Consider the following 222,830-nt stretch of genomic DNA (forward strand, 5'->3'; position numbering starts at 1 on the left):
CTCAGCGGGTAAGGGAAGTCCGCCAGCGCCTCGGCGCCCAGCGAGCCTGGCGCGTCGATCAGCACAATCGACATCAGCGGGCGGCCTTCGGGATTGGAGAAAGGGACCGAAAAATCGGCAAACGGGGCCGTGCTGGGCTCGGCTTGCGTCGCAGCGCGCTCGGTCAGCGGCACCACCGGCGTGCCGATACCCGGCCCTTCCGCAGCCCCGGAGGCGCCTTCATCTTGTGCGGAGCTGGCCTCCGCCGCCTCTGCTTCCGCGCCGGGGTCCGGTTCGGCGGTCCCCGGCAAGACCGTCACCGCAGGCAAATGGGTGGCCTCCGGCGCACTGCCGATTTGGGGCGCGTTGCGGTTGGCGGGGCCAAGAGTGCCGCGGGGCGCATCGGGGCCCTGGCCGATAGCAGGCGCTTCAGGGGCGCCGCCCGCCCCCGCCACGACCTCTGCCGCGGGCCGGGGCGCTTCCATGCTGCCTGGAGTGCCCCCGGTCTGACCAGGACGCTGCTGCGCGGGCGGCCGCGGCGCAACGGTCACGACAACCGGGCCGTTGTCTGCCTGCGGCGCAGAAAGGCCTTCTGGTTCTACTGCTTCCGGACCTGCGGCACCGGCGGACGGCTGCCGGCCGGGCCCGGGGTCCGCCGCGGGCAGATCCGCGCGCGCAGCCGGAGTGGAGCCGCTGCCCACATCCGGTTTCCGCGCAGGCATGAGATCTGCGCCTTCCAGCGCGCTCAGGTCGTCGCGTTCGGCCCTGCTCTGCGGCACCGTTGGCAGGGCGCCGGCGAGATCCGCGTCCCGGCCCGGTGCCCCGTCAGGTACGCTTTCAGCCTCTTCTGCCACCGGCGCGGGTGCTGCAGGCGGGGTCTGCGCGACCTCCCGAACGGTTTCCGGCAGCGGCACCGACAGCGACCACATCGCCAGCCCGCCCGCGGCCAGAACAGCCCCGACACTCACGCCCGCCAGAAAATCCCGCATGCCTGCCCTGCCTCTCAATCTTTCCTGCCGGCCTTCCTGCCAGCCTTGCCGCCAGACCGCCAGCCCGGCGCCTTCTGCTCTGCCCGCAGCTGGCCCGGTCAAACGCCCTTCCTGCCCTTGACGCTGCCCTGCATCCCTGAGCATGTATGCTGCAGCCACTATACTGCGGCGCGGCCCCCGCCCGCCAGCCCTTAAAAGAGCCTGCCAAGATGCTGCTGCTGATCGACAACTACGATTCCTTCACCTACAACCTCGTGCATTATCTGGGCGAGCTGGGCGCGGAAATGGAAGTGCGCCGCAATGATGCCATCGACGTGCAGGAAGCGATGGCAATGCAGCCCGCGGGCATCCTGCTGTCGCCCGGGCCCTGCGACCCGGATCAGGCGGGCATCTGCCTTGCGCTCACCGAAGCGGCGGCGGAGACCCGAACCCCGCTGCTGGGCGTCTGCCTCGGCCATCAGACCATCGGCCAGGCATTTGGCGGCAAAGTGGTGCGCTGCCACGAGATCGTGCACGGAAAGATGGGTCGGATGCATCACAATAACACCGGAATTTTCAGAGGCTTGCCGTCGCCCTTTGAAGCAACGCGCTATCACTCGCTGGTGGTGGAGCGCGACAGCCTCCCCGATTGCCTTGAAATCACTGCCGAGCTGGAAGACGGCACCATCATGGGGCTCCAGCACAAGGAGCTGCCGATTCACGGGGTGCAGTTCCACCCGGAATCCATTGCCTCGGAACACGGCCACGCGCTTCTGAAGAATTTCCTCGACGTTATGAAGGTGCCTGCATGAGTGACCGCCTGAAACCGCTGATTGGCGCGGCCGCCGAACGGCCGCTGACCCGCGCCGAAGCGGAATTGGCCTTCACCCTGCTGTTCGAGGGCGAGGCCACGCCGAGCCAGATTGGCGGTCTGCTGATGGCCCTGCGCACCCGGGGTGAAACGGTGGACGAATACGCCGCCGCCGCCTCGGTGATGCGCGCCAAGTGCAACGCGGTGAAGGCACCGGCCGGCGCGATGGACATCGTAGGCACCGGCGGTGACGGCAAGAACACGCTGAACATCTCCACCGCGACGGCCTTTGTCACCGCGGGCGCGGGCGTGGTCATCGCCAAACACGGCAACCGCAATCTCAGCTCCAAGTCCGGCACCGCCGATCTGCAGTCGCAGATGGGGATCAACGTGATGGTCGGCCCGGAAGTGGTTGAGAAGGCAATCAATGAAGCCGGAATCGGTTTCATGATGGCGCCCATGCACCACCCCGCGACCCGGCACGTCATGCCGACCAGGACCGAGCTCGGCACCCGCACCATCTTCAATATCCTCGGCCCCCTCACCAACCCCGCAGGCGTCAAGCGCCAGCTGACCGGGGCGTTCAGCCGGGATCTGATCCGGCCGATGGCCGAAACCCTGAAAACGCTGGGCTCGGAACGTGCGTGGCTGGTGCATGGCTCCGATGGCACCGACGAGCTGACCATTACCGGCGTCACCTGGGTGTCCGCGCTGGAGGAAACCGGCACGCTCCGAGATCTGGAGATCCACCCGGAGGATGCGGGGCTGCCTGTACATCCCTTCGAGGCCATCGTCGGCGGCACGCCCGGGGAAAACGCCACCGCCTTCCGTGCGCTGCTCGAGGGTGCGCCATCGGCCTACCGCGACGCGGTGCTTTTGAACTCTGCCGCCGCGCTGGTGGTTGCGGGCAAGGCCGGCAGCCTGACGGAAGGCGCGGAAATGGCGGCACAGTCGATCGACAGCGGTGCCGCCAAGGCCAAGGTCGCAGCGCTGGCCCGGATCACTTCCGAAGCATGACAGATCTGCCGCGTGGGCTGGGCGGCTGGGCCCGCCTGCCTTTCTTCACCACCCACTGGCCTGCCATCGCCGCCGCATTGGAGGCGGAGGACGCACCTGTCGTGCCGCCCACGGACCAGCGCTTTGCGGCTCTGCAACTGACCCCGCCGGAGGCCACACGGTTAGTGATCCTGGGCCAGGACCCCTATCCGACCCCCGGCCATGCCCATGGCCTGGCGTTTTCGGCCGAGCCGGGCGTGCGCCCGCTGCCGCGTTCCTTATCCAATATTTTCAAAGAGCTGGAGGATGATCTTGGCGTCATTCGCACCACCGGCGACCTGCGCGGCTGGGCACGCCAAGGCGTTCTGCTCCTCAATACTGCCCTCACCGCACCGGCCGGGGAAGCCAATGGCCACAAGCATCTCGGCTGGCACCATCTGGCGCACCAGGTGCTGGAGATGACGTCTGCCCGCCCCACCGCTTACATTTTCTGGGGCAATGCCGCGCAGAAGCTTGAAACCCATATCAAACCGGGCGAACACTTGATCCTGAAGAGCCCCCATCCCTCGCCGCTTTCGGCACGGCGGGGTTTTTTTGGGTCAAAGCCATTTTCGAAAGTGAACAATTGGCTCGCCGCGCGCGGCGCTGCCGCGATAGACTGGAACGCATGAACGGAGCCGCTGGAATGACGGAAAACGTGCTCGACAAGATCAAGGCCTACAAGCTCGAGGAAGTGGCCGCAGACAAGGCAGCAAAACCATTCGAGGAAGTAGAGGCCGCGGCCCAGAACGCCCCGGCCCCACGCGGTTTTGCCAAGGCGCTGATGCAGGCCAGCCGCGACGGCTACGGACTGATTGCCGAAATTAAGAAGGCCAGCCCCTCCAAGGGCCTGATCCGTGCCGATTTCAACCCGGGCGAGCTGGCCAAGGCTTATGAGGCGGGCGGCGCTGCCTGCCTCTCGGTACTCACAGACACGCCCAGTTTCCAGGGCGCCAAGGAATACCTGGTGGAAGCGCGCGAGGCCTGCAGCCTGCCGGTGCTGCGCAAGGATTTCATGTACGACCCCTATCAGGTCGCCGAGGCGCGTGCGCTTGGCGCCGACTGCATCCTGATCATCCTCGCCTCTGTCTCCGACGCGCAAGCGGCGGAGCTGGAGCAATGCGCCTTCGACTGGGGCATGGACGTGCTCCTGGAAGTGCACGACGAGGCCGAACTGGAACGCGCCTGCAACCTGAAATCGCCGCTGGTGGGCATCAACAACCGCAACCTCAAAACCTTCGAGACCACGCTGGACACCACCCGCACCCTGTCCCGCCTGGTGCCCGCAGACCGCACCATTGTCTGCGAAAGCGGCCTGTCCACCCCCGAAGATCTCGCCGACATGGCCCGCTATGGCGCCCGCAGCTTCCTGATCGGCGAAAGCCTGATGCGCCAGGAAGACGTGGCCGCCGCCACCCGCGCGCTGCTGGCAAACCCGCTGACACCGGGCGCAATGTAGGGAGACGGAGCAATGAGCCTCACCCATTTCGACGCTAAGGGCGATGCCCATATGGTGGATGTTTCGGACAAGCCGGTGACCGCGCGCGTTGCCACCGCCGAAGGCCACATCGTCATGGCGCCGGAAACCTTTGAAATCATTTCCGAAGGCCGCGCCAAGAAAGGCGACGTGCTGGCGGTGGCGCGGCTGGCGGGAATCATGGGGGCGAAGAAGACGCCGGAGCTGATCCCGCTCTGCCACCCGCTGCCGGTCACCAAGGCTGCGGTGGAGCTCACGCTGGACCCCGACCTTCCCGGCATCCGCATCGAGGCCACAGTAAAGACCACCGGCCAGACCGGCGTCGAAATGGAGGCGCTCACCGCCGTCTCCACCGCAGCGCTCACCGTCTATGACATGGCCAAGGCGGCCGATAAGGCAATGCAGATCGGCGGCATCCGCGTCATTCTCAAGGATGGCGGAAAATCAGGACGTTACGAGGCCTAGATGATCTCCGTCAGCGACGCTCTCAGCCAACTTCTCGCCCTGGTCTCCCGGCTCGGCAGCGAAGACGTGCCGCTAGAAGACGCCGCGGGCCGGGTGCTGGCGCGCGAGGTTCAGGCGACCCGGGACCAGCCGCCGTTTGCCTCCTCGGCGATGGATGGCTACGCGGTCCGCGCCGACGAGGCCGAGCAGCACGCGATGTTCAAGGTAATCGGCGAAGCCGCGGCAGGCCACGCCTTTCCGGGACGCGTCGGGGCGGGCCAGGCCGTGCGCATCTTCACCGGCGCCCCAGTTCCGGAGGGGGCAGGCAAGGTGGTGATCCAGGAAGACGTGACCCGCAGCGGTGATCTCATCACGCTCACCAGCCCGCCCGGCCCCGGCACTCACATCCGCCCGCAAGGCGGGGATTTTCCGGCGGGTGAAACAATCACAGCACCACGGCGGCTTGCTCCAGCGGATATTGCTTTGCTGGCCGCGATGAACATCGCCCGGGTTCCGGTCACACGCCGGCCCGAAGTGGCGCTGATCTCCACCGGGGATGAGCTGGTGATGCCCGGCGGCACCCCCGGACCGGAGCAGGTCATCGCCTCCAATACTTTCGGGCTGAAATCACTGCTCGAAGCCCTTGGCGCCCGCGCCCGCATCCTCCCGATTGCCCGCGATACCGAAACCGCCCTGCGCAGCGCCTTTGCCCTCGCCGAGGGCGCGGACCTGGTGGTGACCATCGGCGGCGCATCGGTCGGCGATCATGATCTGGTCGGCAAGGTTGCGCAGGAACTCGGCATGGAACGCGCCTTCTACAAGGTCGCGATGCGCCCGGGCAAGCCGCTGATGGCGGGCCGGCTCAATGGCGCGGCGATGGTGGGGCTGCCGGGCAACCCGGTTTCCGCCATGGTCTGCGGCCACATCTTCCTGGCACCGATGATCCGCGCGATGCTTGGCCTGTCCGCGATTGAAGAGCCCCGCACCGCCCCGCTCGCCGCGCCGCTTGGCCCCAATGGCCCGCGCGCGCACTACATGCGGGCGGCGCTCGGGGCCGACGGCCTGCGCGCTTTCGGGAACCAGGACAGCGCCCTTCTCTCCGTGCTGGCCCGCGCCGACGCTCTTCTGATCCGCCCGCCGCAGGATGGCGCGCGGGAAGCAGGTGAAGCAATGCAGTATATACCGCTTTAAAACCCACGGGCCTTTCCCAAGACAGCCGCACCACAACCCCGCGCTTGGCGCAGTTTTTGCCTTCCCCGCAACTCCGAGCAGAGCTGTTGACACAAAACGGGAACATGCGTAGAACAAAATGAAACACCCTTGAGGCGCGGAGGCACCACAAATGCTCACCAAGAAGCAACTGGATTTGCTGGAATTCATTCACGGCCGGCTGCAGCGCAACGGGGTGCCGCCCAGCTTTGACGAGATGAAAGTGGCACTCGACCTCAGGTCGAAATCCGGCATCCACCGGCTGATCACCGCTCTTGAAGAACGCGGTTTCATCCGGCGCCTCGCCCACCGCGCCCGCGCGATCGAGATCATCCGATTGCCTGAAAGCCTAGGCGGCACGGCTGAGCCCCAGGGTTTCGCTCCCCGGGTAATCGAGGGCGGCCAGGGCGCGGCCGATACTGCGCCGGCGGCCTCCTCCAGCCCCGCCGCGGTGGAGCTGCCGGTAATGGGCCGCATCGCCGCCGGTGTCCCGATCGAGGCGATCAGCCAGGTTTCCCATCAGGTCGCGGTGCCGGGCGCGATGCTGTCCTCCAGCGGCCAGCACTATGCGCTGGAAGTGCGCGGCGACTCGATGATCGAGGCGGGCATCAACGATGGCGACATCGTGGTGATCCGCGAGGCGAGCACCGCCGACAATGGCGATATCGTCGTGGCCCTTGTCGAAGGTCAGGAAGCGACACTGAAACGCTATTACCGCGAGGGCCGCATGATCGCACTGGAGGCCGCCAACCCGGCCTATGAAACCCGCCGCTATTCGGCGGACAAGGTCGAGGTGCAGGGGCGCCTGGTGGGCCTGATCCGCAGCTACTGAGCCGTAAGGCGGGCCGCTGGGGGCCACACGGAGGGCAGTTTTTGTGCCGGTCTGGCCCCACCCTGTGCCGTCCACAGCCGTGCACCGCTCACCTCCCGCGCGGTGCGCAGCTTCCCTTCCGCACTGATGGCGATACTGCCGGTCTGAATCAGGTCCTCAGGCGTAAGCAGCAGGCAGCCATCCTGCGGAAACGCGCTCTCCGGTGTTACTGTTGAGACCAGGATGTCTCCCGGGCCGCAATGCCCCGCCGCGGCAAGTTTGCGCTTGCCAGGCGCGTGCACCAGCTGCCCGGCGGGGCCGCGCCACACCGCCGGACCGCTGCCGGCTGCCTGCCAGCGCCCAGCGGCATCGGCCTGTGAGGCAAAATCGCCATCGTTCTCCAGCCAGATGCCCGCAGTGAACCCCTGGCTCTTTGCCCGCGACAGCGCCCGGCCCTCTGGCCCCATCACTCCGACGAGACCGCCAGTGTCGGCGATCAGCAGGAAGGGCCGCTCCGCCTGCTGCCAGAGCCAGAAAGCCGCTGCCGCCGGCAGCAGTCCCGCCAGCCGCATCCGCCCCTGCCAGAGGGCCAGGAAAAGCAGACCTGCCGCCAGCAAGGGCAGCACCCGCGGACCCGGCGCCGCGACCGCGGACAAGGCGCCCTCCAGCCCCGACACGCTCCGAGCCACCGCCAAGATCCATTCCAGTCCCCAGCGCATCACCGCCAGCGCCGCGCCCTCCAGCCCGAAGGGCAGCAGGCAGGCGGCCAGAACCGCAGATGGGATCACCACCGATCCCATCACCGGCACCGCCAGCAAATTGGCCAGGAGCCCGTAATGCGGCAGCGTATTGAAATGGGCCGCAGAAACGGGCGCGGTCGCCAGTCCCGCCACAGCGGAGGAGATCACAAGAGCCGCCACCGGGCGCAGCCAGCGCGGGCCGAGGCTGATCTCCGCTTCACGCAACCAGCCAAAGACAGCAACCAGTGCCGTTGTGGCGGCAAAGCTCATCTGGAAGCCAGGGCTGAGCAGGCTCTCCGGCCGCCGCAGCAGCACGATCACCGCCGCCACCGCCACCGCGCGCAGCGTGATTGCACGGCGGTTCAGCAGTACCGCGGCAAACATAACTGCCACCATGATAAAGGCGCGCTCGGTCGCGACATTGCCGCCCGACAGCATCAGGTAACCCGACCCTGCGGTCAGCGCCGCCACAGCCGCGATTTTTTTGCCCGGCAGACGCAGCGCCAGGGGCGGCACCAGCGCCAGCGCCACCCTCAATGCGGCAAAAACAAACCCGGTGAGCAGCCCCATGTGCAGGCCTGAGATTGCCAGAAGATGCGCCAGATTGCTGTGCCGCAGGGCTTCCAGGACTGGGTCTGGCACGCCGCCGCGCACCCCGGTCATGAGCGCCGCGGCAAAGCCGCCTGCCTCACCCGGGAGGCGTACCTGCAGTGCTTTCGCGATGCGGTGGCGCAGCCGCTCAACCGCCAGCGCATCGCCCGCCGGTTCCGCCAGCAGCACAGGCACCCGGGTATAGCCGAGGCTGCCCAGTTCCTGGAACCAGGCATGGCGGCGGAAGTCGAAGCCGCCGGGCTCGGCCGGGCCTTGCGGCGGCAGCAGGTGCGCCGTCGTCATTACCCGCGACCCGGGCACGGGCAGCCGATCCGCCGCCATCAGCGAGACACGCACCCGCGCGGGCGTCCGCCGCGGCGGCACGTCCGCCAGCCGCACCTGATCGAGCGTCATCCGAAGCGCGCCGGTCTGGGAGCGGTCGAGCGCCACCAGCCGCCCTTCGACAGGACCATAATAGCGGAAGTCCAACACCGGCGCTGCAATGTGGTGGGCGCGCGCGCCGCCGAGGCAAAATCCGGCCGCAAGAAGCGTCGGCGCCCAGGCCAGGAAAGCCAGCTCCCGGCGGCGCAGCGCGAGACCCGTGCAGCAACAGAAAACCGCGGCCGCAGCGGCATATTCCACTGCGCCTGGTTCGAATTTCAGGCTAAAGTAAAGGCCGATCCCCGCGCCCAGCCACACCGGCACCCAGGGGAGAAGATATCCCCGCTGCCGTTGCAACATATCCGCGATGGCTGGTCCCAGCCGCATGCTTGCCCCCCGCCTTCTGGCCCGGTAGACAGACGCAACTCTAGGCCTCACACGGTTTCCAAAAGGTAAATCCCCCTCATGACCAAACCGGTTGTCACCCGTTTCGCCCCCTCTCCCACCGGCTTCCTGCACATCGGTGGCGCCCGCACTGCGCTTTTCAACTGGCTTTTCGCGCGCGGCCGCGGCGGCAAGTTCCTCCTTCGGATCGAGGACACCGACCGCGAGCGTTCTACCCCGGAGGCGACCGCGGCCATTCTGCAGGGACTGGAATGGCTGGGCCTGGACCACGACGGTGAGGTGATCAGCCAGTTCGCGCGGGCAGACCGCCACGCCGGGGTGGCCAAGCAGCTGCTGGCTGAAGGCAAGGCCTACAAGTGTTTTGCCACCCAGGAAGAAATTGCAGCCTTCCGCGAGCAGGCGAAGGCCGAGGGCAAGTCCACCCTCTACCGCTCGCCCTGGCGAGACGCCGATCCGGCCACGCACCCGGACATGCCATACGTAATCCGCATCAAGGCACCGCAGGAAGGCGCAACGGTCATCAAGGACGAGGTGCAGGGCGATGTGACGATCCGCAACGACCAGCTCGATGACATGATCCTGCTGCGCTCGGACGGCACCCCGGTCTACATGCTGGCGGTGGTGGTCGATGACCACGACATGGGCGTTACCCATGTGATCCGCGGCGACGACCATCTGAACAACGCCGCCCGCCAGATGATGATCTACGAGGCGATGGGCTGGGAAGTGCCGGTCTGGGCGCATATCCCTCTGATCCACGGGCCCGACGGCAAGAAGCTCAGCAAGCGCCACGGCGCGCTTGGCGCGCAGGAGTACCAGGCGATGGGCTACCCGGCGGCCGGCATGCGCAACTACTTGGCCCGGCTGGGCTGGAGCCATGGCGACGACGAATTTTTCACGGATGCCCAGGCCAAAGAGTGGTTCGGGCTCGACGGCATTGGCAAGAGCCCGGCCCGGTTCGACACCAAGAAGCTGGAAAACCTCTGCGGCCAGCACATTGCCATCAGCGATGACGCTGCATTGCGGCAAGAGATCGAAGCCTACCTTGCTGCGGCGGGCAAGCCTTCGTTGAGTGACGCACAGTCAGCCGGGCTGGAGCGGGCCATGCCCTGTCTGAAGGACCGTGCGCGCACCTTTCCGGAACTGCTTGAAAAAGCCCACTTTGTTCTGACCTCACGGCCTATTGAACGGGATCAGAAAGCTGAAAAGGCGCTGGCATCTGTATCCGATGGTATACTGGAAGAATTGACGCCGCAGTTGCAAAATGCTAGCTGGGTCCGTGACGATCTGGAGGTGCTTCTGAATGATTTTGCGGAAGCGCATGATACCAAGTTCGGCAAGCTGGCGGGTCCCTTGCGGGCTGTGCTGGCGGGCCGCGCGGTAACGCCTTCGGTGTTCGACATGATGCTGGTTCTGGGCCGCGAGGAGACATTGGCCCGGCTTGCTGACGCAACGGGCTGACCTGGCGTTAACCACCAGGTAAGCCTGCTCCGATATGACCACGCCTGCGCGTATCCGCGCAGGTGCTGCCCCGCATCAAGAGGCCGGACCGGCCGCTTGGATGCCTGTAAGAGGAAGGGACGCCCATGACCGAGACCAAGAAATCTGCCACGCTCAGCCTTAACGGCAAGGATTACGAGCTGCCCATTTTTTCGCCGACGGCCGGGCCCGATGTCCTCGACATCCGCAAGCTCTATTCGCAGGCAGGGGTCTTCACCTACGACCCGGGTTTCACCTCGACCGCCAGCTGCGACAGCACCATCACCTATATCGATGGCGATGCCGGGCATTTGCTGCACCGTGGCTACCCGATCGACCAGCTGGCCGCCAAGTCGCATTACCTCGAGGTCTGCTACCTGCTTCTTTACGGGGAGCTGCCGACCGCGGCCCAGCTCGAGGACTTCGAGACCCGGGTGACCCGCCACACCATGGTGCACGAGCAGATGCACAACTTCTTCCGCGGCTTCCGCCGGGACGCCCACCCGATGGCAACGCTGGTCGGCGTGGTTGGGGCGATGTCGGCCTTCTACCATGACTCCCTGGACGTGAATGACCCCTGGCAGCGCGAGGTCGCCGCGATCCGCCTTATCGCCAAGGTGCCGACGATTGCCGCGATGGCCTACAAGTATTCGATCGGCCAGCCCTTCGTCTATCCGCGCAACGATCTCGATTACGCGTCGAACTTCCTGCACATGTGCTTCAGCGTGCCGGCCGAGGAATATCACGTAAGCCCGATCGTGGCCCGCGCCATGGACCGGATCTTTACCCTGCACGCGGACCATGAGCAAAACGCCTCGACCTCGACGGTGCGGCTGGCGTCTTCCTCCGGCGCCAACCCCTTCGCCTGTATTGCGGCCGGCATCGCCTGCCTCTGGGGTCCCGCGCACGGCGGCGCCAACCAGGCCTGCCTGGAGATGCTGAAAGAAATCGGCACCGTCGACCGCATCCCCGAGTTCATTGCCCGTGCGAAGGACAAGAACGACCCGTTCCGCCTGATGGGCTTTGGCCACCGCGTCTACAAGAACTTCGACCCGCGCGCGACGGTGATGAAACAGTCCGCTGACGAAGTGCTGGACCTCATGGGGATCGAGGACAACCCGATCCTGCAAGTCGCCAAGGAACTGGAAAAGCAGGCGCTCGAAGATCCGTATTTCGCCGAGAAGAAGCTGTTCCCAAACGTCGACTTCTACTCCGGCATCATCCTCGAGGCGATGGGCTTCCCCACCTCCATGTTCACCCCGATCTTTGCGGTGAGCCGCACCATCGGCTGGATCTCGCAATGGAAGGAAATGATTGCCGACCCGCAGAACAAGATCGGCCGCCCGCGCCAGCTGTACCTGGGCGAGACCCTGCGCGATTACGTGGACATTGAAAACCGCTGACCGCCGCTGCGAGACGAGACACGGAGCGCCCCGCTTTTGCGGGGCGTTTTTTTTTTTGACCGTACTCTTTACGCTGTATGCAGGTTTCCCAAGGGCAGATTGCCCCTAGCGCGAGGCATCCCGTAGCTTTTGCAAATCCCGGCGCCCGCGCGGCTTTCCACAGTCAGGAAACAGTACGGGTGCGTTACGGCAGCCGTCCGGAAACAGGACACAAATCATACGGGAAGTTGACGCAGAATGCACAACCTTTTAGGAAGTTCTTAAGCATTTCAGGGGCGCGGGACCGAGGCAGGAAAAACTCCCATGCCTCCCGCGCGGTTAGACGGCAGGATATTTCATGGAACTTCTCATTCTTCTTGGCCTGGGCCTCACGGCGGGCACTTTTGCGCTGCTGGACGACGATGACGACAGCGGAAATTCCGAGGAGGGGAACACAGACGAACGTCAGGGAAGCTCCAATCCAGAACCGGAGCATTACGAAAGCAACGAGGCCGCGACCATTACCGCCACCGATGCAGCGAATGACATCATCGGAGGCAGCCAGGATCAGTCTATCTTCTTGCGCGGCGGCGACGATTTGGCAGAGGGACGCGGCGGCGACGACCGGATTTTCGGGATGGACGGCGACGACTTCCTTACCGGCGGATCCGGCGACGACTTCCTGCGCGGCGGGTCCGGCAATGACTTGCTGGTTGACGGTTCCGGGTCGGACACACTGCACGGCGACAGCGGTAACGACCTTATTGTGGCGACGTCTACCTTCGATGGCGAAGGGCTCGCGGGGTTCTACCGCGGCGTTGCAGAAGGCAGCATTACCGATCCCGCCAGCATCAACGAGCATTACACGCCAGCCACCGATACCGACACCGGCGCAGACAGCGTGTCAGGCGGCGGCGGGAATGACAGCGTGATCGCCGGTGAAGGCGATACTGTATCCCTGGGCAGCGGCAACGACATGCTGGCAGTCGGAGACTGGCATCAATCCGATGACGACCCGGTCTTTGTCACCGATTTCGACCCCACCGAAGACGTGCTTGTCTACTCGCACGATGGTGAGGGCACGATGCCGGACCTCTTCGTCATGCATCTTGAAGACGGGACCGGCGGGGGCCAAGGCTCGGCACTTCTGTTTGCCGATAACGCCCTTGTCGCACGGATGCCGGGTGCAGGAGGCCTGCTGTCGGTCAGCGACATCAGCATAGTAGAGCGGACAGCAGAGAGTTCCCTGCTGTCCTGACGGCTATTCCAACAACCGTGGAAAGGGAACGGCCTCAGCGCCCTTCGAATTTCGCGGGGCGCTTTTCCATGAAGGCGGTGACGCCTTCCATAAAGTCGCGGCTCTTGCCGCATTCGCCCTGCAGATGCGCCTCGGCCGAGAGCTGTTCCGGCAGGGTGCGGTTGGAGCTTTCACGCAACGCGGTTTTGATGGCGCCGAACGCCTTGGTCGGGCCGTTGGCCAGGTACTCGGCGCGGGCGCGCCAGTGTGCTTCGAACCGGTCATCCGGCACTGCTTCCCAGATCATGCCCCAGTCGCTGGCCTGGCGCGCGGTGATGGGTTCTGCAAACAGCGCCGCCCCCATTGCCTTGGCCAGCCCCATCTGCCGCGGCAGGAACCAGGTGCCGCCGGCGTCTGGTATCAGGCCGATACGGGCAAAGGCCTGCATAAAAAAGGCGCTTTCCGAAGCGATCACCACATCCGCGGCCAGCGCCAGATTGGCCCCCGCCCCGGCGGCAGCGCCGGTTACGGCAGAGATCGTCGGCACCGGGCAGTCATAGACCGCTTCCAGCATCGGGGTGTATTCGTCGCGCAGCGTGCGCTCCAAATCAAGACTGCCTGCGCTGCTCGCATCGCTCAGATCCTGGCCCGAGCAGAAGCAGCCGCCCGCGCCCGTCAGCACCACGGCGCGCGCCTCCTGGCCCGCAAGCCGCATCGCATGGGTGATCTCGGCACGCATCTGGCTCGTCAGCGCGTTCTTCTTCGCCGGGCGGTTCAGCGTGATCACGGCCAGCCCGTCTTCCAGCGCAAACAGAATTTCTTTGTAGTCCATAGCGTGCCTCACCTTGATTGCGGCGGCCGCGCAGGGGCGGCCGGTTTGGCCGCATGGTGACGCAAAGCCTGCCCGCCGGAAAGGCGGACCCGGCGTCATTCGTCGAGGATTTGCTTCAGCCGTTCGCGTTCCTCGGGGCTCAGGCCGCGCTCCGCCGCCTTGGGCGCGCGCGACCGCTTGCGCACGTAGACCGCACCGATCCCCAGCGCGCAGAGCAGCATCAGGGGGCCCGCCGCCCACAGCAGCCAGTTGGCGCCGCTCACCGTGGGGCGCAGCAGCACGTATTCGCCGTAGCGGTCGACGATGAAGCCGATCGCCTCACGGTCGCTGTCGCCCGCCATCAGCCGCTCGCGCAGGAGGATGCGCAGGTCGCGGGCGAGTTCGGCGTTGGATTCGTCGATGCTCTCGTTGCGGCAGACCAGGCAGCGCAGGTCCTTCGACAGTTCCCGCGCGCGGGCTTCCAGCGCCGGGTCGGCCAATACCTCGTCCGGTTCCACCGCGCTTGCGGGCAGCGGCGCCAGCAGGCTCACGGAGACCAGTGCGGCCAGCATCAGCGGGATCAGTCGCAGGCGTCTCATTCGGCGGGCACTCCTTCGCTGCGGGTCCTGCGCGCGCCCGCGGCGACGCGGAAGCGGCGGTCGCTGAGGCTCAGCAGGCCGCCAAGCGCCATAAGGATCGCGCCGCCCCAGATCCAGTTGGCGAGCGGCTTGATATAGGTGCGCACGGTCCAGCCGCCATTATCCTGCCGGTCGCCGATCACCACGTAGAGGTCGCGGGTCAGCCGGTAGTCGATCGCAGCCTCAGTGGTGGGCATCCTGGCAACCGGGTAGTCGCGCTTCTCGGGATAAAGCGTCGCCACAGGCTGGCCCTCCCGGGTTACCTCGATGCGGGCCATGGAAGTGAAGTAATTCGGGCCGCGCGCCCGCTTCACTTCGGCGAGCTCCAGTTCATAGGCGCCGACGCTGAACGGTTCACCGATTTGCGCTACGCGGATGTCCTCCTGCTCCCAGGCGGTGAGGCCCGCGATGGCAAAGATGGTGATGCCAAGGCCGGCATGTGCAACCGCCTTGCCCCAATCCGCACGCGGCAGCCGCGTCAGCCGCCGCAACCGGTTCGACCTGCCGACACGCAGCCAGAGGTCGGTAAAGGCCCCGAACACCACCCAGGCGCCGAGGAACAGCCCAACCGGCCCCAGCGCCGAGCGTCCGGTCTGCAAGGCCCAGGCCAGCACGCCAAGAGCCACCGCCAGAAGGAAGACATAGCGCAGCTGCCAGGCAGCCCGCCCCAGCCGCCCGCGCTTCCACGGCAGCATGGCGCCAAGCGGCAGGATCAGCCCCAGCGCCACCATGAAGGGGGTGAAGGCCGAATTGAAGAAGGGCGGGCCAACCGACAGCTTCCGGTCAAAGGCCATCTCCGCCACGATGGGCCAGAGGGTGCCGAAGAAGACCACAAAGCAGCTCACCGCGAGGAGGATATTGTTGGCCACCAGCGCGCTTTCGCGGCTGACCACGCCGAAGACCCCCTTGGCCTCCATCGCCTGCGCCCGCGCGGCAAACAGCGTGAGCGCCCCGCCGGTGAAGACCGCGAGGATGATAAGGATGAACACCCCGCGCTCCGGGTCATTGGCAAAGGCATGAACCGAGGTCAGCAGGCCCGAGCGCACAATGAAAGTGCCGATCAGCGAGAACCCGAAGGCGAGGATCGCGAGCAGGATGGTCCAGCTCTTCAGGCTCTCGCGTTTCTCCACCACGATGGCCGAATGCAAGAGCGCCGCCGCCAGGAGCCAGGGCATAAAGGAAGCGTTCTCTACCGGGTCCCAGAACCAGAAGCCGCCCCAGCCCAGTTCGTAATAGGCCCACCAGGACCCAAGCGCGATGCCGATGGTGAGGAAGATCCACGCGGCCAGCGTCCACGGCCGCACCCAGCGCCCCCAGGCAGCATCGATGCGGCCTTCGATCAGCGCGGCCACAGCAAAGGAAAACGCCATCGAAAGCCCGACGTAGCCAAGGTAGAGGAACGGCGGATGGAAGGCGAGCCCGGGGTCCTGCAGCAGCGGGTTCAGGTCCTGCCCGTCGAAAGGCGGAACGGCGAGCCGCTCGAAGGGGTTGGAGGTGAACAGGATGAAGGCAAAGAAGGCGACGCCGATGGCGGCCTGCACCGACAGGACACGCGCCTTCAAAGTCGGTGGAAGCCCCTCGCCGAACACCGAGGCCAGCGCCCCGAACAGGGCGACAATCAGCACCCAGAGCAGCATCGAACCCTCGTGGTTGCCCCAGGTGCCGGAGATCTTATAGAGCATCGGCTTCGCCGAATGGCTGTTGAGCGTCACCAGCTTCAGCGAGAAGTCCGAAGTGATGAAGGCCCACATCAGCGCGCCGAAGGCAAAGGCGGTGAACAGGAACTGCGCCTGCGCGGCTGGTTCCGCCACGGCCATCCAGCCGGGCCATCGTTTCTGCGCGCCGATCAGGGGGACCACCATCTGCACGAGGGCGATCATGAAGGCGAGGATAAGGGCGAAGTGGCCAAGCTCTGTAATCATGCTTCCCCTATATGCCGATCCGAAGGGGCCGCCAATGGGCATCGCCGCGCCACGCCGCCGCAGTGAGCAAATTGTGATCAGCTGCGCAGCCGCTTCCACTCTTCCAGGGCCGGATTGGCATCCGGTGCGGTGGCGTCCAGCCGGGCGGCGGCATCGGTGCCGGTGCCGGCCGGCCCCGGCCGTGCGGCGCGCATGGCGTCCAGTGCCGCGATATTGCCCGCCGCCTCCGGCAGGCGCGCGATGCTGGCAGCAATGCCCTCCTGGAACTCCTGCGCCTTCACCTGATGGCGCGCGCCGAAATAGAAGGACACGATGACCCCCAAGAGCCACCACAGCGGCTCGGGCACCAGCGCGATGCCCTGCATCCGCGCGGCAAACCACAGGGGGTCCGCCAGCGCCGCAACCATCAATCCGATGGTTCCGAGTGCCAGCATCGGCCGCGGCAGGCGGTTGACCCCGTCCATGAACCGGTCGAACCTCCCCTTGCGCCCGGTCCGGAATTCGGCGCCGAATTGCGAGAGCGCCGCTGCGCGCAGTTCGTAAGCGCGCGACGCGCCGGCTTCGGCGTTTTCCCGAAACACTTCAACCGTCTCCCGCAAAACATTCTTTTGCGTTCCAAAAGTCATGGTCAGAAAGTCGCCGATCAGCCCCATGCCCTGGTCCTTTCCGCAAATTGCTCCGAACTGAGGTGATAACGCGGGGAGATGAACTCTTCTGCCCGCTTGATCCAGCCGCCCTTGCCGCCCGCCCGGCTGCGGGCGTATTTTCGGCTGGCCGGGCGTCGGTCGGCGAGGCGGAAGTAGTAGTTGCGCCGCGCCACGCCGTAGGCATCGCGCAAGACCGCTTCCGAGACCGCCGCCGCGCGCGCCGCGGCCTCGGCGGTCTCGGGGCCAATCACACCGTCCGCCGCCAGTTTAAAACCCATCTCGATAAGCAAGCGCTGCAGGATACGCACCGCGTTGCTGCCGGCATTCACATACATGTCGAAGACGGGCGCCTGCAGGCATTCGGGCAAGCGGTTGATCTGCGGCTGCTCGAAATAGTGGCGCACGAATATCTCCGCCGCCTCAGCACGGCTCAGGCGATGCAAATCCGCGATCCCGACCCCGCCGTCGCCATCCAGATCCAGCCCCAAGCGGCGCAGCGTTGTAAGCGTGACCCCGTGTTTGGTAGCTCCGCCCGGATCGTCGGGGTCATTCACAAACCCGCCCTCGCGCACAACGATAGTGTCGGCAATCTCTCTAACCGTCAGCATGGCACCTCACCTTTTGCAAGGTTCATCCTGGCCAAAGCCCGCTAACCCCGCGTCACCGGAGCGACCGCGCCCGCGGCAACACGGCGTATGAAGACGATCTGATGGCCGGTCCGCCAGATGCTGCAAACCCCGCAGGATGGCAGTCCCGCGGGGCCCTTTTCGACAAAATCAAAGCGGCAGTGTCAGCTTTCGGGCTCCTTGTAGACCCCTTGCTCCTTCAGCGCGTCCATTACTTCCTTGGGCATATAAGTTTCGTCGTGTTTTGCAAGGATTTCAGAGGCTTCAAACACGCCGTTCACGTAGCGACCGGTACCCACCATGCCCTGATTTTCCTCGAACAGGTCGGGAAGCACGCCGGTATAGGCGACAGGCACAGTGGCACCGCCATCCGTCACCGCAAAGCGCACGGTCTCGCCCTGGCCGCGCTGTATGCTGCCTTCCTCGACCAGCCCGCCGATGCGGAAAACCTCTTCCGGCGCGGGCGGCGCCTCCATCACCTGGCTGGGCGAGCGGAAATAATTGATGCCGTCGCGCATGGCGTAGCCGATCAGCACCGTCGCAACCGTCAGCGCCAGAGCGGCCACGGCGATGACCTGGATCCGGCGCTGTTTCTTCAGGTTCTTCATCACATCCTCTTCAGCACCCTGGCGGCGCCCCCTGCCCCGGCTTACGGGAACAGCGGCGCCATCATCAGGCCCAGGGTTTCCTCTTCACCTAACATCAGGTTGGCGTTCTGCAAGGCCTGGCCGCTGCTGCCTTTGGTCAGGTTGTCCAGCGCGGCAAAGACGATGGCGCGGCCGTCGATCCGGTCGGCGGCAACGCCAATGTGGCAGAAGTTCGAGCCGCGCACATCATGGGTCGAGGGCGCGGCGCCAAAGGGCAGAAGCTCGATGAAGGGCTCATCGGCATAGGCTTTTGCAAAGGTGTCGTAAATCGCCTGCGCATCGCCCCTCACGTAGACGGTCGCGAGGATGCCGCGGTTCGCGGGAATCAGATGCGGGGTGAACTGCACTTTCACCGGGCGGCCCGCCAGCTTGCTGAATTCCTGGTCGAATTCGCCGAGGTGCCGGTGGGTGCCGCCGATGGCATAGGGGTTGCAGCCCTCGCTCAGCTCCGCATGCAGGAGGTTTTCCTTCAGCGCGCGCCCGGCGCCGGAGACCGCACATTTCAGGTCGAGAATGATCTCATCCAGGTCAATCACCCCGGCAGAGATCAGCGGCCGCAGCGCAAACTGCCCGGTGGCCGCGTTGCAGCCGGTGCCCGCCACCAGCCGCGCGGCGCGGATCTCGTCACGGTAAAACTCGCTCAGCCCGTAGACCGCCTCTTCCTGCTGCGCCAGCGCCGCATGCGGGTTGCCGTACCATTTCTCGTATTCGGCCGGGTCGCGCAGGCGGAAATCAGCAGAAAGGTCGACGATCTTCAGATCCTTTGGCAGCCGGGCAATCACTTCCTGGCTGGTTTTGTGCGGCAGCGCGCAAAAGCAGAGGTCGATGCCGGAGAAGTCGATCTCGCCAATGGTGCAAAGCGTGGGCAGCTCCATGTGGCGAAGGTGCGGGAAGACCCCAGCCATCTCCATGCCCGCCTTGCGCTCGGCCGCCAGGGCCGCGATTTCGATGTTGGGGTGTCCTGCGATCAGCCGCACCAGTTCGGCGCCGGTGTAGCCGGAGGCTCCAAGGATGGCCACTTTATGGGTCATGTCCGACCTCGTCTTTCAATGTGATATGCTGGTTCCGCAATCATTTGCGGACGGCGATAAGGGGATACGCGGGCCTGTGCCTTGACCTGAAGCAATCTCAGGTCCCTTGTGCGTTCAGGCCGCCTGAAAGGTGATTTCCCGTCGAAGGAACTGCGTCGCGCGGTCCCCAACGCGGGCCGGGTTGCCGGTGGTGAAAAAGCCGCCGGTGCCGTTTCCATGCATGTCCGGATGCCGCTGCAGGTAATCGGCGAGACTGTCGGCGACGAGGTCACCCTGGCTGAACACCTTGACCTCCGGGCCAAGGGCAGCCTGGAAAACATCCTGCATCAGCGGATAATGGGTGCAGCCGAGGACGGCTGCTTCAGGATGCGGCATCTTGCGCTTCAGCGCCTCCACATGGCTGCGCACCAGCGCTTCGGCCAGAATCATGTCGCCTTCCTCGATCGCATCGACGACGCCTCCGCAGCTCTGCGCCTCCACATCGACGCCGATGGCGCGGAACGCCAGTTCCCTCTGAAAGGCGCGGCTGGCAACGGTGGCAGGAGTGGCAAACAGCGCCACGTGCTTGACCGCGACTTCGCGCGGCGGAGAGTTGTCGCCCCACCGCCGCTCGGTCAGCGCCTCGATCAGCGGCACAAAGACTCCCAGCACGCGCTTGCCCTTGGGCAGTCCGCCCTCCTGCATCCGCCTGAGCGCAGCGGCGGACGCCGTGTTGCAGGCGAGGATCACCAGGTCGCAGCCCTTGTCCCACATGTTGCGGACCGCCGCCGACGTCAGCTGGTAGACATCCTCGGCATCCCGCACGCCATAGGGCGCATGGGCGTTGTCGCCGTAATAAAGGAAGTTCACATCCGGCAGACGTTTCTGCGCGGCATTCAGAACGGTCAGGCCGCCAAGGCCTGAATCAAAGATTCCTACAGCCATAAAGCTCTCTCACGCGCGGTAGTGGGGCCCGGCCCCCTGCTCAGGGTGCGGGCGGTGCTCGAAACAGCTATTACGTGGCTTTGCCGGATAAATCCACGCCTTTCGCCTGACACGGCGCCGCAGCCGCACATACAGCGCGCGAGGGGTCTCCGGCCCGGTGCTTCGCCTCGAATTCGAAGCCAAGCATTTCAGGGTCCATTGGCTCGGGCGCAAGCGCATAAGTCGCCTGTCGAAGGCAGGTCATTATCATCCGCGCATCGCCTGCCAGCGGGTCCAGAACGTCGCGGCCGATAGGCTCGCCCACCACCACCCGCACCGGAGATCCGACGCGGGTCCTGAATTCCTTGATCAGAAGCCCCATCCGCAGGGTCGTGTGCAGATGGCTCGCGATCTGGAACAGCCGCGAGGTGTGGCCGTCGAAATAGACCGGCACCGCCACGGCATTCGACTTGGCCAGCATGCGCGCGGTGAAGCTGCGCCAGCCCGGGTCCATCGGTCTCGAGAAAGGCCTGGCTGCGGTCGACACGGTTCCGCCAGGGAATATCCCGACGGCGCCGCCCTGACCGAGGTACTCGAGCGCGGTCCTGCGGGTCTCAATGTTGGTGCGCAGCGCCTCCTTGGTTCCGGCAAAATCCACCGGCAAGACAACCCGGTTCAATTCCCCGGCGTTGCGGAACACCTGATGCGCGAGAATGCGGAAGTCACCCCGGGCCTGCTGCAGCATATGGCCCATCATCAGACCGTCGAGAATGCCGTAAGGGTGGTTGGCGACCAGCACCACCGGCCCGTTCCGCGGGATGTTCTGAAGCGAGCCTGCCAGCACTTCCAGTGTAAGCCCGTAGCGCTCCATTATCACCGACCAGAAGTCGCGGCCTTGCGCCAATTCCACGTCATAGCCCTTCGCCCGTCTGATCAGCCCCAGGCGGCCGGTTGCGTTTTCCATCAGCCGGATCATGAGGCGCCCGCCGCGGCTTTCGGCAGCATCGGCATAGGAAATGTCGCGGGCGGTGTGGTGATGAGCTGTCATGCGCCAGTCTCCGTCGGCGGTTCAGTTCCCCGGGGATGGGGAGCGCAGCGCAGCCTAGCGGATTCCTGTAACAGCGCCATTACGGCGCAGGCGAGGATATCCCGACGAGGGCACTGCGCTTGGCTGGCACCCGGGGCATTGCCCCGGACTCCGGGGTATTTCCGGTCAGAAAGTACCCAGGACCAACAGCCGCAAGCGTGGCAGCGCCGCGCCAAGGCGCGGCGCCCGGGCCAACGGGCTGGAGGCAATTCGTGATTGCCGGAAGGAGGGCGGGAGTGGACCGCCCGTCCTTAACACGCGGGGCGGCTTATTCGGCCGCTTTGTTAACGGCTGCGCCAGGGTTGCGCAGGGTGGCGAGCAGCTCTTCGCGGCGTTTTGCGGCCTTCTGCTCGTTGGCCATCTTCACCGGACCGAAGCCGCGGATCTGCAGCGGCAGCTCGGCCAGCGCCACCAGGGGCTCGAGGATCTCGGGCCGCGCCTTGGGCAGCCATTCGGCCATGTCGGCCTCATACTGCTTGATCAGCGCGCGCTCCATCCTGCGCTCTTCGGTGTAGCCGAAAATGTCGAGCGGCGTGCCGCGCAGGCCCTTGAACTTTGCCAGAAGCCGCAGCCAGCGCTCCATCCCGGGGCCGAACTTGCGCTTTTTCGGGCGGCCGTTCGGATCCTTGCCGCCGAGGATCGGCGGGGCGAGGTTGAAGGAGATTTTCAGGTCGCCCTCGAACTCGGCTTCCGCCTTCTCCCGGCTCGACAGAAGCAGGCGCGCCACCTCGTATTCGTCTTTGTAGGACAAAAGCTTGTGGTAGCCCTTCGCCACCGCTTCCTTCAGCGCCGTGTTCTCTATACCTTCCAGCATCTTCATGTAGCGTTTTGCCAGCCCCTTGCCCTGGTAGGCAATGAGTTGATCTCGGCGGAATTCGATCTTCTGATCCAGGGACTTGGGCAGCTCGACCACTGCCTTCGGCGCGATGAGCTTCTCCGCATCCGCCGGGTGCAGCACCGCCCAGCGGCCGATCTCGAAGGCGCGGAGGTTCTTCTCCACCGCGGCACCATTGAGCTCGATAGCTTCCTGGATCGCCTCAAGGCTCACCGGTACCAGGCCGCGCTGCCAGGCACCGCCGAAGACCATCATGTTGGAGAAGATCGAATCGCCCATCGTGGCACGCGCCAGCTCGGACGCGTCAAACAGCGCCAGCCGGTCGCGCAGCCGCGCCTCCAGCGCCACCTGCAGCCGGTCGGTGGGCAGGTTGAACTCGGTGTTGCGGGTGAACTCGCCGGTGATGATCTCGTGGCTGTTCACCACCGCGCCGGTCTGGCCGGTGGCGGTGAGGCCAAGGGTCTTGGCGCCCGCGCTCACCACCAGGTCGCCGCCGATCAGCGCGTGTGCTTCGCCCGTGGCCACGCGGATGGCCGAGATGTCCTCGGGCTTCTCCGCGATTCGGCAATGGATGTGGACCGCGCCGCCCTTCTGGGCGAGACCTGCCATTTCCATCAGGCCTGCGCCCTTGCCGTCGATCTGCGCCGCCTGCGCCAGAACCGCACCGATGGTCACGACGCCGGTGCCGCCGACGCCGGTGATCACCACGTTGTGGGTGCCGTCGATCTGCGGCAGTTCGGGCATCGGCAGGTCCGGCAGCTCCAGGCTGGCGGTCGCCTCCTTGCGGATCTTCGCGCCTTCCACTGTCAGGAACGACGGGCAGAAGCCGTTCAGGCAGGAGAAGTCCTTGTTGCAGGACGACTGGTCGATCGCCCGCTTTCGGCCAAGCTCGGTGTCCTTCGGCACGATCGAGACACAGTTCGACTGCACGCCGCAATCACCGCAGCCTTCACAGACGTCGCTGTTGATGAAGACGCGCTGGTCCGGGTCCGGGAACAAACCCTTCTTGCGGCGGCGGCGCTTCTCGGCCGCGCAGGTCTGGATGTAGATGATGGCGGAGACGCCCTCGACCTCTTCGAACTCGCGCTGGATGTTCATCATCTCGGCGCGCTCATGCATCCGCATGCCGGCCGGGAACAGCTTGGGGTCGACGTCCTCTTTCTCGTCATAGACCACGGCGATGGTCTTCACGCCCATCGCGGTCAGCTCATGCGCGATCTGATGCGCGGTAAGCCCGCCTTCGGCCTGCTGGCCACCGGTCATCGCCACCGCGTCATTATAGAGGATCTTGTAGGTGATGTTGGTGCCCTCAGCCAGCGCTGCCCGGATCGCCATCACGCCCGAGTGGTTGTATGTGCCATCACCGAGGTTCTGGAACACGTGCTTGCGCTTGGAGAACGGCGCTTCGCCGATCCAATTCGCGCCCTCGCCGCCCATGTGAGTGAAACCGGTGGTCTCGCGGTCCATCCACTGCACCATGAAGTGGCAGCCAATGCCGGCGTAGGCGCGCGCGCCCTCGGGCAGCTTGGTCGAGGTGTTGTGCGGGCAGCCCGAGCAGAAATAGGGCAGCCGGGTGGCGATTTCCTCGGCGTTGTCAGCGCGGCGCGCCTCGTCGAGCTTGGCCATGCCTGCGCGGATCGCCTCGGTCTCGCGGCCCTCCTCGATCAGGATGCCGCCGAGCTTTTCGGCAATCATCACCGGGTCGAGCGCATAGCGGGTCGGGAACAGCTCCTCGCGGTGCATGCCGCCCGCGCCGCCCTTGTACCAGCCGTAGACGCGGCGGCCCTGGCGGTCGTCGAACAGCGCTTCCTTGATCTGGATCTCGATCAGCTTGCGCTTTTCCTCGACCACCACGATCAGATCCAGCCCTTCGGCCCAGTCGTGGAAGCCCTTCATGTCCATCGGCCAGGTCTGGCCCACCTTGTAGGTGGTGATGCCAAGCCGCTCGGCCATATTCTCGTCGATGTTCAGAAGCTTCAGCGCATGCACCAGGTCGAGCCAGTTCTTGCCCGCGGCAACCAGTCCGATCTTGGCGCCGGGCTTGCCCCAAACGCGCTTGTCCATTTTGTTGGCATGGCTGAAGGCCTCGGCGGCAAAGCGCTTGTAGTCGATGATCCGGTCTTCCTGGCGGAAGCGGTCATCGCCGAGGCGGATGTTGAGGCCGTCGGCCGGCATGTCGAATTTCGGCGTCACCAGCTGCATCCGCTCCGGGCGCGCATCGACGACCGAGGTCACCTCGATGGTGTCTTTCATCGTCTTGAGGCCGACCCAGAGCCCCGAGAACCGGCTGAGCGCATAGCCGTAGATGCCGTAATCCAGGATCTCCTGCACGCCTGCCGGGCTCACGATCGGCAGGTAGCAGTCCAGGAGCGACCACTCGGACTGGTGCAGCACCGTGGAGCTTTCCCCGGTGTGGTCGTCGCCCATCGCCAGCAGAACGCCGCCGTGTTTCGAGGTGCCCGCCATGTTGGCGTGGCGGATCGCATCGCCGGACCGGTCGACGCCCGGGCCCTTGCCGTACCACAGGCCGAAAACGCCGTCATACTTGCCCTCGCCGCGCAGCTCGGCCTGCTGCGAGCCCCAGAGCGCGGTGACCGCAAGGTCCTCGTTCAGCCCGAACTGGAAGGTGACGTCGGCCGCCTTCAGGTGCTTCTCGGCGCGGCTCATCTGCAGGTCCACCGCTCCCAGCGGCGAGCCGCGGTAGCCGGTGACCAGCCCTGCCGTGTTCAGCCCCGCGGCCACGTCGCGGTGCTTCTGCATCAGCATCAGGCGGACCAGCGCCTGGGTGCCGTTCAGCATCACCGGGGATTTGCTCAGGTCGTACTTGTCAGTGAGCGAGATCTTTTGCGTGCCCATCCGGTCCTCCTCAACCATTGGATTAGCTTGCTGTGCTTAGCGGCATAATAGGTCATAACTACTGACCTGCATAGCCGGTTTTTTTCGCTTTTCTCTCGCTTGCGCCCATAGAATTGGTACATACCTATGATTTCATCAGATCTGACCCGCAGGCACGGAAAGTAACGTATATGGATTGGGACAAGCTCAGAATATTTCACGCGGTAGCGGATGCGGGCAGCCTGACCCATGCCGGCGATACGCTCAACCTCTCACAATCGGCCGTCAGCCGCCAAATCCGCGCGCTGGAAGAGAGCTTTAACGCCACCCTGTTCCACCGCCACGCCCGGGGGCTGATTCTGACCGAGCAGGGCGAACTTCTGTTTGATGCCACCAAATCCATGTCGGCGCGGCTGGAAGCGGCCTCCGCCCGCATCCGCGACAGCGAGGAAGAGGTTTTTGGAGAGCTGCGCGTCACGACCACCGTGGGCTTCGGCACCCTGTGGCTGGCGCCGCGGCTGACCAAGCTCTACGAGCAATACCCGCACCTGAAGATCGACCTGATGCTGGAGGAACGGGTCTTGGATCTGCCCATGCGCGAGGCCGACGTGGCGATCCGCATGAAGGAGCCGAGCCAGGCCGACCTCGTGCGCAAGCGGCTGATGACGGTGCAGATGAAGCTCTACGCCACCAGCGCATATCTGGAGAAGAACGGAACGCCGGAGCGGATCGAGGACATCGCGCATCACCGGCTGATCTGCCAGAATCAGCGCGCCGCCCAAGTCGGCTCTGCCGCAGTGCTGGGCCAGACGCTGATGACCCACAACCCGGCGTCGCTTTTGACGGTGAACAACTATTTCGGCGTGCTTCAGGGGGTGCTCAATGATCTCGGGATCGGCATCCTGCCCGACTACGTGACCGAGGATTTCCCCGAACTGGTCGAGGTGCTGCCCAAGGACGATGATTCCGGCGCGGTGCCTGTATACCTCGCCTACCCCGAAGAGCTGCGCCACTCCCAGCGTGTCGGGGCATTCCGCGATTTCGTCCAGAACGAAATCATTGCGCACCGCAAGCACATGAAGGAACTGGGCCGGCTGTAGGCCGCGGCGGCCATTCCGGGGCTTCCGGGCCAGATGCGGATCAGCCGCCTTCCGGCCAATAGCCGCAGCACTCGCGCCATGCTTGCGCCGCCGCCTTGCGCCGCGCAGGCTCAGGCCTTCCTGGCAGCGCCTTGCCTGCCTGCAAGGGGCGCGCTGTGGGACCCGGCACAGAGCCATGCAAATTCCGCATAGCAGCATTGAGCCTCATTTCTTGTTAATCCCCTTGAAGGGGCATTCGCATCACCCTAAATGGTCCTCATGAAGGCGGCGGCAGCTGCCCCCCTTCATACCTCCCTGTTGGACTTCGGCCGAGCTTAGTGCTCGGCCTTTTTTTTTGGCCAGCTGCCTGGCATGTGCTGGCTTTCTGGCGTTGGGGTTCCCGGCCCTCGTGCCCGCTGCGTTTTGCCTGGCATAAACGTCTGCCGCCGTCACCCGGCTTCTGGCCGTTGCCCGCGTCAAAGCCCGCAACTGTATGGAATTTCGCCACTTCCAAGGGACTCTTGCCCGTTTTCACGGCACCCTTCGCATCCCGTGACCCGCCGCGCGCCAGCGCGGCGCCCGCCCCAACGGGGGCCGCTGTGCCTTTCACAGCTTGCGCCCCGGGCGGGAGCACGCCCCTCTCGCCGCCGCGCCACACCGGCAATTGAACGCACTGGAATTTCCCTTCCCCCGCGCCCCGCCTTGGCCTACAAGGCCCGCAATCGCAGCCATTGGGGACGAATACGGATGCAGGAACCCGCCATCACGCCGGAACTGATTGCCAATCACGGGCTCAAGCCCGAGGAATACGACCTGATCCTCGACATCATCGGGCGGGAGCCGACCTTCACCGAGCTCGGGATCTTCTCGGCGATGTGGAACGAGCACTGCTCCTACAAATCCTCCAAGAAATGGCTGCGGACTCTGCCGACCGAAGGCCCGCAGGTGATCTGCGGCCCGGGCGAAAACGCCGGCATCGTGGACATCGGCGACGGCGACGCGGTTGTCTTCAAGATGGAGAGCCACAACCACCCCTCCTACATCGAACCCTACCAAGGTGCCGCCACGGGTGTTGGCGGCATTTTGCGTGATGTCTTCACCATGGGCGCGCGCCCCATCGCCTCGATGAATGCGCTGTCTTTCGGTGAGCCCTCCCACCACAAGACCCGCCAGCTGGTGAACGGCGTGGTCGAAGGCATCGGCGGTTATGGCAACTGCTTCGGTGTTCCCTGCGTCGGCGGAGAAGTGCGCTTCCATCCCGCCTACAACGGCAACTGCCTGGTCAATGCCTTTGCCGCAGGCCTCGCACGCACCGACGGCATCTTCTACTCCGCCGCTTCCGGCGTTGGCATGCCGGTGGTGTACCTCGGCGCCAAGACCGGTCGGGACGGCGTTGGCGGCGCCACCATGGCCTCGGCCGAGTTCGACGACACCATCGAGGAAAAGCGCCCCACCGTCCAGGTTGGCGACCCCTTCACTGAAAAGCGCCTGATGGAAGCCACGCTGGAGCTGATGCAGACCGGCGCGGTGATCTCGATTCAGGACATGGGTGCTGCGGGCCTCACCTGCTCCGCTGTGGAGATGGGCGACAAGGGCGGCCTCGGCGTGCGGCTGGACCTCGAGAAGGTACCGCAGCGCGAAGAGAACATGACCGCCTACGAGATGATGCTTTCCGAGTCCCAGGAGCGCATGCTGATGGTGCTGAAGCCCGAGCTGGAAGCCGAGGCCAAGGCGGTGTTCGAGAAATGGGATCTCGACTTCGCCATCGTCGGCGAGACCATCGCAGAGGACCGCTTTCTGATCCTGCACAACGGCGAGGTGAAGGCGGACCTGGTTCTGTCGAAACTCTCCTCCACCGCGCCGGAATACGACCGCCCCTGGGTGGAGATCACCCCGCCCGAGGCGCTCACGGACGAAGACGTGCCCACCATCGACCCGATCGACGGGCTGAAAGCGCTGATCTCCTCGCCGAACTATGCGGGCAAGCAGTGGGTCTATGAGCAATACGACACCACCGTGATGGGCGACACCGCCCGCCGCCCCGGCGCGGGCTCCGGCATCGTGCGGGTGCATGGCACGGATAAAAAGCTCGCCTTCACCTCCGACGTGACTCCGCGCTACGTCAAGGCAAACCCCTTCGAAGGCGGCAAGCAGGCGGTGGCCGAAGCCTACCGCAATCTCTCAGCCGTGGGTGCCAAGCCCCTGGCAACAACGGATAATCTCAACTTCGGCAATCCCGAGAAGCCAGAGATCATGGGCCAGTTCGTCGGCGCCATCAAGGGCATCGGCGAGGCGGTTGCGGCGCTCGACATGCCGATCGTTTCCGGCAACGTGTCGCTATACAATGAGACCGACGGCCAGGCGATCCTGCCCACCCCAACCATCGGTGCCGTTGGGCTGATTGCGGCGGGCGAAGAGCCGATCACCGGCGAGGCGCGCGACGGCCACGTGGCGCTGCTCATCGGTGAAACGCAAGGCCACCTGGGCCAGTCCGCACTGCTCGCCGAGGTCTTCAACCGCGAGGACGGCGACGCGCCGCACGTCGACCTGGAAGCCGAGAAGCGCAACGGCGATTTCATCCGTGCCAACCGCGAGCTGATCAAGGCCTGCACCGACCTCAGCGACGGCGGCCTTGCCCTCGCCGCCTTCGAGCTGGCCGAGGAAGCAGGCGTCGGCGTGCAGATCGACGCGGGCGACACCCCGACCGTCTTTGGCGAGGATCAGGCCCGTTACCTGGTGGCCTGCAATTTCGACCAGGCCGAGGCGCTGATGCTCGCCGCGGGCCAGGCTGGGGTACCGATCGCCTCGGTCGGCAAGTTCGGCGGCGACACGGTAAAGATCGGCGGTTCGGAAGCGCCGCTGGCTGAGCTGTCGGAGATCTTCCGCTCCAGCTTTGCCGCCGCCGTCGCCTGACGGCCGTTTGCCGCACGGCCGGCACTCACTACACTCACGGGCGGGATGGCATGGCTATCCCGCCCAACTGCCCGAAGGTGACCCCGCCTTGACGACACCCGCGCGCACAGACAGTCGAAGTTTCAACGGCTGCGGCCCTGATGTCCGCCTGCCCGAGCTGACCGAGGATTGCAGCCGCTGCGCCGCCCTCTGCTGCCTGGCCTATCCCTTCGAAGAACATGAAGACTTCGGCCTTCTTAAGGACGCCGACACCCCGTGCCCCAATCTGGGCGGGGATTTCCTTTGCACCATCCACGACAATCTCGCCAAATGCGGTTTTGGCGGCTGTGTTGCCTATTCCTGCGCGGGCGCGGGCCAGCGTGTGACGCTGGAGTTGTTCGGCGGCGAGACCTGGCGCGACGACGAGGACCTGCTGCCCCATATGACCCACGCCCTGCGCGTGCTGCGCCCGATCCACGAGGCGCTTCTGGTTCTGCAGGACGCCGCCGCCCTGCCCCTGCCCGCGGTCTTGCACGCCCGCGGCGCGGCGCTCACACGGGCGCTCTGTCCCGAGAACCCTACCTCAGTCTGGGATTTCGAGGAAAGCGCCGTGCAGGAGGCGCTCGCCAGCCTTCCGGACTTCGTTGAATCCGTGGCGCCATACGCGCAAGGCGCTTCCTGATCCTGCTTGCACAGCCCCCGGCCGAGGCTTACATTTTTGGAAACAGACAAAGGACTTCCCCGCATGCCCATGCAAGCCCACGAAATCGAAGAACTGCTGCGCGAAGCCTTTCCCGAGGCGAAGATCCAGGTCGGCGGCACCGACGGGGTGCATATGTCGGCGATGGTGGTTGACGAAAGCTTCCGCGGCAAGAACCGCGTCCAGCAGCAGCGCGCCGTTTATGCCGCGCTGAAAGGCAAGATGGACGGCCCCGACGGCGAGCTGCACGCGCTCGCGCTGACCACCAAGGCGCCGGAGTAACCTCCCATGTCCCTGTTCGCCTCCATCCTGGTGCTCGGCATTGTGGTCATGGCGGCCGTTGCCGCGGTCGTCTCCCAGCGCCGCCGCCCGCTGGAGGAGGATGACAGCGACCCGGACTACCACACGCTGCACTCCGACTATCAGTCGGGCATGGGCGGCGGTTCGGTCCGAACCTGGAAAGTTCCCAAGGACCCGCAGGAATACGCCCGCTTCTTCGTGCCCCGGAACAAGCTGAAATAACACGGCACCAATCCCGGCGCGTACCCGGGCGGATTTGCAAAACCCGCCGGATTGCCTATATGACGGCCAACGCAAACGGCCCAGCTGCCGAAAGGAAATGATTAAATGACCGACGCAAAGACCCGCATCGACGAAACCGTCAAGAACAACGACGTCGTTCTCTACATGAAGGGCACCAAGGAAATGCCGCAGTGCGGCTTCTCTTCGCGCGTGGCGGGGGTGCTGAACTACATCGGCGTGGACTACACCGATGTGAACGTGCTGGCAGATGAAGAGATCCGCCAGGGCATTAAGGATTACTCCGACTGGCCGACCATCCCGCAGCTCTACGTTAAGGGCGAGTTCGTCGGCGGCTGCGACATCATCACCGAGATGACCCTGTCGGGCGAGCTGGACGGCATGTTCGAACAGAACGGCATCGCCTTCAACAAGGAAGCCGCCGACAAGATCCGCGAAGCCAACAACGGCTGAGCCGGCCTCCGGACCGGTCAGACAGGAAAGGCGCCCGCTGGGGCGCCTTTCTCGTTTCAGGTTCCGGCGAATTGAGCGGTTGCCGCAGCGCACGCCATCCCGGCGCCGCAAGCATCAAGCCGCGCAATACTGGCGCGTGCGGGGGCGTCCGGGGGCGATACGAACGGTCGTGACTGGCAATTTATCCCACCCAAGTCCGCGCTCCCTCCCGGGGAACCGCCAGGCCTCAGCCAAATCCCCGACCTGCGCGTGGGCGCGCGCCGGCGATGCGCGGCGGCCCCACGGCCTCGTCCCGCGCAGCCACGCCACTAAAGCGGGCGGAACCGCCTTCAGCGGCTGGTGCGGACACTCCCATAATGAGGGTGTGACGCGCCCCCCTATTCCGTCCGCGCCGCGGCCTTTTCTTCGATTTGCTGGGCTAACGCCTCGGTGCGGGCGGCGAGCTCGGCCAGGGTCTCGGTTACCTGCGGCGGCACCACCGGCACCTCGATGCGCTCGGGCTCCGGCGGCGGGGCATCGCGCAGCGCGGCGAGTTCCTGCTCGCGCTCTGCCAGAATCGCTTCGAGCTCCTTGTTCCGCTCTTCCACTGCGGTAGTCTTGTCCGCCAGCATCAGCCCTGCCATCAACAGCATCCGCGCCTCCGGCATGCGGCCGATCTGGTCCGACAGCACCTGAGCTTCATCGTCCAGCATCTTGGCGGCTGAGTGCAGGTAGCTCTCCTCGCCTTCCTGGCAGGAAACCTCAAAGCCACGGCCGCCAATATGGATGGTCACTTCCGGCATCAAACTTCCTCTCCCTCTGGCAGGTTGCGGGCATTGGCCAGAAGCGGCTCGAGCTTTGCCAGCACGGCGTTGACCTGGGCCTGGTCGCTGGCCTGAGCCGCACGCAGCCCCTCGATTTCGGCTTCCATAGAGGCGTTGATCAGGCTGGCATCGCCGACGCCTTCGGCATTGGCAGCGCGCAGTGCAGTATTGGAGGCGCGCAGCTCTTCGTTGGCCTGGCGCAGCTGCTGTAACTCGCTGTCGAGCCGGATCAGCATTTCGTTCTGGCGGGCAAGTTCGGCGTCCACGTCCTGCCTCGAAGCCGCGGCCAGCTCCGAATCCCCAGCCTGCGCGGCCTGCACCTGCTGCTGCGCCTGAGCCAAGGCAGATTCCGCGGTTTCCAGCTGTTCGCGCAACGCGGCGACTTCGGCATCCGGCGCTCCATTGCCACCCGCCGTGCCGACGGCGGCGGAAAGTTCTTCAATCTGCCGTTTCAAATCGGAATTTTCAGCCTGAGCCTCCGCAAGCCGGTCCTCCAGCGCCTCACGCTCGCTGGCGGCGCCGTTTGCCGCGGCTTCCATCTCGGCCTTCAGGCGCTTGACCTCGGCCCTGAGCGCCTGTTTCTCGGCTGGGTCGCCGGCCTCGTTGCGCAGAAGCTGCAGCTCTGCTTGCAGCGCCGCCATTTCACTGCCGGAGCCGCCGCCCGCCTTGCCTTCTGCTTCCTTGAGACGCGCGTTCAGCAGCTTCAGCCGTTCCTCGAGCTGGGCATTGGCAAGGCGTTCCTCCTCCAGCTCCTGCTCCAGTTCGGCGTTGCCTGCACCGTTGCTCACGGCGGTTTCCGCTGCGCGGGCCACCTCGGCCGCACGCGCGGCCTCCAGCGCCCTGGTGCCGGCGCCAATCCGCTCCAGCGCGGCCTGGATGCGGCCTTGCAACTCTTCAATCTGGTTCATGCCTGTCCCTCACCCGTCCGCCTGTTTCCGCGTTGTTCGTTTCGGCCGGTCTTCGCGAATCGCAGGCCCCGGGCCGGGTCCGGTCCGGGGCGCCAATTCATGAATAAAACACCCCTCCTTGCCTTTCAACCACTTGCCCGCGGTCCTTCGCGCAGTATCGCAAGGATTGGCGCCGCAGTGCTTGATCTTTGCGGCGCCGCTGGTATTCAGCGCACCGAAGGCGCTAACGCCCTAACCGATCGCCAGAAACGCCAAAGGATATTCCCCGTGGACCTGACCGCCCTGCGCACCGCAAACCCCGACCATTGGAACAAGGCCGCCGCCATCCGCGCTCTGGCGCTGGACGCCGTTGCTGCCGCCAATTCCGGGCATACCGGCATGCCGATCGGCATGGCCGATGTAGCCACGGTGCTGTTTGAAAAGCACCTCAAATTCGACGTATCCACCCCCGCATGGCCCGACCGCGACCGCTTCATCCTGTCGGCAGGCCACGGCTCGATGCTGATCTATGCACTGCTGTATCTTGCGGGCGACAAGCAGGTCACTCTCGACCAGATCAAGAACTTCCGCCAGACCGGCGCAATCACCGCGGGCCACCCCGAAAACTTCCTGATCGACGCGGTCGAGACCACCACTGGCCCGCTTGGCCAGGGCATTGCCAACGCCGTGGGCTTCGCCATGGCCGAGGAAATGCAGCGCGCGCATTACGGCAAGAAGGTCGTGGATCACCACACCTACGTGATCGCCGGTGACGGCTGCCTGATGGAAGGCATCAGCCAGGAGGCCATCGGCCTTGCCGGCCGCCACCAGCTCGGCAAGCTGATCGTGTTCTGGGACAACAACAACATCACCATCGACGGCACCGTTGACCTGTCCGACCGCACCAACCAGGTCCAGCGTTTCAAGGCGTCGGGCTGGCACGTGCAGGAAATCGACGGCCACGACCCCAAGGCGATCGACGAGGCCATCGAGGCAGCAAAGAAGTCCAAGAAGCCGTCGATGATTGCCTGCAAGACCCACATTGCCCTCGGCCATGCTGCGCAGGACACCTCCAAGGGCCATGGCGCGCTGACCGACAAGGACCAGCTTCAGGCTGCGAAGGACGCCTACGGCTGGACCGGCGGCCCCTTTGAGATTCCGGCGGACATCAAGTCCCAGTGGGAAGAGATCGGCACCCGCGGCAAGTCCGAGCGCGAAGCCTGGGAAGCCCGCTTTGCCGAGCTGTCGCAGCAGAAGCAGGACCGTTTCAACCGCGCCTATGCGCTGGAAGCGCCCAAGAAACTCTCCGCCGCGATCAAGGCGCTGAAGAAGCAGGTGAGCGAGGAACAGCCCAAGGTCGCGACCCGCAAGTCCTCGGAAATGGCGCTGGCGGTGATCAACCCCCTGATGCCGGAAACCGTGGGCGGCTCGGCCGACCTCACCGGCTCCAACAACACCAAGACCTCCGACCTCGGCGTCTTTGACGTCGACAACCGCAAGGGCCGCTACATCTACTGGGGCATCCGCGAGCACGGCATGGCCGCGGCGATCAACGGCATGGCGCTGCACGGCGGCATGCGCCCCTATGGCGGCACCTTCTTCTGCTTCACCGACTATGCCCGCCCGGCCATGCGCCTCGCTGCGCTGTCCAAGATCCCCTCGGTCTTCGTGATGACGCATGACTCGATCGGCGTCGGCGAAGACGGCCCGACCCACCAGCCGGTCGAGCATCTGGCGATCTGCCGCGCGACCCCGAACACCTATGTGTTCCGCCCGGCCGACACGGTGGAAACCGCCGAAGCCTGGGAAATCGCCATCACCTCCAAGGAAACTCCTTCGGTGCTGGCGCTGACCCGTCAGAACCTGCCGACCGTGCGGACCGAGCACAAGCTCAATAACATGGTGGAAAAAGGCGCCTACGTGCTGGCCGAAGCCGAGAACAAGCGCCAGGTTATCCTGATCGCCACCGGCTCCGAGGTCTCCGTCGCGATGGAAGCCAAGGCCAAACTGGAAGCCGAAGGCATCGGCACCCGCGTGGTGTCCATGCCCTGCATGGAGCTGTTTGCCGCGCAGGACGAAGCCTACCGCCGCAAGGTCCTGCCCGCAGGCCCGGTGCGTGTCGGCATCGAGGCGGCCGTGCGCGACGGCGGCTGGGACCGCTGGCTGCTGGGCGAGCGCGGCCAGGAGAAGAAAGCCGGTTTCGTCGGCATGGACCGCTTCGGCGCCTCCGCCCCCGCAGGCGAGCTGTTCGAGCGCTTCGGCATCACCGCCGAGGGCACCGTCGCCAAGGTGAAAGAGCTGCTGGGCTGAAGCCTCAGATTGATAAAATAGTAAAGGGCACCCAAGTGGGTGCCCTTATTCATTCGAACAATCATTGTGCGGGGCAAATCTGCCGATGTCGTGTCATTGAAATGCACCCAATGTCCGGTATTCATATACACTGTTGGTTGCGCCAAAGCACTAGCAGGACGACTTATCTATGCCCGAACTAGCTATTAAGAAATTGGATCAAGAATTCCTCCTGAGACTGCTAAGAGGTCACTCAGCGCAGGACCTTTCGGTCACTGATCTCATTCACCGATTTCACCCTCGCTCAACAAGTCATCCCAACACCCTTTTGCTAGTTTAAGCGAGCAAGAGCTTGAGATTATCGTCGATACCCTCGGTGACATTCTCGCTTCTTCGGGTTTTAGTCAACCCGATGAACCGAATGGGCTAGGCTATCGTGTTGAAGCGTACATAGACATCTTTTTGGAGCCGATGCACACGTAGAGACACGCCGATGAGCTCCAATCAGACAGATGTTAGTTTTCTCAATGATCTGTCTTCTTCCCACCAAACATACCCAAAATCGGCATGATGACCTTGGTCGCCAGCGGGATCAGCACCAGCCCCAGCGCCAAGCCCAACACGCCGTCCATCGCCGCCTTGGCGGTCCACTCGGCAAAGCCCTCCCAGGCGGCAGGCACCGCGTGGCCAACCGCATAGGCCCAGTCGTGGATGTGGTGCCCCAGCCAGCCAAAGCCCAGCACCTCCAGCCCGTGGATGATGATGGAGCCGCCGACCCACAGCATCGCCGCGGTGCCGACCACTGACAGGATCTTCATCAGTACCGGCATGAACTTCACCAGCCAGCGCCCCAGCCCGCGGCCCAGGGAAGTATGGGCGTTCTGCGCCAGGAACAGTCCCACATCGTCCATCTTCACAATCAACGCCACCGATCCGTAAACCGCCAGAGTGACGCCGATGGCGACCACCGCCAATGTCGCCGCCTGCATCCAGACATTCGGCGCCTCGATCGCGGCGAGGGAGATGGTCATGATCTCGGCCGAAAGGATAAAGTCGGTCTTGATCGCGCCCTTCACCTTCTGCTCTTCGAGGTGGCCCGGATCCTTAACGCTCATGTCTTCGTCGATCGCGTGGCTCGCATGCGGGAACAGCACGTGGAAGATCTTCTCCGCCCCCTCGAAACACAGGTAGGCGCCGCCCAGCATCAGCAGCGGTGTAATCAGCCAGGGTGCGAAGTTGGCCAGAAGCATGGCAACCGGCAGCAGCAGGATCAGCTTGTTGAACAGTGAGCCGCGGGTGATGCGCCAGATCACCGGCAGTTCGCGCGCCGGCGCAAAACCCTGCAGGTACTTCGGCGTTACTGCGGCATCGTCGATGATGACGCCAGCCGTCTTGGCCCCGGCCTTGCCCGCCGCTGCCGCCACATCGTCGACCGAGGCTGCCGCTACTTTGGCTATCCCTGCCACGTCATCCAGAAGCGCCAGCAAACCGCTCATGCCAAATCCCTCAACCCTGTTCGCGTTTGTTAGGCAATCTGCCCGCTTCCGCCGCAAGGCACAAGCGTTAGCGCCACCGCGTATTTCCGTTATCGCCACCGAGCGGAATCGTTAGCGCCACCGTCAACTTTTTGCGCTAACAGTTTCATATAATGGGGCTTTTTCCTCTTTAGACCCCACAGGCGGCGGGCTATATGGCGGCAAAGGAATTGCTCGCTTGGAGACCAGCTCATGACCATCAAAGTCGGGATCAACGGTTTCGGCCGCATCGGCCGCTGCACCCTGTCGCACATCGCCGCCTCTGGCCGTGACGACATTGAGGTGATCAAGGTGAACGCAACCGGCCCGCTGGAAACCGCGGCGCATCTGATCAAATACGACTCCGTGCATGGCCGGTTCCCGGGCGAAGTCAGCATCGGCGAAGGCACCATGAACCTCGGCCGCGGCGACATGCAGATGTTCTCCACCTACGACATGAACGCGCTGGACTGGTCCGGCTGCGACGTGGTGCTGGAATGCACCGGCAAGTTCAACGACGGCGAGAAGGCCAAAGCCCATCTGGACCGCGGCGCCAAGAAGGTGCTGCTGTCGGCCCCCGGCAAGAACGTCGACAAGACCATCGTCTTCGGTGTCAACGACGGTGAGCTGCGCGCTTCCGACCGGATGATCTCCAACGGTTCCTGCACCACAAACTGTCTGGCCCCCCTGGCCAAGGTGCTGGACGAGGCCTTCGGCATCGAGCATGGCATCATGACCACCATCCACGCCTATACTGGCGACCAGCCGACCTTGGACCGCCGCCACGACGACCTCTACCGCGCCCGTGCCGCCGCCATGTCGATGATCCCGACCACCACCGGTGCTGCCAAAGCTCTGGGCGAGGTTCTGCCCAACCTGAAGGGCCGCCTCGACGGCTCCGCAATCCGGGTCCCGACGCCGAATGTCTCCGCCGTGGACCTCACCTTCCGCGCAGCGCGCGATGTCACTGCCGATCAGATCAACGCTGCCATGAAGGAAGCCGCCAGCGGACCGATGAAGGGCGTGCTTGGCTACGAGCCCGCGCCGCTGGTCTCCACCGATTTCAACCACAGCAGCGAAAGCTCGATCTTCGCGCCGGACCAGACACGTGTCGTCGATGGCCGCATGGTTCGGGTGCTGGCCTGGTACGACAACGAATGGGGCTTCTCGGTGCGCATGGCCGATGTGGCCGTCGCCATGGGTAAACTGGGCTGAGATACACCCTGCCCCTTGAGACCGCGCGCCCGCTCAGGTTATCTGAGCGGACGTTTTATTTCCTTGCGGCGGAGCCTCGATGACCAACCGGATCGCCCTCACCCTGGCGCTGCTCCTGGCCGCGGCGGCCGCGATTGACGTGCTGCTCTTCGGCGACCGGCACCTGGTGTTCCTAGGTAAGAAGCTGTTTGCGCTGATCCACTGGACTGCCTTCTGGCGCTAGACCGCGACGCCCGCCCGGGCTTCTGTATTGGTGAACTGCACGCCGCGTCGCCAAATTCGCCGCCAGCGCGGCACAAGGCCGATAATCCGCCGCGGATCGGCAGTGCTCGCGCTCGCTGGCGCTAACCCACGGTTTGCGGTTTGAGTGGCGGATAGATCCTCGCAGCGGATCAGAACGGTATGGGCAGACCTCCGGTAAAATACCGGCGCGCCAGCCCCGGCCCGCGCGTGCCCGGCAAGCACAGATCCGGGGCCGCAGGACCCCAGCTGTGCTTCACCACTGTATCAGGTATCAACCGGCAAACCGGGCTTTGAGCGCCTGATTCACCTCTGGGCTCACGAACTTCGACACATCGCCGCCCAGCCGGGCAATTTCCTTCACCAGCTTGGAGGCCACCGCCTGGTGCCGCGCTTCGGCCATCAGGAAGACGGTCTCGATCGAGCTGTCGAGCACGCGGTTCATACCAACCATCTGAAATTCATACTCGAAATCGGCAACGGCGCGCAGGCCGCGCACGATGATCTGTGCACCGACGTCGCGGGCGCAATCGATCAGGAGGTTCTCGAAGGGATGCACCACGATTTCGGTGCCGGTCTCGGCGCTGAGCTTGGCGCATTCCGCCTCGATCATCGCTACCCGTTCCTCCAGCGGGAACAAGGGCCCCTTGTCGCGGTTGATCGCGACTCCGATGACCAGCTTATCGACCAGGGCACAGGCCCTGCGGATGATGTCGGCGTGCCCGATGGTGATCGGATCAAAGGTGCCGGGATAAAGACCCACGCGCATGGGCGGCCTCCTGCCATGTCAAAATTTCGCGCAGGCAAGCACATTAGCGCCGGTAAATGCAAGTGCGCAGAAATACGCATTGCGCGGGCCGGACGGGCGCTTAGGCACCGCGCCCGCAGCCCCGTATTTCAGTGCCCCATGATCATGTCCTGAAGGGCGTCCTTCTCCATCGCCACCTGCGAAAGCTGCGCTTTCACCACGTCGCCCAGGGTCACGATACCGGCGAGCTTGCCGCCTTCGATCACCGGCATGTGGCGGAACCGCCCCTCGGTCATCTGCTGCAGAACGTGGTCCACGCTTGACTGCCTGGTGCAGGTGATCAGCTTACGGGTCATGTAGCTGCTGACCGGCTTGTCCAGACAGGCTGGCCCGACCTTGCTCAGCTCGCGCACGATGTCGCGCTCCGACAGGATGCCCTCGGCGATTTCGCCATCGGGAGAGACCACGACAGTACCGATCTGGTTCTCGGACATTATCCGCGCCGCCTCCGCCACGCTGGCCGCGGGCCCGATCGTCACCACCCCCGTGCCGGCCTTGGACTTTAGAATTTCCTGAACAAGCATCCCGCACATCTCCGAAATTTTTTCCGCCTTACTAATGAGGTTTGTCGCAACACCGCATCAAGTCAAGGCTTCCAGCCGCTGCACCTCGTCGCGGAGGCCTTTCGACAACGCCTGCGCAAACCGGTTCAGCCGCTCGCTGCGCTGGTCGCCCTGGTGGCGCACCAGGTAGAAGCTGCGGGTCAGGCTGATCTCTTCGGTAAGCACCTTGCGCAGCATCCGGTGCGACGGCAGCGTGAAATCATGCGCGACGCAGAGCGCGGTGCCCTCGGCTGCCAGGCGGATCTGCACAGAGACCGAATTGGAGGCCAGCGCCACCCGCTCCACGCCGATCTCGTTGAGGTAGTCGAGCTCGCGGTCGAAGATCATGTCTGGGATATAGCCGATCATCTTGTGTTCCTTCAGGTCCTGCAGCCGCGTGATTGGCCCGTGATCCTTCAGGTAGTGGCGGGAGGCCACCATGTGCAGCTTGTAGTCGGTTATCTTCTGCACCATGAGCTTGCCGGCCGACGGCGCGGAGACAGTAACCGCCATGTCGGCCTCGCGGCGGCTGAGGTTGATCATCCGGGGCAGCGCCACGATCTGAATGTCGAGGTCAGGGTTCTTCTCTGAAATTTCCGCGCAAACCTGCGGCAACAGGTAGTTGGCGGCCCCGTCCGGGGCGCCGATGCGAATCTGGCCCGAAAGCGTATCGCTCGGACCTGTCAGCGCTTCGGCGCCCGCGCGCATTGCCTGTTCGGCTGCCTCCGCGTGGACCAGCAGCCGGTCGCCAGCCGCGCTCAGCGCATACCCCTGCGGCGATTTGACAAACAGCGGCGTGTCCAGCGCCTGCTCGAAGCGGGCGATGCGGCGGCCCACTGTGGCGGGGTCCATCTTCAGGACACGGCCCGCGCCGGACAGGCTCGCCTCCCTTGCCACCGCCAAAAATACTTTCATATCATCCCACTGGGGTTCCATCAGCCCGGGGTCCTCCCTGCTCCTGCCAATCTGCCGTTAACCATTTGCGTTCCTGCAAAGCCTCTTTGAAATCTTTCCCCTTTTCCAGTGTTTTTTGCAAGCCTAGGATTGTACCCAACGGAAAAGAGGAGGATCCTATGCAGGAACTGACCCACTACATTAACGGCGAACACGTGAAGGGCACTTCCGGCCGGTTTGCCGATGTCTTCAACCCGGCCACCGGTGAGGTGCAGGCACGGGTGCCGCTGGCCTCCAAGGAGGAAATGGAGCACGCGGTGGCAATTGCCGCCAAGGCGCAGCCGGCCTGGGAAAAAGTCAACCCGCAGCGCCGCGCCCGGGTGATGATGAAGTTCGTCGACCTGCTGAACCGCGACATGGACAAGCTGGCCGAGACCCTGAGCCGCGAGCACGGCAAAACCGTCCCGGATGCCAAGGGCGACATTCAGCGCGGCCTTGAAGTCGTGGAGTACTGCATCGGCGCGCCGCAGATGCTGAAGGGCGAATTTACCGACAGCGCAGGTCCCGGCATCGACATGTACTCGATGCGCCAGGCCCTGGGCGTGACTGCGGGCATCACCCCGTTCAACTTCCCCGCGATGATCCCGATGTGGATGTTCGCCCCGGCCATCGCCTGCGGCAACGCCTTCATCCTGAAACCCTCCGAGCGTGATCCCTCGGTGCCGCTGATGCTGGCGGAACTGCTGGAAGAAGCCGGCCTGCCCAAGGGCATCATCCAGGTGGTGAACGGCGACAAGGAAGCGGTGGACGCGATCCTCTACAACGACACCATCCAGTCGGTCGGCTTTGTCGGCTCGACCCCGATCGCTGAGTACATCTATGGCACCGGCTGCGCGCAGGGCAAGCGCGTGCAGTGTTTCGGCGGCGCCAAAAACCACATGATCATCATGCCCGACGCCGACCTGGACCAGGCCGCAGACGCGCTGGTAGGTGCAGGCTACGGTGCGGCCGGCGAACGCTGTATGGCGATTTCAGTGGCTGTTCCGGTGGGTGATGAAACCGCCGACCGTCTGATCGAAAAGCTGGTGCCGCGCATCGAGAAGCTGAAGGTCGGCCCCTATACCGCAGGTGATGACGTGGACTACGGCCCGGTGGTGACCGCCGCGGCGAAGGAAAACATCCTGAAGCTGGTGGAATCCGGCGTCGAGCAGGGCGCGAAACTGGTGGTCGATGGCCGCGGCTTCTCGCTGCAGGGTTATGAGGACGGCTTCTTTGTCGGCCCGCATCTGTTCGACCACGTGACCCCGGAAATGGACATCTACAAGAAGGAAATCTTCGGCCCCGTGCTCTCCACCGTGCGCGCCGCCTCCTACGAGGAAGCGCTCAAGCTGGCGATGGATCACGAGTATGGCAACGGCACCGCGATCTACACCCGCGACGGTGATACCGCGCGCGACTTCGCCAACCGGATCAACATCGGCATGGTGGGCATCAACGTGCCGATCCCGGTGCCGCTGGCCTACCACACCTTTGGCGGCTGGAAGAAGTCGGCCTTCGGTGATCTGAACCAGCACGGCCCGGATGCGTTCAAGTTCTACACGCGCACCAAGACCATCACCTCGCGCTGGCCCTCGGGCATCAAGGAAGGCGGCGAGTTCAACTTCAAGCCGATGGACTAATATCCAAAATTTGAACAATAAAAGGCCCCGGAGCGATCCGGGGCCTTTTGTTGTCTGGCTGGGCTGCGCACGGCTCAGCCGGCGGCCTCCGCGGCGGCGGCGCCAAACTTTGCGCGCATGAATTCCTCCTTCATTAGCTCCGCCTTCATCGCGGGCAGGCCGATGGCCTTGAGGCCAATGATGGCGGCGTAGATCAGCACAGCGGAGGCCAGCGCATCCAGCCCCCAGCCCACCAGCGGAGCAGCGGCGCCCAGGAAGGCTGGCAGTTCCGCCAAGGCCGGGATGGTCCAGAGGCCGGTCAGCCCGTGCAGCAACAGCGCAATCCAGAAACCGGCGCAGAACGGGCAGTGCCATTGGTCATACAGCTTGCGCAGCGGCCGCGGCAGCGCTGCGATCAGCGAATTGAACCAGCTGCCCCACTCCGGCAGCTTCTCCCAGATCAGGATATGAACCGCGGTCGCGATCAGCACGAGTTCGAAGGTCATTTGTAACTCCTTATGTTAGTTAGGCTTCCATACTTAATTGAGCGAACAAAGGCTCATGTCCCCGGCTCTAGATGCTCCAGCAAATTGGCAACCGCCTGCTGCTCTTCACCTTCCAGCCGGCCGAGCAGCTCCCGCGCCGCTTCCGTATAAATCTCCCGCCCTTTGGCCAGCTGTACCGCACCCTCTTCGGTGAGCAGGATGTGCTGCGCGCGGGCGTCGTAGCGGCACGGCACCCGGTGCACCCAGCCCCGCGCCTCCAGCTTGACCACCATCGCGCTGGCAGAAGCCTTGCGCACACCCATGTCGTCGACCACATCCTGCAGGTGCTGGCCGTGGTCCCCCTTGCTGGTCTGCCGGGCTTCCTGATCCCTGATCGCGCTCAGGTACTCGAACTCGCTGTAGGTGAGGCCCGCATCGCCTGCGCGCCGCGCCCACTGCCGGTGCGCGCTGCGGTGGATCAATTCCAGAAACCGGGCCAGCTGCATTTACTTGCTCCACAAGTTAGGATGCCTAACTAATAATATGTGCCCGGGCCGTCAACCCCTGTTCCTGGTCCGGGCGGCAACGATCCGCCGCTGCGGGAAAACACATCTTTGTGAGGCTGGACAGAAAGCCCCTGTCCGCTCTAGGAAAATCCGCCGCGATATCTATTTTCCCCCGGAGAATAAGAGCAGACCGCAAGAGGACAGTCATGAGCAAATTCCGCATCACCCGCCGTGCAACGCTGATGGGCCTTGGCGCCAGTCTCGCCTCTCCAGCGATCCTGCGCGCGCAGTCCACCGATGCCTTCCCGCAGGGCGAGCCCGCAATCCGCGACCAGCTGCCGGTGCAGCGCAATGTTTCCGCCTTCGAGCAGCAGGACTGGCAAGACCATTTCGACACGCTCGGCGTCGGCTGCTTGCTCGCCGACATCAGCTCCCGCGCGCTGCACTACTGGGGCCCGGACGGGGAAACCTACCGCCTGTTTCCTTCTTCGGTGCCGATGACCGAAGAACTGACCAAACGCGGCTATACCGAAGTGGTGCGCAAGGCCGAGAACCCAAGCTGGACGCCCACCGCGAACATGCGCGAGCGCGACCCCTCGCTGCCGGAGCGGATCGAGGGCGGCGTGCCGGGCAACCCGTTGGGCACGCGCGCAATGTACCTGAGCTGGCCCGCCTATCTGGTCCATGGCACCCATGACACCCGCAAGATCGGGCGGCAAAGCTCTTCAGGCTGCATCGGACTCTACAATCAGCATGTCGAAGAGCTCTACGAGATGGTGCAGATCGGCACCCAAGTCCGGCTGCTTTGATCCCAATACACTGACTTTGCGCGGCATAAAGGGCGGATGCCAAACGGCTTCCGCCCTTTATGAACTTGTCCGGCGCCCCGTCACCTGGTCCGGAACTGTTTTGCCATCTTCACACTAGCGGCCGAGTCCGGCCGGGTGCCGCGCCAGCCCCAACGCGAGCGTCCCGTGCGCGTTTTCGATTTCCGTAACCACCGGGTAGTACTCGGCCTTAGCTCGCAGCCCGTACTCGCAAAGCACGCCGCGGGCACTTGGGTCCGGGGACATGGGGCGCGCGTTGGGGGGGGGCAGCATCTTTTGCCTTCGCTTTTTCACACTTTTACCAGCCCATTGCCCGCCAGCATTTCGTTTAAATTGATTATATCCGCGGGCTTCCCGCCGCATTCCTGCACGGCCGGTTTGCATTCGCGCAGCTTGCCTCCGCCGTCCTTCACCGCTATTAAATAAACAACTGTTCAATTCATTCCGCACCAAGGGAGGAGCCGCAATGGATTTTGCGCTGACCGAAGAACAGACGGCCATCTTCGACATGGCCTACGCGTTTGGCCAGGAACATATCGCGCCCCACGCCCGCCAGTGGGAAAAGGATGGCACCATCCCGAAATCGCTCTGGCCGCAGCTGGCCGAGCTGGGCTTCGGCGGGCTCTATGTCTCCGAGGAATACGGCGGCTCCGGCCTCAGCCGCCTGGACGCCACCTTGGTGTTCGAGGCGCTGGCGATGGCCTGCCCCTCCGTCGGCTCCTTCCTGTCGATCCACAACATGTGCGGCGGCATGATCGACAAGTTCGGCTCGGAAGAGACCAAGCAGAAATGGCTGCCGGCCCTTTGCTCGATGGAGAAGATTTTCTCCTACTGCCTGACTGAGCCCGGCTCCGGCTCCGACGCGGCCGCGCTCAAGACCCGCGCCGAGCGAAGCAATGAAGGCTACACGCTGAACGGCACCAAAGCGTTCATCTCCGGCGGCTCCTACTCCGATGCCTATGTCGTGATGTGCCGCACCGGCGAGGACGGGCCCAAGGGCATCTCCACCGTGGTGGTCGAAGCGGGCACCGGCGGCCTCTCTTACGGCGCGCTGGAAGACAAAATGGGCTGGAAGTCGCAGCCCACCGCCCAAGTACAGTTCGACGATTGCAAGATCCCCGCGGACAACCTGATTGGCGAGGAAGGCAAGGGCTTCTCCTACGCGATGGCAGGACTCGACGGCGGCCGCCTCAATATCTCGGCTGGCGCGCTTGGCGGTGCTCAGGCGGCGCTGGATCAGACCGTGCAGTACATGTCTGAGCGCAAGGCCTTCGGCAAGCCGATCAACCAGTTCCAGGCGCTGCAGTTCCGGCTGGCGGAATATGAAACCCGCCTGCAGGCCGCGCGCACCTTCCTGCGCCAGGCGGCGTGGAAGCTCGACACCGGCGCGCCGGATGCCACCAAGTTCTGCGCGATGGCCAAGCTGATGGTGACCGACACCGCCTTTGACGTCGCCAACGGCTGCCTGCAGCTCCACGGCGGCTACGGCTACCTCGCCGACTACGGCGTCGAGAAGATCGTCCGCGATCTCCGCGTGCACCAGATCCTGGAAGGCACCAACGAGATCATGCGCCTGATCGTCGCGCGCCAGCTGATTGCGGAGTAAGCCCGCGCGGCGCACACTCCGGCCCGGTGGCGGGTGCGCAGGGGGCTGAAGCCCCGTGCGGCCCCCGCCCGGGCCGCACTTACATCACGGGGGGACCAGGATGAGCGACATCCATATCCGCAAGACCGGCAAGGCCGGCCGTATCACCTTCACCCGCCCCAAGGCGCTCAATGCGATGAGCTACGAGATGTGCATGGCGATCGACGCGGCCATGCGCGAATGGGCGGCCGACGATGAGGTGGCGCTGGTGGTGATCGACGCGGAGGGCGAAAAAGCCTTCTGCGCGGGCGGCGACATTGCCGAACTGTATGACACCGGCACCAAGGGCGAATACGCCTACGGCCGCCGCTTCTGGCGCGACGAATACCGCCTCAACGCCCGCATCTTCGAATACCAGAAGCCGGTAATCAGCTTCATGCAGGGCTTCACCATGGGCGGCGGGGTCGGCATCGGCTGTCACGGCACCCACCGGGTGGTGGGCGATACCAGCCAGATCGCGATGCCGGAGGTGGGCATCGGCCTGGTCCCCGACGTCGGCGGCACGCTGGTGCTGGCGCTCGCGCCCGGCCGCCTCGGCGAATATCTCGGCCTTACCGCGGCCCGCATGGGCGCAGATGACGCGATCCTGGCGGGCTTTGCCGACTATTACATCCCCGAGTCCCGCTGGCCGGAGCTGATCGCGGAACTGGAATCCAACGGCCGCGCCGCTGCTGTGGAAGCAGCCGCACAGCCCGCGCCCGAAGGCAAGCTGCGCGGGCAGCAGGACCTGATCAACCGCCACTTCGGCGGCGAGACCCTGACCGACATCCGCAACAGTCTCGCCGCGGACGACAGCGGATTTGCCGCCGCAGCGCTGAAGACGATGGGCCGCAATTCCCCGCTCTCCATGGCCTGTACGGTGGAGATGCTGCACCGTCTGCGCGGCGAGGGCCTTACCATCCGCAAGGCGCTCGACATGGAATACCGCTTCACCTTCCGCGCGATGGAGAAAGGCGATTTCCTTGAGGGCATCCGCGCCCAGATCATTGACAAGGACCGCAACCCGCAGTGGCAATATGCCGGGCAGGACGTGCCCGCCGCGGCGGTGTCGCAGATGCTGATGCCGCTTGGCGCCGATGCGCTGACATTCGAGGAGGAGACCGCATGAAGATCGGATTTATCGGACTGGGCAATATGGGCGGGCCGATGGCCGCCAACCTGGTCAAGGCTGGCCATGAGGTCACCGGCTTCGACACCGCTGAGGTGCACATCGAGGGCGTGACGATGGCGAAATCCGCCGCCGAGGCCGCCAAGGGTGCCGAAGCCGTGATCACCATGCTGCCGAACGGCCAGATCCTGCGCAAGGTGGCCGAGGCGCTGATCCCGGCGATGGACGAGGGCGCGGCCTTTATCGACTGCTCCACCGTCGACGTGGATTCTGCCCGCGCGGTCGCAGCGCAGGCCGCGGATGCCGGGCTTCTGCCGGTCGACGCGCCAGTTTCCGGCGGCATCGGCGGCGCCGCTGCGGGCACCCTCACCTTCATGGCCGGCGGCAGCGCCGAAGCCTTCGCCAAGGCAGAGCCGCTGTTCGATATCATGGGCCAGAAGGCCGTGCATTGCGGCGAGGCAGGCGCGGGCCAGGCCGCGAAGATCTGCAACAACATGATCCTCGGGGTCACCATGATCGCCACCTGCGAAGCCTTCGCGCTGGCCGACAAGCTCGGCCTCGACCGGCAGAAGATGTTCGATGTGGTCTCCACCTCCTCCGGCTACAGCTGGAGCATGAACGCCTACTGCCCCGCCCCCGGCGTCGGCCCGCAGTCGCCCGCCGATAACGGTTACAAGCCCGGCTTTGCAGCGGAACTGATGCTGAAAGATCTGGGCCTCAGCCAGCAGGCCGCCGAAAGCGCCGATGCCGACACCCCGATGGGGGCGCTGGCGATGCAGCTCTACAAGACCTTCGTCGAGGACGAGGACGGCAAAGGCATGGATTTCTCCGCGATGCTGCCGCGCTTCGAGCAGCGCCACCGCAGCTGAACTAAGACCCTGCGAAGCGGCGGCATTCCGCCGCTTCTGCGATGCCTCTTGCACCCTCGCACCCCTTTCAGCAGGAAAACGTTAACCTGCAAAAGAGGTGCAAGATGCGCAAGAGACTGATGTTTTCCGCCCTGGCCGCAGCCCTGGCCATCCCCGCCGCAGCACAGGCAGGCGGCGCGAAGGCCCATCCAGGCACACCTGCCGGATGCCCGCCCGGCCTTGCCAAGAAATCCCCGGCCTGCGTGCCGCCGGGACAGGCCAAGAAGCACTACCGCGACCACACACGGATTGACGGCCGCTACATCCTGATCCCCAATCCCGGCCGCTACGGGCTGGATCCGAATTACAGCTATTACCGCATGGGCGGCCAGGTCTTCCGCGTGGACCGCGAAACCCGCGAAGTGCTCGACCTTATTGGCGCCGTGGCCGCGGTCCTGGACTGACCCCGCAGCCACTTTCTGACCCGAAGTACCCCCGGGTGAATTGGCCAGAAGGCCAAGAGGGGCAGCGCCCCTCCCTGTCTAACCTGAATCCGCTACTCCGCCGCCAGCTTGCGCGCCTGCAGGATGTCCTTCAGGTAGCGCCCGGTATGGCTGCGCGGCTCTTCGGCCACCTTCTCCGGCGTGCCCGCAGCGACGATCTCACCGCCACCATCGCCGCCTTCGGGGCCGATGTCGATCAGCCAGTCGGCGGTCTTGATGACGTCGAGGTTATGCTCGATCACAACCACCGAGTTGCCCTGCTCCACCAGCTCGTGCAGCACTTCCAAGAGCTTCTTCACATCCTCGAAGTGCAGGCCCGTGGTCGGCTCGTCGAGGATATAGAGCGTCCGCCCGGTGGAGCGTTTCGACAGCTCCTTAGACAGCTTCACCCGCTGCGCCTCACCGCCGGAAAGCGTCGTCGCCTGCTGGCCCACCTTGATGTAGCCAAGCCCAACCCGCATCAGCGCGTCCATCTTGTCGCGGATCGGCGGCACCGCGGCGAAGAACTCCTGGGCGTCCTCCACGGTCATGTCCAGCACATCGGCGATGCTCTTGCCCTTGAACTTGATTTCCAGCGTCTCGCGGTTGTAGCGCGCACCCTTGCAGGTCTCGCAGGTGACATAGACGTCGGGCAAAAAGTGCATTTCGATCTTGATGACGCCGTCGCCCTGGCAGGCCTCGCAGCGGCCGCCCTTCACGTTAAAGGAAAACCGCCCGGGCTTGTAGCCGCGTGCCTTGGCTTCCGGCAGGCCCGCGAACCAGTCGCGGATCGGGGTGAAGGCGCCGGTATAGGTCGCCGGGTTCGACCGCGGGGTGCGGCCGATCGGGCGCTGGTCGATATCGATCACCTTGTCCAGGTGCTCCAGCCCCTTGATAGTCTCGCAGGGCGCGGGCGTCTGCCGGGCGCCGTTCAGCCGCATCGAAGCCGTCTTGAACAGCGTCTCGATGGTCAGCGTCGACTTGCCGCCACCTGACACGCCGGTCACGCAGACGAATTTGCCGAGCGGGAATTCCGCGGTCACGTTCTTCAGGTTGTTGCCGGTGGCCTTCACCACCTTGACCTTCTTCTTGTTCCCCTTGCGCCGGGCGGCGGGCACCGCGATTTCGCGGGTGCCGGCAAGGTACTGGCCGGTAATCGAGTTGCCATCGGCCGCAATCTGCTGCGGTGTGCCATGGCTCACGACCTCCCCGCCATGCACGCCGGCCCCGGGGCCAATATCGAAGACGTAGTCGGCCTGGCGGATCATGTCTTCATCGTGTTCCACCACGATCACCGTGTTGCCTTGATCGCGCAGGTTCTTCAGTGTGCCGATCAGCCGGTCGTTGTCGCGCTGGTGCAGACCGATCGAAGGCTCGTCCAGCACGTAAAGCACGCCCGTCAGGCCCGAACCGATCTGGCTGGCCAGCCGGATCCGCTGGCTTTCCCCGCCCGACAGCGTGCCGGAGGCGCGCGACAGCGTGAGATACTCAAGCCCCACGTTGTTCAGGAAGCCTAGCCGCTCGCGGATTTCCTTGACGATGGCGCGGGCGATCTCCTGCTTCTGCTGGCTCAGATGGTTGGGCACATCCTCGATCCAGGCCAGTGCCTCACGAATCGACTTTTCGACCACCTGGCCGATGTGGATGCCCGCGATCTTCACCGCCAGGGCCTCGTCGCGCAGCCGGTGGCCGCCGCAGTGATGGCAGGGGCGGTTGTTCTGATAGCGCTCGAATTCCTCGCGGATCCAGTTCGAGTCGGTCTCGCGGTAACGCCGCTCCATGTTCGGGATCACGCCTTCGAAGACGCGGGTCACCTCGTAGACGCGGCCGCCCTCGTCATAGCGGAACTTAATCTCGTCATCGCCGGACCCATGCAGGAACACCTGCTGCACGTGTTTCGGCAGGTCCTTCCAGGGTGTGTTCTTGTCGAATTCGTAATGGCGCGCGATGGCCTCGATGGTCTGGCGGAAATAGGGCGACTTGCCCTTGCGCCAAGGTGCCAGCGCACCGTCATAGACCTTCAGGCTCTGGTCCGGCACCACCAGCCGTTCGTCAAAGAACAGCTCCACCCCCAGACCGTCGCAGGAGGGGCAGGCGCCGAAGGGCGCGTTGAAGGAGAACAGCCGCGGCTCGATCTCCGGGATGGTGAAGCCGCTCACCGGGCAGGCGAAGTTTTCGCTGAAGGTGATGCGGTCGGGCTCGCCTTCGCGCGGGGCGGTTTCCAGCACGGCGATCCCGTCGGCGAGGTCCAGCGCGGTGCGCAAACTGTCCGCCAGCCGCGTCTCCAGCCCTTCGCGCACCACGATGCGGTCGACCACCACGTCGATGTCATGGCGGAACTTCTTGTCCAGCGTGGGCGGCTCGTCCAGCTCGTAAAATTCGCCGTTGACCTTCACCCGCTGGAATCCCTGCTTCCTGAGCTCCAGGAACTCCTTGCGGTATTCACCCTTGCGGTCGCGTACGATCGGCGCCAGCAGGTAGCCGCGGGTACCCTCCTCCAGCGCCATGATCCGGTCGACCATGTCCTGCACCTGCTGCGCTTCGATCGGCAGGCCGGTAGCAGGGCTGTAGGGCGTGCCCGCACGGGCAAACAGCAGGCGCAGATAGTCGTAAATCTCGGTCACCGTGCCCACGGTGGAGCGCGGGTTCTTCGAGGTCGTCTTCTGCTCGATGGAGATCGCCGGCGACAGGCCGCTGATGTGGTCCACATCAGGCTTTTCCATCATGTCGAGAAACTGGCGCGCATAGGCGCTGAGCGACTCGACGTAGCGGCGCTGGCCCTCGGCATAAATAGTGTCGAAGGCGAGCGAAGACTTGCCCGAGCCGGAGAGCCCGGTGATCACCACCAGTTCGTCACGCGGGATGTCCACGTCGATGCTCTTCAGATTGTGCTCGCGCGCACCGCGCACTTCGATGGATTTCAGCTCAGCCATATCGCCCCCGTATTCCCGTCCGCCCCGGCCGCTGCCGGACAGACGCCCCTACAGATAGGGAATGGATTTCGAAACGCCAAGGGTGAAAAGAGAACATCTATGGAACATGCCGCCGATTGGCGCGGGCTGCTGACAGAAACGGACACAGCGTGCCCTGCCCGGCGGCGGATTATCGCCCGGATCGCTCAGGCCGGGACACCGGAACGCCGCAGCATCAGCAGCAGATGCACCGCGCCGCCGCTCAGGAACAAAGCCAGCAGCACCGCCATCATGCCGCCGAAGCCGCCCGCCGCCAGCGCCAGCACCATCAGCGGCGTGCCGATGGTATTGCCGAGGTTGCCCATCTGCGCCAGCGCGCCGCTGGCGCCCGCGCGGTCGGCGGCACTTTCGTTCAGCTGCGGAACCGCGGCAAAGGAGCCGCCCTGCACCAGCCCCATCGCCGCCGCCAGCGCGATGCAGGCCGCGGGCTGCCCCGGCGCCGCCCACAGCCAGAGCACCGCCGCCGCACAGAGCAGGAAGCCAAGCTGCACCATCCGCACCGCAGACATATGCCGCAGCAGCACAACGCCCAAGGTCATCGAGACCGCGATGCTGGCCAGCGGCATCATTCCCAGCACGAAGGCCCGCTGCGCCTCGGGTATATAGGGCGGGATCACCGTCAGCACGGCAACAAAACAGCAGGCGTAGAACAGCCAGCCCAGCCCCGGCGCCGCCACCCAGGGCGAGCGGTAGACCGGCAGGTGCAAGGCGGGCAGAGCCGCGAGCTTCGGTATCGGCGCCCGCTCCGGCATCGGCAAGCCGCGCAGGGTGAGCGTCAGCAGCAAGGCCAGTGCCGCCATAACCCCGGCATGGGCGGTAAACAGCGTGAGGATCCCCTGGCTTTGCGCCAGCGGCAGGCCGAACCAGGCGAGCAGCGTGAAGGCGACGGCAAAGAAGGTGCTCCACAGCGTCATCGCCAGCCCCCGCCCGCGGTCAGAGGCAAGCTGCGCAATCAGAACCGGCCCGGCCACCACCACGCCGAGATGCGACAGGCCCTCGGCAACGCGGGACAGCAGAAACAGGCCAAAAGGCAGATGCAGAGCCTGCAGGGCCGAGACCACGGCTCCTGCCCAAAGCGCCCACACAAGAGCCCGCCGGTAGCCGATGGCCGACACGTAAAGCCCCGCCGCCACACCCAGCAAAATGCCCATGACCCCGACCAGCGACACGGTGAAGCCAAGTGCGGCACCCGCCTCCGGGTAGAGCTCTGCCATGCCGGTGAAGACCACGCTGATCTTGCCGTATTGCGCCGCAGCGCCCAGACCTGCGGCCCAGACCGCCAGGATAGCGCCCCAGCGCGATGTGCTGCCTCCTGTCTGGCCCTGTATCACGTTTTACCCTCCCGGAAACGGAGAAGGCAGGCACCGCCCGTGCCTGCCTCCCTTGTGCTTGCGCGCAAATGCGCCGCCACTATTCCCGCCCTCGGCCCCGGCCGCAAGCGCGACACGGCGATCAGATATGGATCACCCGGCCAAAGGCGTCGAGCACGCTTTCGTGCATCATTTCACTCAGCGTCGGATGCGGGAAGACGGTGTTCATCAGGTCTTCCTCGGTGGTCTCCAGCTGGCGGCCGACCACGTAGCCCTGGATAAGCTCGGTGACCTCAGCGCCGACCATATGGGCGCCCAAGAGTTCGCCGGTCTTGGCGTCGAACACGGTCTTCACCATGCCCTCGGCCTCGCCCAGGGCAATCGCTTTGCCGTTGCCGATGAAGGGGAAACGGCCGACCTTCACGTCGTAGCCCAGCTCCTTGGCCTTGGCCTCGGTATAGCCGACGGACGCAACCTGCGGCTGGCAGTAGGTGCAGCCCGCGATGCTTTCCGGCTTCACCGGATGGGCGTGCTTGCCCGCGATGAGCTCGGCCACCATGACGCCTTCGTGGCTGGCCTTGTGCGCAAGCCATGGCGCGCCCGCGATGTCACCAATGGCATAGATGCCGTCGACACCGGTGCGGCAGAACTCATCGGTGATCACATGAGTGCGGTCGATCTTGGCGCCCAGATCCTCCAGCCCCAGCCCTTCGGTATTGCCGACAATGCCGACGGCGGAGATCACGGTGTCGAATTCAAGCTTCTCGGTTTTGCCGCCGGATTCGACATGGGCGGTCACTTTACCCTTGCCGCGGTCAAGCTTGGTGACCGTGGACTTCTCCATGATCTTCATGCCCTGCTTGGTGAAGGACTTCTTGGCGAACGCCGAGATCTCCGCGTCTTCGACCGGCAGCACCCGGTCCATCACCTCGACCACCGTGGTGTCCGCACCCAAGGTGTTGTAGAAGCTCGCGAATTCGATGCCGATGGCGCCGGAGCCGATGACCAGCAGCTTCTTGGGCATCCGCGGGGGCTGCAGCGCGTGCTTGTAGGTCCAGACCAGATCGCCGTCCGCCTCCAGCCCGGGCAGCTCACGGGCGCGGGCGCCGGTGGCGACGATAATGTTCTTGGCGGTGAGCTCCTCGGAGCCCTTGCCGGTCTTGACCGAAACCTTGCCCTTCGCCGGGATCGAGGCCTCGCCCATCTTCACGGTGATCTTGTTCTTCTTCATCAGGTGGCTCACACCCGAGGACAGCTGCTTCGCGACATTGCGCGAGCGCTTGACCACCGCGTCGAGGTCATAGCCGATGTTCTCCGCCTTCAGGCCGAAATCCTTGGCCCGCTCCATCAGATGGAACACTTCCGAAGAACGCAGCATCGCCTTGGTCGGGATGCAGCCCCAGTTAAGGCAGATGCCGCCCATATGCTCGCGCTCCACGATGGCCGTCTTCAGCCCCAGCTGGGCGGCCCGGATGGCGGCGACATAGCCCCCGGGGCCCGCGCCGATTACGATCACGTCATAGGATTCTGCGGCCATGATGCTCCCTCGCCTCGAACAGGATCAATAAAACTAGTTTACCGTTAAACTAATCTGCGCCGCGCTGCAATCACCCCGTACTGCGGCAAAGCGGCCGCGGCGTTTTACTGCCGGCGGCTAGCCCAGGGGGCTGCGGCCGGGCCAGCTTGGCAGATGTGTGCGGGCTGTGAAAGGGGGATAGACTGAGCCAGCCCGGCCCGCACAAAAAAGAAACGCCGCGCCCCTAGGGGAACGCGGCGCCTCGTTTCCGGTCTGTCTGGCGGGCTCAGCCGGCCGTTTGCAGCATCCGCACGGTTTCTCCGTAACCGCCGGCCAGGACATAATCCAGCTCGGGGCCGGTGCTGGCGCGGTGCAGCGCCTCGTTGCGGTAGGGAAAGCGGCCGAACTGGCGGATCACTTCGCGATGGGCCCGGGCGTGCAGGAGGTTGCTGGCGCCGCGCACCGGCATCCGCTCCATCATCAGCCGGATGCAGCGTTCCTGATCGCAGAGATTCTCCGAATGCATCAGCGGCAGGTAGAAAAACTGCCGGGCCGGCTCGTCGATCCGCAAATCCCACTTCTTGTTGATCGCCACCTTGGCGGCGGCCAGTGCTGCCGGGTCGGATGCGAAGGCCTGGGCCGTCCCGCGGAACATGTTGCGCGAAAACTGGTCCATCAGGATGATGTAGGCCAGCGTGCCGCTTGGGTAGGTCAGCCAGAAGGAAAACTTGCCTTCGCAAGCTGCCTCCCAGGTTTTTTCGAAACGGGTGCGGATGGTGTCATCCAGAGCATCATCCTGCAGATACCACCCTTTCTCCCCGACCTCGTCGAGCCAGAATTCCAGTATCTCTTCGGGACCAGCCATCGGTCTTTCTCCACGTGTTTGCCTGCGTCCATCTTCAGGCGTTTTTGCACCGCCTTTACAAGTGACGATGGGTCACAATTTGCGACAGGCAAGAGGTTTGCTGAAATATTCCTCACAATTCCGGCTGGTTAGCGCAATCACTTCGCATCTTGAGCGGCTTCTTGCTCTTCCAGCTCGGTGTCGATGGCATATTCTTGGGCAAACTCGACCGCCACGGGGGTGGAGCTCGGGTAAACCGGCGCATAGCTTGCGGTGTCCTCCACCGGCACCGAGGCCCGCTGAGTCGCACGGTAGGCGGCATAGAGCGCCATCAGGAACATCAGCGCCGCGATGAAAGCGAAGAACCCGCGCGGCCCCATAACTGAGTCTGCCATCAGCCAGCCGGTGATCATCGGCCCGGCGATCGCGCCCAGCCCGTTGATGAATACCAGCCCGCCGGAGGCTGCCGCCATGTCGTCATGCTCCAGGTAGTCGTTGGTGTAGGCGATCAGCAGCGAATAGAGCGGGTTCGACAAACCGCCGATGACAAAGGCGGCGGCCAGGAGCATGGTGAAGTTGCCGCCGTAGAGAAATCCCAGCACGCCGCCGCAGCCGCCCGCCGCCGCCACCATCAGGATCAGCACGCGCCGGTCCATCCGGTCCGAGATCCAGCCCAGCGGGTATTGCAGGAACAGCGCGCCCACATAAAAGGCGGCAACAAAGAGCGACAGGTTGGTAAGGCTGAGCCCCGCGGCGGAGCCATAGACCGCGCTCATGCCGAACTGGGCGGAAAACACGCCGCCGAGGATGAACATGCCGACGCAGCCGAGCGGCGAGATACGCATGATCTCGCGCAGGGTCATCGGCTTGGCGGTATCAAAGGCCGGGGTCGGGGAGATCGACAGCAGAATCGGCGCAAAAGAGACCGAAACCAGGATCGAAGCGATGATGAAGGCCTCGTAGCCCGCCGGATCACCGATCTGGATCAGCCCCTGGGCAGTGATGATGCCGATCATCATCACGATCATGTAGAGCGACAGCGCCTTGCCGCGGTTGGTATTGTCGGCGGCGTTGTTGAGCCAGCTCTCAGCGGTCACATACACCCCCGAGAAGCAGAATCCGATCACCATCCGCCCCAGCCCCCAGGCGACGGTATTGGGGAGCAGCGGATAGAGGATCATCACCGCCGAGATGAAGGAGGCCAGTGCCGCAAACACCCGCACATGGCCCACGCGCCGGATCATCTCCGGCGCCAGCCGCGAGCCGCCGAGAAAGCCGACGAAGTAGGCGGCCATTACGATCGACATCTCGAAGGTGGAAAACCCTTCCAGCTCGCCGCGCACGCCCAGCATCGTCCCCTGAAGGCCGTTGCCGACCATCAGCAGCATCATTCCCAACAGCAGCGCCCATGCGCTCGACAGAACCTGCAGCATGTCCAGGCCTCCTTTGACGGCAAAACAGCCCTGCCGCGCGGCGGGCTGCCTTTGCGTTTCTTGCGTTTTGTCCGGGCAAAGCCTGCGCGGACTGCCAGTTTCGGTGATTCAGTTTGCGGGTTTGCGGCTCTGATTCCGCATCAGAGCCGAACATCGCGGCGCTTGTCCACGGATTCGCGCCGCATTACTCAGGCGGATCCGTCTTTCCGGGGAACAAAAGCGACGCATCCCCATAGGAAAAGAACCGGTATTTTTCTTGCACCGCATGGGCATAGATGCCGCGGACCTGTTCCTGCCCCATCAGCGCCGAGACCAGCATCAGAAGGGTCGACTTTGGCAGGTGGAAGTTGGTCATCAGCGCATCGGTGATCTGAAACTTGAAGCCCGGGTAGATAAAGATGTCAGTATCACCTTCCCAAGCGTGAATCTCCCCATCCCGCGCGGCGCTCTCGATCAGCCGCAGAGCGGTCGTGCCCACCGGAATCACCCGCCCGCCGGCCGTCTTGGTAGCGGCGATCTCCGCGGCGGCTTCTGGGCTCACCCGGCCCCATTCGGCATGCATCCGGTGGGTGGTCACATCCTCCACCTTGACCGGCAGGAAGGTGCCCGCGCCCACGTGCAGGGTGACGTAGGAGATATCGATGCCCTTCTCCTTCAGCGCCGCCAACAGCGGCTCGTCGAAATGCAGGGAGGCGGTGGGCGCTGCGACGGCGCCGGAATTGCGCGCCCAGACGGTCTGGTAGTCGGTCTTGTCCCGTTCGTCCGCGGGCCGTTTGGCGGCGATGTAAGGCGGCAGCGGCATCGCGCCGGCTTCGGCCAGCGCCGCATCGAAATCCGTCCCTTCCAGGTTGAAGCGCAGATGGCCCTGGCCCTCGGCAATCTCCTCAAGCTTGGCGCTGAGTTTATCAGAGAAGACGATGGCCTCGCCGGCTTTGATCTTCTTCAGAGGCTTCAGCAGTGCCGCCCAGGTGCCATCGGCGCGCGGCTCCAGGAGCGTCGCCTCGATCCTTGCGCTGACCGGGCCTTGCGCGCTGTCGCGGTGGCGCTGCCCGCTCAGCCGCGCGGGGATCACTTTGGTGTCGTTCAGCACCAGCCGGTCGCCCGGCCGCAGCCAGTCCACCAGGCCGCTCACGCGGCTGTCATGCAAGTTTCCGCCCTCTGCCACCAGAAGCCGCGCCGAGGAGCGCGGGCTGGCGGGCCGCGTGGCAATCAGGTCGTCGGGCAGGTCGAAGTCGAAATCGCTGAGTTTCATGGCAGGCGCTATATGATGAGTTCTGACCAGAAGCTATGGCATTTTTTCCGTCTTGCTAGCGATCCTTTCCGCGCAGCCGCTCCTTCCTGCGCTTTGCCGCCTCCGCTTCCGCCTCGCTTTGCTCTTCGGCGCTCAAACCGTTAGGCAAAGCGGGCTTGGGGCCGCGGAACAACTCACGGAACATCCCCGGCGCGAGCCCGGAAAGCGGGTTGACGCCGACGCTTGGGTCGTCGGCAGTGCCGCGCACGCGGAAGGCAATGCCAATGAGCCCCTCGCCCTTGCGGGTCAGCACGCTGCCGACCGCGTTCAACAGGTACAGCGGCGAAAGCACTCCGCGCATATTCAGACGTTTGCTGTTGAGGTCGTAGTTGCCATCGAGCGAGAGCCCCATGGACGGCCCTACCGCGCTGCTTTCGTGCAGGATCAGGTAGCCTGGCGCGAGGCGGAAGCGGGCCTCCATGCTGGTAAAAAGGATGCCCTGGCCGGTCATCTCGTCGATGAGGCCGACGAGGCTGATCGCATTCAGCAGCGCGGCCATTGCGGGGGCGTTCTGTATCCGTGTGTTGCGTACCTCGATGCGGCCCTCGTATTCGCCGGGCTTGCCTGCGGGCAGCAGCGTCATATCGAAACTGCCGCCCCGGCCGTGGCGCAAGACGCCCGCCGACCGGAACACGCCGCCTGCGTCGCCGGCCCGGATGCGGGCCGCGGTGCCGCCGTCCTGCGGCACCACCGTGCCGCTCACCGGGGTCTGCCCGTTGAGCCGCCCGGTGAATTCCCCGTTCACGCCGCCGCGGGTGGAGAAACGGCCCTGAAAACCGGTGAGCGCGATGCCGTCGGTCACCTGCAATTCCTGCAAACGCAGGGAAATCGGTGCGGAGGCGCCGCCTCCGCCCCCGCCGCCCTCCGTGCCGCCGGCGGCCGAAAAGGGCGAGCGATTGAGCGCGAGCCGCCCGCGAGTCACCGCGATGGCCGGCGCCGCGCCCGCGCCGCGCCCCCGGAGCTCCACCGCGCCATTGAACCAGTTGCCCACCCGGGCCTGGCTGAACACCGCCCGCTCCAGCCCGCCGTCCGCGCGGGTGGTGAGGCTTCCGCGCGCGCTCAGCCCAGGTGCTTCCAGCACCAGCTCCGGCACCCGGGCAGCCGCACCCAGCTCCGCCGTCAGCGCCAGCCGGCCGGTCGCCTCCGCCCCCTTGCGCCAGCCCAGCTGCGGTATCGCAAGCCCAAGCCCGGCAAGGTCCGACGTCAGTCGCAGCCGCGGCCGCTCGCCGGGCCGCAGGTCCACCGCATAGCGCCCCTGCCCCTGCCCGGTGACCGAACCCCGCGGCAGGCCCAGGTTGAAGGCTTCAACCGTTTCCGGAGATAACTCCACCGTGCCGGTCACCCGGCTGGCCTTCTCCGCGCCCTTGCCGATGCGCTGGGTCCAGGCGGCGCTGAGCGGCACACCGGACAGCGCGCCCCGGCCGCTCAGGCGCACTCTTCCCTCATCGCCCTCCAGCTGCAGAACCGGGGCCCGCACCTCGCGGCCCGGCACCAGCTTGCCGCTCGCCGCCTCGCGCACTTCGCCGCGGTAGTGATAGGTGATCTCCTCCGGCTGCACACCTTTCTTTAAGGGCAGCGCCAAAGTGCCCGAGACCTGCACCGTGCCCTCGGCCAGATCGACCGGCAGATTCGCCTTGTCCATCAGAGACAGCGGCGGCCGGTTCAGGAGCGACAGCGCGGCCTCCACCGGTCCCTGTGCCTTGATCCGGGCAATACCCGGCGTGCCTTCGCGCACCGTGGTATCGGGGATGATGAAGGAGGTGCCAGTCACATCCACCTGCCCGCCCTGATCCGCCGTCACCGTGCCTTCGGAGGCGGTCGCGACAAAACGGCTGCCGTAGAGACTCAACTGCCCCGCCGCCTCCCGCAGCGGCGGCAGGTGTTTCTGAAACCTCAGTGCAGCATCCGAGAAGGCCAGGTTCAAGCTCACGAAGGGCTTGCCGCTGCCCCGCCCGCGCAGGTGCAGCCCGGCATCGCGGATATCGGCCTGATAGAGGTTTTCCATCACCCATTGGCGCGGCTTCGCCGCCAGCGCCGCAGGCCACAACTCCTTCACGCGGGCGGCGCTCACCTGATCCGCGCGGCCATTGAGGTCATAGTCCCAGCCCTCAGGACCGGCGCTGAAGCTGCCGTCGAACAACAGCCGGCTCTCCCCGTCCCGCACCAGCATCTCGCCCAGGCGGAAGCGGAACGGCGCCAGCGACAGCTCGAAATCCGCCGCCACGCCTGAAAGGCTCACTGGCTCCGCATAGAGCTGCGCCGGGTTCAGCGTCAGATCGGTGAAGCTCAGCTGCCCGGCCAGCCCTTCAAAGCGGCCATTTTCGGTGCCGCTCAGCCGCGCCTTGCCCTGCATCACCCCCGAGCCCCAGCCGCTGCCGATCCTCAGCTCCGAGAAATCGAGGCTCTGGGCCTCCGGGTCGTAGGTGAAATAGCTGCGCGCACCGGTGATCGGCACCGGGCTGGTCTGGGCCTCTGGCTGGATCACTCCCTCGCCAATCTGCAAGCTGGCCGACAGCGGTTTGAATGCGCCATCGCCGCTGATTCCCCCCCGCAAGGCGCCCGATATCGGCGCCCGCAGCACCCCGAGCCAGCCAAGCGCCGGAGTCTGCACCGCGATATCCTCGCTGGCGATCTGTTGCACCACGACGCCGAAATCCGCCGCCGGGCTGCCGATGTCCGAGGCATAGCTCGCCTCCACCGTGCCGACATCCTCCCGCCCGCTGAGGAGCGAGAAACTGGCCGCAAGCGACACCGCCTGCTCCTCGCGTTGCAGAAGGATCCGTCCGCCATCCAGCGTCCATTCTCGCCCCAGCCGCTCGTCCCGGTAGCGCAGGGTCAGCGCGCTGGTCTCCACCGAGGTGAGCGCCGCCATCACCGGCTTCTCCAGCTGGCTGTCCCACTGCTCGATCAGCTCGGCCAGGGTTTCCGCCTCGCGCGCGGCCAGCCCCCCGCCCGAGAAGCTGAGCGCAAAGGCCCCGTCCGGCCCCCGGCTCAACGTCGCAAACAGCCCGCTCAGCGAAATCTGCTTGGGCTGCAACCGGCCGCGCAACAATGGCCGCATGGCAAGGCTGGCACGGGCGTCAGCCAGCTGCGCGAAGGGCGTGCCATCGGGGTGGCGAAGCACCACATCGCGCAGGCTGACGCGCGGGCGGAAGCCCTGGTTCACCACCATGTGGATCTCGCCGAATTCGATCTGCAGCCCGTTCAGGTGGCGCTCGATCCGTTCCTCGACCCTCGTGCGCAGCCACTGTGGCGCATCGAGCCGCGTGCCGATGCCGAAATAGACCGCCCCTGCGCCGAGAAAACTGAGAATTGCAAGGAGCCAGGCCGCGGCGCGCAACAGCCGCCAGCGCCGGCGGCGGGCCCGCGGCTCCGGTGCTGGCCCGCGCCCGGGACCGGGACCGGAGCCGCCAGCACCGGACGGAGCCTGCGGCCCTGGCACGGGCACCGCTTCCGGCCGGCCGCTCTTGATGTCGCCCCCAGGTTTGATCTCGGCTTTCCCTTTGCTGCGAATTGCTTATGGTGCCGCGCAGAATGCGCATAGCGAAACCGGAGACAGGACCATGCTGAACCCTTCCGACCCCGCCCCCGGCTTCCGCCTGCCCCAGAGCGGCGGCGGAGAAGTGGAGCTTTCCGCCCTTGAGGGATCCCCCGTGGTGCTGTTCTTCTACCCCCGCGATGATACCCCGGGCTGCACGAAAGAATCCATCGGCTTTTCCGAGCATTTGCAAGCCTTTGCCGAGGCGGGCGCACAGGTATTCGGGATCTCCAAGGACAGCCTCGCCAAACACCGGAAATTCGCTGCCAAACACGGGCTGGCGGTGCCGCTGTTGTCGGATGCCGAGGGCACGGTGTGCGAAGACTACGGCGTCTGGCAGGAAAAGAAGATGTACGGCAAGACTTTCTGGGGCATCGAGCGCAGCACCTTTCTGATCGGTGCGGACGGCCGCATCGCGCGCATCTGGCGCAAGGTCAAGGTGGACGGCCACGTGGAAGAGGTCCTCGAAGCGGCCCGGGCGCTCTGATCAGGCAGGCGGGCCGTTCCCGCCTTCCAGGCGCTGCGCGTGCGGCTGGTCCCGGCGCCCGGTCAACAGCTGCCAGGGAGATCATCCTGCTGATCGCCCCCAGACGCGGGAGCCCTCCGGTTTTTCCCTCGGGCAAGCGGAATAACAGACCGCCCCCGCTCTGGACATTTGCCGGCAATTCGGGTGAACCCGGCCCCGCAACGATCACGCTAGCCGAAGGACATCTGCCATGGGCGATCAGCCGCTTTGCCTTGCCGAACGCGCCGCCGAGGTGCTGGCCACCGCGGACGGGCGGGCCAAAACCGCGCTGTCCCGCCGCCATGCCGCCGCCTGGTTTGCCGCCCGCCGCGGCGAGGCGCAGGATATCCCGATCGGCACCGCCAGCCCGCCGCGGCATCCTGCCAGGCCCGAGCGCCCGGCGCTGCTCGACCCGCGCGAGGTGCCCAAGCGCAAACCCGGCTCCGAGGCGGGCCGCCGCGCCCTTCTGCATGCGGTCGCCCACATCGAACTCAACGCCGTCGACCTGCACTGGGACATCATTGCGCGCTTTTCCCATGTGCCGATGCCGATGGGCTTCTTTGACGACTGGGTCAAAGCCGCGGATGAGGAATCCAAACATTTCAACCTGATGTGCGACTGCCTTGAAGCACTTGGCTGCACCTATGGCGACCTGCCCGCGCATGCCGGCATGTGGCGCGCGGCCGAAGACACCGCCGAGGACCTGATGGGACGCCTCGCGGTGGTGCCGATGGTGCTGGAAGCGCGCGGGCTCGACGTGACGCCGGGCATGATCGAAATTTTCCGCAAGGCGGGTATCACACGAGCCGTTGAAGCGCTGGAGGTCATCTATGCCGAGGAGGTCGGCCATGTCGCCTACGGCTCGAAATGGTTTCACTTCCTCTGCGGGCGCGAGGACCGCGACCCCAAGGAGGTCTTCCACGGGCTGGTGCGCAAGTATTTCCACGGCCTCCTTAAGCCGCCCTTCAACGAGGAAAAACGCGCCGAGGCCGGGCTGCCGCCGGATTTCTACTGGCCGCTGACCGAGGCAAAGCCGCCGCTGCCCGGCCGTTGACCGCGCGCATTTCAGCGCCCCTTATCAAATGGCCCGGACTTTACCGGCGGCCAATCCCGGCGTAAGCTTTCAGGCCCATGTTACCGGTGGCCTTTTGTTATGTTTGAAGACGACTACCCGCTCCTGAGCATGCCCAGTCTCGTGGCCCTGATCCTGCACCGCGCGGCGGAGGGCCCTGTCACGCTGGCGGACTGCGAAGCAGCGCTCATGGCGCTGTTCCGCCGGGCCGAGGAAACCCCGGCCCTGCCGCCGGAAGAGCTGCGCGGCAAGCTCAGCTCCCATCTGGACGCGCTTGAAATCGCGCGGCTGCTGCGCAGGGACGGCAGCTCCGCCTGGCAGCTCACCGAACGCGGCCGCCAGACTCTGGAGCGTCATCCCGAAGGTCTGGACCAGACCGACCTGATGAAGTTCCCGGAATACGCCAGGCACCTGCACCAGACCGCGCATCATCCCTGCGGCATGGACCCGCGCGGCAGCACATACGAGGCCGGCTACAAGGCGCAGCGCGACGGCCGCTCCTTCACCACCAACCCGCATGCCTTCGACAGCGCCGATCACCTCGCTTGGGGCAACGGCTGGATGCAAGCGCAGGAGGACGCCCGCAGCCAGTAATGCTGCCGCCCTTGAACACGGGGGGGGCACCCAGGCGCCGCTCGTCACAGCCCGATGCCCTGTTTTCGGCAGATTTTCGCCCATCAGGCGGTCCTTTGCCCCCATTTCGGGGGTGAAGGGTCAACAGGCTTGCCCAGTGGCCGCTGCCTGTCTATTCAGTCCGCCCATGCAGTTTGCCCCCCGCGGCCGCCCGGACCAGCGCGGCCCATTGCCGGCCGCCTTCTGCATGGCGGCTCAGGCAGCAAACGAGCAGCATATAGGGACGGGACAGGAACACGGGCTTTGCGCACACGCTTCGCAATCAGAATTCACGCATTTCTGGAACGCCGCTTTCCCGAGCGGCGGGTCTTCCTGAAATCGGACAAAGACACGCGCTTTATCCGGTTGCGTTCGGAAACCCAGCTGATCGCGCTCACCGGCATTGTGCTGTTTGCCGCCTGGGCCTGGGTCGCCAGCGCGATCCTGCTGATGGACAGCATAGGCGCAGGCAACTTCCGGGAAGCCGCCAAACGCGACCAGGAAACCTACCGGGAACGGCTGAACGCGATCTCCGCCGAACGCGACGCCCGCGCCGAGGAAGCCCTCGCAGCACAGGAGCGCTTCAACGCTGCGCTGGTGCAGATCTCCCGGATGCAGTCCGAGCTGCTCGCCTCGGAAACCCGCCGCCGCGAGCTGGAAACCGGGATCGAGGTAATCCAGTCCAACCTGCGCGACGCGCTGACCCAGCGCGATGAGGCCCGCAAGGCGCTGGCGCAGCTCGAAGCCGACACCGAGGCCGACGGCACCGCCCAGACCACCCTGGCCAGCGCTTCGGCGCAGATGGACATGCTGGCAGACGTGCTGTCGGAGACAGCCCAGCAGCGCGACCAGGTTGAGGCCGATGCCCGCACCGCCCTTCTGGAGCGCGACGAACTGGAGCTGGAACTGAAGCTGATGGACGAGCGCAACGACCAGATCTTCCGGCAGCTCGAAGAAGCGGTGGAGATTTCGGTAGCGCCGCTGGACAAGATGTTCCGCAGCGCGGGCATGCCCACCGACCGCATCCTGGAGCAGGTGCGGCGCGGCTACAGCGGCCAGGGCGGTCCGCTCGGCCCTTTAGCGATATCGACCCGCGGTGAGGAAGCCACCGCGGAGGAACTCAGGGCGGCCCGGATTCTGGACAGCCTTGATGAGCTGAACCTCTACCGGCTGGCGGCCCAGCAGGCGCCTTTTGCCAGCCCGGTGAACCTCAACCACGTGCGCAACAGCTCGGGCTTCGGCTACCGGCGCGACCCCAAGACCGGCGGCCGCCGCATGCACAATGGCTCGGACTTTGCCGGGCGCACCGGCACCGATATTTTTGCCACTGCCGATGGTGTTGTCACCTTCGCGGGCTGGCAGTCAGGCTATGGCAAGCTGGTCACCATCCGCCATGCTTTTGGCATCGAAACGAAATATGCCCATAACTCCAAGATCCGCGTGAAGGTCGGCCAAAGGGTCTCGCGCGGGGATCACATTGCTGATATGGGTAACACCGGACGGTCCACCGGGACCCACCTCCATTACGAGGTCAAGGTCAACGGCCAACCCGTAAACCCCATGATCTACATCAAGGCTGCGAGAAATGTTTTCTAAGAGCAAAATCAACGAGCCCGGGCCGAAGCAGGCCGACACGCCCCAGGCCGCCCCGGCGACCCCAGCCCCGGCATCGCCCGCTTCGGACTACACCGCCAGCGCCCCCAAGGCGAAGCCGGCCGCGTCGCTGCTGAGCTCGGACCTGCATATCACTGGCAACGTTAAGACTTCCGGTGACATCCAGGTGGAAGGCACCGTCGAGGGCGACATCCGCGCGCATCTTCTGACCATCGGCGAAACCGCCACTATCAAGGGTGAAGTGACCGCCGACGACGTGGTCATCAATGGCCGCATCGTGGGCCGGGTGCGCGGCCTGAAGGTGCGCCTCACCTCCACCGCACGGGTCGAGGGCGACATCATCCACAAGACCATCGCGATCGAAAGCGGCGCCCATTTCGAAGGCTCCGTGCAGCGCCAGGACGACCCGCTGAACCCCGGCGGCAAGAAGTCCGCCCCGGCCGCCGCAGCCGCGCCGTCGGCCGCGGTGAACGCCGCCAGCACCGGGCAGAAGGCGGGCAGCTGACGCGGCGGGCGGCCCCCGGCACTAGCAGTTTAACACAAGCGTCGCAGACCTTTGGTCCGCGGCGTTTTTTTTTGCCTCAACACGCGCTTCGCGGTTGCCCCCCTTTCTCGATCAATCATTCGGGGCGCTGTAAACCTTTTGCAGGAAATGCGACCCAACGATGACCAGAATTCTTATTCACGACTATGCCAACACATTGCCCGAACTCAACCTCGCCGGATTCGACCTTAACGGCATTGTACTTACCAGCGTGACCGCGAACCGGATTTCAGCGTCCTACCATGACTACAGCGTCACGCTCGATGGCGGCTTTGCGTTCGACGGCGCAGGATATCTAACTCCCAGCAGCAGCGTGAGCGGCCTAAGCTTGCAGCACCGTGGTGCATTGGTAGCGACAGCTTCAGAATTTAACCTAAGCCTGTCGCAGCTCACCCAGCAGAGCGAGTACCAGATTCTGACTTCCCTTTTCAGCGGCGATGACAACTATACGTCGTACTGGAATGGGGACGATTACATCGAAACCCATGGCGGGAACGACCGCATCCGCACGGGAACCGGGGACGGTACAGTTTATGGCGGCACCGGGCACGACACTTTCGTTGCCGATGCGGTCGGCGCCAACTGGAATGCCACTTTCGACATTGATGGCGCAGTTATTCTTGAGAGCGGTTTTGGCACGGACCGGCTCTACGGTATCGAGACGATTGCCCTTCAGGACTTTCAGATCGAAATCCAGCAGGGCAATCACGAGGCCGACCACATTTTCGGCCGTTTCGAAGGGGCCAGCGGCAGCTTCAATCTGATCCACGGCTGGGACGGCAACGACACGATTTCCGGGGGTGCCTCGTATGACTATCTGTTGGGCGGCAGCGGCAATGATCTCCTGTCCGGGCTCGGTGACGGCGACATACTGTACGGCGGCGGCGGAAACGACAGCCTGTTTGGCGGCAAGGGGAGTGATTTCCTTTGCGGTGAAGACGGGGAAGACTTGCTGAAGGGGCATGCCGGGAACGATGAGCTGACCGGGAGCAGCCGCAGTGACGCCTTGGAAGGCGGCGGCGGCCGGGATGTGCTGTCCGGCGGTACCGGCAATGACCGGATGCGAGGCGGCAACGGCAATGACCGCGGCGGCGGTGGCAATGACACTATGTCTGGCGGAACCGGAAGCGACGCGATGAACGGCGGAAACGGGCGCGACGTGCTGCTGGGGCACAGGGGCGATGATCTTCTCTCCGGCGGCGGCCGCGCGGACACATTCGTTTTCCATAAGGGCCACGGCAACGATACGATCACCGATTTCCAAATCGGCACAGACCTGATCGAAGTCGGCCGCGGCGCCGCGCGTCTGGGCCAGCTCGAGTTTGAACAGCAAGGAGACGATGTTCTGATCTCCTTTGCCGATGTCACCGTGCTGGTCGAGGACACCGGCATGGCAACGCTGCGGGACGGGGACAACTTCCTGTTCTAACGGCGGCCACCGCCAGCTCGGAGGTGGCGCGCCTGCCAGGGCGCGCCTTTTGCTATTTCAGCATCCACTTGCCATTTGGCCAGAAGGCGTGGAAGGCAAAGGCAAACATCACATCATGCGGCAGGTTGCGGCCGTCGCGGCCGCGCACCCGCACGCTGCCGATATCGCGGCCCGCAGCCAGGGTGCTGGCATCAAGCGCCGAGGCCTGGCCAGGCCGCCAGCTCAGCACCACCCCGGCTTCACGGATCTCGCCTTCCCGCGCCAGGCGGCTCAGCGGCCAGGCCCGGTCGCCCACCCGCACCACCCGCTCCAGCGGCGCCAGCCCGTGCGGAGGTGGCGCGCCATCGTAGAGGAATGGCCAGTTTGAGCTGTCGTAACCGCGATAGGGATTGCGGCCGTAAGCGCGGTTGTAGCCGGGCTGGGCCATCACCAGCCCATCAGGGCTGCGGCTCTGGAACTCCTGCCAGCTTTCAACCCAGCTCGGCAGCGCCTTCAGCCGCTGACCGGTCATCCGTCCTACGATGGCAGTGCCAAGCGCCTGCTGCCACCAGCTCTGGGTTTCGCGGTCATACATCACCAGATCCGAATGGCGCAGTTTGCCAGTGACGCCAAAGCTCAGCGTACCCGCCGGTGTGCGCCGGTCAAAGGTCATCGCCGAGTTGCACAAAGGGCAGTAGGTCACCGCCACCGGCACCCCCGCAACCACGTCGTTGACGATCTCGTGCCAGGTCAGGTAGCGCAGCGGATAGGCGCGCGGAGCGGCGCCTGCAATCTCCAGCGTGATCACCGGTTCGCGCGCATCCAGCCGCCGGACCTGGGCAGCCTCCAGAAACTTCGGAGCATCCAGCGCCGGAATGCCGTCCTTCGGCACCCCGCCCGATCGGATTTCCTCCCATTCCTGCACCTGTGTGCGGCTGAAATCGGTTTTGGGCCACTCCCGTGCCCAGATACGCGGCTCGGCCAGTGCCGCCAGAGGCCAGAGCAGCGCAAGCGCCAGCAACAGCAGTTTTCCCATGAGACATCTCCTCCCCTTTCCTGTCTAGAAAGGCACGGGAAAGCTGAACAGGGGGCCGCACGGCGTTGTGACGCGCCGCGAGAGGAAATGCACGCGTGAAAATACCCGCGCCCCCGGAATGGGGACGCGGGCGGAATGCAGCAGAGCCAATCAGGCTCACTCGGTGACAGTCACCTTAGCCATCGTATCGGGTTCGCCAATCACTGCGCCGTTGGGGCCGGTGCCGCGCTTGATCTGGTCGACCACTTCCATGCCCTCGGTCACTTCGCCCACCACGGTGTACTGGCCGTTCAGGAAATGGCCCGGTTCGAACATGATGAAGAACTGCGAGTTGGCGCTGTCGGGGCTCTGCGCCCGGGCCATGCCGACGACGCCGCGGTCAAACGGCTTGTCCGAGAACTCGGCCGGCAAGTCCGCCCGCTCCGAGCCGCCCTGCCCGGCGCGCCGCATATCGCCGCCGGCCTTGCCGAATTCGACATCACCGGTCTGCGCCATGAAGCCGTCGATCACCCGGTGGAACACCACACCGTCATATTTGCCTTCCTCGGCAAGTGCGGTGATCTGCTCCACGTGCTTGGGTGCGACATCCTCAAACAGGTCGATCTTGACGGTGCCATTGGCCTCGCCCGCGACCTCGATCTCCAGCCCGGTGGCCAGCGCGGGGCCAGCCATGAGAGCAAAGGCAGCTGCCAGCTTAAGCATCGGCTGCCACCTTGACGGAGATCATCCGGTCGGGGTTCGCCGGGGGCTCGCCGCGGGTAATGGCGTCGACATGCTCCATGCCATCAATGACCCGGCCGTAGACCGTGTACTGGCCGTTCAGGAAGTGGTTATCTTTGAAGTTGATGAAGAACTGCGAGTTGGCCGAGTCCGGGCTTGCGGCGCGGGCCGCGCCCAGGGTGCCACGGTCATGGGGCAGCTTGGAAAACTCGGCCGGCAGGTTCGGTTTGTCGGAGCCGCCGGTGCCCGCCATGCGGATGTTGAAACCGTCTTCCATGTCGCCGTGCTGGACGTCGCCGGTTTGCGCCATGAAGCCGTCGATTACCCGGTGGAAGGCCACGTTGTCATATTCGCCGCCGCGGGCCAGTTCCTTCATCCGCTCGCAATGCTTGGGCGCCACGTCCGGCAGCAGCTCGATCACCACGCTACCGTCCTTGAGTTCCATGATGATGGTGTTTTCGGGATCCTTGATCTCGGCCATGGGGCCCTCCTGTCAGCTTAATTGACCCGATAGTTACGCGGCGCGCCGGCAAATGCCAAGGGAGCATTGACTGATGCGCAAAAACCCCCGAAACAGCCGGGGGTCTGACCGGAAATTCGCTGAAGGGAGCTGGCACATGGGCTGGAAGACGCTCGACGACATGGATCTGAACGGCAAGCGCGTGCTGGTGCGCGTGGACATCAACGTGCCGGTGGAAGACGGCCGTGTCACCGATGACACCCGTATCCAGCGTGTGGCGCCCACGGTGAAGGACATCCTGGCGCAGGGCGGCAAGCCGGTGCTTCTGGCGCATTTCGGCCGCCCCAAAGGGAAGGTAGTGCCGGAGATGTCGCTGCGGCCACTGGTGCCCGCGCTGGAAGCTGCCTTCGGCGCGCCGGTGGTGTTCTGCGCCGACAGCCGCGGCCCGGCTGCGAGCGCCGCGGCGGACGCGCTGAAGGACGGCGAGGTGCTGCTCCTGGAGAACACCCGCTTTCACGCGGGCGAGGAGAAGAACGATGCCGAACTGGCGGCGGAAATGGCTGCGCTTGGCGATGTCTACTGCAATGATGCCTTCTCTGCCGCGCATCGCGCCCATGCCTCGACCGAGGCCCTGGCCCGGCTGCTGCCCGCCTGCGCCGGCCGCTTGATGCAGGCCGAGCTGGAAGCGCTGGAAAGCGCGCTTGGCACCCCGGTACGCCCGGTGACAGCGGTGGTGGGCGGCGCCAAAGTTTCCACCAAGCTGGAGCTGCTGGGCAACCTGGTGGAAAAGGTCGACAATCTGATTATCGGCGGCGGCATGGCAAACACCTTCCTCGCGGCCAAGGGCATCGACGTGGGCAAGTCGCTCTGCGAGCACGAGATGGCTGAGACCGCGCGGGAGATCCTCGCCAAGGCGGACGCCAAGGGCTGCACCATCCTCTTGCCCGAGGACGTGGTGGTTGCGCGCGAGTTCAAGGCGGGTGCTGCGAACGAAACGGTGGCGGCAGATGCCTGCCCGGCGGATGCGATGATCCTGGATGCCGGGCCTGAAACTGTGGCTGCGGTGGCCAAAACGCTCGAGGCCTCCAAGACGCTGATCTGGAACGGCCCGATGGGCGCCTTCGAGATCGCGCCCTTCGATACTGCCACCAATGCCGCCGCGCAGAAGGCGGCGGAACTGACCAGGGCGGGCCGCCTGATCAGCGTGGCCGGCGGCGGCGACACAGTGGCGGCGCTGAACCAGGCGGGCGCGGCGGAGGCCTTCACCTATATCTCCACCGCAGGCGGCGCGTTCCTGGAGTGGATGGAAGGCAAAACCCTGCCCGGCGTTGCGGCGCTGGAGCAGTAAGGCCCGACGGCTAGAGTTAGAACGCCCCCGCACTTCGCGGGGGCGTTTTATTCGGCGTTTTGCCCATTCGCAGGCCGATGAAAGCACCAGGCGCGGAACAAGGCCGCAAGGCCGCCGCGCATCGCCGGCGCGCCCCCACGCGACGGCGATTTGTGTTCGTTTTGGCGGTCCCTCGAAAAGGCGTACGGACTTGGCGGACATAAACTGCCAGTTAGTCTCCTCTGGGTCGCCTCCGCGCGCGCCGGAGATGCCCGGCTCTCCGAGTAGACGCGAGCCGTAGTGATTGATCACCCGTGATTCAGGGTGCCGCACCTACCCCACAAAACGCGCCAGAATGCCCTCCACATCCAATCCGGCAACTGAGCCCGGCAGCGACCCGCGTGCGCCCTCGACGCGGCTGGAAATAAACCCGTCCGCAACCGGTACAGGCGCAGCCTCGATCAGGCAGGCGGCACTCATCAGGGTGGCGAGGCTTTCCACGAACCAGCGCGCCTCCGCCTCGGGCGGCAGTGCGGGCCAGCGCGCCCGGTGCGCCGTGAGCGCCGCGTCATAGCGCTTGTCGCTGGCGCGGGCACCGTCGAGCAGGGCGTTCAGCGCGGCTCCGGCCCGCGGCTCACGCGCGAGCGTCCGCAGGATGTCAAGGCAGATCACATTGCCAGAGCCCTCCCAGATACCGTTCAGGGGCGCCTCGCGATAGAGCATCGGCATCGGCGTTTCCTCGATGTAGCCCATGCCCCCCAGCACCTCCATCGCCTCGCCGATCACCGGGATGCAGCGCTTGTTGCCCAGGTACTTGGCGAGCGCCACGCCGATTCGGGCGAGCGCCCGGCTGCCGGCATCCTCGCGGTCAAAGGCGGCTGCCATCGCCATCCCCGCCGCCAGCGCGCCTTCGGCGTCAAGCGCGAGGTCGGCCAGGACCGCGCGCATCAGGGGCTGGTCGATCAAACGCTTCTGGAACGCGCTGCGGCCCTCGACCCACCAGAAAGCTTCCGTGAGCGCTGCGCGCATCAGCCCCGCAGGTGCCAGCGCGGTATCGAGCCTGGTGTGATGCACCATCTCGATGATCGTGCGCACGCCTGCCCCCTCTTCGCCCAGACGGTAGGCCAGCGCGTCCTCGTATTCGATCTCGGCACTGGCATTAGCGCGGTTGCCCAGCTTGTCTTTCAGCCGCATCAGCCGGATCGCGTTGCGGCCGTCCTCCAGCCAGCGCGGCACCAGGAAGCAGGTGAGCCCCCCGTCGGCATAAGCCAGCGTCAGGAACCCGTCCGACATCGGCGCCGAGCAGAACCACTTGTGGCCCCTCAGCCGGTAATGGTCTCCATCCCGCACCGCGCGGGTGGTATTGGCGCGCACGTCGGAGCCGCCCTGTTTTTCGGTCATCGCCATGCCGAGCGTGGCGCCGCGTTTCTGCGCCACCGGGCGGATGGAGGGGTCGTAGTCCGCGCTCGTCAGCTTGGGCAGCCATTCAGCGGACAGCGCCGCGTCGTGGCGCAGGGCTGGAACCGCGGCGTAGGTCATGGTCATCGGGCAGCAGACGCCCGGCTCCACCTGATTCAGCATGTACACATGTGCGGCATGGGTGACATGGCCGCCCGGCTGCCCGTCCCAGGCGCAATGGGCATAGCCCAGCCGCTGCGCAGCCCCCATCACCGCGTGATAGCCGGGGTTGAAATGCACCTCGTCCAGCCGGTGGCCGGAGCGGCCGAACGCCTTCAGGCGGGGCGGATCGCGCCGGGCCTCTTCTGCGGCCTCGATCAACTCCGCCGCGCCATAGGCGGCGCCCGCCGCCGCGGCCTCCCCCGTGCGGCCGCCGAAATGGCCGACGTAAGCACGCAGGGCGCGGTCCTCCGCCCAGAGATCGCGCCCGCCGCGCGGCTGCGGCTGGTTCGTGACTTCATGCGTGCGCAATGCGGCCACTGCCGGGGTATCGGTGTCTCGTGTCATCTCTGCTCCTCCTGCGGCCAGCTTAGGGCACCGGCACGGGCGGGCCAGAAGGCCGTGGCGTCACCGCGTTGCCCTGCCCCCGCCCGGACCGCCGCGAAACTTTCGAACCCCCACGGACAGTTTAAGTTTCACAAGCAATACGTGATGTGGCATAGTTGGTGCAGACGCCGGCAAACGGTGCAAAAACACAACACTAGCAGTACGATACAGGCGGCCTCACGTGACCACAAGCTCCAGGCCCTCCTTGGGCGCTATCGCTTTTTTTGCAACTGCCTTCGCGTTGAGCGCGTATTTCACCTTCGCCGCGGTGCAGGGCGACTTCGGATTGTTCCGGCGGGTGGAGATCCAGGCCGAAGCAGAGGAGCTGCGTCAGGACCTCGCCCGTCTTCAGGCCAGTATCGGCGAAATGGAAAACCTGACCCGGCGGCTGTCGGACGATTACCTCGATCTGGATCTGCTCGACGAGCAGGCGCGCTCAGTCCTCGGCCTCTTGCGGGCTGACGAACTGGTTATCCACTGACCCGCCTCGCGGCGGTTCCCCAAAACGCCCTGTACCGCGCCATTGCAGCGCGGTTCCGCCCGTTGCTACGGGACGGATTGTCACGTGCGCGCCGTAGCGTCACAATAGCACTACCCATGCGCGCAAGAATGCGATAACAGTTTGTTTAATGCTAAACTATCTAGCCTACAGGGGAAGCACACAACCATGGCCGCTAGAAGATCGACCAAGAAATCAAACGTTTCTGCTGAGGAGCTCACCAACTACTACCGGGAGATGCTGCTTATCCGCCGATTCGAGGAAAAGGCCGGCCAGCTTTATGGCATGGGCCTGATCGGCGGCTTCTGCCACCTCTACATCGGCCAGGAAGCCGTTGTCGTGGGGCTGGAGGCCGCGGCTGAGGAAGGCGATAAGCGTATCACTTCCTATCGCGATCACGGCCATATGCTGGCCTGCGGCATGGACCCGGACGGGGTGATGGCCGAGCTCACCGGCCGCGAGGGCGGCTACTCCAAGGGCAAAGGCGGCTCGATGCACATGTTCAGCCGCGAAAAGCATTTCTACGGCGGCCACGGCATCGTCGGCGCCCAAGTGCCTCTGGGCGCGGGCCTCGCCTTCGCCGACAAGTACAAGGACAACGGCCGCGTCACCTTTACCTATTTCGGGGACGGCGCCGCCAACCAGGGCCAGGTCTACGAAACGTTCAACATGGCGGCCCTTTGGAAGCTGCCGGTGATCTTCGTGATCGAGAACAACCAGTACGCCATGGGCACCTCGCAGCAGCGCTCCACCTCCAGCGCCGAAATCTGGGAGCGCGGCAAGGCGTTCGGCATCCCCGGTGAGGCGGTTGACGGCATGAACGTGCTGTCGGTCAAGGAAGCGGGCGAGCGCGCGGTGGCCCACTGCCGCGAAGGCAAGGGCCCCTACATCCTGGAAGTGAAGACCTACCGCTACCGCGGCCACTCGATGTCCGACCCGGCGAAGTACCGCACCCGCGAGGAAGTGCAGAAAATGCGCGAGGAGCGTGACCCGATCGAGCAGGTCCGCGACATGCTGCTGACCGGCGACCACGCCAGCGAAGAGGATCTCAAGGCGATCGACAAGGAGATCAAGGAGATCGTCAGCAAATCCGCGGAATTCGCCAAGGACAGCCCCGAGCCCGCGCTCGACGAGCTGTGGACCGACATCTATGCGGACGAAGTTCCGCAGGAAACCGCCTGAGAGGGAAGAACAAGACATGGCAACTGAAATTCTGATGCCCGCCCTGTCGCCGACCATGGAGGAAGGCACCCTGGCCAAGTGGCTGGTCAAGGAAGGCGATACCGTGAACTCCGGCGACATCCTGGCCGAGATCGAAACCGACAAGGCGACGATGGAGTTCGAAGCCGTCGACGAAGGCACCGTCGGCAAGATCCTGATCGGCGAAGGCACTGAAGGCGTGAAGGTGAACACCCCCATCGCGGTGCTGGTTGAAGACGGCGAAAGCGTGGACGACTACGAGGCGTCCTCGGGCGGCAATGGCGGAGACAAGCAGGAAGCCAAGGCCCCTGCCCGCGACGAGCCCGCTGCCGCCGCGCCGCAGAAGGTGCCCGCCGCCGCGATCCCCGATGCCGAGCCCGACTACCCGGAAGGCACCGAGATGGTGCAGACCACCGTGCGCGAAGCCCTGCGCGACGCCATGGCCGAGGAAATGCGCCGCGACGAGAACGTTTTCCTGATGGGCGAGGAAGTCGCCGAGTACCAGGGCGCCTACAAGGTCTCCCAGGGTCTGCTGGACGAGTTCGGCGCCAAGCGGGTGATCGACACGCCGATCACCGAGCACGGCTTTGCCGGCATCGCCACCGGTGCGGCCTTTGGCGGGCTGCGCCCGGTTGTCGAGTTCATGACCTTCAACTTCGCGATGCAGGCGATCGACCAGATCATCAACTCGGCGGCCAAGACGCTCTACATGTCCGGGGGCCAGATGGGCTGCCCGATCGTCTTCCGCGGCCCCAACGGCGCCGCCGCCCGCGTCGCCGCCCAGCACAGCCAGGACTACGCCGCCTGGTACATGCAGATCCCCGGCCTGAAAGTGGCGATGCCATACTCCGCGTCGGACGCCAAGGCGCTGATGAAATCAGCGATCCGCGACCCCAACCCGGTGATCTTCCTTGAGAACGAGATCCTCTACGGCCGCGCTTTCGACGTGCCGAAGCTCGATGACTACACCGTGCCCTTCGGCAAGGCCCGGATCTGGCGCGAGGGCGACGACGTAACCATCGTCTCCTTCGGCATCGGCATGCAGTACGCGCTGGAAGCCGCTGAGAAACTGGCGGAAGACGGCATCTCGGCCGAGGTCATCGACCTGCGCACCCTGCGCCCGATGGACACGCCCGCGATCATCAAATCGGTGATGAAAACCAACCGCCTGGTCACCGTCGAAGAAGGCTGGCCGCAGGGCTCGGTCGGCAGCTACATCTCCTCGGTGGTGATGCAGGAGGCGTTCGATTACCTTGACGCGCCGGTCATCAACTGCACCGGCAAGGACGTGCCGATGCCCTATGCCGCCAACCTGGAAAAACATGCGCTGGTCACCACTGATGAGGTGATCGAGGCGGTGAAACAAGTGACCTACCGGTAAGGAGCCTCAAGATGCCCACTGAAATCCTGATGCCCGCCCTCTCCCCCACGATGGAGGAAGGCACCCTTGCCAAATGGCTGGTCAAGGAAGGAGACACGGTCTCCTCCGGCGACCTGCTGGCGGAGATCGAGACCGACAAAGCGACGATGGAATTCGAAGCCGTCGACGAAGGCACCGTCGGCAAGATCCTCATTGGCGAAGGCACCGAAGGCGTGAAGGTGAACACGCCCATCGCGGTCCTGCTGGAGGATGGCGAAAGCGCCGATGACATCAAGTCCTCCGGTGCTTCCGGCGGGGAAGCCGCGCCCGCGGCTGACGCGGGCAAGGAGGCGGCCCCCAAGGAGGGGTCCGAGGCGCCCGCTCCTGCCAAGGGCAACGGCCAGGCAGAGGCGAAACCCGCCCCGGCCGCGCCGCAGGCCGCCGATGGCAGCCGCATCTTCGCATCGCCGCTGGCACGGCGCATAGCTGCCGGCAAGGGCCTCGACCTGAGCCAGATCGAGGGCTCCGGACCCAAGGGCCGCATCGTTAAGGCCGACGTCGAAAGCGCCAAGCCCCAGGCCGCCAAGGAAGACGCCCCGAAAGCGGAAGCCGCCAAGGCCCCGGCCGCGGCTGCGCCCTCCGCAGGCCCCTCGGCCGATCAGGTCGCAAAGATGTACCAGGGCCGCGACTACGAGGAAATGAAGCTCGACGGGATGCGCAAGACCATTGCTGCGCGCCTGACCGAGGCCAAGCAGCAGGTGCCGCATTTCTACCTGCGCCGCGACATCCAGCTCGACGCGCTGCTGAAATTCCGCGGTGACCTCAACAAGCAGCTCGAAGGCCGCGGCGTGAAGCTCTCGGTCAACGACTTCATCATCAAGGCCTGCGCGCTGGCGCTGCAGTCGGTGCCGGATGCCAATGCGGTCTGGGCCGGCGACCGGGTGCTGAAGATGAAGGCCTCGGACGTGGCGGTGGCGGTTGCCATCGAGGGCGGCCTGTTCACCCCGGTGCTGCAGGATGCGGAGATGAAGTCGCTGTCGGCGCTGTCGTCGGAGATGAAGGACCTTGCAACCCGCGCCCGCGACCGCAAGCTCGCGCCGCATGAATACCAGGGCGGCAGCTTCGCGATCTCCAACCTCGGCATGTTCGGCATCGAAAACTTCGACGCCGTGATCAACCCGCCGCATGGCGCCATCCTCGCGGTTGGCGCGGGCGTCAAGAAGCCCATCGTCGGCAAGGACGGCGAGCTGGCGGTAGCCACGGTGATGTCGGTGACGCTCTCGGTCGACCACCGGGTGATCGACGGCGCGCTGGGGGCGCAGTTGCTGACCGCGATCAAGGACAACCTGGAAAACCCGATGGTGATGCTGGCCTGAGCGGGCCGGAGTCCAGATACAGTAAAGGCCGGGCAGCTGCCCGGCCTTTTTCGTGGCATGTTCCAAAGCCGTGCCGGTCAGGCAATTCTCTCCGCAGGCAATCGCGCGGGGCGCGGCAAGCCGAGACCCGCCGTTTAGCCCGTCTTCGCCGAAGCGCCCGTCCCGGCCGGGGTCTCCGGCCGCCTACTCCGAACCGCTGCCGTTGGTGAAGCGCTGGTCCATGCTGACCGAGGGCTGATCGCAGCCCGCCTCGCCCACGATGCGCGCGGGCACGCCTGCCACGGTCTTGCAGGGCGGCACTTCCGACAGCACCACCGACCCGGCCGCGATGCGGCTGCAATGCCCGACCTTGATATTGCCGAGTACCTTCGCCCCCGCCCCGATCAGAACGCCGTCGCCGATCTTGGGGTGGCGGTCCTCCTCCTCCTTGCCGGTGCCGCCGAGCGTCACCGAGTGCAGCATCGAAACATTATTGCCCACCACCGCGGTCTCGCCGATCACAATGGAATGGGCGTGGTCGATCATGATCCCCTTGCCGATGCGGGCGCCGGGGTGGATGTCGATGCCGAAGATCTCTGAGGTGCGCATCTGGAAGAAATAGGCGAGGTCCTTCTGCCCCTTCTTCCACAGCCAGTGGCTGACCCGGTAGGCCTGCACCGCCTGGTAGCCCTTGAAATAGAGGATCGGCTGCAGCAGCCGGTGGCACGCCGGGTCGCGCTCGTAAACCGCAACCAGGTCAGCGCGGGCGGCTTCCACGATGGCGGGGTCATCGGCATAGGCTTCGTCGACGATCTCCCGCAGGATGGTCATCGACATCTCGTTCGAACAGAGCTTTGCCGAAATCCGGTAGGACAGTGCCTTCTCGATCGATTTGTGGTGCAGGATACAGGCGTGGATCAGCCCGCCCAGCAAGGGCTGGAAATCGACAGCCTCCTGGGCTTCCTTAGCAATCCGGTCCCAGACCGGATCCACGGGAGTGACGGCTTTTTGCGCTTCGATCATGGCTCGGCATCCTTTCTCCGCTCAGGTTATGCATTTAGGAAGACATTCCGCAAACGCAAACCTGTGATGACCGGTATTTCCAATTCCGATGGCCCGCAACCCCGGAACGCCAGGGCCGAAGGCACCGGAACCGCACCATACGGGCCCGCGCCGCGGACCGCAGGGCCGTGGCACCCGGCCCAACGGCTGGCCCGGCAGCTTGGCTGCCGGGTTCAGCGGGCGGGAGGCGCCGCGGGACGTTCTGATATCCGGGCGGCCAGCGCCGTGAGCACGAGCCTGGTGCAGGACAGGAACTCGGGGTCATCGAGGAAGGGCTCGTCCGCCAGCCGGAACCGGCGTGCGGCGGCGGAGAGCGAGCCGTCGCCCCAGCGCGGATGCAGGCGTCGGTGGCACGCCATGTGGACGGCGGCCTCGGCGGCGCCCGCAAAGATCCTGCGGCAGAGCGCAGGCCGCGCCGCCACGGGCGCCGCCAAAAGCGCCCGGGCCACCGCAGCGCAGTCGCTGGGCAGCACCGGCCGCCTCACGTGAGCACCGCCATGGCGGCCGGTCCCGCTCCATAGCGCGCCGAAAGCTGTGCAACCTCCAGAACATCGCCTGGCACCGCGCCATCGGCAACTTGCGCCGCAGCCGGATAGGTCCAGGCGGGCCCGGAGCTGACCGCCTCGCGCAGCACGGCTGCGCCGCGCATGACGCGGATGCGGTAGGCCTCGCTCTCCTCGCCAAGGGGCACCTCGGGCAGGTCCCAGCCGTCGCCCTCGATCCTTGTGCGGCGGATCCAGCCGGCAGCGATGTCACCGCCCAGCGCCCCCGTGAGAGCCAGATGCGCCGGCCCATAGGGGCGCAGCCCGCTGCCGTCGAAACTGGCTTCCACGTGCACATAGGAGGGATCCTCCAGGCTGCGCCTTGCGGGGCCGATCCGGTAGTGCCGCTGCCGCCGCCGCTGATCGGGCGCAAGATCAACCTGCACCATCGTGCTATCCAGCAGCACCACGTAAGAGCCCGCGGGCCAGACCTGCGGCATCAGCCCATCGCTGCCCGCCTGGCCGCGCAGGCGGCCGCGCAGCAGGTAGGTCTGCGGCGCGATCAGCTCGGCTTCGCGGAACTGAAACAGTTCCCAGTTTTCGGGGGTGCCGTCGCCGATTGCAGCAAGGTTGGCGCCATCCAGCACGGCCTGTGCGCTGCGGCTTTCGAGCCCGCCCGCGATCAGCTTCACCTGCAAATCCGCGCCCAGGTCCCAGCGCCCCGGCGGCGCGGCCAGCAGCGGGGTTTCCGTCACCCCCACCGTCTGCCGCGCCGCGATCACCTGTTCCAGCGCGTAGTTCTCATCGCTGGCCGAGCCGTAAACAGCGACGCTTCCCGGCCAGACCTCAGCCGTCACCGCCAGATGCGGCGCCACCGGGTTTTCATCCCCGCGCATCAGCGGCAGGTCCAGGAACAGGGGCAGCACCGGCACCGGCGCGGCAAATTCGTTCACTCCGGGCAAATCCTCGAGGACTTCACCTGCGCGGTAGACGCCGGGCTCGATGCGCACCGCCTCTACCAGCTGCGCTTCGGCCTGCTCGATCCGGTCAATGCGGTAGAGCTGCTTTTGTCCGTCGTCGCCCGGCAGCGCTACCACGTCGCCTGCCCCCAGATGCAGAAGCGAGGGCGGGAGCTGGAAGCGGGCGCTGTCGCGGGAAATCCGCGCCTCCGCCAGCCATCGGGCCACCACCTGCCGCGCCTCCGCGCCAGTCAAAGCAATCGGCAGCTCGTTCTGGCTCACCGCGTGGGTTGCCTGGTCCGGCAGCACGGCATCCACCGAAGCGGTCTCATGATCGCCGCCCCATTCGGCAAAGCGCAGCCGAACACGGCCCGCCTGCTCGCCTTCGCTGCCGCGGATGCGTTCGATGGGTCCATCCAGTTCCACACTGTCTGCCAGCATTGCCGGGTCGAGCGCTTCTGCCCCTTTACCGTCGCGCATCAGGAACTCCACCTGCCCGTTGCGCTCTACCGCGTCGAAGCCGTGGCGCAGCATCAGCGGCTGAAGCGTCGCGCGGGCGTCGCTCACCTCGCTGTTCGCATAGCCCCTCACCACGCCGTAGAGCCGGGAGACATCATAAGCCGATAGCCCTGCCCGCTCACAGACCTCCGCCACCACCGAGGCCAGCGTGCGCTGGCCCGCGCGCCCGTTGAGCCAGTGGCCGCGCAGGTAGTTTTCGCCATCGCTCCAGACCTCCAGCTTGTTGGGGAAGGCCGGAAAAGGCCGCGCGTCCCAGGCCCAGACATAGGCGTTGGCCATGTCGAGCATCCGCCCTTCGTATTCTTCCGAAACCGGGTTGTTCTCCGCCTCCCTCCAGTAGCCCAAAACCGCGCGCAGGTAGTGGATCTGGATCAGGTCGTCGCGCTGCCCGCTGGAATATTTCGGCAGCTTCGATTCCGAGCTTTTCGGGTCCAGGAACTTATTGGGCTGGTTGGTGCCCTTGTCGATCGCGGCGCAGCCCAGTTCGGTGAACCAGATCGGCTTCGACTGCGGCACCCAGGCGGTGGGCTGCACCTGCCGGATGCCGCCGATGCGCTCGTGGTGTTCGTTGAGCCACCAATTGCGGATGTCCTTGTAGCGCCAAACCCAGGGCTCGCCATGGGCGCCATCGGTGATCGGGGTGCGGATCTGCGCCGCCTCGGCCTCGGGCGAATGGTAATACCAATCATAGCCCTCGCGGCCTTCCACGTTGCCGCGGAGGTAATCAAGGTCATAGACCGCCGCCACACCGGATTGCGCGTCGAGGTGGTCCTCCCCCTCGCGCCAATCGCTGAGCGGCATGTAGTTGTCGATGCCGATGAAACCGATCTCCGGATCGGCCCAGAGGGGATCGAGGTGGAAGTAGCGGTCGCCCTCCGGGGACTGATAGCCCCAATATTCCGACCAGTCGGCGGCATAGCCGATCTTGGTCTCCGCCCCCAGCAGGGTCCGCGCCTCCGCCGCGAGGACGCGCAAGGCCTCCACCGCCGGGAAGCCGCCTGCCCCGCGGATCTGCGTGAGCGCGCGCATTTCCGAGCTGATGCAGAAAGCCTCCACCCCGCCCGCCGCAGCGCATAGCGCCGCGTAGTGCAGGATGAAGCGGCTGAGGCTCCATTCTTGCGGGCCGTGGTAGGAGACGGCGCCGTCGCTCACAGTGAAATCCGCTGCCGTCACCGTGCCGAAAAACGCCGCGACCTCGGCATCGGCCGCGGCCGTGCCATCAGGGGAGCCATCGCGCCCGGGCGCTTCCGACAGAGTGATGCGGCCGCGCCAAGGCAGATGCGGCTGGCCCTCGGCGCCGGTCCAGGGATCGGGCAGCGTGTTGCCTTCGCCCTGGTCCATCAGGATGAAGGGGTAGAACATCACCCTGAGCCCGCGTGCCTGCATCTCGCGGATGGATTGCACCACCGCGGCATCCGCGGGCGTGCCGCCGTAAAGCGCGGTGCCGTCCTGTTTCAGCACCTCCTCGGCCTCCCAGCGGGAGAGCCCCCCGGCGGACCAGACCATGCTGCCCTCGGCGTCCTTGTGCTCCACCTTCGGCTTCAGCGTGCAGTGGCCGCAGCGCAGGTCACCCCCGAACCACGACACGATGAGCGAGGCGGCCCCGCAGCCCGGCAGTTCCGCCTCCAGCGCGTCGAGCGAGGTCTTGAGGTCGCTTTGCCCTGAATGCGTATGGCTGTTGGCGGCGCGCGCGGAGCCGGGGCCGTGGCTGTAATGCACAGGGGAGCTGGCCAAAGTGTACTCCCCTGTGCCCGGCATCAGGGCAACCCCCTGCACCAGCTGACCCAGGTCCTCTGCATGAGTGGCGCTGCCGGGCTGCTCCGGCCGCAGCACATCGAAGGAGAACTGCGGCACCCGGTTGCCGAACCGTTCGAGTGACAGGTTCTCCATTACCACGTAGGCCGTGCCGCGGTAGGCGGGCACCTGTCCCGCGCCCTCAATTGCCTCCATGACCGGGTCGGGCAGCTGGTCCGCAGTGCCGCGGTAGACGGTCATGTTCAGGTCCTTTGGCGCTACCTCTTCGCCATCGGCCCACACCCGGGAGACGCTGGCGATTTCCCCCTCGCAGAGTGCCACCGCGAGTGAAACCGAATAACTGTAGCGGGTCACCTGCGGTGCTCTGGGCCGCCCCTTACCGCCGCCTCCGCCGGCGGTGCTAGCGGTCTCCAGGAAGCGCGAAGCCCAGATCACCTGACCGCCCAGCCGCATCCGGCCGTAAAGCTGCGTGACCGGCTCGCCCTCGCCCGCCTGGGTCAGGCGGAAGCGGTCCACGCGGCCGGTTTCCACCGGATCAGATCCCGCGCCCAGCAGCCGCTCGTCGATCAGCCGCCCCAGGCTTGCCCCCACCGCGCGCCCGATCACCGCCGAGGACAGCCCCGCAACGGTACCGCCGACAGCGCCGCCGATGGCCGCGCCTGCGGCTGCAAGAAGAATGGTTGCCATCAGATCTGCTCCTTCGGGAAATGAAACCGCGCCACGATGCGGCGCCGCCAGGGCGGGGTGAGCGGGCTTTCGACGACGCCGTGGCCGGCGTAGGCGTGGATGAAGGCAGGGCCGCGGAGAATCTGTCCCACCCCGCCGGGCGGGCCGCTGCACACATCGCTTTGACCGCAAACCTCGGACTGCACCCCCAGGTGCTTGGCCACCGCCCCCTCGCGCATCCGGAACAGGACCACGTCGCCGGGCGCCGCCGCATCGAGCGGTTTGGCCACCAGGTGCCGCGCCGCCGCCTGCCACAGGTGCTCCTGCCGCTGCGGCTCGTCCCAATCCATCGTGTAGGGCGGCACGGTCTCGGGTTCGGCGCCGTAGAGCTCGCGCCAGAGCCCGCGGATCAGCCCCAGGCAATCACATCCCGCTCCGCGGCAGGAGGCCTGATGCACGTAGGGCGTCCCGATCCAAACCCGGGCCAGCGCGACCACCGGCATGCTCATCGGCGGCTGCCGCCGCTGTTTAGGCCCGACTGTCGCGGCACTGCCACCATCCAGTCCTCGCCCGGGATGTCAGGGAACCCCTGATAGTTCAGGAGATTGCTGAACTTCAGCCGGCAAGTCTCCATCCGCTTGTCGCAGCCCGCCTCCAGCCGCAGGATATCCCCCGGCACCACCGGAGCGCGCACCGGCTGCCAAAGTGTAAGGCTGCGGCCCGAAGCGTCGCTGCGGTCAGCCTTGATCATGCCCCAGAGGCCCCGTGCCGCGCCGCTCAGCACCGAAAGCCGCCCGCCGGCGAACCAGCCCGGCTCGAAACCTGCAAGTGCATCCCACCGGAACTGTTCCGCGCCCTCCACAGCCTCTGCAGCCAGCTCGACGGCATAACCGGGCGTGTTCAGATCGAAACGGCAGGCGGTGTCGCCCAGCACCGCCGTGCAGGGTTTCTGGTAAATCCGCCCCAGCGGCCGGTTCAGCGCCTCGGTCAAGCCGCGCAGCTCAGCCTCAAACGCGCCGCCGGCGCGGCGGATTTCGCCGATGGTGCCGCGGAACTGCAGCCAGCGCAGGGAGACATCCTGCCAGTTGACCAGCCAGCAGCGCACGTCCGCATTGTCAAAGCGCCCCGCCTCAATGTCCTCCTCCCGCACCGCGGCGGCGCTGAGCACGCCGAGCGCTTCGGTATTGTCGACCGAAAGCCCGGTGGCCTGCTGCAGCGCCCGCGCGGTGAGGCCGCTGCCGGGCTCGAAACTGATACCCTCAAACGTCAGCGCGCAGTCATGGTCGGTGAAGCCGAAAACCACCCCGTCCGACCGTGTCATAGCCCAAGCCCGGCACAGCGTGGTGAGCCCGGTGGCGGCATGGGCGCGGAACGCATCCGACGGCCCGCTCATACCCGCACCTCCACCACCGGCACCGCGGGCACTTCGCCCGCCTGGAAGGAGGCCACGCTGGTCTGGATCTGCCCGGTATCGAATCGCACCGGCACGTCGAACTCGAAGCCTGCATGGATGCTCAGGCCCTGCTCCGGCGGATAGGCAAGCACTACCTGCCCGGTGGCGGTGTCGAGCGTGAAATCCACGCCCTCGCGGAGCTCGTCCTGCTCGATCCCCAGCCGCACCGTACCCGCCACCGGCTTCAGGATCGGGCGCTGGTAGCTGTAGTCGCCAGAGCGGTAGGTTTTGCTAAGCTGGAACGCCACAGTGGCACCATCGCCGGTACCGATCCGCTGGTCGGGGAAGTCCACCTCCGCGCCTGCGCGCGCGGACTTGTAATCACTCCAGTCCTTCCAGCGGAAGCCAAACATCTGCCCGCGCCGAGCCTCGAAAAAGGCAATCAGTGTCTCGATATCCTCCAGCGAGCGCAGACCCAGCCCCGCGTCATAGCGGCGGCGGGAGTGCGCCCAGGGGGTGTTGCGCTCCTCGAACCCGTTGGCAAGCGTCACCACGTCGGTGCGCCGTTCAGGCCCCCCGACAGAGCCGAAGCTAAGCGAGGCGGGAAAGCGGACTTCGTGAAAATTCATAGAGTTACCCTCCGCAGTTAACGGTTTCGGCTGCCGCGGGCCAGCGCCCGGGAGACCTGAGCGGCGATCTGGCCGCGGCTGCGTTCGAAGCCTTTGACGTCGGGGGTGGTGATGTTCATCACCACGTTCACCCCGCCGCTGCCCTGGGCGCGCACGCCAAGGCTGCCATCGGCGCCGCGGGTGAGCGGCAGGATCGCTTCCGGCCCGGCCTCGCCCATCAGGCCGGTGCCGCCGCGTATCGGGAAGGCCACCGGCCCGCTCACCACGCCGCCGCGGGCAAAGGGCATCACCCGCCCCTGGCTGAAGGCGCCGCCCGCCGCGAAGGGCAGGATGCCCCCGACCAGCTGGCCCAGCCCATCGGCGATACTGCCGCCGATCCGGTCGGTCACTGGCTTCATCGCGCTGTTGTAGGTGGTGCGGATCATCGTCCGGGCGAGCGTCTCCAGCGCACCCGAAAGGCTCTCCCCGTCATAGGCGAGATCTTCAAAAGCGCGCCGCAATCCTTTGGAAATGCCCCGTTCCAGGCTGCGGGCATCCTTGCCCGCCTCGGCAAACCCGGCCTTCACCTGGGCGAGCTCGGTGGTAAAGGCGGCGGCCATCCCGGCCGCGCCGCCAAGCGCATCGCCGAGCGCCTCGCCCTGAAGTTCCAGTTCAGCCATCTCGAAGTCGGCCATGGGTCAGTCCTCCTGTTGGGGTTCGGGCGGCGTGTCGGGAAAGGCGCGCATCATCTCGGCCAGGCGGCTGCGGTCCACTGGCGGCGCGGCGCGGGCGCTGCCCAGCATCAGCATCAGCTCGGCCGGGGTCAGCTGCCAGAAGTCGCGCGGGTGCAGGCGCAGCCCCGCGATCCCCGCGCGCATCAGCCCGGGCCAGTCAAAGCCGCTCACGGCGCCTCCGGCAGCGCGAAGCTGCGCGCTAGCAGCGCTGCCGCCACCCGCGCCGCCTGCACCGGCCCGCCCCCGATATCGGCCGCGGCCAGCGTCTCGCGGCTTATGTCGTGGCCGCCGCCTTGCAGCCCCGCGGCCAGCAGCGCCAGGACGTCGCGCGCTGAAAACCGGCCCTCCTCGAAACGCTGCACCAGCTCCACCAGCGTCTCAGCCTCCAGCGCGGCCTCCAGCCCCGCCAACGCCCCTAGCGTAAGTTTCAGCGTGTATGCCTGCCCGCCAATGACCAGTTCCGCTTCGCCGGCATGAGGATTCACCATCGCTCAGACCGCCGTGAAGCTGAGCGCACCGGCGCTGGCCAGCGACAGCTCATAGGTTGCCTCGCCATTGTGGCTGCCCGCGTATTCCAGCGCGGTGACCTGGAACGGGCCCTCGACGATACCGAAACCCGGGATCACCACCTGGAAGGCAGGCGTCACCCCGTCAAAGAACAGCTGCCGAGCGCGCTCGTCCGTGGCCTCGTCGCGGAACACGCCTGAGCCCGAGATATTGGCCGAGCGCACGCCTGCCCCCGCCAAGAGCTCGCGCCAGCCGCCCTGGCTTTCCAAGCTGGTCACGTCGACGCTCTCGGCGTTGAAGCTGATCCGCGTGGCGCGCAGCCCCGCGACGGTTTCGAACAGGCCCGCGCCATTCATATCCACCTTGACCAAGAGGTCCTTGCCGTTCTGGGCTGTCATCGCTTTTTCTCCGATAATTCAACAGGTTTCTTCAGGCTTCTCAGTCAGCGCCATTAGGCGTCATCGACCCGGGCACGGAAACGCAGGGTGATGCTGCGGCCGCCGTCCTTCAGCGTCTCCGCGCGCGCACGGTCGAACCAAAGGCCGATCAGACGGCCTCGCGTCAGGGCCAGCGGCGCATCCTCCAGCGCATCGCAGATCGCGCCGGCGGCCTCCTTGGCGGCGGAAAATCCTGCCGCATCGGTCACCACAGTGACGGTGAAGCGGTGCTCGGCCCCGCCGGCGCTGCGGTCACCCCTGGCGCGCGCCTCTTCCGGCCCCAGCGCCACGTAGGTCTGCGGCAGGCTGCCGGCGGGCAGCGCGTCGTAGATCGCGGTGCCGGTCAGCGCCGCCAGCCCGGCATCCGCCAGCAAGCGCTGGTAGACGGCCGCCTGCAGGGACTGGGCAAGAGCATAGGTCATCCGCTCACCTCCTCGGTTGCGAAACAGGTCAGGTAGCGCCCGTCCGGGTCCGCCTCCGCGACCGCGTCGATGCGGAAGACGCGGGCTCCATCCCGGAAGCGTTGATCGGGCCGCGGCCGCGCCGCCGAGCCTGCGGGTGCCGCGCGCAGCGTGATCCGGTAGCGTTGCAGCGACAGGTGTGCCCCTTCTCGCGCGGCCGCCCGGCCAGTGAGCGAATTCACCTCGGCCCAATGAGTGCCAAGCGCTACCCAGATCTCGGCAAATCCGCCCGCGCCGTCGCCGCTGCGCTGTGGGTCTTCCAGCACCAGCCGGCGCGTCAGCCGCGGCCCGCTCATGACACCCTCCCAAGGCTCAGGCGCAGGGCGCGGTAACGTTCGATCAGGCTGGTCACGCCGAAGGGCATGCAGCCGCCGTGCAGGCCTGTGTCGCGGCGGTACTCGTAATAATGCGCGGCCAGGAGCATCACCGCCTGGCCCAGATCGGCCGGCAGCCCGCCCCAGTCCGGTGCCATCCCGGCCTCCATGGTGATCCGCAACAGCCCGCCGGAGGGCACCTGCGGCAAGAGACCGCCAACGGGATGCAGCCGCGGATAGTGGCTGTCCTGTTCCAGCCGGTAGCGGTTTGCCTCCACCGTGGTCTCACCGCCCGCCGCATCGCGGATCACCACCGACTGTACAGCGCTGACCGGCGCAGTCGGCAAAACCTGAAGGCTGCGGTCGCGCCACTTGGTGAGCTGCCAGGAAAAACTACGCGCAATCAGTGCCTTGCCGGTCCTTGCTTCTACCGCAGCGATCGCCGCGCGCAGGAAGCCTGCCAGCACTTCATCCTGCAAGCTCTCCTCGCCAAAGCCGGTGCCCAGCCGCAGGTGCGCCTTGAACGCTTTCAGCGGCAGGGCGGCCTGGGGCACCGGTGTCACTTCGCTCAGCATCATCATTTCACTCCGATAGCCCGGCCCCCGTTCCCGGCCCTGTTCTGATGTTGACGAGAGTGCGGCGGGCACGCGCCGCCTGCTGCCGCTCGGACGGAGGGGGAGCAGCTGGACGGCAGCAGGAGGAGTGGTGCGTGCCCGCCGGCGGAACCGGGCTGCCGGTCCCGCCATCGGTCCCGGAGTTAGGTGAGACCGAATTTCAGCAGCTTGATCGCAGCAAAGTCGCTGACCCCGCCGCCGATGCGCTTGGTGGCATAGAACAGCACATGTGGCTTGGCGCTGAACGGGTCGCGCAGCACCCGCAGGTCGGGACGCTCGGCGATGGTGTAGCCCGCGCGGAAATCGCCGAACGCAACCGAGAAGCTGTCGGCGGCCGGGTCCGGCATGTCCTCGGCGATCAGCACCGGGTAGCCCATCAGCCGCGCGGGTTCCCCCGCGGCCAGCCCGTCGGACCACAGGAAGCGGCCGTCGGCGTCCTTCAGCTTGCGGACCTGGCCCGCGGTCTTGGAGTTCATCACGAAGGTCGCATTGGCGCGGTACTGGGCGCCAAGTGCATAGACCAGGTCGATGATCGCATCGCCATTGCCGACCGCGCCGCTGCTGCCCGTGGCAACGTAGCCCAGACTGCCCCAGGTCCAGGAGCCATCCGCCACCGCGGCGTGGTTCAGGAAGCCGGTCGGCTTGTCGATACCATCGCCGGAGATGAAGGCCGCGGCCTCGGCGCGGGCAAACTTGTCAGCGATGCGGTTCGCCAGCCAGCCTTCGATGTCGAAGGCGCTGTCGTCGAGCAGCCGCTGCGAGGCCTTGGGCAGCGCCGACAGCTCATGCAGCGGGATGGTGATACGGTCGATGGAGGGCGTGCCGGTCTCGGCCGCCGGGCCCGCCTCAGCCGCCCAGCCCGCGCCCACGTCGGTGTGGTCGATCAGCACGTCGAAGGACGACGCCTCCACATGCACTACCGAAGCCACCGCCCGGATCGACGCGGAGGAGGACAGCACCGATTTCACCGTCTCTGCGGTCTGCGGGTCGACGAGGTAGCCGCCATCGCTGTTCACCGCCGTGGACATCGCCTTGGTGTCGAGCTGCAGACCGCGCATCGCGTCGTCGTCACCGGTGCGCAGATAGGCGTTGAACGCCTTCTGATGCGGGGCGCCCATGTCCTGGGCGGCGGCCAGAGGGGGGCGGCCAGCGGGGAGAGTTTTTCTGTCCAGCATGTTCATACGCTCTTCTGCCTGTTTCAGTTTCGCCGTAATGTCGTTCCGAAAGCCCTTGAATTCATGAAGGAAGCCGGTAACCGCCTCCTGCATGTCCCGGGCCAGTGCGCTGTCGTGCCCGGGCATGGCCGGGCTGGGGTCTGTGCTCATATGCTCTGTCCTGCCTTTAGGTCTTGTGTGAGTTCGCGCAGGCCGCGTGCCAGCGCCCGCAGCGCCTGTGCCTCGGGTTCGCGGGGCGCGGCCTTGGCTGCGACACGCGCGGCGGGCAGCATTGGGAAGGTGACCAGCGACACTTCCCAAAGATCCACCTGCAACAGCTGCCGGGTGCCGTTCTGGCTGCGGGCGGATTTCACCGTTCGGTAACCGATCGACAGCCCGTCGAGCGCCCCCGCCGCGATCAGCGCGGCCGCCTCGGCGCCTTTCGGCGTGGCAGTCAGCAACCGTCCCTTGACCCAAAGCCCGCGTTCGTCCTCGCGCAGCTCGTCCCAGACGCCGATTGGCTGCGCCGGGTCGTGCTGCCACAGCATCTTGACCGTGCGGCCCTCGGCGGCTAGCGTTTTAAGGGAAGCCGTATAGGCGCCGCGCATCACCTCGTCACCGCCCTGGTCGGTCTCGCCGAAGAGGCTGGCATACCCGGAAATCACCGGCGCCTCCGCCGCGCTGCCCTCGGAACGTTCCACCGAAAGCCGCTCGCCGAACCGCGCAAACTTGTGCTCCAGCCGGACGTCGTCAGAGTTGTCGTTCTGCATGAGAAATACCTCGCAACCTGCTGCAACGGCGCCTATTGCACCGCCAGAAAGGATTGGAACGCCTGCGCCAGGATTACCGCCGCCACGCCATAGACGGTGAGCCACAGCCGCCGCTCCAGCCGCTCCATCATCTGCTCGATCCGGTCCAGGCGTCGGTTCACCGCCTCGTTCTGGATCTGCGCCACCCGCTCATGCGCGCTGAGCCGGAGCCCGGGCGAACAGTCGAAAGCGTGGATCGGGTGTTCACTCATCGCTGGTGCTCCCGGTTTCCGGCGGCAGTCCCAGGAGCTGGCGTTTTTCCGCCCGGCTCAGGAAGTCCGCCTCCGCCACCCGTCGCCACTGCGCATCGCGCTCGGCAGCCAGTGCGGGCAGCTGATCGGGGTCAGGCTTCAGCACCAGTTCCTCGCCAGTGAAGCCGGTGAGCCACCCCGCCAGCGCCGCCGTCACCTTGGTGACCAGAGGCAGCACCGTCAGCCGGTAGAAAGCGCGGTTGGCCTCCTGGTAGTTGGCGTAGGTGGCATCGCCCGGAATGCCGAGCAGCATCGGCGGCACCCCGAAGGCGAGCGCGATCTCCCGCGCGGCGGTGTCCTTGGTCTTCTGGAATTCCATATCCGACGGCGAGAAACCCATCGGCTTCCAGTCCAGCCCGCCCTCCAGCACCATCGGCCGGCCGGCATTGCAGGCGCCCTGAAAGTTGGCCTGTATCTCCTCGCTCAAGCGGCGGAACTGGTCATCCGCCATCTGGCCCTGCCCGTCCGAGCCGCTCCAGACCAGCGCGCCTGAGGGCCGCGCCGCATTGTCGAGAAGCGCCTTGGACCAGCGCGAGGCCGCGTTATGAACATCCACCGCTATCGCTGCCGCCTGGAACGGCGAGAGGCCGTAGTGGTCGTCCTGCGGGTGGAAGCTCTTGATATGGCAGACCGGGCTGTGGCTGCCCTCCACCGCAAACCGGTGCTTGCGCCCGCCGACCGCGTATTCGAATGCCGCAGGCCAGCCATCCGGTCCGGGCACCACCGACATCCGGTCCGGCCGCAGCACGTGCAGCTCCACCGGCAGGCCGGTCTCCGACGGTACCGCCTCGATATAGGCGTTGCCCGCAAGCAGCAGATGGCCGCAGACCGCTTCCATCAGACCGGCCTGCGCCAGCCCCGGATTGGGCCGCGCCAGCAGGCTCAGGAGCGGGTGGCTGTCATAGCGCTGGCGGCTGTCCTGCAGCACCAGCGGCACCGCGGCGGCGGCTTCCGAGATCAGCCGGATCACGCGATGGCCGACCGGGTTGCCGGCAAAGCCGCTGCGGGTCAGCGAAACACTGTCGCGCGGGCTCCAGGCCACCCGGCCCGCCCCTTGCCAGGACACCACGCGGGCGGCGGCGCTGGCCTTGGTCTGGAGAGGATCTGCGCCGGTCTGCTGTCTGCGCCGCAGGAGGTCGAGGACCATGCTTCACTCCTTGTTGTTCGGTTCCGGCGTTCCGTGTCGGGGTGCGCCTTTTGCTGGCAACAGTGATGCCAGAGGCCTGTGAAGATCTGCCCTCAGCCCCGCGCGCAGGCGGCGCAACACCAGCCATCAAGCCCTTGATAAAATTTCCATTTCACGGAAATCCGGCGGTCAGATTCCGACCTGACCGCGAGTGGAGAGCCGCGCATCTCCGGCGCGCGCGGGGGCAATCCGGACCGGAGTGGCTGGCAGTTTATACTCGCCAAGTCCGTAGACACTCTCGGGAGAGCAGCAAGCCTCAGCTAAATCGCCGCCGCGTGGGTGCGCGCCGGCGATGCGCGGCGGCCTTGGGCCTTGTCCCGCGCGGGATCCAACTTCCATGCGTCCTAGACAGAAAACCGCCCGCGGGAAGCGGGCGGCAGCATTGACAGCGATTTTCCAGCAGGGCGCTACAGCATCCTTGCCCGCGGCATCTTCTGGTGGGCGGCAGGCGCAATGATCAGCTCATGCAGCGCCCAGACCAAGGCATCGAGCCTGTCGGGCGAACCCTGCCCCCGGTAGCCCTGCGGCGTCATCTGGCACATCTGGTCCTCGAGATCCCCGAGACCGGGCAGGTGCCGGACCCGTCCCTGCTCATAAAGCGCCGCGACGGGCTCCGCCCGAGCCGACTTGCCGCGGGACGCATGCAGTGCCCGGAACGGCACCAGCGGGTCGGCTTGGCGCAAGACACTCTCCACCAGCGAGCCGCCCTGGTTGACCTCGGCCACCAGCCGGTCCGCGCCATAGACTTCGCGGGCCGCAATCGCAGCCCGCGCCCAGGTGAGCGGCCCCACCCCTTGCACAGTCCGGTCGGCCAGCACATAGGCGCGCCAATCCTGCGGCGGCCCCGTGGTCACCGCCCCGGCCGCGATGATCCCGCAGGCGTCGGACGCCTTGCCCGCGCTCACCGCCGGGTCCACCGCGATCACTACCCGGTCAAGCGGCGGCGCCTCCGCCACGTGCAGCCCCGCCAGCTGGCCTGAAGACCACAGCGCCCCCTCCACATCCGCAAGCAGCACCCCGTCCAGCTCCTGCCGCCCCAGCCGCGAACCGGCGTAGCGCGCCCGCATCTCGGTGATGAAAGAGGGTGCGAGGTTCGCCCTGTTGGCCTCGGTCGGCGCGTGGCTCTGCACGGTGGAGGGCGCGGCCAGCAGGTCCTTCAGCACCTGCACGTTGCGCGGCGTGGTGGTGACGCAGACCCGCGGGTCCCGCCCCAAGCGCAGCGCGAACTGGAGCATGTCCCAGGTCTCCCGCCCCTTCTTCCACTTGGCCAGCTCATCCACCCAGGCCGCGTCGAACTGCGGGCCGCGCAGGGCCTCCGGATCATGCGCCGAGAACGCCTGCGCGGTGGCGCCATTGGGCCAAATCAGCCGCCGCTCGCCCGCCTTCCAGACCGGCCGGCGGTCGGGCGGCGCGCAGGCGAGGATGCCGCTGTCGCCCTGCACCATCACGTCGCGCACCTGGTCATAGGTCTCCCCCACCAGCGCCACCCGGCGGGCCCGGCCCGCATCCTTTGGCCGTGGCCCTTCCACCTGACCGCGCACCCATTCCGCCCCGGCCCGCGTTTTCCCCGCGCCGCGGCCGCCCAGGATCACCCAGGCCCGCCAGTCACCGCCGGGCGCTTCCTGATGCGGCAATGCCCAGAGCCCAAACAGATAGGGCAGCGCGATCAGCGCCCGTTCCGGCAGCTCATTCAGGAAGCGCTGCCGAAGGGAACGCGGCGCGAAGGCGAGCCAGGCGGCCTTCGATCTCCCGTTTTGCGGCGGCGAGGTCCAGCTCGTGGCCTTTGTTTTGCAGGCGGGCGAAATCGGCGCTTTGTTCGGCAAGGAGTTTCTCCACTTTCTGGCAATCACGGATCAGCGGGTCGAGCTTTGCGACCTGGCTTTTCACGGCAGAGGACTCTTCGGCCTCCTCCGCACGAAGCCGGCTGCGCAAGGCTTCCGCGTCATTGCGCAGCAAGTGGATCGACTCCTGCAGCGATCGCAGGAGATCGGCGGTAAACTGGACCTGTCCTGTTCGGGCGGTCCCGGTCTCGTGATCTGTCATGGTGTGGTGTCTGCCTCATGCGTCATCCCGCACGAGAGAAAGAAAGGCGGCTGGCAGGCCCTGGCCCGCGACTGCCCGTAATTCTTCCAGCTGCTTACCGATCTCAGCATGAATGGCAGGAAAAATCAAACAAGCCGGGGCCTTGACCGCACGTCTCCAGCGCAACAGTGGACCAGGCGGGCCGTCTTCCGCATCGGAAAGCGGGCCGGAGTTACCGTAATTATGCGCCGTGCGGCCCCCCGCAGGCTGAAACAAGAAAGGGCGCCGCAGCGCCCTTTCCTCAAACCGTTTCAGTCGGCAGATCAGTTGTTAGCCTGTTCCGCCTCGATCTGGCGCCACTTGGCGACGTTACGGTTGTGCTCATCCAGCGTTTCAGCAAAGGCATGGCCACCGGTGCCGTCCGCGACAAAGTAAACGTAGTCGCTCTCAACCGGATTCACCGCTGCCTCCAGGCTGGCCATCCCGGGGTTGGCAATCGGTGTCGGCGGAAGCCCCTCGATCACGTAGGTGTTCCAGGGCGTTGCCTTGCGCAGCTCGCTCTGCCGCAGCCCGCGCCCCAGCACGCCCTCGCCGCGGGTCACGCCGTAGATGACCGTCGGGTCGGTCTGCAGCCGCATACCGCGCTTGAGCCGGTTGGCGAAGACCGAGGCCACCATGCCGCGTTCCTCAGGGACGCCGGTTTCCTTCTCGATGATAGAAGCCAGGATCAGCATTTCCTCCGGCGTCTGAACCACCGCATCCGGCGACCGGCTTTCCCAGGCCGCGCTGATGCGCAGCTTCTGGCGCGTTTGCATCTCAGCCAGCACTGCGGCGCGTTCGGTACCCGGAGTGACCTCGTAGCTGTCGGGCGCCAGCATGCCTTCAGCCGGACGCTCGCCGGTTTCTCCAGCCAGCACGTCGATGGCCTTCAGTGAATCGACCACCTGCCAGCTGGTCACGCCCTCGGCGAGCGCGATACGGTAGCGGGTGTCAGGGTCCTGGCGGGTCTCCGCGTATTCCTCCGGGGTCTCCTCCTCGCCAATCAGGAACTCCGCGGTCTTTTCGAACTGGTTCGTAGCCGGGTCCAGCGTGCGCACCACTGCCTGGGTCCGCGTGACGCCCACCTGATAGACCACCTCGGTGCCGCAGGTGGAGGCGCCGGATTGAGTGATCTGATCGACGATCTCCTCCATCGAGGCGCCGGCCTCGACCAAGTAGCTGCCCGCCTTCAGCTGGCCGGTCTTTTCGCTGTAACGCGCGCCAAGCCGGAACAGGGTGCCAGAGGTCACCGCGTCCTGGGCCGCCAGGTCGCGGCTCACCCGTGTCATGTTGGAGCCCCGCTCCACACGCAGGCAGATCGCCGTCTCAAGCGGCCCTTCAGAAGTATACTGCGACTGGCCCCAGAGAATGACCCCGCCCAGAAGGAACAGCACCACCACCAGGACAGTCAGCATATTGGAGGCGAGGCTGCGCCACATCAGCTGGCCTTCCCGAAGATCACCGACGCGTTGGTGCCGCCAAAGCCGAAGGAGTTGGAGAGCGCTACGTCGATCTTGCGCTCACGCTTCTGGTTGGGCGCCAGGTCAACCGGAGTTTCCACCGCCGGGTTATCCAGGTTAATGGTCGGCGGCGCCACCTGGTCGCGGATTGCCAGGATCGAGAAGATCGCTTCGATCGCGCCGGCCGCGCCCAGCAGGTGGCCGGTCGCCGATTTGGTCGAGGACATGGTGACGTTGGCCGCATGGTTGCCCAGCAAGCGCTCCACCGCACCCAGCTCGATGGTGTCGGCCATGGTCGAGGTGCCATGCGCGTTGATGTAATCGATGGCCGACGGTTCCAGACCCGCATTGGCCAGCGCCGCGCGCATCGAACGCTCGCCGCCTTCGCCGTCCTCGGAAGGCGCGGTAATGTGGTAGGCATCGCCCGACAGGCCGTAGCCCAGCACCTCAGCGTAGATCTTGGCGCCGCGGGCCTTGGCGTGCTCGTAATCTTCCAGCACCACGATGCCCGCGCCCTCGCCCATCACAAAGCCGTCGCGGTCCGTGTCATAGGGGCGCGATGCTTTTTTCGGATCATCCGCGTACTTGGTCGACAGCGCCTTGCAGGCATTAAAGCCTGCGATCCCGATTTCGCAGATCGCCGCCTCGGCGCCGCCCGCGATCATCACGTCCGCATCACCTGACTTGATCAGCCGCGCCGCGTCGCCAATCGCGTGGGCGCCGGTCGAACAGGCGGTAACCACCGAGTGGTTCGGCCCCTTGAATCCGAAGCGGATCGACACCTGGCCCGAAATCAGATTGATCAGGGCGCCGGGAATGAAGAAGGGCGACACGCGGCGCGGGCCCTTTTCCTTGATCAGCACAGCAGTGTCCGCGATGGAGCTGAGCCCGCCGATGCCGGAGCCGATCATCACGCCGGTACGCAGGCGGCCCTGCTCATCCTCGGGCGTCCAGCCCGCATCGCGCACGGCCATCTCGGCAGCTGCAATGCCATAGAGAATGAAGTCGTCGATCTTCTTCTGATCTTTCTTGGCAACCCAATCGTCGGGATTGAATGTGCCGCTGCTGCCGTCGCCCCGCGGAACTTCGCATGCATAGGTCGTGCTGACGCCGCTGGCCTCCGCATCAAACAGGGTGATCGGCCCGGCGCCTGACTGGCCGTCGAGAATCCGGGACCAGGATTCCTCGACACCGCTGGCCAGAGGGGTGACCAGGCCCAGTCCGGTGACAACTACTCGCCGCATTCCATGCTCTCCTTCGCCTCGGCAATCCGTCCGACCAAATAGCTTGGATTACCCGGAAGGTGCAAGAGCAGGCGGCACCGCGCAGGGGAAAGCATGGCCTGCGTCCGGTTTTGCGGAAATATTACAGAGCGGGAGCATTTCATTAACACCTCTCCCTCAAGTTGAGGTCACTCCGTTCAATGGATCAGGCGGCTTTTCCTCACAAGGCGCCGAAGCGGGCTGGGGTTCTGGGCCAATGATTTCCCCAGCCCGCAATTAACCTCTCATCACCCTGCCAGCCAAATACCCTATCCAGATGCTGCCTCCCCTGCGGTTGCAGGAAATTGCGCCCCGCGCGGCTGGGTCACCGTTAACTGCGCATTTGCACCTCTGCGTCATACTCCGCAGCACGGGAAACAAGGGACAAACCGAGTCATGCGCCGATGGCTTGCAATATCTGCCGCGCTGCTTTTGGCTGCCATATCCGCCGGGCAGGCCGCCGCGGGCTGCGAGCTGCATCACGATCTTTCGCTGCTGCACCGTACCGCCAAGGGGTATATCCACTATCTGGAAACCGGCGAAAAACCGGTGATGGCGCAGCGCCTGCAACGCTGGATCAGCCGCAACCCGGCGCCGGAGTTGAAGCCGCGGATGCGCGCCGCCGGGCTGGAATCGGTCTTGAACGAAACGCTGGCCCTGGTGGAGCAGCAGCAGCAGTTCCTGCGGGTGCACCAAGCCCAGGGCCGCAGGGCCGCACTGGAAGCAGTGGACCGCGTCAATGGCCATGCCGTGGCGGAAAAATTCGGCAAGCGCGTGGAACACCTGGCCTGCGATCCGAACGAGCAAACCACCATGCGCAGCAAGCTGGTGGCCGTCGCCGCTGCCGAGGCCCAGCAGCGCCGCCAGATGATCAACGTGGGCATCGCCTGGGTTTCCTTCATCGTGCTGGGCGGCAGCATCCTCTACTTCCTGGACCGGCTCGGCATCCGCCGCATCCGCCGCACCAAGCGCTACACGTGCTCGCTGCCGGTAGTGGTTAACACGGGCAGCAGCGTGATCTCAGCGCGCCTGGTCGACATCAGCCGCGCCGGCGCCAAGGTGCGCCCGGACGGTCCCTTGTCCGTTGGCGGCAAGGTCGCGCTGACCTTCAGCATCTACCACAAGGAAGCGCATGTTATGTGGCACACGCCGGACTACTTCGGCGTCAAATTTGCCGAGGAGTTCAACCCGATGCAACTGCACAAGCTCTTGGAGGACTATCCGGCCGAGGCTGCCGCCGCCAAGCCAACTCCCGGGCCAACTCCCGGGTTGAGCTAAGGCAAGACTGCAGGCTTCGCTCCGCAGGCAGGAGATTTCGTCAGTCCACCACCCCGCGGTTCCCGCTGCCACAGGACAATTCTGCATTCCGGTGCAGCCTCTTCTCCCCGGCGGCCGCGCAAAAGCAGAAACCCGGCGGCGTATGCCACCGGGTCCTCTTCTTGCGTCACAAGCTTTGCCGGGCCACCCTGGAGCCGCCTTCCAGGCAGGCCCGGAGGAGTTTGGGCGTTACTGGAACTCGGCCACGTGCTCCGGCTCCGGCCGCGCTACCTCCAGCGCCTTCGCGAGCGACAGCGTTTTCCGGTAGAGGGCCCGGCCGACCAGCGCGCCCGAGATGTTGTAGACATACTTCAGCCGGGAGATGTCGTCGGCAGTGCGCACCACACCGCTGGCGATCACCGGCGTGCGCGCGTGGCGCGCAAGGCCCGTGATCAGGCCCAGCTGGGCCTCGACGCTGGTCATGTCGCTGTCGATATCGGTCACAAGGATACCGGCGAGCGGCAGCGTGTCGAAGGCCTCGATGAAGTCTTCAGGCGTGATCGCGCCGGAATGACGCCATCCGTCGGTCATTACCTGGCCCTGGTAAACATCGACTGCCAGCACGATCTGATCCGGATGGTGATTGATAAGATCTTTGACCATATGCGGGTCGCGTGCCGCCAGGGTGCTGATCACGATCCGGCCCGCACCCTTGTCGATCCAATGCTCAATATGCTCACGCGAGCGCATGCCGCCGCCCAATTGCACCGGAATGCCAGCTCCGCGGATAATCCGGGTGATGAGTTCCTCGTTGCGGTAATCGCCCTCAATCGCGTTGAAATCGGTCAGATGCATCCATTCCGCACCGGCCGCGGCAAAGCTTTTGGCGGTTTCCACCGGGTCCACATGCCAGATTACCGGCTCGTCCAGACGGCCCTTGTCCAGCGTCACGCAGCGGCCGTTCTGAAGTTCCATTGTGGGGTAGATGATCATGGCGGGGAATTCTCCTGATTGCTCCAGGTGCAGGATACCACATCCTGCCGCCTGTCACTCAGAATGCGCGGCTTTGGCCCCGCCCCCTCGACGCAAAACGGCGCTTCCCCGCAGGAAAACGCCGTTCAGGAATTCACGTTTCCGTGACTGGCTCAGGAAGCTTCTTTGATGAACTTCACTGCATCGCCAAAGGTCTGGATGGTTTCGGCTGCATCGTCGGGGATCTCGATGCCGAACTCTTCTTCGAAAGCCATGACCAGCTCAACGGTATCCAGGCTGTCGGCGCCGAGATCGTCGATGAAGGACGCGTTTTCGGTCACTTTTTCTTCTTCGACACCCAGGTGCTCAACAACGATCTTCTTAACGCGATCTGCGACGTCGCTCATGTCTCTTCCTCGTTTTTCAGGGCACTCTGCCCGGTTCTGCCCTTGCCCGTGCGGGCGGCGTGGTTGTGCCCGTGCGGGCGGTGTTATCCCCGCAGGCGGGAATGGGACCGGCACTTCCCGCAAAGGAATGCCGGCGTCGATACGCGCCGCCTATAGCATAGACCGCAGCCGAGGCAAACGGTTTCGCACCGGTGGCGCAGGACAGACCGCCCGCCTGCTGCCGCCATCAAGCGCCGGAAGGGCACGGTAATCAAGCGGTTGCTGCCACGGGCGGCCAGATTTTTTTCAAAGCGGCGCCTTTTCAGGCCCTTGCCCGGTTTCCCGGTCTGAAGGCAAAGCGCCAAATGCGCGTAATGCGCGCAGAGCGGGCGGCCCCTCCGCCCGGTACGCTACAGCATCGCCATACCGCCGTTCACATGCAGGGTAGTGCCGGTCACATAGGAGGCCTCACTGCTGGCCAGATACAGAACGGCCGAGGCGATTTCCTTCGAATCCCCCATGCGCCCCGCCGGAATCTGGCTCAGGATCGCGTTCTTCTGGTCATCGGTCAGCTTGCCGGTCATCGCGGTGGCGATGAATCCCGGGGCGACGGCGTTCACGGTGATGCCGCGGTTGGCAACCTCATAGGCAAGCGATTTGGACATGCCGATCATGCCCGCCTTGGAGGCGGCATAGTTGCCCTGGCCCGGGTTGCCGGTGGCGCCCACGACCGAGGAGATGTTGATAATCCGCCCCCAGCGCTTCTTCATCATGCCGCGCAGCACACCGCGGCACAGCCGCATGGTGGAGGTGAGATTCACGTTCAGCACGCTCTCCCATTCCTCGTCCTTCATGCGCATGAACAGGTTGTCGCGGGTGATGCCGGCGTTGTTGACCAGGATGTCGACCCCGCCCATCGCTTCGGCAGCCTGCTTCGGCAGCGCCTCGACGGCTTCCGCATCGGAAAGGTTGCAGGGCAGCACATGGGCGCGTTCGCCCAGTTCCTCGGCCAGCGCCTTCAGGGGCTCCTCCCGGGTGCCGGACAGCGCCACGGTGGCGCCAGCCGCGTGCAGGGCGCGCGCAATATCGCCGCCGATGCCGCCCGAGGCGCCGGTGATGAGCGCAGTCTTGCCAGTCAGATCAAACATGTCATTTCCTCTATCAAAGCTCCGGCCCGCCGCGGGCGCCGTTTTCCGGCGCGGAAACTGGCCGGAATTTTTGCAAAATTCCGGTTACCCTGCGGCCGCTGCCTGGACCTCTTCCGGCGTGCCCGCCTGGCGGCAGGCAAGCGATCGGTCGATCTTGCGGATCATGCCCGACAGCGCCTTGCCAGCGCCGATCTCCCAGAACTCGGTCACGCCTTTGGCGGCCATCGCCTGCACGCTCTCGCGCCAGCGCACCGAGCCTGTGACTTGTTCGACCAGGAGCTCACGGATTTCGTCCGGGTCCGTCACCGTATCCGCCCGCACATTGGCGATCAGCGGCACTGCCGGCTCCTTGATATCCACGCCCGCCAGCGCCTCGGCCATCGCGTCCGCCGCGGGCTGCATCAGGGCACAGTGGAAAGGGGCGGAAACCGGCAGCATCACCGCGCGCTTGGCCCCCTTTTCCTTGGCAATTACCGCGGCGCGCTCCACCGCCGCCCTGGCGCCGGAAACCACCACCTGGGTGGGGTCGTTGTCGTTGGCGGCCTGGCAGACCTCGCCCTGTGCGGCCTCCTCAGCCACCGCGCGCACCGCTGTGAGATCGAGACCCAGGATCGCGGCCATAGCGCCCTCGCCGACCGGAACGGCGTTCTGCATCGCCTGACCGCGGGTGCGCAGGAGCCGCGCGGTATCGGCAACCGACAGCGCGCCCGCCGCGGCCAGCGCGGAATATTCCCCCAGCGAATGCCCGGCCACGAAGGCCGCCTGCTCCAGGCTCACGCCTTCGGCTTCGAGCGCCCGCAGCGCGGCCAGCGACGTAGCCATCAGCGCGGGCTGGGCGTTCTGCGTGAGGGTCAGCGTCTCGATATCGCCCTCCCAGATCAGCTGGCTCAGCTTCTCCCCCAGCGCCGCGTCGACCTCGTCGAACACTGCCTGCGCCGCGGGGTAGGCGTCGGCCAGCGCCTTGCCCATGCCGATGGTTTGGGCGCCCTGCCCGGGAAACACGAATGCGATTGTCATGCGTGACCTCGTCTGATGAACCGTTTGGCCTGATGTAGCGGGCCTTTCCGTTGCGTACAAGCAAAGCCCGCACTCCGGTGCCCCCCGCGGCTGGCGCCCCGCAGCCGGCGCACAGCGTCCGCGCAGCCGGGGCGCGCACCAAGCCTGTGCGCGGGCGGACAGCTCCCGGCGTTGCAACCCGCAGGGCGGCGGTTAGAGTCCGGGGCAAGCGAAATTCGGACAAGGACCCGCGCCCATGCCCCGCTCCAACACGCCCTCTTCCTACGGCAGCGTCGCCAAGGGGTTCCACTGGCTGACCGCCCTTCTGATCTTCACCGTCTTTCCCCTGGGCTATTTCGCCAAGGAACTGGCGGTGGAAATCCAGAGCCCCGGATTTGACGGCAGCGAAGCTGTGATCGAGCGGGCAACGTTTCTGTTTTCGCTGCACAAGACCCTTGGCATCGCGGTCTTCTTCACCGCGCTGCTGCGCATCCTCTGGGCGCTGAGCCAGCCCAAGCCCAGCCTCCTGCACCCGGACCGCAAGGCCGAGGCGCTGGCGGCAGAAACGGTGCACTGGCTGCTCTACGGCTCGCTGGTGATGGTGCCGCTCACTGGCTGGACCTACCACGCCGCCACCACCGGTTTTGCGCCGATCTGGTGGCCCTTCGGTCAGGGCCTGCCCTTCGTGCCGCTGTCCAAGGCCCTCGCGCATGCCGCCGCCACCCTGCACGGGCTGCTGGTCTGGATCCTCGCGGCAGCGCTGGCGCTGCATATCGCCGGCGCGCTGAAACACCACGTGATCGACCGCGATGCCACCCTGCGGCGCATGCTGCCCGGCCGCGCCGCCTTGCCGCAGCCCCCGGCGCAGCGCCACAGCCTGGCGCCGCTGGCGGTGGCGCTTGCGGTCTGGGGTGCGGTGCTGGCGGGCGGCGCGGGTTTTGGTCTCTTCGCGACGACCCAAGCCACCGGTACCGCCGCGCCCGTTGTGGCCAGCGATCAGCGTGCCAGCCAGGACGCCAATTGGCGCGTTGAACAGGGGCGCCTTGGCCTCGAGGTCATCCAGATGGGCAGCGCCGTCACCGGCAGCTTCGAGGAGTGGACCGCCCGCATCCGGTTTGATGAGCCCGCCGCCCCAGGCCCGGCCGGGGATGTGGCGGTCTCCGTGGCGATCCCCTCGCTGGAGCTCGGCAGCGTCACGGCGCAGGCGATGGGCGCCGACTACTTCGACGCCGCCAATCACCCGGCCGCCGCCTTCGAGGCCGATATCGTGAAGCTTGAGGAGGGCTACCAGGCCGAGGGCACGCTCACCCTCAAGGGCGTGACGGTGCCCGTTACCCTGCCCTTTACGCTCGATCTAGACGGGGACAGCGCAAGGATGCAGGGTGCAATGGAACTGAACCGGCTGGACTTCGGCATCGGTGCGGGTCTGCCGGATGAAAGCTCGCTGGCATTTGCGGTCACCGTGACAGTGGAGCTGCACGCCACCCGCATGCAGTAATCCCCAATCAGCGCCGGGCAGCAGCACAGGCCGCCCCCTTTCGCAGCGTTTCGACCTTTTCGCCCGCAGCAGGATTTCTGTAACGTCGCGCGGATTCGCGCGGCGATACGCCAAGCAGGGGGTGGTACAATAGGGCATGGCAGAAGGAGGAGGAGGACGCCATGCCGCTCTCCAACCACGATCTGAAGCTGCTGCGCGACAGCTACGCCCGCCTTCATGAGGAGATGGACCTGCATTCGCTCTACTTCTACGAAGCCCTGTTCCGCCGCGCGCCGGAGCTCAAGGCAATGTTCCGCGAAGATTTGGAAGCGCAGGGGATGAAGTTCATGTCCACCCTGGGCCGTATCCTGGACGAGATGGACAAACCGCAAATGCTGAGTGCGAAGCTGGCGGAGCTGGGCAGGATGCATGCCGCGATCGGTGTCACCCGCGCCCAATTCGCACCGATGGAGGAGGCGCTCGTAGATACCATGCGGCAGGTCCTCGGCGATGACATGACTGAGGAGCTGGAACGAGCTTGGCGCACCGGATTTCGTGAGGTCAGCGCAGACATGATCCGGCTGGGCAGCATTCCCGAAAGCTAAACCGCCGCAGGTCGGATAACCCATCTTGAGAAGGAAGTGTCCATAGACGCTGCTGGTTCCTTTTGCGGGCCAAGAGGTCATCGCGAAGTCCCGCGCCAAGCCGGCGGCTGGCAAAACAGGGTCAGGAAACCGCATCCGCACGAGCGGACGCTGACCGGCGTGATACGTGCCCCCACCAAAAAAACCGCCGGTCCAACTGGACCGGCGGTCAAACTCTCAAAGCAGATGCGCCGGAACTACTCGGCCTTCTTGGCCTCGATCGACACCTTCACCTCGACCTCATCACCCACGAAGGGCGCAAACTTGCCGAGGTTGTAATCCGAACGCAGCAGCGTGGTGGTGGCGTCGAAGCCGGCCCAAGGGATATTCTCCATCGGGTGCTGGTCGGCCTTGTTCAGCTTGGCATCCAGCACCACGGATTTGGTCACGTCGTTCAGCGTCAGATCGCCGGTGATCTTCGCGGTGGTGTCTCCCGTCACCTCGATGCCGGTCGACTTGAACGAAACGGTTTCATCGTCGGTGGCGTCGAAGAAGTCCTTGGTCATGAAATGGTCGAAGCGGCCTTCCCAGCCGGTGAACATCGACTTCAGCGGCATCGATACTGACACGCTGGACGCGGCCGGGTCTTCCTGGTCGAACATCACCTCGCCCTCGAAACCCGAGAACATGCCCCAGGTCGTCGAATAGCCTAGGTGGTTATAGCTGAACAGAATCTGGCTGTGGCCCGGGTCCAGCACGTATTTCTCCGGCTCAGCGGTGGCGCCGGTGGCGGCCAAAGCAGCCACGGCAGCGGCAAGCAGGGTCTTCTTCATGGGGGAAAGCTCCGTCGTTAATATTCTCTTGACAACAGGTGCAGGCTGACACCGCGTTTGGGAAGCCGGCAAAAACCAACACTAACTGTGAGCAGGCAAACACAAAACCCGGGGCGCGCTGGCCCCGCCGCTGCTCGCGCAGTTGTGATGCCGCTGCCTGTCCCGGCCGCATCCCTTCCCGCGCCCAGCCGGATTCGCCTTGCTCTTTGCGCGCCAGCCTGTATAGGGAGGCCCTGCTTCCGCGCATCTTTCGATCCGCGCAGACTCTCGTGACAGGGCAGCGGAAGTGTTTGACGCCCCGTCTATGAAATGCGCCTAGACACAAACAGGAGTTCGCATGCCACTCTATGAGCATGTCATGATTGCGCGTCAGGACCTGTCCAACTCGCAAGCTGAAGGCCTCATCGAACACTTCGGTGCTGTTCTGTCCGACAACGGCGGCAAGCTGGTCGACCAGGAGTACTGGGGCGTGAAGACCATGGCCTACAAGATCAACAAAAACCGCAAGGGCCACTACGCCTTCCTGAAGACCGACGCCCCCGCCGGCGCGATCCAGGAAATGGAGCGCCTGATGCGCCTGCATGATGACGTGATGCGCGTCCTGACCATCAAGGTCGACGAGCACGCCGAGGGCCCCTCGGTCCAGATGCAGAAGCGCGACGAACGCGACGGCCGTCGCGAACGCCGCTGATCAACGCTTGAGAAAAGGACGCTAAATCATGGCAGCCAAACCGTTTTTCCGCCGCCGCAAAGTGTGCCCGTTCTCGGGCGACAACGCGCCGAAGATCGACTACAAGGACACCCGTCTGCTGCAGCGCTACATCTCCGAGCGCGGCAAGATCGTGCCCTCGCGCATCACCGCCGTGTCCGCCAAGAAGCAGCGTGAGCTGGCCCGCGCAATCAAGCGCGCCCGCTTCCTCGCCCTGCTGCCCTACGCTGTGAAGTAAGGAGACCTGACAGATGCAAGTTATCCTTCTCGAACGCGTTGCAAAGCTCGGCCAGATGGGCGAAGTCGTTGACGTGAAGCCCGGCTACGCGCGCAACTACCTGCTGCCGCAGGGCAAGGCAAAGACCGCCTCCGACGCCAACATCGCGGCCTTCGAAGATCAGAAGGCCCAGCTGGAAGCGCGCAACCTGGAAACCAAGAAAGAAGCCGAAGCGCTTGGCGAAAAGCTGGAAGGCCAGCAGTTCGTCCTGATTCGCCAGGCTTCCGACGGCGGCAACCTCTACGGCTCGGTCACCCCGCGTGACGCCGCCGAAGTGGCCACCGAAGAAGGCTTCTCGGTTGACCGCAAGCAGGTCATCATCCGCGAGCCGATCAAGGTTCTGGGCCTGCATGAAGCCGAGGTGCACCTGCACCCGGAAGTCATGGTCACCGTTCAGCTGAACGTTGCCCGCTCGCCCGAAGAGGCCGAGCTGCAGGCGTCCGGCAAGTCGATCCAGGAGCTGGCCGCCGAAGAGGAAGCCGCTGCTGAGTTCGAAATCTCCGAACTGTTCGACGACATCGGTTCCGCCGCCTCCGACGAGGACGAGGCACCGGCCGCCGCCGGCGGAGACGACAGCGAAGAAAACGCCTGATCCGTTCCGGATTTGGCAGAACCGGAAAAGGCCGCCTGCTTCAGGCGGCCTTTTTCATTGCGCGTCCAGCAGCTTGCAAAGCCGGCACAAGTTTTAAGCAGATCAGCGCAGCATGTTAACCGCTCTCCGCACGCCATCATTGATACTGACGGGCAGAGGAGAAGGGGATACCCATGCGCGTTTCACTTTACCGCGAAGAAACCGCTCTGCGTCGGCGCTTGCTGCTGCGCCTGCTGCGCGGCTTTGATTTCGATGCGCCCCGCTACCAGAGCGAAGCCGTCACCGACGCCGTGCCAAAAGCACTGCTCACACCGGAATTCACCCGTTTCGATGGCCACCGCGGCCCGGCGCTCGCCGCCGCCCCGCGCCGCTTTGGCCGCGGCGGAACCGGACGCCCCGGCGCGCCGTCCTGAACACTGCGAAACCAATTCGCCCGCAGGGCGGCCTGTGCCCTAGCTTGGGCCAAAACCTGGTGCACACCGATCTCGAGAGGCTGGCTCCAATTGCCGCCCACACGCACCGCCAGCTGCGCTCGCAGACTGCGCAGATCTGCAACGGCCGCGTGGGCAGGACCGCCGCGGCAGGCGCTGCCATCAGGTGAATCGCCTGCAGAGCCGCAGGCGCCCGGTGTCCGCTCAAGCGCCCGTCTGGTAGTGCCGGAAGGGGCCTGAAAGGGACCGCGGAAAATTGGGAAACAGCCGCGGCCCCTTCTGCCCGATGGTGCCGCACCACCCCCAGGCGGGAGGGGATGCGGCCCTGAGGGTTGTTCTGCCTCAATGCGCACCCCCAACATGTAGCGGTCGACCACAACAAACAATTCCTTAACACTCATAATTTTAGGAAAATTCAAACTATGGCAGCGATCCGCCCGAAACCGGCTGATAACGCGGGATGACCGGCAATTCCCCGCTCCCGCTGCGCGGATTTCCCCGGCGAAGGAAACCGGCCCGTTGCAGGAGACGCCAGGCTGGGTAGTCTCGCCGCACGCAACAACCAGCGGAGCCCGCATGACGCCCCGGATCAGTCTCATCTTATTTCTTGCCGCCGCGGTCCTTACCGCCTGCGGCACCCAGGCGGAACCGCCCCAAGTTCAAAGGGCCGCTTTCAATCCGCCGCTCTTTCCCAACGAAACCCCCGAGCTGCGCCAGGAAATCAACCACTGGGCCGATCATTACGAGGTCCCGCGCAGCCTGGTCCACCGACTCGCCATCCGCGAGAGCACCCACCGCCCCTGGGCCGTCAACCGACCCTACTACGGGCTGATGCAAATCCTGCCAGCCACCGCCCGTTCGATGGGCTTCGAGGGCAAGCCGGATGCGCTGCTGGACCCCAGCACCAACCTGCAATATGCGGTCAAATACCTGCGCGGCGCCTGGCTCCTCGCCGATGGCAGCCAGGATCAGGCCGTTAAGCACTATTCGCGCGGCTATTATTACGAAGCCAAGCGCCGCGGCATGCTAGAAGAAACCGGCCTGCGCTGAGCGCGCTGGCGCAACCTGAACCACCCGCAGCGCGCCGCAGGCGCGCTGCCCGGCCCAACCGGCAACGGTGCGCCCGTCCGGGCGCATCGCGGACGGGCGGGAGCCCCCCGGCCCGCAGGCGTCGAGCCCCGCCCAGGGCGGTTTAGGCAAATTGTAACCGCTGCCGGGCAGACTGGCGCCATGGCCTCCCTGCTCTCCCTCCTGCTGCCCGCGCTGCTGCCGTCCTGGCGCTTCTTCAAGACTGTCGAGCCCTCGCCGCGGCTGGAATGGGCACTCTTGCCCGGCCCGGATGAGCCCGCGGACAACTGGCAGGAATTCCGCCCCCGCCCGCAGCGGATCGGCGCTTTACGCGTGGCGCTGCGGCTGCTGTGGAATCCGCGCTGGAACGAGAGCCTGTTTCTCGTCAGCTGCGCCGAGCGCCTCACCGCCAGCCCCTCTGCCCGCATTGCGGAGGAAATCCACAGCCGCATTTCCGCGGAGCTGCACCGCCGCCCGCCGGGACACATCCTGCCGTATCTGCAATTCCGCCTGGTCTTCCATGACCGCCAGGAGGGCGCCTTGGTGTGTGCGGTCACCTATATCTCGGCGCCGCGGCGGCTGACGGACGATGCGCCTTGAATTTCGAGACCGCCCTGCGCGCAACCGAGATGCTCCTGGCCTTTGCTTTCCTGCTGCAAAGCGCCGAACACGCGGCCGCCCGCAGGGACGAGCAGCTGCTCCACCTTCCCCGGCTGCTGCTCAGCGCGCTTCTACTGCTCGGCGTTGCCACGCCATTTGTGCTGCTGGCGCTCTGCGGTCTGGGCCTGGCTCTCCTGCGCCGTTTCCAAGGCCCCTACAACGGCGGCAGCGACAAGATGAGCCTGCTGATCCTCACCTGCCTGACCCTCGCGCATCTGCTCCCCGCCCGTCCCTGGCAAGAGCTCGTCTTTGCCTATCTCGCGGCCCAGCTCGTGCTCTCCTACTTTATCTCCGGCCAGGTCAAGATCATGAATCCTGATTGGCGCACGGGCCGGGCCTTGCAGGACGTATTTGCCTACTCCGCCTACCCTGTGAGCGAGGGCCTGCGCGGCTATGCCGCCCGCCCCGGCCTGCTGTTCGCGATGAGCTGGGCGGTGATGCTGTTCGAACTGCTGTTTCCTTTGGCCCTCTTTCACCGCGAGGCGCTGATGCTGGCGCTGTTCACTGCGGCGCTGTTCCACCTCGCCAATGCCTGCCTGTTCGGACTCAACCGGTTCTTCTGGATCTGGCTCGCGGCCTACCCCTCGATCCTCTGGCTGCAGAACCGGCTGGTGCTCTGACTGGTCCCCCATGAGGACAGCCCAGTAACGTACCAAGATTGTTCCACAGCGCGGAACAAGGCCGAAGGCCGCCGCGCATCGTCGGCGCGCGCCCACGCGGCGGCGATTGGGCTGAGACTGGGCGGTGCCCTCGACAGGGTCTACGGACTCGGCCAACATAAACTGCCAGCCAAGTCCATTCGGATCGCCTCCGCGCGCGCCGTCGATGCACGGTTCCGCGCTTACTGCACGGAAACGCAAAAGACCGCCCCGGGGGGCGGCCTTCCGTAAGCTCTACAGCGGGCAGAAGGAGGTTTACTCCTCTTCCAGCGCCTCAACAGCCTTTTGCAGGTCTTCCTTGGAGACTTCCTTCTCCTCCACCTTCGCCTGTTCGACGATGTGGTCGACGACCTTGTCTTCGAAGATCGGCGCCCGCAGCTGCTGCTGCATCTGGGCGTTCTGCTGGATGAACTCGAAGAACTGGCGTTCCTGGCCCGGGTACTGGCGCGCCTGCTGCATGATTGCCTGGGTCATCTCGGCGTCGGTCACCTCGACCTCGGCTTTCTGGCCCAGCTCGGCGAGCAGCAGGCCGAGGCGCACGCGGCGCTCGGCCAGCTTCACGTGCTCTTCGGTCGGCTCGATCTCACCGTGGTCGTGGCCCTGCACCTCCGGGTTTTCCTCGTGCCACAGCTGGTGCGCGATCTGCTTGGCCTCGGCATCGACCAGCGACGGCGGCAGGTCGAAGGAGACCAGATCGTCCAGCTTGTCCAGCAGCGCGCGCTTCAGCACGGCGCGGGCGGCACCGGCGTATTCGGCTTCCAGACGCTCGCGGATCTGGCCCTTCAGGGCTTCCAGATCGTCAGAGCCGAATTTCTTCGCCAGCTCGTCGTCGATCTCGGCCGCTTTCGGCGCCTTCACTTCCTTCACGGTGCAGGAGAACACGGCTTCCTTGCCCGCCAGATGCTCGGCCTGATAGTCCTCGGGGAAGGAGACGGTCACGTCCTTCTCTTCGCCCGCCTTCACGCCGACCAGCTGCTCCTCGAAGCCGGGGATGAAGGAATTGGAGCCCAGCACCAGCGGGTAGTCGTCGCCTGCGCCGCCTTCGAAAGCTTCGCCGTCAACCTTGCCGACGAAATCGATCACGACCTGATCGCCGTCCTCGGCCGCGGCGCCCTCTTCGCGGGCCTCGTACTCCTTGGCGGTCTCGGCCAGGTTCGCGAGCGCCTCGTCAACCGCTTCGTCCTCGGCCTTCACCACCAGCTTTTCCAGCTCGATGCCGGAGAAATCCACTTCCGGAATTTCCGGCAGGGCTTCATAGGACAGGTCGACGGCAACGTCGTCGCCCTCTTTCCAGTCTTCGTTGGTCATCTTGACTTCCGGCTGCATCGCCGGACGGTCGCCGCTTTCCTCGAAGTGCTTGTTCATCGCACCGTCGATGGCTTCCTGCATCGCTTCGCCCATCAGGCGCTGGCCGAACTGTTTCTTCAGAAGCGCCATCGGGACCTTGCCCTTGCGGAAACCCTTCATTTCGATTTCCGGCTGCGCTTCGACCAGCTTTTCGTTGACCTTCTCGTCCAGCTCGGAAGCGGTGACGGTGATGGCGTAGCCGCGTTTCAGACCTTCGTTCAGCGTCTCGGTGACCTGCATCCTATTCCCCATAGAGATTCGGGGCGCGCGCGCAGGCTCCGCCCCCAGACAATTTGGGGCCTTCTATTTGCCCCAGCCGCCCGGCGCAAGGGGCATTGCCCGCCTGCGGCGGAAATAGGCAGCTTTGCATTGGTTTAGCCCCGGAAACACGAACCGCGCATCGCCGGCGCGGCGGCCTTCGGCCTTGTTCCGCGCCTGCGGACTCTGCGCCCCAAAAAAGAAAACACGCCCGCAAGGGGCGTGTTTCCGTTCTGATACCCGAGGGAGGGGAAAATCAGAACTTCCAGCGGGCGCCAGCCAGGATCACGTCCGCGTCTTGGTAGTCGGCACCGCTGGTGTCCTCATAGGAGTACTCGCGGTAGGCGACATAGGTTTCGACGTTGTAGGCGTCGATCTTCTGCACCGCGGCCACACCCCAGGATTCCGAGCTGTCGCCTGCAGTGTTCATGTCCGAGCCGTCGTAGTAGTCGACGGAGAAGGCGGTGGAGCCGGCGGAGATCAGGTTCGCCTGGTAACCCACCTTGGCGTAGGCATAGTCACCCGCGATGTCGCGCTCGCCCGCGGCGAGGTTCAGCGACAGGCCGGTATCGCGGTGCAGCACCGCGAAGGAGCCGGAAATGTCGCGGTAGTCTTCGCGGCCGGTCTCTTCGGTCCAGGACGCGCCGAGGCCAGCGTCGAAGTCGAAGCCCGCAACGTCTTCGCGGCCATAGCGCACGGCGGCGTCATAGGTCTCGCGGTCGTTATCCTCTTTCAGGATGTCGGTGCCCCAGGAGGCCGACAGGGTGAAGCCCGCGAGGTCCGGGGAGTCGTAGCGGACGCGGCCCAGGCGGCTGCCGTCCAGATCGGAGAAGACGTCGCCGATCTCGATGCCGCTCAGCGCGCCGTCGGTACGGCGGAACTGGTAGCCGCCCGCGGAATCCGCAACTGAGTTGGAGGCGCCAAGCCCGGTGCCGGAGAAATCGGCGCCGGTTATGCCGTCAGCCGCCATCGAGCCCTGGCCGGCTGAAAAGCGGCCGTATCGCGCGGTGCCGAACTGCAGGTCGATGTGGCGGATATCGGTGCGGTCCCAGTCGAGGTTGTCGCCAGTGCCGAACTGGTCCACGCCGTCCGAGCTGCGGAAGCCAAGCGCGGTCTCGAAGTTGAAGCGCAGGGTGTTCTCGCCAAAGCTCTGTTTCAGCCAGAAGCCCAGCCGCGACTTGGAGGCTTCGTTGTCGACCACGCGGCCGAAGTCCGCTTCACCGTCGTCGAAGGACTGGAAGGTGGGGTTCACGTGGCCGTACCAGCGGAAGCTGCCGCCGGTGTCGTTGGTGTACTCGGGGCCCGCCAGGGCGGGGCCTGCAAGCGCCACTGCCAGCGCCGAGGCGCTGACGGTTGCAGCAAATTTGGTGCTCATTTTCTGAGTCTCCTGTTCCATGCCGGACCGCGGTCTTCTCCATCCCTGAAGCCTAGGCCCGTCACCGGGCTATCAGTGCATTTTTGCAGAGAAGAGGGTTGAAACCCGCGGACAAAATCCAGCCCGAATTGATCGGCGGATTTTTGCCTGCGGCGGAATTCCGCCTGCAAGAATCCGCCTGATTACAGGGATTTGCGTGAACCGGATCACATTCCTTGCACAGGTGCCGCAAGGCTGCCATGCGCGAACCGCAACCCTGCACGAGCGCACAGAACCTGGTTCACTGCTGCACGAGTCGATGGGGTGAAGAAACTGAAACCTGCCGCTTCAAACCACGAGCAGCAGCGCCGAATAGCCTGCCGCGCCTGCTGCAAAGGCGCCAAAGCTGCTCTGGCGCTCCTCCGGCAGCTCTTCCTTCAGCACGTTCAGCACCACGCTGCCGGCCAGGAACGAGAAGATGCCGATAAGCCACGGCTCGGGGATATCCGACGCCACCCCCATGAACCACCCGGCGAGCACCGCTCCTGCGAGGACAAACCGGCCCTTGTGATCGTAAAGCTCCCGGTGATCGTCATGCATGCCGAAATCGTTGGTGACGAAATGGAGCCCCATCGCCACCACATAAAGCCCCAGAGACTGCAGCCCGGGATCCTCGCGGTGCAGCAGGAAATAGCCGACCAGAAAATTGTAAAGCGCAAAAGCTCCGATATGAACCCAGAAGGCCCGCGCCTCGGTCCGCTCCCGCCCGGCCTTCGAAGTTTGAACCAGCCGCTCCAGCCCGTAGAACACCGCAAGCCCTGCCAGCGCCAGCACATAGACAAGCCGCTCCAGCGCTTTTGCGGCGCCGGCCAGGGCACCGTCGTGTTCCGCCAGCGCCTTTTGGTGCTCGGCCAGCTCGGGCAGCAGGTGGACAAAGACATAGGCCACCGCCACCCCGCCCGCGATCGAAAGCCAGCGGCTGCGCGGGATACCGTCAAGAAATCTCAGCTTGGGCACCAGGTAGTGGATTGCGGCAAAAGCCAGCGCAGCAAGCAGCGAAGGGAAATAGAGCTCAGGCATGAAAAGTTAACGCATGGGCTTCTCCCGGGTTCCAGCTGTGGTTCCCGTCAGGCAATCTGGTCCGCGGCCTTCCGCAGGAGCGACACCCCGTGACGAATCCACTCCGGGTCGACAGCGGCATAACCCATCACCAGACCAATCTGCGCATTGCGCCCAGAGGACAGCGGCGGATCGCATAATCCCCGCACCGGATAGACGCCAACTCCCAGCCGCAATGCCTGTTCGATCAGCTCGCCTTCGCGCGCCGCGGGCAATCGGCGGAACCAGACCACGACATGCAGCCCGGCCGCGCCGCCTTCAATTTCCACCGCATCGCCAAAGGCCGCCTGCAGCGAGTCGATCAGCGCTGCCCGCCGTTGCGCGTTCAGCCGGCGCTGCCGGCGCACCTGCCGTTCATATGCGCCGCTCTCGATCAGATCTGCCAGCGCCTCCTGCCCAAGCAGAGATGTGTGGCGGTCCGTCAGCTGCTTGGCGGTCAAAAATGCCTCGCGCAGCCCCTCTGGCACCACCACATAGCCGATCCGCATCGCCGGCGAGAGGATCTTGGAGATCGTGCCGACATAGATCACCCGCCCGGTCTCGTCGACTGAGCACAGTGGCGGCAGCGGCTTCACGTCATAGCGGTATTCGCTGTCGTAATCGTCTTCGATGACCCAGGCGCCGGCCTGTTTTGACCACTCGATCAGCTCAAGGCGCCGCTCGATCGGCATCACTCCGCCCAAAGGGTACTGGTGCGAGGGCGTGACATAGGCGAGCCGCGCCTGCACCCCGGAAAGCCGGGCGGTGTCGAGCCCGTAGGAGTCGACGTCGATCGGCACGGGCCGCGCGCCCGTCATGGTGAAGGCCATCCGTGCCATCGCGTAGGCCGGGTTCTCTATCACGAAGGCATCCGTCGGGTCGAGCAGCATCCGCGCCGACAGGTCCAGCGCCTGCTGCGAGCCGCTGACAATGATTATCTGGTCGAGCTGGCAGCAAAGCGAGCGCGAGCGCCACAGATAGCCCTGCAAGGCCCGGCGCAGGCGGCGCGACCCCGCAGGCTCGCCATAGGCGAGCACCGGGCTTCGGCGCAGAAGCGCGGCGTTGACCGCCCGCTTCCAGGCCGAGGTTGGAAAGTCGCCCGGCGCCATCTCGCCATAGCGGAAGTTCACCACCAGCCCCTTGCGCGAGGGCTGCGGCAGCGGCCCGGCGGTGAGCAGCTTCTGCCCGAAACTGGACAAAGGGGCACTCCGCGTCCCAGCCGCAGTCTCCTGCTTGTCCTGCCCCGGCGGACCCAGCGGCGCCTTTACCGCCACCCGCGGCCGGGCGCCCTGCCGCACCGAGATATAGCCCTCAGCCGCGAGCTGCTCGTAGGCGACGGTGACCGTGGTGCGCGACACGCCCAATTCCTCGGCCAAGGCCCGCGACGAGGGAATATCCTCGCCCGCTGCATAAACGCCGGCAAGGATCTGCTTTCGCAACGTCAGGTAGATTCGCTTCGCGCCTGTCCTGGGTATGCGGGTTATCGCTTCTGCCAACTGGACCACCTTTTTTCTGCCAAACTGGCCGTGTTGCCCAAGCTAGTTTGGTTTTAGACAAACCGCAATTCTGGATTGAGTTATTTCCAGCAAACTCGCCGCTGTCACGAAACCGGGAAGTGAACAAAAGCATGCAGACCGACGCCGAGGAACGTTTCGGAAAAGACCCGCAGCTGCTGATCCGCCGCTGCCACGCCGATGTGCTCGCCCGCATAGCGGCCGCCTGCACCGCGGCGGGCCGTCACCCGGGCAGCGTGCGGCTGCTGCCGGTGACCAAGACAGTGCCAGCCGGGATACTGCGCCAGGCCCACGCCGCCGGACTGGACCAGTTTGCCGAGAACAAGGTGCAGGAAGCCCGCGGGAAGGTGGAGGCGCTGGCGGACCTTCCGCTGCGCTGGAGCATGGTGGGGCACCTGCAAACCAACAAGGCAAAATACGTCGCCCGCTTCGCCAGCGAGTTCCAGGCGCTGGACAGCCTCCGGCTTGCGGCGGAGCTCGACCGGCAGCTGGAGCTCGCCGGGCGCACCCTGCCGGTCTTCGTGCAGGTCAACACCTCCGGTGAAGCCAGCAAGTACGGGCTTGCCCCTTCGGAACTGCCTGCCTTCCTCAATGCGCTCGCGGCCTATCCGCGGCTGGAACCGCAAGGCCTGATGACACTGGCCCTGTTCCACGGCAGCCGCGACCAGGTGCGCGGCTGCTTCCGCCTGCTGCGGCGCCTGCGCGACGAGAACCTGGCGGCCCATCCTTCGGTCAAAGGCCTGTCGATGGGCATGACCGGCGATTTCGAGGATGCAGTGCGCGAAGGCGCCACCGTGGTGCGCGTGGGCCAGGCGATCTTTGGCGCCCGGCCCACGCCCGACGGCCATTACTGGCCCGGCACCGCTCCCGCTGTCGACCACTCGCCTACCAAACCCGCCATTACCTAACCCCTGCCAGCAGGCCCCGGCCCAGCTGGAAGGCCGCAGGCGGCAAGAAGACAAGCCATTGAAATAAAGGATAACCCACATGGAATTTAACCTGATCGTATCGCAAGGCCGGGCGGCCGACAAAACCGCGCAGACCATCAAGGGCGCTGCCCTGACCGCGGCCGCCCTGGAGGCTGCTTTCGGGGTGAAGGCCGTCTCGGTTGGCGAGCCCTCGCCCCCGGCCGAGGACGACTGGACCGACAGCCTGCCCCAGGCCAAGCCTACGCTGGAGGCAGTGCGCGACGCCGTCAGCCGCAGCGTTGAAAGCGGCAAGCTGACTGTTCTGGCCTCCAATACCTGTTCGATCAGCCTCGCCTCCCTTCCGGTACTGGCCGAGCACCACCCGGACGCGGTGCTGCTCTGGATCGACGCCCATGGCGATTTCAACACGCCGGATACCACTGATACCGGCTATCTCGGCGGTATGGTGGTGGCGGCAGCCTGCGGGTTGTGGAACAGCGGCCATGGCGCCGGACTCAAGGCCAGCCAGGTAATCTTCGCCGGCGCCCGCGACATCGACCCGCTGGAAGCAAAACTGATCGAAAAGGCCGGCGGGCAGATCCTGACGGCGGCGGGCTTTTCCCCGGAAGCGGTGCTGAAGGCTGTGGGCGGCCGCAAGGTCTGGATTCACATCGACTGGGACGTGCTGGAGCCTGGCCATATCCCGGCCGACTACAAGGTTCCCGGTGGCCTGCTGCCGAAGCAGCTGCGGGCGCTCCTTGCAGCGCTGCCGTCCGGGCAGGTGCTGGGGCTGGAACTGGCGGAATACCAGGTTCCCGCCGATGCCGGCCAAGCCGAGGCCGCGCTCGCCGCCATCGTCGACACGGTTACGCCGCTGCTCGACCGGGTCGAAGCCGCCTGAGCCCCCCACTGGGTGTCGCAGCGAACAGCGCCCGCAGGACGCCCAGCGCACCTGCGGCGGCGGACACGTCTTGCCCTCCGTTCCGCCGCCGCAGGCTATTGCCCCAGTCCAGAGAGGACCTCTCATGTATTCTGATATTGCGCTTGAAAAACAGGCGGGCAAACGCCGCGTCTCCACCGGAACCCTGTACCTGCAGCCCGAGCTCTACGGCGAAGACATCACCGCCAGCGCCTGGCAGCAAAGGGCGCTGGCGGATTTCGCCAGCCGCGCAGGCGACGAGGCTTTCCCCTGCCTGTTCTGCCGCAAAGCCTGGAAGGACGGCACCATCCGCTTCCTGTTCGCAGAATGCGGGCCGGACCTGGAATATGACGATCTCCTCCTGGGGCTCACCGACTACACAAATTTCGTGCAGCGCACCGATATCAAGGACCGGCTGCTGACGCCCCTGGTGGTGTTCTTCGAGACCTCGCGGCTGCAGAGCGGCCCGCTGCACACGCTTGGCTGGGACATTCTGAACTGGGTGCACCGCATGGATCCGGCGCCCTGGCCCGCGGACGTGCCGGACGAACCGGACCAAGCCGACTGGAGCTTCTGCTTCAACGGTGTGCAGCTCTTCGTAAACATGAGCTCGCCCGAGCACGAGGCCCTGCGGAGCCGCAACCTCGGAGGCTGCCTCACCTTTGTCATTAACCCGCGGGAAAACTTCGACGCGCTCGCCAGCCTGAAAACCCGCAGCGGCAAATTGGTGCGCGAGCGCATCCGGGCCCGTGTCGCCGCCTTTAACGGCGGGGCGGTTCCGCAGGAGCTGGGCTTCTACGGCGACGAGAACAACCGCGAATGGATGCAGTACCAGTTGGAGGAAGACAGCTTGCCACGGCCTGCCGCCTGCCCCTTCAGCCCCCGCAAATCCCTTTTGAAAAAACCCGGGAGCGCATGAACCACCGCTGCGGCCCGCTGTGGGCTGCCGCGGCGCACGTCTCGCCCCCGCCCCAATCTGGAGAACTGAAATGACTGACCTCACCGACCAGCGCCGTGGTCTATTGGAGATGATCGCCGCCATGATCGTCATGGGCACCGTTGGCTACTTCGTGCTGGAATCCGGCCTCGACGCCCATAACGCGGTATTCTTCCGCTGCCTGTTCGGCGCCCTGTTCCTGGCACTCTACTGTTTTGCCCGCGGCCTGTTCCGCAACACCGGGCTGACCCGGGCGACCCTCCTGATCGCAGGACTGAGCGGCGTGTTCCTGGTGCTGAACTGGATCATGCTCTTTGCCTCCTTCAGCTTTGCCTCGATCTCCACCGCCACGGTGGTCTACCACACCCAGCCGCTGTTCTTCGTGATCATGGGGGCGATGTTCCTTGGCGATACCGTGACCAAGGATAAGCTCGCCTGGATCGTCATCGCCTTTGCCGGCGTGGTGCTGATCGTCGGCCCTGACATGGAGGACCTCAGCCTTGCGTCCAGCCACCTGGCCGGCGTCGGCCTCGCGATCTCGGCGGCGGTCTTCTACGCCATCACCTCGATCATCGTGAAGCGGCTGAAGGGAATCAAGCCGCATCTGATAGCCCTGATCCAGGTCTCGGTTGGTGCGGTGATGCTGGTTCCTTTCGTGAACATTGGCGCGGTGCCCTCCTTCACCGGCGCGCAGTGGAGCGACCTTCTGATCCTCGGCGCCTTCCACACCTGTCTCACCTACATCCTGATGTATTCGGCCTTCCAGCGCCTGCCCACTCCCCTGATCGCCGTGCTCTCCTACATCTATCCTGTGGTCGCGATCGTGGTGGACTACCTCGCCTACGGCAAAGCGATGCACGGCCTGCAGATCGCTGGCGGGCTGATGATCCTCTTTGCAGGCTACGCCGTGAACCAGAACCTGCCGATCCTGAGCCGGCCCCGGATCGGCGCGCTGCGCACATCGCAAAGCCGCGACTAGGCCATCCGTGCCAAGCGTTCGCGGCAGGCCGCCCCCCGGACCTGCCGCCCCCTGATCTCTCCCGACCTCCCTTCCCGTTCCACGACCCCGCGCCGCCAGGGCGCCGCTAGACAGGATGACTGCAATGGCAATCTTCGACTCGATCCTCGACACCATCGGCCGCACCCCGATCGTCCGTTTGAATCACATCGCCCCCAAGCACGTGACGATCTACGCCAAGGCCGAGTCGTTTAACCCCGGCGGCTCGGTCAAAGACCGGCTGGCGCTTTCGGTGGTGCTTGACGCTGAACGCAAGGGCCAGCTGAAACCGGGCGACACTATCATCGAATGCACCTCCGGCAATGTCGGCATTGCGCTGGCGATGGTAGCAGCAGCGCGCGGCTACAAGTTCGTCGCGGTGATGGGAGAGAAATACTCGATCGAGCGGCGCAAGCTGATCCGCGCCTACGGCGGCAAGGTGATCCTGTTCCCCAGCGAGCTGGGCAGCAGCGGCGGCAACAAGATCGCCGACGACCTGGCCGAGCGCCACGGCTGGTTCCGCGCGCGCCAGTTCGACAACCCTGCCAACCCGCATTACCACCGCGTCACCACCGCTTCCGAGATCCTCAGCGATTTTGCAGGCAAGCGGCTGGACTATTTCGTGACCGGCTTCGGCACCAGCGGCACGCTGACCGGTGTCGGCCAGATGCTGCGGTTGGCGCGCCCCGATGTGGAGATCGTGGCGACTGAACCTGCCAATGCCGCGATCCTTCAGGACAAGACGTGGAACGTGCACGAGATCCAGGGCCTGGCCCCCAACTTCGTGCCCAGCGTGCTGGACCCCAGCGTGATCGGCGAGCTGCGCAAGGTGGATCAGGTGGTGGCCCGCGACACCGCCCGGCGCCTTTCTACCGAGGAGGGCATCTTCACTGGCATCTCAGCCGGGGCCGCGGTGGCCACCGCGCTCGACGTGGCCAAAACCGCCCCTGAAGGCTCGGTGCTGCTGGCGATGCTGCCGGACACTGGCGAGCGGTACCTCTCGACCTTCCTCTTCGACGGGCTGAACGAGGGCTCGGACGATGAATGGCTGGCCGCGCTCGAGCCCCAGTTCGAATACGAAGCCTGAGACGGGGGCGGAGCGATGAACAACTTCACCCCGCCCGACAGCACCTGCGAGATCGTGCCCCCGGCCTCGCGCTTCCTCACCCTGCCCGGTCCCTTCGCGATTAAGCACGGCGGCGAACTGCGCCAGCTGCGCATCGCCTATGAAACCTGGGGCCGGTTGTCGCCTGCGAAGGACAATGCGATCCTGATCCTGGCCGGGTTCTCCGCCAGCGCCCACGCGGCGTCGCAGGCGGACGACCCCGGCCCCGGCTGGTGGGAACAGATGATCGGCCCGGGGAAGCCCATCGACACGGACCGCTGGCACGTCATTTGCGTCAACGCACTCGGCAGCTGCTTCGGCTCCACCGGCCCGGCTTCCTTGAACCCGTCAACCGGGCGGCCTTACCGGCTGGATTTCCCCGCCGTCGCCATGGAGGACGTGGCCGATGCCGCGGCTTGTGTGGTGGAGGCGCTGGGAATCCGCCAGCTCGCCTGCCTGATCGGCACCTCAATGGGCGGCATGAGCGCCCTGGCCTACCTCAGCCGGAATCCGGGCAGCGCCCGCAGCCATATCAACATCTCCGGCGCTGCTCAGGCCGCGACTTTCGCCATTGCCCTGCGTTCACTGCAGCGCCAGGCGATCCGCAGCGATCCGGATTGGGCCGGCGGACGCTACTCAGAGGCGCGCTACCCGGAGAATGGTATGCGGATTGCCCGAATGCTCGGGATGCTTTCCTACCGCTCGGCTGCGGAATGGCAGCAGCGCTTCGCCCGTGACCGGGTCAGCCCGGCAGCAGCTGGCGGAGCGCCTTTCCTGCCAGAGTTCATGGTGGAGAGTTACCTGCAGCACCACGCCGACCGCTTCATCGGCCGCTACGACCCGAACTGCTACCTCTACCTCAGCCGTGCCATCGACCGCTTCGACCTCGCCGAAATCGCGGGCGGCGATCTGAGCCTCGCGCTGTCGCAGCTTGTCTTGCAAAAGGCCCTGGTGATCGGCACCGCAAGCGACGTGCTGTTCCCGCTCTGGCAGCAGGAGCAGATCGCCGCAGGGCTGAGTGCGGGGTCCGTCCCGACCGAAATGGTGCACCTCCACTCGGACCACGGCCATGACGCCTTCCTCAGCGATTTCGGCCAGCTGATCCCGGCCGTGGACCGCTTTCTTGCATCGCTGTGAGAGGCGCCACTTCGCATTGCCACCCACAGAAGACCTTATGAAAGGACACGACATGCTAGACGCGGCAACCCGCACGGCGCGCATCAACATCGACAGACTCTGGGCCGCCATCGCAGAGATGGCGCTGATCGGCCCCGGCGTGGCCGGCGGCTGCGACCGGCAAACACTCACGGACACGGATTCCGAGGCCCGCGCCCGCTTCGCTACCTGGTGCGAAGCCGAGGGCATGAGCATCGGCGTCGATGACATGGGCAACATGTTCGCCCTGCGTCCGGGCACCGATCCCGAGGCCGATCCGGTGTACCTCGGCTCGCATCTGGATACCCAGCCCACAGGCGGGCGCTATGATGGTGTGCTGGGCGTGCTCTCCGCGCTGGAGGTGGTGCGGGTGATGAACGAACAGGATATACGCACCTCCCGCCCCATCGGCATCGTGAACTGGACCAACGAGGAAGGCGCACGCTTCGCGCCCTCGATGCTGGGCTCAGGAGTGTTTGCCGGCGCGTACACGCGCGCCTATGCCCACAGCCTGACAGATCAGGACGGTAAGACATTGGGCGATGAGCTGCAGCGGATTGGCTGGATGGGCGCGGAACCCGTGGGCGCGCGGCCGATGCATGCCTATCTGGAGTATCACATCGAACAGGGCCCGGTGCTGGAGGCCGAGGGCAAATCGGTGGGCGTCGTCACCCATTGCCAGGGTTTTTCCTGGCTGGAGATCACGCTTACCGGCCGCGAGGCGCATACCGGCTCCACCCCGATGACGATGCGTTCGAACGCGGGCCTCGCGATGGCCCGGATCATGGAGATGGTGCAAGACCTGGCAATGCAGCATCAGCCCGATGCGGTGGGCAGCGTCGGCCAGGTGTTCTTCTCCCCCAACTCGCGCAACGTGCTGCCGGGCAAGGTGGTCTTCACCGTCGATGTGCGCTCCCCTGATCCCGCAAAGCTCGACATGCTGCACGACGCCGTGGAGCAGAGAGCAAAGGAAATCGCCGCCGCGCTCGGCGTGGGCATCTCCATCGCTCCGGCAGGCCGGGTCACCCCGGTCACTTTCGACCCCGCGCTGGTGGCCATGGTGCGCGAGGCCGCGCAGGCGCTCGGAGTGAGCCATATGGACCTGATTTCCGGGGCGGGCCATGACGCCTGCTGGATGGCCAAAGTGCTGCCAGCCACGATGATCATGTGCCCCTGCGTCGGCGGTCTGTCCCATAACGAGGCAGAGGAGATCTCACCCGAATGGGCCGAGGCGGGCGCCAACGTTCTGCTGCACACAGCGCTGAGCGCCGCCGGCGCCCAGCTCTAAACGGCCTTTGCCGTGCCGGCGCATCGCACGCGCGGGCACGGCTTTCCCTTTTTACAGAAGCCCGCGCGGAATGGTCTCCCGCCATTCCCGGCTCAGCACCCCGCTGCCCTCCTCCCCTTCCGCCGCCCGCAGCCGGCGCCAGAGGTAGAAGCTCTCGGCGTCGCAGGTCATTCGGCTCTCCGTCTCGACCGCCACCTGCCAGGGTCCGCGCTCAAAGGTGAACTGCCAAGCGGCCTCGAACCGGGCCGAGGCCGGGTCGTCCGGGTGTATGCTGTAATGCATCCGCACCTGGCTTCCCGCCGCCAGACCGTGGTCCGGGTTCCGCGCCTTGCCGTAGTCGTCGAATGTATCCAGCGCCACGCGCCCGTCCGCGCCCACACTGTGGCGCGCGGTCCCGGAAGGCGCGCGCAGCTCTTCTGCCGCAAGCTGCGGGAAGTCCCGCGCCGGGTCGGGCGCGGCCGGGTCAATCTCCTCTGCCACCCGCCGCACCGGCAGGAGGAGGGCTGAACGCGCAAGGTCCAGCGTCACCTCCGCCCGCTCCGGCGCGGGCCAGACAATGGGCCAGTAGGAGGTGGAGAGCGCCAGCCGCAGGACATGGCCCGCCCGCAGATGGTGCGCGCATTCGTTGAGCTCAATCTCCGCCTCATAGGCCTGCCCCGGCACCAGCGCTTCCGGAGTCTCATGGCTCGCATGATGAGTGAGGTTCAGCGGCCGGTAAGTGATCCGCTGCGAGACGCCCTTGGGCGAGACATCGCAGAGCCGCGCCACGAGCTGCGCCACCGGCCTGTCGGCGCTGAAGGCAATCTTCAGCCGCGCCCGGCCCAAGAGCTCCAGCGGCGCCTCCAGCGGCGCGCTGTCAAAACACAGCGACATGGCATCATCCGCCGCCTGATCGCCCGGCAGCTCGTTGTCGATGCGTATGCCGGGGCAGAAATAGCCGCCTGCCGCACCAACGTGGGCGGGGGTGTTCACCACGGGCTGCCCCTTGGACGGGCCATCGGCAAATCCGCCGGGCGCCAGATGCCAGGCCTCTGGCTGTACATTGGGCGATGGCCATTCAGCCTCCGCCACCCAGTGCCCCTTGCGCGGGGAATTGGTGGCCTGCGGGTCGAAATGCTCCAGCATGAAGGTGCGGTAATCCGGCAGGGTCTCCGCACCGGTCTCCTCTTCTTTCAGCCAGCGCCCGAACCAGCGCAGCACCTCGCCGTGGAAGTCCGAGGCCTCCAGCTTCGAGATATGGCCATAGCGGTGCTCCCACGGCCCGATCAGCGCCTTGGCGGGCGCGTGCAGGTTCGCGGCCAGCGCGGGCGGTGCGTTCACGTAGGCATCGGCCCAGCCGGTGACTGCCAGCACCGGCGCCTCGATCGCGGACCAGTCCTCGCAGACCGAGCCGTGCTTCCAGAAGCCGTCCCGCACCGGGTGGCGCAGCCAGTCCGCGGCGGAGAACGGCACCTTCTCCAGGCGCCGCAGCCAGTCCTCGCGCCAGTCCGGGCGCAGCTCGGGATCGGCGGGGCGGGTCAGATAGGCAAACATCTGGCTGCCCCAGTTCATGTTGTCGCTCAGCAGGCAGCCGCCCATGAAGTGGATGTCGTCGGCGTAGCGGTCCACGGTGGAGGCGACGGTCACCACCGCCTTCAGTGCGGGCGGGCGCCGGTGCGCAAGCTGCAAGCCGTTGAAGCCGCCCCAGGAGATGCCGATCATGCCGATCCGCCCGTTGCACCAGGGCTGCGCCGCGATCCATTCGAGCACCGCCTCGCCGTCGCGCAGTTCCTGCTCGGAATATTCGTCATCAAACCGCCCCTCGCTGTCGCCGGTACCGGCAATGTCTACGCGCACGCAAGCATAGCCTTCGGCGGCAAATACCGGATGCGTGGTGGCATCCCGCGGCGCGGTGCCGTCGCGCTTGCGGTAGGGCAGGTATTCGAGGATCGCGGGCGCGGGGTTTTCGCCGTCCGGCAGCCAGATCCTGGCGGCCAGGCGGCGCCCGTCCGGCAGTGCAATCCATTGCTTCTCGATCACGGTTATGGTCATGCCCTGCCCTCCCTTGGCGGTTTCCCGCAGGTAACCCCATATTCGCTGAAACCGAAAGAGGGCAGCGCGGGACAAGGCCGTGAGGCCGCCGCGCATCGCCGCCGCGCCCCCATGCGGCGGCGGTGCCCGGCTGATCTCATTGCGGCGGCGTTGTATGTGCGGTCCGGCTTGGATCGGCAACGTTGATCCAGAGACGGCAAAAGACCCCGAGGACATCCCCGGGGCCTTTCTCAATACTCAATGGGCGCCTGCCGGGCCTGCCTACCCCGCCAGCGACGGCAGGTAGAGCACGATGCCCGGGAAGGCCACCAGAAGCGCGATGGTCGCGGCATCGGCGACGAAGAAGGGCATCACCCCGCGGAACACGTCCTGCACGCTCAGATCCTCGCGCACGCCCGCCACCACGAAGCAGTTGAGGCCGATCGGCGGGGTTATCAGGCAGAACTCCGCCATCTTCACCACCAGGATGCCGAACCAGATCGCGCACATGGTGCCGTTCATGCCAAAGGCGCTGTCCGCGGCGGACACCGCCTCGCCGCCGTTAAGCGCCATCACCGCCGGGTAGACCACCGGCAGCGTCAGCAGCAGCATCCCGATTGCGTCCATGAACATGCCCAGCACCGCATAGGCCAGCAGGATGCAGATCAGGATCACCATCGGCGGCATTTCGAGCGAGGTGATCCAATCCGAAAACGCCCCCGGCAGATCGGCAAAGCCGAGGAAGCGGACGTAGATCAAGACACCCCAGATGATGGTGAAGATCATCACGGTGAGCTTCGCGGTCTCCAAGAGCGCCGATTTCAGCTCCGCCCACTTCATCCCGCGCGCGACCGCCATGCAGAACACCACAAAGGCCCCCAGCGCGCCGCCCTCGGTCGGCGTGCCCCAGGCGTCGCCGCCAAAGGGGTTGTAGACAAAGCAGATGATGATCACGACGACAAAGATGATCGGCAGCGCGCCAGGCAGCGAGGCAAAGCGCTGGCCCCAGGTGAAACCGCGCACCGGCGGGCCGACGGATTTGAAGATCACCGCGATGCCGACAATCAGCATGCCATAAATTACCGCCGAAAACGCGCCCGGGATGAAGCCTGCAAGCAGCAGCTTGCCCACGTCTTGCTCCACGATAATTGCATAGATCACCAGGATCGCCGAGGGCGGGATCAGCGAAGCGAGCGTGCCCCCTGCCGCGACCACACCCGCGGCAAAACGCTTGTTGTAGCCGATCGCCAGCATCTCCGGGATAGCGATGCGGGCAAAGACGGCGGAAGTGGCGACGGACGCGCCGGACACCGCGGCAAAGCCCGCGGTGGCAAAGACGGTGGAGACCGCAAGCCCGCCCGGCAGCCAGGCAATCCAGCGTTTCGCGGCGGTGAACAGCGCGCGGGTGAGGCCTGCGTAATAGGCAAGATAGCCGATCAGGATGAAGGTCGGGATCAGGCTCAGCGCCTGGCTTGACACCTTGGAATGCGGCACCTGGCCCGCGATCTTGACCGACACGGTGAGCGCCTTTCCAAACCGGGCCGGGTCATAGCCGAATTTAGCCCAGAAGATCCAGATCAGGCCAATGAGCCCGGCAAGCCCCGCCGCAAAAGCGACCCGCATGCCCAGCACCACCATCGCCAGCAGGCCGCCGGTCACCCAGAGGCCGATTTCAATGGGTTCCATGCGCCCTACTCCTGCCCGCTGCCATAGTTGTCATGGCCTTGCATCTGCTCCGCCTCAGCTGCGGCATGCTCCGCCGCGCTTTGCACCAGCGGCACCGCAGGCGGCGTCTCCAGCCCCATTACCATTGCGCGCCCATAGCCCCAGACCTGCAGCACAAGCCGCAGCCCCAATACCGCAAAGGCCACCGGAGCCAGCAGCTTTGCGGGCCAGATCGGCAGGCCGATGTCGATCGAACTGTCGCGGCTCCACATCGGCGCAGCGAAATCGAATGAGCGCGCGAAATGCGCCCAGCTTCCCCAGACCAGCGCCGCAATCAGGAGCAGGATCAGCAGGACCGAGACCAGCTCGAACAGCCACAGCGCCCGTCCCCTGAGCGAGCCGATGAAGATGTCCATCCGGATATGCCCGCCGTCCCGCTGCACATAGGCGATGCCCATGAAGGCGATGAGCGGCATGATCTGCTCGATCCAATCCACATAACCCGGCAGCGGCGCGTTCATCGCATTGCGCCCGCCGACCGAGATCACCGCGAGGACCATCAGCGAAAACACCGCCAGCCCGCTGAGCAGCGCCAGCAGCCGCTCCAGTTTCAATAGCTTCCGGTCCAGCCTGCTGATCAGGCTGCCGTCCTCCAGGACCGCTGCGCTGCCTGCCATGGCCTGCGCCCCCTTGTTGTCCGATAGAAAAAGAACGGAGGGCCGGCGCCCAACGGCGCGGCCCTCCGGGATTCATGCGCGCGATCAGTTGCTCGCGCGGGTCTGTTCCAGCGTGTCCTGCACCAGGTCATAGAGCTCCTGCGCGGGCAGGCCCTGCGCGCTCATGTCCTGGATCCACTGTTCGCGGATCGGGTCGGCGGCCACCTTGCGGAACTCGGCCAGCTCGTCCTCGGAGATGGTCACCTTCTGCACGCCTTTTTCCTCCAGCACACTGTCCCACTTGTCCAGCAGCGCGCCGTAGTTGGCCAGGTAATGGTCGATCGCTTCTTCGACCGAGCTTTCCAGCGCCTCGCGCTCTGCGTCGCTCAGCGCCTCATAGGCATCGGTATTGACCACTACCGGGCAGTTCACGGTGCCGGGGTTCAGGTTTTCGGTCCACCACTCAGCCTTGTTGATGGTGCCAAAGCTCAGATGCGCATGCGGCGCGAAGGCCACGGTATCGACGACTCCGGATTCCATCGCGTTATAGGCTTCGGTTGCGGTTACTGAAGTCGGCACCGCGCCAACGGCAGAGAACGCCTGGCCGATGCCGCCGGTGGCGCGCACCCGCATGTCCTTGAACTCGGCCAGCTCGTCGCGCGGCTCGCCGGTGCCAACGATATTGTACTGCGGCATCGGCGAGGTCATCAGCAGCTTGGCGTTCCAGCGGGCCAGGTCCTCTTGCACCGCCGGATGGTCATAAACCGCATGGCTGACGGCGACCTCTTCCTTCAGGGTCTTTACACCCAGGAACGGCAGTTCCAGCACGGTGATTGTGGGGTTCTTGTCACGGTGATAGCCGGCGCAGAACTGCGCCATCTCGAAGGCGCCGATGGAGATGCCGTCGAGGTTTTCCTTGTTCTTGGAAAGCCCGCCGTAGCTGATGTTCATGGTGAACTCGCCGTTGGTCTTTTCGCTCACCAGCTCGGCCAGCTTTTCCACATGTTCTGTGAAGGCGCGGCGCTTGCCCCAAAGCGACACGTTCCACTCGGTGGCCGCGGCTTCGCCCGCTATAGCACCGCCGATGGTTGCCGCAATGGCGGCAGTCAGAAATTTGTTCATGATGTAACTCTCCCGTATTGCGTCCTTTTTGCCGGCAGACAGCCCCGGGCAGCGGACGCTTGACGCCAAGCTAGCGGCAAGCCGCCGCCCTGCCAACCCCTTGGCTCATGCTTGGCAGGCGGCGACTCGCGCCAGGCTCGCGCAGGCCGCGGCGGACCTGCGCGCACATTATGCCGCAGGCCCGCCGCGGCGCATGCGGGCCGCCGCGGCCCCGAGGGAGGCCCCGCGGCGCCCTTGCCGCATCCGTGGCAGCGGGGCCGCTTTACAGCCAAGTCCCTGAATCGCAGTGGCGCGCTGAAGCCCCTGGGTAGAAAATTTACAAATCACGGTAAACGCCGGAAATTCGTTCACAAGCAAATCGTTAAATTACCGCTGCTTATTCACAAATTTTCAGCCTGCGGTATTATGACTGCGGAGGAAGGAAACGGTTTGACAGACACGTCTTATGATTGTGGTGTCATGCCTGGAAGATTTGAGGGAGGACACCAAATGAACGCGCTGCACGCTGACGCCGTCTATCCGCCGTCTGAAGAGACCGTTGCCCGCGCGCATGTCAATGCCGCACAATATGACGAGATGTATGCCGCCTCGATCCGGGACCCGGAAGGGTTCTGGCGTGAACAGGGCCAGCGGCTGGATTGGATCAAACCATTCACCGAAGTGAAGGACGTGAATTTCAGCCTCGGCAATGTCTCGATCAACTGGTTTGCGGACGGGACGCTGAACGTCGCCTCCAATTGCATCGACCGCCACCTGGACACCCGCGGCAGTCAGACCGCGATCATCTGGGAGCCGGACGACCCGAACGAAGCGGCACAGCACATCACCTACAAGGCGCTGCACGAGAACACCTGCCGCATGGCAAACGTGCTCAAGGACCTCGGGGTGACCAAGGGCGACCGGGTGGTGATCTATCTGCCGATGATCCCCGAGGCCGCCTATGCCATGCTGGCCTGCGCCCGCATCGGCGCCATCCACTCCATCGTCTTTGCCGGCTTCAGCCCCGACGCGCTTGCCGCCCGCATCAACGGCTGCGGCGCCAAGGTGCTGATCACCGCCGATGAGGCCCCCCGCGGCGGCCGCAAGACACCCCTGAAAGGCAACGCCGACGCCGCGCTCAAGAACTGCAAGGGCGAGGTCGCCTGCCTGGTGGTGAAACGCACCGGCGGAGACACCGAGTGGACCGAAGGCCGCGACCACGACTACAACGCGCTGGCTGCCGATGCCTCTTCCGACTGCCCGGCCGAAGAAATGAACGCCGAAGACCCGCTGTTCATCCTCTATACCTCCGGCTCCACCGGCCAGCCCAAGGGTGTAGTGCATACCACCGGCGGCTATCTGACCTTTGCGGCAATGACGCATGAGATCACCTTCGACTACCACGACGGCGACATCTACTGGTGCACCGCGGATGTGGGCTGGGTGACCGGCCACAGCTACATCATCTACGGGCCGCTCGCCAACGGCGCCACCACGCTGATGTTCGAGGGCGTGCCCACCTACCCCGACGCTTCCCGCTTCTGGCAGGTCTGCGAGAAGCACAAGGTAAACCAGTTCTATACCGCCCCCACCGCGATCCGCGCGCTGATGGGCCAGGGCGACAGCTTCGTCGAGAAGTGCGATCTCTCCAGCCTGAAGCTCCTCGGCACCGTGGGCGAGCCGATCAACCCGGAAGCCTGGGAGTGGTATCACAACGCGATCGGCAAGGGGAAAACCCCGATCGTCGATACCTGGTGGCAGACCGAGACTGGCGGCCACCTGCTGACCCCCCTGCCCGGTGCCCACGCGCTCAAACCCGGTGCCGCGATGAAACCCTTCTTCGGAATTCAGCCGGTGGTGCTGGACCCGCAGTCGGGCCAGGAGATCGAGGGCAACGGTGTCGAAGGCGTGCTCTGCATCAAGGACAGCTGGCCCGGCCAGATGCGCAGCGTCTGGGGCGACCACGCCCGCTTCGAGAAGACCTATTTCGCCGACTATGAAGGCTACTACTTCACCGGCGACGGCTGCCGCCGCGACGAAGATGGCGACTACTGGATCACCGGCCGGGTCGATGACGTGATCAACGTGTCCGGCCACCGCATGGGCACCGCCGAAGTCGAAAGCGCGCTGGTTGCGCATGACGCCGTCGCCGAGGCCGCCGTGGTCGGCTACCCGCATGAGATCAAGGGCCAGGGCATCTACTGCTACGTGACCCTGATGCACGGCAAGGAACCCTCGGAGGAACTGCGCAAGGAACTGCGGACCTGGGTGCGAAACGAGATCGGCCCGATTGCCAGCCCGGACGTGATCCAGTGGGCGCCGGGCCTGCCCAAGACCCGTTCTGGCAAGATCATGCGCCGCATCCTGCGCAAGATCGCCGAGAACGATTTCGGCTCCCTCGGCGACACCTCGACCCTGGCCGATCCGTCGGTGGTCGACGACCTGATCGCCAACCGCGCGAACAAGGGGTGACGGACATGATGGACACAATTGTGGAAACCACCCCATCGGTGCTGATCCTGCTGGGCCCGCCGGGCGCCGGCAAGGGCACCCAGGCCCGGATGCTCGAAGAGCGCTTCGGCCTGGTCCAGCTCTCCACCGGCGACCTCCTGCGGGTGGCGGTGGCGGAAGGCACCCCTGGGGGCAAACAGGCCAAGGCGGTGATGGAAGCGGGGGAGCTGGTCAGCGACGATATCGTCATCGACATCCTGCGGGACCGGCTCAGCGCGGCCGACTGCGCCCGCGGCGTGATCCTGGACGGCTTTCCGCGCACCACAGTGCAGGCTGCGGCGCTTGACAAGCTCCTGGCGGAAACCGGCCAGCGCATCAACGCCGCGATCAGCTTGGAGGTCGACGACGCCGCGATGGTGGCCCGGATCTCCGGCCGCTACACCTGCGGCTGCTGCGGCGAGGGCTACCACGACAGCTTCAAGCTTCCTGCGGAGGCCGGCACGTGCGACAAATGCGGCGGCACCAACATGACCCGCCGCGCCGATGACAACGCCGAGACGGTGGCCAGCCGGCTTGAGGCCTACCACGCCCAGACCGCGCCGCTGATCAGCTACTACGCGGACCGCGGCGTCCTGCAGAAAACCGATGCCATGGGCGGTATCGCTGATATCGCCCGGGACATGGCAGCCATCGTCAAGCAGGCTGCCATCTAACCATAAGAACGGGGCCTGCCCCTGAGCAGGCAGGACCCCGTCCCCCGCACAAGTGAATTCCTGAAGGCCGCCCTGCACCCGCAGGCGCGGACCCGGGGAGTACTGCCTGCGCGCCCCGATCCGGCGCCGGGCAAACGGAGAGAGTCTGCCCGGCGGCCGCCCCGCCCCCGGCAGCACAGGAGGAAGAAGGAGGAGCCGCCATGGCGGAACAAACCACAAATACGGCACAGCCTGCCGAAGCCGGAAAAGGCTACTGGCAGGCCAATGTACGCATCATTCTGGTCAGCCTGGTGATCTGGGCCCTGGTCTCGTTCGGGTTCGGCATCCTGCTGCGCCCGATGCTGTCCGGCATCCCCGTCGGCGGCAGCGACCTGGGCTTCTGGTTTGCCCAGCAGGGATCGATCCTGGTGTTCCTGGGTCTGATCTTTTTCTACGCCTGGCGGATGAACCGTCTCGACCGTGAATTCGGCGTCGACGAGGAGTAAAGATCATGGATCAATTCACCATCAACCTGCTGTTTGTGGGCGCGAGCTTCGCGCTCTACATCGGCATCGCGATCTGGGCCCGTGCGGGCTCCACATCTGAATTTTATGCTGCCGGCCGGGGCGTCCACCCCGTCACCAACGGCATGGCCACCGCGGCCGACTGGATGTCGGCGGCCTCCTTCATCTCGATGGCGGGGCTCATCGCCTTCACCGGCTATGACAACTCGACCTTCCTGATGGGCTGGACCGGCGGCTACGTGCTGCTTGCCCTGCTGCTCGCGCCCTACCTGCGCAAGTTCGGCAAGTTCACCGTGTCCGAATTCATCGGCGACCGCTTCTATTCGCCGACTGCCCGCATCGTGGCGGTGATCTGCCTGATCGTGGCCTCCACCACCTACGTGATCGGCCAGATGACCGGCGTGGGTGTCGCCTTCGGCCGCTTCCTTGAGGTCTCCAATACCGCGGGTCTGCTGATCGGCGCCTGTGTGGTCTTCGCCTACGCCGTGTTCGGCGGCATGAAGGGCGTGACCTATACCCAGGTGGCGCAGTACTGCGTGCTGATCATGGCCTACACCATCCCGGCCATCTTCATCTCGCTGCAGCTGACCGGCAACCCGATCCCGGCGCTTGGCCTCTTTGGCGAGCACACCGCCTCCGGCGAGCCGCTGCTCGCGAAACTGGACGCGATCGTGTCCGAGCTCGGCTTTGCCGAATACACCGCGCATCATGCCGACACCTTCAACATGGTGCTTTTCACCCTGTCGCTGATGATCGGCACCGCGGGCCTGCCCCACGTGATCATGCGCTTCTTCACCGTGCCGAAGGTTTCCGACGCACGCTGGTCCGCAGGCTGGGCGCTGGTCTTCATTGCGCTCCTGTACCTGACCGCCCCCGCCGTAGGCGCGATGGCCCGTCTCAACATCACCGACATGATGTGGCCCAACGGCACCAACGCCGAAGCGGTCTCGGTCGAGCAGATCGAAAACGATCCGCGCTATGACTGGATGGCGACCTGGCAGAAGACCGGCCTGCTGGGCTGGGAAGACAAGAACGGCGACGGCCGCATCCAGTACTACAACGACCAGGCGCCCGCGATGCAGGCGAAGGCGGCGGAGAACGGCTGGACCGGCAATGAGCTGACCAACTTCAACCGCGACATCCTGGTGCTCGCCAACCCGGAAATCGCCAACCTCCCCGGCTGGGTGATCGGCCTGGTGGCGGCGGGCGGCCTCGCGGCGGCGCTGTCGACCGCAGCGGGCCTCCTGCTGGCGATCTCCTCGGCGGTCAGCCACGACCTGATCAAGGGTTCGATCAACCCGTCGATCTCGGAAAAGGGTGAGCTCTTGTCGGCCCGGATCGCCATGGCCGTGGCCATCGGTGTCGCCACCTACCTCGGCCTCAACCCTCCGGGCTTCGCTGCCCAGACCGTGGCGCTTGCCTTTGGCCTTGCTGCCGCCTCGATCTTCCCGGCGCTGATGATGGGCATCTTTACCAAGGTGAACAACAAGGGCGCCGTGGCCGGCATGCTGGCAGGCCTGATCGTGACCCTGGTCTACATCTTCCTGCACAAGGGCTGGCTGTTCATCCCGGATACCAACTCCTTCACCGACGCGGACCCGCTGCTCGGCACCATCAAGTCGACCTCCTTCGGAGCCATCGGCGCCATGGTGAACTTCGCGGTGGCCTTCGCGGTGTCGAAGTCGACCGAGGCGATCCCCGCCGAGATCGAAGAGCTGGTCGAAAGCGTCCGCATCCCGCGCGGCGCCGGGGCCGCACAGGACCACTGAACCTCCCCAGGCGGGCTGCCTGATGGCCCGCCTCTTCCCTCGGGGTCCCGTCCCGTTCACACTTGGCGGGACCCCTTTTCCTTTCCCGCAGAGGTGCCGGCATGCCGCTTTCCGACAGCGATCTCAAACGCTTCCTCACCTCTGTTCACCCCTACGACAGCCTTTCCCCGGAAAGGCTCGCGGCCCTAGTGCCCGCCTTCCGCCAGATCGAGGCAGACGCTGGCACAAGCATCTACCGCTTCGGCGACGCGCTCGACGGGCTCTACCTGGTGCACGCGGGCGAGGTGGAAGTGACGGACGAAAACGGCATGCCGGTCTCCCTGCTGGGCCCCCGCAATTCCTTTGGCGAGCGCGGGCTGGCCCGCGACGGCCGCGCCGCGACCTCGGCCCGCGCCACCTGCGCCAGCCACCTCCTGATGCTGCCCCGCGCGGATTTCGACGCTCTCAAGACCGCGGAGCCGGTCGTGGCCCGCTTCTTCAACCGCACCCGACCCACGCCCGCCGCTGCCGCCCGCGGCCCCGGCGCCATGGCCGCCACCCGCGCCGCCGACATGATGGCAAGCCCCCCGGTCACCTGCCCGCCGGAAATGACCTGCCAGAAGGCTGCACAGCTGATGCAAACGCGCGGCATCTCCTGCCTCTGCGTGACCGACGACGGCGCGCTTACGGGCGAGCTCACCGGTATCCTCACCACCCGCGACCTCACCGGCAAGCTGCTGGCCGAGGGCCTCCCGCACGCGACACCTGTAGCCGAGGTGATGACCCGCGATCCGCAAGTGCTGCCGCCTGCAGCCCTCGGCGCCGACATCCTGCGGCTGATGAGCGAGCACGGCTTCGGCCATGTGCCCATCGTCGAGGCCGGGCGCCTGATTGGAATCGTCACCCAGACCGACCTCACCCGCTTCCAGGCGGTAAGCCAGGCCTGGCTGCTCTCCGCCATCGCCCGCGCGCGCTCCGCCGAGGAGATCGCCCGCGCCACCGCCGAGATCCCGCGGCTGCTGGTGCAGCTGGTGGCAGGCGGCACGCGGCATGAAATCACCACGCGACTGATCACCGACATCGCCGACAGCGCCACGCGCCGCCTGCTTGCCCTGGCCGAAGAAAGGCTGGGCACGCCGCCGGTACCCTACCTTTGGCTCGCCTGCGGCAGCCAGGGCCGACAGGAACAGACCGGCGTCAGCGATCAGGACAACTGCCTGATCCTGTCGGATGACTACACACCGGGACACGCAGACTATTTCGAGGCGCTGGCCCGCCTTGTCTGCGACGGGCTCAACACCTGCGGCTATGTCTATTGCCCAGGGGAGATGATGGCGGTGAATCCCCGCTGGCGCCAGCCACTGGCCACCTGGCGCGGCTACTTCAAGGGGTGGATCGAAAGCCCCGGGCCGGAGGCGCAGATGCTCGCCTCGGTGATGTTCGACCTGCGCCCGATTGGCGGCCAGACCTTGCTGTTCACCGGCCTGCAGGCGGAAGTGCTGGAGGCCGCCAGCGCCAACTCCATCTTCACCGCCCATATGACAGCCAATTCGCTGAAACACACGCCGCCGCTCGGCCTGTTCCGCGGCCTTGCCACCATCCGCTCGGGTGAGCACCGCAACACGCTGGATCTGAAGCACAACGGCGTGGTTCCGGTAGCGGATCTCGCGCGGCTCTATGCGCTGCAAGGCAAGCTGGCAGAGGTAGGAACCCGTGCCCGCCTCACCAGCGCTGCTGCGGCGGGCGTGCTGAGCGCCTCCGGTGCCCGCGACCTTACCGATGCTTACGACCTGATCGCCCAGACCCGGCTGGAACATCAGGCCAGCCAGATCCGCAACGGCGCAGCGCCCGACAACTACCTCGCGCCCGCAGATCTTTCGGATTTCGAGCGCAGCCACCTGCGCAACGCCTTCGTGGTGGTAAAAACGATGCAATCTGCGGCGGGGCACGGTAAATCTGTCCTCAGCTGACAGCAGCACATGCGGCAGGCCGGAGGACCCTCCGGCGGGAGTATTTGGGGCAAGGTGACAGGCACGGGATGGTATGCGGCACCACCCGTCAGACAAAGCAGGCCTGGGTGAACCAAGGGGGAGAGCAGATGTTTCTGGAACTGATCGCGGTTATTTTTGCAGGGCTGGCGGCAGCCGGGCTGGTGATGATGGGAGGCCGTGCCTTCAGGGGGCGGCTGCCGCGCTGGCTGGCTCCGGTGGCGGCGGCGGTGTCGATGATCGGCGTGACGATTGCGCTGGAGTACGGCTGGTACGGGCGCACCAGAGCCGCGCTGCCCGAGGGGCTGACGGTGGCCGAAACCGTAGAGCACGAGAGCATTTACCGGCCATGGACCTATGCGGTCCCTTATGTTGACCGCTTCGCGGCGCTCGACACCGCGGGGCTGATGAGTCATCCCGCCCACCCGGATATCTTCCTCGCCGAGATCTTCTTCTTCGGCCGCTGGGCGCCGGTCAGCAGGGCCTCGGCGCTGCTGGATTGCGGCGGATGGCGCCGGGCGCTGGTGGAAGACGGCGCGGAGATCGGAACCGACGCCCTGCCCGAGGGGCTGGCCTGGGTGGCGGCGGAACCGGAGGATGCGATCCTGACCACCGCCTGTGACGGCCGGGCCTGATGGCAAGGCTGAGCCTCAGGATCCGCATCTTCCTGTTCTTCTGCCTGCTTGCCTCAGGCGGCATTGCGGTGGTCAGTGGCGCGCTCTGGCTGGCTTACGGCCGCGCCGGGCAGCCTGCGCTCTCCGACGCTTTCATCTTTGCAGGTCTGCTCAGCGGCTTCTGCATCCTTGGCCTCACCGCCGCCATCTGGCTGCTGTTCGACGAAAACGTCGCCAAGCCGATCGAGCGGCTGGCGGCGGGAATGCGGGCGAGTGCCCACGCGGGCGTGCGCGGAAACATGGACACCCACGGGGCACGGTACCTGGGCGACCTCGCCGCGGCGGCCGAGGGGCTGGCAGGCCAGCTCGGGACCGCAGCGCTGCAAACGGCCGAGGCCATCGCCCGCGAGACCGAGCACCTGGAAGCCGAGAAAGCCCGCCTCGCCGCGCTGCTCACCGACATCCCGATCGCCACGGTAATGGCGAGCCCTGCGCATCAGATCGTGCTTTACGATGGCCAGGCCGCGGCGCTGCTGGCGGAGGAAGCCCCGCCGCGGCTTAACGCCCCCCTTTCCGACTACCTTGACCGGAGCGGGCTGGAGGCGGCTTATGGCCGGATGGTGCGCAGCGGCATGGAAACCGCGGCCACGATCAAGAGCGCCAGCGGCGCCAAAAGCTTTGATCTGCAGCTGAAACCGCTGGGCGGTGCGCCGGGCTATATCCTGATCTTCGAGGCCAGCCACGCCGCGCCCGTCCCGCCCGGCGAGAGCCGGCCGCTGGTCTACGACTTCGCCCTGCTCGACACACCGCCAAGCGGGCTGGAAGAGAGGCCGCTCTCCTCCCTGGTCTGCGCCGTCTTCGACAGCGAAACCACCGGGCTCCTGCCGCACAAGGACGAGATCGTGCAGATCGGCGCGCTGCGCGTGGTGCGCGGCAATATCATCGATAGCGAGCGCTTCGAGACCCTCGTCGACCCCAAGTGCCCGATTCCGCCCTCCGCCACACGGGTGCACGGCATCAGCGATGCGATGGTCGCAGGGGCGCCAGGAATTGCCGAAGCCGCCCGCGCCTTCCACCGCTTCGCCTCGGACGCCGTGATCGTTGCCCATAACGCCCCCTTCGACATGGCTTTCCTGCACCGCCACGCCAAGCGGGCCGGCGTCACCTGGGACCAGCCGGTGCTCGACACGGTGCTCCTCAGCGCGGTGCTGTTCGGCGCCTCGCAGGAGCATACGCTGGATGCACTCTGCGCCCGGCTGGAGGTCACCATTCCGCCCGCCGAACGCCACACCGCGATGGGCGATGCCCGCGCCACCGCCGAGGTATTCTGCAAGATGCTGCCGATGCTCGAGGCGCGCGGGCTCGGCACCCTCGGCGAGGTGATCGCCGAGACCCGCAGGCACGGCCGCCTGCTCAAGGACCTCAACTAGGTGGACAATCGCCGCCGCGCGTGGCAGGTCAGTCGGATCAATGACCAGCCCCGCGGACCACAGGACAGGCGAGAGATGACCGAAACCCGCTTCACTCCCGGGCCCGGAACGGCACGGGCCTACCGCGATGCGCTCGGCTGCTTCGGCACCGGCGTGACGGTGGTCACCACGATGACCGCGCAGGGGCCGCTTGCGATCACCGTGAACAGCTTCACCTCGGTCTCGCTCGACCCGCCGCTGCTGCTGTGGTGCCCGGCGCGCGGCTCGCAGCGCCACGACGCTTTTGCCACTGCCAGCCATTTCGCCATCCACGTGATGGGCGAGGACCAGCTGGAACTGGCCCGGCATTTTGCCGCCAAAGGCGCGGATTTCGCAGGCATCGCCTGGCAGCCCAGCCGCACCGGCGTGCCGGCGCTCGGCGGCGTGCTCGCGCGGTTCGACTGCCGGCACCACGCCTGCCATCCGGGCGGCGATCACAGCATCATCGTCGGCGAGGTGGAACAGGTCTGCACCCGCCCCGGCAAGGGGCTGATTTTCAAGCGCGGCCAGTACGGCGGTTTTCTGGAGCAGCCGTAACCTCCCCGGTCGGCTCGGATCAGCTCAGGCCTCAGGCTCGGGTGTCCGCAGGCGGCGCGGCAGCACCGCATTCACTGAGAGATCCATGCCCGGCTCCAGCCGCAGCACCTGCTGCGGGCATACCCCGGCGCAGATGCCGCATTGGAAACAGAGGGATTCGTCAAAGCTGAGCGCATTGCTCTCCTCCTCGATCCAGAGTGCCTCAGCCGGGCACATCCAGCTGCAGCGCGCGCAAAGATCGCAGCCCTCGCCAGACAGGGAGACCGCGCCATAGGGCACCGGGTCGGTGAGAGGCACATGGGTCTGGCTGAGCGGCAAGAGCGCCGCCGCGCTGGCGCGGGCGGTATCGCGGCGGCTGCCCACCGCCAGCATCTCCGGCGCCGCCCAAGCACGGGGGCTGATATCCGGCTCCAGCAGTGCCGCAAGCTCGGCCGGGTCAGCAAATAGGGCGATCCGCCCCCTGCCGCCAAGATCCTCCGTGAGCTCGGTCTCCCGCCGCTGCTGCAGCGCTGGCGCGGATTCGGCCGCCCGCTGGAGGAAGATCATGTCGAACCCGCAGGCCAGCGCATGCAGCAAGTCCGGGTGGCCGACCCCGGCAACGCAGCAGGCCGCTACATCGTTAATGTCCAAATGCTGCGGGCGAGGCACCCGCGCAACGATGGCGGCCCCGGCGGCTGCGTCATGCAGGATTAGCACTTGCGCCCGCCCGCTGGCCTCCTTGCGCGCGCCCGCGAGGGCACAGATCGGCAGCAGCGGCAGCCCGGTGAACGCGTTAGGGGCTTCCAGGAGCTGGCAGTCCTCGCCCGCAATACAGCCCGCAGCCCGCGTGCCCGCGCGCTGATGGCAAAAGCAAAGCCGCAGGGGCGGCTCGCCCAGCCACGGACGGCGGCTGGAACTATGAACCCTCTGTTCTCCCATGGGATAAAGGTATCATCCCCAATGCGCGCATTACGGGCAATTCTCCATAAAACCGGACCGTCCCCCGCGGCAGCGGTCCCGGGAAACGGCAAGGCCGCCGCAGGGTTTCCCCGGCGGCGGCCCCGCGATCAGGCCTGCAAGGCCTTGGATCACTTCAGTGCGGCGTCAGTCACCTTGTGGGTCCAGGCGCCCTCCGGCTCCTTGGTGATCACCGGCGCCGAACCGCCGCTCATCAGCGTCTCCACGGTGCGCTGGTAGTCGGCCGGATCCAGCGCGCCGTTGCTGCCCGCGGTCAGCTTGGCGATCTCGCTCATCATCCGCTTCTGGTGCTCCTCGGTCTGGGCACCCGACGCGTCGTTGTCGAGCACGATCTCCGCCGCTTCCTCAGGGTTCTCCTCTGCGTATTTCCAGCCCTTCATAGAGGCCCGCACAAAGCGTTCCATCTTGTCGACGAAGGCCGGATCCTCGAGGTTCTCCTCCAGCACATAAAGCCCGTCTTCCAGCGTGGCGACGCCCTGATCCTCGTATTTGAAAGTGATCAGCTCGTCCGGGGAGACGCCCGCATCGATGACCTGCCAGTATTCATTGTAGGTCATGGTGGAGATGCAATCGGCCTGACGCTGCAAGAGCGGGTCGACGTTGAAGCCCTGCTTCAGCACTTCAACGCCGTTCTCCGCCTTGCCGCCGGTGTCGATGCCCAGCTGGCTCATCCAGCTCATGAAGGGGAACTCATTGCCAAAGAACCACACGCCCAGGGTACGGTTGGCGAGATCCTCGGGCTTGGAGATGCCGGTGTCCTTCCAGCAGGTCAGCATCATGCCCGAGCTCTTGAAGGGCTGGGCAATGTTCACCAGTTCCAGCCCCTTCTCGCGCGCTGCCAGCGCCGCGGGCATCCATTCCACGGTCACGTCGGCGCCGCCGCCAGCGATCACCTGGGTGGGCGCGATGTCCGGGCCGCCGGGAAGGATGGTCACGTCCAGCCCCTCTTCCTCGTAGAAGCCCTTGTCCTGAGCCACGTAGTAGCCCGCGAACTGCGCCTGGGTCACCCACTTGAGCTGCAAGGTGACCTCATCCGCCGCCTGCGCCGCGGAGCCTGCGCCAAGCGCCAGCGCGGCGGCTGCCAGAAACTGTTTCATGTCCTTGTTCTCCCTGTTTGTTATGCGATGGAGCTTGCCCGGCTTCCCGCCCCTGTTCAAATTTTTTATGTGCCGGTCATTCAGGCGGGGAGCGGCCCCGAATGGGGCCGCCCGCCGGTCTTATCCGCGCTGCGAGGGGTGCCAGAAAGTAAGCGCCTTCTCAGCCAGCACGATCAGCCCGTAGAAGGCCGAGCCCGCCAGCGCCGCCACCACGATCTCGGCCCAGACCATGTCGAGCGCCAGCTGCCCGACACTGGTGGAGATGCGGAAGCCCATGCCCACGGTGGGAGAGCCGAAGAACTCCGCCACGATCGCCCCCACCAGTGCCAAGGTGGCCGAGATCTTCAGACCGTTGAAGATGAAGGGCAGCGCAGCCGGCAGGCGCAGCTTGAAGAAGCCCTGCCAGTAGCTCGCGGCATAGGTCCGCATCAGGTCGCGCTGCATGGCGGAGGTCTCGCTCAGGCCTGCAACCGTGTTCACCAGCATCGGGAAGAACACCATCACCACCACCACGGCCGCCTTGGACTGCCAGTCGAAGCCGAACCACATCACCAGGATCGGCGCGGTACCGACAATCGGCAGCGCAGCCACGAAGTTGCCGACCGGCAGCAGCCCGCGGCGCAGGAAATCGCTGCGGTCGACCAGCACCGCGGTGACGAACGCCGCGCCGCAGCCGATCACGTAGCCGCCCAACGCACCCTTTAGGATGGTCTGAACGAAATCCTGCCACAGGACCGGCAGGCTTGCTGCGAAGCGCGCTGCAATTTCCATAGGCGCCGGCAGAATCACCAAGGGCACTTCGAGCCCCCGCACCAGCAGCTCCCAGACCACAAGGAGCGTGGCGCCGAAGATCAGCGGAACCGCCAGCCGCACCGCGCGCGTGTCCGAGGCCGCCCCGTTCGCCAGCCGGCTGTTCAGCCACCAGCCGCCGCACCAGACGGCTACCGCGAGAATGACCTCGATCATGCCGCGCCCTCCTGGGTCTGTCGGAACCATATACCCCGGATGAGCCGCGCAGCAGTGAAGGCAGCGCCCTGTTGCAAGACTTCTCTCATGCCCGCACCCCCATGCGTTTCAGAACCAGCCGTTCGGTCAGCGCCAGAAGCCCCACCAGAAGCGCCGCGAGGATCGCCGCGGCAAACAGCGCCGACCAGATCTGCACGGTCTGCCCGTAGTAGCTCCCCGCCAAAAGCCGCGCGCCAAGCCCGGCAACAGCACCGGTCGGCAGCTCCCCCACGATGGCGCCGACGAGCGAGGCCGCGATACCGATTTTCAGCGAGGCAAAGAGATAAGGCATCGAGGACGGCAGCCGCAGTTTCCAGAACCCCTGCGCCGTGCCGGCATTGTAGGTCTTCAGAAGATCCAGCTGCATCGCATCCGGTGCTCTGAGACCCTTCACCATGCCGACCACGACAGGGAAGAAGCTCAGGTAGGCCGAGATCACCGCCTTCGGAATGATCCCCTGCACCCCCACGGAATAAAGCACCACGATGATCATCGGCGCCAGAGCGATGATCGGGATGGTCTGGCTGACGATGGCCCAGGGCATTACCGACATGTCCATGACGCGCGAATGCACGATCCCCACCGCCAGCAGGATGCCCAAGCCTGTGCCGATGGCAAAGCCCAAGAGCGTCGCCGAGAGCGTCACCTGCCCGTGATAGATCAAGCTGCGCTTGGAGGTGATCTTCTTCTCCACCGTGGTTTCCCACAGCTCCGCCGCCACCTGATGCGGCGCGGGCAAACGCGGGCGGTCCTGCACCCATGTGTCCCCGATGGCAAAGCTGTTGTTCGCCACCAGGACGATCTCGCTCATGTCCCGCCGGTCCCTGGCGGCAGGCGGCGTGATCTCAACCCCGGCGCGTCCGGCGGCGTCGAGCACGCCCTTGATGTTCATCGGCACGCAAGCCGCATACCACAGCGCGATAATGGCGGCAGTGACGGTCAGCACGGCGAGAAAGCTCTTCATCGGTGCCACTCCATCCGCATCTCAGGTATTGCCGGATCCGCCGCATTTCCGCGCCCCGGCGCGGCGCTTTGCGTCCCGCCTGCCTGCACCGGCCGGAACCCTTCGCGACGGTAAAACCGCTGCGCGCCCGTGTTCGGAACATGCGTGTTCAGCGACAGGAAAGATCGGCCTTCCTTCGCGCGGTCGAGAAGAAGCTTGCCAGTCCCCTGTCCCGGCTGCGCGCAGTGAAACCCCCAGATGTGAGAACTTTCAGGATCCAAGGACAAATAACCCTCTATCGGATCGCCGGCGGCCCAGATCTCCCGCACTTCCAGCCCTTGGACAAAAAGCGCTTCGAAATCTTCGGCAGGCAGGTCCCGCCGCATCCATTCCGTGCGGTCGATCCAGCCGTTTATTATTTCTGCCATCCCGGCCGCGTCCCGAAGTGTTGCCTTGCGCACCTCAACCATCGGCATGCCCCGCGCGCAGCCCCTCGCGCACCCGGTGCGCAATCTCAATGAACTCCGCCGTGTCACGGATATCCAGGGGCCGTTCTTTCGGCAGCGGGCTTTCGATCACATCGGTGATCCGCCCGGGCCGCGGCGACATCACCACGATCCTGGTCGAAAGATACACCGCCTCCGGGATCGAATGGGTGACAAACCCGATGGTCTTGTCGGTCCGCGCCCAGAGGTGCAGGAGCTGCTCGTTCAGATGGTCGCGCACGATCTCGTCGAGCGCCCCGAAGGGTTCGTCCATCAGCAGGATATCGGCATCAAAGGCCAGCGCCCGGGCAATGGAAGCGCGCTGCTGCATCCCCCCCGACAGTTGCCATGGAAACTTGCCGCCAAAGCCCGAAAGCTCCACCAGCTCCAGCACCTCGGCCACGCGCTTCTCCTGCTCGGCCTTGGAGTACCCCATGATCTCCAGCGGCAGCTTGATGTTGCGCGCGATGCTGCGCCACGGATAAAGCCCCGCCGCCTGAAACACGTAGCCATAAGCCCGGCTCTTTCGGGCCTCCTCCGGGGTCATTCCGTTGACGCTGAGCGTGCCCCCGGTCGGTGTCTCCAGCGCCGCAATGCAGCGCAGGAAAGTGGTCTTGCCGCACCCCGAAGGCCCGATGAAGGAGACAAAATCCCCCTTGGCAATTTCCAGGTTCACGTCTTTCAGCGCATGCACCGGCCCGTCATTGGTCTGAAACGTCAGATCCAGCCCGCGGGCTTCGATCACGGTCTCAGGCGCGGTTGCAGGAGCTGTTGCAGGGGCGGCGGCAGCGTCGGTCAGGGCGGCCTCGGATGTGGTTTCCATATTCATATCTTTGCCTTGCCTGGAAAGGAAAACGGGCCGCCGTTTCCGGCAGCCCGCTCCTCAAATTACACGCCTGTGGCCGGGATCCCCGACCGCTCCACCGGACGGGGCGCGGTCAGCTCCTTCCAGGTGCTCAGCGCCTTGTTGACCGAAGTGTTGGCCTCCCGCGCGACGAACTTTCCGTGGCCCTCCTCGCACCGGATCTCGCCGTCATGCACCGCCACCTGGCCGCGGGTCAGCGTGAAGCGCGGCAGGCCCTTCACCTCATGGCCCTCAAACACGTTGTAGTCGATCGAAGACTGCTGGGTGTCCGCGGAAATCGTCTTGCGCTTCTCCGGGTCCCATACCACCAGGTCAGCATCCGCGCCGACCAGCACCGCGCCCTTTTTCGGGTAGCAATTCAAGATCTTGGCGATGTTTGTCGAGGTAACGGCCACAAACTCGTTCGGGGTCAGCCGGCCGGTTTCGACGCCGTGGGTCCACAGCATCGGCATCCGGTCCTCAAGACCGCCGGTGCCGTTCGGGATCTTGGTGAAATCGCCCACGCCTGTCCGCTTCTGCTCGGTGGTAAAGGCGCAATGGTCGGTCGCCACGACGGACAAGGAGCCCGACTGCAGGCCGGCCCACAGGCTGTCCTGATGCTGCTTGTTGCGGAACGGCGGCGACATCACCCGGCGGGCAGCATGGTCCCAGTCCTTGTTGAAATACTCGCTCTCATCCAACGTCAGATGCTGGATCAGCGGTTCGCCCCAGACCCGCTTGCCCTGCATCCGGGCGCGGCGGATGGCCTCGTGGCTCTCCTCGCAGGAGGTATGCACCACATAAAGCGGCACCCCTGCCATGTCAGCAATCATGATGGCGCGGTTGGTCGCCTCGCCCTCCACCTGCGGCGGGCGGGAATAGGCATGCGCCTCCGGGCCGGTGTTGCCCTCGGCCAGGAGCTTGGCCTGAAGTTCCGCCACCACGTCGCCGTTCTCGGCATGGACCAGCGCAATGCCGCCCAGCTCCGAGAGCCGTTTGAACGAGGCAAAAAGCTCGTCATCATTCACCATCAAGGCGCCCTTGTAGGCCATGAAATGCTTGAAAGTGTTGATGCCGCGCTCCTGGATCACGGTCTTGATGTCGTCAAAGACCTGCTCGCCCCACCAGGTCACCGCCATGTGGAAGGAATAGTCGCAATTCGCGCGCGTGGACTTGTTGTCCCAGCGCTTCAAGGCATCCAGCAGGCTTTCGCCGGGATTGGGCAAGGCGAAATCCACCACCATGGTGGTGCCTCCTGCAAGGCCTGCGCGGGTGCCGGACTCAAAATCATCCGAGGAATAGGTGCCCATGAAGGGCATCTCCAGATGCGTATGCGGATCGATGCCCCCCGGCATCACGTAGCAGCCGGTTGCATCCAGCTCCTCGCCGCCCTTGAGGTTCGGCCCGATCTGGGTGATGACCCCGTTCTCGATCAGCACATCCGCCTTGTAGGTCAGATCGGCGGTCACGATGGTGCCGTTCCTGATGACTGTGCTCATGGTTAAACTCCCTGATCCGGGGCGCAATCCCGCGCCGCCCACTATTTCTTCCGCTGTCTGACGCAGCTGATTTCACGTTTCCGGAAATACTCCGGGGGAGCGGCCTGACGGGCCGCGGGGGCAGCGCCCCCTACTCCACGATCTCCGCCGTCTCCACCACCGCATGCAGCAGCACGTTGGCCCCTGCCTCTGCCCACTCCTTGCTGATCTCCTCGGCCTCGTTGTGGCTGAGCCCGTCGACGCAGGGGCACATCACCATCGCGGTCGGTGCCACCCGGTTGATCCAGCAGGCATCGTGACCGGCGCCCGAGATGATATCCAGGTGCGAGTATCCCAGCCGCTCCGCGGCGCTCCTCACCGCCTGCACGCAGCCCTCATCGAATTTCACCGGATCGAAGCCGCCGACCTTTTCGAAGGCAATCTCCACCCCCATCGCCTCGGCGATCTCCCCGCCCTTCTGCCGCAGGCGGTTCTCCATGTCGGTGATCACGTCCAGTTCAGGACTGCGGAAATCGACGGTGAAGACCACCTTGCCCGGGATGACGTTGCGCGAGTTCGGGTAGACGTCGATATGGCCCGCCGCCCCGACCGCATGCGGTGCGTGCGACCAGGCAATTTCATCCACCGCCTCCAGCACCCGCGCCATCGCGAGCCCGGCATTGCGCCGCATCGGCATCGGGGTGGAGCCGGTGTGCGCGTCCTTGCCGGTGATTGTTACCTGGGTCCAGCTCAGCCCCTGGCCATGGGTGACGACGCCGATGTCCTTGCCCTCCGCCTCCAGAATGGGCCCTTGCTCGATGTGCAGCTCGAAAAAGGCACGCATTTTCCGCGCTCCGGCCTCTTCCTCGCCGCGCCAGCCGATGCGGGCAAGCTCGTCCCCGAACTTTTTCCCCTCCGCATCTTCACGCGCATAGGCCCAGTCCTGCGTGTGGATGCCCGCAAACACGCCGGAGGACAGCATGGCGGGTGCAAACCGTGTGCCCTCCTCATTTGTGAAGTTGGTGACTACAATCGGATGCTTGGTCCTGATGTCCATATCGTTCAGCGAGCGGATCAGCTCCAGCCCGCCCAGCACGCCCAGCACCCCATCGTATTTCCCGCCGGTCGGCTGCGTGTCCAGATGCGAGCCGACATAGACCGGCAGCGCATCTGGGTCTTCCCCCTCACGCCGCGCAAACATGTTGCCCATCTGGTCGAGCCCCATGATGCAACCCGCGTCTTCGCACCATTTCTGGAACAGCGCGCGGCCCTCGCCGTCCGCATCCGTCAGGGTCTGGCGGTTGTTGCCGCCCGCGACCCCGGGGCCGATCTTCGCCATCTCCATCAGGCTGTCCCACAGCCTGTCTGCATTGATTGTCAGATTCTGTCCAAGCGACGTCATCAAGAGCTTCCTTCCCTGTGCGCCCGTCTGGTGCAGGCTTACCCCGGCTTGGCGCCGTGTTAGGTGGCTTTGAAGTGCTGGCCGTCCGAAGGTGCGCTCCTGGCCCCGCAGCTTCGATTTGACCAACTGGTCAAACTCACGCTAACACGGGGGAGGCATCAGTCAAGAATTTGCCGCATACCCTTCGAAAAAAGCGAAGCCGCCGGCTGCAACTGGCCAATTTCGCGCCACCTGCCCAGCCACCGGGCGCAGAACGGACCGCCTGCCCATGCCTGCCTCCCGCGCACCGACCCGGATCCAGAAGAAGAACCGCGCCGCCATCCTCGAAGCTGCGCTGGATGTCTTTTCCACCCACGGCTTCCGGGGTGCCACCGTGGACCAGATCGCCAGCGCCGCCGGACTCAGCAAGCCGAACCTGCTCTACTACTTCCCTTCCAAGGAAGAGATGTTCAACGCGCTGATGGCGGGGCTCTTGGACACCTGGCTCGACCCGTTGCGCGCCATCGACCCCGAGGGCGAGCCGCTGGAGGAGATCCTCGCCTACGTGCAGCGCAAGCTGCAGATGAGCCGCGACTACCCCCGCGAAAGCCGGCTATACGCCAACGAGATCGTACAGGGCGCGCCCCGGCTGCACGGCGTGATCGCGGGTGAGCTGGCCGAATTGGTGGAGGAAAAGGCGGCCCTGTTCCAGGGCTGGATGGATGCGGGCCGGATCAATTCGACACATCCCAAGCACCTCCTGTTCTCAATCTGGTCGCTGACCCAGCACTACGCCGATTTCGACGCCCAGGTCCGCACCCTGATGGACCCGGAAGACCCGTTCGACGCCGCGCCGCAGTATCTGGAAACTCTCTACCGGCGCCTGCTCACGCCCAAAACGTAAGCCCTTAACAAACGAAACGGCCCCGAGGGGCCGCCCGTTTTCATCTTTGTGCAAATACTCCCGCCGGAGGCCCGCGCGCCATAGGCGCGCATGACAATTAGACACCGCGCCTAAAGGGCGCGCATCCTCCTCACTCCGCCGCTGCGGCCGCCGGGTTGTTGGGATGCGTGGTCCAGTTGCCATATTCGCCAGAAACCACCTTACCCGTGCGCTCGTCGATCTGGCCCGCAGGGAGTTCCACCATAGTGATGCAGCCTTCCACCGGGCAGACGTTGACGCAAAGGTTGCAAGCAACACATTCGTCGTCCTTCACCGTGAAAACCCGGTCTTCGCTCATCGCGATGGCCTGGTGCGAGGTGTCTTCGCAAGCGGCAAAGCAGCGGCCGCACTTGATGCAGTCGTCCTGGCTGATCCGTGCCTTGGTCACGTAGTTGAGGTCGAGATACTGCCAGTCAGTTACGTTCGGCACCGCCATGCCGATGAAATCCTGGGTGGAGGTGTACCCCTTCTCGTCCATCCACTCCGACAGGCCGGAGATCATCTCCTGCACGACCTTGAAGCCATAGGTCATCGCCGCGGTGCAGACCTGCACGTTGCCCGCGCCCATCGCCATGAACTCCGCCGCGTCGCGCCAGGTGGTGACGCCGCCGATGGCGGAGATCGGCAGGCCTCGGGTTTGCGGGTCGCGGGCGATTTCCGCCACCATGTTCAGCGCGATCGGCTTCACCGCCGGGCCGCAATAGCCGCCATGGGTTCCTTTGCCAGCAATCGTCGGCTCCGGCGCCATGCTGTCGAGGTTGACCGAGGTGATAGAGTTGATGGTGTTGATCAGGCTGACTGCATCGGCATTGCCCGCATGGGCCGCCCGCGCCGGGTGGCGGATGTCGGTGATATTCGGGGTCAGCTTCACGATCACCGGCTTGGAGTAGTATTTCTTGCACCACTCGGTGACCATCTGGATGTACTCCGGCACCTGCCCCACAGCGGAGCCCATGCCGCGTTCGGCCATGCCATGCGGGCAGCCGAAGTTCAGCTCGATCCCGTCGGCGCCGGTGGCCTCAACCTTGGGCAGGATCGCCTTCCAGGCCTCTTCCTCGCAAGGCACCATGATCGAAACGATGACGGCCCGGTCCGGGTAGTCCTTCTTGACCCGGGTGATTTCCTCCAGGTTGACCTCCAGCGAGCGGTCGGTGATCAGCTCGATGTTGTTGAGCCCCAGCAGCCGCCGGTCCGCGCCCCAGATCGCGCCGTAGCGGGGGCCGTTCACGTTGACCACCGGCGGGCCTTCGGCGCCCAGCGTCTTCCAGACCACGCCGCCCCATCCGGCCTCGAAGGCGCGGCGGACGTTGTATTCCTTGTCGGTCGGCGGCGCCGAGGCCAGCCAGAACGGGTTCGGGGACTTGATCCCCAGGAATTCTGTCGTCAGATCAGCCATTTGATCTCTCCTCTTCAAGCTCGCTCGGCGCGGTCACCCGCCCCTCGCTGGCTCAGCCCAACAGGCTGGAATGAATGTCCATCGCCGCGTCGCGGCCCTCGGCCACGGCGGTCACGGTGAGGTCGTCGCCGCCCGAGGCACAGTCGCCGCCGGCCCAGACGCCACCGACCGACGTGCGCCCGGTCCCGCTCACCTTGATCTTGCCGCCGTCCAGTTCCAGCGCCTCGGGCGGGCCTTCCAGCGTCTGGCCGATCGCCTTGAACACCTGGTCCGCCTTCAGCCGCACGGTCTCCCCGGTGCCTTGCACCCGGCCGTCCGCAACTTCGGTGTACTCCAGCTCAATCTCCGCCGCCGCGCCGTTGCCATGCACCGCCTTGGGCATGACGTTGAACATCAGCTTCACCCCCTTGGAAGCCGCCAGGTCCTGCTCGAACCGGCTTGCGCCCATCGCCTCCCGGCCGCGGCGGTAGGCGATGGTGACATTCTCCGCGCCCAGCAGCTTGGACTGCACCGCGGCATCCACCGCAGTCATGCCGCCGCCGATCACCACCACGTCACGGCCGACCGGCAGCGATTTGAGGTCTTCGGCCTGGCGCAGTTCGGCAATGAAGGCGACCGCGTCGCGCACCCCGTCCTTGTCTTCGCCCGGCGCGCGCAGGGCGTTGACGCCGCCAAGCCCGATCGACAGGAACACCGCGTCATACTCGGCCTTGAGCGCATCGAGGCTCAGGCCCTCGCCGAGCTTCTTGCCGTACTCGATTGTAATCCCGCCGATCTGCAAGAGCCAGTCAACCTCGGCCTGGGCGAAGTCATTGGTCGATTTGTAGGCCGCGATGCCATATTCATTGAGCCCTCCGGGTTTTTGACGGGCCTCATAGATCACCACCTCGTGGCCCAGCATCGCCAGCCTGTGCGCCGCCGCAAGCCCCGCAGGTCCGGCACCCGCCACCGCCACCTTCTTGCCGGTCGGGGCCGCGCGGGTAAAGGGATGCGCGCCCTTCGCCATCAGCGTGTCGGTCGCGTAGCGCTGCAGGCGGCCGATTTCTACCGGTTTGCCCTCTGCCGCCTCGCGCACACAGGCCTCCTCGCAGAGCGTCTCGGTCGGGCAGACACGGGCGCACATGCCGCCAAGGATGTTCTGCTCGAAAATGGTGCGCGCCGCCGACTCCGGGTGGCCGCCCTGAATCTCGCGAATGAACTGCGGAATGTCGATCGAGGTGGGACAGGCAGTCATGCAGGGCGCGTCGAAACAGAAATAGCAGCGGTCCGCTGCCACCGCTGCCTCATGCGCGTCGAACGCAGGATGCAGGTCCCCGAAATTCTCTGCAATCTCGGCAGCGTCCAAACGCGCCGCCTGAATGCCGGATGCCTGATGGCTGGTCGCCATTGGGTGTCTCCCTGGTTGGTCATTCTGGTTTTTTGGCTGTTATTGGGAACCAGAGTGCCACAGTTTCTTTTTTTATCAACTGGTAAAATTTCCACTTGGACCAAAATAGGCCGCCCCCGTACGGAGCGGCCTGTAAACGGCTGAAATCGTGCGGAAAGCAGAATGCCTAAGTTTTGATCACATGCGCGAGATGGCCGGTCTTCATCCAGATCTTCGCGCCCTCCGGCCCCGCTTTGGCCTCCAGCCGCGCGCCTGGCGGCAGCCGCAGCCAGTCCCAGCGGCCAAACTCCTCGCCTGCTTCGCGGAAGCCGCCCCCGGTCACAAAGACCTCGCCGCCGCCCGGCAGATCAAGCGCAACCTCCTGCCCCGGAGCCCAGGACTGCAGGCGCACCGTCTCCACCGCGTCGCGGAACAGTTCCTGATCCGCCGCAGCATCCTGCGCGCGGATCTTCACATCCCGGCGGTCGTCCGGGTGAAACTGGTGGAGCTTCACCAGGATTACCGCGCCATCGGCTGCAGCCGGAGTGTGCGAGGTTGTGGGCGGGTTGCGCACGTAGGAGCCCGCCGGGAAATCCCCGTTTTCGTCCTGAAAGACGCCCTCCAGCACAAGGAACTCTTCGCCGCCGTCATGCACATGCGGGTCAAAAGCCGAGCCCGGCGCAAAGCGTACGATCGTGGTGGCGCGGGCAACCTCCCCGCCGATGCGGTCCAGCATCTTGCGCTCCACCCCCGGCGCCGGGCTTGGCACCCAGGGCGTGTCGTCGAAATGCACCGCAGCGCGTTTGCTGAAATCGGCGTTGATCCGCATGGCTCTCCTCCTCTTCTCCCCGGGCAATGTGGCGCCGCGCGGGCAATCAAGGAAGAGGCATCACGAAACCGTGCAGGCCCCGTGCAGGCCCCGTGCAGGCTTCGAGCTTTGTTCAGCCCGGCAGCACCGCGGTGGCCTCGATCTCGACCTTGGCCTCGTCCTCCACCAGGGCGGAGACTACAACCATCGTCATTGCCGGGAAATGATAGCCCATCACATCGCGGTAGGCTCTGCCCACCTCCGCCTGATGCGCGAGGTATTCGGCCTTGTCGGTCACATACCATGTCAGACGGGTGATGTCCTCCGCCGAGCCGCCCGCGGTCTCAACCACTTCCAGGATGTTGCGCAGCGCCTGGCTCATCTGGCCAATGAAGTCCTTGGCTTCAAACACCTGGTCCGCAGTCCAGCCGATCTGGCCGCCGACAAACAGCAGCTTGCCCTCCGCCACCATGCCGTTGGCATAGCCTTTGGCTGGCTTCCATCCTTCGGGATGCACGTTGATGGCCGGCATGGGCGCTCTCCTCTGGTTGCCTGTCTGCGCCGCCCAATATCGGGCAGCGCCGGATATATTTCAAGCTTAAAACTTCGATGCTTGAAACTTATTGCTTTCCACTGCCAAGCAGCCTGCCCCGCCGGCCAAAGAAAAACCGCGCAAGCCCGATGGCCTGCGCGGCTGTCCGTGCAGTCACGGGCGGGCGCCGGTCACATCCCCAGCGCTTCCTTATACATCTCCAGGACTGCCTCTTCCTCGGCGATATCGTCCTTGTCCCGTTTGCGCAGCGCGATCAGCTTGCGGATCACCTTGGTGTCGTAGCCGCGCGCCTTTGCCTCGGCCATCACCTCTTTCTGCTGCTCTGCGATGGTCTTCTTTTCCTCGTCCAGCCGCTCGAAACGCTCGATGAACTGGCGCAGCTCGCCAGCGGTGACGCGGTAGTTGTCGCTCTTTTCGTCTTCGGTGAAATCCATCTCGGGCTCCGTCGGGAAATGCTGTGTAGTGCTGTCGGAGCAAGGGGATACCGCCCTGCCCGCCGCGCCGCAAGCGGGGAAAGCGGCTTGCCGCCGCGGCCGGGCCATTTCCGCCGCTGGGTGTTGCCGAACTTGCGCCCAGAGACGCAATGAGCTACCCGCTGGCGCAGTTTCTCAGGCAGAAAGCAGTGCGATGTTCGATATGATCGTCTGGGCCGGTGCCGGCCTCTCCGCCATCGGCCTTCTGGGTCTCATCTGGTGCATCGCCCGGGTGGTGCGCGCACGCCGCCGGAAGCTCGGCGATGAAGACCTGCGTGCGGTGGTGCAATCGGTGCTGCCCTACAATCTGGGCGCGCTGCTGCTGTCAGTTCTGGGGATGATGCTGGTGGTGACTGGCGTGCTGCTCGGCTGAGCCCGCAGCGTCCCGTCCGCCGTCTGACGCCCTCTGGCGCAGCCTGGCTGTCATGTGATGCCGCCCCAGCCCCGGCCCGGGCGGCAGGAGTGCCGGTCAGACCGGCATATTGTCGAACATTTCCTCGACCGCTTCGTCGCACAGCGCGGTTTCCAGCCGCCGGAACCGGCCCGGCACCCGCAGCCCGCTGCTGCGCATCCGGCTCACCACGCGGGCAAACTCCGGCCGCATGGCCAGACGCGCAGGTCCGGTTTCGTCGAGGATTCTGGCTTCCAGCTTTTCGGCTGCAAGCAGAAGTTCGTCGTTCGTCATATCCAACCCTCCCTTTGTACTCGTATCTTAACGCGGAACTGTGACAGCACTACAAAAAAGCCGCAATTGCCAGCACCGATGCCGCAGGTGAGCATAAAATCGAAGCATTTGCCCGCTGCTTCAGCAGAAATCCGCCGCCACCAGCCTATAACTTCCGCCGAATGCCGCATTGACTTGGATCAGCCCGTCCGCTGCCCGGGCCGGCTATCTTGCAACATATTCCATTCCCAATATACGATTGGCCAGCCAATGGGAGAGCCCGCCATGACCCCCGCCGTTCAGGCCTTCTTCGACGAAGCCACCAATACCGTCTCTTATGTCGTGCGCGAGCCGGAGGGCTCCGCCTGCGCGATAATCGACTCGGTGCTCGACTTCGACCAGGCCGCAGGCCGCACCAGCACCGCATCCGCCGGCCGTATCGCGGAGTGGGTCGAGGCCGAGGGCCTGCGGACCGAGTGGATTTTGGAGAGTCATGTCCACGCCGATCACCTCTCGGCCGCGCCCTACCTGCAGGAGCGACTCGGCGGCAAGATCGGCATCGGCGAAAATATCACTGTGGTGCAGGACACATTCGGCAAGGTTTTCAACGAAGGCACTGAGTTCCAGCGCGACGGCAGCCAGTTCGACCGGCTGTTCAAGGAGGGCGACAGCTTCATGATCGGCCAGATGCGCGGCGAGGTGCTGCACACGCCGGGCCATACGCCGGCCTGCCTCACCTATGTGATCGGCGATGCGGCCTTTGTGGGCGATACCCTGTTCATGCCCGATTTCGGAACCGCACGCTGCGACTTTCCGGGCGGCTCCTCCAACATGCTCTACCAGTCGATCCAGAAGATCCTGTCGCTGCCGGACGAGACCCGCATCTTCGTCGGCCACGATTACAAGGCGCCCGGCCGCGACGAGTATGCCTGGGAAACCACGGTGGCCGAAGAGCGCGCCCGCAACATCCACATCGGCCAGGGGCGCAGCGAAGCAGAGTTCACCGCCATGCGTGATGCCCGGGATGCAACGCTGGGGATGCCCAAGCTGATTCTGCCCTCCCTGCAGGTGAACATGCGCGCTGGCCAGATGCCGGAGCCGGATGCCCAGGGCGATGTCTTCCTCAAGATCCCGGTGAACAAGCTGTGAGCGCAGCGGCGCGTGCAGCCTTCATGCCGCATCCCAAGCCTCTGGACCGGCGCGCGGCAAAGCCTTAAGGAGCGGTTTCATGGATGCACGCGTACTCACCCCCCGCTATTCGGTCTCGCCGCAAATTTCGGCCGAGGACCTGCCCGCCATCGCCGCCGCAGGCTACACGACGGTGATTTGCAACCGCCCCGACGAGGAGGTGCCGCCCAGCCACCAGGCCGGCGCGATCCGCGCCGCGGCCGAAGCCGCGGGCCTGCGCTTTGAAATTCTGCCGCTCACCCATCAGACCATGACGCCGGACAACATTGCCCGCCAGCGCGCGCTTTATGAGGCTAGCGATGGCCCGGTTCTGGCCTATTGCGCTTCCGGCACCCGCTGCTCGGTGGCCTGGGCGCTGGGTCAGGCGCGCGATATGACAGCGGACGAGATCCTGGCAAAAACCTCCGCCGCAGGCTACCAGCTGGACGGCCTCCGCCCGGCCCTGGAAAACCTTTCCGCCGCGGGCTGAGAACGCCCGCAGCCGTCCCTGCCTTTCCGAGCCTGGGGCGTGCCGGGGGCACCCTAGGGCATGGCGTCTGATATTTGGCTGCGGCATCGCGCTCCGGGCGCGTCGCGGCGCAGGCCCGCTTCGGCGCTCAGCCGCCAGCGTTTTCGTCGAGCCCGGCCAGCTGAGAGATTTCGGCCGCCGCATCGCCCGGGTCCATCGAATCCAAGCCGCTGCCGAGGCTGTCGAGACCCAGCGCCGGGTCGCTGCCGAGGCCCGCGAACTCCATCGGAGCCAGGCCCCCATCGCCGTCAATGTCCGGAAGTGCCGGGAGGCCCCCTTCCGCGCCGCCATCCAGGCCGCTGCCCATACCGGCCAATTCGCCGGCCAGGTCATCGAGCCCGCCGCCCAGATCGCCGCCCAGATCGCCGCCGAGGTCACCGGCATCGAGTGCCGGGAAGCCGTCGTCAGCGTCCTGCAGGCCTTGGGCCGCGATGCCGAGGTCCAGCGTCGGCGGCTCCGCCAGCGGCAGTTCGAGAGCGCCGCCGCCTGCTTCGGAGAAGGCCTCCCCGGTGTCCTCGGTTTCCGCAACCAGGCGGGTGCGCGGCTGGTTCAGCCGGATTGCGCGCGAGCCGTTCATCTGCCCGAGCCGCCCTTGCGCCACCGCCTGGCCGCCGATGGTGATCAGGTCGGTCTCGTAGAGGAAAGCCTGGTCCAGGGGCAGCACGTCGCCGGTTTTCAGCCCGGTGAAAGTACTGAGCGGCACCCGCATCTTGCACAGCACCGCCGACAGTTCCGCCCGCATCGAGCCAAGGTTGCGGCCCAGCGAGGGACCGCTGCCGGAACCGGCGCCATCCTGCAGGTCCTCCGGCGTCGGCACCGGCAGGATCAGCTTCATCTCCCCCTGCATGGCGCCATTGACGAGATCCAGGTTCATCTCGATCACCCGGTAGTCCTCAGCTTCCAGGCTCAGCACCAGGGTGCGCACATCCTCCACCTGGGCACCGAAGCTGTAGCCCGAGAAGATCGCCTCATCCGACTGGCCTTCCAGCATCGTCACCACTTTGGCAAAGAGCCTCTCCAGGAACTCCGCCGTCATTGCAGCATCGGTGGGGGTGTAGTGGCGTTCGGCGGGGGCCTTGCCGAGAACCTGGCCGATGGTCTGCTTCTGGATCAGCGCGGCCACTGTCCGCGCGTCCATCGTCGCGGCGCCGATGCGGCCGGCCGGGCCATCGAGCACCACCAGAAGGTCCTTGCCGGAAATATGTTCTGCCAGATCTTCAGGCGCCCGGTTGGCCTGGCGCGCCGCCAGCACCACCATCGGCAGATCGCAAAGATCGTCAGCCGCGCGCGCCACCGACCGGCGCAGCGCCTTGAGCGTCAGGGAGCTTGCGGCCGCCCCGACACCGTCCTTGGCCGCTGAAAGCTTGCGGGCGAGCACGCTTTGACCGCTGTTGCCCGCCGCTGCTGATCCTGTTTCCGACATAGGTCCCTTAATCCGCACCTTGCGCGCCCCGTTTACCCGTTTCTAGCCGAAGGGAGGTTAACAACCCCTTATTCTCACGCGGCCTTTTCGCCCGCAGCAGGTATGGAAACCCGGAACGCCCCGCCGTTGTAGCCGGGCAGGTAGGTGATAGCGCCGCCCAGCCGCTGCATGACCTCGCGGCAGATCGCCAGGCCCAGCCCGGCACCGCCCGCGCGCTCGGGGCTCACGCGGGAGAATTTCTCGAAGATCATCTGCTGGTAGGCGGGCGGCACGCCGCTGCCGTTGTCGGTAAAATCCACCTCCAGCCGCCCCTGCCGCAGCGCCGCCGAGATGGTAAGTTCGGGGGCCTCCGCATCGCAGTATTTCTGCGCGTTGGCGATCAGGTTGATGAAGACCTGCGCCAGCCGGTCCAGGTCGGAGGAGATGCGCATCCCATCGGCCTCGGCCGAGCGGCGCACGGCGAGCGGGCGTGCCGAACCTGCCAGCGCGGCCGAAACAGCATGATCCAGCACCTCGCCCAGGGTGCCCGCGCTCATGTTCAAGCTGACTTGGCCGTTTTCCAGTACGCTGAGGTCGAGGAGGTCGTTCAGCAGCCGGGTCAGGCGCAGCGCTTCGTCGTGGATGATGCCCGCATAATGGCGCTGGTCGGACGGGCTCAGGCCCTCTGCGTCGCGCAGGATCTCGGAGAACGCCCGGATCGAGGTCATCGGCGTGCGCAGCTCGTGGCTGACCTGGCTGAGGAAGGAGTCCTTCTGCTGTGACAGCTGGGTGAGTTTTTCGTTTGTTTCCCTAAGCTTGCGCGCTGTAGCCGAGAGTTCGGCCGACTGGGCCTCAAGGCGGCTTGAATATTCCAGCATCTGCGCCGTCTCATCCGCCACTGCAAGAAGATCCTGCACCGAGACCGAGGAACCGCCGACGATCTGGCCGATCATTGCATGGGCGGCGGCAGCGCCGATGGAGCCGCCAAGCTCGCGCTCCAGCCGCTCGAGGAACGCGGGCGTCGGTTCGGGCAGCGCACCGCGGCCGCCCTGGCGCATCCGCTCACGGGCAAAGAAAGCCTGCGCTTCTCTGGCACCAAGGATGCGCTGCGACATGATCAGCAGATCTTCGGATTGCGCTACCGAGCCAGTCCAGCCGCGCGGGCCCGCGGAATGATCGAAGACATTGACGAACTGCGCCGCCTGCAAGCGCTCCAGAGGGCTCGGGAAGCTGATTAGCGAGACCAGGCAGAACGCGGCGGCGTTGAGGCTCATCGACCACATCACCGCGTGCACGGTGGGGTCCAGCCCCTCGATGCCGAAAAGCGCTTGGGGCCGCAGCCAGGACAGACCCAATAGCCCCTCCGCCAGGACAGTGTCAGGCAGCAGCCCGCCGCCCAGACCGGGCAGCAGCATCGTGTACATCCAAATCCCAAACCCCACCGAGAGCCCCGCCAGTGCCCCGGCCCGCGTGGCGCCGCGCCAGAACAGCCCGCCCACCAGCGCGGGCAGGATCTGCGCCACCCCGGCAAAGGAGATCAGCCCGATCGCCGCCAGCGCTGCAGCCCCGCCCGACAGGTGATAGTAGAAATACCCCAGCGCCATGATCACCGCGATGGAGATCCGCCGCGCCAGCAGCACCACGTCGCGCACATCTCCCGAAACGGTTGCGCGGCGGTGCTGCAGCCGCAGCCAGACCGGCATCACGATGTGGTTCGACACCATCGTCGACAGCGCCATCGCCGCCACGATCACCATCGAGGTGGCCGAGGAAAACCCGCCCAGAAAGGACAGCACCGCCAGACCCTCCTGCCCCTGCTGCAGGGGCAGCGTCAGCACGAAGAGGTCGGGATTGGCGCCCGCGGGCAGCAGTTCCAGCCCGAGCGCCGCAATCGGCACCACAAACATGGAAATCAGCAAGAGATAGAGCGGAAAGGCCCAGGAGGCGATGCGCAGGTGGCGTTCGTCCTCGTTCTCCACCACCATCACCTGGAACATGCGCGGCAGGCAGACAAAGGCCGCCGCGGCGAGGAATGTGATCGTCGCCCAGCGGCTGCCGTCGACACTCCAGATACCGATGGGCGAGGCATCAATGCGCCTAAGCGTCTCGCCCGCGCCGCCTGCAATTCCCCAGACCACAAAGATGCCGACGGCAAGCAACGCGAGCAGCTTCACCACCGCCTCCAGCGCCACCGCTGTCACCACGCCGTGGTGGCGTTCGTTGGCGTTGAGGTTGCGGGTGCCGAAGAGGATCGCAAACACTGCCAGCCCGGCCGCCACCCAGAACACAGTGCCGGTGTCATCGTAGCTGCGCAACGGATCGGCTTCGGCAAAGATCGCGAACGACAGGGTGATCGACTGCAACTGCAGCGAGATATAGGGGGTCACCCCGATCACCGCCAGGATGGTGACGCCGATCGCCAGCAGGTTGGACTTGCCGTAGCGGGAGGACAGCAGGTCCGCGATCGAGGTAATGCGCTGGCTGCGCCCCACCCGCACCAGCTTTCGCAGGCCCCACCACCATCCCAGCATCACCAGCGAGGGGCCGAGGTAGATGGTGACGAACTCCAGCCCCGAGCGCGCGGCGTAGCCCACCGCGCCATAAAACGTCCAGGCTGTGCAGTAAATCGACAGCGACAGCGTGTAGATCAACGGCGAGCGCATCCAGGCGGCGCTGCGCCCCCGCTGCGCCAGCCGGTCGGCCCAGAAGGCGATGAAGAACAGGAAGGCCACATAGGCAAGGCACACCAGCACCAGCACGTTGAGAGAGGCCATCAGCTAACCGTCCCTGCCCGGCCCGGCATCGCCGGCTCTTCGCGGATCTCCGGTAAAGCGTCAGCCGTCACGGTCCCGTCTTTTTTGCCGCCGGCCCCGGCCTGACGGCGCTGCGGGCCGTGAGCTTCAGAACCGGGCCCTGCCGCCTCGTCCGCGGCACCCGGCGCCCCGGACCCGCCGTCCGGTCCGCCACCAGTCCAGTGTGCGGCCCAGTGCTTCACCGCCAGGCCAAAGCCGAACCCCGCTGCGATCAGCAGCGCCCAAATCACGAACACGTAGGTGATCGCCGCCGACATCGGCATCCCTGCAGGCACATCCGGTGCAGGATACGGGTCGGGATCGGGCCACAGCAGCGGCACCGCAAACAGCAGCGCCCCCAGCACCGGCAAGAGACGGGCGATATCCATCAGCCGCCGGCGCCGGTAGGTCTGCCGCTCAGTCAGCACCGCGCGGCTCATCTGCCCGGGACCGCCACTTCGCTGCGCGGTCTCCGGTCCGGTTTCCGGTCCGGGGCCGCGCCGGCTCATCGCTGGCTGGCCTGGGCGTGCAGGTCGCGCACCGCCGTCAGCACCTCGGTATTGGAAAAGGGTTTGGTCATGAAGCGGGTCACCCCAGCCTTCTCGGCCATCTCCCGGTCGCGCAGCTGGCCGCGCGCGGTCAGCATCAGCACCGGCAGCGCCGCGGTCCTGGGTGACGCGCGCAGCTCGCGCACGATCTCCAGCCCGCTCTTGCCCGGCAGCATCAAATCCAGAATCACCAGATCCGGCGCCGCGCCGCCAATCACTTCCACCGCAGTGGCGCCGTCGGTATGAGCCTCCACGCTCCAGCCGTCGCGGGTCAGCAGAAAGCGGATTGCCTCGGTAATATTCGGTTCGTCCTCGACGAGAACAACATGCCTGCCCATCCGCAGTCTTTCCTCCCCGCGCCGCTGCCGCAAAGGCCGGGCCCGGCGCCGCTAATAAATTGAAAGAAGATTAGCCCCGCCGCCGCCGGGCTGTCAAAACCCTTCCGTGAGGATTGATGGCTCGCGCCGGGCCGGGCAGCCCCGCCTTGGGCAAAGCCGGCAGGTCGCCCCCACCGGTTGCGGCCCCCGCGCATCCTCGCTGCTGCGGGCGCCGGGCAGGATCAGCATCACCGCGCGGTAGAGCGGATCGGCGTCGAACTCCGGCATTTCCTGCGGCCAGGCCACCGCCATGCAGTCGAAGGCCGCGGCACTGCGCCCCTGCTGCACCACGTTGCGCCGCACCGGCGCATGCGGGCGCACCAGCGCGGTATAAAGCGGCCACAACGGGCAGGAGGCGCCAAAGCGCGGCAGGGCAAAGCCAGTCACCGGTTTGCGGAACAGGATCGAACCGGAGGCATCACAGACCACCAGACCCGCCTCGCTGCCGAGCACGTCTTCGGGCAAGACCGCCAGCCGCCTGAGCACCGCGGGCAGGCCACAGCCAAACCGCCGCGCCAGCGCCACCGGCTCGATCCCGTCCTGCTCCAGCGCCTGCGCCAGCGGCGCCAGCGGCAGGGCGCGGGCGTCCTCCATGTACTGCGCCAGCGCGCCGCGGGCGATGCTGCGGGCAGCCTCGCTCACCAGCGCCGGGGAGGATTGCAGCAAATCCTCCACAGTGGTGCCGCCTTCCTCCAGATCCGGGAAATGATACCCATGGTCCTGGAAGAACGCCTCGGCCTCCTCCTGCGGCAGCCCCCGCCTCCCGGCGCTGTCGCCGCCCTCATCGAGGAAGTTCACCAGTTCCCGGCTGCTCTCCGCCAGGCGCCGGGAGTCCTCGTTGAGGTTCCTGTGGAAGCGGTCGCGCCATTCCGGCTCCAGCTCACCGGTCTCCGCCAGGATCGAGGCGGTGGAGCGGATCGCCGCAGCGGTCGACAACACCTCATGCACTGAAGCGGCGAGGTTCGGGTCATGGGTCAGCCGGTCCGACAGCGTCTCCACCGTGCGTTCCAGCGAAGCGATGCGGCGGTGGCTCGCGGCCAGTACCTCGGCCCAGCCAGGAAAGCGGCCCGCGAACTCGTCGGCCCGGTCCAGCTCTGCCACCGGCGTGCCGCTGTCGGCCGCCGCCTCGCGCAGGGTGGCGATCAGCGCCGCCTCTGCTCCTTCGCTCAGCATCGAGGGCTCTACCCCCAGCACTGCGGCAATCCGCACCAGCAGCTTGCCCCCGATTCTGCGCCGGTTGTGCTCGATCAGGTTGAGGTAGGAGGGCGATATCCCCGCCTCCCGCGCCAGTTCCGCCTGCCGCAGGCCGAGGATGAGCCTGCGTTCGCGGATGCGGCTGCCGGTGAGGATGTCGCGGACCATGCCGTCGGCTCCTTTCAAAACCCTTTGGTGTCAAAGGCTTTCTGCACTGCGAAGAAATTTTCTTTACAGAACGCCCAGCGCCAGTGTTCATTTCTTTACATAATATTCAAGTATTAAAAGGCATTTATTGCGCCATTTTACATCACGCTCGCATACTGACTTTGCACAATTCGTGCTGGTACCGCGCAGAAGTGAGGAGCTGCAAGGTCCCAATCATAACAGGGAGGATACCATGTCACATTCCGCGATTTCGCGTCGCCGGGTGCTGGGGACAGGTGCGCTTGCAGGCGCCGGCCTGGCGCTGCCGGCGATTTTCACCGCCTCATCCGCGGCCGCCTATACCAACGAACCCACTGGCAGCACCGTCACGCTCGGCTTCAACGTGCCGCAGACCGGCCCCTACGCCGACGAGGGCGCCGACGAGCTGCGCGCCTACAAGCTCGCAGTCGAGCATCTGAACGGCGGCGGCGACGGCGGCATGATCAATACCTTCAGCTCCAAGGCGCTCAAGGGCAGCGGCATTCTGGGCAAGGAGGTGAAATTCGTCACCGGCGACACCCAGACCAAATCCGACGCCGCACGCGCCTCTGCAAAGTCGATGATCGAGAAGGACGGCGCGGTGATGATCACCGGCGGTTCGTCCTCGGGCGTTGCGATCGCCGTGCAGGGGCTGTGCCAGGAGGCAGGCGTGATCTTCATGGCCGGCCTTACCCATTCCAACGACACCACAGGCAAGGACAAGAAAGCGAACGGGTTCCGGCATTTCTTCAACGGCTACATGTCGGGAGCGGCGCTGGCGCCGGTGCTGAAGAACCTCTATGGCACCGACCGCAATGCCTACCACCTGACCGCCGATTACACCTGGGGCTGGACCCAGGAGGAAAGCATCGCCGCCGCCACCGAGGCGCTGGGATGGAATACCGTGAACAAGGTGCGCACGCCGCTGGCGGCGACCGATTTCTCCAGCTACATCGCGCCGGTGCTGAACTCGGGCGCCGACGTGCTGGTGCTCAACCACTACGGCGGCAACATGGTGAATTCGCTGACGAACGCAGTTCAGTTCGGCCTGCGCGACAAAGTGGTAAACGGCAAGAACTTCGAGATTGTGGTGCCGCTCTACTCCCGCCTGATGGCCAAGGGCGCGGGCGCCAACGTCAAGGGCATCCATGGCTCCACCAACTGGCACTGGTCGCTGCAGGATGAGGGCTCCAAGGCCTTCGTGCGCTCCTTCGGCACCAAGTACGGCTTCCCGCCGAGCCAGGCCGCCCATACCGTCTATTGCCAGACGCTGCTTTATGCCGATGCCTGCGAACGCGCGGGCAGCTTCAACCCCTGCGCCGTCGTGGAAGCGCTGGAGGGTTTCGAGTTCGACGGTCTTGGCAACGGGCCGACACTCTACCGCGCCGAGGACCACCAGTGCTTCAAAGACGTCCTCGTGGTGCGCGGCAAGGAAAACCCCACCTCCGAGTTCGACCTCCTGGAAGTGGTCGAAGTGACTCCGCGCGCGCAGGTCGAGTACGCCCCCGACCACCCGATGTTCGCAGGCGGCGCGCTCGGCAGCTGCAACCCGGGCGCATAACGCCCTCCGCACCCCTGGGGGCGGGACGCAGGCGCCGGAACCCGCCTGCGCCGCCCCCAACCCTTCCGGCCTCTCCCCCCCTTTTCGGCCGGAAGGGTCTAACCGCCCAAACGCCGCCCCAAACCCACGGTGGGACCTATGGACGCCATCCTTCTCCAAATCCTGAACGGGCTCGACAAGGGGTCGGCCTATGCCCTGATCGCGCTGGGCCTCACGCTGATCTTCGGCACGCTGGGCGTGGTGAACTTCGCGCATGGCGCGCTGTTCATGATCGGCGCCTTCTGCGCCGTCACCCTGCAGCGCCTGTTTACCCTCAGCTTTGAGACCGTGGACCCTAACCAGACCGACTTCCTCGGCAACCCGCTGAAGGTAAAGACGCCCTACGTCGAGCACTGGTTCGGCCCCGAGCTCGGCGGCGCGCTGATCGACTGGACGGTGCCGCTCGCGATCCTGTTTGCGATCCCGATCATGCTCGCCGCCGGCTACGTGATGGAACGCGGGCTGATCAAGCATTTCTACAAGCGCCCCCATGCCGACCAGATCCTGGTGACCTTCGGCCTCGCCATCGTCCTGCAGGAGATCGTCAAGTATTTCTATGGCGCCAACCCGATCCAGACCCCTGCCCCCGACGCGCTGAACGGCGTTGCAAATCTCGGCGCGCTTATCGGCATGGACATCGTCTACCCGGTCTGGCGCATCGTCTACTTCGGTTTTGCAACTCTGGTGATCGGCGCCATCTTTGCCTTCCTGCAGTTCACCACCTTCGGCATGGTGGTGCGCGCCGGCATGGCCGACCGCGAGACCGTCGGGCTCCTGGGCATCAACATCGACCGCCGCTTCACAATCATGTTCGGCATCGCCGCCGCCGTCGCGGGACTTGCAGGCGTGATGTACACCCCGATCAATTCGCCCAATTACCATATGGGCATGGATTTTCTGGTACTGAGTTTCGTGGTTGTGGTTGTCGGCGGCATGGGATCGCTTCCCGGTGCCGTGCTCGCCGGCTTCCTCCTCGGCATCCTGGAAAGCTTTGCCTCGATGAACGGCATCAAGTCGCTGATCCCCGGCATCGACCAGATCATCATCTACCTGGTGGCGATCTTCATACTGCTGCTCCGCCCGCGCGGGCTGATGGGCCGCCGCGGCGTGATGGAGGACTGAGACATGCTCGGACTGGACAAGAAAGACACATCGCTGCTGCTGCTGGTTGCGTGCCTGGCGCTGTTCGCGCCCTTCCTGCTCAACCCCTTTCCTGAAGGCAGCGCGCTCGCGCAGTTCAACGCAGGCTACCCGGACCTGATGCAGCGCTTTGCGATCTTCGGCATCTTCGCGATCGGGTTCAATATTCTCTTCGGCCTCACCGGATACCTGTCCTTCGGCCATGCGGCGTTCCTGGGCGCCGGCTCATACTCCGCGGTCTGGATGTTCAAGCTCGTCGGTATGAACGTGATCCCCGCCATCATCCTCTCGGTGATCGTTGCCGGCTTGTTTGCACTGCTGATCGGCTTTGTTTCGCTGCGCCGCTCGGGCATCTACTTCTCGATCCTGACGCTGGCCTTCGCGCAGATGTCCTTCAACCTCGCCTATTCGGTGCTCACCCCCATCACCAATGGCGAGACCGGCCTGCAGCTGACGCTGGACGACCCGCGCATCCTCGGCGTCTCCGCCACGGCCGACGGCTCGATTCCTGTGACCAGCCTGTTCGGCCTGGAGATGCGCGCCACCTACGAGCTGGCCCTTGGCCCCTGGTCCTTCCAGTTCAACGCGGGTTACTACCTCTGCGCGCTGTTGCTGCTGGCCGCCTTCTACCTGTCGGTGCGCATCTTCCGCTCGCCCTTCGGGCTGATGCTGCGCGCAGTGAAGTCGAACCAGCAGCGGATGAACTACACCGGCCTCAACACCAAACCCTACACGCTCGCGGCATTCGTGATCTCCGGCATGTACGCGGGGCTCGCGGGCGGGCTGATGGCGGCGATGGACCCCCTCGCAGGCGCCGAGCGCATGCAGTGGACTGCCTCCGGCGAGGTTGTGCTGATGACCATCCTTGGCGGGGCCGGCACGCTGATCGGCCCGGTGCTCGGCGCAGGCTTCATCAAATATTTTGAAAACATCTTCTCCAAGATCAACGACACCGTGCTGCACGGCTGGTTCAGCTTCATGCCCGAAGGCATGGAGGACGGCGCCGTCTTCCTCCTGCACCCCTTCATCGGCAAGGGCTGGCACCTGACGCTCGGCATCCTGTTCATGCTGGTGGTGATCTACCTGCCCGGCGGGCTGGTGGAGGGCAGCCAGCGGCTGGTGAACCGCCTGCGCGGCCGTACAGCCCGGGACGAGGAAGCGGCCGGCAAGACCAGCCCGGCAGAATGAGCGACAGGAACAGGAGACAGGCGCATGGGAATCCTTGAAGTCAAGAACGTGGGCAAGCGCTTTGGCGGGCTGCAGGCGCTCTCTGATGTCAACCTCAGCGTGCGGGAAAACTCGGTTCACGCCATCATCGGCCCCAACGGCGCGGGCAAGTCGACGCTGCTGAACTGCCTTGTCGGCAAGCTGATCCCTGACAGCGGCTCGGTGATGTTCGACGGCCAATCGGTGCTGGGGCGCAAACCTTACGAGATCAACCAGATGGGCATTTCCCGCGTGTTCCAGACGCCCGAGATCTTCGGCGATCTCACCGTGCTGGAGAATATGATGATCCCGTGCTTTGCGAAACGCGATGGCGCCTTCGAGCTGAACGCCCTGCCCGCGGTCCGCAAGCAGGCGGAGATCCTTGAGAAGGCCGAACACATGCTGGAGGAGATGAACATGGCAGACAAGCGCCGTATGCACGCCGCTGCGCTCTCCCGCGGCGACAAGCGGCGGCTGGAGATCGGCATGTGCCTCAGCCAGGAGCCGCGCCTGCTGCTGCTCGACGAGCCGACCGCCGGCATGGCACGGGCCGACACCAACAACACCATCGACCTCCTGAAACAGATCAGCGAGCAGCGCGCCATCACCATCGCCATCATCGAGCACGACATGCATGTGGTCTTCTCGCTCGCCAGCCGCATCACGGTGCTGGCCCAGGGCACGCCCCTGGTGGAGGACGACCCGGAGAACATCCGCGGCAACCCCAAGGTGCGCGAAGCCTATCTCGGCGAAGCGGCGTGAAGGAGCTCGTCACTCATCCCGAAAAGTTGGGACCGTTTTTCGGACAAGATGAGTGAGAAAGGACAGATCTATGAACGCAAAACCGGAATTCTCCCGCAGCGCCAATGCCGCCGCAACAGCCCCCGCCTTCCTGTCGGTCTGGGACATGCACGCCTACTACGGCGAGAGCTACATTGTGCAGGGCATCAGCTTCAACGTCCACGAGGGCGAGATCCTGGCGCTCCTCGGCCGCAACGGTGCGGGCAAGACCTCAACCCTCCGCTCGATCGCGCGGGTGGGCTCGCCGCTGGTCACCAAGGGCGAGATCTGGCTCGATCACCAGCCGCTGCACAAGATGGCCGCGCATGAGGCCGCTACCGCTGGGCTGGCCCTGGTGCCCGAAGACCGCCGCATCATCCCCGGCCTCACGGTGGAGGAAAACCTCCAGCTCGCCCAGATCGCCCCGCCCGTCGGCTGGTCGCTGGAGCGTCTCTACGATCTCTTCCCCCGCCTCGGCGAGCGCCGCAAGCAGGAGGGGGTGACGCTGTCCGGCGGCGAGCAGCAGATGCTGGCGATTGCCCGCGCGCTGGCCCGCGACATCAAGGTGCTCCTGCTGGACGAACCTTACGAGGGCCTCGCCCCGGTGATCGTGGACGAGATCGAAAAGACCCTCATTCACATCAAGGAACAGGGCATGACGACCATCCTTGTCGAGCAGAACGCGGTCCGTGCCCTGGAATTGGCGGACCGCGCCGTGATCCTCGATACCGGCGGCATCGTCTTTGACGGCACCGCCGCCGAGGTTCTGGAGAACGAGGACCTGCGCGCCGAATACCTGGCAATCTGAGGCGCGCCAGAAGAGTCCTTCTCCACCCAGCCGGTTCCCTCGTGCCGGCGCTGCCAGGCGGAGGCCGGCCCCAAGTCCGGGCCGGCCTTTTGCCGGCCGGCTGCCGGAACTGACTCCCCGCCAGGAGTTTGCTAAGGTGAAGGGAAAGCGCTGCAGCTCACCGGCCGGCTTCCCCGCCTGCTTTCTTCCAGTCCCGGACCCGCCGAGCACCGGCGCCGCTGCGCCAGCAAAGGGGGCTGACAATGAGGCCGCGTACTCAATATGCCAAGAGCGGCGACGTCCACATCGCCTATCAGACCTTCGGAAGCGGGCAGCGCAATCTTGTCCTGGTGCCCGGTTTTATCTCGCAGATCGAAACCTATTGGGACGAACCCAGCTTCGCCCGCTGGCTGGAGCGGCTCGGCCAGTTTGCCCGCGTGGCGGTGTTCGACAAACGCGGCACCGGGCTGTCGGACCGCGGGGTGGCAACCCCGGATATGGACAAGCGGATGGACGACATCCGCGCGGTGATGGACGCCGCCGGCTTTGGCACAGCCTCGATCCTGGGCATTTCTGAAGGCGGATCGCTCGCCGCGGTGTTTGCCGCTTACCACCCTCAGCGCTGCGAGCACCTGATCCTCTACGGAGCCTTTGCCAGCTTCACGTCCTGGTTCCCCGACGAGAAGGCCCTGCAGCAGCTGTTCGACTATGCCGAAACCGCCTGGGGCACTGGCACCAGCCTGCCGCTGTTCTGCCCCTCGACGGCAGGTGATCTGCAAATCCAGGAGTGGTGGGGCAAGTACGAGCGCACCGGCGCCTCCCCGCGCGACGTGATCGAGATCATGAAGGTGAACAGCCAGATCGACATCACCGGCATCCTGCCTTCGATCAAGGCCCCGGCATTGGTGCTGCACAAGACCGCCGACGCGCTGATCGACATCGGCGGCGGGCGCACCCTGGCCGCGCATATCCCCAACGCAAGGCTGATCGAACTGCCCGGGGTCGATCATTTCGCCTTCCTCGGCGCCGAGGCCGGGCAGATCGCTGCCGCCATCGAGGAGTTCGTGACCGGGTGCAAGCCGCAGCCGGTGGTGGACCGGGTGCTGGCCGCCATCGTGTTCACCGACATCGCGGGATCAACCGCCCGCGCCGAAGCCATGGGCGACAGCGCCTGGCGCAGTCTGAAGGATGCTCATGACAACCGGGTTCGGGAGGAGCTGCAAATCTTCAACGGGCGGGAAATCAAATCGCTGGGCGACGGGTTTCTCGCCACCTTTGACGGCCCGGGCCGGGCGATCCAATGCGCAAGCGCCATCCGCGACGCCATCGCCCGGCTCGGGCTCGACATCCGGGTGTCGGTTCATACCGGAGAGGTGGAGATTACCGAGGACGACGTGCGCGGGCTGGCCGTCCACATCGCCTCCAGGATCGCAGAGCTGGCCCAGCCGGGCGAGATCGTCGTTTCGCGCACGGTCAAGGACCTGGTGGCCGGGTCCGGCTTCGATTTCGAGTTCCTCGGCGAGCATGAGCTGAAAGGGCTTCCCGACAGGTGGAAGATCTACAGGACCGCTGCCTGACCCTTCAGCCTAGCTCCCCTCTGCGAGCCTTTTTCTCAGCTCGGTCTTCAGCACCTTGCCGTAATTGTTCTTGGGCAGCTCCGCGACGCGGATGTAGGCGCGCGGCCGTTTGAATCGGGCGATCTCGTCCTGGCAGAGCGCATCAAGTTCGCCCTCCGCCGCCTCGCCAACGATGAAGGCCACCACCTCCTCGCCCCAGTCGGCATGGGGGCGCCCCACCACGGCGGCCTCGCGCACGCCCGCATGCTGCAACAGAACCTCCTCCACCTCGCGCGGGTAGACGTTGGAGGCGCCCGAGATGATCATGTCCTTGGAGCGGTCGCGCAGCGTCAGGTAGCCCTCTGCGTCCAGCACCCCCATGTCGCCGGTCATCAGCCAGCCATTCACCAGCGTCTTCGCCGTGGCGTCCGGATTGTTCCAGTAGCCCGGCATCACCAGATCGCCGCGCACCATGATCTCGCCGTGGCTGCCCGCGGGCAGGATCTCCCCTTCCGGCGTGCCGATCTTCACCTCCACCGGCGCCTGTGCCCGGCCCACGCCCGCCAGCCGCTCCCGCCAGCGCGGATGCGTTCGGTCGGCGACCTCCCCGCGCTTCAGGGCAGTGATCCCCATCGGGCACTCCCCCTGGCCATAGACCTGGGCAAAGACCGGTCCGAACTGCTCCACCGCCTCAATGATGTCGGCCAGATACATCGGCCCGCCCGCGTAGACGACGCAGCGCAGCCCCTCGCCGCGGTAGCCCGCCGCCTTCGCCGCCGCCGTCATCCGCGTGACCATCGTGGGGGCGGCAAACATGTGCATGCGGCCGTGATGCGCCGCGAGGTCGAATATCTCGGCCTCGTCAAAGCCGCCGGAGACCGGGCAGACATGCCCCGCCCCCGCCAGCACATGCTGCAGCGCATAGATACCCGCGCCATGGCTCATCGGCGCGGCGTAGAGCGTGCGGTCCTCGTGGGAGACACTCTCCACCTCGCTGAAATAGGCGAGTGCCATGGTGGACAGCATCCGGTGCGTCATCATCACCCCCTTGGGCCGCCCGGTGGTGCCCGACGTGTAGAAAAGCCAAGCCAGATCACCGGGCCCGCGCGCCGCGGGCTCCGCCACCGGCGGCGCGGCAAGCGCGGCGGTGAACGCCTCCCCGGTGATGTCGACGCAGCGGGCCGCAGCCTCCGCGGCCGCCACCGCCTCGGTCAGCCCGGGCGAGGTGAAGACAAGCCCCGCGCCGGAATCGCCAAGGATGTACTCCGCTTCCTTTCCGTGCAGCTTCGCGTTGATCGGCACCGCCGCCGCGCCCGCGTACCAGATGCCGTAGAAGGCGATCAGGTATTCCGGGCAGTTTTTCATGAAGATGCCAACCCGGTCGCCCGGCTCAACACCCTGCGCCCCGAGCCAGCCCGCCACCCGCGCCGCCTGCTCGTGAAAGCGTGCGTAGTCGGCGATCTGCTCGCGGCCGAGGAACAGCGCGGGCCGCGACGGATACGCTGCTGCCTGCCGGGCCAGCCAATGGGCGATGTTCATGCCTTCACCCCTTCCAGCACCGAGGCATAGCTCGCCACGCCCGAGCCGCCCATGTTGAACACCAGCCCCAGTTCGGCGCCGGGATGCTGCATGTCGCCCGCCTGCCACAGCACCTGCCGGGCCACCATCACATGCATCGACACGCCGGTGGCGCCCACGGGATGGCCCTTGGCCTTGAGCCCGCCGGAAAGGTTCACCGGCAGCCGCCCGCCGGGATGCACCGTGCCGTCCTCCAAGAGCGCCGCCGCGTGGCCGCGATCGGCCAGCCCCATCGCCTCATAGATCATCAGCTCGGCAATGGTGAAACAATCGTGCACCTCCGCCACATCGATGTCGGCAACACGGACCCCCGCGGCCTCATACGCGCCGCGGATCGCGCGCGCCGGGCCCTCGAAGGCCAGCAGGTCCCGCTGCGACATCGGCAGAAGGTCATTGACCTGCATCACCCCGCGCAGACGCACCGCTTTCTGCACCTCACGCAGCCGCTTCTCCGACACCAGCACCAGCGCCGCCGCCCCGTCGGAGACCAGCGAGCAGTCGGTCACCTTCAACGGCGCGGCAATCACCGGGTTGCGCTCGGACGATTCAAGGCAGAACTCCAAGTCCAGCGGCTTCTGCATCTGCGCCAGCGGGTTCTTCATCGCATTGGCGTGGTTCTTCACCGCGATCTGCGCCAATGCCCGGGACTGGCCGCCATAAGCGGCGTAATAGGCCTCCGCGAATTGCGCAAACACGCCCGGGAAGGACATCCCCGCCTCCTCGCGCTGGTAGGAGGCATGGCCAAGCGAGGCTGTCACTTCAGCCCCCGGCAGATGGGTCATCTTCTCAACCCCGATCACCAGCGCCACCTCGCATTCACCCGCAAGGATCGCCTGCCGCGCCGCAAACACCGCAGCCGCACCCGAGGCGCAGGCGTTCTCCAGCCGGTTTGCGGGCTTGAAGCGCAGGGCCGGATCAATCGCCAGCGCCAGCGAGGAGGCAAAGCCGTCACTCACCATGCCCGCATTGAAGTGGCCGAGCCAGATGCCGTCCACCGCATCCGCGCCCAGCCCTGCGTCCGCGAGCGCCTCCTGCCCTGCCGAAACCACGAGATCCTGCAGATCCATCTCCGGGAGCTTACCGAATTTCGTATGCCCCCAACCGGCCATATACACCATGTTGTCCTCCCATGTTCCTCGGGTTGCAGCTTGCCCCGCGCGCATACCCTCTTCAATTCCGCAAAAATACGCGGTTTAAGACTGCCATGACCGACATTGCCTTCGACCACGCCCCGGTGGGGCTTGCCGTGCTGGAACGCCGCGTGATCACGCGCTGCAATATTCAGTTTGCCGCCACCTTCGGCGGCACGCCCGCCGATTACGAAGGCATGCTGATCGCAGGCCTCTACCCCACGCCCGAGGAATTCCGCCGCATCGGCGCGCTTCTGCAGAAGAAGGAACACGAGACCGGCTACTACAACGACGAGCGCATCATGCGCCGCCGCTCCGGCGCGCTGTTCTGGTGCCGGGTGCGGGGCCGCTCGATCTCGCCCGAAGACCCGTTCCGAACTGGCGTCTGGTCCTTTGCCGACATCTCGGACGACCGCCCCGTGGTGCGCCTCACCCCGCGGGAGCGCGAGGTGGCGATCCTCACCTGCAAGGGGCTTTCGGCCAAGGAGATCGGTGCCAGGCTGGACCTGTCCTACCGCACCGTGGAAACCCACCGGGCGCGCCTGCTGCAGAAGTTCGGCGCCCGCAAGCTGCCGGAACTGGTGGCAAAACTGACCGGTATGCCGCTCTGATCCCCCGCATCCCCGGCCGCATTGCGAATCCGCGCGCAAATCCCCATGTTACGCGTCAGTTCGAGAGCGCTTTCCTTGCGGAACTCCTTGCCCTATAAGCGCGCTAATTTCCCGCCCGCCGGTCAATCCAGGCCGCGGCGGGCCTGTCGGAACCGGCTGAGGACAATATGACAAACAAATCTCACGAAGCTGACGTGGCATTCATTCAGGCGCTGGCCGAGCTGCTGCGCGAAAACGAGCTGACCGAATTGCAGGTCAAACGCGAATACGGCGAAGACGACAGCCTGAACGTGCGCGTCTCCCGCCAGACCGCGATGGCCGCCGCGCCGATGCAGATGCAGGTGCCCGCCGCTGCGCCCGCGGCCCCCGCCGCTGCCCCTGCCGCCGCAGCCGCCCCGGCCGCTGCCGCCGCCGCCGAGGACCCGGCCAGCCACCCCGGCGCCGTGACCTCGCCGATGGTCGGCACCGTCTACCTGCAGGCCGAACCGGGCGCGCCCGCCTTCATCAAGGTCGGCCAGCAGGTCGCCGAAGGCGACACCCTGCTGATCGTCGAGGCGATGAAGACCATGAACCACATCCCGGCGCCCAAGGCAGGCACCGTGAAGCGCATCCTGGTCGAAGACGGCGCCGCCGTGGAATTCGGGTCGCCCCTGGTCATCGTCGAGTAAGGGCGGGCCATGTTTGACAAGATCCTGATTGCCAACCGCGGCGAGATCGCCCTGCGCGTGATCCGTGCCTGCCGCGAAATGGGCATCAAATCGGTGGCGGTGCATTCGACCGCCGATGCCGACGCGATGCACGTGCGCATGGCCGATGAATCGGTCTGCATCGGCCCGCCCGCAGGCGCCCAGAGTTACCTGTCGGTGCCGGCCGTGATCTCGGCCTGCGAGATCACCGGCGCCCAGGCGATCCACCCGGGCTACGGCTTCCTGTCGGAAAACGCCAATTTCGTGCAGATCATCGAGGACCACGGGCTGACCTTCATCGGCCCCTCGGCCGAGCATATCCGCATCATGGGCGACAAGATCACTGCCAAGGAAACCGCCAAGAAGCTCGGCATCCCGGTGGTGCCGGGCTCCGAGGGCGGCGTCCCCGATCTCGCGGCGGCCAAGAAATCCGCGAAGGAAATGGGCTACCCGGTGATCATCAAGGCCACCGCCGGCGGCGGCGGCCGCGGCATGAAGGTCGCCAAGGACGAGAAGGAGCTGGAGAAAGCCTTCTCCACCGCGCGGTCCGAGGCCAAGGCCGCCTTCGGCAACGACGAAGTCTACATGGAGAAATACCTCCAGAAGCCGCGCCACATCGAGATCCAGGTCTTCGGCGACGGCAAGGGCACCGGCGTGCACCTGGCCGAGCGCGACTGCTCGCTGCAGCGCCGCCACCAGAAGGTCTTCGAGGAAGCCCCCGGCCCCAGCATCTCCCCCGAGGAGCGCGCCCGCATTGGCAAGATCTGCGCCGACGCGGTGGGTGAGATGGGCTACTCCGGCGCCGGCACCATCGAGTTCCTTTACGAGGACGGCGAGTTCTATTTCATCGAGATGAACACCCGCCTGCAGGTCGAGCACCCGGTGACCGAGTCGATCTTCGGTGTCGATCTGGTGCGCGAGCAGATCCGGGTCGCCGAGGGCCTGCCGATGTCCTTCACCCAGGACGATCTGGAGATCAACGGCCACGCGATCGAGGTCCGCATCAACGCCGAGAAGCTGCCGAACTTCGCCCCTTGCCCGGGCAAGATCACTGCGTTCCACGCGCCCGGCGGGCTTGGGGTGCGGATGGACTCGGCGCTCTATGACGGCTACTCGATCCCGCCCTACTACGACTCGCTGATCGGCAAGCTGATCGTGCACGGCCGCGACCGGAAAGAGGCGCTCGCCCGCCTGCACCGGGCCCTGGGCGAACTGATCGTGGATGGCGTCGACACCACAGTGCCCCTGTTCCATGCGCTCCTGCAGGAAGAAGATATCCACACCGGCAATTACAACATCCACTGGCTGGAACGCTGGCTGGAAGAGAACCTGTAGAGCCTTGTCCGGGGCGCGCGCCAGACGGCCCGCGCCCCGTTCCCTTTTTCTCCGCCCCGCGCGGCAATTCCCCTATACTGGGCTGCACCATGAGCCTCACCGCCGACTTGCTGCTGCACGCCTATGCCTCCGGTGTCTTCCCGATGGCGGAGCACCGCGACGATCCGGAGGTGTTCTGGGTCGACCCCAAACGCCGCGGCATCCTGCCGCTCGATGGCTTCCGCATCTCCCGCTCGCTGGCCAAACGCATCCGCAACGGCGGCTTTTCCGTGACCGTGAACAGCGATTTCGCAGGCGTGGTCGATGGCTGCGCCGACCGGGCGGAAACCTGGATCAGCGCCGAAATCCGCGACCGCTACCTTGAGCTGCACGCGATGGGCCATGCCCATTCGCTGGAGCTCTGGCATCAGGGGGAGCTGGCCGGAGGGGTCTATGGGGTTTCGCTCGGCGCGGCCTTCTTCGGCGAGAGCATGTTCTCCCGCCGCCGCGACGCCTCAAAAGTGGCGCTGGCCTATCTGACGGACCGGCTGAAGCAGGCGGGTTTCCTGCTCTGCGACACGCAGTTCCTCACCGCGCATCTGGCCTCGCTTGGCGGGGTGGAAATCAGCCGCGCCCGCTACCGCGCGCTCCTGCGGGAAGCGATTCAGCAGGACGCCGATTTCCTGGAACCAGCGATCCCCGCGCCTCAGCTGCTCTTGCAGCGGATGACCCAGACGTCATAGCGGTTGTGATCCAGCGCATTGAGCGCCGGGCTCGAGGCGATCATCCAGCCCTCGAAATGCACCTCGCCATCGCCCTGGCCGCGCACGGTGAGAAAGGCATAGGCATCGCCCGTCGGGTTCTCCGCAGGGTAGCGGCACTCCCGGACCTGGACCTCCAGCCCGAACATCTCCGCCCCGCTGCCGGCCGGCACTTCGGTGTCGATGGTACGGCCGTTCACCTTGTCGAGCGCCCGGAGCACCGCCGCGCTGCCCTGCGCCGCGCGGCTCGGCCCGGCCTGTTCCGGCGCATCCTGCTCCTGCGCGCCGCCCGGCAGCGCCAGGCAGGCCAGCGCCATTGCCGCTGCCGCCGCGCGCCTCACGAGTCGCCCTCGCCGCCGCCGGCCACGAATTTCACCAGCAGCGAAATCAGGCTGACCGCGCCCTGAGTGTCGACGATCTCATCCCCCGGCTCCAGCGCAAAGGGAGAGCCGCCCGGCATGATCTCGACGAAGTTGCCGCCCAGAAGCCCCTCGGAGGAGATCACCACCGCGCTGTCATCGGGAATTTCGATCCCGTCCTTCACGGTAAAGCTCGTATCGGCGCGGAAGGTCTCGGGGTTCAGTTCAACGCCGGTCACGGTGCCGATCTTCACGCCTGCCAGCCGCACGTCGGTGCCGACGCCGACACCTTCGAGCGAGCGGAATGAGGCCGACAGCGGGTAGCTCTCACCGCCGCTGGACAGGCCCGAAGCCTGGCCTGCGTATATTGCAAAGGCCGCCGCGGCAGCCAGCACCGCCGCTCCGGCGATCACTTCGGTGGGATTGTAGGACATGGACCTCGGCCTTTTGGCTGATACGGTTTACGCGGGCAGGTCTGCCCGGCACGGATTACCTGCACTTGGGGGGACGCGGTGCGCGCTTACTCAGGCACCCAGGCTTCGTAGTCGCGCCGCTCCGGCGGCTCGCCGCCCGCGCGGATCGAGCCGTCCGGCGCATAGGCCAGCATGGTGCCGGTCAGGTTCTCCTGATGCGGCTTTTCCCAAGCCTTGTGCTTCAGCGGCTTTTCGGTCGGCAGCTCGTCATAGGTGCGGTGCAGCCAGCCATGCCAGTCCGGGCTCACCCGCGAGGCCTCGGCCTCGCCGTTGTAGATCACCCAGCGGCGGCTGTCGTCGTCGGTGCGGTAGAAGATGTTGCCCTGATCATCCTCGCCCACCTTGACCCCCTTGCGGGCAGTGAAGAGGGCAGTGTTCAGCGTGGAGCCGTTCCACCAGGTCACAGCGCGCAGAAGTGTGTTCAGGATTCCCATGGGTGCCTCCGCAATTACAGCCCCTGATATGGCGCAATTTCCACCCAAGGTCCAGTGGCTTGCACCCAGCGGGGCACGCCTGCGGCAAACGCATGATCCGGCGCCTGCGCCAGGTTTTGCAGATGGCGCCGGAACCGCCTTGCAAATGGCCTCAGCGCCACGCCGCCCGGCAAGCCGGCCTCCTGCCACTTGGCATCCAGAGCCGCGGCCCGGTCCGGATTGCGCAGCGCCAGCACAGCCGCAGCGGTGCCGGCGCCGATGCTCATCCCCGGGGGTCCAGAGCGGTCACCTCGATCTCGATCCGGTATTTCGGGTCGATGAGGTTGCATTCGATCATCGTCGCTGCCGGCGGGTGCGCCCCGAAGGTTTCCGACAGGAGCGGCCAGCAGGGTTCGAACTCGGTCCGGTCCGGCAAGTAATAAGTGACCCGCACCACATCGGCAAAGCGCGCGCCCGCCTCCTCCAGCGCCGCGCCAATCGTTTCCAGAGCTGAGCGGCACTGCTCTACGACGTCCCCGCCCTGCCCGACGGTGCCCGCCACATGCACGAAGCCGCCCGCCACCACGGCCCGGCTATAGCCGACCTTGGTTTCGAACTCGCCCCCGAATGAAATCCGCCTGATCACTGCCTTACCTCTTCCTCTTGCCAAAAATATCCCGGGGGGGGAGCCGCGCCCCGGCGCGGCGGGGGCAGCGCCCCAGCGCGTCCTGCCCGAACAAAACAGGCGGCGCGGAAAGCTCCGCGCCGCCTGCCTCAAACTTCCGTCACCCCCGCGCTCAGCCGGCGGAGGCCGATTCCTTCTCGTCGGCGTGAATCATCAGCGGCTGCGCGTCCGAATTCACCGCTTCCTCGTTCACCACAACCTTGGTGACGCTGTCCATGCCCGGAAGCTCGAACATGGTGTCGAGCAGGATATCCTCCATGATGGAGCGCAACCCGCGGGCGCCGGTCTTGCGTTCGATCGCCTTCTTGGCAATCGCGCTCAGCGCTTCGTCGGTGAAGTCCAGCTCGGTGTCTTCCAGCTCGAACAGGCGCTGGTACTGTTTCACCAGCGCATTCTTCGGCTTGGTCAGGATGGTGACCAGCGCGTCCTCGTCGAGATCCTCCAGCGTCGCCAGCACCGGAAGACGGCCGACGAATTCCGGGATCAGGCCGAACTTCAGCAGGTCTTCCGGCTCCAGGTCCTTGAAGATCTCGCCGACGCCGCGCTCATCGTTGTCGCGCACATCGGCGCCGAAGCCCATCGCCGAGCCCTTGCCGCGCCGCGCGATGATCTTGTCGAGGCCGGCAAAGGCGCCGCCGCAGATGAACAGGATGTTGGTGGTATCGACCTGCAGGAATTCCTGCTGAGGATGCTTGCGCCCGCCCTGCGGCGGCACCGAGGCCACGGTGCCCTCCATCAGCTTCAGCAGCGCCTGCTGCACGCCTTCCCCGCTCACGTCGCGGGTGATCGAGGGGTTTTCCGACTTGCGGGTGATCTTGTCGACCTCGTCGATATAAACGATGCCGCGCTGCGCGCGCTCGACGTTGTATTCCGACGCCTGCAACAGCTTCAGGATGATGTTCTCCACATCCTCGCCCACGTAACCGGCTTCGGTCAGCGTGGTGGCGTCGGCCATGGTGAAGGGCACATCGAGGATGCGCGCCAGCGTCTGCGCGAGCAGCGTCTTGCCGCAGCCGGTGGGGCCGATCAGCAGGATGTTGGATTTTGCGAGTTCAATGTCCGAGCCCGCCTTCTGCGCATGGTTCAGACGCTTGTAGTGGTTGTGCACCGCAACCGACAGCACCCGTTTCGCCATCGCCTGGCCGATCACGTAATCGTCCAGCACGTCGCAGATGTCCTTGGGCGTCGGCACGCCATCGGTGGCCTTCAGGCCCGAGGCCTTGGTCTCCTCCCGGATGATGTCCATGCACAGTTCGACGCATTCATCGCAGATGAACACGGTGGGGCCCGCGATCAGCTTGCGCACCTCGTGCTGGCTCTTTCCGCAGAAGCTGCAATAGAGGGTGTTCTTGCTGTCGCCGCCTGAATTCGTCGCCATGGTCTACCTTTCAGTCCGCCCGGTCGCGGCACCCCCGCCGGGAGCGCGCCGCCTTTCTGGCAGCTTAGGATACTGACCCAGCCGCCACAATGCGAAAGTGCGCCCCGGTTTCAGGTGCGGAGCGCACCATTTCGGCCCCTCTCTCAGGGCGTTTCCTCGCCGCCTTTGCCGCGGCTTTCGACGATCTCGTCGATCAGGCCGAATTCCTTGGCTTCCGCCGGCGACATGAAGTTGTCCCGCTCCAGCGCGCGTTCGATGGTGTCGTAATCCTGGCCGGTGTGGTGCACGTAGATCTCGTTCAGACGCTTCTTCAGCTTCAGCGTCTCCTCGGCGTGGATCATGATGTCGGTGGCCTGGCCCTGGAAGCCGCCGGAGGGCTGGTGCACCATCACGCGCGAGTTCGGCAAGCTGAAGCGCATGCCCGCCTCGCCCGCGGTCAGCAGCAGCGAGCCCATCGAAGCCGCCTGGCCGATCACCAGGGTCGAAACCTTGGGCCGGATGTACTGCATGGTATCGTAGATCGACAGGCCCGAGGTCACCACGCCGCCGGGCGAGTTGATATACATGGAGATTTCCTTGGAGGGGTTTTCCGCCTCCAGGTGCAGCAGCTGCGCCACGATCAGCGAGCTCATGCCGTCATGCACCGGGCCGTTCACGAAGATGATGCGCTCCTTCAGCAGGCGCGAAAAGATGTCATAGGCGCGTTCGCCCCGGCTGGTCTGCTCCACCACCATCGGAACCAGCGTGTTCATGTATGTTTCTCTGGGATCAATCATCTCGACCTGCCTGTTTTCGCTTATGTCCGGCACCATACCCGACAGTGTGTTACCCGAGTCTTAGTATCGCCTCTTGGGACCCGCAAGGGGCGCACCGGCATTTTCGGCCCGCTGTTCCATATGGTCTCACTGCGCTCCAAGGCGGCCCGCGCGCCGCATTCCTGCATCCGGTGTCGCAATCTGCCGCGGCGCCGTCGCTATCCTCAGGCTGTCCGCCCGGCAGGCATATTAGGAGGTTCGCCAAACCCGAAGCCCGGCGCCCGCGCCCCCCTTGCCTGCCCCTGCAACGAGTAGCCCAGCGATGAGTGAAGACAGTTTCGTCCAGAAAGGCGCCGCCGCCAATCTCGCTATCCCTTTCGAGGGCGAACCGCAGGACTTCTACTTCCTGCTATTGCCCAAGGCGACGATGCTGCCCGTGGCCGCCGCGATCGAGCCGCTGCGCATCGCCAATCAGGTGACCGGCACCCGCCTCTACCGCTGGTACATCATGACCGAGGACGGCCAGCCGGTGCGCTGCTCCAACGGCATGGTGGTGACGCCGGACCGGCCGCTGCAGCCCCTGCCCGCGGACTCGCTCGGCTTTGTCTGCGCGGGTGTCGAGCCGCAGAACACCGCGGGCGAGGCGACCCTCAACTGGCTGCGCCGCGAAAGCCGCTTCGGACGCTCGATCGGCGGCATCTGCACCGGCGCGTTTGCTTTGGCGCAGGCGGGGCTCATCCGAAACCACAAGTTCACCTTGCACTGGGAAAACCAGCCCGGCTTCCTGGAGCGGTTTCCGAACCTCTCCCCCTCGCCCAACATCTTCGAAATCTCCGGGCCGCTGATGACCTGCGGCGGCGGCAATGCGGCCACCGACCTCATGCTCACCCTGATCGAGCGCCGCCACGGCAAGCAGCTCGCCATCATCGTTGCCGACATGTGCCTGCACGTGCGCTCCGGGGGTCAGGCGGCGCCGCAGAAGTCGAACTACGCGGTGGCCATCGGCAGCCGCAACCAGCGGCTCCTGAATGCACTCCAGCTGATGCAGGAATCGATCGAGGAGCCGCTCTCGATCGGCGAACTCTGCGAACGGCTCGACATCTCCCGCCGCCAGCTCGAGCGGCTGTTTGCCCGCTACCTCGACCAGAGCCCGATGCACGTCTACTTCGACATGCGCCTCAGCCATGCCTTTGCGCTGATGAACGAGACCTCGATGTCGGTGACCGAGATCGCGCTGGCCTCGGGGTTCAACTCGGCCACGCATTTCTCCCGCCAGTTCAAGCGCAAGTTCGGCGCCAGCCCGCATTTCTTCCGCAAGGGCTGGAGCTGACACCAGCCCCGGCGCATGTGTCTCCTGTTGCCAAGCGGCGCGCACCCCTGCCGGGGCGCGCAAGACGATGCGCCCTGACGGGCGGATTGCCGCCTGCTGCACGGGATCGTGATCCCGCTGCCGTGGCGGCTGCCCTAGGTGAAGCCCATATGCCAGCCTGCACCCAAAGGGAGAATTACCATGTTTTTGAGACGCTTGTCCGCCGCTCTTGTCCTCGCCGCCTCCACCGCCGCCGCCGGTGAAATCAGCGAGCGGGACGGCTGGGCGGTGCATCACAGCGCCAAACCCTATGACCAGCTTGTTGCCGATGTGAAATCGGCGGCCAAGGCCGGCGGCCTCGCCGTGGTGACCGAGGCAGGCCCCACCAAGGCTGCCGCAAACCGCGGCATCATCATTCCCGGCAACCGGGTGATCGGCCTCTTCAACAACGACTTCGCGGTGAAGATCCTCGAAACCTCCACCGCCGCAATGATCGAGGCTCCGGTCCGCATCTACGTGACCGAGGACGAAAACGGCAGCGCGACTCTTTCCTACAAACGGCCCACTCACGTGTTTGCTCCTTACGCGGACGAGGGCGGCGTTGCACTGATGGACCTCGCGGCCGAGCTGGATGCGCGCTTCGCGCAGGTCACTGAGGCTGCCTTGAAATAGCGCGCGCTCTCACACTGGCGTGAACGGGCTTGCGCCGCCCGGCATTCCCGGCATTCTGCCCTCCGGATCAACGGACGGGACGGACCAGATGACCAAAACCATGCGCGCCGCCGATGTGCTGGCCCGGCGCCTCTATGCGGCGGGCTGCCGCCACGCCTTCGGCATGCCCGGCGGAGAGGTACTGACGCTGGTGGATGCTCTGACGCGCGCGGGCATCGCCTTTCACCTCGCCAAGCACGAAAACGCCGCCGGCTTCATCGGCGAGGGCGTGCATCACGCCGACGGCGCGCCGGTCATTCTGGTGGCCACCCTCGGCCCCGGCGCGCTCAATGGCGTGAACGTGGTGGCGAATGCGCATCAGGACCGGGTGCCGATGCTGGTGCTCACCGGCTGCGTCGATGCGGATGAGGCGCACAGCTACACCCACCAGGTGCTCGACCACCAGGCGGTCTTTGCGCCGATCACCAAATCCACATTCCGGCTCGACGCGGACGCCGCGGACCTGATCGCGGACAAGGCGGTCTCCATCGCCACACGGCCGCGGCAGGGGCCGGTGCATATCGACGTGCCGATCTCGGTGGCAGAGGCGCCGGCCAGGGACCGCGGCCTCCGCGCCGCGCCTGCAAGTGCTTGCGTGCCAGAGGGCGCGGCACTGGCGCAGGCGCGTGACTGGCTGGCGGCAGCAGAACGCCTGCTGGCGGTGATCGGCCTCGATGCGCTGCAGGAGGAAGCTGGCCCGGCCTTGCGCTCCTTTCTCGAGAAATACCGCATCCCCTTCGTCACCACCTACAAAGCCAAGGGCATCCTCCCCGAGGACCACCCGCTCTGCCTCGGCGGTGTCGGCCTGTCGCCGCTGGCGGACAAGCACCTCCTGCCGCTGGTCGAGGAGGCCGGCCTGATCCTCAGCCTCGGCTACGATCCGATCGAAATGCGCCCCGGCTGGCGCAATGCCTGGGACCCGGCGCGCCAGAACGTCTTGGAGATCGCCCCCGAGCCCAACACCCACTATATGCACCAGGCGGGGCTCGCCTTCCTCTGCCCGCTGGCCCCGGCACTCGCGGCACTCTCCGAGGGCACCGCCCCGCGCAGCACCTGGCCCGATGGCCAGCCGGAAAAGGTAAAGTCCGCCCTCGCCGCCGCCTTCCCCACGGATGACGACTGGGGCCCGGGCGCAGTAATCGCCGAATGCCGCGCCGCCCTGCCCGCGGACACGCTCGCCACCGCAGACAGCGGCGCGCACCGCATCCTCTTGAGCCAGATGTGGCAATGCCAGGAGCCGCGCGGGCTGATCCAGTCCTCAGGCCTCTGCACCATGGGCTGCGCGCTGCCGATGGCGATCGGCCGCAAGCTCGCCCAGCCCGACCGGCCCGTCGTTGCCTTCACCGGCGATGCGGGCTTCCTGATGGTGGCCGGAGAGCTTGCCACCGCGGCCGAGCTGGGCGTCGCCCCGATCATCGTCGTCTTTGCCGACGCGAGCCTCGCCCTGATCGAGCTGAAGCAGCGCCAACGGCAGATGCCCAATACCGGCGTCGACTTTGCGCCGCATGACTTCGCCGCGATGGGCCGCGCCTTTGGCGGCAACGGCGTTACCGTCCGCAGCCGCGAGACCTTGCGCGCGGCCCTCGAACAGGCGCTGACCGCGCCCCAATTCACCGTGATTGCGGCGGAAATCAGCCGCGGAGGATATGATGGACGCATCTGACATGCTGCCCCACGGCGCCCTTAGGGGGGTCAAGGTTCTCGACCTCTCCCGCATTCTGGCGGGACCGACCTGCACGCAGCTCCTGGGCGACCTCGGCGCCGATGTGATCAAGGTGGAGAACCCCGGCACCGGCGGCGACGACACCCGCCAGTGGGGCCCGCCCTACGCCGGCGGGGACGCGGCGGCCGAGACCGGCCTTTCGGCCTATTTCATGGCCGCCAACCGCAACAAGCGCTCCATCGCGCTGGACATCGCCACGCCCGAGGGCCAGCAGGCAATCCGCAAGCTCGCCGCCGAGGCCGACATTCTGATCGAGAACTTCAAACCCGGGGGGCTTGCCAAATACGGGCTCGACTACGCGAGCCTCCAAGGCGACTTCCCCAGCCTCATCTACTGCTCGATCTCCGGCTACGGCCAGACCGGCCCGAACAGCGCAAAGCCCGGCTATGACATCATGGCGCAGGGCTTCGGCGGCATCATGTCGCTGACCGGAGAGCCCGGGGGCCAGCCGATGAAGGCGGGCGTCGGCATCGCCGACGTGATGTGCGGCATGTATGCCTGCATCGGCATCCTCGCCGCTCTGCACCACCGCGGGAAAACCGGCGAGGGCCAGCAGATCGACCTCGCGCTGGTCGACTCCCAAGTGGCCTGGCTGATCAACGAGGGCGTTGCCTATCTCAACACCGGCACCCTCCCCAAGCGCCGCGGCAACGAACACCCGAGCATCATGCCCTACGGCGTCTACGGCACCTCTGACGGCCACGTGATCCTCGCCGTGGGCAACGACAGCCAGTTCCGCCGCTTCATGGAGTTTTTGCAGCTCGAAGGCCTCGCCGCCGATCCGCGATTTGCCACCAATCCGGCCCGCTTGCAGCACCGCGATGCGCTGAACGATATCCTGGTCCCCTCCGTCGCCCGCTTCACCACGGACGCGGTGATCGCCGCGATGGAGGCGCGCAAGGTGCCCGCAGGCCCGGTGCAGGATCTCGAGCGGCTGTTTGCCAGCGCCCAGGTGGAGGCGCGCGAGATGACCATCGGCATGGAGACCGGGGCCGGCCCGGTGCGGCTCTTGGGCAACCCGCTCAACTTCTCGCGCACGCCGGTCACCTACCGCCGCCCGCCGCCTGTTTGCGGAGCCGACACCGGCGCTGTACTTGCGGCGGACCGGGCCTTTGACGAAGACTGATCCCGTCTCAGCGACGCTCCGCTGCCGGAGTCTGTAACGCGCAGTTCCGGGGCAGCGGCCATTTGCCTGATTATGTTGCAGGCCCGACGTAAATCCCCCGCAGGCCAACACGCTGCATCACCAAACCGCGAGCGGGGTTCGCCGGCCCGCGCCGCATCCGCTACTCTCGGCCCGAGGCGGGACAACCGCATTTCGTTGACGAGAGATTGAACCCCATGACGCAAGACATCTTCGGCCAGGACACCAGCTTGACCGGCGCAGCCGCCCTGGACAGCTGGAACGCGGTGCAGCTCGGCATCCTCGCCCATTCCGCCGCCGCCGCGGACCACCTCGGCGCGGTGCTGGAGGCAGCGCCCGAGTTTGCCCAGGCCCATGCGGTCAAGGGGCTGTCGCTGATGATGCTGGGCCGCCGCGAGCTCCTGCCCGCCGCCCGCGAGGCCCTGAGCGTGGCCGAACGCCTGGGTGAGGCCGCCACCACCCGCGAGCGCAAGTACACCGCGGCGCTCGCCGCTTGGCTCGCCGGGCGCCCGTCGCAGGCGGTGGACTGCATGGAAGAGGTGCTGGAGCGCTCACCCGGCGATGCGCTGGCGATGAAGCTCAGCCACGGCATCCGCTTCATCCTGGGCGACGCCGCCGGCATGCGCGCCTCCGCCGAGCGGGTGCTGCCCGCCTATGGCCCGGACCACGCCGCCCGCGGCTACATCCTCGGCTGCCACGCCTTCACGCTGGAGGAAACCGGCGAATACGACCGCGCTGCCGCCACCGGGCGGCAAGCGCTGTGGCTCGCGCCCGACGACGCCTGGGGCCTGCACGCCGTGACCCATGTGCACGAAATGACCGGCAATGCCCGCGCCGGCCTCGACTGGCTGGACGGGCGCGAGGCCGCCTGGGCGCATTGCAACAACTTCCGCTACCACGTCTGGTGGCACAAGGCGCTGCTGCTGCTGGACCTGGGCGAGACCGAGGCGGCGCTGGCGCTCTATGACGATGAGGTGCGCAAGGACAAGACCGACGACTACCGCGACATCGCCAACGCGACATCGCTCCTGATGCGCCTGGAGCTGGAGGGCGTCGCCGTCGGCCCCCGCTGGGAGGAGCTCGCCGATCTCTGCGCCTGCCGCACCGCGGACGGCAGCCTGATCTTTGCCGACCTGCACTACCTTCTTGCCCTTACCGGCCGACGCCCCGAAGCCGCCCACGAGCTGGTGCTGCGCATCCACGCCGATGCCGAGGCCGCCGTCACGCCCGCAGGCAGCGAGGCCCAGGCCCGCATGGCTGCGCCCGGATGCGCCGCGGCCAGCGGTGTCGAAGCCTTTGGTGCGGGCGACTACATCACTGCTTTTAGGCAACTTTCCGCCGCTCGGGCCACCCTGCAGCTGGCCGGCGGCAGCCACGCGCAGCGCGACATCTTCGAAAGGCTTGCAATCGACGCAGGAATCCGCTCATCCCAGCTTGACGGAGCCGAATCGATCCTTGACGACCGCCGCGCAAAGCGTTGCGGCGCCGAGGATAATTACGCCCTCGCCCGCCGGGCCCTGATTGCCAGGGCCCGTGCTGGCGGCGGCGTGCGGAGCGTGCCCGCCGAGTGAAGTTTCAAGGACTCTGAACGCAATGTCCACTGTCGCGCCCTTCCCGGGGCCCAAGACCAACCCGGCCGCCGCCAACCGCGCGGCGATGCCCGAGACCCCGCTTGAGACAGCGGCAAGCCGCCCCCGCGACCCGCGGCTCGATTTCTACCGCGGCATCGCGATGTTCATCATCCTCTGCGCGCATATCCCAGGCAACCGCTGGACCGGCTGGATTCCCGCGCGCTTCGGTTTCTCCGACGCGACCGAGATCTTCGTTTTCTGTTCCGGCATGGCCTCCGCCATCGCCTTTGGCGGCACCTTCGCGCGCAAGGGATGGTGGCTGGGCGCTGCCCGCGTGCTGTTCCGCTGCTGGCAGGTCTACTGGGCGCATCTCGGTCTGTTCTTCTTCCTGGCGATGTCGATGGCGGCGCTCGACCTCTATGGCAGCTTTGAGAAGAGCTACGTCAACTCGCTGAACCTCCTGCCTTTTTTCAAGGATACCGCGACCCAGCTGGTGGGCATCTTCACCCTCACCTACGTGCCCAACTACTTCGATATTCTGCCAATGTACTTGGTGGTGCTGCTGCTGATGCCGGTGATGATGGGTTTGAAGATGGGGCTCGGGAAGGCTGGCGGCTGGGCCGTTGCGGCGCTCTCGGCCATGCTGTGGCTGACTGCCAATCCCTACATGATCGGCATGGGTCCGAACGGTGTCTCGCTGCCCGCCGAACCCTGGTCGGGCCGCGAGTGGTTTTTCAATCCCTTCGGCTGGCAGCTCCTGTTCTTCACCGGCTTTGCCTTCATGGCGGGCTGGCTGCCGAAACCGCCGCGCACGCCCATACTGGCGCTCACGGCGGCGGCCTTCGTGCTCTTCTCCGCCCCCTTCGGCTCCTGGAAGGTGCTGACCTGGGTCGAGGCCTGGAACACCGGGCTCGCCGGCCAGATCCGTGCCAGCTGGGAGATCACCGGCGAATGGCGGGAGAAGACCGATTTCGGCCTCCTGCGCTATGCCCACTTCCTGTCCCTCGCCTACCTCGGCTGGTACCTCGCAGGCACCGGCGGCCACCGGCTGATCGCCTCCGGCCACTCGGCTGCTGCGCGCCTTTGGCAGCTGATCCTGCAGCTGATCACCAAGGTGGGCCAGCAGTCGCTTGCAGTCTTCGTCTTCTCGATGGCACTCGCGCGGTTCATCGGCGCGGCTCTTGACCACACCGACCGCTCCATCATGACCACCGCCTATGCAAACCTCGCAGGCTTTGCCCTGATCATCGCCTGCGCCTACCTCGCAGGCTGGTTCAAGTCCCAGCCCTGGAGAGCCAAGAAATGAGCCCGCTGTCCCGCCGCGCCTTCCTGGCCGCAGCCCTTTCCACAACCTTCCTGTCCACGTCCCTGCTGACCGCGCGCCCCGCAAGTGCCGCCGGCACCGCCGGAGCTGCGGAAGCCGCGCCCTTCAGCCACGATACCGTGGTTGCGCGCGCCCGCGCGCTGGCGCAGGACCCCTACAGCGAGCGCGCTTCGGTACCAAAGGACTGGCTGGCGCTCAGCTACGAGCAGTACCAGAAACGCTGGTTCCGCTCCCGCGATGCGCTCTGGGCGGATACAGAGCGCAGCTACAACGTCGATTTCTTCCTGCCCGGGCTCTACTTCCCGCGCCCCGTGCAGATCAGCACGGTGACCGATGGCAGGGTGGAGCCGGTGGCCTTTGACTTGTCGCTGTTTGACCAGACAGACAAGGCGCCGGAACTCACGACCGAGGGCAACCTCGGCTACTCCGGCCTGCGCCTGCGCACCGAACTCAGCGAGCCGGGCAAGAAGAACGAATTCTGCGTTTTCCAGGGCGCGAGCTACTTCCGCGCCATCGGCCAGGGTCAGGCCTACGGGCTGTCGGCCCGCGGCCTCGCGCTGAAAACCGCCGACCCCGAGGGCGAGGAATTCCCCGAGTTCACCGAGTTCTGGCTCGAAGCCCCCGCCCCCGGCCAGCGCACGATGGTGGTGCATGCGCTGATGGATTCCCCCTCTGTCACCGGCGCCTACCGCTTTGCCATAACGCCCGGCACCAGCACCGTGATGGACGTGGAGGCGACGCTTTTCGCCCGCGAGGAGCTGACCCACGCAGGCCTCGCCCCGCTCACCTCGATGTTCCTGTTCGACGCCACCAACCGGCACCGTTTCGATGACTTCCGCCCCGCCGTGCATGACAGCGACGGCCTCCTTGCGCTCAACGGCAACGGGGAGGCCATCTGGCGCCCGCTGGCCAATCCCAAGACCCTGCAAGTGTCTTCCTTCGTTGACGAAAACCCGCGCGGCTTCGGCCTGATGCAGCGCTCGCGGCGGCTGTCGGACTTCAACGATCTCGAGGCCGACTACCATCGCCGCCCCTCGCTCTGGGTGGAGCCGCAGGGCAACTGGGGCAAGGGCGCCGTCACGCTGGTCGAAATCCCCGCCGACAAGGAGATCTACGACAACATCGTCGCCTACTGGCGCCCGCGCGAGCCCTACCCGGCCGGAGCCGAAATTCCGCTCGCCTACCGGCTCACCTGGGGCGAGGAGCCGCTCCTGGATCTGCCGCGTGTCACCGGCACCGCCCAAGGCGCCAAGATCTTCGGCGATCCGGGCCGGATCGTCACCGTCGACTTCGCCCCGCATCCGTTGTTTGGCGGCGGGCCGGAGGCTCTTGATGTGCATCTCTCCTCTCCCCATGTGGCGCTGAGCGAAGGCGTGCTGCAGCGCAATCCCGAGACCGGGGGCCTGCGGCTTGCCTTCAGCTTCGATCCCGCGGGCCGGGATTATGTGGAACTGCGTGCCCAGCTCAGGAAGGACGGTGAAGCCGCTTCCGAAGTCTGGCTTTACAGGTGGACAGAATGAACGGCACCAGCCTGATGCCTCCCGAACAACCGCTGGCCATGCCGGCCCAGGATTTCAGCACCGGGTTCCGCGACAGTGCGGCTCCGGGCGATGCCGCCCCCAGCCAGATCTCGCTGTGGCGCATACTGGCGTTTTCGCCCGCGATGGCCGCAACTGCGGCGCTGACCTGGGTGATGCAGGGCTGGTTTGCGGCCGGCGGGGTCTCGGTTCTGGAAATCGTTTTGCTGGCACTCATCGCCTTCAACTTCTTCTGGATCAGCTTCACGGTTTCCACCGTGCTGCTGGGCCTCTACGGGCTGTCGCAGCGCCAGAAGAGCACCGGCCGCGGCCCGGTGCAGCCGCTGAAGGTGGCGCTGCTGATCCCCGTTTACAACGAGGTGCCCTGGTACGTGCTCGGCAACGCCCAGACCATGCTGCAAGAGCTGCATGGCCGCGGCGGCCACCACAGGTACGCTATGTTCATCCTGTCCGACACCCGCGACGACGCTATTGCCGAACAGGAGCGCGCCAGCGTCGAGGCACTGCAAAGCATGCTGCCGCCGGGCGCCGAGCTCTACTACCGCCGCCGCGCCGACAACGCGGGCCGCAAGGTCGGCAACATCTCCGACTGGGTGCGCCGATGGGGCGCGGGCTATGACGCGATGCTGGTGCTCGATGCCGACAGCCTGATGACGGGCCGCGCCATCGCGCAGCTCGCTGACGCGCTGTCGCGGGACCCGAGCGCTGGCCTGATCCAGAGCTACCCGCAGCTGATCGGCGCGCAGTCGGTCTTCGGCCGCATGCAGCAGTTCGCCAACGGCGTCTACGGCCTCGCGCTGGCCGAGGGCCTCGCCCGCTGGGCCGGGCACGAGGGCAATTACTGGGGCCACAACGCCATCATCCGCACCCGCGCATTCGCCGCTTGTGCGGGTCTGCCGATGCTGCGCTCCCGCTTCGGCGGCGGCGAGAAGCTCATCATGAGCCACGATTTCGTCGAGGCAGGGCTCCTGCGCCGCGCCGGCTGGGCGGTGCGCTTTCTGCCCCGCATCCGCGGCTCCTACGAGGAGACCCCTCCGACCCTGATCGACCACATCCTGCGCGACCGGCGCTGGTGCCAGGGCAACCTGCAGCACCTGAACCTGCTGCACGCCAAGGGCTTCCGGGCGATCTCCCGCTTCCACCTGTTTGCCGGTGCGATCGGCTACCTGATGGCGCCGGTGTGGTTTGCGCTGCTGGTTCTGTGGGCCATCATCGGCCGCAGCGAGGAATCCTCGGTGATCAGCTATTTCAGCGAGGCCAACCCCTTCCGCCCCTCGTGGCCCGACATGTCGGAGCCGCGCCACGTGCTGGTGATCCTGCTGATCTACGCGATGCTCCTGGCGCCGAAACTGCTGGCGGCCTCCGCGCTGCCGCTCTCCGGCGGCCGCATCCAGGACTATGGCGGGCGCGCGCAGTTTGCGCTCTCGGTGCTGACCGAAGTACTGCTGGCGATCCTCTATGCGCCGATCCTGATGGTGCAGCAGATGATCGCGGTGTTCCGCACCGCGCTTGGCCTGCAGCGCGGCTGGGAGCCGCAGGCGCGCGACGGCGGAAGCTACGGCTGGTCCACCCTCCTGAAGGTGCATGCGCTGGAAACGGCGAGCGGGTTTGCGCTCTGGGCCGGTATCCTCGCGGGCGCGGTGTCGCTGTGGCTGGCGCCGATTGCGCTCTCGCTGGTGCTGGCGGTGCCGCTCTCGGCGCTTTCGGGCGTGAAGGCAAAGAACCGCATCCACGCTCTGATGGGCACCCGCGAGGTCTTTGCCGAGCCCCAGATCACCCGCGCTGCCCGCGCCGCCCGGGCCGAGCTGAAGGCCTTCCTCGACGGTTCGGGCACCCGCGCCGCCGCCGAGTGACCCGGCCCGCCGGCCCCGCGCCATCCGCGGGGCCGGCCATTCAGCGCAGGGCGCCCGCCTCCGCCAGCCAGTCCGCAAGCCAGCCGGGCCAGGCATCGGGGATACGGTGGCCGCCCTCGAAAAGCACCAGGCCGATCTCTGCTCCCGGCGCGCAGTCCCACCGGCGGCGCAGCACACCCGCCGCGCGCCAGCTCTGCGCAGGCGCATGACTGGCGCAGCCATTGGTCTGCCGCCACAGCTCCAGCGCGGCAAAGGCATCGCCCTGCACGAAGCGCCCGCCACCCAGCACCCGGCCTTCCAGCGGCACCACGCCATCGCTCCAGCCGTGACTGTGCAACAGCCGCACCGGTCCCGCGCAGGCTTCGGGTTGCGGCCGCCAGAAGGCGCCCGACACGGGCGCATAGGCGGCAAAGGCCTCCGGGTGTTCGCAGGCCAGATAATGCACCATGAAGGCGCCCGAGGAGAATCCCGCGAGCACCGTCCGCCGCAGCGAGGTGCCAAAACGGGCAGCGGCGTCTTCCAGCACCTCGGCGAAGAACGCGGCCTCGTCCCGGCCCTGCCAGAACGGGCCGAACACCCAGGAGCGCCGCCCGCTGCCCGCGCCGCCGGCCGCGGAGCCGCGCAGGCTGCCTTCCGGCGCAATCAGGGCAAAGCCGCGCGCTGTCAGCCCTTCGGCAAGGGAACGGTTGCCGAGAATTTGTGCACTGCTGCCGCCATAGCCATGCAGGAACATCACCACCGGGGCCTTCGCCCCGGGTTCATGACCATCCGGCAGCAGGATGCGGTAGCTGCCGCGGTCCACTTCACACGGTCCGTCCGCTCCGGCGCAGGCCTCTGCCCAACGCGGCGCCGCCGCCATAACGCAAAGGACCAGCAGCCGAATCGCCGCCCTTCGTGCGCTCAGGCCCGCCATGGCACCACCGGCAGGCCGCGGGCGATCCAGCCCGGCCCGGCGGCGGAGCCCAGCATGCCCTCGGGCACGTCCGCAATGGTGGGGAGCCCCTCGGCCGCCAGCGCCCGCACCATTCTGGCCGAGCGCACGCCGCGGGCACAGATCAGCGCCACCGGGAGATCAGCCGCCCCCGAAGCCGCGCGCACGGCCGCGGCAAAATCCGCACGCCGCATGTCAATGGGGCGGCTGCCCGCAGGCACCCCGGTGGCGCGCCATTCCTCCGGGCGGCGGATGTCCACCAGCAGGACCGTGCCCGCCTGCACCCGCGCCCAGGCCTGCTCCGTTCCGAGCCGGGGCTGACCGTGCCGGGGCGGCTGAGCCCGCAGCCACAAGCCGCCCGCCCCCGCCAGCGCCGCTGCGCCGCCAAGAGCCAGAAGCCGGCGCCGCGGCCAGAGCTTCGCGGACCCGTTCTGCACCGTCTCAGCCATGAGGCCCCTCCTTTGCGGAAACATGCCGCCGCGCCCGCGGCCATCCTAGCAGGCAGCAAAACGAGCGCGCCACACAAGCGAAGCAGTTTCACTCATCAAGTTCTTGTCAACTGCGGCTCCACGCCCCAAATAGCAGGAAAGACAACAAATAATTGCCGCCCGCCTGCGGAATATGCGCGCAGGCAGGGCGGACGGGGTGGCTCTGGGACCAAAAATTGCTTAGCAAATACCTCATTCGCGCCAATCCCAAACCGGAGAACTGCACGTGTCCCTGTTTCTGATTGCGGCCCTGCCCTTTCTCGGAGCCGTCTTCCCCGCTCTGCTGATCCGCGCCGGGCGCAATGCCGCGGCCTCGGCGGCGGGGCTTACCAGCCTGCTCGCATTTATCGGTCTGATGCTGCATATTCCAACCGTCTTCCGCGGCGGGACCGTGCATGCAGCGGTGGACTGGCTGCCCGCGCTGGGTCTCAACGCGCATTTCTTTCTTGACGGGCTCGGCTTCCTGTTTGCGGCGATGATCCTCGGCATTGGCCTCCTGATCATCCTCTACGCGCGGTTCTATCTCTCGCGCGAGGATCCGATGGGGCAGTTCTTCAGCTACCTCCTGCTGTTTCAGGGCGCGATGGTGGGCATTGTGCTGTCCAACAATATCCTGCTTCTGCTGGTGTTCTGGGAGCTCACCTCGCTGTCCTCCTTCCTGCTGATCGGCTATTGGAAGCACCTGCCCGAAGGCCGCCAGGGCGCGCGCATGGCACTAACGGTGACCGGCGGCGGCGGGCTGGCGATGATCGCGGGGATGCTGATCCTCGGCAATATCGCGGGCTCCTACGACCTGAGCGAGATACTGCTGCAAAAAGAGGCGATCCAGGCTTCGCCGCTTTACCTGCCGGCGCTGGTGCTGATCCTTTTGGGCTGCTTTGCCAAGTCGGCGCAGTTCCCGTTTCATTTCTGGCTGCCGCACGCGATGGCGGCCCCCACGCCGGTGTCCGCCTACCTGCACTCCGCTACCATGGTGAAAGCGGGGCTGTTCCTGATGGCGCGGCTCTGGCCGGTGCTCGCGGGCACGCCTGAGTGGTTCTACATTGTTGCCACAACCGGCCTCGTGACCATGCTGATCGGCGCGGTGATTGCCCTGTTCAAGGACGACCTCAAGGCGCTCTTGGCCTTTTCCACCGTCAGCCATCTTGGCCTCATCACCATGCTTCTGGGCTTCGGCACCAAGATCGCTGCGGTGGCCGCGGTCTTCCACATCATCAACCACGCGACCTTCAAGGCCGCGCTGTTCATGACCGCGGGCATCGTCGACCACGAGGCCGGCAGCCGCGACATCAAGCGGCTGGGAGGCTTGCGCCACCTGATGCCGGTGACCTTCACCATCGCGCTTGTCGCGTCGCTGTCGATGGCGGGCATCCCGCCCTTGAATGGCTTCCTATCCAAGGAAATGATGCTGGAGGAAGCCACCCACACCGTCTGGAACGGCTCGCATTTGTTCGTGCCGCTGCTTGCAGGCATCGCGGCGCTGTTCTCGGCCGCCTATTCCTTCCGCTACATTGCGCATGTGTTCCTCGGCCCCAAACGGGACGATTACCCCGGCCACCCGCATGACCCCAACACGGGCATGTGGATCGGGCCTGCCTTCCTGGTGGTGCTGGTGGTGGCGATCGGGCTCGCCTCAGCCAAAATCGCGGGCCCGCTGGTGGCAACGGCTGCCAGCGCGGTGATCGGCGGCGGGGAGCTGCCGTATTACTCGCTTAAGCTCTGGCACGGGCTGACGCCTGCGCTTTATATTTCCATCGCCGCGGTATTGGGAGGGCTGGTCCTCCTGGCGCTGCACCGCCCTCTGGCGCGCATCTGGAACGCCCTGCCGCGCCCCGAGGCCAAGACCATCTTCGATGCGCTGATCGGCGGCGTGGCCCGGCTCAGCCAGTGGATCACCGACGGGCTGCACAATGGCGCGCTGACCCGCTATGCTGCGGTGATGGTCGCCTTCACTGTGGCGGTCGCCTGGTTCGCCTTCCAGGGCGGCGCGCTCTCCGCCGCCACACGCGCGGCGCAGGAGCCCGGCTACATCCCGATGATCGCCTGGTTCGCGCTGGTGGTGGCGACGCTCTTCATCGTCGCCAAGCACCGCAACCGACTGCTGGCGCTGGTGCTGATCGGCGTGGTCGGCCTGATCGTCTCGCTGTCCTTCAACTACCTCTCCGCCCCCGACCTCGCGCTCACCCAGATTTCGGTCGAGGTGGTGACCATCATCCTGATGCTGCTGGCCTTGAACTTCATGCCCAAGGAAACCCCGGTGGAGACCCCGGTGCTGCTGCGTCTGCGCGATGGCGCCATCGCGGTGGTGGCGGGGCTGGGCACCGGCGCGCTGGTCTATGCCCTCCTGCTGCGCGACTTCGCCTTCCCGACGATCTCGGACTTCCACCTCGCCAATTCCTACAAGGGCGGCGGCGGCACCAACGTGGTGAACGTGATCCTCGTCGACTTCCGCGGTTACGATACCTTTGGCGAGATCATCGTCCTCGGCATTGCCGCCATGGTGATCTACGCCCTGACCGAGGCGGTGCTGGCGACCCGCGTGCGCGCCTACTTGCTCAACCGCAAGCCGGACCTGCCGCAGGCGGGCGACAGCCATCCGCTGATGATGGTGGTGGCCACCCGGGTGATGATGCCACTCGCGCTGATGGTGGCGGCCTATATCTTCTTCCGCGGCCACAACCTCCCTGGCGGCGGTTTCATCGCCGGGCTGATCGCCGCGATTGCGATCATCATGCAATACATGGCCTCCGGTTTCGGCTGGGCCACCGAGCGGCAGCGCTACCCCTATCACGCCATCATCGGCTCGGGCGTGCTGGTCGCCGCGGCCACCGGCCTTGGCGCCTGGTTCAGCGGCATGCCCTTCCTCACCAGCGCCTTTGGCTACATCCACTGGGAGCCTCTGAACGAGTTCGAATGGGCCACCGCGGCGCTGTTCGACGTGGGCGTCTTCCTCGCCGTTGTCGGCGCAGTGCTGCTGGCGCTGGAAAGCCTGTCGCGCTTCGCCTGGCAGCCGGGGATCAGCTCTGAATTTGCAATGGACATCAACCCGTCGCGCGAAGACGCGGCCAAGACCGGGACGGAGGGCTGACCATGGAACTGCTCGTCGCCTCGGCCGTCGGCATCCTCACTGCGGCCGGCATCTACCTGATCCTGCGCCGCCGCAGCTTCCCGGTGATCCTCGGCCTGTCGCTGATCACCTATGCGGTCAATGTCTTCCTGTTTGCCTCCGGGCGGCTGAGGACAGCGGCACCGCCGATCCTCAACAAGTATGAGGAGGTGGCCTATACCGATCCGCTGCCGCAGGCGCTGGTGCTCACGGCCATCGTGATCTCCTTCGGCATGACCGCCGTAGTGGTGATGATCGCGCTTGGCGCCTATCTTTCGTCGCGCGATGACCGCACCGCGCTGGACCACGGCCCCGACGGCGCCGGAGAAGAGCTATGAACCACCTTCTGATTGCCCCGGTGGTGCTGCCCGCGCTGGTGGCTCCCTTCATCATCATGGTGGTGCGCCACCACCTCGACCTGCAGCGGATTTTCTCGGTGGCGAGCACCGTGCTGCTGGCCGCGATTTCGCTGACGCTGGCGGCGCAGGCCGCGGACGGCAGCGTGCAGGTCTACGAGCTTGGCGACTGGCCCGCGCCCTTCGGCATCGTGCTGGTGCTGGACCGGCTCGCGGGCATGATGCTGGTGCTCACGTCCTTCCTGGCGCTGCCGGTGCTGCTCTATGCCATCGGCACCGGCTGGGACACGCGCGGCAGCAATTTCCACGCGCTTTTCCAGTTCCAGCTGATGGGCATTCTCGGCGCCTTCCTGACCGGCGACGCTTTCAACCTCTTCGTTTTCTTCGAGGTGCTGCTCATCGCCTCCTACGGGCTGATGATCCACTCCGGCGGCCCGCGCCGCTTCACCGCCGGGGTGCAATATGTGGTCTACAACCTCCTCGGCTCCACCCTGTTCCTGTTTGCGCTCGGCACCATCTACGCGGTGACCGGAACGCTCAACATGGCCGATCTCGCGGTCAAAGTGGCTGAACTGGCGCCGGGCGACACCGCGCTGCTCCGCGCGGGCGCGGCGATGCTGCTCTTGGTCTTCGCGATCAAGGCGGCGCTGCTCCCGCTGCACTTCTGGCTGCCCGCGGCCTATGCCAATGCACCGATGCCAGTGGCCGCGCTGTTCGCGATCATGACCAAGGTTGGCGCCTATGCCATCCTGCGCGTCTTCACCCTGATCTTCGGACCTGAGGTGAGCGCCACCGAAGGCCTCAGCGAAAACTGGCTGCTGCCCGCGGCGCTGCTTACCCTGGGCGCCGGCGCCATCGGCATCATCGGCGCGCGCCACATCGGGCGGCTGATGGCCTTTGGCGTCATCACCTCCATGGGCACGCTGCTCACCGCAGTCTCCCTCTTCACCGAAGCCTCAACTGCCGCCGCGCTCTACTACCTGGTGCATTCGACGCTGGCCGCGGCGCTCCTGTTCCTGGTCGCCGACCTGGTGATCGAACGCCAGGGCAGCCTGATTGAGGCGCAAAGCCCTATGCCGCAATCCGGGCTGATCGCGGCACTTTACTTCACCGGCGCCATCGCGCTGGCAGGGATGCCGCCGCTCTCCGGCTTCCTCGGCAAGCTGCTGGTGCTTGACGCCACCCGCGACGCGGCGCACGCGCCCTGGATCTGGGGCGTGGTGCTCTCGGGCTCCCTGGTGACCATTGTGGGCCTTGCCCGCGCGGGCTCGCAGCTGTTCTGGAAGGCCCACGCCATCCCCGCCGCAGAGCCTGCGCAGCTGGAACCGCTGGCGGCGGACCTGCTGCCGGTGCATATGGCGCCTGCCCCGCGCCGCCTGCCCTTCGCGGCCTGTTCCGCCATCCTCACCGGGCTGGTCGCGCTCACCGTCTTTGCAGGCCCCGCCACCCGCTACGCCGAGGCCACCGCCGCACAACTCTATGCGCCCGCGGAATATATCGACACCGTGCTGGGGGAGTCTGAACAATGAAGATCTTCCGCCGCATCCTGCCGCACCCGATCCTGACGCTGCTGCTGACCGTGACCTGGCTCCTGCTGGTCAACGGCTGGTCGCTCAACTCGCTCCTGTTCGGCTTCCTGCTGGGGGTGCTGATCCCTTTCGTGACCCAGCCCTACTGGCCCGCGCGCCCGCGCCTGCGCAGCCCCTTCAAGGTCGCCGAGTATATCTTTGTGGTGCTTGGCGACATTATCATCGCCAACGTCATCGTGGCCCGCATCGTGCTGTTCAAGCCCAACGCCGACCGCCGCCCGAACTGGATCACCATCCCGCTCGACCTGAAAACGCCAGAGGCGATCACCGCGCTGGCCGGCACTATCACCATGACCCCCGGCACGCTGTCCGCTGACCTGTCGAGCGAGGGCCATGCGCTCCTGGTGCACTGCCTCGACGCGCCCGACCCCGACGCGGTGAGGGATGAGATCAAGCAGCGCTACGAACGCCGTCTGATGGAGATTTTCGAATGATCGCAATCGCCACCCTCTTCGCCTTCGGCTGTTTCGCGCTCGCCATGCTGATGAACCTGTGGAAAGTGGTGACCGCGCCCGACGTGGCCGACCGCATCCTCGCGCTCGACACCATGTTCATCAACGCCATCGCGCTGATCGTGCTTTATGGGCTGGCGCTCGGCTCCGAGATCTTCTTCGAAGCCGCCATCATCATCGCCATGCTTGGTTTCGTTTCTACCGTGGCCTATGCGCGCTTCATCCTGCGCGGCAACATCATCGAGTGAGGGGGTAGCATGGAAAGCCTTTTTGAATTCGGCGTTGCCGCCTTTCTGATCATCGCGGGCATCTTCGGCCTCGTCGGCTCCTACGGGCTGATCAAGCTCGATGACCCGATGTCGCGCCTGCACGCACCGACCAAGGCCACCACGCTAGGCGTCGGGGGGGTGCTCCTGGCGTCCATGCTGCACTCCTGGGGGTTCGAGGAGTACCCCTCTTTCCACGAGCTGATGATCACCCTGTTCCTGTTTCTTACCGCGCCGGTGACCGCGCATTTCATCGCCAAGGTGCACATTCACCGCCGCGAACGGCGCGAGACCATGCCTTCCCCGGGCGAGGACACCTGCTGGGCCACCCACGCAGGGCCGGAGGAGGTTCAGAACGCAAAAGATCCCGCAGGCGAAGACAAGGCGGGCTGAGCGCAAGGCGGCACCCCGTACTTGCGTGGCTCCTCCCGTCCCCTCAGGACAGCAAAGGCAGAACAGATATGGACCCGGCCCGTCTCCCCCTCACCCGCGACCTGGTGCTGATCGGCGGCGGCCACAGCCACGCGCTGGTGCTGCGCAAATGGGGCATGCGGCCCTTGGCCGGCGCCCGCCTCACCGTCATCAACCCCGGCCCCGCCGCGCCCTATTCCGGCATGCTGCCGGGGTTTGTCGCGGGCCATTACGGCCGCGACGAGCTCGACATCGACCTGGTGCAGCTTGCCCGTTACGCCGGCGCCCGGCTGGTCCTCGGCGCGGCCGAGGCGATCGACACCGCCGCCCGGCTGGTGCATGTGCCGGGCCGCCCGCCGATCGCTTATGACGTCGCCTCTATCGACATCGGCGTCACCTCGGCAATGCCGGACCTTCCGGGTTTCTCAGACCACGGTGTCCCCGCCAAACCGCTCGGTGCCTTCGCCGCCCGATGGGAGGCGTTCCGGGACGGCGATACTCCCGCCCATGTGGCAGTGATCGGCGGCGGTGTCGCCGGGGCCGAGCTGGCGATGGCCATGGCGCACGCCCTGAAGGTGCGCGGCCGCCTCGGCCAGGCCACTCTGATCGACGCCGGCACCGCCCTTGGCGGCCTGGGCCCCGACGCCCGCAAGCGCCTGCGCCAGGCCCTCACCGAACGCGGCGTGCGGCTGGAGGAAAACACCTCCGCCGCCCGCGTCGAGGCGGACCACATCGTGCTCGAGGACGGGCGCGAGATCCTCTCGAGCTTCACTGCCGGCGCTGCCGGCGCCCGCCCCTACGGCTGGCTGGAGGCCAGCGGCCTGGCGCTGGAGCAGGGCTTCATAAAGGTTAGCAAGACCTTACAAAGCTCTGACAACAATATATTTGCTTCCGGAGACTGCGCACATCTGGAGTTCTCCCCCCGGCCCAAGGCCGGGGTCTACGCGGTGCGCCAGTCACCGGTGCTGTTCCACAACCTGCGCGCCCGCCTCACCGGAGACCCGCTGCGCCGCTACCGCCCGCAGAAGGACTATCTGAAGCTGATCTCGCTCGGCGCCAGGGAGGCGCTCGGCGAACGCTTCGGCACCACCATCTCCGGCCCGATGGCCTGGCATCTGAAGGACCGCATCGACCAATCCTTCATGGACAAATTCCGCGACCTCCCCCCGATGGACGCGCCCGAGCTGCCCGCCGAGCATACCCTCGGGATGGAGGCCGCCCTCGGCGACAAACCGCTCTGCGGCGGCTGCGGCGCCAAGGTCGGCCGCGGCACGCTGTTCGCAGCGCTCACCGGCGGCGGCAGGCCTGGGGCCGAGCGCAGTGATGTTTCGGCCTTGCCCGGGGACGACGCGGCACTCCTGACCACCGGCGGTGTGACCCAGGTGATCAGCACCGACCACCTGCGCGCTTTCTGCAACGACCCGGTGCTGATGGCCCAGATCGCCGCGGTACATGCGCTTGGCGACATCTGGGCCATGGGCGCCGAGCCGCAGGCCGCCACCGTGAGCCTGATCCTGCCCCGGATGACTCCGGCGCTGCAGGCCCGCACGCTGGACGAGATCATGGGCGCGGCCGGCGCGGTCCTGGGCGAGGCGGGCGCGGCGATTGCCGGCGGCCACACCTCGCTCGGCGACGAGCTGACCATCGGCTTCACCCTCACCGGCCTCTGCCCGCGCCCGCCGGTCACGCTTGCTGGCGGCAAGCCCGGCGATGCGCTGATCCTGACCAAGCCGCTCGGCTCCGGAGTGCTGATGGCGGCGGAGATGGCGGGCGAGGCCACGGGCGCCTGGATCGCCGGCGCCTGGCAGCAGATGAGCCAGCCTCAGGGAGACGCCTCCCGCATCCTCTCGGAGGCCCATGCGATGACCGATGTGACCGGCTTCGGCCTCATCGGCCACTTGCTCGGCATCTGCGAGGCGTCCGGCACGGGCGCCGAGATCACCACCGGGAGCGTGCCGCTGATGGCAGGCGCGGCGGAGCTGGCCGAGCGCGGCATCCGCTCCTCCCTCTTCCCCGCCAACCAGGCCGCCGCGCCGGAATTGCAGGTGGCAGGCTGGCAGGAGCTCCTGTTCGACCCGCAAACCGCAGGCGGGCTGCTCGCCGCGGTGGCGCCAGAGCAGGCGGACAGCCTGGTGGAGCAGCTCAAGGACGCAGGCTACCCCGCCGCCCGCATCGGCCGCCTGACCAGCACCGGCACCGCCATCACCCTTACGTCCTGACGGCGCGCATCCGGCCCGCCCGCCCACGGCCCCGCCTGCCGCACGGCAGGCGCTCCCGCCCGGCTTCGGGATCCTTGCGGACCCTCACCCCGTTGGGCCTGGCCCGGCGCCATGCGCCGGGCCAGGCCCAACGGGAGCGGAGCATGCCAATGCACCGGCGACGGGCGGGAGAACCCCGCTTGCGGCTGAAAGCTGACGGTGTACATGGGCGCTTTTAGCGGGCCGTATCAGAGCCGCGCCATCACCTCGACCACCTGCTCCGCGGCGCGGTCGAGGCCTCTCCTGTCGAGGCTCTCCGCCTCCACCACCGCCGCGACCTCGGCCCCCACCGCGGCGCGGGACTTGCGGTAGGCGGGGTCGTAGTGCTGCGCCATCAGCGCGCGGGTGAGCCCCGGCTTGTCGCCCGCGGCGATCAGCTCGAACCAGCCGTCCACCACGGCCCCCGAGCGGTGCGCGCGCAAGGGTGCCAGCTTGTCGCGCAGGCCCTCCGCGTCCGAGAGGATGTCGTCATAAGCCTCTGTCAGGTAACGGCAGCGCGCCTCCGCCGGGGCCCTGAGCTCGATCCGCGGCGCCTTCTTCATCGCCTCCCAGACCGCGGGCGGGATGATGCGCTGGCCGATCTTGCTCGACTCCGCCTCGACCAGCACCGGGCGCGCCGGGTCAAACGGCAAAAGCGCCCCGGACAGCGCCGACTCGAAGCCTTTCTGCGAGGGCTGCGGCTCCGTCATGTCTCCCAGCAGCGAGCCGCGGTGATTGGCCAGCCCTTCCAGGTCCACCACCTGCACCCCCAGCGCGCCCGCCCGCTTCAGCACCTCGGTCTTCGCGGTGCCGGTATAGCCATCGAGCGCCACCAGCCGGTGCGGCAGCGCCTCCTCGTAGAGCGCCTTGTGCACCAGCCGCCGGTAGGTCTGGTAGCCGCCCTGCACCACCTCGGCGCGCCAGCCGATCTGCTGCAGCATCCAGGTGAACGACCCCGACCGCTGCCCGCCCCGCCAGCAGTAGATCAGCGGCCGCCAGCCGCCCTCGTGATGGCTCAGCCGCTGCTCGATATGGTCGGCGGCATTGCGGAACACCAGCGCTGCGCCCAGTTTGCGGGCGAGGAACGGGCTTTCCTGCACGTAGATGGTGCCGACACGGGCGCGCTCCTCGTTGTCGAGCACCGGCATGCTGACCGCGCCGGGCACGTGGTCTTCGGCATATTCCGCCGGGCTGCGCACGTCGATCACTGTATCGTGGCCGTGGGCATAAAACTCTTGCAAGGATGTGAAACGCAGCGCCATGCGCCTGATCTACCGCGCGCACCCGGCAAGGGAAAGCGCAAACACGGCCGCAGAGCTCCCCGCACCGGATTGGGGCTTGCGCGGAATGCGCACCGGGCAGTATGCCAAAAGGGCGTGCCGGCCCGGGCCACGCACGCCGCCCACCACACCAAAGCCCCTGGACGCAAGGACCGCGCAATGACCACTGACGCCCAGCTCGAGATCCACACCATGCCCGGCCACCTGATCCGGCGGCTGCACCAGATCTCGGTGGCGCAGTTCATGGAGTGCATGGCCGCGGCGGGCGCCGATCTCACGCCGGTTCAGTACGCCGCGATGACGGCGATTGCCAGCCATCCGGGCATCGATCAGGCCACTGTGGCCGGTCTCATCGCCTATGACCGGGCGACGCTGGGCAAGGTTGCGGACCGGCTGGTGGAGAAGGGGCTGGTGGCGCGCCAGGTCTCCGCCGCCGACCGCCGGGCGCGCGAATTGACCCTCACCAACGAGGGCGCGGCGCTGCTGGCGCAGATCGGTCCCATTGTGCGGGAGTCGCAGCCGATGGTGCTGAGCGGGCTCAGTGAGGCGGAGCGCGAGACCTTCATCGCGCTTCTGCAGAAGGCGACGCTGGCCGCCAACGAGCTGAGCCGCGCGCCGCAGCGCGACCTGCCGCCCCCGCCGCAAGCAGCGGAATAGCAACGCGAAACAAGCGTTTGTAAACACGCGGTAAACCCGAAACGGCATCGTCACTCCGCTGCCGGATCATCCTCTTCAAATGGCTCGATCAGCTCCGGCCCCGAGGCGCGGTTGGAGTTCACCGCCGGGTCGACCCTGTAGAATTCCAGCACATCCTCCGCACCGGGCTGCATCAGCTTTGCGGCGCCGCGGCCTTCCTCGCCCAGCCACAGCGGCCAGTCTTCCGGCTCCAGCACCAGCGGCATCCGGTGGTGAATCGCCTTCATGGTGCTGTTGGCAGCGGTGGTGATGATGGCGCAGGTATCGACCGCGCCGCCCGCCGTGGCTTCCGGACTGCGGGCCTCCCAGCTTTGCCAGATGCCGGCAAAGGCGATAGGTGCGCCGTCCCGGCGGGTGATGTACCAGGGCAGCCGGGCACCCTGCTCATCCTTGGTCCATTCATAGAACCCGGTCGCCGGGACCAGGCAGCGGCGGCTGCGGCAGGCGGCGCGGAAGGCGGGTTTTTCCGCCACCGTCTCGGCCCGGGCATTGATCAGCAGCGGCCCGCCATTTTCTGTCTTGTACCAATGCGGCAGGAAGCCCCAGCGCATTGACACGAGTCGCCGGCTGTCCTCGCCCGGACGCACGGCATGGACTTGCGTGGTCGGGCAGACGTTGTATTGCGGCACCTTGGGCAGGTCGTTGGCGGGCTGCGCCGCAAACAGCTGCGCCATCGCGTCGCTCGGCAGGGTCACGGCGAAGCGTCCGCACATGTCAGCCCCGGCGCGCCCAGCCACGGGCCGGCGGAAGACCGCCCTGCCCGCTCATTTAGCGTATGCCTTGCGCGCCAGTTCGATGCGGGCGTCCATCATCGACATCTCCTTCAGGACCTCCTGCCGCCGGGTGCGGTCGCCGGTCTCGCGCAGCTCCGCCCGCAGCCGCTCCAGCTCGCGCGAGAGGCTGACGAACTCCGGCACCCCGCCGCTTTCGCGCACCAGCCGGTTGAGCAGCGCGTTGTCCGGGTCGTCACAGTCCGGCAGCGGCTTGCCCGCGCCGGCGAGGTTGTCAAAGGCGCCCTCGGCCTCGGCGGCCTCGATACGGGCGTTGATGAGATCGATCAGCGGATGGTCCATGGCGGCAGTGTGCCATGACGCAAAGCGCAGCGGAACCCCGGGGAACCCCTGCGCTGAAAGGTCAGCCCTGCGGACCCAATGTTTCGCGCACGAAACATCAGGCCAGAACTTCTGACTTACTTCCGGGAGATCCGGCCGTCGGTGTAGGGCGTGTAAGGGCCCTGTTCGGCGAGGTATTCGGCCAGCACATCGGCCAGGTCGGGCCCGTAGTCGTAGGCGTTCTTGTCGTCGCCCTCGAACATCGCATAGCCGTCGCCGCCGTTGCGGACGTAGTTGTTGGTGACCACAAGATAGGTCTTCTCAGGGTCAACCGGCGCATAGCTGCCGTCTTCCTGCGCAACCTCGACCTCCTGCAGGCGGTTTTCACCAGCGGTGCCAGCCGGATCCCAGCTGAACTTGAGCCCCGCCACTTGCGGGAACCGCCCCTTTACGTCCTCGACCTGGCTCACGCCGTTTTCCAGCGCAGCCTTCAGGGTTGCGCCGTCGATCTCGAAGGTCGAAAGCGTGTTCTGGAACGGCAGCACGGTCAGCACCTCGCCCATGGTTACCGGGCCCGCGTCGATGCTGGCGCGGATGCCGCCGGAGTTGGCGATGGCGATGCTGACGCCCTGGTCCTTCACCCGGTCGAGCATCGCATCCGCCACCAGGTTGCCCATCGCGCATTCCTGCACCCGGCAGACATCGCGGCTGCCCTCAATGGCTTCGGCGGCCTCCGCCACCACCTTGGTGCGGATCTCGTCGAGCGGCCCCGCGAGTTCGGCGATGCGCTCCACCGTGGCGGCATCCTCGCTGACCGCGGCGTCCATCACCTGCGGCTCGCCACTGGCGGAAATCACGTTGCCCGCGTCGTCGAAGGTCACCTCCAGCGCGCCGAGGTACTTGCCATAGGCATAGGCCTGCACGATCTGCACGCCGTTCACGACCGTCGGATAGGGGCCGGCGGCCTTGTCTGAGGTGTTCGACAGGTATGTGTTGGTATGCCCGCCAACGATCACGTCGACGCCGGTCGTTTCCGCCGCAACCTTCTGGTCAACGCCGTAGCCCGAGTGGCTGAGCACCACGATCTTGTTCACGCCCTCCTCCGTCAGCCGGTCGACCTCGGCCTGCACCGCCGCGACAGGATCGGAGAAAGTGATGTTCTTACCGGGGCTTGCGAGTTCATGCGTATCTTCGGGCGTGAGGCCGATGAGCCCGATCCTCTCGCCGCCGCGCTCGATCACGGTGGATTTCTTCAATACATCCGCCAGCACCGGCTCCTTGGAGACGTCGGCGTTGGACATCAGCACCGGGAACTCCACCGCGTCCATGAAGCCGCGCAGCACCTCGGGGCCGTCATCGAACTCGTGGTTGCCCACGGTCATCGCGTCGTAGCCCAGCTTGTTCATCATCTCGGCCGCGACCTTGCCCTTGTAGTAGGTGTAGAACAGCGAGCCCTGAAACTGGTCTCCGCCATCCACCAGGATCGCATTGCCAGCCGCGTCGCGGGCCTCCTTGATCGCGGTCACCAGGCGGGCGGAGCCGCCGAAGCACTTGCCCTCGGCCTGGTCCTCCTCGCCGCAGCCGCTGTCGTACTTGTTGATCGGCTCGAAGCGGGAGTGGAAATCGTTGGTATGCAGGATGGTCAGCTTGTACTCCGCCGCCGCCATTCCGGCCGTGAGGCCAAGGGCTGCAACCGAGGTGAGAAATCGCGCGATCATGTGAAGGGTCTCCCGTTGGTCTGTTTTAGGGCGATGGTGCGCATAAAGGCAGCGCCCGTCAAAGGGGAAAAGCGCGTTCCGGAACTACCCTTGCGGAAAGGGGCCACGCGCGCGGCACCGCGGGCGGCCCTCAATGCCCCTTGATTCAGGCGCAAACGCAGGGCATCACCCGGCCATGCTGATTTACAAGATTTTCCGGGCGGACGAATGGGCCGCGCTGCAGGCCGCGGGCGAGACCCGGGGCGCGCCGATCGATGTAGCCGACGGCTATGTGCATTTCTCCACCGCCGCGCAGGCAGCCGAGACCGCGGCGAAGCATTTCGCGGGCGCCGAGGGGCTGGTGCTCTTGGCCTGCGATGCGGAGGCGATGGGCGACGATCTGCGATGGGAGGTCTCCCGCAATGATGCGCTGTTCCCGCATCTTTACCGCAAGCTGCGGATGACGGATGTGCTCTGGGCCAAACCGCTGCCGCTGGCGGATGGGCGCCATGTGTTCCCGGAGGATATGGCATGACCCTGTCCGAACGGCTGGCGCTGGCGGTAATGCACCGGATCGATCCGGAGGCCGCGCATGGGCTATCGGTCAAGGCGCTGCGGATGGGGCTTGCGCCCGCCCCCGGGCCGGTGACCTCGGCGCGGCTGAAAACTTCGCTCGCGGGCATCGCCCTGCCCAACCCGGTGGGTCTGGCCGCAGGTTATGACAAAAACGCCGAGGCGCTCGCGCCGCTGTCGCGCGCCGGTTTCGGCTTCATCGAGGCCGGTGCCGCCACCCCGCGGCCGCAGCCTGGCAACCCCAAGCCGCGGCTGTTCCGGCTGAGCGAGGACCGCGCCGCGATCAACCGCTTCGGCTTCAACAACGAGGGAATGGAGGCAATCGGCGCGCGGCTGGCGCAGCGGCCCAAGGATGCCGTGATCGGGCTGAACCTCGGCGCCAACAAGGACAGCGAGGACCGCGCCGCGGATTTTGCCAGGGTGCTCGCGCATTGCGGCGCGCACCTGGATTTTGCCACCGTAAACGTCTCCTCCCCCAATACCGAGAAGCTGCGGGATTTGCAGGGCAAGGCGGCGCTGTCGGCGCTGCTGGACGGTGTACTGGAGGCGCGGGCGGGGCTGGCGCGCCGGGTGCCGGTGTTCCTGAAGATCGCGCCGGATCTGGATGCGGCCGGTATAGAGGATATCGCAGAGGTCGCTGTGGAGAGCGGCATTGACGCGGTGATTGCCACCAATACCACGCTGTCGCGCGAAGGGCTGAAGAGCGCGCACAAGGGAGAGGCCGGCGGTCTGTCCGGTGCGCCGCTGTTCGAAAGATCCACCCGGGTTCTGGCGCGGCTGTCTGAGCTGCTGGACGGCCGGGTGCCTCTGGTGGGCGTCGGCGGCGTGGGATCGGCGGAACAGGCCTACGCCAAGATCTGTGCGGGCGCCTCGGCGGTGCAGCTTTATACCGCGCTGGTCTATGGCGGACTGTCACTGGCATCGGAGATTGCCCGCGGGCTGGACGATCTCCTGGCCCGCGACGGCTTCAGCACTGTCGCGGAAGCGGTTGGCAGCAAACGGGGAGACTGGCTGTGATCACCTATTGGCACAATCCGCGCTGCTCGAAATCCCGCGCAGGCCTTGCGCTGCTGCAGGAGCGCGGCGTGGAACACGAGGTGCGGCTCTACCTGCAGGATCCGCCCACTCTGGCGGAGCTGGAAGCCGTGCGTGAGGCGCTTGGCGCCGAGGCGATCGGGATGATGCGGACAGGCGAGAAGACGTTCAAGGAGCTGGGCCTTGCCAAGGACAGCCCGGAGGCGGAGCTGATGGCGGCGATGGCCGAGCATCCGGTCCTGATCGAGCGTCCGGTAGCGATCCGGGACGGCAAGGCGGTGATCGGCCGGCCCACCGAGGCGATCGAAGCGCTGATCTGACCCCGAGCACCGCTTTGCGGCGCGGAAAACGGTCCGGACGTCACGTGATTTCCGTGGCCTCAGGCGCCGACCGTGGCTTCCAGCCGCGGGTAGCGCAAGGCAAGCGTAACGCCGCGGGCGAGGTTCAGCACCATCAGCGCGGCCCAAAGACCGTGGTTGCCGAAGGCCGGCACCAGGATCAGCAGCGACACGACGTAGACCGCAACCGCTTGCAGCATCGCCACCCGCATGTCGCGGGTCCAGGTGGCACCGATGTAAATGCCGTCAAGCATGTAGCTGGCGACGCTCAAGGCGGGCGCCAGTACCGCCCAGATCAGGTGGACACGCCCCGCCTCCCGTACTTCGGGCGCGGTGGTCATGAGGTCGATCACCGCAGGACCCGCGATGGCAAAGCCAAGACCCAGCAGCAGCGCGCCGCCGGTGCTCCACTGCGCCGCCACCACCGCCGCGCGGCGCAGGGGCGCACGGGCGCGGGCGCCGACCGCGCCGCCGACCAGCGCTTCGGCCGCGAAGGCGAACCCGTCAAGCACGAAGGCGGTGAACTGCAGGAACTGCAGCAGGATCTGGTTCGCTGCGAGGTTCACGTCGCCGACACCGGAGCCGATGAACAGGAAGGCGGTGAAGGACCCGGTCAAGAGCACCGAGCGCACCATGATGTCGCCATTGACCTGCATCATCCGCTTCAGCCGCGCGCCGTCGAACACCCGCGCCCAGTCGCGCCATTGGTCGCCCGCAAAGGCGTCGCGGCAGAGCCAGAGCCCCAGCACCAGGCCGCTCCATTCCGCGATCAGCGTGGCCAGCGCCACGCCCTCCACCCCCCAGCCGAGGCCGAGAACGAACCACAGGTCCAGAACGATGTTGAGACCGTTCATCCAGACCTGCAGCACGAAGACCCCGCGGGTGCGCTCCACCGCGATCAGCCAGCCGGTGACGGCGTAAAGCGCGATGGTCGCGGGGGCGCCCCAGATGCGGATCTGGAGGTAGTCGCGGGCCAGCGCCTCCACCTCGGCGCTGGCAGGCGCCAGCAAGAAGGCCGCCCAGAACAGCGCGGCCTGGCCGAGGATGAAGAGGAGCCCCGCGGCCAAGGCCAGGAGCAGCCCGCGCATCAGCAGCGCGCCGGTCTCGGCGGTGTCGCCCGCGCCGCGGGCCTGGGCGGCAAGACCGGTGGTGCCCATACGCAGGAAGCCGAAAATCCAATAGACCGAGGCCAGGATCACCGCGCCGATGCCGACCGCGCCGATCGGGGCCGCGGCGCCCATCTGGCCGACCACGCCGGTGTCCACCGCGCCGAGGATCGGCACAGTGGCGTTGGAGAGCACAATGGGCACCGCGATTTTCAGCACCCGGCGGTGGGTGATCTCGGCCGTGAGCGCGGTCATCGCGGGTCAGCCCTTGCGGGGCTTGTCCGCGCCGTTTTGGTCCTGCGGCATTAGGAAATGGCCGGTGGCCTGAGCAAAGAGTTTGTCCTTGTGGTCCTGCCAGGCCTCCACATGCACCGAGGCATAGCGGCGCCCGGAGCGGTTCACCCGGGCGCGGGCATAGGCGTCGCGCGGCAGGCCGGAGCGCAGGTAGTCGACGGTGAAGTCGATGGTCTTGGGCTGGCGCGGCAGCCTGCCCGCCGCCATCTCCGCCGGGTCGAGATCGCCGGACTCGATCCGCGGCCAGAGGTGCGCCCAGTTGAGGGTGATCATCGCGGTGATCTCGAGGAAGGCCGCCGTCACCCCGCCGTGGATCGCGGGCAGGAAGGGGTTGCCGATCAGCTTGTCATCGAAATTGAGCTGCGCGGTCAGCTCATCGCCGCGGCGGTCGAAGGTCACGTTCAGAAAGCGGATGTAGGGGACGGAATCCACCAGCGCCTTCAGCGCGGCGTCGCGGCGCTGCTTCACGGTCTGCACCGGTTCGGGACGGGGGCGGCTCAAAACTTTTTCTCCACGGTGAAGGCGCCCGCGGCGGTGGCGACGGGGCGGCCGGTGTCCTCGTCCGTGGCCACCGCGCGCACGAAGGCGACGGAGCGGGTGATGTGGTGGCAGGTGGCGCGGGTGGTGATGGTCTGACCGGGCGTGGCCGGGCGCATGTAGTCGATGCGCAGGTCGATGGTGGCGGTGCCGCCGGGCGCGGACGGATGGCTCATCACCGCGGCACCGCAGCAAGTGTCCATCAGCGCCGAGACCGCGCCGCCGTGAATCACCCCGGTTTCCGGATCGCCGACCAGCTTCTCGTCGTAGGCCATGGTGATCTCAGCGGTGCCGTCGCCAATCTCGGTCAGCTTCATGCCGAGCTGGCGCGCATGCGGAATCGCTTCGATGAACTGGCGCGCCAGGTTGGTCTTGTCGGCCATGCGGGCTGTCCCTTGTGGTTGTTCGCGGTGATCTTGGCCTTCCCCCGCCGAAAGCGCAAGGCCGCTGCGGCGCGGCGCTTGCACTGGCCCGGCCATAGCCTTAGGTTGCCGGCAAGGGAGACGACGGATGTCCGACAACAGATTGTCATTCAAGGAAATGTGCGCCGAGTTCGAGGTGACGCCACGGACCTTGCGCTATTACGAATACATTGAGCTTCTGCAGCCCGACCGCGAGGGGCGCGCGCGCTTCTACGGCCCGCGCGAGCGGGCGCGGATGAAGCTTATCATGCGCGGCCGCAAGTTCGGCTTCCAGCTGGAAGAGATCCGGCAGTGGCTGCTGATCTACGAGAACGAGGGCAACCAGGCGCAGATGAAGGCGTTTCTGGAGATGGCCAACCGGCAGATGGTCGAGCTGCAGAAGCAGCGCGAGCAGATTGACGAGGCGATGGAGGAGCTGGGCCAGCTGCGCGCGACTACCGAGGGGCTCTTAAAGTAACCGGCCTCGCGACTGCATGGGCTATAGATGCGCCCCGTCTCCGAGTGAGGCGGGGCTTTTTGCATCCGGGAGCCCGCTAGACGCGCAGGGATGGCCCGGCGGCCGCTTGACGCGAAGCCGTGCATTGACGGCGCGCGGTGGCGATGCGCGGCGGCCTTGCGGCCTTGTCCCGCGCTGGCCATGCCCCCTCCGCCGCCCATAGATTCGGATTGCATCCTTGCCAGCCCCGGCACCCCTCTGGCGGCTTGAACCGGCACCGGCGCAAACCAACGCCGCGTCACCTGTTTGTGCGCAATGCGCGCGGCGGAAATGACGTGACGTACCGCTTACGTAAACGTCAAGCCGACTTGAAAACGCGGCCGGTTGGGGCCAGCCTAAGACCCGCACCAAGCCGTTAAGAGTGATGACGATGACCGAGGAAACCATGACCATCCGGGAGATGTGCGAGGCTTTTGACGTGACCCCGCGCACCCTCCGGTTCTACGAGGCAAAGGAGCTTCTGTTCCCGATCCGCGAAGGCCAGAAGCGGATCTTCACCAAGCGCGACCGCGCCCGCCTGAAGCTGATCCTGCGCGGCAAGCGCTTCGGCTTCAGCCTGGAGGAGATCCGCCAGCTTCTCGATCTCTACCACATGGGCGACCAGCAGCTGACCCAGCTGACCCGCACATACGAGATCGCGCAGGACCGTCTTGCCGACATGGAACGCCAGCGCGAGGAGCTGACGGAAGCCATCGAGGATCTGAAAGACCAGCTGCGCTGGGGCGAACAGGTGATTGCCTCGATGCGGGTGGAAAAACAGGCGGCGGAGTAGCCCGCGGGGCGGCCGGGCCCGATGCGGCCTGGTCCTGCCCGCCCGCCTCCGGCCCTTCGAATATCCCCTGGCCGGCACTCTATCGGGCGCCGGACCGGGACACAGACCCTGCCCTGCGCCGGACCCTTCGGCGTGCGCGGCACATAAAGACACGAAACGCGCCAGCTTCTCCGGCGCCAATATGAACCAACAGAGCTAACGAGGACTGCGATGCCCGCATATACAGCCCCCACCAAAGACACCCAATTCGTGCTGCACGACGTGCTGAACGTCTCCGCCTCCGGCATTCCCGGCTATGACGAGCTGGACGCCGAGTTCACCGGCGCGGTGCTGGAAGAGGCCGGCAAGATCGCAAGCGAGGTGCTGCACCCGCTGAACGTGGTGGGCGACACCGAGGGCTGCCGCCTGGAAAACGGCGTCGTCTACACGCCGAAAGGCTTCAAGGAAGCCTTCGAGCAGGTCAAAGAGGGCGGCTGGCCCGGGCTCGACATGCCGGAGGAATTCGGCGGCCAGAACATGCCCTACGTGATGGGCACCGCGGTGGGCGAGATGTTCTCTGCCGCGAACCAGGCCTTCACCATGTACCAGGGCCTGACCCATGGCGCCGCCTCGGCGATCCTCGCGCATGGCACCGATGAGCAGAAGAACACCTACCTGCCCAAGATGGTCTCCTGCGAGTGGACCGGCACCATGAACCTGACCGAGCCGCACTGCGGCACCGATCTGGGCCTGATGCGCACCAAGGCGGAACCGCAGGACGACGGCAGCTACAAGATCACCGGCCAGAAGATCTTCATCTCCTCCGGCGAGCATGACATGGCGGATAACATCATCCACCTGGTGCTGGCCAAGATCCCCGGCGGCCCGGAAGGCATCAAGGGCGTGTCGCTGTTTATAGTGCCGAAGTTCCTGGTGAAGGAAGACGGCGCGCTTGGCGCGCGCAACGGTGTCTCGGTCGGCAAGATCGAAGAGAAAATGGGCATCCACGGCAACTCCACCTGCGTGATGGATTACGACGGCGCCACCGGCTGGCTGCTCGGCACCGAGCACAAGGGCATGCGCGCGATGTTCACCATGATGAACGAGGCCCGTCTGGGCGTCGGCATGCAGGGCCTCGCACAGGCCGCGGCGGCTTATGAGAACGCGGTTGCCTACGCCAAGGACCGGCTGCAGGGCCGCGACGTGACCGGCGCGAAGAACCCCGAAGGCCCGGCCGATCCGCTGATCGTGCACCCGGACATCCGCCGCTCGCTGATGGACCAGAAGAGCTTTGTCGAGGGCGCGCGCGCCTTCATCCTCTGGGGTGCGACGATGATCGACAAGGCGCACCGCGCCGAGGACAAGGACGCCGACGGGCTGATCTCGCTGCTGACGCCGGTGATCAAGGGCTTCCTTACCGACCAGGGCTACGACATGACCGTGCAGGCGCAGCAGGTCTACGGCGGCCACGGCTACATCGAGGAATGGGGCATGTCGCAGTACACCCGCGACGCCCGCATCGCGATGATCTACGAAGGCGCCAACGGCGTGCAGGCGCTTGACCTGGTGGGCCGCAAGCTTGGCCAGGACGGCGGCAAGCACGTGATGGCCTTCTTTGAGCTGGTCAAGAGCTTCTGCAAGGACAACGCGGATGTGTCAGAGACTTACGCCAAGGACTTCATCGAGCCGCTGAAGGCGGCCTCGAAGGATCTGCAGGCGGCGGGCATGTTCTTCATGCAGAATGGCATGAAGAACCCGAACCACGCGCTGTCGGGCTCCTACGACTTCATGCACCTGTTCGGCCATGTCTGCCTTGGCCTGATGTGGGCGCAGATGGCGAAGGCGGCGCAGGGCAAACTTGACGCGGGGTCCTCTGACGCGGCGTTCTATGAGACAAAGCTGGCGACCGGCCGCTACTACATGGCACGGCGGCTGCCCGCGACCAAGCTGCACCTCGCCCGCATCGAGAGCGGCGCGGACACGGTGATGGCGCTGGACGCGGACCGCTTCTGAGCCTTGCGGGCGTCCCCCACGCGGGGGCGCCCCGCCCTGCCCCGGCCGGCGCCTGTGTGAGGAGAGGATCCATGCCGAAACGCTTCCGCCTGACCCGCCGCCTGCCGGTCGCAATGACCGAAGACGGCTACCGCAGGCTCAAACGCTTCGCCACCGAGGCCGGGCTCGACGAGGGCGAGGCGCTGTCATTCCTGTTCGAGCATTTCGACAGCGTGACGGACCACGAAAACCTGAGCCACCGGCTGCGCCAGTTCAATGCCGAACTGGAAGCGCGCAAGCGCTGACGCCGAGCGGCTGGCCACAGAACGACAAGGGCGCGCGCAAGCCGCGCCGGCAAGGGGGAGACTACAGATGAGCAGCGACCAAGCGTCGAAATGGATGACGGAAGAGCACCGGATGCTCGCCGGTATGACCGCTCAGTTCATCACCAACGAATGGGCACCGAAGTTCGAGACCTGGCGCAAGCAGGGCATGATGGACCGCGAGACCTGGAGCCAAGCCGGTGAGCTGGGCCTTTTGTGCCCTTCAGTGCCCGAGCAATATGGCGGTGCGGGCGGCGACTTCGGCCATGAGGCGGTGATCCTGATGGAGGGCAGCCGCGCCAACCTCGCGAGTTGGGGCCATGGCATCCACTCGGGCATCGTTGCGCATTACATCCTCGCCTATGGCACCGAGGAGCAAAAAGCGCGCTGGCTGCCGAAGATGGTGACGGGCGAGCTGGTCGGCGCGCTGGCAATGACCGAGCCCTCGACCGGCTCCGACGTGCAGGCGATCAAGACCAAAGCGGTGAAGGATGGCAACGCCTACAGGCTTTCGGGCCAGAAGACCTTCATCACCAACGGCCAGCATGCCAACCTGATCCTGGTCGCAGCCAAGACCGATCCGTCTGCAGGCGCCAAGGGCGTGTCGCTGGTGGCGGTGGAAACCGACGGCGCCGAGGGCTTCAGCCGCGGCCGCAATCTCGACAAGATCGGCTGCCACGCGGCGGACACTTCGGAGCTGTTTTTCGACAACGTGGAAGTGGCGCCGGAAAACATCCTCGGCGGCGCCGACGGCCAGGGCTTCTACCAGATGATGCAGCAGCTGCCGCAGGAACGCCTGATCATCGCCTGCGGCGCGGTCGGCGCGATGGAGGGCGCAGTGGAGCGCACCATCGCCTACTGCAAGGAGCGCGAAGCCTTCGGCGGGCCGATCCTGCAGTTCCAGAACACCCGCTTCAAGCTGGCGGAATGCCTGACCAAAACCAAGGTCGCGCGCGCTTTCCTCGACGAATGCATTGCCGAACACCTGGAGGGCCGCTTGAGCGTCGAGAAGGCGGCGATGGCGAAATACTGGATCACCGACACCCAGGGCGAAGTGCTGGACGAATGCCTGCAGCTGCATGGCGGCTACGGCTACATGCAGGAATACGCGGTGGGCGAGATGTGGGCCGACGCGCGCGTGCAGCGGATCTACGGCGGCACCAACGAGATCATGAAGGAGCTGATTGCGCGATCGCTGTAGGTGCAGGAGCCGCGGCGGCACCGAGGGAGGCTGATGATGGAGTTTGAGTATTTGGGGAAAGATGAAGCAAGGGCAGTGTCCCTGCCCCCAGGCCTTCGCCAAATGGGCAGGGACGTCTTCACCTTTCACGGCCATCGGCTCTCCAGCCTGCACCGCGGGATCAGGGTAGCACTCCGCGCGCAGACGCGGGTTAACACCCCATCATCTTTCCAAAAATACTCCACGGGGTGCGGGGGTGTGAAACCCCCGCTCCGCCCCCAGCCATAGGGAGACACGTATGACGATCAAATTGCACTGCTTCGGAGAAAGCGGCCATTCCTACAAGGCGGCGCTGGCGCTGGAACTCTCCGGGCTCGACTGGGAGCCGGTTTTTGTCGATTTCTTTGGCGGCGCGCCGCGCACGCCGGAGTACCGCGATTTCAACGTGATGGCCGAGGCGCCGGTGCTGGTGGACGGCGATCTGCGCCTGTCGCAGTCCGGCGCCATCCAGCAGTATATCTCGGACAAGACCGGCAAGTTTGCAGGCGCCCCGGAGGACAAATATGAGGTTCTGCGCTGGGTGCTCTGGGATAACCACAAACTGTCCTCTCAGGCTGGCATGACCCGGTTCCTGATGCATTTCCTGCCAGAGGAGAAACGCCCGCAAGAGGTGATCGCCTTCCTGCAGGGCCGCCTGCGCGCCGCGTTCAAGACGCTGGATGCGCATCTGGAGGGCCGCGAGTGGATCGTGGGCGATCAGCTCACCAACGCCGATCTCACCTGCTGCGGCTACCTGTTTTACCCCGAGCCCTTCGGTTTCGACCGATCCGAATGGCCCCATATCGACGCCTGGCTGGACCGCATCAGCGCCCTGCCCGGCTGGAAACACCCCTATGACCTGATGCCCGGCAAACCGTCGGACCGGACTTGAGGAGACCAAAATGACCGAAGCTTATATCTATGACGCCCTGCGCACGCCGCGCGGCAAGGGCCGCAAGGACGGCTCCTTGCACGAGGTGACCTCGGTGCGCCTCTCCGCCCTCACGCTAAACGCGGTGAAGGAGCGCAACAACCTCGAAGGCCACGCCGTCGAGGACGTGATCTGGGGCAACGTGACCCAGGTGATGGAACAGGGCGGCTGCCTGGCGCGCTCTGCCGTGCTCGCCTCGGACCTGGATGAGCGCATCCCGGGCCTCGCCATCAACCGCTTCTGCGCCTCCGGCATGGAAGCCGTGAACCTTGCCGCAAACCAGGTGAAGGGCGGCGCAGGCGACGCGTACATCGCGGGCGGCGTCGAGATGATGGGCCGGGTTGCCATGGGCTCGGACGGGGCGGCGATTGCTGTCGATCCCTCCCTCGCGATGGACACCTATTTCGTGCCGCAGGGCATCTCGGCCGACATCATCGCAACCGAGTACGGCTTCACCCGCGACCAGGCCGATGCGCTGGCAATGGAATCGCAGCGCCGCGCCGCCAAGGCCTGGGAAGAGAAGCGCTTCAACAAATCCGTCATCACTGTGCGCGACCAGAACGGCCTGCCGATCCTGGACCATGACGAATACATGCGCCCGGGCACCGACATGCAGACGCTCGGCTCGCTGAACCCCGCCTTCCAGATGATGGGCGAGCAGATGCCCGGCTTCGACAAGGTGGCGATGCTGAAGTACCCCCACCTGGAGCGGATCAACCACATCCACCACGCGGGCAACTCCTCGGGCATCGTGGACGGCGCCGCCGCGGTCCTGATCGGCAACAAGGAGTTCGGCGAGAAATACGGCCTGAAGCCGCGCGCGCGCATCAAGGCGACCGCCAAGATCGGCACCGACCCGACCATCATGCTGACCGGCCCGGTGCCGGTGACCGAGAAGATCCTGGCCGACAACGGCATGAAGATCGGCGATATCGACCTGTTCGAAGTCAACGAAGCCTTCGCCTCGGTCGTGCTGCGCTTCCAGCAGGCCTTCAACGTCGATCCGGAGCTGGTCAACGTGAACGGCGGCTCCATCGCCATGGGCCACCCGCTGGGCGCCACCGGCGCGATCATCATCGGCACGCTGCTGGACGAGCTGGAGCGGCAGGACAAGGAAACCGGCCTCGCCACGCTCTGCATCGCGTCCGGCATGGGTGCCGCCACCATCATCGAGCGCGTGTAAGCGCCAAAGCCTCACCTGAACAGGGTTGGAGACACCAAGAATGACCGATTTCAAATATGACGTGGACGCCGACGGCGTCGCCATCATCACCTGGGACGCCGAAGGCAAGTCCATGAACGTCCTCACCCGCGAGGCCTTTGGCCTGGTGGAGCAATATGTCGACCAGGCGCTGGAAGACGAGAACGTGAAGGGCATCGTGATCACCTCCGGCAAGAAGGACTTTGCCGGCGGCATGGACCTGAACGTGCTGGCGACGATCCGCGAGGAGTCCGGCGAGAACCCGGCGCAAGGCCTGTTCGACTTCACCATGAGCGGCCACCGCATCCTGCGCAAGCTGGAGCTGGCGGGCATGGACCCGAAGTCCAAGAAGGGCGGCAAGCCGGTGGCCTGCGCCATCAACGGCACCTGCGCCGGCATCGGCACCGAGATCGCGCTCGCCTGCCACCACCGGGTGATGACCGACAACCCGAAGGCCAAGATCGGCCTGCCGGAAATCATGATCGGCATCTTCCCTGGCGGCGGCGGCACCACGCGTTATTCGCGCATGGTGGGCGCGATGGCGGCGGCCCCCGTGCTGCTCGAAGGCAAGATGATGGACCCGAAGAAGGCCAAGGGCGCGCAGCTGATCGACGCCGTGGCCGAAGATCCGCTGGCCGCGGCCAAGGAATGGGTGCTGAACGCCAAGGATGCTGATCTGGTGAAGCCCTGGGACGCCAAGGGCTACAAGATGCCCGGCGGCGCGCCGTATCACCCGGCGGGCTTCATGACCTTTGTCGGTGCCTCGGCAATGGTGCACGGCAAGACCCAAGGCGCCTTCCCGGCGGCCAAGGCGCTGCTGTCGTCGATCTATGAAGGCGCGCTGGTCGATTTCGACACCGCTCTGAAGATCGAGGCGCGCTGGTTCACCCATGTGCTGATGAACCCGTCGTCTTCCGCAATGATCCGCTCGCTGTTCCTCAACAAGCAGGCGCTGGAAAAAGGCGCAGTGCGGCCGAAGGGCGTCGCTGACCAGTCGGTCAAGAAGATCGGCGTGCTGGGCGCCGGCATGATGGGCGCAGGCATCGCGCTGGTCTCCGCCCAGGCGGGCATGGAAGTGGTGCTGATCGACCGCGACCAGGACGCCGCCGACAAGGGCAAGGCCTATTCCGCGTCCTACATGGACAAGGGCATCAAGCGCGGCAAGGCGACCGAGGAAAAGAAAGCGGCGCTGCTCGGCCAGATCACCGCGACCACCGATCTCGAGGCGCTGAAGGGCTGCGACCTGATTATCGAAGCGGTGTTCGAGGATCCCGGCGTCAAGGCCGAGATGACCCGGAAGGTCGAGGCGATCATTCCCGAGGACTGCATCTTTGCCTCCAACACCTCCACCCTGCCGATCTCGGAACTGGCCAAAGCGTCGGGCCGGCCGGATCAGTTCATCGGCATCCACTTCTTCTCGCCGGTCGAGAAGATGTTCCTTGTGGAGATCATCAAGGGCAAGGAAACCGGAGACCGGGCCGTCGCCAAGGCGCTGGACTACGTGCGCCAGATCCGCAAGACGCCGATCGTTGTGAACGATGCGCGCTTCTTCTACGCTAACCGCTGCATCATCCCCTACATCAACGAAGGGATGCGGATGATCACCGAGGGCGTGTCGCCCGTTCTTATCGACAATGCGGCACGCCAGCTGGGCTTCCCGGTGGGGCCGGTGCAGCTGACCGATGAGACCTCAATCGACCTTGGCGCGAAGATTGCCCGCGCCACCAAAGCGGCGATGGGCGACGCCTACCCGGAGAGCCCGGCCGATGATCTGATCTTCTGGATGGAAGAACAGGGCCGCTTGGGCCGCAAGGCCAATGCCGGCTTCTTCGAGTACGACGACAAGGGCAAGCGCATCGAGTACTGGAAGGGCCTGCAGGAGAAATACCCGCTGGCCGCCGCGCAGCCCGATCTGATCGAAGTGCAGGAACGGCTGATGTTCGCTCAAGTGCTGGAAGCGGTGCGGGCGCTGGAGGAAGGCGTGCTGGAAGACATCCGCGAGGGTGACGTGGGCGCGATCCTGGCCTGGGGCTTTGCGCCCTGGTCCGGCGGCCCGTTCAGCTGGCTCGACATTCTCGGCACACCTTACGCGGCGGAGCGCTGCGATGCGCTGGCCGAGGCCCACGGCGAGCGCTTCGCCTGCCCGGCCCTGCTGCGCGAGATGGCGGAGAAAGGCCAGAGCTTCTACACCCGCTTCGCGCCGGAGAAATCCGAAGCGGCCTGAAGCCTGCTGAGGTGAGAACAGAACCGGCCGGTGCCCCGCGCACCGGCCGGTTTTCTGTTTGGCACTGGCTGCTGCCGGATCTTTGCGAACCTGCGCGGAACAAGGCCGCAGGCCGCCGCGCATCGCCGCCGCGCCCCCACGCGGAGGCGATTTGGCTGCGGCTTAATCTGTCCTCGCGAGGGTCTACGAACGTGGCGGGGATAAACTGCCAGTCACGCAGGTCCGGATCGCCACCGCGCGCGTCGGCAATGCGCTGTTTTGAGCAAAGTGGCTAGGCCAGATTCACCCGCCGGGCGGTTCAACGCGGGCGGCAGAAACTATCGGTGGTCCAGCATCGCGCCGCTATAGAACAGCTTGCTCAAGCAGTTGAAAAACGCCCCTGCGCGCGCCTCAGCTCAGCGGCGGGCGGGTATCTTCGGCAAATTGGTTGCGCGGCAGGCCCGCGGCCCATTGCGCCTCTTCGTCGATCAGCGACAGCACCAGCCCGCGCGCCTCTTCCGGCGGCAGGACCTGGTAGAGCCCCTCCTCCGGCACCGCGCGGCCGCACATCAGATTGCGCGGCGCAGGCGAGAAGCCAAGCGTGCCGGCCTCGAGGTAGATCACCTGGTCCCGGGCAAAGCGCGGCATTGCCAGTGTCAGGCTGTTTCCGGGGTGCATGCGGGTTATGCCGCGGTAGCCTTCCAGCGCGGCGGCGGGCACCACCGCAAAGGGATCGCCCATCGCGTCCTGCGCCAGCTCGCTCTCCAGAAGCACGCCCTGATCGGGCATCAGCCACAGCGGGTTTCGGTTCATCAGCGCATCGCGCGGTACGAAAAGCGGGCAGCGCGCCGGGTCCAGCGCCGCGCCGTCAAGCGTCAGCACCTCGCGCTCGACCTCCAGCACCGGCTGCATGCCATGGTCGAAGGTCAGCACCCGGTCGCCGGGCGCCAGTGCCTCCACCGGGCGCCAGCCGAGGTTTGAGGCCACCAGCGTCCCTTCCAGCAAACCGCCCTGCCCGGCAGCCACCAGGGGAAAGCCGCTGGCCAGCGGGCCCGCCTTGCGCTTTGAAAACCAGTCCAGCATCGCCTGTCCTTTCCTGCACCGCCCCGGGGGGCGGAAATCCTTCGCGGCCCCTGCTGACGGCCGCGGTCTCCGACAGGGATAAGGCTCAATCGTTAAAAGAGTATTCAAATTGTTCGATGTCCTGCGCGCAGGCTTCGGCCACGGCGCGGGCGGTGGCGGTGTCGTAGTAGCTCCGCCAGTCCGCAAGCCGGGCCGAGGCATTGGCGCGCGGCAAAGTCAGATCGAACCCCAGGTGATCAAACAAGGGCTGCGCGTCCTGCACGAAATGCTCAAGCCGGATGTAGAGGCTGCAATGCTGCGTGCCGCTTGCCAGGCGCATGTAGGAAGACGCAGGGTTTGCGCGCAGTGCCGCGCAAGTTTGCGGATGCAAAACGAAGTCCCGGAAACTCAGCGCCCGTGCCAGCGCCACGGCCGGGTGGGCGAAGGTCTGATCCCGCAGCCAATGGTAGTAGCTCACCACCCGGTCCCAGGGGTTGCGCACCAGGGTGAAGGCAAAAAGCGCCCGCAGCTCCTCCTCGCTGCAAAGCCCGTCCAGGTCCGCAAGCGCCGAGTGCTTCCAGAGCCGCCCTCGCGCTTTTACCCCTGCAAGACGCCGCCGGCGCTTCCGCGATTTCGGCGTATCGCCTGCCATCAGGTCATCCGCCATCGCGCGGGCCTCCAGCGCCAGCGCAAGCGCGGTGCCGCCGGTTTTAGGGATATGGATGAAGACGTAGCCGCGTCCGGGCGACAGGATCATGGGGAGACCGTAGGCAATTGGCCTGCAAATGGAAACGCTGCAAATGCGCCTGCCGCCGCTGCCCCCTGCGAGGATATTTCCCGACCGGAAAGAGCCTGCGGTGTTTCGCCCTTTGCTGCTTTCTGACCAAAAATACCCCGGGGTGAATTGGCCCATGGGCCAAGAGGGGCAGCGCCCCTCCGGCTTACCCTGAGCGCAGGGCGATGGTGGCGCCCGCCAGTATAATCAGCGCAATGCCGAAGATCTGCCAGCCATCCAGCACCTGGCCGAAGACCAACCAGGCGATGCCCGGACCCACAATCATCACGGAATACTCGAAGACCGCGACGAAACTTGCCTCGCCCAGCTGGTAGGCCTTGGTGATCAGGAAGACGCCGCTCACCGCGGCAAAGCCCTGCAGCAGGATGAGGTGGGACATCTCCCAGAGCGGCCAGGCCCAGCCTCGGGTGAGGAAGCCGTCCGCTCCCTCGGGCACCGGCTGCGGCCAGATCTCGAGCCCGGCGAGCAGGCCCGCGCCGATCAGCCCCTGCGCCAGCAGGTAGACAAACAGCATCGCCACCGTGCTTTCGCCCTGGCACAGGCGGCCGGTCGCGATCGAGCCGAGCGCGTAGAAGAACCCGCCCGCCACCGGCAGCAAAATCAGCCAGTCGAAGGCCGCAGTGCCGGGTTGCAGCACAAACAGCACACCTGCAAATCCCGCCAGCACCGCCGAGATGCGCACCAGCCCGATCCGCATCCTCAAAAACAGCACCGAGACGATCACGATGATGATCGGCGAGGTGAACAGCCCCGCAAGCGCCTGAGCTATCGGCATTAAGGCGACGGCGGAGAAATAAAACACCATCGACACCGCCAGAAGCACCGCGCGCAGCGTCACCGCACCCGGCCGCTGCGGCACCATGCCGCCCAGGCCCGCGCGCGCCATGAGAAAAAGGAATGGCAGCGCCACCAGCGAGCGCAGAAGGTAGAACTGCCCCAGCCCGATATGTTCCGCCATCAGCGGCACCGCGTTGTCGGTGATGCCGATGATCGCCATGGCCGCGAGCATCGACTGGGCCGCGGCAGTCTGGCCGCTGCCTGCCCCCCGGGAAAGTATCATTTGTTTCATGCTGTTTGCATTGCCCGCAACTTTTCGCAATATCTAGCCTCAAAACGACACATAGAGTGATTCAAGGGAGGAATCCGATGGGTTGGATGGCGGATGAGACCGGTCTGGAGAAGACCGCCGCGAACTACGTCCCGCTGACGCCGCTGTCGCATTTGCAGCGGGCAGCCCAGGTGTTCCCGGATCATACCGCGGTGGTCTATGGCAGCCACCGCAAGACCTACGCCGAGTATCACGCGCGCTGCAGCCGGCTGGCTTCGGCGCTGGCGGCACGCGGGGTGGCACCAGGAGATGTTGTTGCGACCCTTCTGCCGAACCTGCCCGCCCAGGCGGAGGCGCATTTCGGCGTGCCCGCCTGCGGCGCGGTTCTGAACACCATCAACACCCGGCTCGATACCGGCACGGTCTCCTATATCTTCGAACACGGCGGCGCCAAAGTGGTGCTGGTCGACCCGCAGATGCTGGAGCTGGCCGAGGCCGCCGTGGCGGAGATGGATGGCGATGGCCCGGAGATCATCGAGGTCGCGGACGAGCAGGCGGGCTGGCCAGCCTCGGGCAAGTACACCGAGTACGAAGCGCTGCTGGCGGAGGGCGATCCGGCGTTCGACTGGATCATGCCCGAAGACGAATGGGAGAGCCTCGCGCTCAACTACACCTCCGGCACCACCGGGCGGCCCAAGGGCGTGGTCTACCATCACCGCGGCGCCTACCTGATGACGATGGGCACCGTGGTCTCCTGGCGGATGGTGCTGAACCCGGTCTATCTCACCATCGTGCCGCTGTTTCACTGCAACGGCTGGAATCACACCTGGATGATGCCGCTCGTGGGCGGCACGGAGGTCTGCTGCCGCGATGTCACCGCGGGGAACATCTACAAGGCGATCCACGAGGAGGGCGTGACCCATTTCGGCGGCGCGCCGATCGTTCTCAACATGATCGTGAACGCCAGGGAGGAGGAACGCCGCGCCTTTGACCACACGGTGGAGGTCTTCACCGCAGGCGCCCCGCCGGCACCCGCGACGCTGTCGAAGATCGAGGATCTCGGCTTCAATATCACCCACGTCTACGGGCTGACTGAAACCTTCGGCCATGTCACCGAATGCTGCTGGAAGGACAAGGAATGGGGCGGGCTGGACCGGGCGCAGATCGCCGCCCGCAAGGCGCGCCAGGGCGTGGCGATGCCGATGATGGAGCCGGTCGTGGTGCGTGACAGCGAGCACAACATCCTGCCAATGGACGGGCACAGCCAGGGCGAGATCGCCTTGCGCGGCAATACGGTGATGAAAGGCTATTACAGGAACCCGGAAGCCACCGCCGAGGCCTTCAAGGGCGGCTATTTCAACTCCGGCGACATCGCGGTGCAGCACCCGGACGGCTATGTCCAGATTGCCGACCGGGCCAAGGACATCATCATTTCAGGCGGCGAGAACATCTCCTCGGTTGAAGTGGAGGGGGTCTTGATGGCGCATCCTGACGTCAACCTCGCCGCAGTGGTGGCAAAGCCGGATGAGAAGTGGGGCGAGGTGCCTTGCGCGTTTGTTGAGCTGAAGCCGGGCGCGGAGCCGGATGCGGACGCGCTGATCGCCTTTGCGCGGCAAAGCCTCGCGGGCTTCAAAACACCCAAGACGGTGCTGTTCCAGGAGCTGCCCAAGACCTCGACCGGGAAGATCCAGAAGTTCGAGCTGCGCAAAATCGCCCGCGGCCTGGCGAGCTGAGGCGCCGAAAGCCACCCCGGCCGGCAAAGCGGTTTGCTGCCCCCCCGAACTTGTGTTTAATCCGGCGGCGACAGGAACAACGGGGGGCAGTCCGCCAGCATGACCGCATTGAAGGAATTCCAGCGTCTGGAGGCGGCGGGCCTGTGGCGCGCGGACGCGGAGGCACAGCGGCGGGATGTGATCATCTCGCTCGGCGATGCGACGCTGACGATTTCCGACATGAACGACCGGCCGCTCGCGCATTGGTCGCTGGCGGCACTGGAGCGGGCCAATCCGGGCGGGTACCCGGCGCTTTTCCACCCCGATGGCGACCCCGGCGAGACGCTGGAGATCGGCGCGGACGAGACCACCATGCTGGAGGCGATTGCCCGGGTGCAGGCGGCGATTGGCCGGTCGCGGCCGCGGCCGGGCCGCCTGCGCGCGCTGAGCGGGCTGGGAGTGCTGGCGCTGATTCTGGCGCTGGCGGTGCTGTGGCTGCCGGGCGCAGTAAGCCGCCACGCGGTGAGCGTGGTGCCGGAAATCAAGCGTAAGGCGGTGGGCCGGGCGCTACTGGAACGGATCGAACGGGTTTCGGGCCCGGCCTGCGCGACGCCCGAAGCGGCACCGATTCTCAGGAAGCTTGCGCAGCGCACCGGGGTGCGGCGTCTGGTGGTGCTGCGCTCGGGCGTTCCGGGCAGCCTGCACCTGCCGGGCGGATTCGTGCTGCTGAACCGCAGCTTTGTGGAAGACTACGAGGACCCGGCGGTGGCGGCCGGGGCGATCCTCGCCGAACGCGCCCGCGCTGCTGACGGCGACCCGATGGCGGCGCTTCTGGACGCGGGCGGAATTGCCGCGCCGGTGCGGCTGCTGACGACGGGCGACGTGAGCCGGGCAACGCTTGATGCCTATGCCGAAGAGGTGCTGGCCAGCCCGCGCCCGGCAGTGCCTGCGGACGTACTGCTGGCGGAGTTTGCCCGCACCGGGCTGCCCTCCGCGCCTTATGCCTATGCGCTCGACATCACTGGCGAGAGCGTGCTGCCGCTGATCGAGGGAGACCCGACCGCGGGCCAGGAGATCGAGCCGGTTCTGAGCGACCGGGACTGGGTGCGGCTGCAGAACATCTGCGGTTAATGGCAGGCCGGCGGATGGGGTTGAAACCGCGCCGCCGCCGGTTATCCTAATGGCAAGCGAGGACGCCCTCCCCCAGGACGGGACAGCAGCCGGGACGGCCCGGGTCACCCCAAGGGGACAAGGGGAGATACCATGCGCAGCGCCAGGGACCGGATCCGCCACGCCATCAGTTTTGAAGTCATCGGGCTTCTGCTCATCACACCGCTGGGCGCCTGGGTATTCGGCATACCCGCCGCGCATCTGGGGGCAGCCGCCTTTATCTGTGCGAGTATCGCGACGGCTTGGAACTTCCTCTACAACCTTCTGTTCGACAAGGCGCTCGTGGCCCTGCGCGGCAGCACCGGGCGCGGCGTTGCCCTGCGTGTGCTGCATGCGGTGCTGTTCGAACTGGGGCTGCTACTGGTGCTGATGCCGTTTCTGGCGTGGTTTCTTGAGATCAGCCTCTTCCAGGCCTTCGTGATGGATGCGGGATTTGCCGGCTTCTACCTTGTCTATGCCTTTGCCTTCAATTGGGCCTACGACATGATCTTCCCTGTGCCCGCCCGGCCGTCCGGACCCGGCGGGGCGGCAGCGCAGGCAGGCTGAATCGGGGTCCCGGACAGCGGCAAGCCAAGAGGCGCGGGATTTGGCCGCAGAGCGCCGCGCATCGCCGCACGCTTCCGCACGGCAGCGCGGCGCGGCTCCCTCGCCTTTAGGGCAACGGCTTACTTGCTGAGCCGGGCACCGGGAAAGCCTGCCGCCTGCACCTGGGTCAGCGCGGCGCGGGCCTCGGCAGGGTTTGTGAAGGGACCTGCGAGGACAACCTTCAGTTTCTGCCCTTGGCGGCTGAGTGCACCGAGCCGCACGGGCAGCCCGCGTTCCGCAAGCTTCTCCGCCGCTGCGCGGGCCCTGGCTGCGTCCGCAAGTGTCGCGGCGCGGATGTAGCTTTGCGAAGGCGCCACGAGATCCGGCGCCGGGGCGGCCGGATCGGCGCGGCTGGAAAGCCGCAGCGCGGGAACCTGGGCCTCGGCCGGGCTGCGCCGGGCTTCGGGCGGCAATATGACCACCGGGCGGTCGAGCGGCGGTTTCACCAGGCGGCGCGGCACCTCATCGGTCCAGATCCCGGCGGAGGCGGCATCACCCGCCGCGCTGCGCGGGCCGCGCAGCGGATTCAGGCGGCCGTCTTCGCGATTGACCTGCACATAACCGGGCGGCACCACCGCGGCACCGCTGATGCTGGCCTGGCGCAAGGTGCGTTCGGCCCGGCGCGGGTTGAGGCGGCCGTCCTTCCAGACCGGGCGGTAGCCCTTGGGGACGGAGAACGTGTTGCTGAGGCGGCGCTCCTGATAGATGTGCTTCTGCACCACGCGGGTGCTGGGCGTAAGCGGCAGAGCGGACTGCGGGCCGCCCCCCGGGCTGTCGCCATAGGTGACGGGCGGCGCCGCCTGCGGGCCGCAGCGCGCACTGCCGCGGTTGATGTATTGCTGGCTGAGCGCCGATGCGCCGGGACAGGGCGCGGCGGCCGCGGGGGCGGGTGCAGCGGGCTTCGCAGCCGGGTTCGGAGCCAGCCGCACAGGTTTCTGCGGGACCGGTTTGGCGGCAGCAGCCGGTTTGGCAGCGCGGGGCGGTTTTGCGGGAGCCGCGGCAGCGGCGCGTTTCACCGGCTTGGGCGCGGGTTTTGCCGCGGGCTTCGGGGCCGGTTTCGCCGCAGGCTTCGCCGCCTGTTGGACGGCTTTCGGCGATGACTTGGCGGGTGCGGCGGCGGTGGCCTGCGCGGGCTGATCGCTTTCCGGCAGAGTGATGATCTCGGGCGCGGGCGCGGCCTGCTGCGGCTGCTTGGTGGTACCTGCAACGCCCGTAGGCTTGTAGCCGCAGATCTGCTTGCGCGAGCGGGTCACACGCGGCACCCAGGTCACATTGCCGCCGATGCCTGCGCGGATGTAGATACAGCCGCGGCTGTCGACATATTGCTTAGCTTCGAAAGAGGCGGGCGGGTATTCGGCAGGCGGGCTGGCTTCGCGCAGCACCTGCGCCTCTAGCCCCGTGATCCCGGCGGACCCCGCGATCAAGGCCAGCGCAATAATTCTAGCTAGTTTCATACCCCTGCCCCGCAATATGTGGCGGCAGGATGCCCGATGCGCAGAGGCGAGTAAAGATTTTGCGGCGCGAATATGGCCGGAAGCGGCTGAATTGCCATGGAGCGCCCGCCCGGGCCGGGCCGGCGTCAGCACCTAAGCGCAGAACAATGGCGGGAGGCCGCCGCCGGCTGCGCGGGTATCCCACGCGGAACGCAAAAGGCCCGGCACAGGGCCGGGCCATCATCTGCTGCGGATCAGCCGCTTACTTGGTGCCGAACATCCGGTCGCCCGCATCGCCGAGACCGGGCAGGATGTAGCCCTTCTTGTCGATCTCGCGGTCGAGCGATGCGGTGACGATCGGCACGTCCGGGTGTGCTTCCTTCATCTTGGCGACCCCTTCGGGCGAGGCCAGCAAGCACAGGAAGCGGATGTTGTTGGCGCCCGCTTTCTTCAGCAGGTCGACGGCGGCGGCAGAAGAGTTGCCGGTCGCAAGCATTGGGTCGACCGCGATCACCAGCCGGTCCTTCAGCCCTTCCGGCGCCTTGAAGTAATACTGCACCGGCTGCAGTGTTTCCTCATCGCGGTAGAGGCCGACAAAGCCGACGCGGGCGGAGGGGATCAGCTCCAGCACCCCGTCGAGCATGCCATTGCCCGCGCGCAGGATCGACACCAGCGCCAGTTTCTTGCCCGCGAGGATCGGTGCTTCCATCTCCTCCATCGGGGTTTCGATGGTGGTGGTGGTCAGCGGCATTTCGCGGGTGATTTCGTAGGCGAGAAGCTGGGTGATCTCGCGCAGGAGGCGGCGGAAACTGGCGGTCGAAGTGCCCTTTTCCCGCATCAGGGTCAGCTTGTGCTGCACAAGCGGGTGATCAACGACTGTGAGATGGTCGGTCATGGGGCGCTCCTAAAGTTGTTTGCTGCGCTTTTATTGGCTTTGCCGCAGCAGGCAAGGCGGTTTTGCCCGCTGCGGGCCAGAAAGGCGTGTCTGGAAGGGTCAGAGGAAGCTCTTGCCGGGTTTCTGCGCC

214 protein-coding genes (2 of these 214 running past the window's edge) are annotated in these 222,830 nt (G+C 65.9%); 105 read left to right on the top strand and 109 right to left on the bottom strand.

Annotated features, from left to right (window positions below):
• On the bottom strand, window positions 1-968 hold the 5' portion of the coding sequence (locus ACOHWE_RS03185) for a divergent polysaccharide deacetylase family protein (protein ID WP_420664045.1). Its footprint begins 550 nt before the window's first position; the window shows 968 of its 1,518 coding nt (coding positions 1-968); its start codon is at window positions 966-968; its stop codon lies beyond the left edge, outside the window.
• A gap of 209 nt (window positions 969-1,177) precedes the next feature.
• Between ACOHWE_RS03185 and ACOHWE_RS03190 the strand changes: the two genes are divergently transcribed.
• The 7 genes from ACOHWE_RS03190 (at window position 1,178) to lexA (ending at window position 6,755) form a co-directional block, all read left to right on the top strand.
• Window positions 1,178-1,759, top strand: coding sequence for an anthranilate synthase component II (locus ACOHWE_RS03190; RefSeq protein WP_420664676.1), 582 nt, complete (start codon window positions 1,178-1,180; stop codon window positions 1,757-1,759).
• Window positions 1,756-2,775 (top strand): anthranilate phosphoribosyltransferase, encoded by a 1,020-nt coding sequence (gene trpD / locus ACOHWE_RS03195; protein ID WP_420664047.1) that lies wholly within the window; start codon window positions 1,756-1,758, stop codon window positions 2,773-2,775. The genes ACOHWE_RS03190 and trpD overlap by 4 nt, the downstream gene beginning before the upstream one ends.
• Window positions 2,772-3,425 carry a uracil-DNA glycosylase gene (locus ACOHWE_RS03200; protein ID WP_420664049.1) on the top strand — a complete coding sequence of 218 codons (654 nt, stop codon included), beginning with the start codon at window positions 2,772-2,774 and terminating at the stop codon, window positions 3,423-3,425. Before trpD ends, ACOHWE_RS03200 begins: the two co-directional genes overlap by 4 nt.
• Before the next feature lie 14 nt (window positions 3,426-3,439).
• Complete coding sequence (gene trpC, locus ACOHWE_RS03205) at window positions 3,440-4,252, top strand: indole-3-glycerol phosphate synthase TrpC (RefSeq protein ID WP_420664051.1); 813 nt, start codon at window positions 3,440-3,442, stop codon at window positions 4,250-4,252.
• A gap of 12 nt (window positions 4,253-4,264) precedes the next feature.
• A complete protein-coding gene (gene moaC, locus ACOHWE_RS03210; RefSeq protein ID WP_420664053.1) occupies window positions 4,265-4,735 on the top strand; it encodes a cyclic pyranopterin monophosphate synthase MoaC in 471 nt (156 codons plus the stop codon).
• Complete coding sequence (locus ACOHWE_RS03215; protein WP_420664055.1) at window positions 4,736-5,905, top strand: molybdopterin molybdotransferase MoeA; 1,170 nt, start codon at window positions 4,736-4,738, stop codon at window positions 5,903-5,905.
• A 151-nt stretch (window positions 5,906-6,056) separates the two neighbouring features.
• Entirely contained in the window at window positions 6,057-6,755 is a 699-nt protein-coding gene (gene lexA / locus ACOHWE_RS03220) for a transcriptional repressor LexA (RefSeq protein ID WP_420664057.1), read from the top strand.
• Here lexA and ACOHWE_RS03225 read toward each other — a convergent pair.
• Window positions 6,749-8,770 carry a ComEC/Rec2 family competence protein gene (locus ACOHWE_RS03225; protein WP_475682154.1) on the bottom strand — a complete coding sequence of 674 codons (2,022 nt, stop codon included), beginning with the start codon at window positions 8,768-8,770 and terminating at the stop codon, window positions 6,749-6,751. The two genes, lexA and ACOHWE_RS03225, sit on opposite strands and share 7 nt — an antisense overlap.
• A 141-nt stretch (window positions 8,771-8,911) precedes the next feature.
• Here ACOHWE_RS03225 and gltX point away from each other — a divergent pair, with 141 nt between their 5' ends.
• The 3 genes from gltX to ACOHWE_RS03240 all read left to right on the top strand — a co-directional run bounded on the left by gltX (window position 8,912) and on the right by ACOHWE_RS03240 (window position 12,970).
• Complete coding sequence (gene gltX / locus ACOHWE_RS03230; protein WP_420664061.1) at window positions 8,912-10,312, top strand: glutamate--tRNA ligase; 1,401 nt, start codon at window positions 8,912-8,914, stop codon at window positions 10,310-10,312.
• 125 nt (window positions 10,313-10,437) lie between these two features.
• Complete coding sequence (locus tag ACOHWE_RS03235; RefSeq protein ID WP_420664063.1) at window positions 10,438-11,733, top strand: citrate synthase; 1,296 nt, start codon at window positions 10,438-10,440, stop codon at window positions 11,731-11,733.
• Between the two features lie 337 nt (window positions 11,734-12,070).
• Window positions 12,071-12,970, top strand: a complete 900-nt coding sequence (locus tag ACOHWE_RS03240; RefSeq protein WP_420664065.1) for a calcium-binding protein — start codon at window positions 12,071-12,073, stop codon at window positions 12,968-12,970.
• 34 nt (window positions 12,971-13,004) lie between these two features.
• Here ACOHWE_RS03240 and ACOHWE_RS03245 read toward each other — a convergent pair whose 3' ends face one another.
• From ACOHWE_RS03245 to ACOHWE_RS03290, 10 genes are all read right to left on the bottom strand, one after another.
• Window positions 13,005-13,781 (bottom strand): enoyl-CoA hydratase-related protein, encoded by a 777-nt coding sequence (locus tag ACOHWE_RS03245; RefSeq protein WP_420664067.1) that lies wholly within the window; start codon window positions 13,779-13,781, stop codon window positions 13,005-13,007.
• A gap of 95 nt (window positions 13,782-13,876) precedes the next feature.
• Entirely contained in the window at window positions 13,877-14,359 is a 483-nt protein-coding gene (locus tag ACOHWE_RS03250; protein ID WP_420664069.1) for a cytochrome c-type biogenesis protein, read from the bottom strand.
• Entirely contained in the window at window positions 14,356-16,320 is a 1,965-nt protein-coding gene (locus tag ACOHWE_RS03255) for a heme lyase CcmF/NrfE family subunit (protein ID WP_420664071.1), read from the bottom strand. Before ACOHWE_RS03255 ends, ACOHWE_RS03250 begins: the two co-directional genes overlap by 4 nt.
• Window positions 16,321-16,397: 77 nt before the next feature.
• Complete coding sequence (locus tag ACOHWE_RS03260; RefSeq protein WP_420664072.1) at window positions 16,398-16,973, bottom strand: holin family protein; 576 nt, start codon at window positions 16,971-16,973, stop codon at window positions 16,398-16,400.
• The gene (locus tag ACOHWE_RS03265; RefSeq protein WP_420664074.1) at window positions 16,964-17,575 is read right to left on the bottom strand and encodes a holin-associated N-acetylmuramidase; all 612 of its coding nucleotides are present in this window, start codon (window positions 17,573-17,575) and stop codon (window positions 16,964-16,966) included. The genes ACOHWE_RS03260 and ACOHWE_RS03265 overlap by 10 nt, the downstream gene beginning before the upstream one ends.
• A 182-nt stretch (window positions 17,576-17,757) precedes the next feature.
• Window positions 17,758-18,201 carry a cytochrome c maturation protein CcmE gene (ccmE, locus tag ACOHWE_RS03270; RefSeq protein ID WP_420664075.1) on the bottom strand — a complete coding sequence of 148 codons (444 nt, stop codon included), beginning with the start codon at window positions 18,199-18,201 and terminating at the stop codon, window positions 17,758-17,760.
• A gap of 41 nt (window positions 18,202-18,242) precedes the next feature.
• Window positions 18,243-19,271: an N-acetyl-gamma-glutamyl-phosphate reductase gene (argC, locus tag ACOHWE_RS03275; protein WP_420664076.1), complete on the bottom strand. Its 1,029-nt coding sequence runs from the start codon at window positions 19,269-19,271 to the stop codon at window positions 18,243-18,245.
• Between the two features lie 114 nt (window positions 19,272-19,385).
• Window positions 19,386-20,195: a glutamate racemase gene (locus tag ACOHWE_RS03280; protein WP_420664077.1), complete on the bottom strand. Its 810-nt coding sequence runs from the start codon at window positions 20,193-20,195 to the stop codon at window positions 19,386-19,388.
• Window positions 20,196-20,265: 70 nt separating this feature from the next.
• Window positions 20,266-21,222 (bottom strand): lysophospholipid acyltransferase family protein, encoded by a 957-nt coding sequence (locus ACOHWE_RS03285; RefSeq protein WP_420664078.1) that lies wholly within the window; start codon window positions 21,220-21,222, stop codon window positions 20,266-20,268.
• A 307-nt stretch (window positions 21,223-21,529) separates the two neighbouring features.
• Window positions 21,530-24,952, bottom strand: coding sequence for an indolepyruvate ferredoxin oxidoreductase family protein (locus ACOHWE_RS03290; protein WP_420664079.1), 3,423 nt, complete (start codon window positions 24,950-24,952; stop codon window positions 21,530-21,532).
• Window positions 24,953-25,122: 170 nt separating this feature from the next.
• On the opposite strand from ACOHWE_RS03290, the gene ACOHWE_RS03295 reads away from it, so the two are divergent.
• The 6 genes from ACOHWE_RS03295 (at window position 25,123) to grxD (ending at window position 30,595) form a co-directional block, all read left to right on the top strand.
• Entirely contained in the window at window positions 25,123-26,031 is a 909-nt protein-coding gene (locus tag ACOHWE_RS03295; RefSeq protein WP_420664081.1) for a LysR family transcriptional regulator, read from the top strand.
• Between the two features lie 726 nt (window positions 26,032-26,757).
• Window positions 26,758-28,923, top strand: a complete 2,166-nt coding sequence (purL, locus tag ACOHWE_RS03300) for a phosphoribosylformylglycinamidine synthase subunit PurL (RefSeq protein ID WP_420664082.1) — start codon at window positions 26,758-26,760, stop codon at window positions 28,921-28,923.
• Between the two features lie 88 nt (window positions 28,924-29,011).
• Window positions 29,012-29,584, top strand: coding sequence for a hypothetical protein (locus ACOHWE_RS03305; RefSeq protein ID WP_420664083.1), 573 nt, complete (start codon window positions 29,012-29,014; stop codon window positions 29,582-29,584).
• Window positions 29,585-29,647: 63 nt separating this feature from the next.
• Window positions 29,648-29,884 (top strand): BolA/IbaG family iron-sulfur metabolism protein, encoded by a 237-nt coding sequence (locus tag ACOHWE_RS03310; protein WP_420664085.1) that lies wholly within the window; start codon window positions 29,648-29,650, stop codon window positions 29,882-29,884.
• 6 nt (window positions 29,885-29,890) lie between these two features.
• Window positions 29,891-30,124, top strand: a complete 234-nt coding sequence (locus tag ACOHWE_RS03315) for a hypothetical protein (protein WP_420664087.1) — start codon at window positions 29,891-29,893, stop codon at window positions 30,122-30,124.
• Between the two features lie 105 nt (window positions 30,125-30,229).
• Window positions 30,230-30,595: a Grx4 family monothiol glutaredoxin gene (gene grxD / locus ACOHWE_RS03320; protein WP_420664088.1), complete on the top strand. Its 366-nt coding sequence runs from the start codon at window positions 30,230-30,232 to the stop codon at window positions 30,593-30,595.
• Between the two features lie 377 nt (window positions 30,596-30,972).
• Here the strand turns inward: grxD and ACOHWE_RS03325 are convergent, their stop codons facing one another.
• A complete protein-coding gene (locus ACOHWE_RS03325) occupies window positions 30,973-31,377 on the bottom strand; it encodes a cell division protein ZapA (RefSeq protein ID WP_420664089.1) in 405 nt (134 codons plus the stop codon).
• Window positions 31,377-32,306: a coiled-coil domain-containing protein gene (locus tag ACOHWE_RS03330; RefSeq protein WP_420664090.1), complete on the bottom strand. Its 930-nt coding sequence runs from the start codon at window positions 32,304-32,306 to the stop codon at window positions 31,377-31,379. The genes ACOHWE_RS03325 and ACOHWE_RS03330 overlap by 1 nt, the downstream gene beginning before the upstream one ends.
• 267 nt (window positions 32,307-32,573) lie before the next feature.
• Between ACOHWE_RS03330 and tkt the strand changes: the two genes are divergently transcribed.
• Entirely contained in the window at window positions 32,574-34,595 is a 2,022-nt protein-coding gene (tkt, locus tag ACOHWE_RS03335; RefSeq protein WP_420664091.1) for a transketolase, read from the top strand.
• Between the two features lie 503 nt (window positions 34,596-35,098).
• On the opposite strand, the gene ACOHWE_RS03340 is transcribed toward tkt, so the two are convergent.
• Complete coding sequence (locus tag ACOHWE_RS03340; protein ID WP_420664092.1) at window positions 35,099-36,070, bottom strand: DUF808 domain-containing protein; 972 nt, start codon at window positions 36,068-36,070, stop codon at window positions 35,099-35,101.
• Window positions 36,071-36,301: 231 nt separating this feature from the next.
• Between ACOHWE_RS03340 and gap the strand changes: the two genes are divergently transcribed.
• Complete coding sequence (gene gap, locus ACOHWE_RS03345; RefSeq protein ID WP_420664094.1) at window positions 36,302-37,303, top strand: type I glyceraldehyde-3-phosphate dehydrogenase; 1,002 nt, start codon at window positions 36,302-36,304, stop codon at window positions 37,301-37,303.
• A 79-nt stretch (window positions 37,304-37,382) separates the two neighbouring features.
• Complete coding sequence (locus ACOHWE_RS03350; RefSeq protein WP_420664096.1) at window positions 37,383-37,526, top strand: hypothetical protein; 144 nt, start codon at window positions 37,383-37,385, stop codon at window positions 37,524-37,526.
• A 291-nt stretch (window positions 37,527-37,817) separates the two neighbouring features.
• On the opposite strand, the gene coaD is transcribed toward ACOHWE_RS03350, so the two are convergent.
• From coaD to ACOHWE_RS03365, 3 genes are all read right to left on the bottom strand, one after another.
• Window positions 37,818-38,312: a pantetheine-phosphate adenylyltransferase gene (gene coaD, locus ACOHWE_RS03355; protein WP_420664098.1), complete on the bottom strand. Its 495-nt coding sequence runs from the start codon at window positions 38,310-38,312 to the stop codon at window positions 37,818-37,820.
• A 128-nt stretch (window positions 38,313-38,440) separates the two neighbouring features.
• Window positions 38,441-38,875, bottom strand: coding sequence for a CBS domain-containing protein (locus ACOHWE_RS03360; RefSeq protein WP_420664099.1), 435 nt, complete (start codon window positions 38,873-38,875; stop codon window positions 38,441-38,443).
• A 57-nt stretch (window positions 38,876-38,932) separates the two neighbouring features.
• On the bottom strand, window positions 38,933-39,829 hold the full coding sequence (locus tag ACOHWE_RS03365) for a LysR family transcriptional regulator (RefSeq protein ID WP_420664101.1): 897 nt from the start codon (window positions 39,827-39,829) through the stop codon (window positions 38,933-38,935).
• Between the two features lie 137 nt (window positions 39,830-39,966).
• On the opposite strand from ACOHWE_RS03365, the gene ACOHWE_RS03370 reads away from it, so the two are divergent.
• Complete coding sequence (locus ACOHWE_RS03370; protein ID WP_420664103.1) at window positions 39,967-41,466, top strand: CoA-acylating methylmalonate-semialdehyde dehydrogenase; 1,500 nt, start codon at window positions 39,967-39,969, stop codon at window positions 41,464-41,466.
• A 74-nt stretch (window positions 41,467-41,540) separates the two neighbouring features.
• Here the strand turns inward: ACOHWE_RS03370 and ACOHWE_RS03375 are convergent, their stop codons facing one another.
• Together ACOHWE_RS03375 and ACOHWE_RS03380 are read right to left on the bottom strand one after the other, a co-directional pair.
• Window positions 41,541-41,951, bottom strand: a complete 411-nt coding sequence (locus tag ACOHWE_RS03375; RefSeq protein WP_420664105.1) for a hypothetical protein — start codon at window positions 41,949-41,951, stop codon at window positions 41,541-41,543.
• Between the two features lie 53 nt (window positions 41,952-42,004).
• Window positions 42,005-42,436, bottom strand: a complete 432-nt coding sequence (locus ACOHWE_RS03380; protein WP_420664106.1) for a MarR family winged helix-turn-helix transcriptional regulator — start codon at window positions 42,434-42,436, stop codon at window positions 42,005-42,007.
• 206 nt (window positions 42,437-42,642) lie between these two features.
• On the opposite strand from ACOHWE_RS03380, the gene ACOHWE_RS03385 reads away from it, so the two are divergent.
• Window positions 42,643-43,245 (top strand): L,D-transpeptidase, encoded by a 603-nt coding sequence (locus ACOHWE_RS03385; protein WP_420664108.1) that lies wholly within the window; start codon window positions 42,643-42,645, stop codon window positions 43,243-43,245.
• A gap of 114 nt (window positions 43,246-43,359) precedes the next feature.
• Here the strand turns inward: ACOHWE_RS03385 and ACOHWE_RS03390 are convergent, their stop codons facing one another.
• Window positions 43,360-43,509: a hypothetical protein gene (locus ACOHWE_RS03390; protein WP_420664110.1), complete on the bottom strand. Its 150-nt coding sequence runs from the start codon at window positions 43,507-43,509 to the stop codon at window positions 43,360-43,362.
• Between the two features lie 220 nt (window positions 43,510-43,729).
• On the opposite strand from ACOHWE_RS03390, the gene ACOHWE_RS03395 reads away from it, so the two are divergent.
• The 4 genes from ACOHWE_RS03395 to ACOHWE_RS03410 all read left to right on the top strand — a co-directional run bounded on the left by ACOHWE_RS03395 (window position 43,730) and on the right by ACOHWE_RS03410 (window position 47,328).
• Entirely contained in the window at window positions 43,730-44,869 is a 1,140-nt protein-coding gene (locus tag ACOHWE_RS03395; RefSeq protein WP_420664112.1) for an acyl-CoA dehydrogenase family protein, read from the top strand.
• 100 nt (window positions 44,870-44,969) lie between these two features.
• Entirely contained in the window at window positions 44,970-46,016 is a 1,047-nt protein-coding gene (locus ACOHWE_RS03400; protein ID WP_420664113.1) for an enoyl-CoA hydratase/isomerase family protein, read from the top strand.
• Window positions 46,013-46,885 carry a 3-hydroxyisobutyrate dehydrogenase gene (gene mmsB / locus ACOHWE_RS03405; protein WP_420664114.1) on the top strand — a complete coding sequence of 291 codons (873 nt, stop codon included), beginning with the start codon at window positions 46,013-46,015 and terminating at the stop codon, window positions 46,883-46,885. The genes ACOHWE_RS03400 and mmsB overlap by 4 nt, the downstream gene beginning before the upstream one ends.
• 104 nt (window positions 46,886-46,989) lie before the next feature.
• Entirely contained in the window at window positions 46,990-47,328 is a 339-nt protein-coding gene (locus ACOHWE_RS03410; RefSeq protein WP_420664116.1) for an excinuclease ABC subunit A, read from the top strand.
• A 92-nt stretch (window positions 47,329-47,420) separates the two neighbouring features.
• Here ACOHWE_RS03410 and uvrA read toward each other — a convergent pair whose 3' ends face one another.
• The 7 genes from uvrA to ACOHWE_RS03445 all read right to left on the bottom strand — a co-directional run bounded on the left by uvrA (window position 47,421) and on the right by ACOHWE_RS03445 (window position 60,052).
• Entirely contained in the window at window positions 47,421-50,279 is a 2,859-nt protein-coding gene (uvrA, locus tag ACOHWE_RS03415) for an excinuclease ABC subunit UvrA (RefSeq protein ID WP_420664118.1), read from the bottom strand.
• A gap of 185 nt (window positions 50,280-50,464) precedes the next feature.
• Entirely contained in the window at window positions 50,465-51,649 is a 1,185-nt protein-coding gene (locus ACOHWE_RS03420) for an MFS transporter (protein WP_420664120.1), read from the bottom strand.
• A 121-nt stretch (window positions 51,650-51,770) separates the two neighbouring features.
• Complete coding sequence (gene lpdA / locus ACOHWE_RS03425) at window positions 51,771-53,165, bottom strand: dihydrolipoyl dehydrogenase (RefSeq protein ID WP_420664121.1); 1,395 nt, start codon at window positions 53,163-53,165, stop codon at window positions 51,771-51,773.
• Window positions 53,166-53,430: 265 nt separating this feature from the next.
• Window positions 53,431-54,009, bottom strand: a complete 579-nt coding sequence (locus tag ACOHWE_RS03430) for a DUF924 family protein (RefSeq protein WP_420664123.1) — start codon at window positions 54,007-54,009, stop codon at window positions 53,431-53,433.
• Between the two features lie 137 nt (window positions 54,010-54,146).
• Window positions 54,147-55,421, bottom strand: coding sequence for an MFS transporter (locus ACOHWE_RS03435; RefSeq protein ID WP_420664124.1), 1,275 nt, complete (start codon window positions 55,419-55,421; stop codon window positions 54,147-54,149).
• Window positions 55,422-55,605: 184 nt separating this feature from the next.
• Entirely contained in the window at window positions 55,606-56,673 is a 1,068-nt protein-coding gene (gene queA, locus ACOHWE_RS03440; protein WP_420664126.1) for a tRNA preQ1(34) S-adenosylmethionine ribosyltransferase-isomerase QueA, read from the bottom strand.
• 55 nt (window positions 56,674-56,728) lie between these two features.
• The gene (locus tag ACOHWE_RS03445; protein WP_420664128.1) at window positions 56,729-60,052 is read right to left on the bottom strand and encodes a YhdP family protein; all 3,324 of its coding nucleotides are present in this window, start codon (window positions 60,050-60,052) and stop codon (window positions 56,729-56,731) included.
• A gap of 223 nt (window positions 60,053-60,275) precedes the next feature.
• Between ACOHWE_RS03445 and ACOHWE_RS03450 the strand changes: the two genes are divergently transcribed.
• The 6 genes from ACOHWE_RS03450 (at window position 60,276) to ACOHWE_RS03475 (ending at window position 66,026) form a co-directional block, all read left to right on the top strand.
• A complete protein-coding gene (locus ACOHWE_RS03450; RefSeq protein ID WP_420664129.1) occupies window positions 60,276-60,737 on the top strand; it encodes a peroxiredoxin in 462 nt (153 codons plus the stop codon).
• A 229-nt stretch (window positions 60,738-60,966) separates the two neighbouring features.
• Entirely contained in the window at window positions 60,967-61,809 is an 843-nt protein-coding gene (locus ACOHWE_RS03455) for a ferritin-like domain-containing protein (RefSeq protein WP_420664131.1), read from the top strand.
• 99 nt (window positions 61,810-61,908) lie between these two features.
• Window positions 61,909-62,421 carry a hypothetical protein gene (locus ACOHWE_RS03460; protein WP_420664132.1) on the top strand — a complete coding sequence of 171 codons (513 nt, stop codon included), beginning with the start codon at window positions 61,909-61,911 and terminating at the stop codon, window positions 62,419-62,421.
• Between the two features lie 282 nt (window positions 62,422-62,703).
• Window positions 62,704-64,035: a DUF5930 domain-containing protein gene (locus tag ACOHWE_RS03465; RefSeq protein WP_420664133.1), complete on the top strand. Its 1,332-nt coding sequence runs from the start codon at window positions 62,704-62,706 to the stop codon at window positions 64,033-64,035.
• Window positions 64,025-64,558, top strand: coding sequence for a bactofilin family protein (locus ACOHWE_RS03470; protein ID WP_420664134.1), 534 nt, complete (start codon window positions 64,025-64,027; stop codon window positions 64,556-64,558). Before ACOHWE_RS03465 ends, ACOHWE_RS03470 begins: the two co-directional genes overlap by 11 nt.
• A gap of 160 nt (window positions 64,559-64,718) precedes the next feature.
• On the top strand, window positions 64,719-66,026 hold the full coding sequence (locus ACOHWE_RS03475) for a calcium-binding protein (protein ID WP_420664135.1): 1,308 nt from the start codon (window positions 64,719-64,721) through the stop codon (window positions 66,024-66,026).
• A gap of 52 nt (window positions 66,027-66,078) precedes the next feature.
• On the opposite strand, the gene ACOHWE_RS03480 is transcribed toward ACOHWE_RS03475, so the two are convergent.
• The 3 genes from ACOHWE_RS03480 to ACOHWE_RS03490 all read right to left on the bottom strand — a co-directional run bounded on the left by ACOHWE_RS03480 (window position 66,079) and on the right by ACOHWE_RS03490 (window position 68,242).
• Complete coding sequence (locus ACOHWE_RS03480; RefSeq protein ID WP_420664137.1) at window positions 66,079-67,041, bottom strand: DUF3179 domain-containing protein; 963 nt, start codon at window positions 67,039-67,041, stop codon at window positions 66,079-66,081.
• Window positions 67,042-67,197: 156 nt separating this feature from the next.
• Window positions 67,198-67,743 (bottom strand): peptidylprolyl isomerase, encoded by a 546-nt coding sequence (locus ACOHWE_RS03485; RefSeq protein WP_420664139.1) that lies wholly within the window; start codon window positions 67,741-67,743, stop codon window positions 67,198-67,200.
• Window positions 67,736-68,242, bottom strand: coding sequence for a peptidylprolyl isomerase (locus ACOHWE_RS03490; protein ID WP_420664141.1), 507 nt, complete (start codon window positions 68,240-68,242; stop codon window positions 67,736-67,738). Before ACOHWE_RS03490 ends, ACOHWE_RS03485 begins: the two co-directional genes overlap by 8 nt.
• Window positions 68,243-68,378: 136 nt before the next feature.
• On the opposite strand from ACOHWE_RS03490, the gene ACOHWE_RS03495 reads away from it, so the two are divergent.
• Window positions 68,379-69,569: a phosphoglycerate kinase gene (locus tag ACOHWE_RS03495; RefSeq protein ID WP_420664142.1), complete on the top strand. Its 1,191-nt coding sequence runs from the start codon at window positions 68,379-68,381 to the stop codon at window positions 69,567-69,569.
• A 312-nt stretch (window positions 69,570-69,881) separates the two neighbouring features.
• On the opposite strand, the gene ACOHWE_RS03500 is transcribed toward ACOHWE_RS03495, so the two are convergent.
• Window positions 69,882-71,513 (bottom strand): acyl-CoA dehydrogenase family protein, encoded by a 1,632-nt coding sequence (locus tag ACOHWE_RS03500; RefSeq protein WP_420664143.1) that lies wholly within the window; start codon window positions 71,511-71,513, stop codon window positions 69,882-69,884.
• 220 nt (window positions 71,514-71,733) lie between these two features.
• On the opposite strand from ACOHWE_RS03500, the gene ACOHWE_RS03505 reads away from it, so the two are divergent.
• From ACOHWE_RS03505 to ACOHWE_RS03520, 4 genes are all read left to right on the top strand, one after another.
• Entirely contained in the window at window positions 71,734-72,033 is a 300-nt protein-coding gene (locus ACOHWE_RS03505) for an FtsB family cell division protein (RefSeq protein ID WP_420664145.1), read from the top strand.
• Window positions 72,034-72,219: 186 nt separating this feature from the next.
• Window positions 72,220-73,233: a pyruvate dehydrogenase (acetyl-transferring) E1 component subunit alpha gene (gene pdhA / locus ACOHWE_RS03510; protein ID WP_420664147.1), complete on the top strand. Its 1,014-nt coding sequence runs from the start codon at window positions 72,220-72,222 to the stop codon at window positions 73,231-73,233.
• Between the two features lie 16 nt (window positions 73,234-73,249).
• Complete coding sequence (locus ACOHWE_RS03515) at window positions 73,250-74,632, top strand: pyruvate dehydrogenase complex E1 component subunit beta (RefSeq protein ID WP_420664149.1); 1,383 nt, start codon at window positions 73,250-73,252, stop codon at window positions 74,630-74,632.
• Between the two features lie 11 nt (window positions 74,633-74,643).
• Window positions 74,644-75,987, top strand: coding sequence for a pyruvate dehydrogenase complex dihydrolipoamide acetyltransferase (locus tag ACOHWE_RS03520; RefSeq protein WP_420664151.1), 1,344 nt, complete (start codon window positions 74,644-74,646; stop codon window positions 75,985-75,987).
• A 183-nt stretch (window positions 75,988-76,170) separates the two neighbouring features.
• Here the strand turns inward: ACOHWE_RS03520 and cysE are convergent, their stop codons facing one another.
• The 21 genes from cysE to fabF form a co-directional block, all read right to left on the bottom strand.
• Complete coding sequence (gene cysE / locus ACOHWE_RS03525) at window positions 76,171-76,989, bottom strand: serine O-acetyltransferase (RefSeq protein ID WP_420664153.1); 819 nt, start codon at window positions 76,987-76,989, stop codon at window positions 76,171-76,173.
• 212 nt (window positions 76,990-77,201) lie between these two features.
• Window positions 77,202-77,501 (bottom strand): DUF7742 family protein, encoded by a 300-nt coding sequence (locus ACOHWE_RS03530; RefSeq protein ID WP_420664155.1) that lies wholly within the window; start codon window positions 77,499-77,501, stop codon window positions 77,202-77,204.
• A gap of 8 nt (window positions 77,502-77,509) precedes the next feature.
• Entirely contained in the window at window positions 77,510-81,430 is a 3,921-nt protein-coding gene (locus tag ACOHWE_RS03535; RefSeq protein WP_420664156.1) for a baseplate multidomain protein megatron, read from the bottom strand.
• On the bottom strand, window positions 81,430-81,918 hold the full coding sequence (locus tag ACOHWE_RS03540) for a C40 family peptidase (protein WP_420664158.1): 489 nt from the start codon (window positions 81,916-81,918) through the stop codon (window positions 81,430-81,432). Before ACOHWE_RS03540 ends, ACOHWE_RS03535 begins: the two co-directional genes overlap by 1 nt.
• Complete coding sequence (locus tag ACOHWE_RS03545; RefSeq protein WP_420664160.1) at window positions 81,915-82,802, bottom strand: DUF2163 domain-containing protein; 888 nt, start codon at window positions 82,800-82,802, stop codon at window positions 81,915-81,917. The genes ACOHWE_RS03540 and ACOHWE_RS03545 overlap by 4 nt, the downstream gene beginning before the upstream one ends.
• Window positions 82,799-83,431, bottom strand: a complete 633-nt coding sequence (locus ACOHWE_RS03550; RefSeq protein WP_420664161.1) for a phage distal tail protein, Rcc01695 family — start codon at window positions 83,429-83,431, stop codon at window positions 82,799-82,801. Before ACOHWE_RS03550 ends, ACOHWE_RS03545 begins: the two co-directional genes overlap by 4 nt.
• 17 nt (window positions 83,432-83,448) lie before the next feature.
• Window positions 83,449-84,105, bottom strand: a complete 657-nt coding sequence (locus ACOHWE_RS03555; protein ID WP_420664162.1) for a phage tail tape measure protein — start codon at window positions 84,103-84,105, stop codon at window positions 83,449-83,451.
• 3 nt (window positions 84,106-84,108) lie between these two features.
• The gene (locus ACOHWE_RS03560; protein ID WP_420664163.1) at window positions 84,109-84,315 is read right to left on the bottom strand and encodes a rcc01693 family protein; all 207 of its coding nucleotides are present in this window, start codon (window positions 84,313-84,315) and stop codon (window positions 84,109-84,111) included.
• Entirely contained in the window at window positions 84,312-84,632 is a 321-nt protein-coding gene (locus ACOHWE_RS03565; protein WP_420664164.1) for a gene transfer agent family protein, read from the bottom strand. Before ACOHWE_RS03565 ends, ACOHWE_RS03560 begins: the two co-directional genes overlap by 4 nt.
• A gap of 3 nt (window positions 84,633-84,635) precedes the next feature.
• A complete protein-coding gene (locus ACOHWE_RS03570) occupies window positions 84,636-85,049 on the bottom strand; it encodes a phage major tail protein, TP901-1 family (RefSeq protein WP_420664165.1) in 414 nt (137 codons plus the stop codon).
• 53 nt (window positions 85,050-85,102) lie between these two features.
• Window positions 85,103-85,510 (bottom strand): DUF3168 domain-containing protein, encoded by a 408-nt coding sequence (locus tag ACOHWE_RS03575; RefSeq protein ID WP_420664167.1) that lies wholly within the window; start codon window positions 85,508-85,510, stop codon window positions 85,103-85,105.
• Window positions 85,507-85,845 carry a head-tail adaptor protein gene (locus ACOHWE_RS03580; protein ID WP_420664169.1) on the bottom strand — a complete coding sequence of 113 codons (339 nt, stop codon included), beginning with the start codon at window positions 85,843-85,845 and terminating at the stop codon, window positions 85,507-85,509. The genes ACOHWE_RS03575 and ACOHWE_RS03580 overlap by 4 nt, the downstream gene beginning before the upstream one ends.
• The gene (locus tag ACOHWE_RS03585; protein WP_420664170.1) at window positions 85,842-86,441 is read right to left on the bottom strand and encodes a head-tail connector protein; all 600 of its coding nucleotides are present in this window, start codon (window positions 86,439-86,441) and stop codon (window positions 85,842-85,844) included. Before ACOHWE_RS03585 ends, ACOHWE_RS03580 begins: the two co-directional genes overlap by 4 nt.
• A gap of 179 nt (window positions 86,442-86,620) precedes the next feature.
• Entirely contained in the window at window positions 86,621-87,778 is a 1,158-nt protein-coding gene (locus tag ACOHWE_RS03590) for a phage major capsid protein (RefSeq protein WP_420664677.1), read from the bottom strand.
• A gap of 20 nt (window positions 87,779-87,798) precedes the next feature.
• Window positions 87,799-88,401 carry an HK97 family phage prohead protease gene (locus tag ACOHWE_RS03595; RefSeq protein WP_420664171.1) on the bottom strand — a complete coding sequence of 201 codons (603 nt, stop codon included), beginning with the start codon at window positions 88,399-88,401 and terminating at the stop codon, window positions 87,799-87,801.
• 32 nt (window positions 88,402-88,433) lie between these two features.
• The gene (locus ACOHWE_RS03600) at window positions 88,434-88,652 is read right to left on the bottom strand and encodes a GTA head formation protein, RCAP_rcc01685 family (protein ID WP_420664172.1); all 219 of its coding nucleotides are present in this window, start codon (window positions 88,650-88,652) and stop codon (window positions 88,434-88,436) included.
• Window positions 88,645-89,838 (bottom strand): phage portal protein, encoded by a 1,194-nt coding sequence (locus ACOHWE_RS03605; RefSeq protein WP_420664173.1) that lies wholly within the window; start codon window positions 89,836-89,838, stop codon window positions 88,645-88,647. The genes ACOHWE_RS03600 and ACOHWE_RS03605 overlap by 8 nt, the downstream gene beginning before the upstream one ends.
• A gap of 446 nt (window positions 89,839-90,284) precedes the next feature.
• Window positions 90,285-91,571, bottom strand: coding sequence for a DNA-packaging protein (locus ACOHWE_RS03610; protein WP_420664678.1), 1,287 nt, complete (start codon window positions 91,569-91,571; stop codon window positions 90,285-90,287).
• The gene (locus ACOHWE_RS03615; protein WP_420664174.1) at window positions 91,564-91,920 is read right to left on the bottom strand and encodes a recombinase; all 357 of its coding nucleotides are present in this window, start codon (window positions 91,918-91,920) and stop codon (window positions 91,564-91,566) included. Before ACOHWE_RS03615 ends, ACOHWE_RS03610 begins: the two co-directional genes overlap by 8 nt.
• A gap of 302 nt (window positions 91,921-92,222) precedes the next feature.
• Window positions 92,223-93,377, bottom strand: a complete 1,155-nt coding sequence (gene mltG, locus ACOHWE_RS03620; protein WP_420664175.1) for an endolytic transglycosylase MltG — start codon at window positions 93,375-93,377, stop codon at window positions 92,223-92,225.
• Window positions 93,377-94,642 carry a beta-ketoacyl-ACP synthase II gene (gene fabF, locus ACOHWE_RS03625; protein WP_420664177.1) on the bottom strand — a complete coding sequence of 422 codons (1,266 nt, stop codon included), beginning with the start codon at window positions 94,640-94,642 and terminating at the stop codon, window positions 93,377-93,379. Before fabF ends, mltG begins: the two co-directional genes overlap by 1 nt.
• 450 nt (window positions 94,643-95,092) lie before the next feature.
• On the opposite strand from fabF, the gene ACOHWE_RS03630 reads away from it, so the two are divergent.
• The gene (locus tag ACOHWE_RS03630; protein ID WP_420664178.1) at window positions 95,093-95,938 is read left to right on the top strand and encodes a PilZ domain-containing protein; all 846 of its coding nucleotides are present in this window, start codon (window positions 95,093-95,095) and stop codon (window positions 95,936-95,938) included.
• 228 nt (window positions 95,939-96,166) lie between these two features.
• On the opposite strand, the gene ACOHWE_RS03635 is transcribed toward ACOHWE_RS03630, so the two are convergent.
• From ACOHWE_RS03635 to fabD, 4 genes are all read right to left on the bottom strand, one after another.
• Window positions 96,167-96,910: a 1-(5-phosphoribosyl)-5-[(5-phosphoribosylamino)methylideneamino]imidazole-4-carboxamide isomerase gene (locus ACOHWE_RS03635; RefSeq protein WP_420664180.1), complete on the bottom strand. Its 744-nt coding sequence runs from the start codon at window positions 96,908-96,910 to the stop codon at window positions 96,167-96,169.
• Window positions 96,911-97,062: 152 nt separating this feature from the next.
• Window positions 97,063-97,296: an acyl carrier protein gene (locus tag ACOHWE_RS03640; RefSeq protein WP_088632595.1), complete on the bottom strand. Its 234-nt coding sequence runs from the start codon at window positions 97,294-97,296 to the stop codon at window positions 97,063-97,065.
• 389 nt (window positions 97,297-97,685) lie between these two features.
• Window positions 97,686-98,423 (bottom strand): 3-oxoacyl-[acyl-carrier-protein] reductase, encoded by a 738-nt coding sequence (gene fabG / locus ACOHWE_RS03645; RefSeq protein WP_420664182.1) that lies wholly within the window; start codon window positions 98,421-98,423, stop codon window positions 97,686-97,688.
• Between the two features lie 84 nt (window positions 98,424-98,507).
• Complete coding sequence (gene fabD / locus ACOHWE_RS03650; RefSeq protein ID WP_420664184.1) at window positions 98,508-99,440, bottom strand: ACP S-malonyltransferase; 933 nt, start codon at window positions 99,438-99,440, stop codon at window positions 98,508-98,510.
• A 235-nt stretch (window positions 99,441-99,675) separates the two neighbouring features.
• On the opposite strand from fabD, the gene ACOHWE_RS03655 reads away from it, so the two are divergent.
• Entirely contained in the window at window positions 99,676-100,917 is a 1,242-nt protein-coding gene (locus tag ACOHWE_RS03655; RefSeq protein WP_420664185.1) for a cytochrome b/b6 domain-containing protein, read from the top strand.
• Window positions 100,918-101,078: 161 nt separating this feature from the next.
• A complete protein-coding gene (locus ACOHWE_RS03660; protein ID WP_420664187.1) occupies window positions 101,079-101,501 on the top strand; it encodes a globin domain-containing protein in 423 nt (140 codons plus the stop codon).
• Between the two features lie 236 nt (window positions 101,502-101,737).
• On the opposite strand, the gene ACOHWE_RS03665 is transcribed toward ACOHWE_RS03660, so the two are convergent.
• Window positions 101,738-102,313: a YceI family protein gene (locus ACOHWE_RS03665; RefSeq protein WP_420664189.1), complete on the bottom strand. Its 576-nt coding sequence runs from the start codon at window positions 102,311-102,313 to the stop codon at window positions 101,738-101,740.
• A 337-nt stretch (window positions 102,314-102,650) separates the two neighbouring features.
• Here ACOHWE_RS03665 and rpsF point away from each other — a divergent pair, with 337 nt between their 5' ends.
• The 7 genes from rpsF to ACOHWE_RS03700 all read left to right on the top strand — a co-directional run bounded on the left by rpsF (window position 102,651) and on the right by ACOHWE_RS03700 (window position 106,670).
• The gene (gene rpsF / locus ACOHWE_RS03670; RefSeq protein WP_420664191.1) at window positions 102,651-103,004 is read left to right on the top strand and encodes a 30S ribosomal protein S6; all 354 of its coding nucleotides are present in this window, start codon (window positions 102,651-102,653) and stop codon (window positions 103,002-103,004) included.
• Window positions 103,005-103,032: 28 nt separating this feature from the next.
• Window positions 103,033-103,260, top strand: a complete 228-nt coding sequence (gene rpsR, locus ACOHWE_RS03675) for a 30S ribosomal protein S18 (RefSeq protein WP_005982441.1) — start codon at window positions 103,033-103,035, stop codon at window positions 103,258-103,260.
• Window positions 103,261-103,273: 13 nt separating this feature from the next.
• Entirely contained in the window at window positions 103,274-103,891 is a 618-nt protein-coding gene (rplI, locus tag ACOHWE_RS03680) for a 50S ribosomal protein L9 (RefSeq protein WP_420664195.1), read from the top strand.
• 173 nt (window positions 103,892-104,064) lie between these two features.
• Window positions 104,065-104,304 carry a hypothetical protein gene (locus tag ACOHWE_RS03685; RefSeq protein WP_420664197.1) on the top strand — a complete coding sequence of 80 codons (240 nt, stop codon included), beginning with the start codon at window positions 104,065-104,067 and terminating at the stop codon, window positions 104,302-104,304.
• Between the two features lie 594 nt (window positions 104,305-104,898).
• Window positions 104,899-105,372 (top strand): transglycosylase SLT domain-containing protein, encoded by a 474-nt coding sequence (locus tag ACOHWE_RS03690; protein WP_420664199.1) that lies wholly within the window; start codon window positions 104,899-104,901, stop codon window positions 105,370-105,372.
• A gap of 180 nt (window positions 105,373-105,552) precedes the next feature.
• Complete coding sequence (locus ACOHWE_RS03695) at window positions 105,553-105,990, top strand: hypothetical protein (protein ID WP_420664200.1); 438 nt, start codon at window positions 105,553-105,555, stop codon at window positions 105,988-105,990.
• A complete protein-coding gene (locus ACOHWE_RS03700) occupies window positions 105,987-106,670 on the top strand; it encodes an HTTM domain-containing protein (protein ID WP_420664201.1) in 684 nt (227 codons plus the stop codon). Before ACOHWE_RS03695 ends, ACOHWE_RS03700 begins: the two co-directional genes overlap by 4 nt.
• A gap of 294 nt (window positions 106,671-106,964) precedes the next feature.
• Here ACOHWE_RS03700 and tig read toward each other — a convergent pair whose 3' ends face one another.
• The 4 genes from tig to pdxR form a co-directional block, all read right to left on the bottom strand.
• Window positions 106,965-108,296, bottom strand: a complete 1,332-nt coding sequence (gene tig, locus ACOHWE_RS03705; protein ID WP_420664204.1) for a trigger factor — start codon at window positions 108,294-108,296, stop codon at window positions 106,965-106,967.
• A gap of 274 nt (window positions 108,297-108,570) precedes the next feature.
• Window positions 108,571-109,689 (bottom strand): porin, encoded by a 1,119-nt coding sequence (locus ACOHWE_RS03710; RefSeq protein WP_420664206.1) that lies wholly within the window; start codon window positions 109,687-109,689, stop codon window positions 108,571-108,573.
• A gap of 327 nt (window positions 109,690-110,016) precedes the next feature.
• Entirely contained in the window at window positions 110,017-110,748 is a 732-nt protein-coding gene (locus ACOHWE_RS03715) for a hypothetical protein (RefSeq protein ID WP_420664207.1), read from the bottom strand.
• Between the two features lie 47 nt (window positions 110,749-110,795).
• Window positions 110,796-112,271, bottom strand: coding sequence for a MocR-like pyridoxine biosynthesis transcription factor PdxR (gene pdxR, locus ACOHWE_RS03720; protein ID WP_420664208.1), 1,476 nt, complete (start codon window positions 112,269-112,271; stop codon window positions 110,796-110,798).
• 122 nt (window positions 112,272-112,393) lie between these two features.
• On the opposite strand from pdxR, the gene ACOHWE_RS03725 reads away from it, so the two are divergent.
• The 7 genes from ACOHWE_RS03725 (at window position 112,394) to ACOHWE_RS03755 (ending at window position 119,589) form a co-directional block, all read left to right on the top strand.
• Complete coding sequence (locus ACOHWE_RS03725) at window positions 112,394-113,188, top strand: YggS family pyridoxal phosphate-dependent enzyme (RefSeq protein ID WP_420664210.1); 795 nt, start codon at window positions 112,394-112,396, stop codon at window positions 113,186-113,188.
• A gap of 79 nt (window positions 113,189-113,267) precedes the next feature.
• Window positions 113,268-114,089, top strand: a complete 822-nt coding sequence (locus ACOHWE_RS03730; protein WP_420664211.1) for an arginase family protein — start codon at window positions 113,268-113,270, stop codon at window positions 114,087-114,089.
• 124 nt (window positions 114,090-114,213) lie between these two features.
• Entirely contained in the window at window positions 114,214-115,026 is an 813-nt protein-coding gene (locus ACOHWE_RS03735) for a YqcI/YcgG family protein (RefSeq protein WP_420664213.1), read from the top strand.
• Between the two features lie 70 nt (window positions 115,027-115,096).
• Window positions 115,097-116,023, top strand: coding sequence for a DMT family transporter (locus tag ACOHWE_RS03740; RefSeq protein ID WP_420664215.1), 927 nt, complete (start codon window positions 115,097-115,099; stop codon window positions 116,021-116,023).
• 124 nt (window positions 116,024-116,147) lie between these two features.
• Entirely contained in the window at window positions 116,148-117,128 is a 981-nt protein-coding gene (gene cysK, locus ACOHWE_RS03745; protein ID WP_420664216.1) for a cysteine synthase A, read from the top strand.
• Window positions 117,129-117,143: 15 nt separating this feature from the next.
• On the top strand, window positions 117,144-118,283 hold the full coding sequence (gene metX, locus ACOHWE_RS03750; RefSeq protein ID WP_420664217.1) for a homoserine O-acetyltransferase MetX: 1,140 nt from the start codon (window positions 117,144-117,146) through the stop codon (window positions 118,281-118,283).
• 52 nt (window positions 118,284-118,335) lie between these two features.
• A complete protein-coding gene (locus ACOHWE_RS03755; protein ID WP_420664218.1) occupies window positions 118,336-119,589 on the top strand; it encodes a Zn-dependent hydrolase in 1,254 nt (417 codons plus the stop codon).
• A 51-nt stretch (window positions 119,590-119,640) separates the two neighbouring features.
• On the opposite strand, the gene ACOHWE_RS03760 is transcribed toward ACOHWE_RS03755, so the two are convergent.
• From ACOHWE_RS03760 to ACOHWE_RS03775, 4 genes are all read right to left on the bottom strand, one after another.
• A complete protein-coding gene (locus tag ACOHWE_RS03760; protein WP_420664220.1) occupies window positions 119,641-121,620 on the bottom strand; it encodes a CocE/NonD family hydrolase in 1,980 nt (659 codons plus the stop codon).
• Window positions 121,621-121,881: 261 nt separating this feature from the next.
• Window positions 121,882-123,285 carry a TRAP transporter large permease gene (locus ACOHWE_RS03765; RefSeq protein WP_420664222.1) on the bottom strand — a complete coding sequence of 468 codons (1,404 nt, stop codon included), beginning with the start codon at window positions 123,283-123,285 and terminating at the stop codon, window positions 121,882-121,884.
• Window positions 123,286-123,290: 5 nt separating this feature from the next.
• On the bottom strand, window positions 123,291-123,941 hold the full coding sequence (locus ACOHWE_RS03770) for a TRAP transporter small permease subunit (RefSeq protein WP_420664223.1): 651 nt from the start codon (window positions 123,939-123,941) through the stop codon (window positions 123,291-123,293).
• 84 nt (window positions 123,942-124,025) lie between these two features.
• A complete protein-coding gene (locus ACOHWE_RS03775; protein WP_420664225.1) occupies window positions 124,026-125,042 on the bottom strand; it encodes a C4-dicarboxylate TRAP transporter substrate-binding protein in 1,017 nt (338 codons plus the stop codon).
• A gap of 489 nt (window positions 125,043-125,531) precedes the next feature.
• On the opposite strand from ACOHWE_RS03775, the gene acs reads away from it, so the two are divergent.
• From acs to ACOHWE_RS03815, 8 genes are all read left to right on the top strand, one after another.
• A complete protein-coding gene (gene acs / locus ACOHWE_RS03780; protein WP_420664227.1) occupies window positions 125,532-127,493 on the top strand; it encodes an acetate--CoA ligase in 1,962 nt (653 codons plus the stop codon).
• An 8-nt stretch (window positions 127,494-127,501) separates the two neighbouring features.
• Window positions 127,502-128,185 carry an adenylate kinase gene (locus tag ACOHWE_RS03785; protein WP_420664680.1) on the top strand — a complete coding sequence of 228 codons (684 nt, stop codon included), beginning with the start codon at window positions 127,502-127,504 and terminating at the stop codon, window positions 128,183-128,185.
• A 200-nt stretch (window positions 128,186-128,385) separates the two neighbouring features.
• Window positions 128,386-128,670: a DUF4212 domain-containing protein gene (locus ACOHWE_RS03790; protein WP_420664229.1), complete on the top strand. Its 285-nt coding sequence runs from the start codon at window positions 128,386-128,388 to the stop codon at window positions 128,668-128,670.
• Window positions 128,671-128,675: 5 nt separating this feature from the next.
• Window positions 128,676-130,457: a sodium:solute symporter family protein gene (locus ACOHWE_RS03795; RefSeq protein WP_420664230.1), complete on the top strand. Its 1,782-nt coding sequence runs from the start codon at window positions 128,676-128,678 to the stop codon at window positions 130,455-130,457.
• Window positions 130,458-130,558: 101 nt separating this feature from the next.
• Window positions 130,559-132,406, top strand: coding sequence for a DUF294 nucleotidyltransferase-like domain-containing protein (locus ACOHWE_RS03800; RefSeq protein WP_420664232.1), 1,848 nt, complete (start codon window positions 130,559-130,561; stop codon window positions 132,404-132,406).
• A 128-nt stretch (window positions 132,407-132,534) separates the two neighbouring features.
• Window positions 132,535-133,059, top strand: coding sequence for a hypothetical protein (locus ACOHWE_RS03805; RefSeq protein ID WP_420664234.1), 525 nt, complete (start codon window positions 132,535-132,537; stop codon window positions 133,057-133,059).
• Window positions 133,056-134,468: a 3'-5' exonuclease gene (locus ACOHWE_RS03810; RefSeq protein WP_420664681.1), complete on the top strand. Its 1,413-nt coding sequence runs from the start codon at window positions 133,056-133,058 to the stop codon at window positions 134,466-134,468. Before ACOHWE_RS03805 ends, ACOHWE_RS03810 begins: the two co-directional genes overlap by 4 nt.
• 75 nt (window positions 134,469-134,543) lie before the next feature.
• On the top strand, window positions 134,544-135,044 hold the full coding sequence (locus tag ACOHWE_RS03815) for a flavin reductase family protein (RefSeq protein ID WP_420664236.1): 501 nt from the start codon (window positions 134,544-134,546) through the stop codon (window positions 135,042-135,044).
• Between the two features lie 24 nt (window positions 135,045-135,068).
• Here ACOHWE_RS03815 and ACOHWE_RS03820 read toward each other — a convergent pair whose 3' ends face one another.
• From ACOHWE_RS03820 to ACOHWE_RS03855, 8 genes are all read right to left on the bottom strand, one after another.
• Window positions 135,069-135,962, bottom strand: coding sequence for an ATP-binding protein (locus ACOHWE_RS03820; protein WP_420664237.1), 894 nt, complete (start codon window positions 135,960-135,962; stop codon window positions 135,069-135,071).
• A gap of 149 nt (window positions 135,963-136,111) precedes the next feature.
• Complete coding sequence (locus ACOHWE_RS03825; RefSeq protein WP_420664239.1) at window positions 136,112-137,098, bottom strand: ABC transporter substrate-binding protein; 987 nt, start codon at window positions 137,096-137,098, stop codon at window positions 136,112-136,114.
• A gap of 120 nt (window positions 137,099-137,218) precedes the next feature.
• Window positions 137,219-138,064, bottom strand: a complete 846-nt coding sequence (locus ACOHWE_RS03830) for an ABC transporter permease (protein WP_420664240.1) — start codon at window positions 138,062-138,064, stop codon at window positions 137,219-137,221.
• Window positions 138,065-138,149: 85 nt separating this feature from the next.
• Window positions 138,150-139,067, bottom strand: coding sequence for an ABC transporter permease (locus ACOHWE_RS03835; RefSeq protein ID WP_420664242.1), 918 nt, complete (start codon window positions 139,065-139,067; stop codon window positions 138,150-138,152).
• Window positions 139,064-139,522 carry a GNAT family N-acetyltransferase gene (locus ACOHWE_RS03840; RefSeq protein WP_420664244.1) on the bottom strand — a complete coding sequence of 153 codons (459 nt, stop codon included), beginning with the start codon at window positions 139,520-139,522 and terminating at the stop codon, window positions 139,064-139,066. Before ACOHWE_RS03840 ends, ACOHWE_RS03835 begins: the two co-directional genes overlap by 4 nt.
• Window positions 139,509-140,360: an ABC transporter ATP-binding protein gene (locus ACOHWE_RS03845; RefSeq protein ID WP_420664246.1), complete on the bottom strand. Its 852-nt coding sequence runs from the start codon at window positions 140,358-140,360 to the stop codon at window positions 139,509-139,511. The genes ACOHWE_RS03840 and ACOHWE_RS03845 overlap by 14 nt, the downstream gene beginning before the upstream one ends.
• 59 nt (window positions 140,361-140,419) lie before the next feature.
• Complete coding sequence (gene hydA / locus ACOHWE_RS03850) at window positions 140,420-141,874, bottom strand: dihydropyrimidinase (RefSeq protein WP_420664247.1); 1,455 nt, start codon at window positions 141,872-141,874, stop codon at window positions 140,420-140,422.
• A 130-nt stretch (window positions 141,875-142,004) separates the two neighbouring features.
• Window positions 142,005-143,255 (bottom strand): Zn-dependent hydrolase, encoded by a 1,251-nt coding sequence (locus ACOHWE_RS03855; protein ID WP_420664248.1) that lies wholly within the window; start codon window positions 143,253-143,255, stop codon window positions 142,005-142,007.
• A 268-nt stretch (window positions 143,256-143,523) separates the two neighbouring features.
• Between ACOHWE_RS03855 and ACOHWE_RS03860 the strand changes: the two genes are divergently transcribed.
• Entirely contained in the window at window positions 143,524-144,138 is a 615-nt protein-coding gene (locus ACOHWE_RS03860) for a TetR family transcriptional regulator C-terminal domain-containing protein (RefSeq protein WP_420664250.1), read from the top strand.
• A 130-nt stretch (window positions 144,139-144,268) separates the two neighbouring features.
• Here the strand turns inward: ACOHWE_RS03860 and preA are convergent, their stop codons facing one another.
• The 5 genes from preA to ACOHWE_RS03885 all read right to left on the bottom strand — a co-directional run bounded on the left by preA (window position 144,269) and on the right by ACOHWE_RS03885 (window position 148,734).
• A complete protein-coding gene (gene preA / locus ACOHWE_RS03865) occupies window positions 144,269-145,573 on the bottom strand; it encodes an NAD-dependent dihydropyrimidine dehydrogenase subunit PreA (RefSeq protein ID WP_420664252.1) in 1,305 nt (434 codons plus the stop codon).
• Between the two features lie 52 nt (window positions 145,574-145,625).
• The gene (locus ACOHWE_RS03870) at window positions 145,626-146,960 is read right to left on the bottom strand and encodes an NAD(P)-dependent oxidoreductase (RefSeq protein ID WP_420664253.1); all 1,335 of its coding nucleotides are present in this window, start codon (window positions 146,958-146,960) and stop codon (window positions 145,626-145,628) included.
• Between the two features lie 166 nt (window positions 146,961-147,126).
• Window positions 147,127-147,768: a cupin domain-containing protein gene (locus tag ACOHWE_RS03875; protein ID WP_420664254.1), complete on the bottom strand. Its 642-nt coding sequence runs from the start codon at window positions 147,766-147,768 to the stop codon at window positions 147,127-147,129.
• Between the two features lie 112 nt (window positions 147,769-147,880).
• Window positions 147,881-148,279, bottom strand: coding sequence for a RidA family protein (locus ACOHWE_RS03880; protein ID WP_420664256.1), 399 nt, complete (start codon window positions 148,277-148,279; stop codon window positions 147,881-147,883).
• A 191-nt stretch (window positions 148,280-148,470) separates the two neighbouring features.
• Entirely contained in the window at window positions 148,471-148,734 is a 264-nt protein-coding gene (locus ACOHWE_RS03885) for a DUF2312 domain-containing protein (RefSeq protein ID WP_420664257.1), read from the bottom strand.
• A 193-nt stretch (window positions 148,735-148,927) separates the two neighbouring features.
• On the opposite strand from ACOHWE_RS03885, the gene ACOHWE_RS03890 reads away from it, so the two are divergent.
• On the top strand, window positions 148,928-149,146 hold the full coding sequence (locus ACOHWE_RS03890) for a hypothetical protein (RefSeq protein WP_420664258.1): 219 nt from the start codon (window positions 148,928-148,930) through the stop codon (window positions 149,144-149,146).
• Window positions 149,147-149,242: 96 nt separating this feature from the next.
• On the opposite strand, the gene ACOHWE_RS03895 is transcribed toward ACOHWE_RS03890, so the two are convergent.
• On the bottom strand, window positions 149,243-149,458 hold the full coding sequence (locus ACOHWE_RS03895) for a hypothetical protein (protein ID WP_420664259.1): 216 nt from the start codon (window positions 149,456-149,458) through the stop codon (window positions 149,243-149,245).
• Window positions 149,459-149,722: 264 nt separating this feature from the next.
• On the opposite strand from ACOHWE_RS03895, the gene ACOHWE_RS03900 reads away from it, so the two are divergent.
• A complete protein-coding gene (locus tag ACOHWE_RS03900; RefSeq protein WP_420664261.1) occupies window positions 149,723-150,586 on the top strand; it encodes an MBL fold metallo-hydrolase in 864 nt (287 codons plus the stop codon).
• 79 nt (window positions 150,587-150,665) lie between these two features.
• Entirely contained in the window at window positions 150,666-151,094 is a 429-nt protein-coding gene (locus tag ACOHWE_RS03905) for a protein tyrosine phosphatase family protein (protein WP_420664262.1), read from the top strand.
• Between the two features lie 127 nt (window positions 151,095-151,221).
• Here ACOHWE_RS03905 and ACOHWE_RS03910 read toward each other — a convergent pair whose 3' ends face one another.
• The 5 genes from ACOHWE_RS03910 to ACOHWE_RS03930 all read right to left on the bottom strand — a co-directional run bounded on the left by ACOHWE_RS03910 (window position 151,222) and on the right by ACOHWE_RS03930 (window position 157,614).
• The gene (locus ACOHWE_RS03910; protein ID WP_420664263.1) at window positions 151,222-152,556 is read right to left on the bottom strand and encodes a FliM/FliN family flagellar motor switch protein; all 1,335 of its coding nucleotides are present in this window, start codon (window positions 152,554-152,556) and stop codon (window positions 151,222-151,224) included.
• A gap of 74 nt (window positions 152,557-152,630) precedes the next feature.
• A complete protein-coding gene (locus ACOHWE_RS03915) occupies window positions 152,631-155,309 on the bottom strand; it encodes an ATP-binding protein (RefSeq protein ID WP_420664265.1) in 2,679 nt (892 codons plus the stop codon).
• A complete protein-coding gene (locus tag ACOHWE_RS03920; RefSeq protein ID WP_420664266.1) occupies window positions 155,309-155,767 on the bottom strand; it encodes a hypothetical protein in 459 nt (152 codons plus the stop codon). The genes ACOHWE_RS03915 and ACOHWE_RS03920 overlap by 1 nt, the downstream gene beginning before the upstream one ends.
• A 65-nt stretch (window positions 155,768-155,832) precedes the next feature.
• A complete protein-coding gene (locus tag ACOHWE_RS03925; RefSeq protein ID WP_420664267.1) occupies window positions 155,833-156,213 on the bottom strand; it encodes a response regulator transcription factor in 381 nt (126 codons plus the stop codon).
• 93 nt (window positions 156,214-156,306) lie between these two features.
• Window positions 156,307-157,614 (bottom strand): helix-turn-helix domain-containing protein, encoded by a 1,308-nt coding sequence (locus ACOHWE_RS03930; RefSeq protein WP_420664269.1) that lies wholly within the window; start codon window positions 157,612-157,614, stop codon window positions 156,307-156,309.
• Between the two features lie 232 nt (window positions 157,615-157,846).
• Here ACOHWE_RS03930 and ACOHWE_RS03935 point away from each other — a divergent pair, with 232 nt between their 5' ends.
• From ACOHWE_RS03935 to ACOHWE_RS03960, 6 genes are all read left to right on the top strand, one after another.
• A complete protein-coding gene (locus ACOHWE_RS03935; RefSeq protein ID WP_420664270.1) occupies window positions 157,847-159,193 on the top strand; it encodes a substrate-binding protein in 1,347 nt (448 codons plus the stop codon).
• A 138-nt stretch (window positions 159,194-159,331) separates the two neighbouring features.
• Complete coding sequence (locus ACOHWE_RS03940; protein WP_420664272.1) at window positions 159,332-160,354, top strand: branched-chain amino acid ABC transporter permease; 1,023 nt, start codon at window positions 159,332-159,334, stop codon at window positions 160,352-160,354.
• 3 nt (window positions 160,355-160,357) lie between these two features.
• Window positions 160,358-161,560: a branched-chain amino acid ABC transporter permease gene (locus ACOHWE_RS03945; RefSeq protein ID WP_420664274.1), complete on the top strand. Its 1,203-nt coding sequence runs from the start codon at window positions 160,358-160,360 to the stop codon at window positions 161,558-161,560.
• Window positions 161,561-161,584: 24 nt separating this feature from the next.
• Complete coding sequence (locus ACOHWE_RS03950; protein WP_420664275.1) at window positions 161,585-162,340, top strand: ABC transporter ATP-binding protein; 756 nt, start codon at window positions 161,585-161,587, stop codon at window positions 162,338-162,340.
• 70 nt (window positions 162,341-162,410) lie between these two features.
• Window positions 162,411-163,166, top strand: coding sequence for an ABC transporter ATP-binding protein (locus ACOHWE_RS03955; protein ID WP_420664277.1), 756 nt, complete (start codon window positions 162,411-162,413; stop codon window positions 163,164-163,166).
• Window positions 163,167-163,408: 242 nt separating this feature from the next.
• Window positions 163,409-164,722, top strand: coding sequence for an adenylate/guanylate cyclase domain-containing protein (locus ACOHWE_RS03960; RefSeq protein WP_420664278.1), 1,314 nt, complete (start codon window positions 163,409-163,411; stop codon window positions 164,720-164,722).
• A 9-nt stretch (window positions 164,723-164,731) separates the two neighbouring features.
• On the opposite strand, the gene ACOHWE_RS03965 is transcribed toward ACOHWE_RS03960, so the two are convergent.
• Window positions 164,732-166,240, bottom strand: a complete 1,509-nt coding sequence (locus tag ACOHWE_RS03965) for a class I adenylate-forming enzyme family protein (protein WP_420664280.1) — start codon at window positions 166,238-166,240, stop codon at window positions 164,732-164,734.
• Complete coding sequence (locus tag ACOHWE_RS03970; RefSeq protein ID WP_420664281.1) at window positions 166,237-167,397, bottom strand: thiolase domain-containing protein; 1,161 nt, start codon at window positions 167,395-167,397, stop codon at window positions 166,237-166,239. The genes ACOHWE_RS03965 and ACOHWE_RS03970 overlap by 4 nt, the downstream gene beginning before the upstream one ends.
• Window positions 167,398-167,483: 86 nt before the next feature.
• Here ACOHWE_RS03970 and ACOHWE_RS03975 point away from each other — a divergent pair, with 86 nt between their 5' ends.
• From ACOHWE_RS03975 to aat, 4 genes are all read left to right on the top strand, one after another.
• The gene (locus tag ACOHWE_RS03975) at window positions 167,484-168,020 is read left to right on the top strand and encodes a LuxR C-terminal-related transcriptional regulator (RefSeq protein WP_420664282.1); all 537 of its coding nucleotides are present in this window, start codon (window positions 167,484-167,486) and stop codon (window positions 168,018-168,020) included.
• 167 nt (window positions 168,021-168,187) lie between these two features.
• A complete protein-coding gene (gene accB, locus ACOHWE_RS03980) occupies window positions 168,188-168,688 on the top strand; it encodes an acetyl-CoA carboxylase biotin carboxyl carrier protein (protein WP_420664283.1) in 501 nt (166 codons plus the stop codon).
• Between the two features lie 9 nt (window positions 168,689-168,697).
• Window positions 168,698-170,041, top strand: a complete 1,344-nt coding sequence (accC, locus tag ACOHWE_RS03985; RefSeq protein WP_420664285.1) for an acetyl-CoA carboxylase biotin carboxylase subunit — start codon at window positions 168,698-168,700, stop codon at window positions 170,039-170,041.
• Window positions 170,042-170,130: 89 nt separating this feature from the next.
• Window positions 170,131-170,763 (top strand): leucyl/phenylalanyl-tRNA--protein transferase, encoded by a 633-nt coding sequence (aat, locus tag ACOHWE_RS03990; RefSeq protein ID WP_420664286.1) that lies wholly within the window; start codon window positions 170,131-170,133, stop codon window positions 170,761-170,763.
• Here the strand turns inward: aat and ACOHWE_RS03995 are convergent.
• From ACOHWE_RS03995 to ACOHWE_RS04025, 7 genes are all read right to left on the bottom strand, one after another.
• Window positions 170,727-171,098, bottom strand: coding sequence for a DUF2155 domain-containing protein (locus tag ACOHWE_RS03995; protein WP_420664288.1), 372 nt, complete (start codon window positions 171,096-171,098; stop codon window positions 170,727-170,729). The genes aat and ACOHWE_RS03995 overlap by 37 nt on opposite strands.
• 20 nt (window positions 171,099-171,118) lie before the next feature.
• A complete protein-coding gene (gene mlaD, locus ACOHWE_RS04000) occupies window positions 171,119-171,574 on the bottom strand; it encodes an outer membrane lipid asymmetry maintenance protein MlaD (RefSeq protein ID WP_420664289.1) in 456 nt (151 codons plus the stop codon).
• A gap of 86 nt (window positions 171,575-171,660) precedes the next feature.
• Window positions 171,661-172,047 (bottom strand): NADH:ubiquinone oxidoreductase subunit NDUFA12, encoded by a 387-nt coding sequence (locus tag ACOHWE_RS04005; protein WP_420664291.1) that lies wholly within the window; start codon window positions 172,045-172,047, stop codon window positions 171,661-171,663.
• Between the two features lie 14 nt (window positions 172,048-172,061).
• A complete protein-coding gene (locus ACOHWE_RS04010; protein ID WP_420664293.1) occupies window positions 172,062-172,313 on the bottom strand; it encodes a hypothetical protein in 252 nt (83 codons plus the stop codon).
• Window positions 172,310-172,672, bottom strand: coding sequence for a RidA family protein (locus tag ACOHWE_RS04015; protein ID WP_420664295.1), 363 nt, complete (start codon window positions 172,670-172,672; stop codon window positions 172,310-172,312). The genes ACOHWE_RS04010 and ACOHWE_RS04015 overlap by 4 nt, the downstream gene beginning before the upstream one ends.
• 151 nt (window positions 172,673-172,823) lie before the next feature.
• A complete protein-coding gene (clpX, locus tag ACOHWE_RS04020) occupies window positions 172,824-174,089 on the bottom strand; it encodes an ATP-dependent Clp protease ATP-binding subunit ClpX (RefSeq protein ID WP_420664296.1) in 1,266 nt (421 codons plus the stop codon).
• 143 nt (window positions 174,090-174,232) lie between these two features.
• Entirely contained in the window at window positions 174,233-174,865 is a 633-nt protein-coding gene (locus ACOHWE_RS04025; protein WP_420664298.1) for an ATP-dependent Clp protease proteolytic subunit, read from the bottom strand.
• A 301-nt stretch (window positions 174,866-175,166) separates the two neighbouring features.
• Between ACOHWE_RS04025 and ACOHWE_RS04030 the strand changes: the two genes are divergently transcribed.
• The 8 genes from ACOHWE_RS04030 to mdoH all read left to right on the top strand — a co-directional run bounded on the left by ACOHWE_RS04030 (window position 175,167) and on the right by mdoH (window position 186,017).
• Complete coding sequence (locus ACOHWE_RS04030) at window positions 175,167-176,174, top strand: GlxA family transcriptional regulator (RefSeq protein WP_420664299.1); 1,008 nt, start codon at window positions 175,167-175,169, stop codon at window positions 176,172-176,174.
• 180 nt (window positions 176,175-176,354) lie between these two features.
• Window positions 176,355-176,825 (top strand): DUF302 domain-containing protein, encoded by a 471-nt coding sequence (locus ACOHWE_RS04035; protein ID WP_420664301.1) that lies wholly within the window; start codon window positions 176,355-176,357, stop codon window positions 176,823-176,825.
• Window positions 176,826-176,913: 88 nt separating this feature from the next.
• A complete protein-coding gene (locus ACOHWE_RS04040; RefSeq protein WP_420664303.1) occupies window positions 176,914-178,527 on the top strand; it encodes a thiamine pyrophosphate-binding protein in 1,614 nt (537 codons plus the stop codon).
• On the top strand, window positions 178,514-179,713 hold the full coding sequence (locus ACOHWE_RS04045; RefSeq protein ID WP_420664304.1) for a CaiB/BaiF CoA transferase family protein: 1,200 nt from the start codon (window positions 178,514-178,516) through the stop codon (window positions 179,711-179,713). The genes ACOHWE_RS04040 and ACOHWE_RS04045 overlap by 14 nt, the downstream gene beginning before the upstream one ends.
• Before the next feature lie 215 nt (window positions 179,714-179,928).
• The gene (locus ACOHWE_RS04050; protein ID WP_420664306.1) at window positions 179,929-181,302 is read left to right on the top strand and encodes a tetratricopeptide repeat protein; all 1,374 of its coding nucleotides are present in this window, start codon (window positions 179,929-179,931) and stop codon (window positions 181,300-181,302) included.
• A 22-nt stretch (window positions 181,303-181,324) separates the two neighbouring features.
• Entirely contained in the window at window positions 181,325-182,608 is a 1,284-nt protein-coding gene (locus tag ACOHWE_RS04055) for an OpgC family protein (RefSeq protein ID WP_420664308.1), read from the top strand.
• Window positions 182,605-184,146, top strand: a complete 1,542-nt coding sequence (locus tag ACOHWE_RS04060) for an OpgD/OpgG family glucan biosynthesis protein (RefSeq protein ID WP_420664309.1) — start codon at window positions 182,605-182,607, stop codon at window positions 184,144-184,146. The genes ACOHWE_RS04055 and ACOHWE_RS04060 overlap by 4 nt, the downstream gene beginning before the upstream one ends.
• Window positions 184,143-186,017: a glucans biosynthesis glucosyltransferase MdoH gene (gene mdoH, locus ACOHWE_RS04065; protein WP_420664311.1), complete on the top strand. Its 1,875-nt coding sequence runs from the start codon at window positions 184,143-184,145 to the stop codon at window positions 186,015-186,017. The genes ACOHWE_RS04060 and mdoH overlap by 4 nt, the downstream gene beginning before the upstream one ends.
• A gap of 40 nt (window positions 186,018-186,057) precedes the next feature.
• On the opposite strand, the gene ACOHWE_RS04070 is transcribed toward mdoH, so the two are convergent.
• Both ACOHWE_RS04070 and ACOHWE_RS04075 read right to left on the bottom strand, forming a co-directional pair.
• A complete protein-coding gene (locus ACOHWE_RS04070; protein WP_420664312.1) occupies window positions 186,058-186,819 on the bottom strand; it encodes a CE1 family esterase in 762 nt (253 codons plus the stop codon).
• A 98-nt stretch (window positions 186,820-186,917) separates the two neighbouring features.
• Window positions 186,918-187,397 (bottom strand): rhodanese-like domain-containing protein, encoded by a 480-nt coding sequence (locus ACOHWE_RS04075; protein WP_420664313.1) that lies wholly within the window; start codon window positions 187,395-187,397, stop codon window positions 186,918-186,920.
• Window positions 187,398-187,662: 265 nt separating this feature from the next.
• On the opposite strand from ACOHWE_RS04075, the gene ACOHWE_RS04080 reads away from it, so the two are divergent.
• From ACOHWE_RS04080 to selD, 7 genes are all read left to right on the top strand, one after another.
• A complete protein-coding gene (locus ACOHWE_RS04080) occupies window positions 187,663-190,524 on the top strand; it encodes a monovalent cation/H+ antiporter subunit A (RefSeq protein ID WP_420664314.1) in 2,862 nt (953 codons plus the stop codon).
• 2 nt (window positions 190,525-190,526) lie between these two features.
• Complete coding sequence (locus ACOHWE_RS04085; RefSeq protein ID WP_420664315.1) at window positions 190,527-190,880, top strand: Na+/H+ antiporter subunit C; 354 nt, start codon at window positions 190,527-190,529, stop codon at window positions 190,878-190,880.
• Complete coding sequence (locus ACOHWE_RS04090; protein WP_420664317.1) at window positions 190,877-192,427, top strand: monovalent cation/H+ antiporter subunit D; 1,551 nt, start codon at window positions 190,877-190,879, stop codon at window positions 192,425-192,427. Before ACOHWE_RS04085 ends, ACOHWE_RS04090 begins: the two co-directional genes overlap by 4 nt.
• Entirely contained in the window at window positions 192,424-192,921 is a 498-nt protein-coding gene (locus ACOHWE_RS04095; protein ID WP_420664318.1) for a Na+/H+ antiporter subunit E, read from the top strand. Before ACOHWE_RS04090 ends, ACOHWE_RS04095 begins: the two co-directional genes overlap by 4 nt.
• Entirely contained in the window at window positions 192,918-193,187 is a 270-nt protein-coding gene (locus ACOHWE_RS04100) for a K+/H+ antiporter subunit F (RefSeq protein ID WP_420664319.1), read from the top strand. Before ACOHWE_RS04095 ends, ACOHWE_RS04100 begins: the two co-directional genes overlap by 4 nt.
• Window positions 193,188-193,196: 9 nt before the next feature.
• On the top strand, window positions 193,197-193,598 hold the full coding sequence (locus ACOHWE_RS04105; protein ID WP_420664320.1) for a Na+/H+ antiporter subunit G: 402 nt from the start codon (window positions 193,197-193,199) through the stop codon (window positions 193,596-193,598).
• A gap of 68 nt (window positions 193,599-193,666) precedes the next feature.
• Window positions 193,667-195,835, top strand: a complete 2,169-nt coding sequence (selD, locus tag ACOHWE_RS04110) for a selenide, water dikinase SelD (protein WP_420664321.1) — start codon at window positions 193,667-193,669, stop codon at window positions 195,833-195,835.
• 227 nt (window positions 195,836-196,062) lie between these two features.
• Here the strand turns inward: selD and mnmH are convergent, their stop codons facing one another.
• Complete coding sequence (gene mnmH, locus ACOHWE_RS04115) at window positions 196,063-197,115, bottom strand: tRNA 2-selenouridine(34) synthase MnmH (RefSeq protein ID WP_420664322.1); 1,053 nt, start codon at window positions 197,113-197,115, stop codon at window positions 196,063-196,065.
• 177 nt (window positions 197,116-197,292) lie between these two features.
• Here mnmH and ACOHWE_RS04120 point away from each other — a divergent pair, with 177 nt between their 5' ends.
• Window positions 197,293-197,790, top strand: coding sequence for a MarR family winged helix-turn-helix transcriptional regulator (locus tag ACOHWE_RS04120; protein WP_420664324.1), 498 nt, complete (start codon window positions 197,293-197,295; stop codon window positions 197,788-197,790).
• Between the two features lie 50 nt (window positions 197,791-197,840).
• On the opposite strand, the gene ACOHWE_RS04125 is transcribed toward ACOHWE_RS04120, so the two are convergent.
• The 3 genes from ACOHWE_RS04125 to ACOHWE_RS04135 all read right to left on the bottom strand — a co-directional run bounded on the left by ACOHWE_RS04125 (window position 197,841) and on the right by ACOHWE_RS04135 (window position 200,599).
• Entirely contained in the window at window positions 197,841-198,542 is a 702-nt protein-coding gene (locus ACOHWE_RS04125; RefSeq protein ID WP_420664325.1) for an SOS response-associated peptidase, read from the bottom strand.
• A 51-nt stretch (window positions 198,543-198,593) separates the two neighbouring features.
• Window positions 198,594-198,902, bottom strand: a complete 309-nt coding sequence (locus tag ACOHWE_RS04130) for a DnaJ family domain-containing protein (RefSeq protein ID WP_420664327.1) — start codon at window positions 198,900-198,902, stop codon at window positions 198,594-198,596.
• Between the two features lie 116 nt (window positions 198,903-199,018).
• Window positions 199,019-200,599 (bottom strand): bifunctional metallophosphatase/5'-nucleotidase, encoded by a 1,581-nt coding sequence (locus ACOHWE_RS04135; protein ID WP_420664328.1) that lies wholly within the window; start codon window positions 200,597-200,599, stop codon window positions 199,019-199,021.
• Window positions 200,600-200,774: 175 nt separating this feature from the next.
• Between ACOHWE_RS04135 and ACOHWE_RS04140 the strand changes: the two genes are divergently transcribed.
• Genes ACOHWE_RS04140 through arsC form a run of 3 tightly spaced genes read left to right on the top strand, consistent with a single transcriptional unit; the run spans window position 200,775 to window position 202,506 of the window.
• Window positions 200,775-201,113, top strand: coding sequence for a DUF952 domain-containing protein (locus tag ACOHWE_RS04140; protein ID WP_420664330.1), 339 nt, complete (start codon window positions 200,775-200,777; stop codon window positions 201,111-201,113).
• Window positions 201,110-202,168 carry a quinone-dependent dihydroorotate dehydrogenase gene (locus tag ACOHWE_RS04145; protein WP_420664332.1) on the top strand — a complete coding sequence of 353 codons (1,059 nt, stop codon included), beginning with the start codon at window positions 201,110-201,112 and terminating at the stop codon, window positions 202,166-202,168. Before ACOHWE_RS04140 ends, ACOHWE_RS04145 begins: the two co-directional genes overlap by 4 nt.
• Window positions 202,165-202,506 carry an arsenate reductase (glutaredoxin) gene (gene arsC / locus ACOHWE_RS04150; protein WP_420664334.1) on the top strand — a complete coding sequence of 114 codons (342 nt, stop codon included), beginning with the start codon at window positions 202,165-202,167 and terminating at the stop codon, window positions 202,504-202,506. Before ACOHWE_RS04145 ends, arsC begins: the two co-directional genes overlap by 4 nt.
• 59 nt (window positions 202,507-202,565) lie before the next feature.
• Here arsC and ACOHWE_RS04155 read toward each other — a convergent pair whose 3' ends face one another.
• The 3 genes from ACOHWE_RS04155 to ACOHWE_RS04165 are packed head-to-tail and all read right to left on the bottom strand — an operon-like array spanning window position 202,566 to window position 204,844.
• The gene (locus ACOHWE_RS04155) at window positions 202,566-203,885 is read right to left on the bottom strand and encodes an MATE family efflux transporter (RefSeq protein WP_420664336.1); all 1,320 of its coding nucleotides are present in this window, start codon (window positions 203,883-203,885) and stop codon (window positions 202,566-202,568) included.
• 6 nt (window positions 203,886-203,891) lie between these two features.
• Complete coding sequence (locus ACOHWE_RS04160; protein ID WP_420664337.1) at window positions 203,892-204,425, bottom strand: PaaI family thioesterase; 534 nt, start codon at window positions 204,423-204,425, stop codon at window positions 203,892-203,894.
• Window positions 204,422-204,844 (bottom strand): PaaI family thioesterase, encoded by a 423-nt coding sequence (locus ACOHWE_RS04165; protein WP_420664339.1) that lies wholly within the window; start codon window positions 204,842-204,844, stop codon window positions 204,422-204,424. Before ACOHWE_RS04165 ends, ACOHWE_RS04160 begins: the two co-directional genes overlap by 4 nt.
• A 127-nt stretch (window positions 204,845-204,971) precedes the next feature.
• Here ACOHWE_RS04165 and ACOHWE_RS04170 point away from each other — a divergent pair, with 127 nt between their 5' ends.
• From ACOHWE_RS04170 to ACOHWE_RS04205, 8 genes are all read left to right on the top strand, one after another.
• The gene (locus ACOHWE_RS04170; RefSeq protein WP_420664340.1) at window positions 204,972-205,340 is read left to right on the top strand and encodes a MerR family transcriptional regulator; all 369 of its coding nucleotides are present in this window, start codon (window positions 204,972-204,974) and stop codon (window positions 205,338-205,340) included.
• A gap of 409 nt (window positions 205,341-205,749) precedes the next feature.
• Window positions 205,750-206,151, top strand: a complete 402-nt coding sequence (locus ACOHWE_RS04175) for a MerR family transcriptional regulator (protein ID WP_420664341.1) — start codon at window positions 205,750-205,752, stop codon at window positions 206,149-206,151.
• A gap of 210 nt (window positions 206,152-206,361) precedes the next feature.
• Window positions 206,362-208,143, top strand: a complete 1,782-nt coding sequence (locus ACOHWE_RS04180; RefSeq protein ID WP_420664343.1) for an acyl-CoA dehydrogenase C-terminal domain-containing protein — start codon at window positions 206,362-206,364, stop codon at window positions 208,141-208,143.
• 71 nt (window positions 208,144-208,214) lie between these two features.
• Window positions 208,215-208,427: a hypothetical protein gene (locus ACOHWE_RS04185; protein ID WP_420664344.1), complete on the top strand. Its 213-nt coding sequence runs from the start codon at window positions 208,215-208,217 to the stop codon at window positions 208,425-208,427.
• A gap of 67 nt (window positions 208,428-208,494) precedes the next feature.
• Window positions 208,495-209,646, top strand: a complete 1,152-nt coding sequence (locus ACOHWE_RS04190) for an acyl-CoA dehydrogenase family protein (protein WP_420664345.1) — start codon at window positions 208,495-208,497, stop codon at window positions 209,644-209,646.
• Window positions 209,647-209,923: 277 nt separating this feature from the next.
• Window positions 209,924-210,556, top strand: coding sequence for a glutathione S-transferase family protein (locus ACOHWE_RS04195; RefSeq protein WP_420664346.1), 633 nt, complete (start codon window positions 209,924-209,926; stop codon window positions 210,554-210,556).
• 10 nt (window positions 210,557-210,566) lie between these two features.
• On the top strand, window positions 210,567-211,778 hold the full coding sequence (locus ACOHWE_RS04200; protein ID WP_420664347.1) for an acetyl-CoA C-acetyltransferase: 1,212 nt from the start codon (window positions 210,567-210,569) through the stop codon (window positions 211,776-211,778).
• 40 nt (window positions 211,779-211,818) lie between these two features.
• Window positions 211,819-214,020: a 3-hydroxyacyl-CoA dehydrogenase NAD-binding domain-containing protein gene (locus tag ACOHWE_RS04205; protein WP_420664349.1), complete on the top strand. Its 2,202-nt coding sequence runs from the start codon at window positions 211,819-211,821 to the stop codon at window positions 214,018-214,020.
• Between the two features lie 390 nt (window positions 214,021-214,410).
• Here ACOHWE_RS04205 and ACOHWE_RS04210 read toward each other — a convergent pair whose 3' ends face one another.
• The 3 genes from ACOHWE_RS04210 to ACOHWE_RS04220 all read right to left on the bottom strand — a co-directional run bounded on the left by ACOHWE_RS04210 (window position 214,411) and on the right by ACOHWE_RS04220 (window position 216,926).
• A complete protein-coding gene (locus ACOHWE_RS04210; protein ID WP_420664350.1) occupies window positions 214,411-215,082 on the bottom strand; it encodes a Hint domain-containing protein in 672 nt (223 codons plus the stop codon).
• An 85-nt stretch (window positions 215,083-215,167) separates the two neighbouring features.
• Window positions 215,168-215,818, bottom strand: coding sequence for a sulfotransferase family 2 domain-containing protein (locus ACOHWE_RS04215; protein WP_420664352.1), 651 nt, complete (start codon window positions 215,816-215,818; stop codon window positions 215,168-215,170).
• 184 nt (window positions 215,819-216,002) lie between these two features.
• Window positions 216,003-216,926, bottom strand: coding sequence for a DMT family transporter (locus ACOHWE_RS04220; protein WP_420664354.1), 924 nt, complete (start codon window positions 216,924-216,926; stop codon window positions 216,003-216,005).
• A 77-nt stretch (window positions 216,927-217,003) separates the two neighbouring features.
• On the opposite strand from ACOHWE_RS04220, the gene ACOHWE_RS04225 reads away from it, so the two are divergent.
• The 3 genes from ACOHWE_RS04225 to ACOHWE_RS04235 all read left to right on the top strand — a co-directional run bounded on the left by ACOHWE_RS04225 (window position 217,004) and on the right by ACOHWE_RS04235 (window position 220,333).
• On the top strand, window positions 217,004-218,638 hold the full coding sequence (locus ACOHWE_RS04225) for an AMP-binding protein (RefSeq protein ID WP_420664355.1): 1,635 nt from the start codon (window positions 217,004-217,006) through the stop codon (window positions 218,636-218,638).
• 99 nt (window positions 218,639-218,737) lie between these two features.
• The gene (locus tag ACOHWE_RS04230; protein ID WP_420664357.1) at window positions 218,738-219,748 is read left to right on the top strand and encodes a hypothetical protein; all 1,011 of its coding nucleotides are present in this window, start codon (window positions 218,738-218,740) and stop codon (window positions 219,746-219,748) included.
• A gap of 132 nt (window positions 219,749-219,880) precedes the next feature.
• A complete protein-coding gene (locus tag ACOHWE_RS04235; RefSeq protein ID WP_420664358.1) occupies window positions 219,881-220,333 on the top strand; it encodes a PACE efflux transporter in 453 nt (150 codons plus the stop codon).
• A gap of 119 nt (window positions 220,334-220,452) precedes the next feature.
• Here ACOHWE_RS04235 and ACOHWE_RS04240 read toward each other — a convergent pair whose 3' ends face one another.
• From ACOHWE_RS04240 to ACOHWE_RS04250, 3 genes are all read right to left on the bottom strand, one after another.
• On the bottom strand, window positions 220,453-221,826 hold the full coding sequence (locus ACOHWE_RS04240) for an SPOR domain-containing protein (RefSeq protein ID WP_420664360.1): 1,374 nt from the start codon (window positions 221,824-221,826) through the stop codon (window positions 220,453-220,455).
• Window positions 221,827-222,067: 241 nt separating this feature from the next.
• On the bottom strand, window positions 222,068-222,700 hold the full coding sequence (gene upp / locus ACOHWE_RS04245; RefSeq protein ID WP_420664361.1) for a uracil phosphoribosyltransferase: 633 nt from the start codon (window positions 222,698-222,700) through the stop codon (window positions 222,068-222,070).
• A gap of 99 nt (window positions 222,701-222,799) precedes the next feature.
• Window positions 222,800-222,830: the 3' end of a phosphopentomutase gene (locus ACOHWE_RS04250; RefSeq protein ID WP_420664363.1), read on the bottom strand. It continues 1,181 nt past the right edge of the window; 31 of the gene's 1,212 nt are visible here — the last part of the coding sequence; its start codon lies beyond the right edge, outside the window — the gene reads right to left on this strand; it ends in the stop codon at window positions 222,800-222,802.

The sequence above is a fragment of the Cribrihabitans neustonicus genome (assembly GCF_048820895.1).
GTDB lineage: Bacteria > Pseudomonadota > Alphaproteobacteria > Rhodobacterales > Rhodobacteraceae > Cribrihabitans_A > Cribrihabitans_A neustonicus.

Bases quoted from the DNA above. Each gene is read 5' to 3' on its own strand.
- ACOHWE_RS03915 (WP_420664265.1), bottom strand. From the start codon at position 155,309: ATGGCCTCTCTCAACGTGCTGGTGCTGGTGTGCCTTGCCTATGTGGCC.
- ACOHWE_RS03310 (WP_420664085.1), top strand. From the start codon at position 29,648: ATGCCCATGCAAGCCCACGAAATCGAAGAACTGCTGCGCGAAGCCTTT.
- ACOHWE_RS04010 (WP_420664293.1), bottom strand. From the start codon at position 172,313: ATGAGCATCGGCGCCGGCACCGCTGCGGCTGTGCTGGCGCTGCGCAAT.
- ACOHWE_RS04205 (WP_420664349.1), top strand. From the start codon at position 211,819: ATGACCGATTTCAAATATGACGTGGACGCCGACGGCGTCGCCATCATC.
- acs (WP_420664227.1), top strand. From the start codon at position 125,532: ATGAACGCGCTGCACGCTGACGCCGTCTATCCGCCGTCTGAAGAGACC.
- ACOHWE_RS03340 (WP_420664092.1), bottom strand. From the start codon at position 36,070: ATGAGCGGTTTGCTGGCGCTTCTGGATGACGTGGCAGGGATAGCCAAA.
- cysK (WP_420664216.1), top strand. From the start codon at position 116,148: ATGGCAATCTTCGACTCGATCCTCGACACCATCGGCCGCACCCCGATC.
- ACOHWE_RS03595 (WP_420664171.1), bottom strand. From the start codon at position 88,401: ATGCAGAACGACAACTCTGACGACGTCCGGCTGGAGCACAAGTTTGCG.
- ACOHWE_RS03375 (WP_420664105.1), bottom strand. From the start codon at position 41,951: ATGACCTTCGAACTCGTGCTGATCGCGACCGCGGTTCATATCCTGATC.
- ACOHWE_RS03285 (WP_420664078.1), bottom strand. From the start codon at position 21,222: ATGACAGCTCATCACCACACCGCCCGCGACATTTCCTATGCCGATGCT.
- mlaD (WP_420664289.1), bottom strand. From the start codon at position 171,574: ATGTCCTACAATCCCACCGAAGTGATCGCCGGAGCGGCGGTGCTGGCT.
- ACOHWE_RS03470 (WP_420664134.1), top strand. From the start codon at position 64,025: ATGTTTTCTAAGAGCAAAATCAACGAGCCCGGGCCGAAGCAGGCCGAC.
- ACOHWE_RS04210 (WP_420664350.1), bottom strand. From the start codon at position 215,082: ATGCTGGACTGGTTTTCAAAGCGCAAGGCGGGCCCGCTGGCCAGCGGC.
- mdoH (WP_420664311.1), top strand. From the start codon at position 184,143: ATGAACGGCACCAGCCTGATGCCTCCCGAACAACCGCTGGCCATGCCG.
- ACOHWE_RS04045 (WP_420664304.1), top strand. From the start codon at position 178,514: ATGGACGCATCTGACATGCTGCCCCACGGCGCCCTTAGGGGGGTCAAG.
- ACOHWE_RS03880 (WP_420664256.1), bottom strand. From the start codon at position 148,279: ATGCCGGCCATCAACGTGCATCCCGAAGGATGGAAGCCAGCCAAAGGC.
- ACOHWE_RS03975 (WP_420664282.1), top strand. From the start codon at position 167,484: ATGACCGACATTGCCTTCGACCACGCCCCGGTGGGGCTTGCCGTGCTG.
- pdhA (WP_420664147.1), top strand. From the start codon at position 72,220: ATGGCCGCTAGAAGATCGACCAAGAAATCAAACGTTTCTGCTGAGGAG.
- trpC (WP_420664051.1), top strand. From the start codon at position 3,440: ATGACGGAAAACGTGCTCGACAAGATCAAGGCCTACAAGCTCGAGGAA.
- ACOHWE_RS03520 (WP_420664151.1), top strand. From the start codon at position 74,644: ATGCCCACTGAAATCCTGATGCCCGCCCTCTCCCCCACGATGGAGGAA.
- ACOHWE_RS04240 (WP_420664360.1), bottom strand. From the start codon at position 221,826: ATGAAACTAGCTAGAATTATTGCGCTGGCCTTGATCGCGGGGTCCGCC.
- ACOHWE_RS03235 (WP_420664063.1), top strand. From the start codon at position 10,438: ATGACCGAGACCAAGAAATCTGCCACGCTCAGCCTTAACGGCAAGGAT.
- ACOHWE_RS03250 (WP_420664069.1), bottom strand. From the start codon at position 14,359: ATGAGACGCCTGCGACTGATCCCGCTGATGCTGGCCGCACTGGTCTCC.
- ACOHWE_RS03640 (WP_088632595.1), bottom strand. From the start codon at position 97,296: ATGAGCGACGTCGCAGATCGCGTTAAGAAGATCGTTGTTGAGCACCTG.
- ACOHWE_RS03370 (WP_420664103.1), top strand. From the start codon at position 39,967: ATGCAGGAACTGACCCACTACATTAACGGCGAACACGTGAAGGGCACT.
- ACOHWE_RS03475 (WP_420664135.1), top strand. From the start codon at position 64,719: ATGACCAGAATTCTTATTCACGACTATGCCAACACATTGCCCGAACTC.
- ACOHWE_RS03725 (WP_420664210.1), top strand. From the start codon at position 112,394: ATGCAGACCGACGCCGAGGAACGTTTCGGAAAAGACCCGCAGCTGCTG.
- ACOHWE_RS03890 (WP_420664258.1), top strand. From the start codon at position 148,928: ATGTTCGATATGATCGTCTGGGCCGGTGCCGGCCTCTCCGCCATCGGC.
- ACOHWE_RS04175 (WP_420664341.1), top strand. From the start codon at position 205,750: ATGACCGAGGAAACCATGACCATCCGGGAGATGTGCGAGGCTTTTGAC.
- ACOHWE_RS03820 (WP_420664237.1), bottom strand. From the start codon at position 135,962: ATGGGAGAACAGAGGGTTCATAGTTCCAGCCGCCGTCCGTGGCTGGGC.
- selD (WP_420664321.1), top strand. From the start codon at position 193,667: ATGGACCCGGCCCGTCTCCCCCTCACCCGCGACCTGGTGCTGATCGGC.
- ACOHWE_RS03885 (WP_420664257.1), bottom strand. From the start codon at position 148,734: ATGGATTTCACCGAAGACGAAAAGAGCGACAACTACCGCGTCACCGCT.
- ACOHWE_RS03450 (WP_420664129.1), top strand. From the start codon at position 60,276: ATGCTGAACCCTTCCGACCCCGCCCCCGGCTTCCGCCTGCCCCAGAGC.
- ACOHWE_RS03565 (WP_420664164.1), bottom strand. From the start codon at position 84,632: ATGGTGAATCCTCATGCCGGCGAAGCGGAACTGGTCATTGGCGGGCAG.
- lpdA (WP_420664121.1), bottom strand. From the start codon at position 53,165: ATGGCCGCAGAATCCTATGACGTGATCGTAATCGGCGCGGGCCCCGGG.
- ACOHWE_RS04035 (WP_420664301.1), top strand. From the start codon at position 176,355: ATGTTTTTGAGACGCTTGTCCGCCGCTCTTGTCCTCGCCGCCTCCACC.
- ACOHWE_RS03410 (WP_420664116.1), top strand. From the start codon at position 46,990: ATGCGCAAGAGACTGATGTTTTCCGCCCTGGCCGCAGCCCTGGCCATC.
- trpD (WP_420664047.1), top strand. From the start codon at position 1,756: ATGAGTGACCGCCTGAAACCGCTGATTGGCGCGGCCGCCGAACGGCCG.
- accC (WP_420664285.1), top strand. From the start codon at position 168,698: ATGTTTGACAAGATCCTGATTGCCAACCGCGGCGAGATCGCCCTGCGC.
- ACOHWE_RS03685 (WP_420664197.1), top strand. From the start codon at position 104,065: ATGCGCGTTTCACTTTACCGCGAAGAAACCGCTCTGCGTCGGCGCTTG.
- fabF (WP_420664177.1), bottom strand. From the start codon at position 94,642: ATGCGGCGAGTAGTTGTCACCGGACTGGGCCTGGTCACCCCTCTGGCC.
- ccmE (WP_420664075.1), bottom strand. From the start codon at position 18,201: ATGAAGAACCTGAAGAAACAGCGCCGGATCCAGGTCATCGCCGTGGCC.
- ACOHWE_RS03950 (WP_420664275.1), top strand. From the start codon at position 161,585: ATGGGAATCCTTGAAGTCAAGAACGTGGGCAAGCGCTTTGGCGGGCTG.
- ACOHWE_RS03240 (WP_420664065.1), top strand. From the start codon at position 12,071: ATGGAACTTCTCATTCTTCTTGGCCTGGGCCTCACGGCGGGCACTTTT.
- ACOHWE_RS03825 (WP_420664239.1), bottom strand. From the start codon at position 137,098: ATGAAACAGTTTCTGGCAGCCGCCGCGCTGGCGCTTGGCGCAGGCTCC.
- ACOHWE_RS03585 (WP_420664170.1), bottom strand. From the start codon at position 86,441: ATGATGCTGAGCGAAGTGACACCGGTGCCCCAGGCCGCCCTGCCGCTG.
- ACOHWE_RS03400 (WP_420664113.1), top strand. From the start codon at position 44,970: ATGAGCGACATCCATATCCGCAAGACCGGCAAGGCCGGCCGTATCACC.
- ACOHWE_RS03390 (WP_420664110.1), bottom strand. From the start codon at position 43,509: ATGTCCCCGGACCCAAGTGCCCGCGGCGTGCTTTGCGAGTACGGGCTG.
- ACOHWE_RS03920 (WP_420664266.1), bottom strand. From the start codon at position 155,767: ATGAGCCGCGCGGTGCTGACTGAGCGGCAGACCTACCGGCGCCGGCGG.
- ACOHWE_RS03635 (WP_420664180.1), bottom strand. From the start codon at position 96,910: ATGATCATCTACCCCACAATGGAACTTCAGAACGGCCGCTGCGTGACG.
- ACOHWE_RS03815 (WP_420664236.1), top strand. From the start codon at position 134,544: ATGACCGAAACCCGCTTCACTCCCGGGCCCGGAACGGCACGGGCCTAC.
- ACOHWE_RS03280 (WP_420664077.1), bottom strand. From the start codon at position 20,195: ATGGCTGTAGGAATCTTTGATTCAGGCCTTGGCGGCCTGACCGTTCTG.
- ACOHWE_RS03580 (WP_420664169.1), bottom strand. From the start codon at position 85,845: ATGAGCGGGCCGCGGCTGACGCGCCGGCTGGTGCTGGAAGACCCACAG.
- ACOHWE_RS03265 (WP_420664074.1), bottom strand. From the start codon at position 17,575: ATGCTGACGGTTAGAGAGATTGCCGACACTATCGTTGTGCGCGAGGGC.
- ACOHWE_RS04145 (WP_420664332.1), top strand. From the start codon at position 201,110: ATGACCCTGTCCGAACGGCTGGCGCTGGCGGTAATGCACCGGATCGAT.
- ACOHWE_RS03870 (WP_420664253.1), bottom strand. From the start codon at position 146,960: ATGGCGACCAGCCATCAGGCATCCGGCATTCAGGCGGCGCGTTTGGAC.
- uvrA (WP_420664118.1), bottom strand. From the start codon at position 50,279: ATGGCTGAGCTGAAATCCATCGAAGTGCGCGGTGCGCGCGAGCACAAT.
- ACOHWE_RS04215 (WP_420664352.1), bottom strand. From the start codon at position 215,818: ATGATCCTGTCGCCCGGACGCGGCTACGTCTTCATCCATATCCCTAAA.
- ACOHWE_RS03600 (WP_420664172.1), bottom strand. From the start codon at position 88,652: ATGAGTGAACACCCGATCCACGCTTTCGACTGTTCGCCCGGGCTCCGG.
- ACOHWE_RS03495 (WP_420664142.1), top strand. From the start codon at position 68,379: ATGGGCTGGAAGACGCTCGACGACATGGATCTGAACGGCAAGCGCGTG.
- grxD (WP_420664088.1), top strand. From the start codon at position 30,230: ATGACCGACGCAAAGACCCGCATCGACGAAACCGTCAAGAACAACGAC.
- ACOHWE_RS03770 (WP_420664223.1), bottom strand. From the start codon at position 123,941: ATGGCAGGCAGCGCAGCGGTCCTGGAGGACGGCAGCCTGATCAGCAGG.
- ACOHWE_RS03740 (WP_420664215.1), top strand. From the start codon at position 115,097: ATGACTGACCTCACCGACCAGCGCCGTGGTCTATTGGAGATGATCGCC.
- ACOHWE_RS03875 (WP_420664254.1), bottom strand. From the start codon at position 147,768: ATGCGGATCAACGCCGATTTCAGCAAACGCGCTGCGGTGCATTTCGAC.
- ACOHWE_RS04050 (WP_420664306.1), top strand. From the start codon at position 179,929: ATGACGCAAGACATCTTCGGCCAGGACACCAGCTTGACCGGCGCAGCC.
- ACOHWE_RS04095 (WP_420664318.1), top strand. From the start codon at position 192,424: ATGAAGATCTTCCGCCGCATCCTGCCGCACCCGATCCTGACGCTGCTG.
- ACOHWE_RS03830 (WP_420664240.1), bottom strand. From the start codon at position 138,064: ATGATCGAGGTCATTCTCGCGGTAGCCGTCTGGTGCGGCGGCTGGTGG.
- ACOHWE_RS03455 (WP_420664131.1), top strand. From the start codon at position 60,967: ATGGGCGATCAGCCGCTTTGCCTTGCCGAACGCGCCGCCGAGGTGCTG.
- ACOHWE_RS03500 (WP_420664143.1), bottom strand. From the start codon at position 71,513: ATGACACGAGACACCGATACCCCGGCAGTGGCCGCATTGCGCACGCAT.
- upp (WP_420664361.1), bottom strand. From the start codon at position 222,700: ATGACCGACCATCTCACAGTCGTTGATCACCCGCTTGTGCAGCACAAG.
- ACOHWE_RS04135 (WP_420664328.1), bottom strand. From the start codon at position 200,599: ATGATCGCGCGATTTCTCACCTCGGTTGCAGCCCTTGGCCTCACGGCC.
- coaD (WP_420664098.1), bottom strand. From the start codon at position 38,312: ATGCGCGTGGGTCTTTATCCCGGCACCTTTGATCCGATCACCATCGGG.
- ACOHWE_RS03535 (WP_420664156.1), bottom strand. From the start codon at position 81,430: ATGGCAACCATTCTTCTTGCAGCCGCAGGCGCGGCCATCGGCGGCGCT.
- ACOHWE_RS03360 (WP_420664099.1), bottom strand. From the start codon at position 38,875: ATGCTTGTTCAGGAAATTCTAAAGTCCAAGGCCGGCACGGGGGTGGTG.
- ACOHWE_RS03715 (WP_420664207.1), bottom strand. From the start codon at position 110,748: ATGCCTGAGCTCTATTTCCCTTCGCTGCTTGCTGCGCTGGCTTTTGCC.
- ACOHWE_RS03845 (WP_420664246.1), bottom strand. From the start codon at position 140,360: ATGAATATGGAAACCACATCCGAGGCCGCCCTGACCGACGCTGCCGCC.
- ACOHWE_RS04075 (WP_420664313.1), bottom strand. From the start codon at position 187,397: ATGGCTGAGACGGTGCAGAACGGGTCCGCGAAGCTCTGGCCGCGGCGC.
- ACOHWE_RS03755 (WP_420664218.1), top strand. From the start codon at position 118,336: ATGCTAGACGCGGCAACCCGCACGGCGCGCATCAACATCGACAGACTC.
- ACOHWE_RS03775 (WP_420664225.1), bottom strand. From the start codon at position 125,042: ATGAACAAATTTCTGACTGCCGCCATTGCGGCAACCATCGGCGGTGCT.
- ACOHWE_RS04030 (WP_420664299.1), top strand. From the start codon at position 175,167: ATGAGTGAAGACAGTTTCGTCCAGAAAGGCGCCGCCGCCAATCTCGCT.
- queA (WP_420664126.1), bottom strand. From the start codon at position 56,673: ATGAAACTCAGCGATTTCGACTTCGACCTGCCCGACGACCTGATTGCC.
- ACOHWE_RS04090 (WP_420664317.1), top strand. From the start codon at position 190,877: ATGAACCACCTTCTGATTGCCCCGGTGGTGCTGCCCGCGCTGGTGGCT.
- rpsR (WP_005982441.1), top strand. From the start codon at position 103,033: ATGGCAGCCAAACCGTTTTTCCGCCGCCGCAAAGTGTGCCCGTTCTCG.
- ACOHWE_RS03365 (WP_420664101.1), bottom strand. From the start codon at position 39,829: ATGGAACCCCAGTGGGATGATATGAAAGTATTTTTGGCGGTGGCAAGG.
- ACOHWE_RS04085 (WP_420664315.1), top strand. From the start codon at position 190,527: ATGGAACTGCTCGTCGCCTCGGCCGTCGGCATCCTCACTGCGGCCGGC.
- ACOHWE_RS03295 (WP_420664081.1), top strand. From the start codon at position 25,123: ATGGATTGGGACAAGCTCAGAATATTTCACGCGGTAGCGGATGCGGGC.
- ACOHWE_RS03550 (WP_420664161.1), bottom strand. From the start codon at position 83,431: ATGAATTTTCACGAAGTCCGCTTTCCCGCCTCGCTTAGCTTCGGCTCT.
- ACOHWE_RS03380 (WP_420664106.1), bottom strand. From the start codon at position 42,436: ATGCAGCTGGCCCGGTTTCTGGAATTGATCCACCGCAGCGCGCACCGG.
- ACOHWE_RS03895 (WP_420664259.1), bottom strand. From the start codon at position 149,458: ATGACGAACGACGAACTTCTGCTTGCAGCCGAAAAGCTGGAAGCCAGA.
- ACOHWE_RS03970 (WP_420664281.1), bottom strand. From the start codon at position 167,397: ATGGTGTATATGGCCGGTTGGGGGCATACGAAATTCGGTAAGCTCCCG.
- mmsB (WP_420664114.1), top strand. From the start codon at position 46,013: ATGAAGATCGGATTTATCGGACTGGGCAATATGGGCGGGCCGATGGCC.
- argC (WP_420664076.1), bottom strand. From the start codon at position 19,271: ATGACCCATAAAGTGGCCATCCTTGGAGCCTCCGGCTACACCGGCGCC.
- ACOHWE_RS04190 (WP_420664345.1), top strand. From the start codon at position 208,495: ATGAGCAGCGACCAAGCGTCGAAATGGATGACGGAAGAGCACCGGATG.
- ACOHWE_RS04195 (WP_420664346.1), top strand. From the start codon at position 209,924: ATGACGATCAAATTGCACTGCTTCGGAGAAAGCGGCCATTCCTACAAG.
- ACOHWE_RS04055 (WP_420664308.1), top strand. From the start codon at position 181,325: ATGTCCACTGTCGCGCCCTTCCCGGGGCCCAAGACCAACCCGGCCGCC.
- ACOHWE_RS03395 (WP_420664112.1), top strand. From the start codon at position 43,730: ATGGATTTTGCGCTGACCGAAGAACAGACGGCCATCTTCGACATGGCC.
- ACOHWE_RS03960 (WP_420664278.1), top strand. From the start codon at position 163,409: ATGAGGCCGCGTACTCAATATGCCAAGAGCGGCGACGTCCACATCGCC.
- ACOHWE_RS03800 (WP_420664232.1), top strand. From the start codon at position 130,559: ATGCCGCTTTCCGACAGCGATCTCAAACGCTTCCTCACCTCTGTTCAC.
- ACOHWE_RS04180 (WP_420664343.1), top strand. From the start codon at position 206,362: ATGCCCGCATATACAGCCCCCACCAAAGACACCCAATTCGTGCTGCAC.
- ACOHWE_RS03995 (WP_420664288.1), bottom strand. From the start codon at position 171,098: ATGGCGCTGGCCTGCCTGGCGCTGCCGGGCGGCGCGCAGGAGCAGGAT.
- ACOHWE_RS03835 (WP_420664242.1), bottom strand. From the start codon at position 139,067: ATGAAGAGCTTTCTCGCCGTGCTGACCGTCACTGCCGCCATTATCGCG.
- ACOHWE_RS03385 (WP_420664108.1), top strand. From the start codon at position 42,643: ATGAGCAAATTCCGCATCACCCGCCGTGCAACGCTGATGGGCCTTGGC.
- metX (WP_420664217.1), top strand. From the start codon at position 117,144: ATGAACAACTTCACCCCGCCCGACAGCACCTGCGAGATCGTGCCCCCG.
- ACOHWE_RS03255 (WP_420664071.1), bottom strand. From the start codon at position 16,320: ATGATTACAGAGCTTGGCCACTTCGCCCTTATCCTCGCCTTCATGATC.
- ACOHWE_RS03490 (WP_420664141.1), bottom strand. From the start codon at position 68,242: ATGGCCGAGATCAAGGATCCCGAAAACACCATCATCATGGAACTCAAG.
- ACOHWE_RS03605 (WP_420664173.1), bottom strand. From the start codon at position 89,838: ATGGTCCTCGACCTCCTGCGGCGCAGACAGCAGACCGGCGCAGATCCT.
- ACOHWE_RS03695 (WP_420664200.1), top strand. From the start codon at position 105,553: ATGGCCTCCCTGCTCTCCCTCCTGCTGCCCGCGCTGCTGCCGTCCTGG.
- ACOHWE_RS04060 (WP_420664309.1), top strand. From the start codon at position 182,605: ATGAGCCCGCTGTCCCGCCGCGCCTTCCTGGCCGCAGCCCTTTCCACA.
- ACOHWE_RS03665 (WP_420664189.1), bottom strand. From the start codon at position 102,313: ATGAAGAAGACCCTGCTTGCCGCTGCCGTGGCTGCTTTGGCCGCCACC.
- purL (WP_420664082.1), top strand. From the start codon at position 26,758: ATGCAGGAACCCGCCATCACGCCGGAACTGATTGCCAATCACGGGCTC.
- ACOHWE_RS03515 (WP_420664149.1), top strand. From the start codon at position 73,250: ATGGCAACTGAAATTCTGATGCCCGCCCTGTCGCCGACCATGGAGGAA.
- ACOHWE_RS04125 (WP_420664325.1), bottom strand. From the start codon at position 198,542: ATGTGCGGACGCTTCGCCGTGACCCTGCCGAGCGACGCGATGGCGCAG.
- ACOHWE_RS04105 (WP_420664320.1), top strand. From the start codon at position 193,197: ATGGAAAGCCTTTTTGAATTCGGCGTTGCCGCCTTTCTGATCATCGCG.
- ACOHWE_RS03840 (WP_420664244.1), bottom strand. From the start codon at position 139,522: ATGCCGATGGTTGAGGTGCGCAAGGCAACACTTCGGGACGCGGCCGGG.
- rpsF (WP_420664191.1), top strand. From the start codon at position 102,651: ATGCCACTCTATGAGCATGTCATGATTGCGCGTCAGGACCTGTCCAAC.
- ACOHWE_RS03330 (WP_420664090.1), bottom strand. From the start codon at position 32,306: ATGAACCAGATTGAAGAGTTGCAAGGCCGCATCCAGGCCGCGCTGGAG.
- ACOHWE_RS03200 (WP_420664049.1), top strand. From the start codon at position 2,772: ATGACAGATCTGCCGCGTGGGCTGGGCGGCTGGGCCCGCCTGCCTTTC.
- ACOHWE_RS03790 (WP_420664229.1), top strand. From the start codon at position 128,386: ATGGCGGAACAAACCACAAATACGGCACAGCCTGCCGAAGCCGGAAAA.
- ACOHWE_RS03855 (WP_420664248.1), bottom strand. From the start codon at position 143,255: ATGACGTCGCTTGGACAGAATCTGACAATCAATGCAGACAGGCTGTGG.
- ACOHWE_RS03930 (WP_420664269.1), bottom strand. From the start codon at position 157,614: ATGGTCCGCGACATCCTCACCGGCAGCCGCATCCGCGAACGCAGGCTC.
- ACOHWE_RS03570 (WP_420664165.1), bottom strand. From the start codon at position 85,049: ATGACAGCCCAGAACGGCAAGGACCTCTTGGTCAAGGTGGATATGAAT.
- ACOHWE_RS03555 (WP_420664162.1), bottom strand. From the start codon at position 84,105: ATGGCCGACTTCGAGATGGCTGAACTGGAACTTCAGGGCGAGGCGCTC.
- ACOHWE_RS03315 (WP_420664087.1), top strand. From the start codon at position 29,891: ATGTCCCTGTTCGCCTCCATCCTGGTGCTCGGCATTGTGGTCATGGCG.
- ACOHWE_RS03955 (WP_420664277.1), top strand. From the start codon at position 162,411: ATGAACGCAAAACCGGAATTCTCCCGCAGCGCCAATGCCGCCGCAACA.
- ACOHWE_RS03480 (WP_420664137.1), bottom strand. From the start codon at position 67,041: ATGGGAAAACTGCTGTTGCTGGCGCTTGCGCTGCTCTGGCCTCTGGCG.
- ACOHWE_RS03765 (WP_420664222.1), bottom strand. From the start codon at position 123,285: ATGGAACCCATTGAAATCGGCCTCTGGGTGACCGGCGGCCTGCTGGCG.
- preA (WP_420664252.1), bottom strand. From the start codon at position 145,573: ATGGCTGATCTGACGACAGAATTCCTGGGGATCAAGTCCCCGAACCCG.
- ACOHWE_RS03795 (WP_420664230.1), top strand. From the start codon at position 128,676: ATGGATCAATTCACCATCAACCTGCTGTTTGTGGGCGCGAGCTTCGCG.
- ACOHWE_RS04200 (WP_420664347.1), top strand. From the start codon at position 210,567: ATGACCGAAGCTTATATCTATGACGCCCTGCGCACGCCGCGCGGCAAG.
- hydA (WP_420664247.1), bottom strand. From the start codon at position 141,874: ATGAGCACAGTCATCAGGAACGGCACCATCGTGACCGCCGATCTGACC.
- ACOHWE_RS03590 (WP_420664677.1), bottom strand. From the start codon at position 87,778: ATGCCCGGGCACGACAGCGCACTGGCCCGGGACATGCAGGAGGCGGTT.
- aat (WP_420664286.1), top strand. From the start codon at position 170,131: ATGAGCCTCACCGCCGACTTGCTGCTGCACGCCTATGCCTCCGGTGTC.
- ACOHWE_RS04005 (WP_420664291.1), bottom strand. From the start codon at position 172,047: ATGGGAATCCTGAACACACTTCTGCGCGCTGTGACCTGGTGGAACGGC.
- ACOHWE_RS03690 (WP_420664199.1), top strand. From the start codon at position 104,899: ATGACGCCCCGGATCAGTCTCATCTTATTTCTTGCCGCCGCGGTCCTT.
- ACOHWE_RS03940 (WP_420664272.1), top strand. From the start codon at position 159,332: ATGGACGCCATCCTTCTCCAAATCCTGAACGGGCTCGACAAGGGGTCG.
- ACOHWE_RS03730 (WP_420664211.1), top strand. From the start codon at position 113,268: ATGGAATTTAACCTGATCGTATCGCAAGGCCGGGCGGCCGACAAAACC.
- ACOHWE_RS03260 (WP_420664072.1), bottom strand. From the start codon at position 16,973: ATGGGGCTGATCGGCGACTTTCTGACCATGACTTTTGGAACGCAAAAG.
- ACOHWE_RS03215 (WP_420664055.1), top strand. From the start codon at position 4,736: ATGATCTCCGTCAGCGACGCTCTCAGCCAACTTCTCGCCCTGGTCTCC.
- ACOHWE_RS04185 (WP_420664344.1), top strand. From the start codon at position 208,215: ATGCCGAAACGCTTCCGCCTGACCCGCCGCCTGCCGGTCGCAATGACC.
- ACOHWE_RS03485 (WP_420664139.1), bottom strand. From the start codon at position 67,743: ATGCTTAAGCTGGCAGCTGCCTTTGCTCTCATGGCTGGCCCCGCGCTG.
- rplI (WP_420664195.1), top strand. From the start codon at position 103,274: ATGCAAGTTATCCTTCTCGAACGCGTTGCAAAGCTCGGCCAGATGGGC.
- ACOHWE_RS04220 (WP_420664354.1), bottom strand. From the start codon at position 216,926: ATGAAACAAATGATACTTTCCCGGGGGGCAGGCAGCGGCCAGACTGCC.
- ACOHWE_RS03925 (WP_420664267.1), bottom strand. From the start codon at position 156,213: ATGGGCAGGCATGTTGTTCTCGTCGAGGACGAACCGAATATTACCGAG.
- ACOHWE_RS03430 (WP_420664123.1), bottom strand. From the start codon at position 54,009: ATGGCTGGTCCCGAAGAGATACTGGAATTCTGGCTCGACGAGGTCGGG.
- ACOHWE_RS03350 (WP_420664096.1), top strand. From the start codon at position 37,383: ATGACCAACCGGATCGCCCTCACCCTGGCGCTGCTCCTGGCCGCGGCG.
- fabG (WP_420664182.1), bottom strand. From the start codon at position 98,423: ATGTTTGATCTGACTGGCAAGACTGCGCTCATCACCGGCGCCTCGGGC.
- ACOHWE_RS03660 (WP_420664187.1), top strand. From the start codon at position 101,079: ATGCCGCTCTCCAACCACGATCTGAAGCTGCTGCGCGACAGCTACGCC.
- ACOHWE_RS04140 (WP_420664330.1), top strand. From the start codon at position 200,775: ATGCTGATTTACAAGATTTTCCGGGCGGACGAATGGGCCGCGCTGCAG.
- mltG (WP_420664175.1), bottom strand. From the start codon at position 93,377: ATGTGGCGCAGCCTCGCCTCCAATATGCTGACTGTCCTGGTGGTGGTG.
- ACOHWE_RS04155 (WP_420664336.1), bottom strand. From the start codon at position 203,885: ATGACCGCGCTCACGGCCGAGATCACCCACCGCCGGGTGCTGAAAATC.
- cysE (WP_420664153.1), bottom strand. From the start codon at position 76,989: ATGATCGAAGCGCAAAAAGCCGTCACTCCCGTGGATCCGGTCTGGGAC.
- ACOHWE_RS04100 (WP_420664319.1), top strand. From the start codon at position 192,918: ATGATCGCAATCGCCACCCTCTTCGCCTTCGGCTGTTTCGCGCTCGCC.
- ACOHWE_RS03785 (WP_420664680.1), top strand. From the start codon at position 127,502: ATGGACACAATTGTGGAAACCACCCCATCGGTGCTGATCCTGCTGGGC.
- ACOHWE_RS03575 (WP_420664167.1), bottom strand. From the start codon at position 85,510: ATGACCTATGCTCTTGCCCAGTCCCTGCAGGCGGCCGTCTACCAGCGC.
- gltX (WP_420664061.1), top strand. From the start codon at position 8,912: ATGACCAAACCGGTTGTCACCCGTTTCGCCCCCTCTCCCACCGGCTTC.
- ACOHWE_RS03900 (WP_420664261.1), top strand. From the start codon at position 149,723: ATGACCCCCGCCGTTCAGGCCTTCTTCGACGAAGCCACCAATACCGTC.
- ACOHWE_RS03245 (WP_420664067.1), bottom strand. From the start codon at position 13,781: ATGGACTACAAAGAAATTCTGTTTGCGCTGGAAGACGGGCTGGCCGTG.
- ACOHWE_RS04120 (WP_420664324.1), top strand. From the start codon at position 197,293: ATGACCACTGACGCCCAGCTCGAGATCCACACCATGCCCGGCCACCTG.
- ACOHWE_RS03710 (WP_420664206.1), bottom strand. From the start codon at position 109,689: ATGAGCACCAAATTTGCTGCAACCGTCAGCGCCTCGGCGCTGGCAGTG.
- ACOHWE_RS03460 (WP_420664132.1), top strand. From the start codon at position 61,909: ATGTTTGAAGACGACTACCCGCTCCTGAGCATGCCCAGTCTCGTGGCC.
- ACOHWE_RS03910 (WP_420664263.1), bottom strand. From the start codon at position 152,556: ATGTCGGAAACAGGATCAGCAGCGGCGGGCAACAGCGGTCAAAGCGTG.
- ACOHWE_RS03290 (WP_420664079.1), bottom strand. From the start codon at position 24,952: ATGGGCACGCAAAAGATCTCGCTCACTGACAAGTACGACCTGAGCAAA.
- ACOHWE_RS04025 (WP_420664298.1), bottom strand. From the start codon at position 174,865: ATGATTGATCCCAGAGAAACATACATGAACACGCTGGTTCCGATGGTG.
- ACOHWE_RS03760 (WP_420664220.1), bottom strand. From the start codon at position 121,620: ATGACCATAACCGTGATCGAGAAGCAATGGATTGCACTGCCGGACGGG.
- fabD (WP_420664184.1), bottom strand. From the start codon at position 99,440: ATGACAATCGCATTCGTGTTTCCCGGGCAGGGCGCCCAAACCATCGGC.
- ACOHWE_RS04235 (WP_420664358.1), top strand. From the start codon at position 219,881: ATGCGCAGCGCCAGGGACCGGATCCGCCACGCCATCAGTTTTGAAGTC.
- mnmH (WP_420664322.1), bottom strand. From the start codon at position 197,115: ATGGCGCTGCGTTTCACATCCTTGCAAGAGTTTTATGCCCACGGCCAC.
- ACOHWE_RS04130 (WP_420664327.1), bottom strand. From the start codon at position 198,902: ATGGACCATCCGCTGATCGATCTCATCAACGCCCGTATCGAGGCCGCC.
- ACOHWE_RS04040 (WP_420664303.1), top strand. From the start codon at position 176,914: ATGACCAAAACCATGCGCGCCGCCGATGTGCTGGCCCGGCGCCTCTAT.
- ACOHWE_RS03905 (WP_420664262.1), top strand. From the start codon at position 150,666: ATGGATGCACGCGTACTCACCCCCCGCTATTCGGTCTCGCCGCAAATT.
- lexA (WP_420664057.1), top strand. From the start codon at position 6,057: ATGCTCACCAAGAAGCAACTGGATTTGCTGGAATTCATTCACGGCCGG.
- ACOHWE_RS03935 (WP_420664270.1), top strand. From the start codon at position 157,847: ATGTCACATTCCGCGATTTCGCGTCGCCGGGTGCTGGGGACAGGTGCG.
- ACOHWE_RS03325 (WP_420664089.1), bottom strand. From the start codon at position 31,377: ATGCCGGAAGTGACCATCCATATTGGCGGCCGTGGCTTTGAGGTTTCC.
- ACOHWE_RS03860 (WP_420664250.1), top strand. From the start codon at position 143,524: ATGCCTGCCTCCCGCGCACCGACCCGGATCCAGAAGAAGAACCGCGCC.
- clpX (WP_420664296.1), bottom strand. From the start codon at position 174,089: ATGGCGACGAATTCAGGCGGCGACAGCAAGAACACCCTCTATTGCAGC.
- ACOHWE_RS03965 (WP_420664280.1), bottom strand. From the start codon at position 166,240: ATGAACATCGCCCATTGGCTGGCCCGGCAGGCAGCAGCGTATCCGTCG.
- ACOHWE_RS04170 (WP_420664340.1), top strand. From the start codon at position 204,972: ATGTCCGACAACAGATTGTCATTCAAGGAAATGTGCGCCGAGTTCGAG.
- ACOHWE_RS04225 (WP_420664355.1), top strand. From the start codon at position 217,004: ATGGGTTGGATGGCGGATGAGACCGGTCTGGAGAAGACCGCCGCGAAC.
- ACOHWE_RS04165 (WP_420664339.1), bottom strand. From the start codon at position 204,844: ATGGCCGACAAGACCAACCTGGCGCGCCAGTTCATCGAAGCGATTCCG.
- ACOHWE_RS03615 (WP_420664174.1), bottom strand. From the start codon at position 91,920: ATGACAGATCACGAGACCGGGACCGCCCGAACAGGACAGGTCCAGTTT.
- ACOHWE_RS04230 (WP_420664357.1), top strand. From the start codon at position 218,738: ATGACCGCATTGAAGGAATTCCAGCGTCTGGAGGCGGCGGGCCTGTGG.
- ACOHWE_RS03805 (WP_420664234.1), top strand. From the start codon at position 132,535: ATGTTTCTGGAACTGATCGCGGTTATTTTTGCAGGGCTGGCGGCAGCC.
- ACOHWE_RS03435 (WP_420664124.1), bottom strand. From the start codon at position 55,421: ATGCTGCAGGTTCTGTCGAGCGCATGGGCGCTGCTGTTGGGAATGATG.
- ACOHWE_RS03545 (WP_420664160.1), bottom strand. From the start codon at position 82,802: ATGAGCGGGCCGTCGGATGCGTTCCGCGCCCATGCCGCCACCGGGCTC.
- moaC (WP_420664053.1), top strand. From the start codon at position 4,265: ATGAGCCTCACCCATTTCGACGCTAAGGGCGATGCCCATATGGTGGAT.
- ACOHWE_RS03945 (WP_420664274.1), top strand. From the start codon at position 160,358: ATGCTCGGACTGGACAAGAAAGACACATCGCTGCTGCTGCTGGTTGCG.
- ACOHWE_RS03540 (WP_420664158.1), bottom strand. From the start codon at position 81,918: ATGAGCATGCCGGTGGTCGCGCTGGCCCGGGTTTGGATCGGGACGCCC.
- accB (WP_420664283.1), top strand. From the start codon at position 168,188: ATGACAAACAAATCTCACGAAGCTGACGTGGCATTCATTCAGGCGCTG.
- ACOHWE_RS03190 (WP_420664676.1), top strand. From the start codon at position 1,178: ATGCTGCTGCTGATCGACAACTACGATTCCTTCACCTACAACCTCGTG.
- tig (WP_420664204.1), bottom strand. From the start codon at position 108,296: ATGCAGGTCACCGAGACGCTGAACGAAGGTCTGAAACGCGGCTACGCC.
- ACOHWE_RS03655 (WP_420664185.1), top strand. From the start codon at position 99,676: ATGCCCCGCTCCAACACGCCCTCTTCCTACGGCAGCGTCGCCAAGGGG.
- ACOHWE_RS03735 (WP_420664213.1), top strand. From the start codon at position 114,214: ATGTATTCTGATATTGCGCTTGAAAAACAGGCGGGCAAACGCCGCGTC.
- gap (WP_420664094.1), top strand. From the start codon at position 36,302: ATGACCATCAAAGTCGGGATCAACGGTTTCGGCCGCATCGGCCGCTGC.